This window comes from Microbacterium sp. STF-2 (assembly GCF_034650155.1).
Lineage (GTDB): Bacteria > Actinomycetota > Actinomycetes > Actinomycetales > Microbacteriaceae > Microbacterium > Microbacterium maritypicum_A.
The window spans coordinates 737,644-964,694 of the sequence record NZ_JARKMW010000001.1 but is presented as its reverse complement, the minus strand read 5'-3'; the positions used below and the strand labels follow the sequence as shown (position 1 = coordinate 964,694).

Below are 227,051 nucleotides of genomic sequence, written 5' to 3'. Positions count from 1 at the left end.
TCCTGATGGATCAGCACGGTCCAGCTGATCACGTCGTCGAGTCCGGCGCCGACCGACTCGAGAGCGATCCTGGCGTTCTCCACCGCGCGCAGCGACTGCTCGCCGGCATCGGAGGAGACGACGGTCCCCGTGGTGTCGACGCCGTTCTGGCCGCCGATGTAGATCGTCGTCGCTCCAGGCGGAACGACCGCCACGTGGCTGAATGCCGGACTCGCGACGAGCCCTTCAGGCTGAGTGAGTGTGATGTTCATGCGCGCATTCTGCCTTGGGGTACCGACATCGGAAAGCTCCTCGGAGGCGCACGCGCTCAGAAGCGGAGGAGCACCTTGCCGACGCGCCCTGCGGTGTCGCTCGCCTGCACGGCCGCGCTGATGTCGGCAGCGTCGAAGATGCCGGCGACGGGAAGGGTGAGGCTGCCGTCGGCGAGACGCTGGAAGAGCTCGCCGAACAGAGCGGTGCGCGTATCGGCATCCAGACGGGGGATCACCTTGCTGCCCCAGAAGCCCTTCACCGTGGCCTGCTTGAAGATCACATCGGAGGACGCGATCTCCATGATGGGCGAGTCCATCGCGCCGAAGGCGACCAGGGTTGCTCCCTCGGCGAGCAACGAGAGCACCTGGCCCGCAGAAGCGCCGCCGACCGAGTCGACACCGGCGACGACGGGGGCACCGCCGGTGAGAGCTTCCACCTGTGCCTTCCAATCGGCCTGATCGGTGGCGACGATCCGGTCGATGCCCTGCTCGTGGAGTTCCGTGATGCCCGCCGTCCGACGCACGAGGCCGACCACGTTCACACCACGTGCGGAGGCGAGCTGCGCGAGCATGCGCCCGACGGCGCCGTTCGCGGCGTTCTGGACGATCCAGTCGCCCTCCTTCACCGCGAGGAAATCGAGCAGGGTGATCGCGCTGAACGGCATCGACACGAGCTGGGCGGCCGTCTCGTCGGGAAGCCCGTCCGGGATGGGGATGAGCCCCGCGGCGTTCGTCACGATGTACTCCGCCCATGCGCCGAAGGTCCCGCCAGTGGCGACGCGCTGGCCGACGGCGAGGTTCTCGACACCGGCGCCGAGCGCATCCACCACGCCCAACGCCTCTGTGCCCGACGCCGCAGGGAGTTCGGGAGTGAAGCCGTAAGTGCCGCGTACCGTCCAGAGATCGTGATTGTGGATGGGGGAGAGGACCACTCGCAGGCGGACCTGTCCCTCGCCGGGCTCCGGAACGGGCCGGTCCTCGACGCGGAGGACTTCCTCCGGAGCTCCGAAGGTGGGGTGGATGAGTGCGCGCATGGCGGCTCCGTTCTGTCGGGGGTGAGGTCAGCGGGCGTCGCCCGGGCGGGCGCTGCCGAGGTCGATGGTCGCCTGCTGGAGGCGATCGGTGATGTCGTGCAACTCGGCGATGAGTGCTCTGCGGTGTGCGTCGTCGTGGAGTCCCGCGATCGCGGTGATCCTGGAATGGATCGGCGCGACCTCGGAGCGAAGGTCGCGCCCCTTTTCAGTGAGCGTCACGGTCACGACGCGCTCATCCTCGCGACTGCGCGATCTCGCCACGAGGCCTGCCTGCTCGAGTCGCCGGACGAGCGGGGAGAGCGTGCCGGAATCCAGGCGCATCACCTCGCCGAGTGAGCCGATCGTCTGCTCGCCGTCGAGCCAGAGCGCGGCGAGCACCAGGTATTGCGGGTACGTCAGTCCCCACGGCGCGAGCAGTGCCCGATATGCCTGCGTGGTGGCGCGAGCCGTGGAGTAGAGGGAGAAGCACACCATCTCATCGGTCACCGGCATGGATAAATCATTGCATGCGATTCGATTGTGCACAACTTGAATGACGGAGAACAGGGCGTGCCCGCAGTGCGCGGACACGCCCTGTGTCGGTCCTAACGGAGGACCTTGGCCTTGATCGTGTTGTACTCCTCGGCCGTGATGGCCCCGGAGTCCAGCAATGCCTTCGCCTTCGCGATCTCCTCACTCGGGCTCGTGCCGGCGACCTGCTGGATATAGGCATCTGCCGCGCTGCGGGCGCTCGCGGCCTCCGCATTGCTCCGCTCTGCCATGCCCGATCCCCGTGCGATCAGGTACACGAGCACCGTGAGGAACGGAACGAAGATCAGGAAGATGATCCACACCGCCTTCCACCAGCCGTTGAGCTTCCGGTCACGGAACAGATCGGCGACGATGGCGAACAGGGCGAACAGGTAGGAGATGAAGACGAACGCCAGCAGGAACCACCAGATGATGTCCCAGAACGATCCCCAAAAACTCATGACTACTCCTTCAAAAGATGTTCCGCGCGAAGTCGGCGGCTCGTCGGACGTTACCGGTGCGCAGGGCCGGCGGCACTGTCCGCGGCGGGAGTTCACCAGGGTGAGCCGCGCGTGGGACTCTCTTCCCCGTGTTCCTCGCGGCATCCGCCGCAGTACGCTTCTGACGACCCGACGACGGAGAGGCCGATGACCGTGACGAGACGACCCCCGTGGCTGTTCAGCACCGTCGTGGGCTACCGACGCTCCTGGATCCTTCGCGACGTGATCGCGGGGCTCTCGGCCGGTGCCGTCGTGATTCCGCAGGCGATGGCCTACGCGACGATCGCGAACCTGCCCGTGCAGGTGGGCCTCTACACCTGCATCCTGCCGATGCTCGTGTACGCGTTCCTCGGGGGGAGCAGGGCGATGAGCGTCTCGACGACGTCGACCATCGCCACGCTGACGGCGACGACCCTGGTTACGGCGGGCGTGGCGGCCGGGGCCGAGGACGCGATGGGTTCGTTGATGATGCTGACCCTGCTGGTCGGCGCGATCCTGCTGATCGCCCGGCTCTGCCGGCTCGGCTCGCTCGTGGAGAACATCAGTGGCGCCACGGTCCTCGGCCTGAAGATCGGTGTCGGTGCGACGGTCGCGGTCGGACAGCTGCCGAAGCTGCTGGGCGAGAGCGACGACTTCTCCGGTCATGGATTCCTCGCATCGCTCGGCGCGGTGGCGCAGGCCTTCGGAAGTGCGAACGGGCCCACGATCGCCCTCTCCGCAGGCTCCATCGCGGTGATCCTCGTGCTCAAGCGCTTCGCTCCGAAGGTTCCGGGCACGCTGGTCGTCGTGGTCGGAGGGATCCTCCTGGTCGGGCTGGCCGGAATCGATCGGCTCGGCGTCGACCTGATCGCTCCGGTGCCCAGCGGCCTGCCCGTTCCAGGAATCCCGGACTTCGGACAGACGGTGGTGCTGTTTCCGGGCGCGCTCGCGATCGCCGTGATGGCCTTCCTCGAGTCCGCAGCCGTCGCCCGAAGCCTCCGCGTCGCCACCGAGCCTCAGATCGACAGCGACCAGGAGCTGTTCGCGACAGGCGCGGCGAACACGGTCGGGGCCTTCTTCGGAACGATGCCGGCGGCCGGAGGGTTCTCGCAGAGCGCGGTCAATCAGAGCGCGGGCGCGCGCTCGCAGGTGGCGACCCTCGTGACGGTGGTCCTCGCCGTCCTCGTCGCCCTCTTCCTCGGCCCGGTGCTCAGTCTGCTGCCGGAGGCGACGTTGGCCGCGATGGTGTTCGTCGCCGTGGCGGGGCTCATCAACATCCCGGAACTCGTGCGCTGGGCACGCATCAGTCGCGTCGACTTCTGGATCGCGTCGTCCGTCGCCGTGCTCGGTCTCACCGCGGGGCTGCTCCCTGCCGTGGCCGTCGGCGTCGTCGTGACGCTGATCCTGGTGCTGCGCGAGGTCAACATCCCGAAGGCGACGATCGTGGGTGGTGACGGAGGGGTGCTGGGCATCCGCCTGGACCGTGGTCTCTACACTGCGAACGCCCTGGCGAACGAGCGGATGCTCCTCGAGACCGTGGCGGCCCAGGGGGCTCCGGTCCGCGCGCTCGTGCTCGGGCTGACGCAGCAGGAAGTGATGACGATCACCGTGCTCGACGCGCTCGAAGACCTCGACCGCGAGCTCTCGCAGCTCGGGGTCGTGCTGCACCTGGCTGCGGTGCCGGCCTCGGCCAGGGGCGTGGCGGAGCGCACACCGTGGTTCGCAGGCCTCGAATCGGCGGGGCGCGTCCACGGGACGTTGCGAGACGGCATCACCGCAGCCGAATCGGCGATCGATGCGGGGATGCCCAGCCTTCACCAGGGTGAAGTGGACGACGCACCCTGACGCACCGACGGCCTCCTCCCTAGGCTGGCTCCACGAGTGGGAGCGGCGGGCAGCCCCACGAGAGGGGGCGGTCGTGTCGAGCGACGAGCGGGCGGTTGCGGGGCCGAGGTGGACAGGATGGACGACCGCGCAGGGCTGAGTTGGCGGTGGTCTCGGTTCGGCCTGGGCTTGCTCTTCGCCGTGCCCGCCATCGTGGTCGCCCCGTTCGATCTGTCGCTGGCGGTCGCCTTCGGGATCGGGGTCGTGCCTGCAGCGGCTTTCGGCATGCCGCCGCAACGGCGCAGTCGAGCGATCATCCCGGTCGTCGGGGTGCTCAGTGCCATGGCACTGCTGCTCGGGTCCGTGCTGGCGGCATCGCCCGTCGTCGCAGTCCTCGGGGTGTTCGCGCTCGCGGTCCTGGCGAGCGTCAACGCGACGCGCGGACGCGGGGGGCAGCTCCTGCTGGTCCTGGCGCTGCCGATGACAGGTATCGGGCTGAGCTTCACCTGGTCGCCGGTCACCCTCGGTTTCGCGGCGTGCATCATCGTCGGATCGATCTACGCGTGGATTCTCACCCTGTTCTGGCCGGAGCGCGACGAAGAGCCCCATCCGCCACCGCCGGTGCCGCGCGGTCGCGCCATGCTGGTCTACGGAATCCTTCTCGGCGCGGGTGCGGCGACGGCGGCGGCGCTCGGCTTCCTGTGGGACCTCGAGCACGTCGGTTGGGCGACCGGTGCGGTGCTCCTGGTGATGAGACCCGTGCGGGGGCAGCTCATCGCGCGCAGCATCGGGCGTGCGGGCTCCGTTCTGATCGGCGCTCTGGCGGCGGCGGTCGTGGCGGTGCTCGACCCCGCTGACGTCGTCATGGGGATCGTGGTGGGACTCGTCATCGGGTCGACGTGCGCGATTCAGGAGAGCCGTTGGTACGTCGTGCCCGGTTTCACCACGTTCCTCGCTCTGACGCTCATCATGTCGACGTCCCCGGAGCCCCCGGCGGAGCGGTTCCTCGAGCGCGCCGTGGAAACGCTGATCGGTGTCGGGCTCGCCCTCTTCTTCGGAGCCGTGGTGCCCTCGATCGTCTCGCTGCTCGCGAGGGTTCGGCGTCGTTCCTCCGCGTGATTCCACGCTAGACGAAAGTTCCTTGAGCCCGTGTTCTCTCGGGTGGGATACTTCGAGTGGGAGAGGGTCGAGTATCGTCTAACATGTTACGGGGGGTTCCGATGGCATCAGATGAACAGGACCCGCAATCGTCGCGGGCTTTCGCCGTCTCGACGGTCGCGGGAGATATCGCGCGGCCTCGACTGCTGGCGCGTCTCACCGCCGCGATGGATGAACCCTGGACGTTGACCGTGCTCTCTGCGCCGGCCGGATCCGGGAAGACGCGACTGCTCGTCCACTGGGCTCACGCACTGGACGCCCATGGCGACACCGCGGTGGTGTGGTGGGCTCTGCAGCGTGGCGACATGGATCTCGAACCGTTGCGGAGCGCACTGGCAGACGTCGATGACGAACGGCTTCGCGAGAGCCTGGCGCGGGTCGCCGGCAGCTGGTCGGTGGAGACCGCACGCGCGCTGGCACGCTCCCTCCGCGGCGCGGGGCGGCGTATCGTCGTCATCATCGACGACGTCCACCTCGTCGAGGACGATCGGCTCGCCGAGATGCTGACTTCTTTCGTGAACGCCGTTCCCGGCAACGGGCACGTCGTCCTCTCCGGACGGGGAACCCGCAGGATTCCGCTCGCGCGCCGACGCATCGCCGGGATCGCCCTCGAACTCGATGCGAAAGATCTCGCCTTCACGCCGGCGGAGGTGCGGTTGTTCTTCCGTGCGCGGGACGTGAGCCTCTCACAGGGGGAGATCACGTCCGTGCTGCGCAGGACCGAAGGATGGGCGACCGGGCTGCGTCTCCTCGAACTCGCCGCGCTCCACGATTCGTTCGCGACCGTGCTCCCGCTACGCGGCGATTCTCCCACGGTGACCGATTACTTCGCCGAGGAGGTCTTCGCCGACCTCGATCAGGAGCTCAGTGACTTCCTCGTGCTCACCTCAGTACCCGATTCGTTCACTCCCCGACTGGCCTCGCGGCTCATCGGTGGAGCGCCGGCCGCGGGTCTGATCGAGCAGCTCATCCGCCTCAACGTTCTCATCAGTCGCAACCGCGACGAGCCGGGGTGGTATCACTACCACCCCCTGCTGCGGGAGTTCCTCTACGCCCGGTTGAAGGAGCGCGGAGATGCGGCGGTCGAGTCCCTCGAGAAGGTGGCGGCGGAGTGGTTCGCCGCAGAGCAGGAGCACAGGCTCGCGCTCACTCACGCGACGCGCAGTCACGACGCGCAGTCGATGTCCCTGATCCTGCGACAGTGCGGGATGCAGCTCGTTCTCATGGGGCATGCCTGCGAGGTGATCTCCGCGACAGCGGGGCTTCCGCATTCCGTGCTGGCCGAACCTTCCGTGCAGCTGTTGATCGCATCGGCGCGACTCGCACGAGGAGACGCCTCCACGGCAGCTGCCCTGCTGGAATCCTCGCCGCCATGGCCGGGGGATGAGGGGTCTGCGGCCGTTCGTCAGTGGCGGAAGGGGCTGGAACTCCATATCGCCGTCCGGCGCGGGGGCCTCACCGACGCTCTCGACCGGCTGGAGCTCGCGCTCGATGAGGTGACGGGGGAGTCGCAGCTGGACACCTATGTGTTCGTGCAGGCCGCCATGGCGGAGCTCTATGTCGGAGACCTCGACCGGGCAGGTCGATTCGCGCGGTTGGCGTGTGACCGCGCGGTCGCCTCGGGGGCTGCAGCGGCGGAGTTGCAGGCGGCAGCCATCCTGAACACCGCTGAGCTCTTCCGCGGTCGCATGGGCGAGGTGCTCCGTTCGGGTGCGCGCCTCGATCAGCGCTGGGCCGAGCTCGGCACACCGGACGACTCGTTCTACGAGGTCACGAGAGTGTGGCGCTACTGGGTTCCCTTCGAGCGGATGCTCGTCGGCGACGTCGACGAGACGCTGAAGGTCGCCACCGGCATCATCGAATCGGGCGCCGAACCTTCGATCGCACGGGTTCTTCGCGGAATGATCACGCTTCTGGGAGTCGACTCCGCGATCGACGCGCATGCCGCGGCCACCGCTCTGCTCGACAACCTGGCGCCGCGCGCCGACATGCCGCTTCCGGTGCACTGGTACGCGATGATGAGCGCATTCGCCGTGCGGGCGTTCGATCGACTCGGGGAGCGCTCGCTCCGTGACCGCTTCATCGTCGAGATCGAGCGGGCGATCGGCTCGACCGGCGACGTCTTCCTGCTCAGGGCGATCGCGGCACTGCACGACCAGGACTTCGCGCGTGCCCGTCAGGCGCTCGCTCCCGTCCTGGAGGGAAGCTCGCAGTGTCTTCTGCCGGCATCGATGGTCGACGCGTGGCTGGTCGCGGCCTGCCTCGACGTGCAGTCCGGGCACCCGGACCAGGCGCAGGTGTCTCTCGCCTTCGCGCTCGCGCTGGCGGAGCCGGAGGAGCTGGTCCGGCATTTCGCCGACGCGGGGCCGGTGGTGGCGCGTCTGCTCGCCGCACGCGCCACCCCGGGTTCCCGCGGGCGTTTCGCCGACTGCGTCCGTGAGCGCCTCGCCGCTGCGGGCATGCTGATCGACGAAGAACTCACGCGGCGCGAGCGCATCGTGCTCTCCGCGTTGAGCCGCAATGCGACGCTGCGGGAGATCGCCCAGCAGGAGTTCATCTCGCCGAACACCGTGAAGACCCACGTCCGGAACATCTATCGGAAGCTCGGCGTCTCCGACCGCGAAGGAGTGACGGCGGCCGCGCTCGCTCTCGGTATCGACTGAACTGGTGCGTCGCTCAGAGCAAGGCAGCGATCCCCTTCTCGAGCTGAAGGGCACCGATGACCAGGAGCAGCGCGGCGTTCAGGACGTGCGTGTTCCCGGCTATCCACGTCCGCACGCGATCGAGGAGCGGCTGGGCGTCGGCGCCGCGGACCACCACGTACAGCACGGGCAGCGCGATGGGGAGCGTCCCGATGATGACGAAGACGACAGCGACCCACAGACCGGTGCTCCGGTCGACGTCCGACAATGAGATGTCGAGCGCGGCGAGGATAGCGCACGAGGCATCGACCGGATTGAGCACGAAGAGCCCGAGTCCGAGAAGCAGAGTCCGCCCGGGCCGAAAGGACTCCACGGAATGCAGCCAGCCCGGGAGCTGGGGTGATGCGGCGACGACTTCGCGCGGTGATGACGCCGCGGCCATCTGTGCGATGTGTGCGCGACCATTTCGGTACACCCACACGGCAGACCCGATCAGGAACAAGCCGAGGAGGACGCGCACGATCGGGACCCACAGCGGAGGCTCACCGAGCTCGTGCACCGCGAGCAGGGGGAACAGCCAGAGGCACAGGGTCATGAGCCCGCCCAGACCGAGGAACCACCCGATCAGGTACGTGATGCCGTTCATCCGCGCATCGCGCGAGAGGAGAACGGCGACGAGCGCCATGATCGCGAGGGGGCTCAGGACCACACCGAGAGCGACCGGGACGAGCGCGAGTATCAGTTCTCCCACGTGCGTGTCCCCTTCTGCGGGCCGGGTGCCCCGGCCGATCCCGGTTCTAGAAACTGCCGATTCCCTTGCCGATCATCGACACGCCGATCACCAGGAGCAGGACGGCCATGATGACGGCGTTCTCCGCCGCCAGCCACCCGCGCAGGGCGTCCAAGGGCGCACGGAGACGCTCGGCTGCGACGAGGTAGCCGACGACCGGGATCAGCACCGTCGATGAGGCGATGAGCGTGTAGATGACGACGACCACGACGGCGGACCCGACCGGAAGGGCCGCGCCCCCGATGTCGGTGCCCGCGCCGGCGGCCATGATCAGGTTCTTGGGGTTCACGGCGGACAGGAGGAATCCGAGGCCGAACGCCACGGGGAAGGTGACCGTGTCGATGGCCTTCATCCACTTCGGCAGCGCCGCGTCCTCGCCGGGCTTGGGGCGCTTGCGCCATTGTTCGAAGGCGAGGAGGAAGAGCAGCAGCCCCAGGACGAGCTGCACCACACCACGGATCGGCCGTGAGGCATCGGGGTCGTCCGCCGGCAGGATCGACGACAGGAGAGTGAACACGGTGACGGCGACGACGATCCCGATCACCCACCCGAGGAGGAAGCCGACACTGGTGATGCGCGCCTTGGGCGAGAGCAGCATGAGGATCGCCGCGATGATCGGGATCGGGCTGATCGCGACCCCGAGCGCGAGGGGGAGGATCTCTCCGATGACGGTTCCCATCAGTGACCTTTCTCTGGAGTCGACCCCGTCGTCGACGGAACCAGATTCGTGATCGCTTCGCGGTTGGTGGCGAAGACGTCTTCCGCCTCGAGGAGTCCGAGCTCGGTCAGGCGGTGCAGTGTGTTCGGCCGCACTCGACTGAAGGCGAGGGAGACCGACTGGCCGGCGAGCCAGTGCTTGAGGGCGACGAACGATTCCGCGCCGGTCACGTCCACATCGGTGACGGCTTCCATATCGACGACGAGGTGTTGGACACGGCCGCGGCCAGCAGACGAGATGGCGTCTTTCACGGCGCTCGAGAACACGGCACCGTTGGCGAAGAACAGCGGAGCGGCCAGCCGGATGACGATCACTCCCGGTGCCGTGACGTTTCCGGCCGGAGCGTCCTCGAGCAGCGACTCGCCGGGGTCTCCGCTGGATTCGAGCACGTCGATCGCGGGATTCGACGCGCGTTTGGCGATGTTGATGAGCGCGAGCACGAACGCCACCAGGATGCCCGGGATCGAGCCGATCAGAAGCGTGACGAGGAAGCAGGTCGCGCCGATGAGGAACTCGAACCGGTCCTTGCGCCACAGGTCGATGAAGTCGCGGATGCCGAGCAGCGGGATGATCGCGACTCCGACGATCGCGCCGATGGCCGGCGACGGGATATCGGCCAGGAGTGCCGTGCCGAACAGGAGCAGCAGCAGGGTGCCCGCGGCGAGGATCAACGCGGGGAACTGCGTACGCGAACCCGCTTGATCCATCGCCGCAGTGCGGGAGGTCGACGAGCCGACGGCGAAGCTGCCCTGCGCGCCGGCGACGATGTTCGACGCACCGAATGCGAGGAGATCCCGGTTCGCGTGGAACGGGTAGCCGTGTTTCTCAGAGTATGACCGCGACACCAGCAGGCCCTCGGCCGTCGTGACCAGAGTCAAGGCGATCGCGGAGGGAATCAGCATGAGCCAGAGCGACCAGTCGATCATCGGCCACGTGAACACGGGCGGTCCTGCCGGAACCTCGCCGAGGACGTCGACGCCCTGCTGATCGAGTCCGGTCACGACGACGACGAGCGTGGTCGTCACCAGGACGATCAGTGCCCAAGGGACGGCGCGGAGAAATCTGCGTCCCAGCAGCAGCACGGCGACCGCGCACACGGAGATCAGGACGGCCCAGCCGTTGACCGTGGTGAACCCTCCGACGAGGTCGACCAGTTTCCCGATGAAGTCCTTGCCGGAGTCGATCTTGACGCCGAGCATCTTCGCCACCTGGCTGACCATGATGTCGAGCGCCAGCCCGCCGACGAAACCCACGAGGATCGGTTTGGAGAGGAAGTTCGCGAGGAAGCCCAGTTTGAAGATCGCGAGGAGCACGAACATGACGCCGCAGATGATCGCCTGGGCCAGCGCGAGAGTGGCGTAGTCGGCGCTGCCGGCGGCGGCGAGGCCGCCGATCGAGGACGCGACGAGCGCGGCGGCTGCCGCGTCCGGTGACGCGACCAGCTGTCGGGAGGAGACGATCAGCGCATACACGATCGTGGGAACGATCAGGGCGTAGAGGCCGGCGGTGGGCGGAAGGCCGGCGATCTGGGCGTAACCGATGTTCAACGGGATCGCGATGGCGAGCAGGGTGACCCCGGCTGTGAGCTCCGTGACGAAGTTGCGCCTGGTCAATCCCGCGAGTGGACGTTGCACATCGCCTCCATCCGCCGGCGCCCCCGTCGAGCGCTCCCGCGTCCACGATCCCACCGAGAGCGTTCTCGGGACCACGTCTCGACGGCAACCTCACCCCTGGTGATTTACGGGGAGAGTGCGGGCTCAGCGAGGTCGTGCGGGCGCAGCGTGGCGGGAAGAGGCAGGTGCGGAGCCGTCAGCGGCGACGAGGCGCGTGACGTCGGCGACGTCGTCGCGCAGTCTCGACCGGCTCCGGCGCCGCGGGAACCGCGGTGCGGTCTCCGGAGAGCCAGCGCAGCCAGGTCGCGTCGGGATCGCCCTCGAAGACGAGCGTCCGTGCCAGCAGGGTGAGCGGGATCGACAGGATCGCCCCGAGGGGACCGATGATGAAGGTCCAGAAGATCACCGAGAAGAAGCTGAGCGTCAGACTGAGATCGACGGCATCGCTGACGAACTTCGGCTGGACGAGCACCTGGAGGAACACGTTGACGATGCAGTAGACCGCGACCACTCCGAGCAGCAGCGGCCAGCCGCCGACGACGAACGCCAGGATCGCCGGAGGGACGAGGCCGAGGACGAAGCCGATGTTCGGGATGAAGTTCGTCACGAACGCCAGGATCGCCCAGACGACCGGAGCCGGAACGCCCATCCACCACAGTGCGAGACCGTCGATGATCGCGACGATTGCGCCGAAGCTCGCGTTGACGATGTAGTAACGGCGGACGCCGGTGTTGAGACGCGAGATCCGCGCGATCACCGCGCCCTTGGTCGCGCCGAAGATCGCGGGCGCCTGGCGGTAACGAGCGGCATCCACCGCCATGAAGATGATGTAGGCGCACACGAAGAACAGGGCCGTCGCGACGCTGACCACGGTTCCCCCTATGCTCCGTGCGAGCCCGAGCAGCGTGGTGGGGTCGAGGACCGACGCTGCGGCGTCCGAGGCCTCCTCGTCCAGGCCGAGGGACTGCAGCCACGCCACGAGGTCGTCGACGGTCGTTGCCAGACCGCCTTCCGACACCAGGTCGCCGATCAGACGGGCGAACTGCGTACCTGCGAGCCAGAGCAGTGCTCCCATGATCAGGAGAATCAGATACGCGACTGCGATGACCGCGGTCGTGCTCGCCCACTGCGGCCAACCGCGTCGATCGAGAGGGCGACGGAGGGGCTCGCAGATGACCACGATCACGATCGCCAGCGCGATGGGCCCGAAGAGGTCACGGGCGAAGTAGACGCCGGCCAGAGCCACCGCGCTGGCCGCGAGCATGAGCAGCACCCGCAGACTGGGGGAGAGCATCCGGTCGGGGGCGCGCTCCGGCGCAGGCGAGGTGGTCACGCGGACAGCGTAGTCGACGAGCTCAGAACGGCTCCGGTGCGACCAGCGGTGCCGGGCCTTGCCGGGGGGTGACGACCGCTCTCACCCCGGCGGATTCCAGCGCCTCGGCCACACCGCGGACCGTCGCCGACACCACGGCCGATCCGTGCAGCGGGTGGTGCCAGATCCGAAGGATGAGCATCCATCGTGTCGGAGAGACCGAGGCGAACGACACGCCGGGATGCTCACGGGCATGAACGCCCTCGACCTCGCCGGCGGCACGGGAGATGATCGCGATGACATCATCCACGGCGATCCCCTCTTCTCTCGCGACCCGGATGTCCACTGCGCTGCGACGCGCGCCGTGACGGGAGTCGTTCACCAGAACCCCGGTGAGGATCGTGGCGTTCGGTACGTGCACCGTCCTGCCGTCGACCGTCGCCAGGAGCACCGCGCGTCCGTTGAGCTCCTGGACGACGCCGCGGATCGGCCCGTCGGGGCCGTCGATCTCGATCTCCTCCCCGATCTTCACGGACTGGCGGGATTGGATGAGCACCCCGGCCGCGAAATTGTCGGCGACGCCGCGGAGCACGAGGATCAGGACGACCACGGCGATGGCCGTCATGGCCAGGAGCGGCTGCACGTTCGCCCCGAGGAAGGCCAGCCCGACGCCGATGCCCACCAGGAGCAGGGCGTATTGGGTGAAGCGTGCCGCCAACTGCGCGACCGAGTCGGAGATGCCCGGCGTCCGTGTCGTCAGCTTGAGCACGCCTTTCCGGGCGAAGCGGGAGAGCAGCCAACCGATGAGGATGGACAGCACCGCCAGCACGATCTGCCACGGCGAGAGCCCATCGGGGAACAGAGCGTCCAGCGTCACGTTCGCCGACCACTCGATCGGGGGCTCCAGCGCATCATCCGACCAGGATGCGGCGCGCGCGCTCGCCGCGGAGGATCCCTCTCATCCGGAGGGGGTGAGCGCGGAGCACGGCTGGTCGGTATCGCCCGTTGAGGATGAACGATGTTCGTCCGCGCTTCCGCAGCACCGGAGACTGAGGGCATGTCGACGACGCCCCCATCGCCGGATCTCCTCACGGCAGCCCGCTCGCACGGCGCGACCCGTGAACGAGCGCGGGAGGCCATCGGTCTCCAGATCTCGATCTTCGCCTTCGTCGTCGCAGCGCTCGTGGCCCTCGTGGTGTTCCGCCTGCGGTCGGCGCCCATCTCCGGCCCCGATTCGCTCGGGCAGTTCGCGGCACTGGCATCCGCGGTCACGGCGGTCGTCGTCTTCGTGCTGGGTCGTGTCATCGCCGCCGATCCCGAGAGGCACAGGCGGCTCGGGGTGCTCGACATCATCGACATCGCGGCCTTCGCCTTCGCGCACGCCATCATCGCCCTGCTCGGGTGGACGCTCGCCGCGACGATCATCGAAGCGGGTCTGATCGGAGCCGTCGTCTACCCCGTGCCCGTCCTGATGCTCGCCGGCGCCGCGAGCGGGCTCACCGCGTACGTGACCTACTACTCCGCGACCCATCTGGACCTGCAGCTGCTGGCGACGGTCCTCGCGGTGTTCCTGGTCCTCGGGATCCTGGCGAGCATGCTGACGGCGAGCGACCCGCAATGGTGGCAGGAGAACCTCAGCGCGCTCGGCATGACCGACGACCTCTCGGCGCGGGCGTTCAACCTCACTCTGATCGTCGCCGGGATCCTCGTGACCACGCTCGCCCGCTACGCGACGAGGGGCATCCCCACCCCGCACCCGCGCGGAGTGACCTCGGTGCGGACCTGCCTCATCATCGTCGGGCTCTTCCTCGGCATCGTCGGCGTGTTCCCCGTCGATGAGCACTTCGCGCTTCACACCGCGGTGGCGTCGGGAATGGTCGTCGCGTTCGCCGTGCTCGTCGTCGCGATGCGCTGGTGGGTGCCCGGAGTCTCGCGCACCTTCCTGCTGCTGGGGTACGTCTTCACCCTCCTGATCGTGGTTCTGGCGGTGTTCTTCGCCGTCGGCTACTACACGCTCACTGCCGTGGAACTGGTGGCCGGGACCGTCGTGTTCACCTGGATCATCCTCTTCATCCGCACCGCTGATGCCCTCAAACGAGACGAGGGAGCGAAGACCGGCGACTAAAGATCACCCGGAGGATGCCCTTGAGGGGTATCCGGCACGCCACTAGCTTTGGTGCCATGTCGCACCCCGTACGCTCGACGAGGCCGGGACCCACGGTGCGATTCCGGCCACCGGCTCCCCAGCCCGGCGCGATCCGTCGTGATCGGGTGAGTGCAGCGATAGGGGAGGTCGTCGCCAACGAGCAGTTGACGGTGATCAGCGCCCCGAGCGGATTCGGGAAGACGACCGCGGTCGCCGATTGGGCTTCGGGTGTCGATCGGGTCGCGTGGCTCGGACTCCACACGTTCGACTCCGACCCGTCCCGGTTGACTCAGGGGGTCGTGAACGCGCTGCTCACCGGCGCCGAGCGTTCCGGGCGTCCTCTCGATCTCGACCGCGATCTGGACGATCCGGACCGGGCGTACCAGGAGATCTGCCGGGCGTTGGAGGATTCGGACGAGCGCATGCACCTGATCGTCGACGATGCGCAGCGCGCGGGCGAGGAGTGGCGCACGGGACTTCTCGGCATGCTCGCCGAGCAGGCGCCGGAGAGTCTGCACGTCGTCCTGGTGGGGACGACCCTGCTCGAGCTGACGCTCTCCCGTCATCGGCTGATGCACCCGGAGGCCTTCGTCGGCGTCGACACCCTCAGCTTCACGGGAGAGGAGGTGCGACTGCTGCTCGACGGGGGCGTGGCCGACCTCGAACCCGAGACGATCCTCGACGAGACTCAGGGATGGCCGATCGCCGTCAGACTGATGATGATCGGCGGAGCGAGACCCGACGCGCGGCCGCAGAGCGCCTCGAGATTCCTGGGTGGATATGTGAGGGAGCATGTGCTCGGGAGCCTTCCTCCCGACGTCGCGGACTTCGTGCTCGAGGCGAGCGTCTGCGGAGAACTCACCCCTGAGCTCGCCGCCGCGGTCACCGGGCGCCCGGATACCGCCACACTGCTCGAGACCTGCGTGCGACTCGGTCTGTTCCTCGACCGGTTCGAGGGGCCTCACGGCATCGTCTATCGATGGCATGCCGCTTTCGCACGACGATGCGCCGAGATCCTGGGCCAGGATGCAGAGCTCGCGAACGCGTGCCATCGGCGCGCCGCCGCCGCCCTGGAGCCGACGGATCCGACGGCGTCGATCGCCCATTCGCTCCAGGCGCTCGACTTCCTCGCTGCGCGCTCGACCCTTCTTCGGCACTGGCTCGGGCTCGTGGTCGGGGCGAGGGCGGACGAGGTCGAGCGCACCGCGACCGAGATGCTGCGACGCACGCCCGACGACGCCCAGGTGCTGCTCGTGCGCGCCTGCGCCAGCGATGTGCTCGGCGACCATCGCGTGGCGCGCGAGTTGTTCCGGCGTGCGGAGGCATCGATCGCGCGATCGGCCGACCCCGATGAGCCTGCTGTCCTCCAGATCGCCCGACTCTTCATCGCCGACGAGCGCGCGGAGGTCGCGAGCGCGAGCGCCAAGGTGCGGCAGATGCTGCTCGATGACGATTCGACGGAGCTGAGCGACCGCGCCGCGCTCAACTACCTGCTGGGATGGACTGAGATTCGGCATCGCGGCAATCCCCTGATCCCGCTCGAGTACTTCTCCGCGGCGGCCAGGGAGGCACGGGGCTCCGGGGATCGGGAACTCGCGAAACGGGCATCGGGGCACCTCGCCTTCGGGCAGACGTGGGCGGGTCGCCTCACCGAGGCCCGGCAGTCGCTCATCCGTGTGCACGAGGAGGAGGACGTCGGTCAGCCCTGGAGCACCTACGCCGGCGGCAGCGCCGCGGCGGCCGCGGGATTCGTCTCCTACTGGTCGGGGGAGCTCGTCGATGCCATCCGCGAGTTCGGGACGGTGATCGCCAACGGCAGCTCCGATCGCTCGTTCACGAGCGTGGCACGCATGATGATCGCCTATGCAGCGGCGGAGACCGGAGACGTCGCCGCCTGCCGTCGCGCGGCGATCGGCATCCAGGACATCCCGCTGGAGGTCGTGCACGGCATCTCCTGGCCGGCGTTCCGCGAATCATCGGTCGCCCTGCTCGAAGAGGCGGTCGGCCGGCAGGACCGGGCGATGCGGATCGCGCGCAGATATGTCCATTGCCCCGACCTCCCCGTCGTCAACGTCGCACTGGCAGGGGTGTTCCGCCGGTCCGGCGAGTACTCGGCGGCGTTGGAGATGCTGCGATCCCTGCGGGCATTCAGCGAGGTGTCGTACGTGAAGTCGGCGACGCTCATCACGGCAGCCCTGCTGCGCCGTCATGGCGGGCATCACGAGGAGGCGCACGAATTGTGCGAGGCTGCCGTCGCCGTCGCGGCGGGGGAGAACATCCGCCTTCCCTTCGGCCCGCGCGAGACAGCGGTGCGCAAGCTGCTGGGCGAGCATGTGCATTTCGGCACGCAGTTCGAGGACTTCATCGGCAGGTGTCTCGCCACGGACGCGGCCGGGTCGCTCGTGGACGCACTCTCGGAGCGCGAGCGTGATGTGTTCCAGCAGCTCCAGACGGCGCGTACGCTGCAGGAGATCGCGCGGGAACTGGCGGTGTCCATCAACACTGTGAAGACCCACCAGCGTGCGATCTACCGCAAACTCGGGGTGTCGTCGCGACGTGAGGCCGTGCGGACCACCGTCTGACGTCGACGGCGGCGCGGCAGGAGGCCTCACACCTGGTGCAGTGCCGAAGCGAGGATCGTGTTCGCGATCGACGCCGGTATCGGCTGGGTCGCGAGGATGCGGTCCTCTCGGTGGTCGACGTCACGGGCGAACCGCTCGACCCAGATCGGCTCCACCAGGATGAGCGCCGCGAGTGCGCCGAGGGGAACCGTCGCCGCGAAGTGACGAGCGTCGTCCTCGCCGATGAGACCGGGAGTCTCGAGGGCGAGGCCGGCGAGTGCGAACTCGTCACGGTCGACCTCGACGATCCGGTGTTCCTCGAGGCCGAGCCGCTCGATCATCAGGAAGTCGAGGAGGCGGATGGCGCCGGCCTCCACCTGTCGAAGCAGGGCCTCGAGGACGTTCGGGCCGAGGCGGTCGCCCTCGAGGTGCACGGCGACGAACTCGACGTCGCCGAGCGCATGCAGAGTCGTCACATCGACCACCTCGACCACGGCCTCAGCTCAGAGCGCGGGTCTTGATGGCCGCGAACTCGTCGGGGGTGATGGTCCCCGCGGCGAGCAGCTTCGATGCCTTGTCGATCTCGTCGCTCGGGCTGGAGCCCGCGACGCTGCGGATGTAGGAGTCGGCTGCCTGCTGCTGGTCCCTGTAGGCGGAGACACTCCGCTCGCCCATGCCTCTGCCGCGCGCGATCAGGTAGACGAGCGCCGTGAGGAAGGGGACGAAGATGAGGAAGATGATCCACACGGCCTTCCACCAGCCGTTGAGCGTGTGGTCGCGGAACAGGTCGGCGACGATGTTGAAGAGCACCATCAGGTAGGAGACGAACACGAATACCCAGAAGAACCACCAGATGATGTCCCAGAAACTGTCCCAGATGGACATGTCGCACCTCTTTCGTCGAGTGACTGCGTACGGCGATCGTGACAGGACGCATCGTCGCGCGGGGGAGTCGCTCACCCTGATCGGGCGACCCCGCATGACGGGCAGGGGTGAGGGTCTCATCCGCTCGGGGTGAGAGAGCAGCCCGCGCCGGGCGCGGCGATGCGACCATGGTGCACAGTCGTGGCCGTGTGCCCCGTGAGAGAGGATCATCCATGAATGACTTCCGTTTCGGTCCCGCCGAGTTCTATCTCGTCGGGTTCGAAGGAACCCGGCCGGACCCCGCGACGTTCCGGGCGTTGACCGACCTCGTCGACAGCGGGATCGTGCGCCTGCTCGACTTCGTCGTGCTCGCGAAGTCGGAGACCGGGAAGGTCGAGATCGTCGAGCTCGACGACGACGACGGAGTCCTGGACCTCGGCGACTTCGAGCCGATCGCGGCGGGTCTTGCGGGCGAAGAGGACGTCGAGTCGTTGGCGGGTGCGCTCGCCCCGGGACAGTCGGCTGCCCTGGTCGTCCTGGAACTCGCGTTCGCTCGCACGCTCGCACAGAATCTCGCCGCGGCGGGCGGACAGGTGCTGCGCACCGAGCGTGTTCCGGCGCCCGTGGTGAACGCCATGATGGACATCCTCGATCAGGAAGGTGAATGACATGCCCTTGAGAAGATTCGGTCGCCCCGGACTGATCGGCCTCGCCGCCCGGACGGCAGTGGTGGCCGGGACCGCGACCGCCATCGGCGGGGCGATGTCGCGGCATCAGCAGGAGCGTGCGCAGGGAGAGTACGAGCAGCAGCAGTACGAAGCCGCGCAGCAGCAGGCGCAGATCGACGCCGCGGCTCAGAACGCCGCTTCGCAGTACTCGTCTCCGCCTCCGGCCGCGCCCGCGCAGGGGGACGACCTGATCGCGAAACTGCAGCAGCTCGCGTCCCTCAAGGACTCCGGTGTCCTCTCCGAGGCCGAGTTCGCCGCGGCGAAGCAGAAGCTCCTGAGCTGAACACACCGATGATTCGTCGTCTGCGGGATGGCCGAAACGAGAAGGACGAATGAGCGAACTGGACGATCTGCGAGCGCGTGTCCTTCTTCTCGAACAGGAGAACGAGACACTCAAGAAGCCCCGTCGGCGTCCGGTGGCCAGAAGCATCGTCGCGGGAATCGTGCTGGCTCTTGCGGTGCTGATGGCACCGATCGCCGCGATGGGGACCTGGGCGCGCCTGCAGCTCGTCGACGCCGATCGGTTCGTCGCGACGTTCGCACCTCTGGCCGAAGACCCTGACGTGCAGGACTTCGTCGCGGATCAGGTCAGCTCGGCGATCCACGAGCAGGTGGACTTCGATGCGATCGTCGGCGAGGTGTTCGACGGGATCCGTGAACTCGACCTTCCGCCCCGTGCCTCCTCCGCCCTGTCGTTGCTGGAGGCTCCGGCGGCCAGTGGGCTGACCTCCCTCGTCGACGGCGTCATCCATGACGTCGTGGCATCGGACCAGTTCGCCGACATCTGGGCGCAGACGCTGCGCATCACCCATGAACGTGCCGTCGCGATCCTGCAGAACAGCCCTGACACCGCCCTGCAGCTCGCAGACGACGGGGTGCTCTCGATCGACCTGGGGCAGGTCGTCGACCGCGTCAAGGCGGTACTGACGGAGCGCGGTGTCGGGTTCGCCGACCTGATCCCGGAGATCGACCGGTCGGTTCCCATCGCCCAGGCGGATGCCCTCGTCCTGGTGCGCACGATCTATCAGATCGCGGTGGCTGCCGGATTCTGGCTGCCATGGGTCGTTCTCGGTCTCGTCGTCGTCGGCGTCCTCCTCGCGAGGAACCGCGCGCGAGCTCTCTTCTGGACCAGCGCGGGATTCGCCGTCGCGTTCCTGCTCCTGTCGGCGGGGATGGGCATCGGAAGAACGTTCTTCATCGGCGCCGTGAGCCCGTCGATCATGACGGCGGCGGCCGCGCAGTCGCTGTTCGACGAAGTCACGTCGCTGCTGAGCTCGACGATCGTGGCTCTGGCCCTGGTCGGAGTGCTCGTCGCCGCGTGGGCGTGGCTGGCCGGCTCGAGCCGCAGCGCCGTGGTGACGCGCGGAATCCTGGAAAGCGGCTTCACGGCGGTCCGGAGCACCTGGGAACGACGAGGCCTGTCGACCGGACGATTCGGCCTCGCGGTCGATCGCTTCCACGGTCCGATCCTTCTGGTCGGGTTGGTGCTCGCGCTCCTCATCCTCATGGCGTCGAGACCGGTCTCGTTCGGTGCGGTGTTCGGGGTGGCCGTCGGACTGCTCGTCTTCGCCATCGTGGTCGAGCTGCTCAGGCGACCCCCGGGCGCAGCGATCGTTTCCCCGAGGGAAGAGCCACTGGTCGAAGAGACGGAGGAAACGGAACCGGCCGACGCGGAGAACGCCCGACGGTGAGTCTCCGACGGGCGTTCTCCCCGACATCTCAGGCGCGCGCGGAGTCCGGAAACACCTTCTCCCAGTCGTCTCTGACGCTCACGACGGTGTAGCCCTTGTCCGCAGCATCCGCGAGGGCCTTCTCGGCGCCCGCGTCGTAGGGGATGTCGCCGCGTGACGGGTCGTCGTGGTGGACGAGGAGTGCGAAACCCGGCCGCGGTCCTCGGCGTGCGAAGTCCATCATCGCCGTGTCGCCGTTGGAGTTGCCCCCCACGAACAGGGGGCGCCGGCCGATGCGGGTCCAGATGCGGATCGGCTTCTCGGGACCGTCGTCGAAGAAGGCCAAGGAGGAGTACCGCACGGTCGCCTCGGCATCGTCCCACGCGAGACCGAAGGCCGACCCCACCACGCGCTCCGGGGGGATCCCGTAGTTGGCCTGCGTCATCGGACGCATGAAGTCACGCTCACCTCCCGAGACGATGTAGCAGGTGAAGCCGTGGTGCTCCAGAAACCTGAGCAACTCGACCATCGGCTGATACACGGTCTCGGCGTAGGGGCGCTGCAACGTCGGATGCTGCGCGGTACGGTAGAACTCCGCCACCGACGCCGCGTAGTCCTCCACGCTCATTCCATCCGTGAGCCCGACCAGCGCCTGGATGATGATCCCGAGGTCGGAGTCGTCACCACCGTAGTGCTTGTCGATCGCCGCTCCCAGCCACGCGAAGTCGCCGCTCACGGCTGCGAGATACGGCTGCCTCTCGGCGAGCTCCGGTGCCCGCTCCGCAGCCGCACGCCACTGCTCCACGACGAAGTGCAGCTGTGTGATCATCGGCTTCTCCGACCACAGGGTCCCGTCGTTGTCGAACACCGCGATGCGCTCCTCGACAGGAACGGCGTCTGGCCCCGATGTCACGGAGGCGACGAAAGCCTCGATGTCTCGGCGTGTGCGGGTGTCGCGCCAGGAAGGGAGGGAAGGGTGAGCGGTCATGTGCGATCCTCGCGTCTCTTCGAATGCCGGCGGAAGCATCAGCGTGGCATCGTCCCGCGGTTCTCGACAGGCTGACATCACCCCGCCGGGGCGATGGTCCGCGCGGTCGAACACGGAGATCACCGCGTGAGCGGAATACCCCAGGAGGGTATAGGGTTGACACGAAGGAGTACCCCACCCGGGTATGCTGAATCGAGAAAGGAACCCTCATGAACACGAGCGAGTACCAGGTGAGCGGAATGAGCTGCGGCCACTGCGAGGTCGCGATCCGCGGCGAAGTCAGCCAGATTCCCGGTGTCGATGCGATCGACATCAGCGCTCAGACCGGCAGGCTCGTCGTGACGAGCGCAGAACCCCTCGAAGACGCGGCGATCCTCGCGGCGGTCGACGAGGCGGGCTATCAGGCAGTACCTGCCTGATGAACACCGCAAGCCGTCTCGGTCTCTACGGCGCAGGTCTCGTGGTGGTCTTCGGGGTCGCGTTCGCGGTGGCCGGCGCCGTCGTTCCCGACAGCGCTGTGGCCTCCTGGACGGAGCGCGGGGGAGACGGCCACGATGAGCAGTCGGCGGAACCCGGCACGCAGAACACGGATAACGGGAAAGAGCAGGGGACAGACGTGAGTGGAGTGATGATCGCCGCATCCGGATACACCATCGGCGCGATCTCGGCCCCGGGGGAGACCGGGACCGCGGGGGAGCTCTCCTTCGTGGTGCGAGGGCCCGAGGGCGAGCCGGTCACCTCGTACGAGACGGCCCACGGCAAGCAGCTTCACCTGATCGTGGTGCGCAGTGACGGCAGCCGATATCGGCATGCGCATCCCGTGCTCGATATCGGGACGGGGGCCTGGTCGCTGCCATGGACCTGGGAGGCTGCGGGTACGTACCGTGTGTACGCCGACTTCACCGCATCGGACGGGCCCGGGGTGACGCTCTCACGGACCGTCGATGTGGGCGGGCCCTTCACGCCGCAGCCTCCGGCCGAGACGCGGTCCACCGCCACCGTCGATGGATTCGACGTGTCGATCAGTGGTGACCTCGTCGCCGGTGCCGGGAGCGAGTTGACGGTCGAGGTCGCTCGGGACGGGGTACCCGTCACCGCGCTCGAGCCCTATTTGGGTGCGTTCGGGCATCTGGTCGCACTCCGTGACGGAGACCTGGCCTACCTGCACGTGCACGCGCACGGAGATGAGCCCGAACCGGGTGAGGTCGCCGGTCCCGAGGTGGTCTTCACCGCGCAGGCTCCGACCGCCGGCAGGTACCTGCTCTACCTCGACTTCCAGGTCGACGGGAAGGTCCACACCGCGCCGTTCGTCCTCGATGCGGTTCCCGCCGACCTGTCGTCGAACGACACGGGCGACGACCACGGCGGGCACTGAACCGCACCACCCCACTCTTTCCGCGTCCTCGGACGCGGAGCGCAAGTATCGAGGAGATCATCATGACGGACACGCAGTCCGCGGCCGCACCGGCCAGCGTGGAGCTGGAGATCGGCGGCATGACCTGCGCATCGTGCGCGATGCGGATCGAGAAGAAGCTGAATCGGATCGACGGCGTCACGGCGACCGTGAACTATGCCACGGAGAAGGCCAAGGTGATCGCCCCGGCCGGCTTCGATCCTGCTCTGCTCATCGCGGAGGTGGAGAAGACCGGATATACCGCGGCCCTTCCTGCGCCCGAAGCCGAGACGCGTCAGGACGATGCGGGCGATGCCCCCGATGCCGAACTCACGAGTCTCAAGCACCGGCTCATCGCCTCGATCGTCCTGACGGTCCCGGTCATCGCGATGGCGATGATCCCGGCGCTCCAGTTCATGTATTGGCAGTGGCTCTCGCTCGCGCTCGCCGGTCCCGTCATCGTGTGGGCGGCGTGGCCGTTCCACAAGGCGGCGTGGACGAACGTGCGCCACGGCGCAGCGACCATGGACACCCTGATCTCGATGGGGACCATCGCCGCATTGCTGTGGTCGCTCTACGCCCTGTTCTTCGGGACTGCAGGAGTCCCCGGGATGACGCACCCGTTCGAGCTGACCGTGGCTCCGAGTGACGGCGCCGCGAACATCTACCTCGAGGTGGGGGCGGGGGTGACGATGTTCATCCTCGCCGGGCGCTACTTCGAGAAGCGCTCCAAGCGCCAGGCCGGGGCCGCGCTGCGCGCGCTGCTCGAACTCGGAGCCAAGGACGTCGCCGTGATCCGCGACGGTATCGAGAAGCGGATTCCCACGGCCGACCTCCAGCCGGGCGATGAGTTCGTCGTACGCCCCGGTGAGAAGATCGCCACGGACGGGGTCATCGTCTCGGGGAGCTCGGCCGTCGACGCCTCGATGCTGACCGGCGAGTCGGTGCCGGTCGAGGTCGGTGAAGGGGACGCCGTGACCGGCGCGACCGTGAACGCCGGTGGCCGCCTGGTCATCCGGGCGACCCGTGTCGGCTCCGACACGCAGCTGGCGCAGATGGCGAAGCTGGTCGAGGACGCGCAGACGGGGAAGGCCGAGGTGCAGCGCCTCGCCGACCGCGTCTCCGGGATCTTCGTGCCGATCGTCATCGCGATCGCCCTCGCCACCCTCGGGGCATGGCTGGGAGCCGGGTTCCCTGCCTCCGCAGCCTTCACGGCGGCCGTCGCCGTGCTCATCATCGCCTGCCCCTGCGCGCTGGGCCTCGCCACACCGACCGCTCTGCTGGTGGGGACGGGACGCGGAGCGCAGATGGGCATCCTCATCAAAGGACCCGAGGTGCTCGAATCCACCCGCAAGGTCGACACGGTCGTGCTCGACAAGACGGGCACCGTGACGAGCGGCAAGATGACGCTCACCGCCGTGCACACCGCGGAGGGCGTCGATCGACGCGAGCTCCTGCGGCTGGCAGGCGCCGTGGAAGACGCGTCGGAGCACCCCATCGCGCAGGCAGTGGCGAAAGCCGCGACTCAGGAGATCGGCGCACTCCCGGTGCCCGAGGACTTCGTCAACGTCGAAGGCAAGGGTGTTCAGGGCGTGATCGAGGGGCACGCGGTGCTCGTGGGTCGGGAATCGCTGTTGGCCGAGTGGTCGCTGCACCTGCCCGCCGAGCTCGCTGCCGCGAAAGCGGAGGCCGAGAGTCAGGGCAAGACCGCCATCGCGGTCGGGTGGGACGGCGAGGCGCGTGGCGTGCTCGTCGTCGCCGACACGGTGAAGCCGACCAGTGCGCAGGCCATCTCGCAGCTCAAGAGTCTGGGTCTCACGCCCGTCCTCCTCACCGGCGACAACCGGGCGGTGGCGGAGCAGATCGCGGCAGAGGTCGGCATCACCGATGTCATCGCCGAGGTGCTCCCGAAGGAGAAGGTCGATGTGATCACACGGCTGCAGCGCGATGGCAAGGTCGTCGCGATGGTCGGGGACGGCGTGAATGACGCGGCCGCACTCGCCCAGGCCGATCTGGGGCTCGCGATGGGCACAGGGACCGATGCGGCTATCGAGGCCAGCGACATCACACTGGTTCGCGGAGATCTGCGCAGTGCCGCGGACGCCATCCGCCTGTCCCGCAGGACTCTGGGCACGATCAAGGGCAACCTGTTCTGGGCCTTCGCCTACAACGTCGCGGCGATCCCGCTCGCAGCGCTCGGCTTGCTCAACCCCATGCTCGCCGGCGCGGCGATGGCGTTCTCCAGCGTCTTCGTGGTCGGCAACAGCCTCCGCCTGCGTTCCTTCCGGAGCCAGACGGCGGACCCCTCTCCGGCAGGGAGCCGTGCGGCGCGGGAACGCGCGACACCGGCAGTCCCCGCAGGAACCCACTGAAACCGAAAGAGGAGCATCTCATGTCCGATTCCCCCGCAGGATCCTGCTGCAGCGTCACCAGCAACGGTGCGGTCTCCGCCGAAGGTCGAAAGGATCTGCTGGCGTCGCCCTCCGGCGCCATGGCAGAGTGCCCGGTGATGGTCGGCAGCGCGGTCGTCGTCGCGGATGCGGAGGCCGCCGGCCTGTTCCGTGACTACGAGGGCACCCGCTACTACTTCTGCTGCGCAGGATGCGGGCCGGCGTTCGACGCCGACCCGGCGAAGTACGTCGCCGCAGCCTGACCGTTTCACCCGTGCGGCGCCGCCACACGCGGCCCTGCACGGGAATCGTCTTTCCGAGGAGGAGAGGTAATGAGCATTCCGCACCACGACAGCACCGCACCCGGCGCCCCGCACCACGAGTCGAACGACTCCGACCATATGCATGGGGGACACGACGCCCACGGGGGACACGGCGCCCACGGGGGACACGACGCCCACGGGGGACACGACGCCCACGGCGCCCACGGGGGACACGGCGGACACGGAGGGCACGCCGACCACGTCGGCCAGTTCCGGCGGCTGTTCTGGATCATGCTCGCGCTTGCCGTCCCCACCGTCGCGTTGTCGGGGATGTTCGCGATGATCCTCGGCTACCCCCTTCCCGACCTCCCCGGGCTGATGTGGGTCTCGCCCGTGCTGGGAACCGTGATGTACGTGTGGGGAGGCAAGCCCTTCCTCGTGGGCGCCGTCAGCGAGATCCGCGCGCGCAAGCCCGGCATGATGCTGCTCATCGGCCTGGCGATCACCGTGGCCTTCCTCGCATCGTGGGGGGCGAGTCTCGGCATCCTCCATCACGAGCTCGACTTCTGGTGGGAGCTGGCCCTCCTCATCGTGATCATGTTGCTCGGGCATTGGATCGAGATGCGCTCGCTCGCGCAGACCACCTCTGCACTCGACTCGCTCGCCGCCCTCCTGCCGGACGAGGCCGAGCGTGTGGAGGACGGTCAGGTCGTGATCGTCTCACCCGCAGACCTGGCCGTCGGTGACATCGTCGTCGTTCGCCCTGGCGGAAGCGTTCCGGCCGACGGGCGCATCCTCGACGGACGCGCGTCGATGGACGAGTCGATGGTGACGGGGGAGTCCCGCACGGTCACACGCGGTGCGGGAGACCAAGTCACCGCCGGCACCGTCGCCACGGACTCCGGGCTCCGGGTGGAGATCACCGCGACCGGAGACGACACCACCCTCGCCGGCATCCAGCGCCTGGTGACCGAGGCGCAGAGCTCGTCTTCGCGAGCTCAGCGCCTCGCGGATACCGCAGCGGGGTGGCTGTTCTGGTTCGCTCTGGGATCCGCGGCGATCACCGCGATCGTCTGGACTCTCGTCGGATTCCCCGACGCGGCCGTCATCCGCACGATCACCGTGCTCGTGATCGCCTGCCCGCACGCGCTGGGTCTGGCGATCCCGCTCGTCGTGTCGATCGCGACCGAGCGCGCCGCCCGGGGCGGAGTCCTCGTGAAGGACCGCCTCGCCCTGGAGAGTATGCGAACCGTCGACACCGTGCTGTTCGACAAGACCGGAACCCTCACCAAGGGCGAGCCCGTCGTGTCGGAGGTGTCGGTCTCCGGCGAGCATGACGCCGATCGCGTGCTGGCGCTCGCCGCCGCTGCGGAAGCCGACAGCGAGCACCCGCTCGCGAAGGCGATCGTCCGCGCCGCCACCGACAGGAGCCTGGCGGTGCCGCAGAGCCGCGACTTCACGTCGTCGCCTGCGGTCGGGGTCACGGCTACCGTCGAGGGATCCACCGTGCGCGTCGGCGGCCCGCACCTGCTCGCGGAGGAGCAGGTGGACGAGCTCGCCGTCGCCGAGCAGTGGCGGGAGGACGGCGCGATCATCCTCCACGTCGTCCAGGACGGCCGAGTGATCGGAGCGCTGAAGCTCGCCGACGAGGTACGTCCGGAATCCCGCGAAGCCGTGGACGCGCTGCATGCGCTCGGTGTGCAGGTCGTCATGATCACGGGTGATGCCGAGGCCGTCGCGCAGACAGTCGCCGCCGACCTGGGGATCGACCGGTTCTTCGCGGGGGTGCGCCCCGAGGACAAAGCCGCGAAGGTGCAGGAGCTGCAGCGTGAGGGCCGAAAGGTGGCGATGGTCGGCGACGGCGTCAACGACGCACCTGCGCTGGCGCAGGCAGACGTGGGGCTCGCCATCGGGGCGGGCACCGACGTCGCCATCGCCTCTGCCGGCGTGATCCTCGCAAGCGACGACCCGCGCTCCGTTCTCTCGGTCATCGAACTCTCGCGGGCCGCGTATCGGAAGATGAAGCAGAATCTGTGGTGGGCCGCCGGGTACAACCTGCTCTCGGTGCCGCTCGCGGCCGGCGTGCTCGCGCCGATCGGATTCGTGCTGCCGATGTCGGTGGGGGCGATCCTGATGTCGCTGTCGACCATCGTCGTCGCGCTCAACGCGCAGCTGCTGCGGCGCCTCGATCTGCGGCCTGACGTCGCGACCCGCGCCATCCTCGATCGCTGATTCCCGTGCGCGGAAAGACCCCGTCCAGCCGGACGGGGTCTTTCTGCGCACGGTTCTCGCGACTCACTGATGCCGCAGCGCGGCGTTCAAGTGCTCCTCGGGGTCGACCAGGTGGTTGTGATCGTCGGTGCCGAGTGCGACCTCTGCCCAATCGATCGTGCCGCTGAACTTGCCGCCCCACTCCTTGTATCCCTCGTAGGCGGGCATTCCGGTGTCCTCGCCGGTGTCCAGGCCCTCGTCGAAGGAGAAGTACAGCGGGTGCGTGTGCTCCACGCGTCCGGAGCCGACCGCGGCGCCGTCGATGAACAGCGTGACCTCGCCGCCCTTGCCGATCCCCCCGCCGTCGTAGGCGAACTCCGCACGCACGAGGTGATCGCCACCGCCGATGGTCGTGTCGGACAGCACGGTCGTGCGGACCAGCCCGCAGTAGTTGTAGTGATACCCGAGCTTGCCGTCTTCTGCGAAGAACGACCACCCGCCGGTGCGCCCGCCCTGGGCGACGATGGCACCTTCGACCGCGCCGTCCTCGGGCACCGTGAGCTGGGCCGTCACCGAGTACGAACGGTTCTTCACATTCAGGGCGACGTTCTCTCCCAGGCGGATCATCCCCGGGTACAACCGCAGTCGGTCGCCGGTGACGAGCGTGGGCCTGCCGGCGATCGCGGGATTCATGCGCTCGGCCGCGCGGTCGTCGAGCGGGAACACGTTGTGCCGAGCCGCCTCGATCAGGAACATCTGCTGCATCTCTGCCAGCTTCTCCGGGTGTGTGGGCGCCAGGTTGTCCGACTGCGTCCAGTCGACCGAGGTGTCGTACAGTTCCCACACGTCGGCCGAGAAGTCCGGAGCCTTCGAGACGACATCCCACGGAGTGCGGTGCTTCGTCTGCGCCGTCCAGCCCTTGTGGTAGATGCCGCGGTTGCCCATCAGCTCGAAATACTGTGTGACGTGTCGTTCATCGGCGTCCGGGGCGTTGAAGCTGTAGGCCATCGAGACGCCGTGCATCGGAATCTGGGTAACCCCGTTCACCGTGTGCGGCTCGGCGAGGCCCGCGACGTCCAGGACGGTCGGGGCGAGGTCGATCACGTGGTGCCACTGGTGCCGGACCTCGCCGGATCCCTCGATCGCGCTCGGCCAGTGGACGATGGTGCCGTTGCGCGTTCCGCCGTAGTGCGATGCCACCTGCTTGGTCCACTGGTAGGGCGTGCACATCGCGTGCGCCCAGGCCACGGAGTAGTGGTTGTACGCCTCTGGACCGCCGACCTTGTCGAGATGCTCGTTCCAGAACTCGACGGTCTCGAACTGACCGCCGCCGTTGGAGGCGGTCGTCAGCATGTAGGCACCGTTGATGCCGCCCTCCGCGCTCGCCCCGTTGTCGCCGATGATGTAGTAGACGAGAGTCTCGTCGAGGATGTCCTGCTCCTCGAGCGCGTCGATGACGCGACCGGTGTGGAAGTCGGCGTACTCCAGGAACGCCGCATAGACCTCCATCTGGTGCGCGAGGATCGGCTTCTGCTCGTCCGGGACGTCGTCCCAGGCCGGCAGTCCCTCCGGGCGTTCGGTGAGCTTCGAGTCCGGTGCGATCACGCCGAGTTCGATCTGCTTCGCGAAGGTCTGCTCGCGCTGCGCGTCCCAGCCCTGGTCGAAGCCCCCCTTGTACTTCGCGATCCAGTCCTTCGGAACGTGATGCGGGGCGTGCGTCGCGCCCGGGGCGAAGTAGATGAAGAACGGCTTGTCCGGCGTCAGGCTCTTCTGCTGCCGGATGTAGTCGATGGTCTTGTCGGCCAGATCGGGCATCAGGTGGTAACCCTCGTCCGTCGGCGGCTCGACCGCGGTGACTCCGTCGACGAGGGCCGGCGTCCATTGGTTCGTCTCACCGCCGATGAAACCGTAGAACCTCTCGAAGCCCGAGAATGCAGGCCAGTGGTCGAACGGTCCCGTCGGGCCGGTCTCCCACACCGGCACCTCGTGGCACTTTCCGAACTGCGCGGTGTTGTAGCCGTTCTGGCGAAGGATCTCGGGCAGCGGGACGGCCGAGTTCGGACGCGTGGAACGGTAGCCGGGGGAAGGGGTCGCGGTCTCGGTGATGTGGCCCATGCCGACGGCGTGGTGGTTGCGTCCGGAGAGCAGCGCGGCACGGGTGGGGGAGCACAGCGCGGTCGTGTGGAATCGGGTGTACTTCAGCCCGGCGTTCGCGAGGCGTTCGGCCGTGGGGGTGTGGATCGGGCCGCCGAATGCGCTCGATGCGCCGAAGCCCACATCGTCGAGGAGGATCACGAGGACGTTCGGCGCGCTCTTGGGCGGGCGCTTGGCGACGAGGGGAGGGAAGTCGGCCTCCGACTTCTTCGCGTCGAAGACGACGGGCCCCTGATACTCACGGTCAGGAAGCGGCAGGATCGATCCGGGCAGTTCCGCGGTCATGGAAGTTCCTTCTTCGTATACATGGGGTGTATCGCGAGTGCATGGGGGTGTATCGCGAGCTGGACGCCGAGCACCGCGGGTCGGACGGAGCCAGCCACCGTGCTCGACGTCCGTGTGAATCGACTACTGCGCGCCTCCGAGGTCGTGGATGAGCTCCTTCTCGTCCTCGGCGGAGAGGGAGGTCTGGACGACCGTGCCCTGGAACGGCGCGAGTGCGGCGGCGAACTTGTCCTCGGTGATCTTCGTCGCGTACACGACGACGGCGGACTTGCCGGCGGAGACCGTGCTCTTCACCCGGTCGCGGAACTCCGCATCGATGCCGGTCTTGTCGAGGCCGGCGAACAGCGCGCCGAAGAGGCCGCCGAAGAGCAGTCCGGCGATCGGTACGAAGAACAGGAGGCCGATGAGCATGCCGAAGAGTGCACCGCCTGCGGCTCCGACACCGACGTTGCCGGCAGCGCCCGGATACTCGACCTTGGTCTTGCCCTTCTCGTCGACCTTCACGAGCGCGAGGCCCGCGAGCTCGACGACCAGGTCGTTCTGCAACGACAGGATCTCGTCGTAGGCCCCTTCCGCCTGGGGCTCGGAGTCGAAGGAGATGACGATCAGTTCGGCCATGGGTGAGTTCCCTTGTTCAGGGCTGAGTCGACCACCCTCAGCCGTTGACGACAGGAGGCCACTCCGCGGTGGCTCCCGCTCGAGGTCAGGCTAACCGTGCTGGACCCGCGAAACGCGGGCGTCACCGTGAATTCACCCGGGGGACCTTCGGCGATGACAGGGGATACGCAGGGAACTGATCACGCTCTGTAATGATTGCCCGCCGCCGCGGGAGGTCGGTCGCAAAATACTGGGCACACCGAAACGAAAGGTGTTCCCCGTGTCCGCTCCTGCTCCTCCCGCCGTATCCCCGTCCGCCCCGTCCGCTCCGTCCGCCCGCCGCACGATCCTCGACATGCTCAGCCGGTGGATGTGCGAACAACCGCTGGCCGTCGCGGCCCGGCACGCAGGGCGGGAGCTGACATACGGAGAGCTCGATCAGCTGTCCGGCATGCTGGCGGCGGATCTCCGACGGAGAGGCGTCGGGAGAGGTGATCGGATCGGGATCTTCGTGGAGCGCGGATTCGAGATGGTGGTCGCCATCGTGGCCGCACTGCGGCTCGGAGCGGCGTATGTGCCCGTGGATCCGCGAATCGCCACCGAGGTCCATATGGCGCATGTGGTCGCTGTGACGGGCATGCGTGTCGTGCTCACCCAGGCGCGGTTCGCGGACCGCGTGACGTCGGCGACGGGCATCCTGGTCGTGCCGATCGAGCGCGCCCGCATCGCGGACGCGGATGCCTCTTCGCAGGAGACCGTCGCGCCACGCGCCGGAGATGAATGCGTGATCATCTTCACGTCCGGAACGACGGGTACGCCCAACGGCGTGCGGGTGACCCACCGCAACCTCGAGAACTTCCTGTTCGGAGGGCCCGGAGCGCTCGGCATGAAGCCCGGGACCGTGGTCGCCCAGATCCTCAACATCGCTTTCGACATGGCGGTCTGGGAGATCCTCGGCGCGCTCACCCACGGTGCCACGCTGCACATCCGCGGACGGGACTTCGCCGAGGCTCTGCGTGCCGCAGACGTCGTGATCGCGACCCCGTCGATCCTCACCCCGCACGACCCGCAACGGCTGGGCCGGTTCACCGCTGTCGCCGTCGCCGGGGAACGGTGCCCTCGTGCCCTCGCCAACCGCTGGGCTGCCGTGACGGATTTCTACAACTCGTGCGGTCCGACCGAGATCACGATCGTGAACACGATGCATCCGTGCACCCCCGATGAGGCGGATCCGCCGATCGGACGACCGATCCCGGGAACGACCGCCTACATCCTGGATGAGGGTGGCGCTCCGGTCGCCGACGGCGAGGTCGGGGAGATGTGGGTCGGGGGAGCGGGGGTCACCGCCGGGTACCTGGGAAACCCGCGTCTGACCCGCGACCGTTACCGACTCGACCCGTTCTCCGACGACGGCAGTCTCATGTTCCGCACCCGCGACCTCGCCCGATGGAATGCGGACGGAGATCTCGAGCACCTCGGACGCACGGACGACCAGGTCAAGATCCGGGGCTTCAGAGTCGAACCCGACGCCGTGAGCGCACTGCTCGAGCGGGAGGACTCCGTGCAGCACGCGGCCGTCCTCCCCACCGATGACCGCACCGCGCTGGTCGCTTTCGTGACTCCGGAGGACGCCGACGTGGAGGGTGCGCTCGCCCATGTACGTGAAGCACTGCCGTACTACTGCGTGCCGGAGATCGTCCATCTCGTACCGGCTCTTCCGATGACGACGCGCGGCAAGGTCGACCAGACGGTGCTGAGGAGCCACGCATGGCGAGCAGCGTGACTCCCGGGACCCACGTGCGCCCCGCGGCGCTCACCGGGTGGCGGCTTCTTCTCACCCGTCCTGCACTGATGCCCTATAACAGGCTGGTGGTGCTGGTTCTCGCGCTCAACGCCGTCGTCGCCGGGATCATCGCCACGACCTCGGCCTCGATGTCGTCCGACGACGCCGCCACCCTCCTCATCACCATGAGCGGCGTGAACCTCACGGCCGCGGTGCTGATCCGCCAGCAGTACGTGATCAACCTCCTGTTCCGGCTTGCGACGAGCGTGCCGAAATCGGCGCCGCTGGCGGTCCGTCGACGTCTCGCGAAGGTCTACCACTTCGGTGGGATCCACGTCGGAGCCGCGGTCGCGGCCGTGGGCTGGTTCCTGGGGGGAGCCGCCACCGTCGTCTTCAGCGATTCCTTCTCCGTGTTCTCGAAGAGCGTGGCCGTCGCCCTCGTCGCGTGCCTGGTCGGAATCCTCGTACCGGCGCTGCCTCCGATCCGCCAACGCCGCCATGACCTGTTCGAGATGACCCATCGCTTCGGAGGATGGTCCGCTCTCACCCTCTTCGCCGTACTCACCGTGGCGCTCGCCGCCGATGCCGCCGACTCCGCCGGCACTGCGGGGATCGGACGAGTCCTCGCCGCGTCGCCGTCGTTCTGGCTGCTGCTGGTCATCGTGCTCAGCGTCGTCGCACCGTGGCTGCGGCTCAGGAAAGTGCCCGTCCGCATCGCGACGCCGTCGTCTCACGTCGCACTCGCGGACTTCGATCACGGCGTGCGTCCCTTCGCCGGTTCGTCCACCACCCTGGCGCGGCATCCGCTCGGCCAGTGGCACTCGTTCGCGAATGTCGTCACCCGCGACGAGACCGGCTTCCGGCTCACCATCTCGCGGGCGGGGGACTGGACCGGAAGACTCATCGACGACGCGCCCTCGCATGTGTGGACACGAGGGATTCCGACGGCGGGCGTGGGAAACGTGGACAAGCTCTTCGAGCGCGTCGTGTGGGTCGCGACCGGAAGCGGGATCGGCCCGTGCCTGCCGCACCTCTTCGCCGACACCACGCCCTCGAAGCTCGTGTGGGCGACCAGAGATCCGGAAGCCACCTACGGCGACGATCTCGTCGAGTCCATCCGTGCCTCGCACCCCGATGCCGTGATCTGGAACACCAGCGAACAGGGGCGCCCCGACCTCGTGGCACTGGCGCTCGAAGAGTTCACCTCGTTCGACGCCGAAGCGGTGATCTGCATCTCCAACCAATCGACCACCCGCCGGGTCGTCTCCGCGCTGGAAGCCCTCGGGGTCCCCGCGTACGGGGCGATTTGGGACTCCTGAAAGGCATTACCGTGTCCACACTGCTCATCAGCTCCGAGGGGACCACCCTCACCGTCACCCTCGACCGCCCCGCTCAGCTCAACGCCATGGGCATCGCCGAGCTCGATGCCATCCGGCAGGTGTTCACAGAGATCGCCGAGACGGAGCCCACGGATCGCCCCCGCGCCGTGGTCGTGCGTTCGACCGGAACACGCGCGTTCGTGGCCGGTGCCGACATCGCCGAGATGGCGGCCGCATCGTCCGACTCCGGTGAGCGGATCAGCCGCGCCGGACAGGCGGCCATGGACAGCATCGCCGTCTGCCCCGTGCCGGTCATCGCCGCCGTCGACGGTCACGCGCTCGGAGGTGGGTGCGAACTCGCGGCCGTCTGCGACCTCGTGTATGCCACGGCGAACTCGCTCTTCGCGCTGCCCGAGGTCGGATTGGGCCTGATCCCGTGCTTCGGCGGCACGTATCGCGTCGCCGCCCGGATCGGCGATGGTCGGGCGCGACGCCTGGCCCTGACGGGCGAGCGGGTGACAGCCGCGACGGCGGAGGAGTGGGGTCTCGTTGACGCCGTGCTTCCCGACGCCGATGGGCTCGCCGCTGCGGTGGGCGGTCAGGCGCTCGCGTTCAGCCGTGCGTCGAGGAGCGCGCTCGCCGCCGTGAAGGCCGCTTTCGCGATGCCCGCGCCGCTGCGTGCGGTGGCGGAGCGCACACTGTTCCGGGACGCTCTGGCACACGCGGATGGCCAGGAGGGCATGGCGGCGTTCCTGTCGAAGCGCGCCCCGTCGTTCCGCTGAGAGTGCAGGACTCTGTCGGCAACGACGACGTATCTTCGGAAGGTGCGCAGAACCGTGGAAGTGCAGTTGGCCGACCTCGCGAACGGCCGGGTGCTGGTCGTCGAGGACGATGAGGAGCTGCGCAGCATCCTCGTGGCCTATCTGCGTCGTGCCGGGTTCTCCGTCGAAGCGGTCGCCGACGGCTTCGCGGCGTTGGAAGCCGCGACGCTCAGTCCTCCGGATGTGGTGCTCCTCGACCGCATGATCCCCGGCGTCGACGGCGTGGAGATCTGCCGTCGTCTGCGCACCACGTCGAACGCTCCGATCCTCCTGCTCACGGCGATGGGGCAGCCGCATGAACGCATCGACGGCCTGGAAGCCGGCGCGGATGACTACGTCGTCAAGCCCGTCGCACCGCGCGAGATCGTGCTCCGCGTGATCCGGCTGTTGCAGCGGACCGCGCACCAAGGCGCCGGCGAGTCGCCGATCACCCTCGGACGGTTCCGCTTGACGCCGGCGATGCGGGTGATCCAGAGCGATGGCGTCGACCTGGAGCTGACCGTCCGGGAGTTCGAGCTGTTCGCTTTCCTCCTCCGCCACCCCGATCGGGTGCACTCGCGCGAGGAGATCGCCGGCGGAGCGTGGGGATGGGAGGCCGGAGACACCTCGGCTGTGGCCGTCAACATCCGTCGCCTCCGCCTGAAGGTCGAGGCCGATGCCTCCCGGCCCGTCGTCATCCGCTCGGTGTGGGGGCACGGCTATCTGCTCGACAGCGAAGGGACGAGATGAACGCGATGCTCCTCGAAACGCTCGGAGTCGTCGTGGCGGCGGTGATCCTGACCGGACTCTTCGGGGCGGTCGCGCTTCGGCTGACCCGCAGGTACTCGATGCGCTGTCAGATGATGATCGTCGTGATGACGGTGGTCGTGGGGATGTCGGCATCCTTCGCCTTCGCGGCCTCTCGGATGCAGATCGAGGAGGACGATCTGCCGCTCATCCTCGGAGCGACGATCCTCGCCGGCTCGGGCACGATGCTGCTGGCGTGGCGCCTGGGCAACCGGCTGGTCGAGGAGAGCAGACGGATAAGCCTGCACACCCGGCAACTGGCATCGGGTCGTCCCCTCGACGACCACACGGTGGTGTCGAACTGGGAGTATCGGCAGATCGATCGAGAGCTCCACAACGCTGCGCGCGCGCTCCACGAGGCACGGGAGACGAATCTCCGGCAGGAGGAGGCGAGACGGCACCTCATCACCGGGATCTCCCATGATCTGAGGACACCGTTGGCCGCCATCGACGCGATCATCCGCGCTCACGAGGATGGGATCATCGAGGACCGTGTCGAGTTCACGACGAGGCTTCGCGCGCAGAGCAGTCGTCTCGGGGCGCTGGTCGAGGACTTCTTCGCGTTCTCGCTCATCGAGATCGATCGGGTGCCGCTGAGCCCGGAGCACCTCGATGTCGCCGATCTGGTCGGCGATGCCGTGGGAACAGCCCGTAATCTCGGCGCGACGGTGCACCTGGAAGTCGACGAGTCAGGCGGCGTCACGGCCTTCGCCGATCCTCTCAGCATCGAGCGCATCTTGATGAACCTGCTCGCCAATGCGGTGCAGCACACCCCTGAGGGGACCGCGGCGACGGTCTTCCTGGAGGCCGATGCCGACGCGGTCAGGATCAGCGTGGAGGACCACGGCTCCGGCATGACCCCTGAGGCTCTCGAGCAGGCGTTCGATGCCGGATGGCGTGGCGACCTCGCCCGCACCCGGAGCATGGCCCCCTTGGCGACGAGCGGAGCCGGGCTGGGGCTGGCGATCGCGCGCGGACTCGCGGTGGCGAACGGCGGAACGCTGGAAGGTCGTTCGCAGAGTGGGGCCGGCTGCCGGTTCACCCTCACGCTGCCGCAGCGAAACCGTCCACATGGATGATCCGCCTCCGTCGCGTCGGTCGTCGTACGCGCAGGTCGTGACTCCTCACTCCTTGCGCTGCGGTGCCGGTGTCTCGGTCTTCACCTGCGGACGGGCGGGCGCGGAGGCGAGCACCGTCGAGGGGCCGCTCAGCGCCCGCAGCGCGTACAGGATCGTCGCGAGATCGACGAGCTCCTGGACGAGTGCTCCGACCACCGCGGGGATGAGGCCGGTCATCGCGACGATCATGAGCCCGACGCTCAAGCCGATCCCGATCCAGATCGCGGTCAGGGCTACCCGCAGAGTGTGGCGACCGATCGACACCGCATCGACGAGCTTCGCCAGCGAGTCGACGAGGATCACGACATCAGCGGCATCGCCGGCAGCGGTCGCTCCCTTCGCGCCCATGGCGACGCCGATATCGGCGGCGGCGAGCACAGGGGCGTCGTTCACGCCGTCGCCGACCATCATGATCGGCCGCGGTTGGAGTTCGCCGGCGAGAGCGACCTTCTCGGGCGGAAGCAGCTCGGCGTGGATCTCCGAGATGCCCACCTGATGAGCCACTGATTCCGCCGTCGGCCCGACGTCGCCCGTGAGCATGACCACGCGATCCACCTCGTGCGTCCGCAACCACGAGACGACGGCCGCTGCTTCGGGCCTCGGGTGGTCGGCGAGTACGAGCACCCCGGCGAAACGGCCGTCGACGGCCACGTAGGCTGCGGCCTGACTCAGCTCCAACGTCGCCCGCACGGTGTCGGGCGCGAGAGCGGCCACGTAGGCGGGCTTGCCGACGACGACAGCTCGACCATCGATCTCGGCGACGACACCGTTCGTGGCCTCCTCCCTGGCCTCTGTCGCTACACGCAGCGCGAGTCCGCGCGCGTCCGCGGCGCGACGGATGCCCTCGGCGAGCACGTGCGTAGAGTACTGTTCCGCCGAGGCGGCGAGTTGCAGGACCTCGTCCGCGCCGAAGCCGTTCGCCGGCCGGACATCGACGAGTTCCGGTCGGCCCTGCGTGAGCGTTCCCGTCTTGTCGAAGGCCGCCGATCGCACGCGCGCGATCTGTTCGATGACGGCGCCGCCCTTCATGATCACGCCTGTCTTCGCCGCGCGTGAGAGGCCTCCCAGGAACGCGACCGGGGCGGCGATCAGGAGAGGACAGGGCGTCGCGAGCACGAGGACCTCGGCGAAGCGCGTCGCGTCGCCCGAGATGGCCCAGGCTGTGCCGGCCAGGACGAGCGACACCGCGGTGAAGGGGATCGCGAAGCGGTCGGCGAGCCGCACGACCGGCGCGTGGGAGTCCTCTGCGGCGTGCACGAGTGCGACGATCTGCTGGTACTGGCTGTCTGCGCTCGAGCGAACGGCCTGGATCCGCACAGCGCGACTGCCGTTGATCGCTCCGGAGAGCACCTCCCCTCCGGACTCGCGGGCCACGGGCATGCTCTCGCCGGTCAGCGACGACTCATCGAAGGTTCCGGTCTCGGTGAGCAGCACACCGTCGACGGGCACCACCTCCGACGGGCGCACGAGGAGCACATCGCCGATCGCGACCTCGTCGACGGGGAGATCCCTCACCTCGTCCGAATCCGCGGCCTGTGCGTGCACGAGCACGTGGGCGATGCGCGGAGAACGATCCAGCAACGCGGACAGGTCGCGCTTCGCGCGACGGCCGGCGAAGTCTTCGAGCGCCTCTCCGCCCGACAGCATGAGCACGATGATGAGGGATGCGATGTACTCGCCGACGGCGAGCGTCGCCACCATCGCGACCACCGCGAGGATGTCGAGACCCACGTGGCCGCGAAGCACATCCCGCACCATGCCGACGAGGGTCCAGACGACGAACGCGGCCACGTAACCGGTGGCGATCCACCGCCCGATGACGGCCGCGTCGACCGCGTGCAGGATGAGCACGCCGACGAACACGAGGACGGTGGTCGTGATCGCCGGATAGCGCCACAGCAAGCGGAGAAACCTCATGCTCCAGCTTCCCGCTAATCGGTGCGGAGTGCCACCGACGGGCGGCGGGTTCGGGTTAATCCCATGAAATCCCTGTGAGTGGACTGTGGCGAGGTCATTCTTAGAACCGTCTCAGAGCCTGGTCTCCAGGATGACCCCATGACCACTCTCACGAACAGACCCCGAGGTGTCCTCTCCCCGGTGATCGGAGAGCACCATGGCTCGGCCCACCGCCGCGCTCAGGCATGGCGGGCGGGCGCGATCATCGTCATCTGGGCGACGAGTCTCCTCGTCGTCGCGCTCTGGGTGGCCGGGGGAGGGATCGGTGCCGTCCTCGGAGCCAGCGGGGAGACCGTCACCACGCTGGGACGACTGACGGGTCTCGTCGCCGCCAACCTCCTGCTCTACCAGGTGCTCCTCATGGCGCGGGTTCCACTCTTCGAGCGCGGATTCGGCCGTGACGGCATCACCCGTATGCATCGCTTCGTCGGGTTCTGGTCGTTCTGGCTGATGGGCGCGCATATCGCTCTGCTCGCGTTGGGCTACGCGATCACCGCCGGCATCAACCCCTTCGTGCAACTGTGGGGATTCGTCTGGGACTACCCGGGCATGCTCCTCGCCACCGCGGGGACCCTGCTGATCCTGCTCGTGGTGGTCACCTCGATCCGACGCGCGCGCCGGCGCCTGCGCTACGAGTCCTGGCATCTCCTGCATCTCTACGCGTACCTCGGCGTGGGCCTGGCCCTCCCGCACCAGCTGTGGACGGGCGCGGACTTCCTCTCGTCGCCGCTCGCGACCGCGTACTGGTGGACGATCTGGGCGCTCGCGGCGGCGTCGATCCTCGTGTTCCGATTCGGTATGCCCGTGCTGCGCTCCTCGCGGCGTGCCCTGCGCGTGGCGAGCGTCGAACCCGACGGTGCGCGGGGAGTGACCATCCGCGTCGTCGGGCGTGATCTCTCGACCCTGGGTGCCCGTGCCGGACAGTTCTTCGTATGGCGCTTTCTCGACGGGCCGGGGTGGACGCGTGGTCACCCGTTCTCGCTCTCCGCTGCGCCAGGGAGCGAGCTCACGCTGACGGCCCGAGTGGTGGGGGACGGTACGCGCCGTCTGGCATCGCTCACACCGGGCACGCGCGTCATCGTCGAAGGACCGTGCGGGGAGATGACGGGGGAGCGTCGTACCGGGGCGAAGCTGCTCATGATCGGTGCAGGTGCCGGGGTGGCCCCTCTTCTCTCCCTGTTGGAAGCCGAGGATTACGCGCCGGGGGAGGCGACTCTCCTCACCCGCGACTCCGTCGCCGAAGATGCACTCCGGCAGGACGCGATCGCCGACCTCGTCTCGCGTCGAGGAGTGCGGTACCTGCCCTTCATCGGTCCCCGGTCCTCCGGCCCGTCGAGCTGGATCGCGGCCAGCCACGGCGCCTGGAACGGTCCCGACCTGCTCCGCCACCTCGTTCCCGACCCCGAGGCCTACGACGTCTTCGTCTGCGGGACCGAGACCTGGATGAAAGGGCTCACGCGCGACCTCGAGAGCGCCGGGTTCCCCCCGCACCGCATCCACTCCGAGTCGTTCACCGTCTGACCAGGGAGATCGCCATGAAGAAGATCCTGTATGCCGTGCTCGCGACGATCAGCGGGCTCGTGCTGCTGTTCAGCTATCGCACGTCGCTCGATGCGGTCATGCCGCACGACGCGACTCCTCCGACCACAGGCGCCGTCGGCAGCTCCGGGACGTCGAACTCCGGAGCGTCGGACTCCGGAGCGTCGGGCTCCGGAGCGTCGGCGGGTACCGGTCTCGCCGACGGGACCTACACCGGCGCGTCGTCGCAGACCCGGTACGGACCGGTGCAGGTCAGGATCACGGTTTCCGGCGGACAGATCAGCGACGCGCAGGCCATCGATTATCCCGACGGCAACGGCCGGGACCGTCAGATCAACGGCACCGCGATTCCTCGGCTGGTTTCGGAGACTCTGCAGTCGCAGAGCGCGCAGATCCAGATGGTGTCGGGAGCCACGTTTACCAGCGACGGCTACCTCTCGTCGCTGCAGAGCGCGATCGATCAGGCGCACAGCTGATGCGTGGCGCACCGGAGAGCACGCGGGTCTGGGTCGAGAAGATCATGGGCATCCCGATGAGCATCCACCTGATCTCCGCGGGAGATCAGGATGCTGTGGCGACCGAGGGGGCGATCAGAGCGTGCTTCGATGAGCTGCACGACGTGGACGGCATCTTCTCGACCTATCGACCGGACTCCGACATCAACCGCATCCGCCGAGGAGAGCTGTCTCTGGCTGACGCCGACCCGCGGGTGGCGTTCGCATCTGCTGCGTGCGAACGCGCGGAGCACGCGACCGGTGGTCTGTTCTCTGGGTATCGCGAAGGGTGGTTCGATCCCACCGGCTGGGTCAAGGGGTGGGCGGTCGAGGAGGCGAGCCGTCGCCACCTCGCACCGCTGCTGACCTCGGCGGTCGCGGTCGGGATCAACGCGGGCGGAGACCTGCAGCTGTTCACGGCGGACGGTTCGGATCGGCGGTGGCACGTGGGGATCGCTGATCCGCACGACCGCGGCCGGGTGCTCGCTACGCTCGACATCGCCAACGGTGCTGTCGCCACATCGGGCACTGCCGAGCGCGGTCACCACATCCTCGATCCGCGAACGGGCGCGCCGGCGACCGGCGTGGCGTCCGCGACCGTCGTCTCTGACGGCCTCGCGCAGGCGGACGTCTGGGCGACCGCAGCCGTCGTGGCAGGAGCTCTTGATCGCTCCTGGATCGAGGCTTCCGCCTCGCGCACCGGCATCGTGGTGGACCACGAGGGGGCTGTCACGCGCTGGCTCGGTTCGACGATGATCGACGTGTGCGAGGTCAGCGGGACGCGGGAAGTGTGAGGAGGAAGGTCGTGCCGCGAGCGGTCGAACTCTCGACCTCGATGGAACCGCCGGCCCGGCGCGCGACATCGCGCACGAGCGAGAGTCCGAGGCCGAAGCCGCGCAGGCGCCCGCTCTCGGGCGGGCGGGCGAAGCGCTCGAAGATCTGATCCGAGGGGATCCCGGCGATACCCGGTCCCTCATCGGTCACACGAACGGTGACGTCACGCGCGTCCGTGCCGATGCGGATGGTGACAGCGCCGCCGGCAGGAGAGTGCTGTACCGCGTTGTCGAGCAGAGCGACGAGGACGCGGACCAGTGTCACCGTGGGGATCCGGGCTACGGCCCCGTCGTCGACGACGGTCACCGTGAGAGCCACCTCGTGCTCGTCCGCGATCGTCGAGATCGCGGCGACCGCCGTGGACGCTGCACTCGCCACTTCGGCCTCTCCGTCGTCATGGGACGCCCCCTCGGCCGCTATCAACAGGTCGTTCAGCACATCTCCCATGGAGTCTGCATCTCGACGGAGCTCGACCAGGCCGGGGCCGATGTCCTCACCCCGGTCGAGGCGTCGCTGAAGCACTTGGATGCGACTCGTCACCGTCGTCAGGGGCGTGCGCAGCTCATGGCTGGCATCGGCCACGAAGTTGCGCTGTCGGCGCAGTGCCTCACCCAGCGGGCGAACCGACCGTCGGGCGGCGACGGCGGCCACGATCCCCAGCAGCACGACGCCGATGACGCCCAACACGATCACCACGGGCACGACCACGTCGATGTCGACGATGAAGTCGTCGCGTGCACCGACGGGGCCGCCGAACCATCCACCGCCGTGTTCCTCCCCTTCCCGGCGGGAGGTGGAGAGGATCACGGTGATCAGGATCCCGATGCCCATCGCAACGATCACACCCGACGCGACGCCCACCCACAGCCCGATCGACAATGCCGCTCGGCGCACCCGCGCCGCGTCGTCGCTCATGAGGGCGCCCCCGCCCGGTACCCCCGTGCGCGCACGGTCTCGATCATCTCTGCGCTCGTCTTGCGTCGCACATAGTGCACATAGGTGTCGACAGAACTCGTCGTGTCCCCCTCGTGGAACACCGCGTGCAGGATCTCCTCCCGGGTGAACACATGCTCAGGGCTGGCCGTGAGCAGCTCCAGCAGGGCGCTCTCGGTCGCCGTCAATGCCACGCGATACCCCGTCGGGTCGTAGACCGCCTGGGCATCAGGGGCGAAGACCCACTCGCCCAGAGGCCTGCGCGCGCCCTGCGCGCGGAACGCTCTCCGCAGCGCGCGAAGGCGCGCCAGCAGTTCGTCGTAGTCGAACGGCTTCACCAGGTAGTCGTTCGCTCCGCCGTCGAGACCTGTCACGCGATCATCAACGGTACCGAGGGCCGTCAGCATCAGGACGGGCGTCGTGATGTGTGCTGTGCGCACCGCATGCACGAAGGCCACGCCGTCCATGCCCGGGAGCCTCCGGTCGACCACCATCGCGTCGTAACGCCGACTCAGTGCGAGTCGCAGGGCGCTCTCGCCGTCCGGAGCATGATCCACGTCGTACACGTCGCCCAGCACCTCCACCGTCAAGGCGGCGATCTCCGCGTCGTCCTCCACATAGAGGAGCTTTCCGCGCGGCGCATCGGTCTGGTTCATGGCGGCCGTCCTCGGGGAGTCGTCCGTGATCTTGGTGATCAGAGTACGCCCGCACCGGCGTCGTGAGACTCACGACGCCCCCGTGCATTGCTGCGCGCCAGGATGATCCCGCCGAGGAGGGCGGCGACGAACGATCCGACCAGTACCCCGATCTTCACGTGTTCGTCCGCAACCGAGCTCGATCCGTAGGCGAGTTCGCCCACCAGGAGGGACACCGTGAACCCGATACCGGCGAGGAACGCCATTCCGGTCAGATCGGGCCAGCGCAGCGACTCGTCCAGGCGCAGCGCAGGGAGGCGACTCAGCAGGAAGGTCGTGGCGAGGATGCCGATCGGCTTCCCGATCACGAGGCCGACGACGATTCCGATGGTGATCGGGTCCGTGAACGCCGACGTGAGGCCTGCCCACCCGCCGACGGTGACCCCGGCGGCGAAGAAGGCGAAGACCGGGACCGCGAACAGCGTGGCCACGATGCTCCAACGGTCGGCGAAGTGCGCGGCCATGCCGTCGTAGACCGGTCGGCCGGTATCGTCCGTGCCGACCCGCACGCGGGCGCGCTCCGTCGCCGTGACGGGCACGACGAAGCCGAGAAGCACGCCGGCGACGGTCGCGTGCACGCCGGATGCGTGGATGCACACCCAGACGGCGATGGTGAGGGGGAGCAGGATCCACCACGCCCGCACCCCCTTCGCCACCAGGGCGGCGAATCCCGCCAGCGGCAGCAGCGCCAGGATCAGCCACGGAAAGCTGATGGTGTCGGTGTAGAACGTCGCGATGATGGTGATCGCGATGAGGTCGTCGATGATCGCCAGCGTGAGCAGGAACACCCGAAGGGCGGGAGGCAGGAACTTGCCGACCACGGCGATCACGGCCACGGCGAACGCGATGTCCGTGGCCGTGGGGATCGCCCAGCCGCGCAGGGCATCCGAACCGCCGGCGGCGTTGATCACGACGAAGATGAGAGCGGGAACCACCACTCCGCCGACCGCGGCCGCGATCGGCAGGGCGGCTCGACGTGGATCGCGCAGGCGTCCGGCGACGAACTCCTCCTTCAGCTCGAGACCGACGACGAAGAAGAAGATAGCCAGCAGCCCGTCGGACGCCCAGGCGCCGACGCTGAGTTCGAGATGCAGTTCCGGGATGCCGAACGTGAAGTCGCGCACGGACTCGTACCAGGGAGCGGCGGGACTGTTGGCGAGGACGAGCGCGGCGAACGTCGCCGCGAGCAGGAGCGACCCGCCGAGGACGTCGCTGCGGGCGTTGGAGCGGATGCCGTTCCACAGCGCATGCGGGGCGAGGGAGAAACGGGCAGGGGAAGAATTCGGGGACACGGAAAAGACCTCACGCGAGAGAAGGGGTGAATGGCGCAGAAGACCAGCGCCCCGTTCGAGGCGTGGTCTAGTTCCGTGGCGGCGGGCAGCCGGCGATCTCGCCGTGCGAGAGGGTGCCCCAGACACTGGTCCACCCGTTCGTGCCCGGGTGCAGGATGACCCGCATCCATTCCCTCATCGGGGTCGCCGAACGGAGACGGTGCGGGGCACGCGTCGAACCGGCGATCGAGAGGAGGGGCACGTATCGAGCCTATCGTCGTCCCGCTGGGACACCGCCTACCGCGATCGAATTTCGCTAACTAGGCTAGCGATCATGGAAAGATACGTGCGCTTGCGTTGGCTCGGGCTCGTCTTCATCAGCATCGCGGTCTCGCTGATCATCGTCGATTCGACGATCGTCAACGTGGCGATCCCCGCGATCGTGGAGGACCTCGGCATCACCTCGACCGAGGTCCAGTGGGTGCAGGAGTCGTACACGCTCGTCTTCGCGTCGCTGCTGCTCGTCTTCGGCAGCCTCGCCGACCGTTTCGGTCGACGCCGGGTGATGATCATCGGCGTCGTCGTCTTCGGAGCCTCGTCGGTGGTCGCCGCCCTGTCGCCGGACGGCGGCATGCTCATCCTGGCCCGACTGGCGCAGGGCGTCGGCGGTGCGATGATCCTCCCCACCACCCTCTCGATCATCAACGCGACCTTCCGAGGCAGGGAGCGCGGAATCGCGTTCGCCGTATGGGGTTCCACGATCGGCGGCATGGCGGCCGTCGGTCCGCTCCTCGGCGGGTGGCTCACGACCGCCTACTCGTGGCGCTGGGCTTTCGGCATCAACATCCCCCTCGGCGTCATCATCGTGATCGGCGTGCTCCTGACCGTCGCGGAATCGCGCAGCGACCGCGTCTCCCGCGTCGACATCATCGGAGCATTGCTGTCGATATCGGCGATGGGAAGCCTCGTGTTCGGCCTGATCGAGGGACGGACCTACGGCTGGTGGCTCGTCGACACGCGGCCGCAGATCGGTGACTGGGCCTGGCCGTGGGAGCTGTCGCCGATCCCGCTGTTCTTCGCCGTCGCCGTCCTCGCCGTCATCGCGTTCATCCTGTGGGGACGGCACCGCGAACGGGTGGGGAAGTCGACGCTGCTGGCGCTGCGGCTGTTCTCGATCTCCTCGTTCCGCAACGGGAACATCGCCGCAGCGGTGGTGTCGTTGGGGGAGTTCGGCATCATCCTCGCGCTTCCGCTCTGGCTGCAGTTCGTGCTCGGTTTCGAAGCCGTGCAGACAGGGCTGCTCCTGCTCGCGCTGGCGGGCGGATCGTTCCTCGCCAGCGGTGTCGCCGGAGCCTCGAGCGGAAAGGTCGCCCCGGTCTGGGTGGTGCGTGCCGGCCTCATCGCCGAGATCATCGGTGTCGCGGGAGTCGGCTTCGTCATCGGCCCTGACGCATCCTGGGGACCGCTCATCCCGTTCCTCTTCGTCTACGGACTCGGTGTCGGCCTCGCCACGGCGCAGCTGACCGGGGTCGTGCTCGCCGAGGTGCCGGTCGCGGACAGCGGGGCGGCCTCGGGCACGCAGTCCACGTCTCGGCAGATCGGCGCCGCCCTCGGCGTCGCTGTTCTTGGCACTGTTCTCTTCACCAGCACCGCCGGGATCCTCGCGTCTTCGCTCGACGAGCGCGGTGTCCCCGCCGCCCAGCGCGACCAGATCGTGTCGGCCGTGGTCGACAGCGCAGGGGCGGCGATCAGCGGGCTGGAGTCGAATGCCGCGACCGCTGATGTGGCCGATGATGCCAAGGCCGCCTTCTCCGAAGGGACCCGCTACGCCGCCTGGACAGCGGCAGGGTTCCTCGCCCTCGGCCTGCTCGCCACCGTGTCCCTCGGATCGACCACGGTGCGCACCCGACCGGAGGACGAGGACGGGCGGACGGAGGAAGAAGGCCGCCAGCAAGACGACGAAAGAGCAATCTGACGGAGGGCGTCGCCACTCCCGCCCTACTGTCGCGAAGCAGGATCTCCGGTCCGCCGGTCGAAGCGCCCCGCGTAGTCGTCGTCGGTGATGTGCTCTTTCCACTCCGTGGTCTCCGCCGGGTCGTCCGCGTTCTCGAGCATGGCGATGTGCTCCATGAAAGAGTCTCCCGCAGCGGCGTGCCAGTGATCCTGTCCAGGCGGCGTGTACAGCGTCTCTCCGGGGTGCACATCGATGATCTGCCCGTCGCGCGTCCCGAAGCGGGCGACGCCCTGGGTGACACGAAGGTACTGACCTCGGGCGTGCGAGTGCCACGCGGAGCGCGCACCGGGTGCGAACTTGACGATGGCCACGGTCATCCGTTGGTCCCCATCGTGCGGTGCGGCGATTCGGTCCACCCAGACGTCTCCCACGAACTGGTCTGCAGTGTTCTTGGCGGTCGGTGTGGTCGGTTCGAGGTTCACAGTGGCGTTCCCATCGCAGTGAAGGAGAAGGGGGGCAGAGGAGGCGGGGAGTCGGGTCAGCGGAGGGCATTCTCGCGGATGTCGGCGAGCGCGTTCATGAACCCTTCAGAACATCCGCTGGATCCCGCGAGTCGGTCGACCACGATGTCGTCGAGCGGCGTGCCCACCACCTCTCTCGGGAGGGCATCAGCGAACCGTTGTTGATACCCCAGCGAGACCTCGTCATCTGCCGGCGTGGTGATGTCGACGTCTGTGACGATGCCGTTCTCGATGGTGAGAGTCACGTCGTGATGGGACGGGAGCGAGCCATACCAGCCGCGTGCGGAGTACTCTCCGTCACGATAGGTGTCCGTGGTCACGGTGTCTCCCTCGACCCTCGGTGGTGCTGATGGTGCCGAGACGTCGGGCCGTGCATCGTCTGAGCCGGCGCACGCGGCGATCGAGACGGCCGATGCCACGATGCCGACAGCAGCGGCGACCCGGCGCCCGACTTTCGTGGGGCGTTGCGGGGAAGCGGTGCGGGCCATGTTTCGACGGTACGCCCGTACCTCATCGCCTGGGGTGCTCTGCTGTTACCTGGATAGGTGGCCCCTGGTGCTGCGTTGCGGCGGGCGGGACTGACCGCTTATCCGTGTAACGACAGTCACTCCCAGGTGCTGATGGATGGTCATAGTGTCGATCCCATGACGAACACTCACCTCACCCTGAACAACGGCGTCGAGATGCCCGCATTGGGTTTCGGCGTCTTCCAGACGCCACCGGACGAAACGGTCGAGGCGGTCTCTTCCGCCCTCTCCACGGGGTACCGTCTCATCGATACCGCCGCCGCATACGCCAACGAGCGAGGAGTGGGCGACGCCATCAAGGCGTCCGGTCTTTCCCGCGACGACGTGTTCATCGAGTCGAAGGTCTGGATCAGCGACTACGGCTACGACCAGACGCTGCACGCATTCGAGAAGAGCGCCCGCAAGCTCCAGGTCGACGTCATCGACCTCTTCATCCTCCACCAGGCCCTCCCCGGTGAGTTCGACAAGACCATCGCCGCCTACACGGCGCTGGAGACTCTCCTCGCCGAGGGCAAGGTCCGCGCCATCGGCGTGAGCAACTTCATGGTCGACCACCTCACGACGCTGCTCGCGCAGACCGAGATCGTGCCGGCGGTGAACCAGATCGAGGTGCACCCGTACTTCCAGCAGCGCGAGCTGCAGGCGTTCGGCAAGGACCGCGGCATCCTCACACAGGCCTGGTCGCCCATCGGCGGCATCACGTCCTACCGAGGGGACGATTCCCAGAGCACGTTCAACGACCCCGTCATCGTCGCCATCGCCGACGCACATGGAAAGTCGGCAGCGCAGGTGATGCTCCGCTGGCACATCCAGAACGGCGTCCAGGCCATCCCCAAGTCGGTGAAGCCTGCTCGTATCGCGGAGAACTTCGACGTGTTCGACTTCGAACTCACCGACGACGAGATCGCTCGCATCGACGCTCTCGATACCGGCGTTCGCGGGGGCCCGGAGCCCGAGGTCATCACGCTCGAGGCGTTCGGTCGCGATATCCCGGAGAACTGACATGACCGAGCAGTCCACGGTTCTCGTCGTGGGGGCGACCGGAAGCATCGGCGTGCACGTCGTCCGCGAGGCTCTCACGAGAGGACGACACGTGCGCGCGTTGGTGCGTGACGCATCTCGCGCCGCGCGGGTCCCGGAGGGCGCGGAGATCGTCATCGGCGATCTCACCTCGGCCGAGACGCTGGCGGACGCTGTCGCCGGGGTCGGCTCCGTGGTCTTCGTCCACGGCTCCCATGGTGGCCGTGGTGTCGCAGAGAAGGTCGACTACGGAGCAGTGGCCAACGTGCTCACTGTGCTCGACGGACGCCCTGTGCGCATCGCCCTGATGACCGCTGTCGGCACGACGGATCGGGCGAACGAAGGTCACGACTGGAAACAGAGGGCCGAGCGCCTCGTCCGCGCGTCCGGCAACCGGTACACGGTCGTCCGCCCCGGCTGGTTCGACTACAACGCACCGGACGAGCGCCACATCGTCTTCCGCCAAGGGGACCAGTACAGCACGGCCTCGCCGGCAGACGGGGTCATCGCCCGCGACCAGATCGCGCGCGTGCTGCTCGACTGTCTGGAGATCGACGCGGCGGACCACCGAACCCTCGAATTGGTCGCGGAGCGAGGGGCAGCGCAGGAGGACCTGGCCCCGAGTTCGAGGCGCTCGTCCGAGATACTGGAATCGACGGCGCACTCGACATGCCGAACATGCCTCTCACCGACGAACCGGCCACCGTGCGGGACGACCTGAGCCGGCTCGGCCGGTAGCTCGTCGACCGGCGGCTCGTGAGCGCCGCCGGTCGGTAGGTATCCGCACACGACACCCATCCACACACGACGGGAAGGCACGACGTGGCAGGCATGACACAACGAGCCGAGGTGAGTGAGTTCCTCTCCACGCGGCGAGCACGACTCACCCCGGAGCAGGCCGGCATCATCGGCGGAGGCCGACGACGTGTCACCGGTCTCCGCCGCGAAGAGGTGGCCATGTTGGCCGGGATGAGCGTCGACTATTACGCCAGGATGGAGCGCGGCAACCTGTCCGGCGTCTCCCCGGAAGTGCTCGAGTCGCTCGGGCGCGCACTCCACCTCGACGACGCCGAGCTCGCCCACCTCCATGACCTCGCCCGAAACGTCGCCCCGAACCGTTCTGCACGCGCACGTCCGCGGGCTGCGACGCCCGTCATCCGGCCCGCGCTTCAGCGACTCCTGGACAGCATCAGCGTTCCCGCCTACATCTCGAACGCACGCAAGGACTTCCTCGCCGTGAACGTCATCGGTCGGGCCGTCTTCGCGCCGATTCTGGACGACGCCGCCAATCAGCGCAACAACGCCCGCTACACGTTCTTCAACCCCGCTGCGCAGAACTTCTACGTCGATTGGGAGTCCGGGGCCAACAGCATCGTCGCCTCACTCAGAATCGAAGCGGGACGCAACCCGCACGACAAGGACCTCACCGATCTGATCGGCGAACTCGTCACGCGTAGTGACGTCTTCCGTACGCGCTGGGCAGCCCACGATGTTCGCTTCCACCGCACCGGAAGCAAACGGATCCACCATCCGGACGTCGGGGCGCTCCTCTTCGACTACGAGGGTTTCGAGCTGCCTGCGGATCCCGGGCTCGTCATGTTCACCATGACCCCCTCGCCGGGCGGCCCCACCGAAGAGCGTCTCCGATTGCTGGGGAGTCTGTCCGCCATGGAGAGCGCTCAGTCGGAGTGATCCACCGACGTCGAGCGGGCCCGGTGCTCGCCATGACGCGGGTCCGAAGCCCCACTAGTGCTCGCCGGTCCTGTGTACGAGAAAAGCCGCCTGAAACCAGGCGGCTTTCTCATACTCGGATGGACTTCGTATGGGTTGACGTTCCATTCGCGTACAACGTGTGTGCCCCCGACAGGAGTCGAACCTGCGACCTACGGTACCGGAAACCGGCGCTCTATCCACTGAGCTACGGAGGCGTACCGATCGACAATATCACTCGTCGGGGGTGGTCTCCGACCCACCGGCCACGGTGACGGGCGCGGCGCGCAGTTCGTCCAGCGCCGCAGCGAGCTTCTCGGCCAGATAACGGTGGCCGTCCGTGGAGGGATGCTGGCGTCCCGCGTCCACGTCGATCACGTCGAGGTAGTTCTGCGGGGTGATCCAGTCCTGGGCGATGGGGGAGATGTACCACCAGCCGCGTGCGGCGGCGAGCTCCGAGAGATCCGCGTCGATACGCGCGGTGGCCGTGCCCACGGGGAGCTCGTGCGGCGCCGGACCGAGCACCACGATCGTCGCCTCCGGGTAGGTGGCGGCCATCGCGTCCCACGCGGCGTTGACGGCCTCGCGGTACCCGGCGACACCCTGTGCGCGGTCGTTGATGGACCCCTGGAGGATGACGAGATCCGGCGAGAGGGACGGGTCGAGGGCGGCGATCCGCTCGCCGAAGGAGGGGCCGTCGATCCCGGGCTTCAGGTATCCGCTCCCGCGGACTCCGTTCACGACGGTTTCGCCGTCGAGCAGGTCCGCCAACAGGTAGGCGTAGCCGAGGGTCGGGACGGTCGCCGCCGAACCGTAGGTCCAGGAGTCGCCGAACACCAGCACGGTCGGATGCTCCGGCAGGACGAGCGGCGCCGGAGCGATGACCGCCGAGGGGCCGGATGCCGCATCGGCGGGTGCGCTGATCGGAGTCGTGGAGGGCGCCGGGATCCATGGCCGCCACACGCCGAGGACCACTGCCGCGAAGGCGATGAGCAGGCCGGCGGCGATACCGGCGGCGCCCACTCGGCGACGGGTGGCGGGCGGCTTCATGGCATGAGAGTAGATCACTGGAGGCCGAACGCAAATTCGGGGAGCCCCGCGCCGTCGGTCGTGACCTTCCGGCCCCGTAAACTGGGGAGGCTATGAACCCCGAAACCCTCGCCGCAGCCGTCCTCGCCGTCCTCGCACCGATCGCCGAGGAACGACGTCCCGGCGAGCCGCTGGAGCTCTCCGCATCCGACATCGTGCTCGAGCGCCCCCGCAACCGCGACCACGGCGACTGGTCCTCGAACATCGCCATGCGCATGGCCAAGCCGTTCGGCACGAACCCGCGCGAGCTCGCGCAGCAGATCGTCGACGGCCTCGCCGACGTCGACGGCATCGCCAGCGCTGAGGTCGCGGGCCCCGGGTTCATCAACATCCGTCTCGATGCCGCAGCGGCGGGTGCGCTGGCGAAGGTCATCGTCGATGCCGGTAGCGCTTATGGCACGAACGCGTCGCAGGCGGGAGTGAGCGTGAACGTCGAGTTCGTCTCCGCGAACCCGACCGGTCCGCTGCACATCGCCCATACGCGCTGGGCTGCTCTCGGCGACTCGATCGTGCGTCTGCTCCTCGCGAGCGGTGCGAACGCCGTGCGTGAGTACTACATCAACGACGCCGGTGCGCAGATGGAGCGCTTCGCGAGCTCGGTGCTCGCGGCGGCGAAGGGCGAGCCCACCCCCGAGGGCGGCTACCCGGGCGCGTACATCACGACCCTCGCCGGCCGTGTTCTCGAGGCGCGACCCGACCTGCTGCAGCTGCCGGATGCCGAGCAGTCCGCCGTCGCGATGGAACTCGCGTACGAATTCCAGCTCGCCGAGATCAAGAGCTCGCTGGACCGCTTCAACGTGCCGTTCGACGTCTGGTTCTCGGAGCGCACGCTGCACGCCAAGGATGCGTCCGGCACGAGCCTGATCGACCAGGCCGTCGACCGTCTGCGCGAACAGGGACACGTGTTCGACGACGAGGGCGCCGTGTGGGTGCGCACGACCGACTTCGGTGACGACAAGGATCGTGTCATCCGCCGGTCGAACGGCGAGTACACGTACTTCGCCGCCGACGCCGCCTACTACCTGAACAAGGGCGACCGCGGCTTCCAGAACAAGATCTACCTTCTCGGCGCCGACCACCACGGTTACGTGCACCGCCTCAAGGCCGTCGCCGGAGCGGCAGGAGAGGACCCGGAGAAGAACGTCCAGGTGCTCATCGGCCAGATGGTGTCGATCAACGGTGCGCGCCTCAGCAAGCGTGCGGGAAACATCATCGAGATGGATGATCTGCTCGACTGGCTCGGTAGCGATGCGCTGCGATACTCGCTGGAGCGCTCGCCCGCCGACTCGCCGCTCGACCTCGACCCCGAGCTTCTGCAGAAGCGCACGAACGACAATCCGGTGTTCTACGTGCAGTACGCCCACGCGCGTACCCACAACGTCGCACGCAACGCCGGCCAGTCCGGTGTGGACCGCTCGGAGTTCGCTCCCGAGACGCTCACGCACGAGACCGAGGCGGCGCTGCTCGGTGCGCTGCAGGAGTTCCCGCGCATCGTGGCGTTCGCCGCCGAGGTGCGCGAACCGCACCGTGTCGCCCGGTACCTCGAGGAGCTCGCCGGCCTGTACCACCGCTGGTACGACAACTGCCGCGTGATCCCGCTGAGCGAAGACCCGATCGAGAGCGTCCACCGCACCCGGCTGTGGCTCAACGACGCCACAGGTCAGGTGCTGCGCAACGGACTCGAGCTCCTCGGCGTCTCCGCACCAGAGCGGATGTAGTGCGGCTCGGCGTTCTTCTCGGTGCGGCAGGATGGCAGGCATGAGCGACGACAACCACACCCTGCCGTACCCCGACGCCGCCGCGGAGCATCCGACGCTCGTGATCCCCGGTTCCGCCTCCGCTCAGGAGGCGGCCGCGCCGCGCACACGGCCCCGATGGCCATGGGTGCTGCTGATCGTGGTCGTCGTGCTCGCAGTGCTCGTGGTCGCTGCGGAACTCATCGCTCGCGCCGTGCTCCCCGGCGTCGTGCGGTCGATCGTCGTGGAACAGCTCGACCTGCCCGCCGACCAGCAGCTCGACGTCGAGACGCAGGGGCTCCTGCTGCCGCAGCTGATCGGCGGCACCCTCGACACGCTGCGTCTGTCGACGGATTCGGTGACGTTGGAGGGCATCACGGGCGCCGTCGATGTGACAGCGACGGACGTCCCGCTGCACGGCGGCGATCTGGGCGGCGCCTCCGGGACCATCCGCATCGATCAGGAGCAGTTCACGTCTCTGCTCGCCGGGACCGATCTGCCCGTCGACTCCGTGGAGTTCGCCGCCCCGAACGCCACGGTGAGCGGGTCGATCAGCGTGCTCGGGGCCGCCGTTCCGCTGTCGCTCACGCTCACGCCCGGCACGGTCGACGGCGACCTCGAGCTGACACCGGTGGCCGCGAGCATCGGCGGACTCGACATCGATCTCGACCGGGTCGCTTCCACTCTCGGATCCCTCGGCGAAGGCCTGACCCAGCCGCAACGGGTGTGCATCGCCGATCAGCTACCCGCAGGCCTCGCCCTCACCGGTCTCGAGGTCGTCGACGGTGCGGCCGTGATCGATATCGATGTCGACGGGGCGATCGTCACCGACATCACGCTCCAGGACAAGGGCGTCTGCCCGAGCTGACCCCGAGTCGTCTTCCGGCGGCGCTCTGACCCGGCGTCCCGGGCTACGCGGGGTGAGGGGGCTCGTCGAGCGTCGCCTCGATGTGTCGGGCGAGCCACGAGGGACGCTGCAGGGGGATGCCGTGTCCGCAGTCGTCGACGACGCGCAGATCGCTGTGGGGGAGTGAGGCGTGGAGCAGAGCCGCTGAGCGCTTCATGAGCGACCTCTCCTTCCCCCCGACGAGGATCGACGCCGCTCCGGGATACGACTGCCAGGCTGGCGGTGGTGAGAATCGAAGGTTCTCCTCGACGGAGCGCAGCAGACTCTCCCGTGAGATGCCGGCCGACGTACGCACGTAGTCGTCCAGGAGCTTGTCCGGGATGAACAGCTCCCGGGCCTGCATCCGGGCGAACCACTGCTTCTTCGCGAGGCCGGCGGTCGCGCCGAGAAGGGCGAGTGTGGGACGGGTCGCCCACATCGGAGCGGCCTGTGCGCTGACCACGACGACGTTCCGCACCCTCTCTGCGTGTTGAGCTGCGAGCTGCACGGTCAGCTGGGCGCCGAGTGAGAAGCCGACGACCGTGGCGGGTCTCCCGAGGTCGTCCAGCAGGCGGGCGAGGGCCGTGGTCGTGACCGCGTGAGACACATATGCCTCGTCGGTGCTGTGACCATGTCCGGGAAGATCGGGGACGACGATGCGTAGACCCTCGCCGAGGTGCGCGCGCAGCGGCTCCCACATCCACCCGGCGACACCTCCACCGTGCAGGAGCAGCAGGGGATGTCCGTCGCGTGCTCCGAAGCTCTCCACGTGCATGGTCAGGTCCTCTCGAAGGTCTCGGCCATGCGGCCGATCGTGTCGATCGCGCGTTCGAGTTGCGCGGAGTCGAACGGCCCGAGCAGTCGTGCCGCCGAGAGGAGGCCGATCGACGCGCTCGAGAGCGCGAGGGCGAGCGCCTCGACGTCCACGTCCGCCACGATCTCGCCGCGCCGTTGCAGGCCGTGCAGCCACTCGACGACGCGTCGCTGCCGATCGCGATACCGGCTGTCCGTGATCTCCGCCACGTGCGCACCGAGGATGCCACGGTCGTCGAGGAACGCCGCCGTCATGAGCGCATCGGCACTCAGCGCGCGTGCGGAGGCGCGATACGCAGAACTCAGGCGGGGTCGGTCGCCCAGTTCGCGGCTCACGCGGTCATTCATGCGCGCCGTCCCGCGCTGCAGGAGTGCATCGAGGATCTCCCGCTTGCCGCTGAATTCCAGATAGACCGCACCCTTGCCGATCCCGGCGCCGTCGGCGATCGACGACACGCTCACGCTGTCGAAGCCTTGCGCGAGCACCAGTCGTTCGGCCGCGTCGAGGATGCGCTCGCGACGGTCAGGGACGCGGGTTCTGGGCACCGCCGCTCCTTTCCAGGTGTTCCCGCATGGCCGGGATGACGAGGTCGGGGCGGTCGCGCTGCACCCAGTGTCCGGCACCGGGTACGGTCACCAGCGACCCCACCGGCAGCTGCTCGGCGGCGATCCGGATGCGCGCGAGGGGAACGCCGGAGTCACGATCGCCGTGCACGAGGAGCGTGGGCGTCGTGATCGAAGGCAGCTGCTCGACGTACACGGTGCGCAGTCGATTCCAGAGCACCTGATCGCGCTGCCATTCCCCGAACGTCTCCAGGCCGGTGCCGGTGGCGGCCTCGGCGAGCACCGCATCCACGAGTTCAGGCGTGCGCGCTGTCGGGTTCCGCACCAGCTCTCGCAGCCCTCGTTCCATCGCCGAACGGTTGTGCGCGTACGCGCGGGTCATCCGGGCGAGCAGACCCGAACGCAGCAGGAGGAATGTGCCGAAGTGCGTGAACCGACCGGAGAAGCCGTCGGCCAGACGGGGCATCAGACCGTAGCATCCGAGCAGTATCGCTGATCGTGCGCGGCCGGGTCGATCCAGGAGATGCCCGACCGCCATGCCGCCGCCGAGTGAGAGGCCGGCGACGGCGTAGTCGGCGAGACCGATCCCGTCGACGAGCTCGCCCACGTATCGCACGAGCCGTTCCTGAGTGAGCGGCCGGTCCGGACGTGGACTCTGCCCGAAGCCCGGATGGTCGGGCGCGATCACGCGATGCCCCGCCTCGGCGAGAGCATGTCCGACCGCACTCCACGAGAGTTCGGCGTTATCGGCACCGCCGCCGTGCAGGAGCAGGACGGGCATACCGGACTCGCATGCCGGTCGCCACTCCAGAGCGGAGACCGTGGCATGGGGGAGGACGATGCTCGTGCGTCGGGGATCCATGGCATCCTCTCGTTGTGACCAATCTACTTGATCTGGTCACAACGAGGGCACCCGGTCACGAAGTGGTTTCAGGACTCGCGGCCTTCTGCGCCGCTCGCAGTTCGGCCGTGGCGATCTGCACGTCGACCTCCGCGCGCTGCAGTCTTCGCTGCGGAAACGTGGTCGCCGCGAACTTCGCGTGCACGCGATCGGACTTCTCCTCTTCGGCCGTCACGATGTAGGCGCAGGCGAAAAGCATCACCTGTGCGGAGAAGTTCAGCCAGATCAGCAGCGCGAGCAGCGAGGCGAACGAGGCCAGCAGCGGATTGCTCGTGGCGCCACCCACGAAGAGGCCAGACAGCTCCTGCAGTGCCAGGAGTCCCAGCGCGCCCAGCAGCGCACCGGACCAGAGCGATCGAGGCGACGGGCGGACTCCGGACAGCAGGCGGAACACACCGATGATGATCACCGCGTCCAGGGCGAAGACGACCACGAGCGACACCAGGCGCACCGTCCAGGCCGCGACGGGTGAGTCCTCGGGAAGGCCGAGCATTCCGGCGATCCATGTGACGCCGAGCTGGCCGGCGAAGGTGAGGAAGGCCGAGGCGACGAACGCGACACCGATGCCGAGCGCGAGCGCGAGGTTGCGCAGGATCACCCAGATCCAGAGGATGTCGTCCTGCACGGTCCCGGCGAGCACGCGCACGGCCGTGCGCAGTGAGCCGATGGCGCCGAGCGCGGACCCCACGAGGGCGACGAGGGAGATGATCCCGGCGATCGACAGCGAGGCGGGCGCACGCAGATCCTCGGTCTTGATCACGCCATCCTCGCCGATGAGCCCCGGTACCGCCGCCTGCACGGAGTCGATGATCGCCTGCCAGGCCACGGGATTCCCGGCGAGCCACAGCGCCGCGATGGAGAAGCCCAGCAGCACGCCGGCGAACACGCTGAAGAGCGCCCGGTACGTGACGCTGTCGGCGAGCATCGGTCCGCGACGCTCGGTGTAGAGCAACGCGGCGCGCACCGGTCGGCGCGCGAGAGCCCAGGCGATCACCGGCCCGGTGATGCGCGCGATGAGTCCCGGCCCTGCGGGGGAGTCTGATCTCGTTTCGCTGTTCGTCACGCCCCCACACTATGAGGCGACGCCGGTCGCCCGCAGGGGCTTGACGCCGCGCGTCACCCTGACCAAGGGCGACCGGGCGGTGCCCTAGAATCGGGTCAGCCTCGATGTGCGTGCCCCGCCCGAGATCCTTCCCACGATTGGTGATCAGTGCTTCTCCCTGCCGATTCGCTCGCTCCGGAATGGCTCGCCGTCCCCGAAGACGCGAACGACCTCGCCGACGGCGTCTGGCCCGCCTCCGCGGTACGCGATCCCGACGGCGTTCTCGACATCGCGGGCGTCAGCGCCACCACGCTCGCCCGCACCTACGGCACCCCGCTGCTGGTGCTCGACGAAGACGAGGTGCGGGGGCGTGCACGGCGGTTCCGGCTCGCCTTCGACCAGGCGGCGGCCGAGAACGGCACCACGGCTCAGGTCTATTACGCGGGCAAGGCATTCCTCTGCACCACGGTCGCGCGGTGGGTGGTCGACGAGGGACTTCGCGTCGACGTGTGCACCGGGGGAGAGCTGGCGGTGGCTCTCGCGGCCGGTGTCGTGCCGGCATCCATCGGCTTCCACGGCAACAACAAGTCGGTCGCCGAGCTGGAGAGAGCCGTCGAGGTCGGCGTCGGCACGATCATCGTCGACAGCGCCGTCGAGATCGAGCGCCTCGCGGCGATCACCGCTCGCACCGGAGCCACGCAGCGCGTGCTGGTGCGCGTGATCAGCGGGGTCCATGCCGAGACCCATGATTTCCTCGCGACCGCTCACGAGGACCAGAAGTTCGGCTTCCCGCTCCCGGATGCGGAGAAGGCCGTCGCGCGCATCCGTGAGATCCCCGGCCTGGTCTTCGCCGGTCTGCACTGCCACATCGGATCGCAGATCTTCGGCGTCGCCGGGTTCCGCGAATCGGCGTCCCGCGTGCTCGACCTGCATGCGGCGCTGCTCGAGGGCGGCCCCGTGCCGCAGCTCAACCTCGGCGGCGGCTTCGGCATCGCCTACACGCGCGTCGACGACCCGACGCCCATCGAGGAACTCGCAGGCGCGATCATCACCGCCGTCGCCGAGGACTGCGCCGCTCGGGGCATCCCCGTCCCCGCGCTCTCGTTCGAGCCGGGCCGAGCCATCGTCGGCACGGCGGGCGTCACGATATACGAGGTCGGCACGACCAAGGACGTCACGATCGATTCCGGAGCCGTGCGCCGCTACATCAGCGTCGACGGCGGCATGAGCGACAACGCGCGTCCCGCTCTGTACGGGGCCCAGTACTCCGCACGGCTCGCCTCCCGCGTGGGCGGGGGCGAGCCCCGTCTCAGCCGTGTGGTCGGCAAGCACTGCGAGTCCGGCGACATCGTCGTCGACCACGAGTACCTGCCCGAAGACCTCGTGCCGGGCGATCTGCTCGCGGTTCCGGCGACCGGCGCGTACTGCGTCTCGCTCGCGAGCAACTACAACCATGTGCCGCGTCCGCCGGTCGTCGCCGTGCGCGATGGACGTTCTACGGTCATCGTCCGCGGCGAGACCATCGACGACGTGCTGGCCCGCGACGCGGGCATCGACGGGGCGAGCGCCCCCGAGGGAGACCAATGACCCACCTCCGAAGGAGTAACCATGACTGACTACCGACGACTTCGCGTGGCGCTGCTGGGTGCCGGCGCGGTCGGCTCTCAGGTGGCGGCACTCCTGCTGCGACACGGCGACGAGCTCGCCGACCGTGCCGGCGCCGAACTGGAGCTCGCCGGCATCGCCGTGCGCGACGTCGACGCTCCCCGTGACGTAGACCTGCCCAAGGAGCTCTTCACCACCGACGCCGAGTCGCTGATCCTGGGTGCCGACATCGTGATCGAGCTCATCGGCGGAATCGAGCCGGCCCGCACGAGCATCCTGCAGGCGATCGGATCCGGAGCCGACGTCGTGACAGCCAACAAGGCGCTGCTGGCGACGCACGGGCCCGAACTCTTCGAGGCGGCCGACCGCGTGGGCGCCTCCGTGTACTACGAGGCCGCGGCCGCGGGAGCGATCCCGATCATCCGTCCGCTGCGCGACTCGCTCGCCGGCGACCGTGTGGTGCGCATCATGGGCATCGTGAACGGCACCACGAACTACATCCTCGACCGGATGGACACCGAGGGCGCCGACTTCGCCGACGTGCTCGCCGATGCGCAGCGCCTGGGCTACGCAGAGGCCGATCCCACGGCCGACGTCGAGGGGTACGATGCCGCGCAGAAGGCCGCCATCCTCGCGAGTCTCGCGTTCCACACCGCGGTCCCGCTCGACGCCGTCTACCGCGAGGGCATCACCTCGATCACGGCCTCCATGATCGAAGAGGCTCGCGCCGCCGGCTTCGTGATCAAGCTGCTCGCCGTCTGCGAGCGCATCGAGGCGAACGGCGCCGAGTCCATCTCGGTGCGGGTCTACCCGGCCCTGGTGCCCACCTCGCATCCGCTCGCCTCCGTGCACGGCGCGAACAACGCGGTGTTCGTCGAGGCCGAGGCCGCCGGCTCGCTGATGTTCTACGGTGCAGGTGCCGGCGGTGTGCAGACCGCGTCCGCGGTGCTCGGCGACGTCGTCTCGGCCGCCCGTCGCCACATCGCCGGCGGGGTCGGGGTGGGGGAGTCCACTCGCGCCAACCTTCCCGTCGTGCCGATCGGCCACGTCACCACCCGTTACCAGATCACGCTCGAGGTCGCGGATGCGCCCGGCGTGCTGGCCACCGTCGCGAGCATCCTCAGCGACGGCGACGTCTCGGTGGCGACGGTCGTGCAGACCGTCGAGGGGGAGGACGAACCGACCGCCCGTCTGATCATCGGCACGCATCGCGCGACCGAGCAGGCACTCAGCGCCACTGTCGACGCTCTCGCCGACAGCGAGGTCGTGGCCCGCGTGGTCTCGGTGCTCCGGGTGGAAGGCGAGTGACGATGGCGGCAGCCCTCGCGCCGGCCGCAGGCGACGCGGTGCCGGGGCGCACCGTCGAGGTGCGGGTTCCCGCGACGAGCGCCAACCTCGGCCCCGGCTTCGACACGCTGGGCCTGGCGCTCAGCATCTACGACACCCTCGAGGTGACGGCCCTGCCTCCGGGGCAGTTGGAGATCGAGGTGACGGGATCCGGCGCGACCGAGATCCCCCGCGACGAGTCGAACCTGATCGTCCGCACCATCGCGTACGTCTTCGCCGACGCTGGCCGCCCGGTACCCGGGCTGCGGATCGTCGCCGAGAACGGCGTGCCGCACGGTCGCGGCCTCGGGTCCTCCGGAGCCGCCGTCGCCGCGGGAGTCCTCGCCGCGAAGGGGCTGCTCGCGGGCGACGTCGAGATCGGCGACACCGACCTCCTGCGCCTCGCGACCGAGCTGGAGGGCCACCCCGACAACGTGGCTCCGGCGCTGTTCGGCGGGCTGACGATCGCGTGGATGTCCGAGCGCGGACCACAACACAAGAAGCTGCTCGTGCATCGCGGCGTGTCGCCTCTCGTGCTCGTCCCCGCGTACACGATGTCGACGTCGCAGGCGCGATCGCTGCAGCCCCCGCAGGTGTCCACCGCCGATGCCGTGTTCAACGTCTCGCGCTCGGCGTTGCTGATCGCCGCTCTGATGCAGAGCCCCGAACTCCTCCTGGACGCGACCGCCGACCGCCTGCACCAGGACTACCGGGCCGGAGCCATGCCCGAGACGCAGCGTCTCGTGCAGGCACTGCGGGCCGCAGGCTTCGCGGCCGTCGTCTCCGGAGCCGGCCCGAGCGTCCTCGTGCTTGCCGACGGTCCCGGCAGCCGCCAGGATGCGGTCGAGCTGGCCGATCGAGTCACCGACACCCCGTGGGAGGCGCTCCTGCTCGCAGTCGACGTCCGTGGTGGTACAGTGGGGACTCGAGCGGAGGGCTCCACGTAACTGCGTGAATCTGGCCCCATTGCATCTCTTGCAAGACCCGCACGCAAACCCCGTGGCAGAGCTCATTCCAGAGCCGCCTGCCGAGGCTGGCTGGCGCCGAGCGTCAGCCCGTGCGATCGCGCGCAGCACCCGTTGTGTGCGTTCAACGCTCATTCCCCATGACATATAAGGGAGTACTCGTGGAGAACCTCTCCGAGACCCAGAACGATCAGTCGGCGCCCACCGCCGAGGCACCCGCGGCATCCGCGGAGTCGACGACCGAGTCCGCGCCTGCCCGCAAGCGCGCGCCGCGTCGTGCGAGCACCGCGACGGCTGCGGCCAAGGCCGAGAAGGCCGAGGCGGCGAAGGCCGAGAAGGCGGCGAAGACGGATGCCGCGCCGGAAGCGGCTGCAGCCGATTCCGCATCCGCCGGCGCAGATGCCGCCGAAGCCGCGCCGAAGGCGAAGCGCCCGAGCCGCAGCCGTGCGAAGAAGGCGGATGCCGAGGCTCCTGCCGCGGATACCGCTGCCGCCGAAGCGCCTGCTGCCGATGCCGCAGCTACTGCCACGGCCGAGGCTCCGGCCGAGCCCGCACCCAAGACGACCGGGCGCGGACGCCGCGGAGCACAGAAGCCCCCTGCCGACGCCGAGGCGCCCGCTGCCGAGCCGACGGCGGAAACCGGTTCCGACGCCGCGCCTGCGGAGAACTCGCAGAACGGCGACTCGGACTCGTCCGACGGTGGCGAGGAGCAGGGTGGCCGCGGTCGCAACCGCAACCGCAGCCGCAACCGCGGACGTGGGCAGAACGGCGGGGCGCAGGAGCAGCAGGCACAGCCCGCTGCCGATGACGACCAGGCCGGTGGCAACAACCGCAACCGTCAGCGCAACAAGCGCCGCAGCGGTGTGCCGACCGACGAGTTCGACACCGAGATCGGCGAGGACGATGTCCTGATCCCGATCGCCGGCATCCTCGACGTGCTCGACAACTACGCGTTCGTCCGTACGACCGGATACCTCGCCGGTCCGAGCGACGTGTACGTGTCGCTCGGTCAGGTGAAGAAGTACAACCTGCGCAAGGGCGACGCGGTCGTCGGTTCGATCAAGCAGCCGCGTGAGGGCGAGCAGCAGGGGCGCCAGAAGTACAACGCCCTCGTCAAGGTCGACTCGATCAACGGCCTCTCGATCGACGACGCGGCCACCCGCGTGGAGTTCGGCAAGCTCACCCCGCTGTACCCGCAGGAGCGCCTGCGCATGGAGACGGCTCCGGAGAAGCTGACCCAGCGCATCATCGACCTGGTCGCCCCGGTCGGCAAGGGCCAGCGTGGCCTGATCGTCGCGCCGCCCAAGGCAGGAAAGACCATCGTCCTACAGCAGATCGCGAACGCGATCGCGCAGAACAACCCTGAGGTCCACCTCATGGTCGTGCTCGTCGACGAGCGCCCCGAAGAGGTCACCGACATGGAGCGCTCGGTCAAGGGCGAGGTCATCGCCTCGACGTTCGACCGTCCGGCCGAAGACCACACGACCGTCGCCGAACTCGCGATCGAACGCGCGAAGCGCCTGGTCGAGCTCGGCCGCGACGTCGTGGTGCTGCTCGACTCGATCACCCGCCTCGGCCGGGCCTACAACCTGGCGGCCCCGGCATCGGGTCGTGTGCTCAGCGGTGGTGTCGACGCGTCGGCGCTGTACCCGCCCAAGCGCTTCTTCGGCGCTGCGCGCAACATCGAGAACGGCGGATCCCTCACGATCCTCGCCACGGCGCTGGTCGAGACCGGCTCCAAGATGGACGAGGTCATCTTCGAGGAGTTCAAGGGCACCGGCAACAGCGAGCTGCGTCTGTCCCGCCAGCTGGCCGACAAGCGCATCTTCCCGGCGGTCGACGTGAACGCGTCGAGCACTCGTCGCGAGGAGATGCTGCTCTCGGCCGACGAGGTCAAGATCACCTGGAAGCTGCGTCGCGCCCTCGCCGGCCTCGACCAGCAGCAGGCCCTCGAGGTCGTGCTCGGCAAGCTCAAGGAGACCAACTCGAACGTCGAGTTCCTCGTGCAGATGCAGAAGTCGATCCCGACGCTCCCCTCGGGTGCGCACGGGCACGACAACAACATCCGCTGAGCGGCTGAGCCGTGTTCGAGTCCGTCCAGACTCTGATCGATGAGCATCGCCGGGTGCAGGAGGAGCTCTCCGACCCGGCGGTGCACGCCGACGCCGCCCGGGCCAAGCGCGTCAATCGCCGCTACGCCGAGCTGTCGCGCATCGTCGCCGCGTACGAGGCCTGGGTCGCTGCCACCGACGATCTGGAGACCGCTCGCGAGTTCGCCCGCGAGGACGAGTCCATCGCCGCGGAGATCCCGGCGATGGAGGAGGAGCTTCAGCTCTCGCAGGAGCGCCTCCGACGTCTGCTGATCCCGCGCGACCCGGACGACGCCCGTGACGTGATCATGGAGATCAAGGCGGGGGAGGGCGGCGCGGAATCCGCGCTGTTCGCTGCCGACCTGCTGCGCATGTACATCCAGTACGCGGCCTCCAAGGGCTGGAAGACGGAGCTGCTCGAGCGCAACGAATCCGACCTCGGCGGCTACAAGGACGTCCAGGTCGCGATCAAGGGCTCGTCCTCCGATCCCGCACAGGGCGTCTGGGCGCACCTGAAGTACGAGGGCGGAGTTCATCGGGTGCAGCGTGTGCCGGCGACCGAATCGCAGGGGCGCATCCACACCTCCACCACCGGTGTCCTCGTGTTCCCCGAGGTCGATGAGCCGGAGGAGATCCACATCGACCAGAACGACCTGAAGATCGACGTCTTCCGGTCGTCCGGCCCCGGCGGCCAGTCCGTGAACACGACGGACTCCGCCGTGCGCATCACGCACGTGCCGACCGGCATCGTCGTCTCGATGCAGAACGAGAAGTCCCAGCTGCAGAACCGCGAGGCCGGCATGCGTGTGCTGCGCGCCCGCCTGCTCGCGCGACAGCAGGAGGAACTCGACGCCGCGGCTTCCGACGCCCGCCGATCGCAGATCCGGGGCATGGACCGCTCGGAGCGCATCCGCACCTACAACTTCCCCGAGAACCGCATCGCGGATCATCGCACCGGGTTCAAGGCGTACAACCTCGATCAGGTGATGGACGGCGCACTCGATCCGCTGATCGAGAGCGCCATCACCGCCGATGAGGAAGCCCGGCTCGCCGCGGTCGGCTCCGAGTCCTGAGCGAGGGGCACGCGCCCCGAGTCAGGTCCGTGCGATGTACCGATGCTCGGGACGTCCTGTCGTGCCGTAGTTGAGTCGAACCTCGACGACGGTCCTGGCGGCCAGCGCCGCCAGATGCCGTTGTGCGGTCGCGCGGGAGATCCCGACGCGTTCGCCGATCTCGGCGGCTGAGGCTTCGCCGTCGCCGAGTGCCGCGAGCACGAGCTGCTCCGTCGCCGAGCGCGAGATCGACACCGGCCCACCTGCACCGTGCAGGATCGCCGCGGCGCGATCGATGTCTTCCTGGCGCAGCGCACGATCACCGCTGAGGAGGTTCCGATAGCGGATGTAGCGGTCGAGGAGGCTCGACAGCGCTCGTCGCTCGAACGGCTTGACGAGGTAGCCCACGGCCCCCGACCGGAGCGCCCTGCGCACGGTGGACGCGTCGTCGGCCGCGGAGATGAGGATGGCGTCGACCCCGGACTCCCGTACGAGCGCGATGCCGTCGCCGTCAGGGAGGAAGACGTCGGCGACGAGGAGGTCAGGGCGCGACGAGCGGATGCTGTCGCGTGCCTCTGCGAGGGAGCGGACGGTCTCGGTGACGGTGCAGCCGGGGTGCTCCTCGACGATGCCCTGATGCAGCTGGGCCACTCGGAAGTCGTCGTCGAGGATGAGCACGCGCAGAGGCTCGGTCATGTGTTCTCCTTCTCATCGTGGCGGGCTCTGTCGATGGCTCCGCCGATGCGCGCGGCGAACACCGCGCCGCTGTCGGGCCCGCCCGGATCGATCACCCAGAGGTCTCCACCGCTCCGACGGGCGATCTCCGTCGAGAGGGGCAGCCCGATCCCGTGCCCGTGCACGTCTCCGGCGGCAACCTGCTCCCGCGACGGCGGCGCCCACGGGTCGCTGCCCCCGAGGCCGGACCCCGAATCGGAGACGGTGAACACGAGGGCGTCGCCGTCGTCCAGCACGGCGACCTCGACCCAGCGTGGTCTCCGCTCGCCTGCGACGGCGGCGGCAACGGCGTTGTCGATGAGGTTGCCGAGCACGGCGGCGACGTCTTCCGCCTCGCGGACGGTCCCGAGCAGCTGGGTGTCGTCCGCGATCCGAAGGGCCACCCCGCGCTCCCCGGCCTCGACGCCCTTGGCGCCGAGGAACGAGTGCAGGAAGGGATCGCCGAGGAGGTCCAATCCGACGACGGGGAACACCACCGGCCCCCGCTCCACGAGTTCGCCGAGGAACGTGCGCGCCTCTCGCACCCGATCGGCGTCGATGAGCCCGGCCGCCACATGCATGCGGTTGGCGAACTCGTGCCGCTGTACGCGCAACGCCGCCGTCATCGTCCTGACGGTCTCCAGCCGCTCGGTCAGGGCGACCAGATCCGTGCGATCACGCACGATCAGCACGTCGCCGAGCGCGTGGCCGTCGCGCACCACGGGGCGAGAGTCGAGGTAGAGCATCCGGTCGCCGACGATGGCACGGGAACGGGTGCGTGCGCCTGTCGCCGCCTCGAGGACGGCTGTGGCCAGGCCGAGTTCCTCGATGGGCCTTCCGATGGGATCGTGGAGCCCCAGCAGGCGATCGGCGGCGGCATTGCTCACGCGCACCACTCCTCGGGGGTCGACGGCGATGACGCCGTCGTCCACGCCGTCCAGCACCGCCGTCTGGTTCTGGACGAGTGCCACGAGTTCTTCCGGCTGGACTCCGAAGGTCAGACGCTCCCAGCGCCGGCGGAGCAGCAGGAATGCGAGGCCGGCCAGGGCGAGCGCACCCGCCGCTGTGACTCCGATCACCGTCAGCAGGGGAGGGAGATCATCGAATACCCCGGCACGCTCGAAACCCACGCTGACCTCGCCCACCGGCGTACCGGCGTCGTTGCGGACGGGGACTTTCGCCCGTGCGGATTCGCCGAGTGTGCCCGTCTGCCAGTCGACCACCTCCGCGCCGGCGAGCACCTCCTCGTAGGGAGTGCTGACCTCTTCGCCTATGCGGGAGGGAGTGGGGTGCGCGAGTCGGATGCCGTTGTCATCGGTGAGCACGACGAACAGCGCGCCGGTGCGGCTCGTCACGTCGGAGGCGATGCGCTGCAGGTCGCCGTCGCGCAGCTCCGCCGCGTCGGGAGTGCCGTCCGAGAGCGAGATGCGCGTGACCTCTGCACGTACCTGCGGGTCCTCGGCGAGGGTGCGGGCGATGCCCAACGCGGTCGACTCGGCCTCTGCGCGCAACTGCTGCACGGTGAGCAGCAGATACACGCCCGTACAGAGGGCGACGACGAGGGTCACCGTGGCGAGCTGGAGCAGCAGGGCGCGCGTGGCGAACCGCGGTCTGGTCGACATCGTCCTCGGCACCGTGCTTCTCCTCCGCTCCTGCCGCGCAATATGCGCAGAACCCACGCTACGCGCACAACGTCGGGGAATGCGGGATACCGCACCCGGACGTGGTCGATTGCCTAGTCTCGACAGGATCCGTCGCCGATGACGGAGCCACGACGAAGGAGTCAACGCATGCCAGACGCACTCACCGGCCTGTTCGCGGCCGCCGAAGAGGCGCCGACCTACGACGTGGCGTTCGTGCCGCCCGAGTGGGTGCTGGTGCTCCTCGGATTCACCATGGTGCTCGCGTTCATGACGCTCATCATGACCAAGCGCCTCACACCCATGGTGGCCCTGATCCTCGTACCGACCGCGTTCGGGCTCTTCGCGGGAGCGGGCCTCGGCCTCGGCGACATGATCCTCGACGCGATCGGCGCGATGGCCCCGACCGCGGCGCTGCTCATGTTCGCGATCATGTTCTTCGGCATCATGATCGACGTGGGGCTCTTCGATCCGCTCATCCGGCTGATCACCCGCCTGCTCGGAGACGATCCCGCCAAGGTGGTGCTCGGCACCGCGATCCTCGCCGGTGCGGTGTCCCTCGACGGCGACGGCTCGACGACCTTCATCATCACGACCTCGGCGATGCTGCCGATATACCTCCGACTGGGGATGAGCCCGGTCGTGCTGACGTGCGTCGCCGGACTCATGAACGGCACCCTGAACATCGTGCCGTGGGGAGGGCCCACGGTCCGGGCGGCGACCGCTCTGGGACTGCAGCCGACCGACATCTTCGTCCCGATGCTTCCCGCGCTGGGCGCCGGGATCGTCGTGACGCTCGGCTTCGCGTGGATCCTGGGTCTGCAGGAACGCCGTCGACTCGGACGGCTGGACTCCGAGGGGCTGCTGGTCGGGGCCGACGGGGGATCGCTCTCGACGGTGCCGAAGATCTTCCGCGGAGCCGAGCCGAAGCCGGGTGCACGTGCGTCGCTGCGCACCGGGAACCTGGTGGTCATCGCCGGTGGACACGCCCCTGTCTCGGCCGCGAACGTCGATCCCGCCGATACGGCCATGGCCGACACGATGCTGGATCCTGCACGCCCCACCCTCCGGCCGAAGCTCATCTGGTTCAACCTGGTGCTCACCGTCGCGGTGATGGTGCTGCTGGTGCTCGACATCCTGCCGCTGCCGTACGTGTTCATGGTGGGTGCCGGGCTGGCCCTCGTCATCAACTTCCGCGGCATCAAGGAACAGGCGTCGGAGATCGTGGCGCACGCTCCGAGCATCGTGGGGGTCGTCTCCATGGTCATCGCGGCCGGGGTCCTGGTCGGCGTGCTCACCGGCACCGGGATGGTCGATGCGATGGCCACCTGGATCACGAACGTGCTGCCGCCGGCCCTCGGACCGTTCCTGGCGCCGATCACCGGCGTCCTCTCGATCCCGTTCACGTTCTTCATGTCGAACGATGCGTTCTACTTCGGCATCCTCCCGGTGCTCGCACAGAGCGCGGCGAACTTCGGCATCGATCCTGTCGAGATGGCGAGGGCGTCCATCACGGGGCAGCCCGTGCACCTGCAGAGCCCGCTCGTGCCGGCGATCCTGCTGCTCGTGTCGCTCGCGAGCGTGAACCTCGGTGATCACCACCGCAAGGTGCTGTGGCGTGCGACGATCGTCTCGCTGGTCATGCTCGGTGTCGGCATCCTGACCGGCGCCGTCCCGTTCTTCGTGGCGCAGTGACGACCCGCCGACGGGGAGCGCGGATGCCGTGTTCCCCGTCGGCCGGCGTGCGGAGCGCTATGCTCGGCGCGTGATCACATTCCTCTTCCGCGGCCTGCTCTACGTGGTGTCGGCCGGTCTCGGCCTGATCGCCGCCGACCTCCTGCTCGACGGCTTCGAGATCGAATGGGACAAGTGGTGGGGCTTCGTCATCTGCATCCTGATCTTCGCGATCCTGCAGAGCGTGCTCGCGCCGTGGGTCGCCAAGGTCGCCAATCGCTACGCGCCGGTGCTGATGGGAGGCATCGGGATCTTCTCGACGCTGATCTCCCTCATCGTCGTCGTCCTGCTCCCCATCGGCGGGCTGCGCATCACGGACCTCACCGGCTGGCTGCTCGGTTCGGTCATCGTGTGGCTGATCACCGCGGTGGGCAGCGTGGTGCTCCCTCTCATCTTCCTGCGCAAGAAGGTCGAGTCCGTGAAGTCCGCACGCCGCTGACGGGCCCACACGGCACCGGGTTCAGATCGCGTAGTGGTCGGGAGCGGTGAGGAGCGCCCTGGTGTCTTCTCCGAGCGTGCGGTGGCGCGGCTTCGCCGGCACCCCGACGAGCACGCTGTCAGCCGGGGCATCGCGTGTGACGACGGCATTCGCCCCGACCACGGATCCCGCGCCGATCGTGACGGGCCCCAGGATCTTGGCACCGGCGCCCACGGCGACGCCGTCTCCGAGCGTGGGGTGACGCTTGCCCGATGTCCGCGTACGTCCGCCGAGGGTGACGCCGTGGTAGAGCATCACGTCATCGCCCACCACAGCGGTCTCCCCGATCACGACGCCCATTCCGTGATCGATGAGGAACCGCCGGCCGATCCTCGCACCGGGGTGTATCTCGATCCCCGTGAGCCAGCGCGAGACCTGCGAACCGGCGCGCGCGAGCAGGCGCAGCCGTCGCCGCCAGAGCGCGTGCGAGACGCGGTGCGCCCAGATGGCATGCAGGCCGGGATACAGCAGAGCGACTTCGACGGCGCTGCGCGCGGCTGGATCGCGGAGGCGCGCTGCCGCGATGTCCTCGCGCATCCGCCCGAAAATGCCCATCGACAGCCTCAGTCTTCGCGCAGGTCCTCGAACAGCGCGGTGGAGAGATAGCGCTCACCGGTGTCCGGGATCACGACGACGATCGTCTTGCCGGCGTTCTCCGGACGGGCGGCGACCTTGAGCGCCGCGGCGACGGCAGCACCCGACGACATGCCGACGAGGAGACCCTCCTTGGCCGCGAGCTCACGCGCGACGCGGATGGACTCGTCGAACTCCGCCATGAGTATCTCGTCGAGCACGTCGCGGTCGAGCACGTCGGGGACGAAGTTCGGGCCGATCCCCTGGATCTTGTGGGGGCCGGGGCGTCCCTCGGTCAGCACGGGGGAGTCCTTGGGCTCGACGGCGATCACCTGGACGCCGGGCTTGGCGGCCTTGAGCGCCTGGCCCGTTCCGGTGACGGTCCCACCGGTACCGACGCCCGCGACGAGGATGTCGACGGCGCCGTCGGTGTCGCGCAGGATCTCCTGCGCCGTGGTCTCGCGGTGGATCTGGGGGTTCGCGGCGTTCTCGAACTGCCGGATCCAGATCGCGCCCGGGGTCTCGGCGACGATGCGCTTGGTCTCCTCGATCGCACCGCTCATGCCCTTGGTGGGATCGGTGAGCACGATCTCCGCGCCGAACGCCTTGAGCAGGACCCGGCGCTCCTTCGACATGGACGCAGGCATCGTGAGGATCACCCGGTAGCCCCGCGCGGCACCCACCATCGCGAGGGCGATGCCGGTGTTGCCGCTGGTCGACTCGACGATCGTGCCGCCCGGCTGCAGCTCGCCCGATGCCTCGGCGGCGTTGATCATGGCGATGCCGATCCGATCCTTCACGCTCGACGCGGGGTTGTAGTACTCGAGCTTGGCGAGGACGGTGGCGCCCAGTCCCTCGGTCACCCTGTTCAGCCGGACGAGCGGGGTGTTGCCGAAAGCGGTCGTGATGTCGGAGTGGATACCGGGCATGGTGAGCCTTCCTGTGCGGGGGTCGCTGCCGCACCAGCCTAGGGGAGCGTCCCTATGGGCGAGGCTTTGTGACGTCAGCGCGCGCTCTACGCTGGAAGACATGTCCGACACCTCCCTCGCCGCCGTCGTCCGCACGGCTGCCCAGCGTCTCGCCGACGTCGGGGTCCCTGACCCGCTGGTCGACGCCGAGCTCCTCGCCGGTCACGTGCTCGGCCGTCGGCGCGGCGAGGTGCAGGCGGCGATCGTTCGCGGAGACGACGTCGACGACGAGACGGCAGCGGCTCTCGACGTCCTCATCACCCGTCGGGCTGCCCGTGAGCCGCTGCAGCACATCACCGGTACCGCGCCGTTCCGCCACCTCGAGCTCGCCGTCGGTCCCGGCGTCTTCGTGCCGCGTCCGGAGACCGAGACCGTCGTCCAGTACGCCATCGACGCCCTGCTGAACTCGGCTGAGCCCGCCCCGATCGGGATCGATCTCGGAACCGGGAGTGGCGCGATCGCCCTCGCGATGGCCACCGAGGTGCCGCACGCCCGCATCTTCGCGGCCGAGCTCTCCGCGGATGCCCACGCCTGGGCGCGTCGAAACGTCGCAGGGATCGACAACCTGACACTCGTCCTGTCCGACCTGGGCGAGGCGTTCCCGGAACTCGAGGGCACGGCGTCCGTGGTCATCTCGAATCCGCCGTACGTGCCCGACGCCGCGATCCCGCGCGATCCGGAGGTGCGACTCTTCGATCCGGCGATGGCGCTGTACGGGGGAGAGGACGGGCTCGACATCGTGCGCGTGCTCAGCTCGCGGGCGCTGCGATTGCTTCGTCCCGGGGGCCCGCTGGTCATCGAGCACGGCGAACTGCAGGGCGAATCGATCAGGGAGATCCTCACCCTCGACGGCTGGCGCGCGGCGGCGACACATCGCGACCTGACACTGCGCGATCGCACCACCACCGCACTCCGACCCTGATCAGCAACCTCGGAGCGTGCTCACCGGCCGCGCCGCATAGAATCGAACCGTCATGTCAACCATCTTCGACTGCAGCGACGAGTCGCAGCTCCTCGCCGGAATGCGTCATGCGCGCCAGGCGATCGGCCGTGGCGACCTCATCGTCATCCCCACAGACACGGTGTACGGCGTCGGCGCCGATGCCTTCTCGCCGGCCGCCGTCCAGCGGCTCCTCGACGCGAAGGGGCGGGGCCGCGACCAGCCGCCGCCCGTGCTGATCGGCACGAAGGAGACACTCGCCGCCCTCGCCGAATCGGTCCCCGAACCGGTGGAGCGGCTGGTCGAGGCGTTCTGGCCCGGTGGCCTCACGATCGTGCTGCCCGCGCAGCCGTCGCTGGTCTGGGACCTCGGTGAGACGCTCGGCACCGTCGCCGTCCGCATGCCGGAGGGGCGGGTCGCACTCGAACTGCTCGCGGAGACCGGTCCACTGGCCGTCTCCAGCGCGAACCTCACGGGGGAGGCCGCCGCCATCTCCGCGTACGACGCCGAGAAGATGCTGGGTGACAGCGTCGCGGTCTACCTGGCGGACGGACTGAGCAAGAACGGCATCGCGTCGACCATCGTCGATGCGACCTCGTTGGTCCGCCGCGGTGCGGACTCCGAGACGGGAGGCGTGCGCATCCTCCGCGACGGCGCCGTGACACGGGAGCAGCTGCAGGAGGTGCTCGGAGATCTCCTCGAGCCCGAGGACGATGCCGAGCACGAGCATCGCCACCAGCATGCACCGGACCAGGACGGGGATTCGTGAAGCAGTATCTCTTCACGATCATCCTCACCGCCGCGATCACGTTCGTACTGACCTGGGCGGTGTGGAAGCTGAGCCTCCGGTTCAAGCTGTACCCCGCCATCCGCGACCGTGACGTGCACACCACGCCCAAGCCCCGTCTGGGCGGCGTCGCGATCTTCCTCGCCATCGCCGCGGCGTTCGGGTTCTCCGCGATCAATCCCTTCTTCCAGAGCATCTGGATCCCCCCGCAGACCATGTGGTCGATCCTCGGCGCCTCGCTGCTGATCGCGATCATCGGGGTCGTCGACGACCTGTGGGACATCGACTGGATGATCAAGCTGGGCGCGCAGTTCCTGGCGGCGGGCGTCATCACCGTCGGTGGCGGCCTGCAGATCCTCTCGTTGCCGTTCGGTGACCTCATCGTGGTATCGAGCTGGCTGAGCATCACCATCACGATGTTCGCGATCGTCATCGTGATGAACGCGGTGAACTTCATCGACGGGCTCGACGGGCTCGTCGCGGGCGTGTGCCTGATCTCGAACGGTGTGTTCTTCGCCTATTCCTACATCTTCACGCGCGACTCGGGCGCGTCCAGCTACTTCAACCTCTCGACCTTCATCGCGGCGGTGCTCATCGGCGCCTGCCTCGGCTTCCTGCCGTTGAACTGGAGTCCGGCGAAGATCTTCATGGGCGATTCCGGGGCGCTGGTGATCGGCCTGCTGATGGCCACATCGGCGATCGCGATCACCGGGCAGATGGACCCGTCCGCCCTCGACCCCGAGCGTCTCGGGCGTTCCCAGCTGGTCGGCGCGTTCCTGCCCATCCTGCTGCCACTGCTGGTCGTGCTGCTCCCGCTGCTCGACTTCGGGCTCGCCGTGCTCCGCCGGATGAGCGCCGGTCGCTCGCCGTTCTCGCCCGACCGGAAGCACCTGCATCACCGCATGCTCGATCTCGGTCACCGCGACCGAGACGCCGTGCTCATCTTCTATGCCTGGACGGCCGTCGTCTCGCTCGCCGTCCTCCTGATGTACGTCGGTGCCCGGGAGGACTGGCCCGGCCAGTATCTGCCGGGCGTCGGCTTCGGCATCGTGGGCATCGCCGCCTGCCTCGTCGTCACGCTGAGTCCCACCCGCCGCAGGAAGAGCGCAGCGGGCGCCGAACCCGAACCGACACCCGTGGAGTCCTGATGAGCCCGAGCCCCGTTTCCAGCACGCCGATCCTGCGCCGGACGCTGATCTGGTCGGCGATCGCCACCGCGGTGCTCGCGATCGTGGCGGGCGGAGTCGGTTATCTCGTCGCCCAGGGGGAGGGGCTCGTCAGCGGCCTGCTCGGTGTCGTCCTGGCTGCCGTCTTCCTCGGGATCACCGGACTCAGCATCCTGATCGCCAACCGCTGGTTCGGGGATCCGCTGTACGTGCAGCTGTTCTTCGCGATCGTCCTGGGCGGTTGGCTGCTGAAGCTCGGCCTGTTCGTTGTCGTGATGATCCTCCTCGCCGGCCAGCCGTGGCTGCAGCCGATGGTCTTCTTCCTCTCGATCGTCGCCGGTGTGCTCATGTCGCTCGTCATCGACGTCGTCGTGCTCACCCAGATGCGGCTCCCGAACGTCAGCGACACCACGCTGCCGACCGAGGTACCCGAGGATCGTGCCCCCGGTGCGGCCAATCACGTCGACGGCGGGTCGGTCGAGGGTGGCCAGCGGTCTTAGGGGACCCTCAGATTCTGATAGTGTTGAGACGTGCCCGCCGCTCGCCCGCGAGCGCTTGCGCTGTGAAGCACACCGACCATCGTCGCCCCGGTTCTGACCGGTGCCCCGAAGCTGGAGCCCGCGCTGTTTAATATCGCTGCGACCCTGACCCCCCGACTTGCCACCGACGGCGAGTTCCACGGCCCTTCGATCGATGAGTTCTTTCCGGAGATCCTCTTCCACGTAGGACCCATCCCGGTGAACCGGATCCACCTGATCCAGTTGCTCTCGGTGATCGCCGTGGTCCTCATCCTCTGGCTCGGCACCCGACGCATGAAGGTCGTCCCCGGACGTTTCCAGAGCGTCGTCGAGATGGGCCTCGGCTTCGTCCGTGGCGGCATCGCCCACGACCTGCTCGGTCGCAAGGACGGTGACCGGTTCCTCCCGATCCTGATGACCATCTTCTTCATGACGCTGTTCATGAACATCACCGGCATCATCCCGTTCCTGAACATGCCGGGTACGGCGATCATCGCGGTGCCGCTCACGCTCGCGGTGGTCAGCTACGTCACCTTCATCTACGCCGGCATCAAGAAGAGCCCCAAGAACTTCTTCAAGAACTCGCTCTTCCCCTCCGGTGTGCCGTGGCCCGTGTACTTCATCGTCACGCCCATCGAGCTGATCTCGACCTTCATCATCCGCCCGGTGACCCTCACCCTGCGACTGCTGATGAACCTGGTCGTCGGTCACATGATCCTGGTCCTCTGCTTCGCAGCGACCCAGTTCTTCTTCTTCACCGCGGGTGGCGGCTGGGCCGCTCTCGGTATCGGAACCCTCGCCTTCGGCGGCGCCTTCACTCTCTTCGAGATTCTGGTCGCCGTCCTCCAGGCATACGTCTTCACCGTCCTCACCGCGGTCTACATCCAGCTCGCGGTCGCAGAAGAGCACTGAGCGGGCGGGCAACAGCCCTCCCACCCAACGAAAGGAAAAACCCCGTGGACGCAACTACGGTTCTCGCTGACATCAACGGCAACCTCGCGGTGATCGGCTACGGCCTCGCAGCCATCGGCCCGGCCATCGGTGTGGGCATCGTCGTGGGCAAGACCATCGAGGGCGTCGCTCGTCAGCCCGAGCTGGCCGGCCGTCTCCAGGTCCTCATGTGGATCGGTATCGCCTTCACCGAGGCGCTTGCATTCGTCGGCATCGCCGTCGGATTCATCCCCTTCCCGTAATCCGAACCGACTTCTGAAGGAGACAGGATGCTGAACGCTCTTGTCACGAACCTCGCAGCAGAGGAGGGCGCGGTTAACAACCCGCTCATCCCGGCGTGGTACGACATCATCTGGTCGGGCCTCTGGTTCCTCATCATCCTCATCGTCGTGTGGAAGGTCGCCCTTCCCAAGCTGACGAAGATGCTCGACGAGCGGTCCGCCGCCATCGAGGGCAACATCGCCAAGGCCGACGAGGCGCAGAAGCAGGCGGAGGCGGCACTCGAGGAGTACACGCGTCAGCTCGCCGAGGCGCGTACCGAGGCCGGCGAGATCCGCGAGGCCGCCCGCAAGGATGGCAAGAAGATCGTCGCCGAGGCGAAGGACGCCGCGACCGCCGAGGCCGCACGCATCACCGCCACCGCGCACACGCAGATCGAAGCAGAGCGTCAGACCGCTCTCGTCTCGCTGCGCAGCGAGGTCGGATCGCTCGCTCTCGACCTCGCCGGTGGCGTCGTCGGCGAGACGCTCTCCGACGACGCACGTGCGACGGCTGTCGTCGATCGCTTCCTCGCCGAGCTCGAGGCATCCGAGAAGGCGGCTCAGTAATGGGCAGCGCGACCACTCAGGCACTCGCGGCATCCATCAAGACGCTTGCCGCAGCGAAGGACGTCACTCTCGACACCGCGCGGGAGCTGTTCGCTGCCGCGCATGCCGTGAGCGAGTCGTCCCAGCTGAGCGGCGCGCTTGCTGATCCTTCCGCTCCCGCCGCGGCACGACAGAACGTCGTCGCCGCGGTGTTCGGCGGGTTCTCCGCAGGCGCCCAGGGCGTCTTGAAGACCGCCGTCGCCGAGCGCTGGTCCCACGCGGGTGAGCTCGTCGACGGTATCGAGGAGCTCGCGATCCGCGCCGCAGCGATCGCCGAGCCCGGCACGGACATCGAGGGGGAGCTCTTCGGATTCTCCCGGGTGATCGCGGCGAACCCCGAGCTCGAACTCGCTCTGGGCAGCCGCGTCGGTGGAGAAGACGCCAAGAGTGCACTCGTCGAGCGCCTCCTGGCCGAAGGCTCCACCAGCGCCGCGACGACGCTGATCATCACGTCGCTCGTGCGCGAGCCGCGCGGGCGACGGGTCCGACGGCTGCTGAACCGGGCGATGAGCGTCGTCTCGAGCCAGCGTGGTCGAGTGGTCGCCACGGTGCACACCGCGGCCCCTCTCAGCGACGCGCAGCGCGCCCGTCTCAGCGACTCGCTCTCGCGTCGCTACGACGGCCAGGTATCGCTCAACGTCGTCATCGACCCTGCCGTCGTCGGAGGCCTGCGCGTGCAGATCGCCGATGACGTCATCGACGGCAGCATCTCCGCACGACTCGCCGACCTTCGCCAGAAGCTCGCGGGCTAACACGACTTCGCGCGGGGAACCGCGCACCCAGATACAAAGGGAAGACAATGGCAGAACTATCGATCAGCCCCGACGTCATCCGTGACGCGCTGAAGGACTTCGCCGCAGCATACGAGCCCTCCGGGGCCGGGGCGACCGAGGTCGGCACCGTCATCGACGCCGCAGACGGCATCGCGCACGTCGAGGGACTGCCCGGCGTCATGGCGAACGAGCTCGTCATCTTCGCCGACGGCACCAAGGGTCTCGCACAGAGCCTGAACGAGCACGAGATCGGTGTCGTCGTCCTCGGCGAGTTCACCGGCGTCGAGGCCGGTCAGGAAGTCACCCGCACCGGCGAGGTCCTCTCGGTCCCGGTCGGCGACGGCTACCTCGGCCGCGTGGTCGACCCGCTCGGCAACCCGATCGACGGACTCGGTGCCATCGAGACCGAGAGCGTCCGCGCCCTCGAGCTCCAGGCTCCCGGCGTCATGCAGCGCAAGTCGGTGCACGAGCCGATGCAGACCGGCATCAAGGCCATCGACGCGATGATCCCCGTGGGTCGTGGCCAGCGTCAGCTGATCATCGGCGACCGCCAGACCGGCAAGACGGCCATCGCGATCGACACGATCATCAACCAGAAGGCCAACTGGGAGTCTGGCGACGTCAACAAGCAGGTCCGCTGCATCTACGTCGCCATCGGCCAGAAGGGCTCGACCATCGCTTCGGTGAAGGGCGCGCTGGAAGAGGCCGGCGCTCTGGAGTACACCACGATCGTGGCGGCTCCGGCGTCCGACCCCGCCGGCTTCAAGTACCTGGCTCCCTACACGGGTTCCGCCATCGGTCAGCACTGGATGTACGGCGGCAAGCACGTCCTCATCATCTTCGATGACCTGTCGAAGCAGGCTGAGGCCTACCGTGCCGTCTCCCTCCTCCTGCGCCGCCCGCCGGGCCGTGAGGCCTACCCGGGTGACGTCTTCTACCTGCACTCGCGTCTGCTCGAGCGTTGCGCGAAGCTGTCCGACGAGCTCGGCGCCGGTTCCATGACGGGTCTCCCGATCATCGAGACCAAGGCGAACGACGTCTCGGCCTACATCCCGACCAACGTGATCTCGATCACCGACGGCCAGATCTTCCTCCAGTCCGACCTCTTCAACGCCAACCAGCGTCCTGCGGTCGACGTGGGTATCTCGGTCTCGCGAGTCGGTGGTGACGCTCAGGTCAAGTCGATCAAGAAGGTCTCCGGAACGTTGAAGCTGGAGCTCGCGCAGTACCGCTCCCTCGAGGCGTTCGCGATGTTCGCTTCCGACCTCGACGCGGCTTCGCGTCGTCAGCTCTCCCGTGGTGCGCGTCTGACCGAGCTGCTCAAGCAGCCGCAGTACTCGCCGTACCCCGTCGAGGAGCAGGTCGTCTCGATCTGGGCCGGTACCAACGGCAAGCTCGACACGATCGAGGTCTCCGACGTGCTGCGCTTCGAGCGCGAGCTCCTGGACTACCTGCGTCGCAACACCCAGGTCCTCGAGACCCTCCGCGACACCAACGTCCTCGACGACGCCACGGTCGCCGAGCTCGACAAGCAGACGGATGCCTTCATCCTGGAGTTCCAGGGTGGCAAGGGACACGCCATCGGCGCCCCGGGTCACGAAGAGCACGCTGCGGCCGAGGCGGAAGACGTCAACCAGGAGAAGATCGTCAAGGGTCGTCGCGCGTAACCGCGTGAGGTACTGACATATGGGCGCTCAACTCAGGGTCTACAAGCAGAAGATCTCTTCTGCTCAGACGACCAAGAAGATCACGAAGGCGATGGAACTCATCGCGGCTTCGCGCATCCAGAAGGCGATGGCACGCGTCAAGGCGTCCACTCCCTTCGCGCGTGCCGTGACGAGGGCCGTGTCGGCCGTCGCGACGCACTCGAACGTGGATCACCCGCTGACCCGTGAGTCCGAGAACATCACCCGCTCCGCGGTCGTGATCTTCTCCTCGGACCGCGGTCTCGCCGGAGCCTTCAACTCGCAGATCCTCCGTGAGGGTCTCGAGGTTGCGGAGCTCCTGCGGGAGCAGGGCAAGGAGCCGGTCTTCTACCTCATCGGTCGCAAGGCCGTCGGATACTTCCAGTTCCGACGCCTGGCTGCCGCTGCGGAGTGGACGGGCGACACCGACACCCCGTCGTTCCACACCGCGGAGGAGATCTCCGCGACGCTGCTCGAGTCCTTCTCCCGCGGGGGACAGGACGGCGGCGTCGACGAGATCCACCTCGTGTACAACCGTTTCGTCAGCATGATGACGCAGTCGCCCGAGTCCGTGCGTCTGCTCCCGCTGGAGATCACGGAAGCCGATGAGTCGGAGGCCGGTAACACCGTTTACCCGCTGTACGAGTTCGAGCCGGACGCCGAGACTGTTCTCGACGCGATCCTGCCGGTGTACATCCAGAGCCGAGTCTTCAACGCTCTCCTGCAGTCGTCTGCCGCAAAGCAGGCGGCGACGCAGAAGGCGATGAAGTCGGCCAGCGACAACGCCGACAAGCTCATCACCGACTACACCCGTCTGCGCAACAACGCGCGCCAGGCGGAGATCACGCAGCAGATCGCCGAGATCGTCGGCGGCGCCGACGCCCTCTCGAGCAAATAGACCATCAGGAAAGAGACGAAAATGACCCTCACCGCTCCGGCTGACCAGCCGGCGACCGCGGTCGTCGGGCGCGTCGCACGCGTCAACGGTCCGGTTGTCGACATCGAGTTCCCTCATGACTCGATCCCCGACATCTACAACGCGCTGAAGACCACGATCGCGATGGGCGAAGAGTCCACCGAGATCACGCTCGAGGTCGCTCAGCACCTCGGCGACGACCTCGTCCGCGCCATCGCGCTGAACCCGACCGACGGCATCGTCCGCGGCCAGGAAGTCCGCGACACCGGTGAGGCCATCTCGGTCCCCGTCGGCGACGTGACCAAGGGCAAGGTGTTCAACGTCATCGGCGAGGTGCTGAACCTCGAGCCCGGCGAGACCATCGAGGTCACCGAGCGCTGGCCGATCCACCGCAAGGCCCCGAACTTCGACCAGCTCGAGTCCAAGACTCAGATGTTCGAGACCGGCATCAAGTCGATCGACCTCCTCACCCCGTACGTGCTGGGTGGAAAGATCGGTCTGTTCGGTGGAGCCGGTGTCGGTAAGACCGTCCTCATCCAGGAGATGATCCAGCGCGTCGCGCAGGACCACGGTGGTGTGTCTGTGTTCGCCGGTGTCGGTGAGCGCACCCGTGAGGGCAACGACCTCATCCACGAGATGGAAGAGGCGGGCGTCTTCGACAAGACCGCCCTGGTGTTCGGCCAGATGGACGAGCCGCCGGGAACGCGTCTTCGCGTCGCCCTGTCGGCTCTGACGATGGCGGAGTACTTCCGTGACGTGCAGAAGCAGGACGTTCTGCTCTTCATCGACAACATCTTCCGCTTCACGCAGGCCGGTTCCGAGGTCTCCACGCTGCTGGGCCGCATGCCCTCCGCCGTGGGTTACCAGCCGAACCTCGCCGACGAGATGGGTGTGCTCCAGGAGCGCATCACCTCGACGCGTGGTCACTCGATCACCTCGCTGCAGGCGATCTACGTGCCCGCCGATGACTACACCGACCCGGCTCCGGCGACGACGTTCGCCCACCTCGACGCGACGACCGAGCTCTCTCGTGAGATCGCCTCGAAGGGTCTGTACCCGGCCATCGACCCGCTGACCTCGACGTCGCGCATCATGGACCCCCGCTACTTGGGCGAGGACCACTACCGCGTCGCGACGACCGTCAAGCAGATCCTCCAGAAGAACAAGGAGCTGCAGGAGATCATCGCCATCCTGGGTGTCGATGAGCTCTCCGAGGAAGACAAGATCGTCGTGTCGCGTGCACGTCGCATCCAGCAGTTCCTCTCGCAGAACACCTACATGGCCAAGAAGTTCACGGGCGTCGAGGGTTCGACCGTCCCGCTGAAGGAGACCATCGAGTCGTTCGACGCGATCACCCGCGGTGACTTCGACCACGTGGCCGAGCAGGCCTTCTTCAACGTCGGTGGCATCTCCGACGTCGAAGAGCAGTGGGCGAAGATCCAGAAGGAGAACGGCTGACCATGGCGCTGCATGTCAGCCTCGTCTCCGCTGATGCGGAGGTCTGGACGGGAGAGGCGAGCCTCGTGGTCGCCAAGACCGTCGAGGGTGAGATCGGCTTCATGACCGGCCACGAGCCGGTGCTGGCCATCCTCGCCGAGGGCCAGGTTCGCATCACCCAGTCGGATGGCACCAAGGTGCTGGCCAACGCGCAGGACGGGTTCCTCTCGATGGAGGGCGACACCCTGACGATCGTTGCCGGCAACGCGGCTCTCATCGCCTAGCAGTTCCTGTTTCACGCGTCCGCCTCGGCACCCGCACGGGTTCCGAGGCGGACGCGTCTGTATCCACCGAGGTTCCATGAAGATCCTGCTCCCTCCGTCGGAGACCAAGCATGAGGGCGGTGAGGGGTCCCCGCTCGATCTCGCGTCGCTGGCACTCCCGTCTCTGAACGAGCGGCGCGCCGCTGTCGTCGAGGCGCTGATCGACCTCGCTGCCGACGAAGAGGCTGCCCGTCGGGTGCTCAAGCTGAGTGCTCGGCAGAGCGGCGATATCGCGCACAACAGGGCGCTTCGCTCCGCTCCCACGATGCCCGCGATCGACCGGTACACGGGAGTGCTGTTCGATGCGCTCGATGCCCGATCGCTCTCCGTCGCGTCCCGTCGATGGCTGGGTGCCCATGTCTGGATCCACAGCGCTCCGCTGGGACCGGTGGGCGCGCTCGACGCGGTCCCGACGTATCGGCTGGCCGCCGGCACCTCCGTCCCCGGGCTTCCCGCGCTTCGGCGGCATTGGGCGGAGGCCACCTCTGCAGCGATCGCGGAGGCGGATCCGTCGTTCGTGCTCGACCTGCGGAGTGAGGCGTACGTCGCGCTGGGGCCCGTGCCGGACTCCGTCTCCTCCGCTTACGTGCGGGTCGTGACGGAGCACGGGAGGGCCCTCAATCACTTCAACAAGAAATCGAAGGGTGCACTCGTCCGGGCGATTGCCGAGGATCGACCGCGGGTCGGTTCCCTTCGCGGTCTTCGGCTCTGGGCGGAGAAGCGAGGGATCATTCTCCGCGATGGCGCACAGCCGGGCGTGCTGGAGCTCGTCGTCGACGAGTGAGCAGGGGATCGGCCGGGTGCGCCGTGCGTCCACGCGCGACCACGAGTCGAACGCGCCCGACGGCGTAAGAGACATGCGCGCGTACCCCGGGAAGCGCTAGTGTGTTCAGCGCATGATGCCGCATCATGACTTTCTGGAGGGAACCATGAACGACTACTACGGCTATGACGGCCTGTCAGGCGGAGCGATCCTCGCGCTGACCCTGGTCTACACGATCCTGCCACTCGCCATCTACGCACTCTACTCGTGGTTCTACATGAAGATCTTCGAGAAGGCGGGAGTGCAGGGGAAGTGGCGTGCGTGGGTGCCCGTCTACAGCACGATGATCTTCTACAAGCTCGGCGATCTGAGCCCTTGGCTCGTCCTCTACCTGATGGGTGCCGGTATCCTCGGCGCGATCATCCCGTTCCTCGGGTGGTTCCTGATCCTCCCGCTCGTCGGCATCGCGGGTCGCGTGGTCGACCTCATCGCCGCCTGGCGCGTCGGGCTGAAGCTGCAGAAGGACGCCGTCTGGGTCGTCCTCTACTTCTTCCTGCCTCCGGTGTGGCTCGGCATCAACGCGTTCGACAAGTCACGCTGGAACCCGAGCATCCAGCCCGCTTCCTGGGCTGCCAACGGTCTGCTCGGCGACCGCACCGCGTGGGAGGGCATCCCCGCTCAGACGTCGGCCGCGGCGCCGCAGCCCGGTTACGGTGCTCCGCAGGGCTACGCGCAGCCCGGACCGCAGGGATACGCGCCTCCCGCGCAGCCGGGGTACGCACCGCCCGCGCAGCCCGGCTACGCACCTCCCGCAGGCCCTGCAGCTCCGGCGACCGGTGCCCCGGTTCCGCCGGTGCCGCCGACCACGCCGCCGGCGCCCCCTGCGGCACCGCCCACGGCTCCGCCCGCACCGCCGACGGCTCCGCCCGCTGCTCCGCCGGCTCCTCCCGCAACCCCGCCGGCCCCGCCGACCGACCCCACACAGCCTCCGGCGTGATGGTCTGACGGTGTGACCTTCTGACACAGAGCCCCCGACTTCGGTCGGGGGCTCTGTGCCGTTCCGAGTGGTCGTCTATCCGCAGCTGCCGCTAACGTGGGGGCATGGTCTCGTTCCAGCGCCGTGTGGGTGCCTCCGGTCTTCTCGTGTCCGCCACCGGCCTCGGCTGCAACAACTTCGGGCGCGCGGGGACGAAGACGGAGAGTCTCGCCGGCACGCGCGAGGTGCTGGATGCGGCTCTTGCCAACGGCATCACCTTCCTCGACACCGCCGACATGTACGGAGCAGCAGCGGGGGCGAGCGAGCTGCTGATGGGCGAAGCCCTCGAGGGACGCCGCGACCGTGTGGTGCTGGCGACGAAGTTCGGACACGAGCGCGACATGGGTTACGCGTTCCCCGCTGCCCGGGGTTCTCGTCGCTACGTGCGTCGGGCCGTCGAGGAATCGCTGCGCCGGTTGCGCACGGACTGGATCGATCTCTATCAGCTGCATCTCCCCGATCCCGAGACGCCGATCGCGGAGACCACGGATGCCCTCGATGAACTCGTGCGCGAGGGCAAGATCCGCTACTACGGGCACTCGAACTTCGCCGGGTGGCAGATCGCCGAAGCAGAGTTCACGACGAGGGCGCGATCGAGTGGCAGGTTCATCTCGGCTCAGAACCACTACTCCCTGCTGGCTCGGGCGGCGGAGCGGGAAGTGCTGCCGGCGGTGGAACGCTACGAACTCGGCTTCTTCCCGTACTCCCCCTGCACAACGGCCTGCTCACGGGGAAGTTCACTCGCGACGGCGGGCCGCAGCAGAGCCGGATCATGTCGACACGGCGCCACGTGTGGGAGAGCGCACCGTGGGATGCCCTGGATGCATTCCGCGATTTCTGCGATGAGCGCGGCATCACGATGGTCCAGGCGTCGTTCGGCTGGTTGCTCTCGCATGCGGCGGTCTCGAGCGTGATAGCGGGCGCGACCTCGGTCCCGCAGGTCGAGGCGAACGCAGACGCGGGGGAGGCCTGGCGCCCCGACGCGGCCGAACTCGCCATCATCGATGATCTGTTCCCGCTGCCGGCCGATCCGGGTGCCAGGGTGTGATCGAGGTGCGCGTGACTTCTACTACGATGTGTTGTGAGTATCCTGCGACCGTCCGACCCGCCGCAGGCCCATCGGAGGCAGCACGTGGCTGAGACGAAGACGCACCGCGTCACGGTTGCGCAGCGCCCGCTGCTGCTGTCGTGGTCCGGGATCACCGATCAAGGCCGACGCCGGGAGACGAATCAGGACGCGTTCCTCGCCGACTATCCGCTGTTCATCGTCGCTGACGGAATGGGCGGTCATGCCGGCGGCGAGATCGCGAGCCAGAGCACGGTGGCCCGGTTGCAGGCCGTCGTCTCCTCGGGCAAGGTCGACGGACCGTCGATCGAGAACGCGCTCGAACTGGCTGTCGGAGACATCGCGGAGCATCCCGAGACCACCGACGAGGGCACGGGGACCACGCTCACGGGGGTGTACTTCGAGACCGATGGGGACGAGCCGCACTGGACCGCACTGAACATCGGCGACTCCCGCGTGTATCTCCTTCGCGACGATCGACTGGTCCAGATCACCACCGATCACTCGGTCGTGCAGGAACTGATCACAGCGGGCAAGCTCAGCCCGGAGGAAGCTGAAGGGCACCCCTACAGCAACGTGATCACGCGTGCCGTGGGGGCGAGTGAGCTCACAGCTCCCGATTACGTCTCCATCGACGTGCGTCCCGGTGACCGATTCGTCATCTGCTCGGACGGCCTCACCAAGGAACTGACCGACTACGGGATCCAGCATTTCCTCCGGGAGCACGACGATCCGGGTGCCGCGGTGGACGCGATGCTTGCGGCGGCGTTGGAGAACGGCGGTCGCGACAACGTGACCCTCATCATCGTCCAGGTGGCGGCAGAGGACGACTCGTCCTCCCCAATCGAGAACACCGCGGAGTAACGCTCCAGCGCTGTGCACAGCCCTGTTTCACGGGCCGTGATGCGGTCCACTGGATTCCATGGAATCCCCTCCGATCGTGCTTCCCGCGGCTCCGGCAGCGTCGCCTCGCGCTCCACTGCCTTTCATGGCCGCCCTCGTGCCGGTGGCCACGGGAGTGGTGATGTGGTTGGTCACCGGCTCCCTCCTCGCGCTCTGCTTCGCGGCATTGGGGCCGTTGATGATCGGCGCCTCACTGCTCGACGCGACACGTACGCGGCGCCGTGAACGCCGACGAACCGAGCAGCAGCTCGAAGCCGAGTGGGTTGCGGCGGAAGCGGATCTGGTCCAGCGTCAGCAGGACGAGCTCGAAGCCCTGTGGCAGCGGTGGCCCGACGCCGCGACCTGCATCGCACAGGCGCCCCTGCGCGGCGCTCAGGGAGTCGACGCGACGACTCCGATCGTCATCGGTGCCGGCAACACGACGAGTGCGGTCCGCTGCACCGGCGCGGATGACGCGCGCGCGCGGGACTTCCGTGAACGATGCCGTGTCATCGCGGACGCGCCGGTCTCCGCGCCGATCGGTGGGGGGATCTGTCTTCGAGGTGCGCGGCCTGTGGCCGAGGCGGCAGCGCGCGCTCTTGTCGTGCAGCTGTGTCTGCGGTTCGGCACCGGCCAGCTGTCGCTGATCGGCATCGATCCGGAAGACACTGATCTCGCTGACCACGGCCTGGCGAGCCTGCCCCACGCCCGGAGTGCGCGGCGTGGTGCTTTCCGGATCGGGCTCGGTCCTGCGGCGGGCGTCCGGGGGGACGCGGACGCCCTGATCGTGTTGACCGCGGTGGGGGAGGATGTCCCGGCGGGAATCACGACGGTCATCGACATCGTCGAACCTCGGCGGGCGACGCTGCGCACCCCGACAGGTAGCCAGCCAGTCGCTGTCGAGTGCCTGTCGCGTGCCCAAGCGGAGGCCGTCTCCGCGGAGCTGGCGCGTCGGGACGACGAGACGGATGCGATCCCCGACGCGGTGCTGCTCTCCGAGCTCGAGCAGACCTCGGCCGGAGGCGGGCTCGTCGCGACCATCGGCCGAGGCGAACGCGCGAACATCACGGTCGACATCGTGGGAGACGGACCGCACGCGATCGTGACGGGGATGACGGGGACCGGCAAGAGCGAGCTGCTGGTCAGCTGGGTCACTGCGATCGCCACGGCGCACGGCCCGGACGAGGTGACGTTCGTGCTCGCCGATTTCAAAGGCGGAACGGCTTTCGAACCCCTGAGCGCACTGCCTCAAGTGGCCGCCGTCATCACTGATCTCGACGATCAGGGTGCAAGACGAGGCGTCTCCAGCCTGACCGCCGAGCTGCGACGTCGAGAGAGGGTGCTGGCCGCCGCCGGGGCGCGCGACGTCAGCTGTGTGTCGATGCCGCGGCTGATCATCGTCGTCGACGAGTTCGCGGCGCTTCTGACCGAGCACCCCGAGCTCGGTGCGGTCTTCATCGATATCGCTGCCCGTGGCCGCGCCCTCGGGATGCACCTGATTCTCGGGACACAGCGTGCTGCCGGGGTGATCAGAGACGCCCTGGCTGCGAACTGCCCCCTTCGCATCAGCCTGCGCGTCGGCGACGCCGCCGACAGTCGGCTCGTGATCGGTACCGATGCTGCCTCCGCGCTCACGGGAGACGTCGGTTCCCGCGGTCTCGGCTTGCTGCGTCGACCATCCGACCAGGAACCCGTCGCGATGCGCATCGCCCTGACTGAGGCTTCCGATATTCGTGGTGTCGGTCTGCGGTGGGCGGCAGCGGGCGAGTCATCCAGCCCGTGGCTTCCCCCGCTTCCGGCCATCCTGCCGATCGCCGAACTCGTCACGGAGGCCGAAATCCTCCCCGATGCGATCATCCTCGGTCGCGCCGATGACCCTGGTCGCCAGGCGCAGCCGCTGGAGATGCTCCGGCGCGGAGAGGAACGGGGGCTGGTGGTGCTGGGCGCCCCCGGATTCGGTAAGACCTCGGTGCTGAGAGCGGTCGCGGCGCAATGCGATGACGCATTCTGGATGCCCGGCGATCCCGAGGGCGCCTGGGACGTGCTCGCCGCATGGGTCGAGGGCGGGGAGCGTCCGCCCTCGGTCGTCCTGATCGACGACGTGGATGCGATGCTGGCGGCTCTGCCGGCCGAATACGCCCAGCAGCTCGCCCACCGCTGGGAGCGCGTGCTTCGGGCGAGTCCGGACACCACCTTCGTTCTGACGGCCACCAGGGCGAGCGGGGCGTTGGGACGTGTACTCGATCTGGTGCCCCGTCGGGCGCTGTTGCGGATGCCGACGAGACTCGAGCATCTGGCGGCCGGCGGAGAGGCATCGGGGTTCGTGCGCGACCGCGTACCCGGGCGCGCCGTAATCGGAGATCGCGAGGTGCAGTTGGCGTGGGTCGACGAGGGCCGATGGCTGCCGCAGGCAGCGCAGACACCACGGTGGACGCCGTCGTCTGCGATCACCGCTGTCGTCAGTGCCGGCACCGATACGGTCATCGCCGCTCTTCACGACGCGCACCCCGCATGCGAGGTGGTGGCGGCAGGATCTGAGTCGACTTCGCCGGGAACACGCTGCATCGTGGTCGCCGACGCGGAGACCTGGCAGCGGAACTGGTCGCTGTGGCAGCGCATCAGATCGGCAGGCGAGGTGCTCATCCGATGTGAACATCCCGGCGAGCTCCGGCAACTGATCGGCGCGCGGGAGCTTCCTCCGTATGCACACCCGCACGCAGGCCGGGCCTGGTCGGTCACCGGCTCCGGTGCGCCGAAACGTGTCCACCTCGCCGAGCTGTCGCCTCGGTGAGGCGTTGCCCTGAGAAGCGATGCCCTGAGAAGCGTTGCCCTGAGAAGCGTTGCCGTGAGAAGCGTTGCCGTGCGGAGACGTTGTCGTGAGGAGAAGGCGCCGCGAATCGACGCTCGGCGACGAGGAACGCCGCCGCGGGCGTCAGACTCCTGCGCCGGGTCGGATGGAGCCGACGTTCTCCCCACCGCCGAGCACGGCGAGCGGAAGTGCGTCCGCGAGCGATGCCACGTCGGCATCGCTCAGCCCGCCCGCCCGAGCGAGCAGGGTCGCGGCAACGATCGTCGAGGCGCGAGTGGCGCCGTCGAGCATCTTCAGCGCCACGGTCGTGCCGTTGGGGGCGACCATCACCATCACGCCCTCGGCGCCGTACTTGGTGAACACGCCAAGCCTCTCGGTCGCGATCGTGTCGGGGCGGCCCGGACCCTCGATCGTCCAGGGGTTCTCCCGCACGGCGCGGACCAGGGAACCGGCCACGCGGTGGAGGGCGAAGGGCGAGCGGTCGGAAGCGGTGCCGATGCGGTGGATCGCGCGTGCCAGGCCGGTCAGTGTCATCGCATGGACCGGCGCACCGCACCCGTCGATAGCGGTGTGGGCGATCTTCTCGCCAGTGAGGCGCTCGATGACGTCGCGGATGTGCTGTTGCAGTGGATGGGTCGGGTCGAGGTATCCGTCGGTCGGCCAGCCCGTCGCCACGCATGCGCGGAGCATCGCGGCGTGCTTGCCGGAGCAGTTCATGCGCACCCGGGTCGGCTCGCCGTGCTCGCGGACGAGCTCGTCTCGCGACGCCGAGTCGCTCGGCCACGTGGCCGGGCAGCGGAGATCGTCTTCCGTCAGCCCGCCCTCGGTCAGGATGTCGCGTACCACCGAAGCGTGACGGTCGGTGCCGACGTGACTGGCCGTGGAGAGCGCGAGCTGCTCGCCTTCGAGGACGGCACCTGCGGTGATGCAGGCGATCGCCTGGAGAGGCTTGAGGCTGGATCGCGGCAGGATCAGCGCATCGGCATTTCCATGGCGACCGACGATGTCCCCGTCGGGGGAGAGCACGACGGCCGCGCCGGCGTGGCGGGATTCGACGAATCCGCTCCGCTCGACGACGGCGAGTTCCACGGAATCCTGAACGGTGAGAGTCTCCAGCACCCGTCAACTCTAGCCCGGGGCGTGCGGCGTCTCGCGTCGTGTCGGAGGAGCCTGACAGACTGAGCAGATGGCAGAGACGACCACGCGCACGCTCGGCGAACACCGCTACGCGCTCACCTCGACGTGGACCGGCAACACCGGCACCGGGACGACCGGATACCGGGACTACCGGCGAGACGTGACGATCGAGGTCGAGGGGAAGCCCGATCTCCTCGCCTCGGCAGACAAGCCGTTCCGCGGCGATCCCTCACGATGGAATCCGGAGGACCTGCTGCTCGCCTCCCTCTCCGAGTGCCACCTGCTGTCATACCTGCACGCGTGTGTGACCGCGGGCGTCGTCGTGGTGTCCTATCGCGACCAGGCCAGCGGGACGATGCGCGAGGACGGTGCGGGGGGCGGATCGTTCGTCGAGGTGATGCTGCGGCCCGAGGTCGTCGTCGCCGACGCCTCGATGATCGACGCGGCAGAGCGCGCCCACGCCCAGGCGAACGAGTGGTGCTTCATCGCGAACTCGATGAACTTCCCCGTACGCCACCAGGCGACGGTCACAGCCCTCGCCTGAGTGGGGCTCACAGACCTCAGCGACGCTCGTGCGGGAGGGCCTGCTTGATCTTCTCGATGGCACCTTGCGCCGGTGCCTCGTTGTACGCGCCGGCGAGCTCCTGGCCGGAGAGACCGTGGATCGCCGCCATGATCTGATCGGTGGCGAGACGACGTGCCCGTCCACTGGTCGCGGGCCCGTGCGGCGAGAGGTCGAGCGGCTCGCCGAAACGCACGGTGATGCGCTCCTTGAGGGTGGGGACCTTCGCTCCCACCGGCATCACCTTGTCCGTGCCGATGAGGCCGACCGGCACCACAGGGGCGCCCGTCTGCAGAGCGAGGAACGCGACGCCCGTGCGGCCTTTGTAGAGGCGGCCGTCGGTCGAGCGGGTCCCCTCCGGATACAGGGCGACGGCGAGACCTTCATCGAGGAGCTGGCGTTGCAGGTCGAGCGCGTCCAGCGCGGCTTGTCCGGCACCGCGGCGCACGGGGATCGCGCCGATCGATTCGAAGAAGGTCTTGCTCATCCAGCCTTTGAATCCGGTGCCTTCGAAGTACGTCGACTTCGCGAGGAAGTGGACGGGACGAGGGGCCGCGACCGGGATCGCGATCGAGTCGATGAATGACAGATGGTTGCTCGCGAAGATGACGGGACCGGTCAGCGGCACGTTGTCGCGCCCCTCGATCCGAGGGCGGTACACCAGACGGGCGAGTGGCGTGATGAGGCTCCGGCCGAGCGTGTAGGCGAACCCGGCGTGGCGAGGCTTCGCAGTCTCCTCTGACGAGGATTCCTCTTCTGACGAGGATTCGGGCTCGACGGACTGCTCAGAGGTCATCAGAGCAGATTACTCCCGGATCCATGCCGGGGTGGGAATGAAGAGTTGCGCCGCGCCTCCCAGCGCGAGCAAAGGGGTATGGGGCAGGATGGAGTTTCCTGCCCGCGATCCCGAGGTCTCACTGTGCGCAAGCGTCCGCTCATCGTTCTGTCCACCGTCGCCGCGGCGACCCTGCTGCTGGCCGGTTGTGCCGGTGGTGGAGCCCCGGAGAGCTCCGGCACCCCGTCGCCCTCCGCATCGAGCACGTGCCAGCTGGATGCGAAGTCCGGGGACACCTCGGACGCGGTCGTCGTGGAGGGGGAAGGGGCAGACACCACCGTGACGGTTCCGGCCGATGCGCCGTTCGCCGGCGTCGAGAGGACCGTCATCTCCGAGGGAGACGGAGACGACGTCGTGGTCAATGACCTGGTGTCCGTCGAGTACCAGATCGTCGACGCGACCAACAATCAGGTGCTCGACTCGTCGGCTCGTGGTGAAGGCGGTGTGCTGCCCGTGCTCCTCGACACCAACCAGTCCTCGCTCTTCGTCGCGGCGCTCGAGTGCAAGCCGGTCGGCTCGCGCATCGTGCTGACTCTTCCCGGAAAGGTCCTCGGTGAGGGCGCCAACAACGTGGTCGTCTACGCCGAGGCCGTCGAGCAGCTCCCTGAAGTGGCGACGGGAACGCCGGTCGATCCGACTCCGGGCATGCCCACCGTCAAGCTCGACGACAAGGGCGCTCCGACCGTGACGATCCCGGACGGTGACGCGCCGACGGAGACCCAGGTCGCCGTCCTCAAGCAGGGTGACGGCGCGACGGTCGCCTCCGGTGACCTCGTCGTCGTGCAGTACCTGGGCGTCAAGTGGTCCGACGGCAAGGAGTTCGACTCCAGTTGGAGCCGCGACGCCGCGCCCGCGCAGTTCCAGACCACCGGCGTGGTCGCGGGCTTCCAGAAGGCTCTCGAAGGTCAGAAGGTCGGCTCACAGGTCATCGTCGTGATGCCGCCGTCCGACGGATACGGTGCGAGCGAGGGACATGAGCTCCAGAAGGAGAGCCTCGTGTTCGTCGTGGACATCCTGGCGACGACACCGGTCCAGGCACAGCAGTAGCCGCTGGGTGCCGAGGGCGTGACCTAGGCTGACGGTATGCGTCGCGTCATCGTCCTCGGCTCCACCGGTTCCATCGGCACCCAGGCACTGGATGTGATCCGTGCCAATCCTCGCCGATTCGAGCTGGTAGGTCTCGCTGCCGGGTCCAACGCCGAGATGTTGGAAGCGCAGGCCGCACAGTTCCAGGTCGAGTCGACCGCTCTCGGCGCGCTCGAGGCCGAGCAGCTGGTCCGTGACGTCGAGGCGGACGTGGTGCTCAATGCCATCACCGGCTCGATCGGGCTGGGCTCGACGCTCGCGGCGCTGAAGGCGGGACGCGTGCTCGCTCTCGCGAACAAGGAGTCCCTCATCGTCGGCGGCGACCTGGTCCTCGCCGCCGCCGCTCCCGGTCAGATCGTCCCGGTCGATTCCGAGCACTCGGCTCTCGCGCAAGCGCTCCTGGCCGGTACCCATGCCGAGGTGCGCCGCCTCGTGGTGACGGCGTCGGGCGGGCCGTTCCGCGGTCGCAGCCGCGCGCAGCTGACCGAGGTCACTCCGTCCGAGGCTCTCGCGCATCCGACATGGGACATGGGACGGATGGTCACGACCAACTCCGCGACCCTTGTCAACAAGGGACTCGAGGTGATCGAAGCGCACCTGCTGTTCGACGTCGCCTACGACGACATCGAGGTCGTGGTGCACCCGCAGTCCATCGTGCACTCGATGGTCGAGTTCATCGATGGTTCCACGATCGCACAGGCCTCCCCGCCCGACATGCGTCTGCCGATCTCCCTGGGTCTGGACTGGCCGCACCGCGTCGGTGGCGTCGGACGGCCCCTCGACTGGTCATCCGCCACTTCCTGGACGTTCGAGCCGCTCGACGCCGTGGCGTTCCCCTCCGTCGCACTCGCGAAGGCGGTGGGCCGCGCCGGCGGCACGTTCCCTGCTATCTACAACGCCGCGAACGAACAAGCGGTCGACGCGTTCCACGAGGGACGGCTCTCGTTCCTCGGCATCGTGGACACGATCGCTCGGGTCGTCGACGCGCACGATGCGCCGGACGCCCTCACCGTCGAGACGCTCGCCGAGGCCGAGGCGTGGGCGCGCTCGACGGCCGATCGGATGATCGCGGCGCTCTGATCGGGGACCAGGGCGGAGTCGCCCTGGTCGAGCAGGTCAATCCTCGTCGGGGTACGGGACCGGCCAACGCGAATCGGGTACGGGCCAGCCGGCGTCGCGCAGCGCGCGGCGAGCGAGCTCGCGTGCCGAATACGGTGTGCGGACGCCGCGGATGTCGCGATAGTCCTGGTGCCCGGGGCCGGCCCACAGGATGGCGTCGCCGTCGCCGACCAAGCCGACCGCGGTGATGATGGCGTTCTCGGGCGGTGAGGCCTCGTGGATCTCGGCATCCGGTCGTGCCGTGCGGGCGCCCTCGATGAGGGTCGCCCGAATGGACGCGGGGTCCTCGAAGCGGGGGTGGTGATCGGTGACGACGAGGATGTCACTGCCTTCGACCGCCGTGCGCGCCATGTCGAAGCGCTTGCTCGCGTCGCGGTCGCCGTCGGCGCCGAAGAGCATCAGCACCTTCCCCGGTGTCACGCGCCGGACGGCGGCGAGAGTCTTCTCGAATGCGTCGGGTGAGTGTCCGAAGTCGACGAAGACGGCAGGCCCACGATCGCCGGAGACCAGCTGGGTGCGACCGGGCAGGTAGGCGCGGATCCCCCCGTCACGGGTGAGCGCATCGACGATGCGATCCCAGGCGTAGCCGCCCTCGAGGAGCATCACGATCGCCAGAGCCGCGTTGGCCGCCATGTGCGGTCCGATCACCGGGACCGTCGTGGTGAGGGACCCGGCGGGGCCGGTCATCGTGAAGGTCGTACCGGCGGCGCGCTCCTCGTCGATGACGACCACCCAGTCCGCGGCGGTCGCGGCGTCGGGATCGGCGGCGATCGACGGAGTGCCGACAGTGACGACCGGGATCTCGGCCCGGTCGACGACGACCGCACCGGACGGGGAATCCAGGCAGATGACCCCGCGCTGGGCGCGGTCGGGCCGGAAGAGGGGCAGCTTCGCCTCGAAGTACTCCTCCATGTCGGCGTAGTCGTCGAGGTGATCGTGGCTCAGGTTCGTGAATCCGGCGACGTCGAACAGGATGCCGTCGACGCGGTGACGTGACAGCGCCTGTGCGCTGACCTCGACCGCGACGGCTTCGACCTGGCGCTCACGCATCAGCGCCAGGAGCGCGTGCATCTCGGAGGCTTCAGGGGTGGTCAGGCGCGAGACGATGACCTCGCCCGCGATGTGACGTTCTGCGGTGGAGGAGAGGCCGGTGACCACGCCGATCTGATCGAGGATCCCCTCGAGCAGGTGGGAGACGCTGGTCTTGCCGTTGGTGCCCGTCGTCGCGAACAGCAGGGGGAGCGGGTCACCGGCGCCGGTGCCGTAGGCCCACGCGCTGAGATCACCGAGCACGGCGCGAGGGTCGTCGACCACGAGAATCGGAAGCCCCGCGGCTTCGGCGATCTCCGCGCCAGCGTCGTCGGTGATGACGGCGACGGCACCCTTCTCAGCGGCGGTGACGGCGAAGTCCGCGCCATGCCGGTTGACGCCGCGGATCGCGACGAATGCCTCGCCGGGACGCAGGTCTGCCGTCGCGAGGGTGATGCCGGAGAGGGCGATTCCGTCGACATCGCCGCGGACGGTGCGGGCGAAACGGGAAGCGAGTTCGGACAGCTCACGCCGGGGCGGGTTCGCGGGGCGGAGCACGGGAGGCAGGCTCGGTTGTTGTTCAATCGACATGGCGCATCCATGATCTCACGACCGTGGTGGGAACCCTTCGCCGAGCTCCCCCTCGCGCGCCGCGTTGCGGAGCACGAGGAGGAGCGCGCGTCGTCAGGCTCGGCGTCGGTAGGCGAGGATCGCGACGACCAGGGCGGCGAAACCGGCGAGAAGCCCACCCGCCCCGAGCGCCACACCCAGGGGATCGGCGACCGTGGTCGGAGCCGTGCTCGCGGCCGCAGTGTCGGATTCGGTGTGCTCGCCGTGCCCGTCGGCGGCAGCGGCCGTGACGGAGACGACCGGAGCCGGCGCGTCGAGGCTGTGCGGATCCTGGCCGTCCTCGGCGATCTGCGTCCATTCGGTCGAGCCCTCGACGCACCGTTGGACCACGGGGAACGCCAGAGTGTCGGGGGTGGTCTCGTCCAGACCGACCCCCATGCTCACCGCGCCGCGAAGGTCGGTGGGCACCGGGGTGACCGCCGTATAGGTCACGGCGCTGACGAGACCGTCGTCGCCGCGCTCGACCTGGATGTCCCAGTCGGAGTCCATCGTCGGCGAGACGGATGCGAGCCCCTCGGGCATCGTGATGCGCAGCGCGGTGGTGGGGGAGTTCTCGCAGCCGTGGGAGAACGAGAACGTGAGCACGCCGTGGTCGCCCGCAGCGATCTCGTCGGGGCTGACGCCCACATGGGCACCTGCCATCGTGGGAACGGCCAGGGCGAGTGCGGCTCCGCCGAGGACACCGAGCGCGGCGCGTCGCAGAGTGAGCGAGCGCCGAGCGGTGGAGCGCAGGGTGGTGGGGCGCGGAGTGCGGGTACGGATGTTGCGGGACATGAGAGTTCTCCTGGTGCTCGAAGTGCGGGCGCGCCACGGTGGCGCATCTCCGCGAGAAAGGGACGCTGCCCGTGTCGGAGCAGCGGATTCGAGTGCGACGGATCAGTCGCGCAGGAGAGCGGGAGGCCCGCGCCTCGGCACAGCGGCCGAGATGGTGACGGCGAAGCTGGCGATGGTGGTCGACCGCAGCCGCGGCGGTCGGCGATGCGTGACCGGTGCCCCGGCGGACGCGCGCCGGAAGAGGGCATCCACCCAGCGGGCGACGGCCCGAACGACCGCTTCTCCGTGCCACACGAGAAACGTCGTGAGCACGGCTGCGACGACGTGCGCGAACAGCATCAACGTGCCAGGGGCTGCGGTGGGCGCCGGGGAAGAGAGGGCGCTCAGATCGAGATGATGGGCGTGAGCGCCGCCGGCGATCGGAGCGGTACCGGTGGGCGAGCCCAGCAGTTGGAACACGACATGGAAAGCGGCCTGTCCGAGGAACACGGCGATGGCGACACGACCGCGCGACTCACGGATGCCCACCAGGAGCGCCGACAGAGGGGTGAGCAGGGTCGCGACCGCCAGGATCAGCAGCATGTGCGGGACCGCTCCGCCGCCGAGGGTGTGCGAGAGGGCTGCGAGCAACGTCGCCACCGAGGAGACGGCGGCAGCGCGCACGAGTCGCAGCTGCCCGGCATTCACCGTCTCAGCCTAGCCGCGCGGCGTGCCGGGCGGATTCCTAGCTGTGGGCACTAACGTTGGCACGTGGAATTCCTGCTCTATCTGGCCGGCATCCTCTTCATGCTGATCGGCCTCGGGCTCTCGATCGGCCTGCATGAGGTGGGCCATCTCGTCCCCGCGAAGCTCTTCGGCGTGCGCGTCGGTCAGTACATGATCGGCTTCGGGCCGCGGCTGTGGTCCCGGCGCATCGGCGAGACCGAGTACGGGTTCAAGCTGCTCCCTCTGGGGGGCTTCATCTCGATGTCGGGCATGTACCCGGCGTCGAAGAACTCGGGCCCGGCGTCCGGCGTGTTCCGCTCGTTGATCCAGGACGCGCGCAGCGCCAACGACGAGACCATCGCCGAGGGTGCCGAGGATCGCGTCTTCTATCGTCTTCCCGTGTGGAAGCGCGTCGTCGTCATGCTCGGCGGGCCGGTGATGAACCTTCTCCTGGCGACCGTGATCTTCACCGTGCTGCTGTCGGGCATCGGCCTGCAGCAGGGAACGACGACGATCGCGTCCGTCACCGAGTGCGTCGTTCCGGCCGGTTCGACGGCGACCGAGTGCACACCCGATGACCCGGCCTCACCCGCCGCGGAAGCCGGGATCAAGCCGGGCGATGTGATCCTGTCCATCGACGGACAGCCCGTGTCGACGTTCGCCGAGGCGACGGCGATCGTGCAGGCCGCGCCAGGCGAGACGCTGGACATGGTCGTGAGCCGCGACGGGGCGGAGCAGTCGCTGAGCATCACGCCGATCGCCGCGGAACGCTCGATCACGGATGCCAGCGGCCAGCCCGTCCTCGATGAGGCCGGAAAGCCTGTCGTGAAGGAGGTCGGCTACGTCGGCATGGGCGCCCAGATGGGCTACGTGCAGCAGCCCCTCACCGCCGGCCCCGAGATGGCGGCGGACAGCACGGCGCGTGTCGCATCCTTGATCGTCACGCTCCCCGTGCGTCTATGGGACGTCGGCGTCTCACTCGTCACCGGCGGAGAACGCGATCCGAACGGACCGCTGAGCGTCGTCGGCGTCGGACGCCTCGCGGGAGAGGCGGCCGCTACCGATGCGCCGATCCTCAACAGGTTCGCGTTCCTGCTCGGTCTGCTGGGGTCGCTGAACATCGCGCTGTTCGTGTTCAACCTCATCCCGCTGCTCCCGCTCGACGGCGGTCACATCGTCGTCGCACTGTGGGACGGCATCAAGCGCGCGTGGGCCAAGCTCTTCCGCCGGCCCCCTCCGGCGCCGGTCGACGCGACCAAGCTCGTGCCGCTGACGGTGGTCGTCGCTGTGCTCCTGATCGGGATGGGAGCGCTGCTCCTGGTCGCCGACCTCTTCAATCCGGTCAACCTTCTCGGCTGAGTCGCAGGCCTGGTCGGACCGCGCGGGAGGCGAGCGCTGAGCAGCGATTCCTGTTCAGGCCAGCGCGTGGGAGACGAGACGCTCGAGCGTGCGGATCCCGTCGCGCGACAGGATCGACTCCAGGTGTCCCTGCACCGAAGCGAAGTGGTCTCCGCGGAGCGCGTACACGTCTCCCGAGTCGGGGTCCGCCGAGACGTCGGCGGCGCCGACGACCGTCGTGCCCGGTGCGACCCGCGCGGTGAAGGTGTTGTAGAAGCCGATCGATGCGGTCTCCCCGAAGACCGGGACGGGCTTCTGCAGGCCCTGGTGAGGGGCATCGAGCGGAGTCAGGGCGATGCCGAGCTTGTCGGCGAGGATCTGGTGGCTGAGGCACACAGCGAGCAGCGGCGCGTCGGAGTCCAGCCGGCGGGCTACGACATCGCGCATCCTCGCGATGCGGGCGTTCCGCGTATCCCGAGGGTCGCCGGGGCCCGGGCCGGCGACGACCAGATCGGCGGCGTCCAAGTCCGCGTCCCGCACGTCGGCCCAGGGAGCGATCGTGACGGCGAGCCCGAGATGACGCAGCTGGTGGGCCAGCATCGTCGTGAACCGGTCCTCCGCGTCCACGACGAGAGCGGAGCGGCCGGCGAACGGACCGGTGAAGTCCTCGCCCTGCGGGTTGAGCCAGAACTCGGCCAGTCGGGCGTTGCGCGATGACAGCAGCTCGGCGACGGTCGGGTCGTCGGCGAGGGCGCGCGCGTCGCCGGGCGCGTCGGCGTCGCTACGTGCCTCTGCCACCCGGTCGCGGTCGATCGCGCCGATGGCGCCCAGGACGCCGGCGGCCTTCCCGTGGGTCTCGGAGACCTCGCCCATCGGATCGGAGTGTCGAACCAGCGTCGCGCCGACCGGAACGCTGAGGGTGCCGTCCTGGAGGTAGACGGTCCGGATGAGGATAGGCGCATCCAGGTCGTGCCCGCCGTCCGCATTCGGGGTGAACAGCGCGGCGACACCGGAGTAATAGCCGCGGGGCTTCTGCTCGTGACGGCGGATCACCGCGCAGGCGTTCTGCATGGGCGAACCCGTCACCGTCGGAGCGAACATCGTCTCGCGCAGGATGTCGCGGGGATCGAGGGCGCTGCGACCACGGAGCATGTACTCGGTGTGCGTGAGTCGCGACATCTCCTTGAGGTGCGGGCCGGTGATGCGGCCGCCGTCGGAGCAGACGGCGCTCATCATCTTGAGTTCCTCGTCGACGACCATGAAGAGTTCCTCGGTCTCCTTGGTCGAGGCGAGGAAGTCGACCAGCGTCTCCTTCGTCGCCCCTCCCGCCGGATGACGGAAGGTCCCGGAGATCGGGTTCATCGTGACGACGCCCTCGCGGGCGACCACATGCGCCTCGGGGCTGGCCCCCACGGCGATGTGCCCAGGAGTGACGACAGCGAACGTCCAGTAGGCGCCGCGCTCGTGCGTGAGGAGAGCACGGAACCACGTGAGTGCCGCAGTACGGTCCTCGACGTCGATGGTCGCGGTGAAGTCTCGACGGATGACGAAGTTCGCGCCCTCGCCGCGTCCGATCTCGTCGGCGATGACCGTCTCGACGATGGCCGCGTAGTCCGCGTCGGCGATGTCGAAGCCGTCGTCGTGGAGGGGGACGGGCGTGCTCGGGAGCGCGGGCAGAAGCTCGGCTGTCGGGAGGTGCAGGTGCTCGTCGACGATCACGCAGCGCAGCGGCGCCCCGTCGTCCTGGGCGACGAAGCCGCGTTCGCGCACCTGGCGATAGGGCACCATGGCGAACACCTCGCGCGGGGTGCCGTCGACCGAGAGGGGGATGTCGGCAAGCAGCTCGACGTCGACGACGTCCCCGCTGAGCAGCTCGACGGTGTCGGCGCCGTCGCGTGCGATGAGCACGAAGGATGCCGTGGGATCGGCGCTGAGCTCGGCGAGTCGTGAGAGGGTCATCGATGTCTCCTGTGCAGTGCTCCGGCTCGGCGCAACGAAAAGACCGCCCCGGAGGCGGTCTGAATTCGTGGGAACGCGAACACACCGCCTAGAAGGCGGGCCACCAGGTGAAGTTCGCGAGCATGGGGCCGAAACTACCACATCGCGAGCGAGGGTCACGGCGCGATGACATCACCAGATGCTGCCGCCGGCCTCCGTCGACTCGGCGTCGAGGGCGTGATCCACGATGAGGCGCAGGGCGCGCGCCAGTTGCGCGTCGGCGAGGTGCAGCCCGCCTGCAGGGACCGTGGTCGTCGACCACGGAAGGTGCACGAATCCGGCACGCGCATCCGGCCGGACGGCACCCACTGCCGTGTACAGCACGTGGTTGCACACGTAGGTTCCCGCAGAGAGCGACAGCTGCGCCGGCAGCCCTTCCGCGGTCAGAACCTGGAGCAGGCGCTTCACGGGAAGCGTCGAGAACCGCGCGGCGGGACCGCCGGCCTCGCTGGGAGCATCGACGGGCTGTTCGCCGTCGTTGTCGGGGATGCGGGCGTCGATCAGGTTGACACCGATGCGCTCGATCGCGACCCTGCTGCTCCCGCCGGCGAGCCCGGTGGCGATGACGACATCGGGGGAGTGCGCGGCGATCAGGGTCCGGAGCCGGTGAGCGGATGCCTCGAACGCGACCGGAAGTGTGGCCACCACGAGGTCGTGCGGACCGTCGTATGCGGCCGCGACCGCGTTCACGGCATCGGCAGACGGATTGCGGTCCGCCCCGTCGAAGGGATCGAATCCGGTGAGGAGGACGACGGCCATGCCTCCAGCGTAGGTGCGTCTGTTCAGCCCACTTGCATCCAGGCGGCGTAGGCTTGGGGCGTGCCAGCAGTGAACCTCGGAATGCCGAAGATCCCCGAAGTCCTCGCCCCGCGCCGCAAGTCCCGGCAGATCAAGGTGGGCAAGGTGCTCGTGGGCGGCGACGCTCCGGTCAGCGTGCAGTCGATGACGACCACCAAGACGACCGACATCAACGGGACGCTGCAGCAGATCGCCGAGCTCACGGCTTCGGGCTGCGAGATCGTCCGCGTCGCGGTGCCGCATCAGGACGACGCCGATGCGTTGAAGATCATCGCGATGAAGAGCCAGATCCCCGTGATCGCCGACATCCACTTCCAGCCGCGCTACATCTACACGGCTATCGATGCCGGATGCGGGGCGGTGCGAGTGAACCCCGGCAACATCCGCGAGTTCGACGGCAACGTGGGCAAGATCGCCGAGGCCGCGAAGGCGGCGGGAGTCTCTCTGCGCATCGGCGTGAACGCCGGATCTCTGGATCGCCGCATCCTCAGCAAGTACGGCAAGGCGACGGCTGAGGCGCTGGTCGAGAGCGCCGTGTGGGAGGCGTCGCTGTTCGAGGAGCACGACTTCCACGACTTCAAGATCTCCGTCAAGCACAACGACCCCATCGTCATGGTCAAGGCGTATCGGCAGCTGGCCGAGCGGGGCGACTGGCCCCTTCACCTCGGTGTGACCGAGGCGGGGCCGGCGTTCCAGGGAACGATCAAGAGCGCCACCGCGTTCGGAATCCTCCTCGGCGAGGGCATCGGCGACACGATCCGCGTGTCGCTCTCGGCGCCGCCCGCCGAAGAGGTCAAGGTCGGGCACCAGATCCTTCAGTCCCTCAATCTGCGCGAGCGCAAGCTCGAGATCGTCTCCTGCCCCTCATGCGGACGCGCTCAGGTCGACGTCTATACCCTGGCCGAGAACGTGACGGAGGGGCTCAAGGACATGACCGTTCCGCTGCGCGTCGCCGTGATGGGCTGCGTCGTCAACGGACCGGGCGAAGCGCGCGAGGCCGACCTCGGCGTGGCTTCGGGCAACGGCAAGGGGCAGATCTTCGTGAAGGGCGAGGTCATCAAGACCGTGCCGGAGGCCGACATCGTCGCCACCCTGATCGAAGAGGCCAGCCGGATCGCCGCTGCGATGGGACCTGAGGCCCCGCTCGGCACGGCCCAGGTCGTCACGGCCTGAGCTCGGAGGAGCGCGTGATGTCGGATGTCACCCTGCCCACGCCTGTCAAGGTGATGGTCGATGCGATCAACGCGGCGGATACCGATGCGTTCGTCGATGCCTTCACCCCGGACGGGTATGTCAGCGATTGGGGCACGGTCAAGGCCGGCCCTGATGGGGTGCGCGAATGGGCAGGCAGCGACGCGATCGGCGCCGGAGCGCGGATGACCGTGCTCTCCGCCGAGACCGACGGCGACACGACCCGCATCCGCTTCGGATGGGCGAGCCGGGTCTTCAACGGAGAATCCGACGGCATCTTCGTCGTCGAGGGCGACAAGCTCGCCAGCTTCACCATCCCGCCGTCCCACTGACCTTTCGTACCGGGGTCCGCCCCGCTCTCACGACGGCCCGACGGCCGCGAACACCGTCGAGATCACCGACGAATCCGAGGAGAACCATGTCGACGCCCACCACTGTGACCTTCTCGGACGGGACCATCGCCGGAGACGGCATCGTCACACGTGTGGAGAGCTTCGCCGATGGAGCGGTCGTCGTCGTCGACGCGACGCCCTTCCATCCGGTCGACCACACCTGGCCGGATCAGCCGGGCGACAGCGGAACCATCACGGCCGCCGGCGTCACGGTCACGGTGACCGAGGCTCTCATGGCCGCGATCTCTGACGAGGGCGAGTTCGCCGTGGGCCGCGCGATCCCGGTCAAGCGCGGTGCGGAGGGCTGGACGTGGCTGGTCGGGCATCGCATCGAGGGTGCCGTGCCGGCATCACTCGTTGAGGGAGCACCGGTGGCGCTCGCGGTCGACGGTGCCCGTCGCGCGGGACTCAGCCGCGGCCACACGGCATGTCATGTCGCTTCACTGGCGCTTGATCTGGCCCTCGTCGATCTCTGGCGGAAGGACCCGGGGGAGGACGCTCTCGGGAACCCCGACTTCGAGGGTCGCGCCAACCAGTCCAGTCGTATCCATGAGGACGGGGCCGTCGACGAATACCGGCTCGGCAAGAGTCTGCGCAGGGCAGGCTTCGACACCGAGACGTTCGCTGCGACCCTCGCCGACCGCGAGGCGCAGGTGAACAACCGACTGGCCGCTTGGATCGCCTCGGGCGCTTCCAGCAGCATCGAGACCGAGGGGCCGACGATCGTCGACCGGCGTCGCTGGCACTGCTCCCTCCCAGAGGGCGAAGCCGTGATCCTCTGCGGGGGAACCCACGCCGACTCCCTCGCCGCGTTCGGATCGATCACCGTGTCGCTCGATCTCAGCGATCCCCAGCTCCTCGTCATGACGACCACGGCTGTCCCCGCCCCCTGACCTCAGCGCACGAACCCGGCCTGCAGCCGTCCGCCCGCTCGATCGAGCTCCTCCTCGACGCGGTCCGCGAAGGCCGCGAAGTCTCCGGTGAGCAGCGGCGCACTCAGCCGCTCGGTGCGCTCCTCGCTCAGAGCGCGCAATCGACGGGGGAGCCATTTCCCGGTGGCGATCCAGCGGCGGTCGCCTAGCAGCATCAGCTCCGCGATCCGCTCGAACAGCACGTCGGCGACCACGCGTCGCTCGAGCTCGTCCGTCGCGTCCCGCAGATCGTCGAGAAGGTCGGTGATCATGTAGCGCCGGAACCGGGACTCTTCGGCGCCGAGCGACGGTCCGGCAGTGAGGATCTCGCTCCATCGTGCTCTGAACTCGTCGAACGACCGGTTCCGCCGGATGGGCTGTCCCTCCACGAGCATATGCACGATGACCGGCCGATACTGGCCGATACCGCGGTGCGCCCAATCGTCGAAGCCATCGGGTGTGTACGCGAACACTTCGATGAGCTCTCCTTCGAATTCGTGCGTCGCGGCTTTGCTGGACTGCGACGAGTCGTCGAAGAGAGCGTCGCCGATGAGCAGAAGATCGATGTCGCTGCTCGCGGTTCGTTCGCCGCGTGCCGTGCTCCCGGCGACGATCGCGATCTCGGCGCGCGGGTAGGCGGAGGCGATGAACCGTTCGATGAGGTCGGCGTGCTGCATCTCGTCAGGCTAGCTGTCGACGGACTGATCAGATCGCGAATTCGACCTCGCCCTTCGCGATGTCCGCACGCACGATGCGGAGTCGCACGACATCACCCGGCTCCGCACCCGGCGGCAGCGGTGCGGTCGCTGTCACGGCGGGGTCGGCGATCTGCACGGCTGCGCGTTCACCGCGCAGCTCGATCACGGTCGCCTCGATCGTCGTGCCGACCAGGGGCGTGAGCAGCGCGGCCTCGACGCTGTTGATCGTCGCCGCGTTGAGGCGCGATGCACGCTGGCCGGATTCCTGCATGAGGCCGGGGAGCTCGCCGAGCGATGCGCGCGCCCATTCGGGGGCGGGCTCGCCGTTCGCTTCGGCGAGGCAGATCGCCAGTGCCCACCGGTCGACGAGTCGGCGCAGGGGAGCGGTCGCGTGGGCATAGGGCGCAGCGATGGCGGCCTGCACGGCGGCGCCCGGCGCTTCGCCGTCGAACACCAGATACCCGGCTCCGCGGAACAGCGACGACGCGGCCTCCAGCACGGGGAGCGTCATCGGGTCGGCGCGGTCGAGCCCGCGAAGGTAGTCGCCGTATGCACCGGCCGTCCACGGGCGCCCGAGGGCCTCGGTCTGATGCCGGAAGGTCTCGAAAGCGGCCGTATCCGGCTCCGGCATCGTCCGGAGGATGCCGACTCCGGCGTCGAGCATGAGGGAAGCTGCGGCCATCCCTGTCATGAGCGAGAGCTGGGCGTTCCACTCCTCCACGGGAAGTGGGCGGCGACGTTCGATCGCATAGGTGCCGTCTTCTGCACGCACGACCTCTTCGTCGGGCAGATTCAGGCTCGCTCCTCCTCTCAGGCGCTCCTGCTCCATGCGCAAGGCTCCGATCTCCGGGAGCAGTGCCGCCGGGCCGTCCTCGCCGCGGTCGATCACCAGCTGCGTCGTCGCGTAGTCGAGCTGTGCGCGCGAACGGATCAGCGCGCGTTCCAGGCGGAAGTCGGAGACGACACCGCTGGAGTCGAGGGCGAAGGTCCACACCAGCGCCGGTCGGTCGACGTCGGCGAGCAGCGAGGCTCGATCCTCGCTCAGCACGCGTGGATGCAGCGGGATCGAACCATCCGCGGCATACAGTGTCTGTCCGCGACGCCGTGCCTCGGCATCCACCGTTCCGCCCGGTGCGACGAACCCCGGGACGTCGGCGATCGCGTAGCGAACGGTGTATCCGGTCCCCGCGCGCTCGAGGTGGAAGGCCTGATCGAGGTCGCGAGACCCTTGAGGGTCCAGCGTTGCGAAGGGGACGTCGCGAAGGTCGATCTGTGGCACGGGGGCGGTGGATGCCTCGGCCTCGGCGATGACCTCGTCGGGGAAGTCGAGGGGAGCATCGACAGATTCCCGCAGCCCGGCGAGTGCCGAGGCCAGCTCGGTCTGCGCAGCGGACGGGGCGACGTGTGATCGGCGCTGGGGCATGGCTCCACCCTAGGCGTGGCGATCAGGCGGAGCGGAATGAACCGGCCCCGTGGACGTCATCCCGCGTTAGCGTGGAGTCATGACCACTGCAGCCAAGGCCCAGACCCTTGTCGGACTCTATGACGCACCGGAGATCCTTCGCGTCGTGAATGTGTGGGACGTCGTCTCCGCGCGGGCGGTCGCCGCCCTCCCCGAGACCCAGGCGATCGCCACCGCCGGACACGGCATCGCGGCGTCGTTCGGCTATGACGACGGCGCCACGCCGCGCGAGATCATGATCGACATGGTGGGTCGCATCGCGGCCGCCGTCCATGTGCCCGTGACCGCCGATCTCGACGACGGATACGGCGACGCGGGGGAGACCACCCGCCTCGCCATCGGGGCAGGCGTCGTCGGCGCGAACGTCGAGGACCGACTCAAGCCGCTCGACGAGTCCGTCGCCTCCGTCGAGGCGATCGTGAAGGCGGCGGAGGCCGAGGGCGTCCCGTTCGCCCTCAATGCGCGCACGGACGCCTTCGTCCGCGCCGGCGGTCGGCCCGTGCAGGAGAGCATCGCCGATGCCATCCAGCGTGGGCGGGCTTACCTCGACGCCGGAGCGACCGCGGTGTTCGTGCCCGGCATCCTCGACATGAACGTCACGCGTCAGCTCGTCGAGGGCATCGGCGAGCGCAAGATCAGCGTCATCGGGATTCCGGGTGCCCTCGCGGCCTCGGAGTACGAGAAGCTCGGTGTCGCGCGCATCTCCTACGGTCCGCTCCCGCAGCGGGTCGCGCTGACGGCGCTGCAGGAGCTGGCGGCCGACCTGTACGCCGGCGGCGTCGTACCCGCGAACCTTCCGGCGCTCAACTGACGTCGTCGAAGACGAGTGACCACGGCTCACTAGACTTGCTCCGTGGTCACTCGTCTTTCGAACTTCTTCCTCCGCACGCTCCGTGAAGACCCTGCAGGCGCAGAGGTCGCCAGCCACCGGCTGCTGATCCGGGCCGGATACATCCGCCCGCAGGCCGCCGGCATCTTCGCGTGGCTGCCACTGGGTCTCCGCGTCAAGTCGAAGATCGAGACCGTCGTCCGCGAGGAGATGGCCGCCGCAGGCGCACAGGAGGTGCACTTCCCGGCGCTCATGCCCCGTGAGTCCTATGAGGCCACCGGCCGCTGGGACGAGTACGGCGACCTGCTCTTCCGTCTGCAGGATCGCAAGGGCGGCGACTATCTGCTCGCGCCCACCCACGAAGAGGCCTTCACTCTGCTCGTGAAGGACCTGTACTCCTCGTACAAGGATTTGCCGCTCACGATCTACCAGATCCAGGACAAGTACCGCGACGAGGCGCGCCCGCGGGCGGGCCTGCTCCGTGGACGCGAGTTCACGATGAAGGACGCGTATTCGTTCGACGCTTCCGATGAGGGGCTGGACGCCAGCTACCAGGCGCAGCGCGACGCGTACGAGCGCATCTTCCAGCGTCTCGGTCTCGAGTACGTCATCGTCCAGGCCGATGCGGGGGCGATGGGCGGATCCCGCAGCGAGGAGTTCCTGCACCCGACTCCGGTCGGCGAAGACACCTTCGTCCGCAGCGCCGGCGGCTATGCAGCGAACGTCGAGGCGTTCACCACCGCGGTGCCCGAGGCGATCGCGTACGACGCCGACGAGTCCCCGGTGATCTTCGACTCTCCCGACACACCGACCATCGAGACGCTGGTCGCGCATGTCAACCGAGAGCTCGAGGGCGAGTACACCGCAGGCGACACGCTCAAGAACGTCGTGCTCGCGCTGACCCACCTCGACGGCACCCGCGAACTCGTGATCGTCGGCATCCCCGGCGACCGCGAGGTCGACGAGAAGCGCGCCGAGGTCGCCTTCGCGCCTGCCGAGGTCGAGACCGCCACAGCGGACGACTTCGAGAACAACCCGCTGCTCGTGAAGGGCTACATCGGCCCCTGGTCGCCCACCGGTGCGGTGCTCGGCGAGGAGTCGGCCACGGGCATCCGCTATCTTGTCGACCCGCGCGTCAGCGAGGGCACCAGCTGGATCACCGGCGCGAACATCGACGAGAAGCACGCGCACTCCGTCGTGGCCGGGCGCGACTTCGCCGCGGACGGCATCGTCGAGATCGCGAACGTGCGCGCCGGGGACCCGGCTCCCGACGGCTCGGGCCCGGTGGAGCTCGCGCGCGGCATGGAGATCGGACACGTCTTCCAGCTGGGCCGGAAGTACGCCGAGGCTCTGGGGCTGAAGGTGCTGAACGAGAACGGCAAGCTCGTCACCGTCACGATGGGCTCGTACGGCATCGGCGTGACCCGTATCCTCGCGATCATCGCCGAGCTCAACAATGACGACAAGGGCCTCATCTGGCCGGCGTCGGTCGCACCGTTCGACGTGCAGGTCGTCGCGGCAGGTCGTGATCAGGTCGCATTCGAGGTGGCGGAAGGTATCTCCGCGCAGCTCGAGGCCGCCGGTCTCGATGTGCTGTACGACGACCGCCCCAAGGTGTCGCCCGGTGTGAAGTTCGGCGATGCCGAGCTCGTCGGAGTGCCGAGGATCGTCATCGTCGGCCGCGGGGCCACCGACGGCCAGGTCGAGCTGTGGGATCGCGCCACGGGGGACCGTGACGCGATCTCCGTCGACGAGGTCGTCGAGCGCCTCACCGTCGCACGCTGAGATCCACGGCCGCGTCGTCAGCAGACGATGCGGCCGTGGTTCATGATGTCGTCGTCCGGCGTATCGCGGGTGACGAGGGACTTGAGCGCTCCGGCAGCGAGGGCGAGTTTTCCCTTCGACGGCTCCCAGAACTCCGTGACCTTCGGAGTCACCTTGAGGAGAGCGATGCCCGGGGTGTCGAGGCCGTCGGCGAACCAGATCTCCAGCGACGCCGAGTAGAGCTCTTCCATCTTCGCGCGGTCGTGCACGACCTCTGCCGTTCCCGCGACGGACACGTAGCGCATCCCCTTCGCATCGCAGTAGGCGAGGCCGACATCGCGGTGCTTGCGTGCCTCATCGACCTTCTCGGTGTCTTCGGCCGTGAAGAACCAGATGTCGCCGGCGTCGTCCATCTGCCGGGTCGACATCGGCCGACTCACGAGGTTGCCGTCGTCGTCGGTGGTGGTGAGCATCGTGATGTCGATGTCCTCCACGAGCTCGACGACGCGGGCGAGGGCTTCGGGTCCTGTGATCTCGGTCATGACGTCAGCGTGCCGCCTGCGGGCGTCGTGGTCACGGGCATTGACACCGTGGCGGTGTCGTGACAGGGAGGCGACGGCGTCTCGCGGCGACACCCCGGCGTTGCGGCCCGTCGTCGCACTGCCGCATGACACCCTGGTGACATGATCGACGCACCCCTCCCCGAAGCCCTCAGCTCCGAGATCAACGCCGTCCTCGACGATGCGGGAGTGCATACCGACCGCAGGCTCGTGATGCGTATGCTGCGCACCGCGATCCTGCTCGGCGAGGACGGCGCCGATCGGCTCGACCTGAAGATCGCCTCGGCGGCGTTGGCCGAGATGCGTGACGCGTTCCGCCTGTTCGCGCCGTTCCGGGGAGTCCCCAAGGTGACGGTGTTCGGGTCGGCCCGAACCCGGCAGGACGATCCGCTCTACCTCACCGCCCGCGACGTCGCCGCCGCACTGGCCGGTGACGGCTGGATGGTCGTCACGGGAGCCGGCCCCGGCATCATGCAGGCGGCTTCCGAGGGCGCGGGCCCCGCGCTCTCCCTGGGGGTCTCCATCCGCCTGCCCTTCGAGGAGAAGCCCAACGGCTTCGTCGCGGGCCAGGACCACGTGGTCGCGATGAAGTACTTCTTCACCCGCAAGCTCATGCTCATCAAGGAATCGCTCGGATTCATCTGCCTCCCTGGCGGCTTCGGCACGCTCGACGAGATGTTCGAGCTGCTCACGCTGCAGCAGACGGGGAAGGCGGAGCCGACGCCCATCGTGCTCCTCGACGAGCCGGGCGGCACCTTCTGGCAGGGGCTGCGGAGCTTCATCGACGACCACCTCGCCCCGACCGGCGTCATCTCGGAGGGCGACTTCGACCGCGTCGTCATCACCGATTCGGTCGACGCGGCCCGGGCGGAGATCACCGGGTTCTGGCACAACTACGACTCGCTGCGATGGGTCGGCGACGCGCTGGTGCTGCGTCTGCGGGCCGAGCCGACGGATGCCGAGATTGAGACGCTCAACGGGCAGTTCGCCTCGATGCTCTCGTCGGGACGGATCGAGCGGACGGAGCCGCGGCCGCCGGAGGTGGCCGACGACGACAACCTCGACCTGCCGCGTCTGATCCTGCACCTGGATCAGCGCCAGGTGGGCAACCTGTTCCGGCTGATCGGTGCGATCAACGCACTTCCGTCTGCTCCCGCGCGGTGATACGGGCGGCGAAGTCCGCGAGGTCGACCGGACGATCGAGGATGCGCTCCGCGGCCCTGTGCCCGGAGTAGAACGCCGCGCCGACCGTCGCCGGCTCGTCACCCCAGGTGGCCTCGCCGGCGAAATGCAGAACGCCGTCGACGGGTCCCGCCAGCGCGTCATGATCGTGATGCGTCGAGCCCAGCGCGAGGTGCGAGTAGGAGCCGTTCGAGAACTCGTCCTCACCCCAGCGGGTGATCCAGTGAGCGAGTGGCTCGCCGACGGCGTCCCCGTAGAGGAGACGCAGCGCGCTGACCGCGTCGGCGACGATCTCGTCGTCCGGACGGTTCTGCATCCGGCGGCCGAACGGCCCGGCGGCAAAGGTCAGCAGGGTGGGGATGCCGCTGACGGCGGAGACGTCGTACCAGGAATGCCAGTGCTCGCCCGCCTCGCCGAGCGCGCGGATCACATAGCTCTCCTCGTTCCAGAACCGCTCGGGGAACTGGACGAACACCTTGTTGAAAACGCCCATCCCCAGCCGTGAGACGGGACCGGCGACCGCATCCGGCAAAGCCGGTTCGAAGGTGATCGTCCCGGCTTTGAGCACGCCGAGCGGCACGGTGACGATCGCCCGGTCTGCGCGGTACTCGGTGCCGCCCGCGTGCACGACGACTCCGTCCGCCGAGCGGCTCACCCGGGTCACGACGGTCTTCAGCCGCACGTCGAGGCCGGCCCCGATGCGCCGCGGCAGCTCGTCGTACCCGCGAGGGAAGATCACCTCGTCTCCGTCGATCGCATCCTCGTCGAGACCGTGCGCGTCGAGGTCGCCGATCCACGCGCCGCACTGCTCCTCGACCCGATGGCGGAAGAACTCGCGGACGTCGTCGATGCGCTCGGGCGACAGCCCCGACCTGTCGAGAGCGCGTTCGGTGACATCGAGATAGGTGTCGCCGGAGGAGGACGAGGCGATCTCCTCGACGAGAAGACGGTCGGCGAGTTCGACGTCGGCGACCCATCGCGAGGTGGCTGCCTCGTCCATGGCACGACCCTCGCCATCGAAGTTCTCGATCGGTCGACCACCCACCTGGAAGCTGCCCACCGTGTACTCGATCGCCGGGATCCTGAGCGCGTGGACGAGGTTCCACAGCGGCGAGTCCTCGATGCCGTGGATCCAAGATGCACCGAGATCGACGGAGAATCCGGCACTTCGGTCGGTGTGCATCCGGCCCCCGATGCGGTCACGTCCTTCGAGGACGACGACACTCCGGCCCGCGTCGGCGAGCATGCGCGCGCTCGTGAGCCCCGACATCCCGGCGCCGATCACGATCGTGTCGAATGTGCTCACGTGCTCCTCCTCGAGCGGCTCCGGATCCCGACACCGCCGCCGCCGTGCGAGGGTCGGTGGGCACAGGGTATCGTGGTACGGATGTCGCGCGTGCGAACAGGCGCGACGAGAGCTGAATAGAGAGGCCGTCATGGACATCGAACTGAGTCTGCTGCGAGGGATCGAGAAGGAGAAGGCGATCCCCTTCGATGAGCTCGTCGCGATCATCGAACAGGCGATCCTGACCGCGTACTCCAAGCACGTCTCCGCCGACGGCGTCACTCCCGAGGGCGTCCGCGTGGATCTCGACCGCAAGACCGGCCACGTCGCCGTGCTGCAGGTCGTCAAGGACGAAGAGGGCGCGATCATCGGCGAGGAGGACGCCACGCCGGACGACTTCGGGCGTATCGCGGCGTTCGCGGCCAAGCAGGTCATCAGCCAGCGTCTGCGCGACATCGCGGACGACGTCGTGCTCGGTGACTTCAAGGACAAAGAGGGCGACATCGTCGCCGGTGTGATCCAGCAGGGCCCGAACCCCCGCATGATCCACGTCGATCTCGGAGCCGTCGAGGCGATCCTGCCGCCGGAGGAGCAGGTTCCCGGCGAGGAGTACACGCACGGCTCGCGTCTGCGCGTGTATGTCACCAGTGTCGCCAAGGGTCTCAAGGGGCCGCAGATCACGGTCTCGCGCACGCACCCCGGCCTGGTCCGCAAGCTCTTCGCCCTCGAAGTGCCCGAGATCGCTGCCGGTCTGGTCGAGATCGTCGCCCTGGCCCGCGAGGCCGGTCACCGCACGAAGATCGCGGTGAAGGCGAACGACCCGTCGATCAACGCCAAGGGTGCCTGCATCGGCGAGCTCGGGCGTCGCGTGCGCGCAGTGACCGAGGAACTCGCGGGCGAGAAGATCGACATCGTCGACTACGACGCCGATCTGCCGACCTTCGTGGCGCACGCGCTCTCACCGGCCAAGGTGACGAGCTCTTTCGTGCTCGACGCCAGCACCAAGGCCGTCCGTGCCCTGGTGCCCGATTACCAGCTGTCGCTGGCGATCGGTAAGGAAGGTCAGAACGCTCGTCTGGCCGCCAAGCTCACCGGCGCGAAGATCGACATCCAGCCGGACAGCGTCCTCGACTGACACGGCTTCGGCCTTCCGCCGCGCCCGGGAGCGGGCGAGGTGGGGTGAAACGCAGGTGTAAGATGGAACCCGTACGAACGTGCGTCGGTTGTCGCACGCGTGCTCCCCGCTCCGCCCTTCTCCGGGTGGTGGCCCAGAACGACACCCTCATCCCCGATGAGCGTGCTGTCCTGCCGGGGCGTGGCGCGTGGGTGCATCCGACAGCTGAATGCATGGCGGCCGCTCTGCGGCGGCGAGCTTTCGGACGAGCACTGCGTGTGACCACTCAGCTGGACACACGGACCTTCGAACAGCACCCACCAAGAAACAAAGGCTGAACAGCTATGGAAACAAAGTGAACGGCTCGAAATGAGACCCGTCCGCGACTAGTGGTCTGCCCTGTCTGGGTGGACCGACTCAGACAGGAGAATTGTGGCTGGTAAACCACGCGTACACGAGATCGCCGCCGAACTCGGCGTCGACAGCAAGATCGCACTTGCGAAGCTCAAGGAACTCGGCGAGTTCGTGAAGAGCCCGTCCTCGACCATCGAACCGCCCGTTGCGCGCAAGCTGCGCGCGGCGATCGAGGCCGATGGCTCGCTCAAGGGCTCCGCTGACGCCGCTCCCGCGGCGAAGCCCGCGGCTGCGAAGCCTGCAGCTGCGAAGCCCGGTGCCAAGCCGGCACCGACCCCGGGCCCCAAGCCCGGTCCGAAGCCTGCCCCGGAGGCTCCGGCCCCCGCACCCGCTGCGCCGGCTCCCGCCCCTGCCCCCGCGGCAGAGGCTCCCGCCGCATCCGATGCGGCGAAGCCGGCCGAGAGCGGCGCGCCGACTCCCGGTGCTCCGCGTCCGGGTAACAACCCCTTCTCGTCGGCGCAGGGCATGGGCCAGCGTCCGGCCGGTCCCCGTCCGGGTAACAACCCGTTCGCGTCGGCTCAGGGCATGGGCCAGCGTCCGACGCCGGGCAACATCCCGCGTCCGCAGGCTCCGCGTCCCGGCGCACCCCGTCCGGGTGCCCCTCGTCCCGGCTCGCCTCGTCCCGGTGCACCGCGCGGTGGCCAGGGCGGTCGTCCCGGTGCTCCGTTCCAGCAGCGTCCCGGCGGCCCCGGTCGTCCCGGCGGTGCCGGCGGACCCGGCGGTGCCGGCGGTCCTGGAGCACGCCCCGGCGGCGGCGGTTTCGCCGGTCGTCCCGGTGGCGGTGGCGGTCGCGGCCGTGGTCCCGGCGGTGGTACCGCAGGTGCCTTCGGCAAGGGCGGCGGCAAGAGCAAGCAGCGCAAGTCGCGGCGGGCGAAGCGGCAAGAGTTCGAGATGCGGAGTGCTCCGGTCGTCGGTGGCGTCAACGTCACCCGCGGCAACGGAGAGATCATCCGCATGCGCCGCGGCGCATCGATCGCGGACTTCGCCGACAAGATCGAGACGCTGACCGGCTACACGGTCCAGCCCGGAACCCTCGTCACCATCCTCTTCAACCTGGGTGAGATGGCCACGGCCACCGAGTCCCTCGATGAGGCGACGTTCGAGGTCCTGGGTGCTGAGCTCGGCTACAAGATCCAGATGGTCTCGCCCGAGGACGAGGACAAGGAGCTCCTCGAGGGCTTCGGCCTCGACCTGGAGGCCGAGCTGGAGGCCGAGAGCGAAGACGACCTCGAGATCCGTCCGCCGGTGGTCACCGTCATGGGTCACGTCGACCACGGTAAGACGCGACTGCTCGACGCGATCCGTCAGACCAATGTGATCGAGGGTGAAGCCGGTGGCATCACCCAGCACATCGGTGCCTACCAGGTGTGGACCGAGCACGAGGGCATCGAGCGCGCCATCACGTTCATCGACACCCCGGGTCACGAGGCGTTCACCGCCATGCGTGCTCGTGGTGCGCAGGTCACCGACCTCGCGATCCTCGTGGTCGCGGCCGACGACGGCATCATGCCGCAGACGGTCGAGGCGCTGAACCACGCCCAGGCGGCGAACGTGCCGATCGTGGTCGCGGTGAACAAGGTCGACAAGCCCGACGCCAACCCTTCGAAGGTGCGTCAGCAGCTGACCGAGTACGGGCTGGTCGCCGAGGAGTTCGGTGGAGACGTCATGTTCGTCGACGTCTCGGCTCGTGCGGGCACCGGCATCCAGGAACTCCTGGACGCCGTGCTGCTCACCGCCGACGCCGGTCTCGACCTGACCGCCAACCCGAACAAGGCCGCTCGTGGTGTCGCCATCGAGGCGAAGCTCGACAAGGGCCGCGGTTCGGTCGCAACGGTGCTCATCCAGTCCGGAACGCTCCGGATCGGTGATGCGATCGTCGCGGGCACGGCGTACGGCCGTGTGCGTGCGATGGCGGACGAGAACGGCGAGCAGGTCCTCGAGGCCTTCCCGTCGCGTCCGGTGCAGGTGCAGGGTCTGAACTCCGTGCCGCGTGCCGGCGACGTCTTCATCGTCACCGAGGAAGACCGCATGGCCCGCCAGATCGCTGAGAAGCGTGAAGCGGTCGAGCGCAACGCCCAGCTGGCCAAGGCCCGCAAGCGCATCTCGCTCGAGGACTTCACCCGTGCGCTCGAAGAGGGCAAGGTCGAGTCGCTCAACCTCATCATCAAGGGTGACGTCTCCGGTGCCGTCGAGGCACTCGAGGAGTCGCTCCTCAAGATCGAGGTCGACGACTCGGTGCAGCTGCGCATCATCCACCGCGGTGTGGGTGCCATCACCGAGTCCGACGTGAACCTGGCGACGATCGACAACGCGATCATCGTGGGCTTCAACGTCCGTCCCGACACGAAGGCGCGTGAGCGTGCCGCCCGTGAAGGTGTGGACATCCGTTTCTACTCCGTCATCTACAACGCGATCGACGAGATCGAGAGCTCGCTCAAGGGCATGCTCAAGCCGGAGTATGAAGAGGTCCAGTCGGGTGTCGCCGAGATCCGCGAGGTGTTCCGCTCCTCGAAGTTCGGCAACATCGCCGGTGTCATCGTGCGGTCGGGAACGATCACGCGAAATGCCAAGGCTCGCGTCATCCGCGACGGCGTCGTGCTGGCCGATGGTCTCGCCATCGAGTCGCTGCGTCGCTTCAAGGACGATGTCACCGAGGTCCGCACGGACTACGAGGCCGGTATCGGCCTCGGCAAGTACAACGACATCCAGATCGGCGATGAGATCGAGACGACCGAGCTCGTCGAGAAGCCTCGCGGCTGATCACTTCGAAACACCTTCGGGCGTCTCCCTCTCCTGCTCCTTCCGAGCACGGAGACGGGGGACGCCCTGAGGGTTCCTGGACAGGGAGAGAACAATGGCAGGCGAAAGACAGGCCCGTCTCGCGGATCGGATCCGCGTGATCCTCGCCGAACGGCTGGAGAAGGGGCTGCGCGACCCGCGCCTCGGCTTCGTCACCATCACGGATGTCCGTGTGAGCGGAGACCTTCAGCATGCATCCGTGTTCTACACGGTCCTGGGGACCGAGGAGGAGCGCATCTCCAGTGGTGCGGCGCTCACGTCGGCGACCGGAATGCTGCGTAGCGAGGTCGGACGGCAGCTGAGCACTCGGCTGGTTCCGACGCTCGAGTTCATCCCCGACGCGCTTCCGGAGAACGCCGACCACATCGGGGCGCTGCTCCGTGAGGCGCAGCAGCGTGATGCCGACGTCGCCAAGCTCGCTTCGTCGGCATCCCATGCCGGTGACGCGGACCCCTACCGTACGGACGACGACGCGGAGTGAGCGCCGTTTGATACGCTCGGCTTCGCGGGACCGGCTCCCGCGAAGCTGAGGGGGATCGGCATCGAGGGTACGGGCACGTCTGGGGGGCCGTTCATCGCGCCCGCCGCCGTCGGTCTCCTCCTGGAAGAACTGCTCGCGCAGGATCTCGGCTGTGCTCCACATGTGCTCGCCCGGTTGGCCGGCGATCTGGATGCCGACGCTGCCACGATCCGCGCCGTCGTCGAGCGGTTGACTCCGCACCAACGCCATGGGCTCCGACCGTTGCCGTCGCCGTTGCCCCTGGTCGCGGCGATCTCACGCAGGTTCGAGGGACTGCTGCTCGACGAGCGGGATCGTCAGCTCCTCCTCGCGCTCGCGGTCTGCTTGGACGATTCGTTGGGTCCGCTCCTGGAGTTCGACGGACGCACGGCGACCGAGATCGCCGCTGCCGCCGTCGGCGATCACTTGAGCCTGCACGCCGGCCGCGTGCGTTTCGTCGACGCCCGACTCTCGATCTGGGTGCGGGCGACGACCTGCACTGCCGGGACCGCGCTGGTCCATGAGCGTCTGAGCGCGGTCTTCCTCGATCGTGGTGACCCGATGAGCGCGGACTGGCACCGGGCACGGGCATCTCTCGAGGGCGACCCGTCGACCGCACGGGAGCTCACCCTCATCGCGCGGCAGCTGAGCGAAGCCGGACATCCGGAGCGTGCACTGATGCTGGCGCGCGAGGCGGCAGAACATGCAGTGGGCGAGGATCAGGACGAGGCGCGGCTCGTGGCCGGGGCGTCGGCGGTCGGTGCCGGGTTCGCGGTGGAGGCCGCCGCCTGGTTGGGGACGCTGTATCCGCACAGCGGTGAACGACACAGGTGGGCGGGGCTCGGGGCTCTGATCGTGGCGCAGACCTTCGTGCAGGGGGCTGTTCCCGGGATCGATCCGACCACCGTGCGGCCGGGATCCGCCGACGAGAGCGATTGGCGTCATTGGACCAGAGCAGCCGCTCTCGCCGCCATCCTCTGCGCCGAGCGAGGAGACCGGCGGGGGATGCGCCTGTGGCTCGATGCCCTCCGGGACGGTGCCGTGCGGATCGGTGCCGAGCAGGAGCTGAGGGATCCGGTCGTCGCGCTGGGGTGGCTCGTGGCCGGAGATCGCGATGCCGACATGGTGACGGAGTCGAGCTCGGTGAGCGGGGGGATGCTCCGAACTCTGCGCGCCGCGGTCGAGGGAGACATCGATCTGGGGCTGCGTCTGCTCGTCGTCGATGAATCGACGCCGTCCGGCGGTCCTGATCCTTTCGTGCCGGGCTACGAGCACAGCCCGGTCGTCCATGCGTATCGGTCGGTCGTCGAGGTCCTCCTGCTCGCGTGGCGAGGTGACATCGGTGTCGCGCGGGACAGGCTGATCCAGGCGGCGCTCACCCTTCCCATCGCGCTGCCTCTCGCTGGGCTCGGAGTCGTCCTCGCCCGACGCCTCGATCTGGCGGTGCACGGCGAACTCGGCCCGTTCGCCCGGTCGCTCACGCTCGCCCTTCCGCCTGGCGCGAAGATGGATCTGCTCGTGGACCGCGGCATCCGGTCATTCCTCTCCGGGTCCTTCGACGATGCCGCAGCCACGGTCCGGCTCTGGTCCGATCTCGGCGCCCCGCAGACGACGATGACCGTGCCGGGTCTGGACGAGCTGGCCTCGCCTTCTCCCGGAGTCCCGTTGGCGGCCGCGTCTCTCGAGCCTCCGGAGATCGCGCTGGCGCAGCAGCTGCGGACACGCATCGCGACGGCGGCGGACGGGCGATGGCGTGCGGACGGCGACGAAATCGCGGAGATCGCGCGAACGTTGCGTTCGCCGTTCGAGCGGGCGCGCGTGGAGATGATGCTCGGAAGCCGGCATGCGACCCGCGACGATCACTCGGCCGCGAGGATCCATCTGCAGTATGCCGAACGACTGTTCGAGCTCTCCGGCGCGACGGCATGGGCGAAGTCGGTGCGCCGGAGGCTGGACCGACTCGAGGCGAGGGAGGGGAGCATCGTCCCGGCGGTCGGGCCGCTCTCGGCATGCCGCGCCGCCTGGTCGCTCCGGCTCACCGCCCGGGAGCTGGAAGTGGCGATGCGCGCGGTCCGAGGTGCAGCGAACCGTGAGATCGGCGAGGAGCTGAACGTTTCGGTCCGCACCGTGGAAGTCCACCTCGGCCGGATCTTCACCAAGCTCGACGTGCGGAGCCGCGTCGAGCTGACGGTACTTGCACATCGCACGGATCAACACGTCTGAGTCGTCGTCGTCCGTGATCCGCCGTCGCGCGGGGCGCCGTCAGCGGGGCAGGAACAGGGTGGCCCCGTCGGCTTCGGCGAGCCCGTCGGCGATCAGCGAGTCGATCGCTCGGTCGCGCTGTCCGGTGTCGGGCCAATCCGGGAGGACGGCATCGAGCGGGACGGCATCGGGATCCTGGTTCCGCAGCAGACGCAGCACCGCGCCACGGGCCTGTCGATCGGATCCTTCGTACGTGGCCTGGCGTCGGCGTTCGTCGCCCGTGTCGGGCCGGCCGGCCGCCAGCCAGGCGCAGTTGCCGGCCAGGGGGCACAGCTCACATCGTGGTGCCCGTGACGTGCACACCGTGGCCCCGAGCTCCATCGCCGCCGCGTTGAAGACGGCGGCCTCGTCGACGTCATCCGGAAGCAGTGAGGCCATCAGATCGAGGTCACGGCGCGATGCGGGTGCCGGCTGCGCGCGGCCCTCGACAGCTCGGGCCAGAACCCGCCGGGTGTTCGTGTCCACCACGGGGTGTCGGTCGCCGTAGGCGAAGACCGCGACGGCGCGGGCGGTGTAGTCGCCGATGCCGGAGAGCGCCAGCAGTGCGTCCACGTCACGCGGAACGATGCCGCCGTGTCGATCGGTGATCTCGACGGCAGCGCGGTGCAGCCAGAGCGCGCGTCGGGGATATCCCAGGTTCGCCCATTGCTGCACGACCTCCGCCGTCGACGCCATCGCCATCGTGGCAGGGGTCGGCCACCGATCCAGCCATGCCTCGAGATGCGGAATGACCCTCGTCACCGGGGTCTGCTGCAGCATGAATTCGCTCACGAGAACGCCCCAGGCGCCGAATTCATCATGGAACTCGGATCGGCGCCACGGAAGGTCGCGTGCGGTCGCCCGATACCACGTCGGCAATGGCGACATCAGCTCGAGCGGGGCCGGCGGGAGAGGCACCCCTCCACTCTAAGCGAGCCCATGCACAGCGCGGACGGAGAGCGAGCAGGGCGACCGGGCGGCAGGTCGCCGGTCGCGCTCTCGGTAGGCTGGGGGGATGGTCTCGCCCGGCATCCTTCTCGTCGACAAGCCCGCAGGGCTGACCAGCCACGACGTCGTCGCCCGCACGCGACGAGCGTTCGGCACCCGCAAGGTGGGGCACGCCGGAACGCTCGACCCGATGGCGACCGGTCTGCTGGTCATCGGCATCGAGGGAGCGACCAGGCTCCTCACCTACATCGTCGGCGCGGACAAGACCTATGCGGCGACCATCCGTCTCGGGCAGACGACCAGCACGGACGATGCGGAGGGGGGGATCCTCACGACGGCGGCTCCCGAGGCATGGGAGTCCGTCAGCGATGAAGCGGTGTCCGCCGGAATCGCGAGGCTCACGGGCGAGATCTCCCAGGTCCCCAGCGCTGTCTCCGCCATCAAGGTGGACGGTCGCCGCGCGTACGAGCGTGTGCGTGCCGGTGAAGAGGTCGTGCTCGCAGCGCGCGACGTGGTCGTCTCGCGGTTCGATCTGCTCGGCCGTCGCGAGGGTGACGGGTACATCGATCTCGACGTCGTGGTCGACTGTTCATCCGGAACGTACATCCGTTCGCTCGCCCGCGACCTCGGCTCCGCTCTCGGCGTCGGCGGTCACCTCACCGCGCTGCGACGTACTCGTGTCGGGCCGTTCGATGTGACGGATGCCGTCGGCATCGAAGCGCTCGAGGGCGCACCGACCCTGACCCCCGGTGAGGCTGCAGGACGCCTCCTCCCGGTCCTTGCGATGTCGGTCGATGACGCGCGGGACCTCCGCCACGGCAAGCGTCTCGCAGGGCAGGCCGTCCGTCTCGAGAGCCGCCTCGGCGCAGCGATCGACGAGGACGGGGTTCTGATCGGGATCGTCGAGAGGCGCGGCGCAGACCTCAAGAGCGCCATGAACATGCCGGAGGGCGACCGATGATCCTGTGGTTCACGATCGCGCAGATCGTCGTCGCGGTCGCCGCGGGCGTGTTCTGTCTCGTCGCGGGGCTGATCGGCAGGCGACCGAGTGACTTCAGCGTCGGTGCTCTGGCCCTCGTCGAGGCGCTGCTCATCGTTCAGGTGATCGTCGCCATCATCGCGCCCTTCTCAGGAAACCCGCCGACCGGAGACCTGCTCGAGTACTGGGTCTACCTGGTCTCCGCCGTGCTCCTGCCCGTCGGCGCGGTGCTGTGGGCGCTCATGGAACGCAGCCGCTGGAGCACCGTGATCCTGGGCGTCGCCGCACTCGCGATCGCGATCATGCTCTGGCGGATGCAGGTCATCTGGGCCGTCCAGCTCGCGTGAGGCGAGAGGCTTGCGCGGAGACCGGCCGTCTTCCGCGGCTCTAGGATGGAATGCGCTATGAGCTCCACCGCCCCCTCCTCTCGGATGACCGGAATCGGTCGTGTCCTCGTGATCGTCTACGCCGTCATGGCGCTGGCCGCCACGGGACGCAGCTTCGTGCAGATCGTCCGTCGGTTCGACGAGGCGCCGCTCGCGTACTCGCTCTCCGCACTCGCCGCGCTCGTCTACATCCTGGCCACGCTCGCCCTCGTCCTGGCTCGTCGTCGCGGCTGGTACACCGTCGCCTGGATCGCGATCGTCTTCGAGCTCACCGGCGTGCTCGTCGTCGGGTTGCTGAGCATTCTGCTACCCGAGCTGTTCCAGCATGAGACCGTGTGGTCGCTGTTCGGGCGGGGCTACCTGTTCATCCCGCTGATCCTCCCGATCTTCGGCATCTGGTGGCTGCGCACGCATCGCCCCGCCGAAGTCGCGCGCCCTGTCGAGGTCGACGCGTGATCATCTTCCGAAGCCCGGATGAGGTGCCGGACGACTTCGGCCCGAGCGCGGTCGCCATCGGCAAGTTCGATGGGGTCCACGCCGGCCACCGCGCTGTGATCGCGCGCCTCGAGGAGGCGGCTGCTGCCACCGAGAGCCGATCGGTCGCGGTCACGTTCGATCGCAACCCTTTGGCCGTCATCCGCCCGGATCGCTGCCCCGAGAACGTCGTCACGGTCGACCGCAAGCTCGAGCTCCTCGGTGAGCTCGGGCTCGACGCGACGCTGGTGCTCACGTTCGACGAGGAACTCGCGGCCCGCAGCGCGGAGGATTTCGTCGTCGACATCCTCGTGGGCGCCCTCCAGGTGTCGACGGTGCTGGTCGGGCAGGACTTCCGGTTCGGGAACAGGGGAGCGGGGACGCCGGAGCTGCTGCGCGAACTCGGACCCCGCTACGGCTTCTCGGTCGAGGTCGTCGATGACGTCTACCTTCCGGGTTCTTCGCGGCGCGTGTCGTCGAGCTGGATCCGCGAACTGTTGATGGAGGGCGATGTCGCGACAGCCGCGACCGTTCTCGGGCGGTACCCGGATGTGCGCGGCGAGGTCGTGCACGGGCTCAAGCGCGGGCGGGAGCTGGGCTTCCCCACCGCGAATCTTTCGACCATCGTCGATGCCTTCGTTCCGGCGGACGGCGTCTATGCCGGGTGGCTCGTCGACCACGACACCGGCATCCGGCACCCTTCGGCCATCTCGGTCGGGACCAACCCCACGTTCGACGATGTCCTCGTGCGCCAGGTCGAGGCCCACGTGCTGGGCGAGACCGGCCTCGACCTCTACGGGCACGACGTCACGGTCGAGTTCGTCGACAGACTGCGGGGCATGGTGGCCTTCGAGGGCATCGACAAGCTGATGGAGCAGATGGGTGCCGACGTGAACGATGCCGCACGGGCCCTCGGACTGACGTCGTAGCGCGCGACCCGTTCGGCGGTTCGAATGGGCGGCTCGGCGTGGGCGATCGCGTCCACGCGGGTACGATGACATAGAATGGACATCGGCTCCCGCCGAACTTCGCGAATCTCGCGATCCCCGACGGGAAGAAGATCCACTGTTCGTACGGTCCTGGCTCACGCCACACGCGGACAACGAGAACGGCCCATGGCTTCCTGGGGAAGCCGGAGCCTTCACGCTCAGGAGGAGCATGCCGACTACGGCAACCGCCGCCACGCGGCGCAAGAAGACGTCCCGTCGTGACGACGAGGCACCCCTCATCCCGATCCTCGCGCGCAAGGTGCGCGAGATCGAGGCCAAGTCGCAGCGAGGGAAGCTCGGCCCCACGAATCGGGTGAAGTTCCAGGTGATCGCCTTCCTGGTGCGCGAAGAGCGCGCGCGTGTGAAGGCGGATGCCGAGATCGGTGATCCTGCTCGCGCCGAGCTGTTGAAGCGGCTCGACGGCGTCGCCACGATCCTCGCCAAGACGGCTGCGCGCGACACCTCGCTCATCCAGCTGCTGGAGGCCGACCAGGCGACATCGCCGGTGGCGAAGCGCATGCGCCGCGACTGGCTGCTCGAATCCGGCGCCGACCTCGCCCCGGAAGAGCTCATCATCGCCGACGCGGCACCGGTGCAGATCTCCACGATCCCGGCGGCGATCGCCGAGCGACAGGTCACCCCGCCGTCCGTCGAAGCTCGACAACTGGCCAATCCCTTCCTCGCTCCCGACCTGACGCCCCGTTCGAGCGCCACGCCGCGACGCCGCCTCGACGGCTGGGAGCTCATGGGGCCGCTGTACAAGGCCTTCGAGACCGGAGCCGGCGGATCCGCCGCGTCCATGGATCTGCCTCCGGCGCCGGAGTTCGACCACATCTCGCCCAAGGGCCTCGAGGTCATGGTGCACCAGTCCCGGTTCCTCGAAGCCGTGAAGGCGGGGCACCGCAGCTTCCTCCTCGCCGATGAGCCAGGACTCGGCAAGACCGCGCAATCGGTGCTCGCCGCTTCCGTGGCGGGCGCGTACCCGCTGCTCGTCGTCGTCCCCAACGTCGTGAAGATGAACTGGGCGCGCGAGGTCGAGCGCTGGACGCCACAGCGTCGCGCCACGGTGATCCAGGGTGACGGCGACGACATCGATGCGTTCGCCGACGTGTTCATCGTGAACTACGAGATCCTCGATCGGCACATGTCCTGGCTCGCCTCGATCGGGCTGCGCGGCATGGTCGTCGACGAGGCGCACTTCATCAAGAATCTCTCCTCGCAGCGTTCCCAGAACGTGTTGTCGTTGGCCGCCCAGGTGCGCGAGCGCACTCCCGGGCACGACCCCCTGATGCTCGCCCTCACGGGTACGCCGCTGATCAACGACGTGGAGGACTTCGACGCGATCTGGCGCTTCCTCGGCTGGACCACCGGCGAGAAGCCGGGGCCCGAGCTCATGGAGAAGCTCGATGCGACGGGTTTCACCCCTGCAGATAAGGCCTTCTACCCTGAGGCGCGCGATGCGGTCATCTCGATGGGCATCGTGCGTCGCAAGAAGAAGGACGTCGCCGCCGACCTCCCCGACAAGCTGATCGCCGACCTGCCGGTGCAGCTCGACGATGAGTTCGGACGCAGCATCCGACAGGCCGAGCGCGAGCTGGGGGAGCGGCTCGCCGCTCGCTACCGCCGCATCATCGAGGCCCGCGGCGACCGTGGACTCGCACCCGGAGAGATCGACGACGACATCGTGCGGCTGGTCGCCCAGAACGAGCTCGAGGAGTCGAAGGCCGCCGGCACCGGGGGAGACAATGTCTTCACCATGGTCCGGCGCATCGGTCAGGCCAAGGCGCCACTGGCTGCCGACTACGCCGCTCAGCTGCAGCGTTCGGTCGGCAAGGTCGTGTTCTTCGCGAAGCACATCGACGTCATGGACCAGGCCGAGGCGCACTTCGCCGCCGCCGGCATCCGTTCGGTCTCGATCCGTGGGGACCAGACGTCCACGACCCGCCAGCAGGCGATCGACGACTTCAACGGCGACCCCGAGGTCGGCATCGCCGTCTGCTCTCTCACCGCTGCCGGTGTGGGACTCAACCTGCAGGCGGCGTCGAACGTCGTCCTCGCCGAGCTGTCGTGGACGGCAGCCGAGCAGACGCAGGCGATCGACCGCGTGCACCGCATCGGGCAGGACGAGCCGGTGACGGCGTGGCGGATCATCGCCGCGCACACCATCGACACCAAGATCGCCGAGCTGATCGACCAGAAGCAGGGACTCGCGGCACGCGCCCTCGACGGGGAAGCGGTCGAGGAGTCGGCCGGGGAGCCGGTGCAGCTGGCGGCGCTCATGCACCTGCTGCGACAGGCGCTGGGCGGGGCGTAAGCCTCAAGATCGGCTGTTCTTAACGCGGGATCTGGCGCGAAGGCCGGCGCCGGCGGGAAGTTCATCGATATCGGCGAATCGCCTTGTCAAGATCGGCGTTTTTCATCGAGCCCGAATGGCGCCCGGGTGTGCCGGGGCGCTAGTGTCGATCGAAGGCAGCGTCGCCTGTTCCCCCATCTCCCGAACGTCTGAAGGCACCAGCATGAAGATCGGCATCCTGACGAGCGGCGGCGACTGCCCCGGCCTCAACGCGGTCATCCGCGGCATCGTGCTCAAGGGCACCACCTCGTACGACCTGGAGTTCGTCGGCATCCGTGACGGGTGGCGCGGACTCGTCGACGGGGACTTCATGCCGCTGACCCGGCACGAGGTGAAGGGGCTGTCGAAGGTGGGCGGCACGATCCTCGGCACCAGCCGCACGAACCCGTATGAGGGCGAGCGCGGGGGAGCCGAGAACATCGCCAAGACCCTCTACGGGCACAAGATCGACGGCATCATCGCGATCGGCGGCGAAGGCACGCTCGCAGCCGCCGACCGCCTCGCCAAGGACGGCATCAAGGTGATCGGCGTCCCCAAGACGATCGACAACGACCTGCAGGCGACGGACTATTCGTTCGGCTTCGACACAGCCGTGAACATCGCCACGGACGCGATGGATCGCCTCCGCACGACCGGTGACTCCCACCAGCGCTGCATGGTCGCCGAGGTCATGGGTCGGCACGTCGGCTGGATCGCCCTGCACGCCGGAATGGCTGCCGGTGCGCACGTCATCTGCATCCCCGAGGTACCGATGTCGATCGACGACATCACGGAGCTCGTCACCAGCGCCCACGACCGCGGTCGCGCGCCCCTGGTCGTCGTCTCCGAGGGGTTCAAGCTCCTCGGGATGGACGAGGCATACAGCGACAAGGGGCTCGACGCCTTCAATCGACCGCGCCTCGGCGGTATCGGCGACCAGCTCGCCCCCGAGATCGAACGCATCACCGGCATCGAGACGCGTGCGACGATCCTCGGCCACATCCAGCGCGGTGGATCGCCGTCGGCCTTCGACCGCGTTCTTGCCACGCGCCTGGGGCTGCATGCGGCGGACGCGATCGTGGACGGCGCGTGGGGACAGATGGTCGCCATGCAGGGCACCGACATCGTGCGGGTGCCGTTCGCCGATGCGCTCGGCGAACTGAACACCGTCCCGCGCTACCGCTACGACGAGGCTGCGGCGCTCTTCGGCTGAGTCCGAGAGCGATCGGGTCCATCACGCCGAATCAGGCGACCTCGCGGAATCAGGCGACTCCTCGTCCCGCGTGCCTGAAGCGGCGTGTTCGCCTGATCTCGCGTGCTCTATGTCGCGCGTCGAATCGCGCCCGGGGCGCGCGGTGAAACAGCCGCGGGTTCTCAGATGTGCGTCTTGCGCCGGTGCAGACCCTGGACTGTTCTGACGTGATCGCCTGATGTGGCGCCCACGAACGGGCGCTCACACCAGGAGGTCCGGCGCTCAGGCGTCGGCGAGGCCGAGCGTCTCGAGGAGCCAGGCGAGTTCGAAGGCCCGCTCCTTCCAAGAGTTGTAGCGCCCGCTCACGCCGCCGTGCCCGGCGACCATCTCGCACTTGAGGAGCACGTCCTTCGCCCCGGCTTCGCGTAGACGGGCGACCCACTTCGCGGGCTCCACGTAGAGCACACGGGTGTCGTTCAGGGATGTGACCGCGAGGATCCGCGGGTATTCGACGCCGTCTCGGACATTCTCGTACGGGCTGTACGACTTCATGTAGGCGTAGACATCCGGGTCGTGGAGGGGGTCGCCCCATTCGTCCCACTCGATCACGGTCAGCGGCAGCGACGGGTCGAGGATCGTGGTCAGGGCGTCCACGAAAGGCACCCCGGCGAGGATGCCGGCGAAGAGCCCGGGCGCGAGGTTCGTCACAGCCCCCATCAGCAGGCCCCCGGCGCTGCCGCCCTCGGCCACCATGAGAGTCGGTGCCGTGACCCCGGTCTCGACCAGGTGCTCGCCGCAGGAGACGAAGTCCGTGAAGGTGTTGCGCTTGTGGAGGAGCTTGCCGTCCTCGTACCACTGTCGCCCCATCTCTCCTCCACCGCGGACGTGCGCCACCGCGAAGATCACACCCCTGTCCAGCTCGGAGAGGCGCGCGACCGAGAAGCCGGGATCGATCGAGTGCTCGTACGAGCCGTACCCGTACAGGTGCACCGGCCGTGCCTCGCCCCCGGGTTCGCCGAACGAGCGCTTCCAGACGAGCGAGATCGGCACGCGGACGCCGTCCGCAGCGGTCGCCCACTCACGCCTCTGCCCGTAGTCGGCGGGGTCGTATCCACCCAGCACCGGCACCTGCTTGCGCAGCACGAGCTCGCGGGTCGCGAGATCGAGGTCGTACACGGTCCCCGGCGTCACGAACGACGTGTATCCCAGGCGCAGGAACGGGGAGTGCCATTCGGGGTTCCCGCTCACTCCGGCGGAGTAGAGCGGCTCGTCGAAGGCCAGCTCGTCGACGACATCCGTCTCGTAGTCGAGCAGGCCGACGCGTTCGAGTCCTTCGCTGCGGTACTCCACGGTGGCGAAGTCGCGGAACGCGTCCACACCCAGCAGGCGTCTGCCCTGTTCGTGCGCCACCACCACGTGCCGCGATCCCCGGGGGTCCGCGGCGGCGACCGACACGAGCTCGAAGTCGAGGGCTCCGTCGTTGTGCAGCACGAGCAACCGGTCCTCGCCGCCCACGACCGCGTGCTCGACGGAATACTCGACGCCTTCGCGACGCGGCCAGACCAGCTGCGGCTCAGCGGTGAGCTCGCCGGTCAGATCGACGAGGTACTCCTCGCTCGTGATGCTCGAGCCGACCGCGATGACCAGATACCGGCGGCTGCGGGTGATCCCTGCCCCGAGCCAGAACTTCTCGTCCGGCTCGTGGAAGAGCCGCACGTCGTCCGACACCGGCGTGCCGAGGCGATGCAGCCACAGGGTGTCGGGGCGCCAGGCCTCGTCACGGGTCGTGTAGAGCACCCCGGTGCCGTCGGGCGTGAAGAAGGCGCCGCCCGTGTTCGGGATCTCGTCGTCGAGCGTGGTGCCCGTGGCGAGGTCGCGCACGTGCACGGTGTAGAGCTCGTCACCGTCGAAATCGGTGGACCAGAGCAGCTTCGTGGCGTCGTCAGACGTGTCGAAAGCGCCGAGCGAGAAGAAGTCGTGTCCTTCCGATTCGACATTGCCGTCGAGGAGCACGATCTCTCCCGGAACCGCGACTCCTGGCTCGAGACGCGGGGGAGTCCAGTCGTCCGGGGCGGCAGCGGCGCGGCAGTGGATGCCGTACTGGGCCCCCTCCTCGCTGCGGCTGTAGTACCACCAGTCCCCTCGGCGGGTGGGGACGGACAGGTCCGTCTCCTGGACACGGCCCTTGATCTCCTGGAAGAGTCTCTCGCGCAGATCGGCGAGGTGCGCCGTCTCGGCGTCTGTGTGGGCGTTCTCCGCTTCGAGGTGGGAGATGACCTCGGCGGATTCCTTGGCACGAAGCCATTCGTAGGGATCCTCGAAGGTGTCACCGTGATGGGTGCGGAGGGTCGAGCGGCGGTCGGCGGCAGGGGCGTCAGTCACCATCTCACGCTATCCCAGGTCGAGTTGACCGGCACGGGGGAGGGTGGGAGAATTCACCGGGGCCGGTTAACGGAAGTCAAACCCACGGTGAACTCTTCGTTCGTCACGTCGATCTCGTCGACATCTCCTTCTTCCTCAAACGACCGAAAGCGAACGGTGGAAACCGCAGCCCTCATCGTCGTGCTTGTCATCGCGCTGGCACTCTTCTTCGACTTCACCAACGGCTTTCACGACACGGCGAATGCCATGGCGACGCCGATCGCCACCGGCGCGCTGAAGCCCAAGACCGCCGTCCTCCTCGCCGCAGTGCTGAACCTCGTCGGCGCCTTCCTGTCCACCGAGGTCTCCAAGACCATCTCGGGCGGCATCATCCGCGAGGATGCGATCATCTCCGCGGGAGCCGATCTGTTCCTCTCGTTGATCTTCGCCGGTCTCATCGGCGCGATCACCTGGAACATGCTCACATGGCTCCTGGGTCTGCCGTCGAGCTCGTCGCACGCGCTCTTCGGCGGACTCATCGGCGCCACTCTGGTCGGTGCGGGGATCGGGGGCATCGACTTCGGCATGGTGCTCTCGAAGATCGTGCTCCCCGCCCTGATCGCCCCTGTCACGGCAGGGCTGATCGCGTTCGCCGCGACGAAGATCGCCTACTCGGTCACCCGTCGCTACGACGGGAAGCCCGACGGCCGCGACGGCTTCCGATGGGGCCAGATCTTCACGTCGTCCCTCGTCGCGCTCGCCCATGGGACCAACGATGCGCAGAAGACGATGGGAGTGATCACCCTCGCGATGATCACGATCGGCTGGCAGTCCGGCGCCCATCACGAGCCCGAGCTGTGGGTCATCGTCGCGTGTGCCTTCACCATCGCCCTCGGCACCTACCTCGGCGGATGGCGCATCATCCGCACCCTCGGCAAGGGGCTGACCGACGTCAAGCCCGCGCAGGGCTTCGCTGCGGAGAGCTCGACCGCGGCCACCATCCTCGCCTCCAGCGCCCTCGGCTTCGCCCTCTCCACCACGCAGGTCGCGTCCGGTTCGGTGATCGGCTCCGGCCTCGGCCGCCGCGGGTCCACCGTGCGCTGGCGGACCGCCGGCCGCATCGGAGTCGGCTGGCTGCTGACGCTTCCCGCTGCCGGAGGCGTAGGCGCTCTCGCGGCGCTGCTGGTGGTCTGGCTGGGCAACTGGGGAGTGGCGATCGATGCCGTGATCGCCCTGGTGATCATCCTCGGCCTCTTCATGCGCTCGCGTCGCAATGCTGTCACCCCGGCGAACGCGATGAGTGACGTCGCCGAGTCCGGCAGGGCCGTCGAACTCCCCGATACGCCTCCGCCGACGCGCCGTCAGCAGCGCATCGAGCAGGCCAAGGCCGAGGCCAGGGCCCGTGCCGAGGCGCGCGAGCAGGCGAAGGCCCAGGCGAAGGCTCAGGCGAAGAAGGACGCCGAGAAGAAAGCCGAGAAGAAGAAGGCCAAGAAGGCGGAGGCCAAGGCCGGTGCCGGCTCCTCGAAGGCTGCGGCCTCGACGACGAAGCCCGACGCCGACCGGAACGGGGAGTCCGAATGAACGTCGTGATCGACTGGGTCGCCTTCCTCCAGGTGTTCGCGGCAGCCCTCATCGGCGCCGCCGCCATCGTCACGTTCTACGCGCTGGGACTCCGACTGCTCGTGCGCAGCGGGCGGGCCCCTGTGGTGAGTCCTGCAGAGTTCACGGACGCCATCACCGTGATCACGGAGAAGGAACTCAAGCGCGCCGAGAAGCAGGCGGCGAAGGCGGCACGTAAGAGCCCGCTGACGGAGGGCCAGAAGACGGTGGCCCTGGTCGGCGCTTACGGCTGTTTCGCGCTCTGCGCCGCTGCCGTGGTGAGCGGCATCCTGCTCCTCGTCGTCGGTCACTGACCTCGGCGGGCGAGCGCGGGTCGCGTCCGCCGCTGCCGGTGCGGCAATAGGCTGAGGCCATGTCCGCAGGAACCGGCAGTCCGTACGTCTTCGGCAGGCACGAGCCCGCGTCGCACGTGCTCATCCACGTCAGTGACCCGCATTTCCTCGCGGGAGGAGCGCGCCTGGGCGGACGCTACGACGTCGAGGCGAACTTCGACCGCACGCTCGACGCGATCCGCGCGGTGCATCCGCATCCGACGGCGATCGTCGTCACGGGTGACCTGGCCGACCTCGGCGAGCCCGACGCGTATCGCCGTCTGCGCGCGGCGGTCGAGCCGGTCGCGGCGGAACTCGGCGCCCCGGTGATCTGGGTGGCGGGAAACCACGACGAACGTCCGGCGCTGCGTGAGGGGCTGCTCGATCTGGCTCCGACCGAGGAGCCTGTGACCGGTGTCTGGGACCTCGAGGGTCTCCGACTCGTGGCGCTGGACACGAGTGTCCCGGGCTGGCATCACGGGGATCTCGATGACGGTCAGCTCTCCTGGCTCGCCGAGGTCCTCGCCGAGCCGGCCCCGCACGGCACCCTGCTCGCAATGCATCATCCGCCTCTTCCGAGCCACCTCCCGCTGTTCGACATCCTGGAGCTGCGACATCAGGACGAGCTCGCCGCCGTCGTCCGCGGCAGCGACGTCCGAGGCATCCTCGCCGGGCATCTGCACTACTCCTCGCACGGCACCTTCGCCGGCGTGCCGGTGAGCGTGGCATCGGCGACGTGCTACACCATGAACGTCGCGCGCCCGTCTGCCGAGGTCAACGGAATGGACGCCGCTCAGGCGTTCCAGCTCGTGCACGTGTACCCCGACACGATCACCCACACCGTGGTCCCGGTGACCAGTGCCGACACCGGCGACTACTTCTCCGAGGCCTGGCTGGAGCGCATGGCGAAGCTCGACCCGGAAGGGCGACTCGAAGCCTTCTCCCGCAAACCCGCACGCTGAGCGGCGTAGACTGAAGACATCCCCCACCCTTCTCACCCGCCACGACCCACGAGGATGTGACATGGCTTCTGCCGCGCCTACCCTGACCCGCACCGAGACCGATTCGCTCGGGAGCATGGAGATTCCCGTCGACGCATACTGGGGGATCCACACCGCCCGCGCCGACGCGAACTTCCCGATCACGAAGCGGCCCATCTCGGTGTATCCCGACCTCGTGGTCGGCCTCGCGATGGTCAAGCAGGCCAGCGCCCGTGCGAACCGCGAGATCGGCGTGCTCGACCCGGAGCGGGCGGACCTGATCGACCGGGCGGCTCAGCGCGTGATCGACGGCGAGTTCCACGAGCAGTTCACGGTCGGCGTCATCCAGGGTGGAGCCGGCACGTCGACCAACATGAACGCGAACGAGGTCATCACCAACATCGCGCTCGAGATGGCGGGCCGCGAGAAGGGCGACTACGCCTTCCTTTCGCCGATCGACCACACCAACCGCAGCCAGTCCACGAACGATGTGTACCCGACCGCGGTGAAGATCGGCCTCTCGCTGACCCTGCGCTCGCTGCTCGAGGAGCTCGACCTGCTGCGGCTGTCGTTCCTGGGCAAATCGCGCGAGTTCCACGATGTGCTGAAGGTGGGGCGCACGCAGCTGCAGGATGCCGTGCCGATGACGCTGGGGCAGGAGTTCAACGGCTTCGCCACGACGCTCGGCTACGACCACACCCGTCTCACCGAGAACGCCTCGCTGATGTTCGAGATCAACATGGGCGCCACCGCGATCGGCACCGGGATCACCACCCACCCCGGTTACGCACCCGCCGTGCTCAAGCACCTGCGCGAGATCACGTCGCTCGACCTCCGCACTGCCGGTGACCTCGTCGAGGCCACCAGCGACACCGGTTCGTTCATGTCGTTCTCTTCGACGCTCAAGCGCAACGCGATGAAGCTGTCGAAGATCTGCAACGACCTCCGTCTTCTCTCCTCCGGGCCGCAGGCGGGGCTCGGCGAGATCAACCTCCCGGCCATGCAGGCGGGCTCGAGCATCATGCCCGGCAAGGTCAACCCGGTCATCCCCGAGGTCGTGAACCAGGTGGCGTTCGCCGTCGCCGGTGCCGACATGACGGTGACGATGGCGGCGGAGGCCGGACAGCTGCAGCTGAACGCCTTCGAGCCGGTCATCGCGCACTCGATCTTCCAGTCGATCACCTGGATGCGTCAGGCCATGTGGACTCTGCGAGTGAACTGCGTCGACGGCATCACCGCGAACCGTGACCGCCTGGGCGCGATGGTCGGTGCCTCGGTCGGAGTCATCACGGCGCTGACCCCGTTCATCGGCTACGCCGCGGCGGCCGCACTCGCGAAGACCGCACTGCTGACCAACCGCAGCGTGGCCGACCTCGTGGTGGAGGCCGGCCTCATGTCGCGCGACGAGGTCGTCAAACAGCTCTCGCCTGCGCGCCTGTCGGGACTCGAGACCATCACGGCCGCGATCCCGGTGATCTCACCGGAAGACCTGATCGAGATCTGATCTCACAGACGGATAGACGAAGGGGACGGATGCGCCGGCATCCGTCCCCTTCGTCTATCCGTGAAGTCAGTCGGTGATGCGGCAGTGGGTGGTGAGCTCGCCGATGCCGTCGATGCCCACCGTGACGGTGGACCGGTCGCGAAGGAAGATCTGCGGGTCGCGCGAGTAGCCGGCACCGCCGGGGCTGCCGGTCGAGATGAGGGTGCCGGGGAGCAGCGTGAGCGACTGCGAGAGGTGCGCGATCAGCTTCGCCACCGAGCGCACCATCTGATCGGTGCTCGCATCCTGCACGGTGTGACCGTCGACGACGGTCCAGATGTGCAGGTCCTGCGGGTCGGCGATCTCATCCGCGGTCACCGCGAACGGCCCGGTCGGGGTGAATCCGTCGAACGACTTGCAGCGTGACCACTGAGCCTCGGAGAACTGGATGTTCCTGGCGGTGATGTCGTTGACCACCGTGTATCCCCAGACGTGCGACAGCGCATCAGCCTCGGCGACGTCCTTCGCAGGCGAGCCGATGAGCACGCCGAGCTCGGCCTCGTAGTCGACGGCCTCACTCAGCGTGCGCGGCCAGGATGTGGTCTGGTCGTGTCCGGTGAGCGAGTTCGGCCAGAGTGTGAAGACGGTCGGGGCGGCATCGGTCTTGAGACCGAGCTCACTCGAGTGCGCGGCGTAGTTGAGACCGACGGCCAGGACCGCGGGCGGAGCGAGCACGGCCGAGGCGAACGCCCATCCCGCGAGCGGATGCCGCGGCGCGGTGGTGTCCGCCAGAGCGCGGCGCAGTGCGTCGAGACCATCGTCCCCTCTCTCGATCAGCTGCTGCAGCGTGGCAGGAGGGTCGGTCAGGAGATCAGAGACGAGGACGGCGTCCGAGCCCTCCACGACGGCGAGAACCGCGAGAGGGGAGTCGGGACGGCGCAGATGAGCGAACCGCATGCTTCTACGCTACCGGGTGGGTGCAGGTCGCCGGGTGGAGGGGGTCGCCATATCCGGGTGCCCGGCGTTGTGCCCATAAGCTTTGCCTATGAGTTCCGGAGGACCGTCCCAGCCGCAGCAGCCCTCGCCGTATGCGCCTCCGCCGGCACCGCCGTTGCCGTCGACACCGCCGCAGCAGGTACCGCCGCAGCCGGTACCGCAGCAGGCCCCGCAGCCGGTACCGCCGCAAGCCTTCGCGCCCGCGCCGTACGCGAGCCAGGTCTCGGCGCCCGCGGCCCGCACCTCCGTCACGGGGTATGCATCGTCCCTCGCGCAGCCGACGCCCTACACGCCGCCGGCTCCCGTCGCCCCGTCACCGGCGGAGTCGCTCCCGGCGCTGCCCGTTCCGACGAGGAAAGGGCGCACGGTGTCGCTCTGGCTCTTCGGGGTGCTCGGCTTCCTCCTGATCGCCCTCGTCGGCTACTTCGTCTGGGCGCTCGGATCGTTCGCTTCCGTCGTGGGGCTGGTGCTCGCGCTCGTCCCTCTGACCATCGTGTTCCTGGGCGTGCGCCTGATCGATCGGTGGGAGCCCGAGCCCAAGCGGCTGGTGGCGTTCGCCATCGCATGGGGCGCCGTCGCGGCCGTCGGGCTCACCCTTCTCGTCGACACCGCGCTGACCCTCCTGCTCGACATCCGGTCCGAGGAGTTCACCGCCGTCGTGCAGGCGCCTATCGTCGAGGAGCTCTGGAAGGGGCTCGGCGTCTTCCTCATCTTCCTGCTCGCCCGACGAGCGTTCGACGGCCCTGTCGACGGCATCGTGTACGGCGCGCTGGTCGGGGCGGGTTTCGCCTTCACCGAGAACATCCAGTACTTCGGGGTGAGCCTCATCGAGGGTGGCGGCGAGCAGCTGACCGTCACGTTCGTGGTGCGCGGGCTCTTCTCGCCCTTCGCTCATGCCATGTTCACCGCGATCACCGGCTTCGCGATCGGCCTCGTCGCTCGGCGTCACGGCTCGGCGAAGGCCGCGCTCGGTGCTGGCGCGGTGGGGGTGGTCGGGGCGATCCTGCTCCACGCCCTCTGGAACGGCTCGGCGACGTTCGCCGACTTCTTCGGTCTCTACTTCACCCTTCAGGTGCCGCTCTTCATCGGATTCATCCTGTGCATCGTCGCGTTGCGTCGTGAGGAGGCCCGACTCACCCGTGCCCGCCTCGAGGACTACGCCGCGGCCGGATGGTTCACGCCCGAGGAGGTCACCATGCTCGCCACCCCTGCCGGGCGCAAGGTCGGACTCGCCTGGGCGTCGCAGCTGCGGGGGGACCGTCGTCCGCTGATGCGCGCCTTCATCAAAGAGGCGACCGAGCTCGCCGCTGTCCGTCAGCGGGCGATCACCGGCCGCGACCCCATGGCCGTGGATGACGAGCGCGCGCTCCTGATCCGCACCAGGGCGACCAGGGCGGCCCTGCTGGCCTACTGACGCGACACGCGACGGCGTACCCTTCTCGGAGGGAAGGCGGTGGCGGATGAGCACCTTCGTCGTGATCCACGGTGGCGGAGATGTCGGATGGTCCTGGCATCTGGTCGCCGCTGAGCTGCGAGCGCGCGGGCAGGAGGTGTTCGCGCCCGACCTTCCCGCCGACGACGACACGCTCACTCTCGAGGACTACGCCGAGGCGGTTGCGGAACTGGTGGGTGCGCAGGCGAGGGTGGTGGTCGTCGGTCATTCCTTCGGGGCCTTCACCGCGCCGCTGGTCGCCGAGCGCCTCTCCGCCGAGCTCCTCGTCCTGATGGCGGGGATGATCCCGTCCCCGGGCGAGTCCCCGGATCAGTGGTGGGCGAACTCGGGATACGTCACGGCGTCTGCCGCCCAGTCGGCGCGGGACGGCGGGTTGACCGGGAACGACGACCCCCTCGTCAGTTTCTACAACGGGGTTCCGCACGAGCTGGCAGAGGAGGCGCTCCGACGGGAGCGGGCGCATCCGTCGCAGGCGGCGATGGAGAGGCCGTGGCCTCTGGCGGCGTGGCCCGACGTGCCGACGAGATTCGTGCTGTTCGCCGACGATCGCTTCTTCCCTGCCGCATTCCTGCGCGACCTCGCCGAGACGCGCCTGGGAGTGGTCGCGGATGAGCTGCCCGGCGGACACTGCGCGATGCTGAGCCGACCGGTGGAGATCGCCGAGCTCCTCGCAGGATACGTCGAGTGAGGGGCCGGGAATCGCTCCAGGACAAGACTCAGCGCCCGGTGCTGCGGCGATGCCTGCGAGTCTCCCGGGCGCTGAGTTGATCTGTAAACAGGGTGCACCCGGCCCTGCATGAGTGTCAAGAGCTTCTTGCCGAGGTTCGCCGGCGAGGGCATGAGGTGTTCGCTGTGAGCAGGTGTGCGTGCGTTGACCGGGTCCGTCGGCCTCGGGTTTGATGGAGACATGACTGAACGCACAAAGCCTGAGTTCGAAGCCCCCAGCACTCCCGCTCCGGCGGAGCTCGTCGTCCGCGACATCATCGAGGGCGACGGCGCCGAGGCGAAGCCCGGCGACACCGTCACGGTCCACTACGCCGGCGTCGAGTTCGACTCCGGCGAGGAGTTCGACTCCTCGTGGGGCCGTGGCGAGACGATCCAGTTCCCGCTGCGCGGCCTGATCCAGGGGTGGCAGGACGGCATCCCCGGCATGAAGGTCGGCGGTCGCCGCGAGCTGATCATCCCGCCGCATCTCGCCTACGGCCCGGTCGGCGGCGGGCACTTCCTCTCCGGCAAGACGCTGATCTTCATCATTGATCTGGTCGCCGTCGGCTGACATCGGTCTCTTCCACGAGGCGTCTCTCTCCTCCGGGAGGGAGGCGCCTCGCGGCATGTGCGGGAAAAGATTCTTCATTCAGGGGAATACATGCGAATGAATGTAAGTTGTCACAGTGGTCGCGGCGACGCGGCCCCTGTCCCTTGCCGCAGCAGCGGCTGAAGTCTCCAGAGGAGAAGCAATGACCAGCATCGACATCCCCGGCTACCGTCCCGGCACCTGGGTCCTGGACCCTTCGCACAGCGAGGTCACCTTCAGCGTGCGCCACATGATGATCTCGAAGGTGCGCGGCACCTTCGGCGTGAAGAGCGCGACCCTGATCGCTCCGGAGAACCCGCTGGACGCCAAGGTCGAGGCCACGGTCGACGTGACCTCCATCGACACCAACGACGAGGGTCGCGACGCGCACCTGCGCTCGGCGGACTTCTTCGACACCGAGAACTTCCCGACCATGGAGTTCGTCTCCACCGGTGCGCACGTCAAGGGCGACGACCTGTACGTCGACGGCGACCTCACCATCCGCGGCGTCACCAAGCCGGTCAGCTTCGAGCTCGACTTCGGCGGCTTCGGCACCGACCCCTACGGCAACTACAAGGCCGGCGCCTCTGCCAAGACCGTCATCAACCGCGAGGACTTCGGCCTCACCTGGAACGCCGCGCTCGAGACCGGCGGCGTGCTCGTCGGTAAGGATGTCACGATCAGCCTCGACCTGCAGGGCGCTCTGCAGCAGGACTGACCGCGTCGGAGAGCCACCGGAACCCCGGGCCCGTCAGGGCTCGGGGTTCTCTGCGTCGTAGTCGTGGAACCGGCGGTTGCGCTGCGCGAGCGCGGCGACGAGGGCGATGACCAGCACTCCACCGAGCAGGGGAGGGAACCAGAGGGTCGTGAGCGTCGCCAGCGTGCCCGCGTACAGCGCCCCGACGCGGGGCCCGCCGGCGACCACGACGATGAACAGGCCTTGAAGGCGTCCGCGCATCGAGTCGGGTACGGCGGCCTGCATCATGGTGTTCCGATAGATCGAGCTGACGTTGTCGGATGCACCGGACAGGGCGAGGGCGACGCAGGCGGCGACGATCAACCCGATGTGGGGAGCCGTCTCGGTCGCGGGTGACGAGAACGCGCCGACGAGCAGCACGATCCCGAACAGCAGGATCGACGCGCCATAGGCCTCCACGGCCCGGGCGATGCCACGGCCGTGCCAGCGGTACTGAACGACCCGGCCCGAGAAGAGACTCGAGGCGAACGTCCCCACGGCGACAGCAGCCGTGAGGATGCCGGTCGTGAGCGCTCCGCCGCCCAGCAGCACCGTGCCGAGCGCGGGGAAGAGGACGAGCGGCTGCCCGAACGTCATCGCGATGATGTCGATGATGTACTGCATCCGGATGTTGCCTGCTCTGCGGAGGAAGCGCCAGCCGTCCACCAGCGACTCGAGGCCGGGTCGGACGATCTCTCCCTCCGGCCGCAGCGCCGGGAGCGTCCACAGTCCCAGGAACATCGACAGCATGAGCACGACGTCGATCGTGTACGTCCAGCCGTAGCCGGTGAGGGCGACGAGGAGGCCCGCCAGCGCGGGTCCGGCCATGACCGTCAGCCCGAAGGCCACACCGTTCAGCGCGGATGCTGCGGCGAGCTTCTCACGGGGGATGAGCCGCGGCACGATCGCCGTGCGCGTGGCCATGCCCACCGAATTGGCGGCGGAGTTGATCATGCTCAGCGCGTACAGCCACCAGATGGTCTCCATGCCCGTCCAGGTGAGAGCCGCGAGCAGGGCGGTGGAGACGAAAGTGATGGTCGCCGCGATCAGTGCCACCCGGCGTCGGTCGAACGCATCGGCGAGCATGCCGCCGTACAGGCCGGCGAGGATCATCGGCACGAGTCCGGCCACGGCGATCATCGAGACCGCGAAGGTGTTCTGCGTCAGGGCGAACACGTGCAGCATCACCGTGACGATGGTGAGCTGGCCGCCGATGCCGGCGAGTGTCGACCCGATCCACATCCGGGCGAACGCCGGACTGGACTTCAAGGGGGAGAGGTCGATCAGATGACCGCGGCGGGCGCTCACTCCTCGAACTTCTTCTGCACGTTTCGAGACTAGTTGACCCTGACGGACTCGCTCCGCCGCCGGTGTCACCGAGGGCGGTCGTCGGCTGGTAGACTCGTCAGGTTGCCGTTTGATCGGCCGCGGATAAAGAGAGCCCACGTATCAGGCGTCGGGCGCCGCGCAACAAGCAGAGAGGGGATCGAATCTATGGCACTGGAAGCAGACGTCAAGAAGGCGATCATCGAAGAGTACGCGACGCACCCCGGTGACACCGGATCCCCCGAGGTGCAGGTCGCAATGCTGACGCAGCGCATCAAGGACCTCACCGAGCACCTCAAGGAGCACAAGCACGACCACCACTCGCGTCGTGGGCTGTTCCTGCTCGTCGGTCAGCGCCGTCGTCTGCTCGGCTACCTCCAGGACATCGACATCGCGCGCTACCGCTCGCTGATCGAGCGTCTCGGACTCCGCCGCTAAGGCACTGCGATCCTGCGTTCAATCGCGCAGAACATTCTTGAGAAGGCCGCCCCACGGTGTGGGGCGGCCTTCGTCATGTCCGAGGGTTGATTCCCCACTCGCTTTCCGATAGGAAAGTAGAGAGCTTTCCACAAGGAAAGTGGGGGAGGCCTGACATGCAGCAGAAGCCGATTCCCGGTCACGACGCTCTCGTGCCGCCGGATGCCGACATCGCGCGCCGGTATCTGGCCGCAGCGGACGCGGTGGTGGAGCGCCGAGGCCGCGCCGTCGACCGACGTGCGCTCGCCGGGCTCCAGATCGCCAATGCGGTGATCACGGCCGGGTATCTCGTCGCGTTCGCGCTCGTCATCCGGCAGAGCGATGTCCTCGCCTCCCAGGTGATCCTGTTCACCTTTCTGGTGTGGGGGCAGCTGGCGAGCGGGATGGCGCAACGCAACGGGATGCAGTGGCGCTGGAGCGCTTCCCGGTGGCCGCTCATCCTCGGCGAAGTCGTGGTTCTCGTCGGCGCTGTCGTCGTGTTCGGTCTCGTCGCGTTGGATCCCGGTCTCCCGGTCGGCGTCGTGCTGATCCCCGCGGGCATAGTCCTGGTGGGTATCGGCGGTTACGGCGTGGTCCAGCTGTTCCGCGCGGCCGGAGATTCTCGGTCCCCGCGGCCTCCGCGGGTCACCCTGCCCGCTCCGATCCGATGGGGGACCCTGCTCCTCGGCGTCGCTCTCGGCGTGCTGACCATGCTCGCGGGGGCGCCGGACGATGTGCTGCGCAGCGTGATCACCCTGCTGGTGATGCTGGTTCTCCTCGCCTGGATCGTCGCCTTCAACACACCCGTCGGGCTTCCCGCCATCGGTGCTTCCTGGCGGTGGCCGCATGTGGCGGCATTCTTGCTCGCGGCAGGCATCCCTGTGGCTCTCGTGCTGGGGGGAGGAGGGGGCAGCGCATCGGGGCTCGCCGGTGTCGTCGGAGGTGTCGTCGTGATCGTGCTCTTCGTCCTGGTGTCGTTCGTTCCGGGGCGGGAGGGTCGTGGCTGAGGCGGGGTTCCGGCCGCACCCGCGCACGCAGCTGGACGACAACTTCGCCTCACCGATCCGGTTCTCGTTGATGGCCGCGCTCGGCGACGGCATGGAGTTCGACTTCCCGGCGCTCCGCGACATCCTCCAATGTGGTGATTCGCCGCTGAGCAAGGCGATCGCACACCTGCAGACCGCGGAATACGTGCTCGCGCGCAAGGGCGTCGTCGGGGGTCGCACGCGCACGTGGGTGCGTTCGACGAAGGCGGGCCGCGATGCTTTCGCGGCCCACCTCCAGGCGCTCCGGCAGATCGTCGCTCTCGGCGGCGGGCAGGAGTTGTGACCCGTGCGTCAGGCGGGCGCGTTCACGAGGTCGGCGTGGTGGATCGCGGCGACATCCGGGTGGGCGCGCAAGCGTGACTTGAGGGCGTTCTCGCCGTAGAGCGCGTGGATGGGATTGCTCGGGTCATCGGTCACCCCGTTCGCTTCGGCGGCCAGCTCCTCGGGCAGCGCGATCAGGGGCAGCCGCTTGTCGAGCGCAGGGTTGAAGAAGAACGGGATCGAGATCCGCTCGTCCGGTGCCTGCGGCGAGACCACGCGGTGGTTCGTCGCTTTGAGGTACCCGCCCGTCGCGTACTCCAGCAGCTCGCCGATGTTCACGACGAAAGCTCCGGGCACCGGGGGAGCGTCGACCCAGGTGCCGTCGCGTTCGACCTGCAGACCGCCCTTGCCCGGCTCCACCCAGAGGAGGGTGAGCACGCCGGAGTCCTTGTGCGCACCGACGCCCTGCTGAGGCTCTGGTTCGTGCGTTCCGGGATAGCGGACGATCTTGATGAGGGTCGACGGCTCGCCGAAGTGCTCGTCGAAGTAGGACTCGTCGGCGCCGAGGGTCTGGGCCCAGGCGCGCAGCAGTTTGCGAGCGACCTCGGACAGGGTCTCGTGCCACTCGGCCACGACATCCTGCAGCTCGGGCTGCGCCGACGGCCAGAGGTTCGGCCCGATGAGGCGGTTGAAGGCGGGGCCGTCGTCGACGGGTTCGCGCTCGGGGCCGATGTCGATCTGCTCGCGCCAGTCGACCTTCCCCTGGGTGCGTTCTCCGCCGATGCGCGTGTAGCCGCGGAAGTGCGGGCTGTTCACGTTCTCGATGGCCAGCTTGTCCTCTTCGGGGAGGGCGAAGAAGTCCAGGGCGGCCCGGTGGAGCCGTGCCTCGAGCGCGGGGGAGATCCCGGTGCCGGTGAGGTAGAAGAAGCCGACATCGTGGGTCGCCGCCCGCAGGTCGTCGCGGAATCGTGCCGCGGCCTCGGGGCTTTCGTCGAGCTGGGAGAGGTCGAGAATGGGGAGCGAGAGTTCAGCCATGGACCGAGGCTACGTCGCGTCGACCGGGGTGGGATCCTGTGTTGCGCTCCGTTACTTCCGTCCCTCGTGTGCGGTGGAGGTCGATCTCGGTGCTAGAGTCTCCTCGGTAAGGGCTGCCTTACCTCAGTCACCGCCAGAGAGTGTTCTTCCGTGCTCGCCACTTTTCTCATCGGGCTCCGCGAGGGCCTCGAAGCCGCACTCGTCGTCGGCATCCTCGTCGCCTACCTCCGTCGTCTCGGACGGCAGGACGCTCTCCCGAAGATGTGGGCGGGCGTCGGACTCGCGATCGCACTGGCTCTCGGCATCGGCGCGGTGCTCACCTTCGGGGCCTACGAACTCACGTTCCAGGCGCAGGAGCTGATCGGTGGCGGCCTGTCGCTGCTCGCTGTCGCGATGGTGACCTGGATGATCTTCTGGATGCAGCGGGCCGGGCGAAGCATGAAGGCGACGCTGGAGGGTGGCATCGACCGGGCTCTGACCGCCGGCGGCCTGTGGGCGCTCATCGCGATCGGCTTCGTGTCCGTCGCCCGAGAGGGCATCGAGACGACGCTGCTGCTGTGGTCGATGGTCCAGTCGTTCGGCGACGCACCCTCGGCGCTGATGGGCGCCCTGCTCGGGCTCCTCACGGCCGTGGTCGTCGGATGGCTGATCTCCCGCGGTGCGCTGCGACTCGATCTGCGTCGCTTCTTCGCCTGGACCGGTGGCTTCCTCGTGATCGTCGCGGCCGGCGTGCTCGCCTACGCGCTGATGGATCTGCAGGAGGCCGGTGTGCTTCCCGGGCCGTTCACCGCGCTGGCACCGATCGATGCCGTCACCGGTGGAGTGGCCGTCGGATGGGCCGCCTTCCCGTTCGGGTGGGCGTTCGACGTCTCGGCGACGATCGCTCCCGGTGGCCCCCTCGCATCGATTCTGCAGGCGACGGTCGGCTTCATGCCCGCGATGACCTGGATGCAGGTCGTCGCCTGGGTCGCGTACATCTCCGTCGTCGGATGGCTCTACGTCCGCGGACTCCGCTCGAAGCGCCCGTCGAAGCCGCAGGAACCGACGGAGCCCTCGTCTGAATCTCCCTCCCTCTCACCACAAGGAGCAGCATGACCACCTCGCACCGGATCCTGGGGGCGCTGGCAGCCACCGGCGCCGCGGTTCTCGTCCTGAGCGGCTGCGTCGCGAAGAGCGACGCCGGAGCCACCGCGGCCTTCGACGTCTCCTCGACCGATAGCGACTGCGCGGTCTCCGCGGCGACCGCGAAGAGCGGGACCCTGACCTTCAACGTCAAGAACGACACCGCTCAGGTCACGGAGTTCTACCTCCTCGCAGATGACGGCCTCCGGATCGTCGGCGAGGTCGAGAACATCGCGCCGGCCGCCTCGCGCACGCTCACGGTCGTCGCACAGCCCGGTGACTACTTCACTCTCTGCAAGCCGGGGATGATCGGCGATGGCGTGGGGAAGACCGCGTTCACCGTGACCGGGGATCGCGTCGCGGTGGAAGGTCCAGACGCCGAGCAGAAGCAGAAGGCCGTCGACCTCTACGGTGCGTTCGTGAAGGACCAGGTCGGTCAGCTCGTCCCCGCAGTCGAGGACTTCGTCGCCGCCTACGAGTCCGGTGACGACGAGACCGCACGCACGCTCTTCCCGCAGACCCGCGCGTTCTACGAGCGCATCGAGCCGGTCGCCGAGGCGCTGGGCGACCTCGACCCGCGGATCGACTATCGCGAGGTCGATGCCGTCGCCGAAGGACTGGACTGGACGGGCTTCCACCGCATCGAGAAGGACCTGTGGGTTCCGGCGCAGGATGCGCTGAACGCCGACGGGGAGACCCCCGCGTGGCAGGACTGGGTGCCGTCCACGCCGGAGGAGCGCGCCGACTACGGCGATCTGCTGCTCGCCGACGTGCAGGAGCTCTACGACTACGTGCACTCCGACGACTTCACCACCGCCCTCGACGACCAGGGCATCGGCGGCATCTCGAACGGCGCCATCGCGCTGCTCGACGAGGTCGCGACCGGGAAGATCTCCGGGGAGGAGGACTGGTGGTCCGGGACCGACCTCTACGACTTCGCCGCGAACGTCGAAGGGTCGAAGATGGCGTTCTCGCTCGTGCAGGACTTCGCCGTCGCGCAGGGCGACGAGGGGAAGGCTCTGGTCGCGGAGATCGAGTCGGGTTACACCGCGCTCGAGGAATCTCTCGCGGCTCACGGCTCGCTGGCCGACGGCTTCGTGGGCTACTCGCAACTGACCGAGGCCGACAAGCGCGAGTTCACCGACCTGATCAACGCTCTGGCCGAGCCGCTCTCGCAGCTCACCAGCACGGTCCTCGACTGATCAGCCGCACGCTACGGGATACCATCACGGACGTGAACGAACCAGAAGCGGATGCCGCACCCGAAGAGTCATCGATGGGCGCGGCGTCCGCTCCTGCCGGTTTGAGCAGGCGGGGCCTGCTCGGCCTGGCCATCGGGGGCGGCGTCGCGGGCCTCGCGGTCGGCGCCGGTGCGGGTCTCGCCGGCGGCGTCGCGCTCGGGCGGGCGCGTGCGGCGGAGGACGCGCATTCCGCATACGCGTTCTTCGGCGATCACCAGGCAGGCATCACCACTCCGGTGCAGGACCATCTGCATTTCGCCAGCTTCGACATGATGCCGCGCACGGATCGCGACGACCTCATCTCGTTGCTGCAGGACTGGTCGTACGCGGCCTCCCGCATGGCGCAGGGCCTCGAAGTCAGTGCGACGGGTGCGGTCGGTGGGCCGGCCGAAGCGCCGCCGGACGACACGGGGGAGGCGCTGGGGCTTCCCGCCGCCGGGCTCACGATCACGTTCGGCTTCGGGCCGGGCCTCTTCGAGAACGAGGACGGCGACCGCTACGGGATCGCCGCGCAGCGTCCCCCGGGGCTGGAACGGCTCCCGGCGTTCCTCGGTGACGATCTCGATCCGCAGACCTCTCACGGCGACCTGTGCATCCAGGCCTGCGCCGACGACCCGCAGGTGGCGGTGCATGCGATCCGCAACCTCAGCCGCATCGCCTTCGGCCGGGCTCGGCTGCGCTGGTCGCAGCTGGGATTCGGCAAGACGTCGCGCACGACGGCGACGCAGGCGACGCCGCGCAATCTTTTCGGGTTCAAGGACGGCACCGCGAACATCCTGGCCGATGACACCGAGGCGCTCGGCGATCACGTCTGGGTATCGGAGAAGGACGAACCGGCGTGGCTGGCCGGCGGGTCCTACCTCGTGGCCAGGAAGATCGCGATGCTCATCGAGACCTGGGACCGCGTGCGCCTGTCGGAGCAGGACACCATCATCGGTCGGGACAAGGGCGAGGGTGCACCGCTCTCCGGCGGAGACGAGTTCACGGCACCGGACTTCCACAGCAAGGCGATCGACGCGAACAGCCACGTGAGTCTCGCGCATCCGGAGAAGAACGACGGCATCCGCATCCTCCGCCGCGGCTACAACTACGTCGACGGGAACAACACGCTCGGACGCCTCGATGCCGGGCTCTTCTTCCTGTCGTACCAGCGCGATCCTGCACAGTTCATCTCGCTGCAGCGTCGGTTGTCGACAGATCTCATGAACGAGTACATCCGCCACGTCGGTTCGGGCATCTGGGCGGTGCCGGCGGGGGTGAAGCCGGGGTCCTTCGTGGGGGCCGGGCTGTTCGCCTGAGCGGTCACGGCTCGTGTGTGCTCGTGAGCGCCTCCACCGCGAACGCGGCGATGGCATCGGCGCCGAAGTGATCGTCTGCCGTGATCGTGACCACCGCGTCGTCGAGGAAGATGAGCAGCTGGCCGTAGGCGCCGTGAAGTCTCCACGCCGGCCCCGGCCCGCCCCATCCTGCAAGGGCGTAGCGATCGTAGTCCGCGCTCTCGCCGGCGACCCGCCATTCCGTGTGCATCGCGTCGATCCATCCTGGGGCGATCAGCTGTCGGCCCTCCCACACCCCGCGATCTCTGATCAGGAGTCCGAGACGGGAGAGCTCTTCGGTGCGCAGAGAGAGCCCGCCTCCGGCGACGATGCGACCCTGAGGGCTGCGCTCCCACTCCACGTCGATGATGCCGAGCGGGTCGAAGAGACGGGGGACGAGATAGTCGCCGATGTCTCCGACTAGCGCGGCCAGCGCCGTCATCGCGGTGTACGTGCTCGCGTTCGAGTACTGGAACGACCGTCCGCCCGACGGGCGTCGCAGGAACTCGCGGGCGAGGTCCGGCCAGTCCGTCATCAGAGTCTCCGACCAGGGCAGATCGATCCCGCTGGTCATCGAGAGCAGGTGCCGCAGCGTGACGTCCTCGACGCCAGCTCCCAGCTCGAAGCCGGGGAGGTACGTGCCGACGGGCATGTCGAGCGACACCGCACCCTCGTCGGCGGCCAGTCCCGCAGCCAGAACGCAGACGCCTTTCGCGACGGAGTGCACGTCCTCCCGCACGTCGTCGGTCCAGCGGTGGTCGGCGGTCTCAGTGGCGACGCGGACGTGCAGCCCGTGAGCGCCGAACCCCGTCTCCTCGATGCGTTCGACGATGCGGTCTCGAACGGTCTGTGCGCGGCTCACACCTTCGAGGTTATCGTCCGGTCTGGCGCGGGCGCCGCGAGCCCGTCGGGTCGTTCCGGCGCCCCTCCTTGGAGGCCAGCGCCGGGTCGGCGAAGAGCCACCCTGGGCGGGGTTCCACCAGCGGGCGGAAGACCCACCTGACCGGCTTCGTCGCCAGCGCGAGGGCGATCAGCACTGACGCCACGGTGACGAGGGGGAGCCAGATCCAGGTCGGCTCGAGGCTCTGCAGGATCCCGCTCTCGCGGAAGGGGTACAGCACGAACGAATGCAGGAGGAACACGTACATCGTGTACTGGCCGAATGCCGTCCACCAGTGGGCGCCCCGTGGGATGAGGGCGAAGAAGGCGGCGCTGAGCACGACGGCGAGCAACATCAGGAGTATCCGCACCCCGCCGGCCCACCACTGCTCCCCGCCCAGGTCGGCATAGGAGTCCTCGTAGAAGAGCCAGTGCCGCAGGTCGGACGCCTGCCACAGCGGAAGCCAGTTCCAGGCCGCAAAGCCGGCCAGAGCGAAGATCGCGACGGCGCCGCCCCGGATCCACCAGGGGCGGAAGTCGAGGAGGCGGAACCTGTCGACGATGTCGTGCTCGCGCAGCCACCAGCCCAGCGTGAAGAAGGGAAGGAGCCCCAGAGTGCGGGACAGCGAGAACGTGCTGTCGACGTTCGGCAGGTATCCCACGCCGACCGAGATGACCACGGTCCACAGCAGTGGCCACCGAAGCAGTGCGAGGTACGGGAGCACGAGCCGGAAGATCCCGAGCGCGAGGAGGAACCACAGCGTCCAGCTCGGTTTCGTGATGTTCGGATCGACCTGGCCCTCGACCAGCCATTTGGTGAGTGTCCACAGCGTCTCGAAGATGACGTAAGGGAGCAGGATGTCCGTGACCACCCTGGCCATCTGCGTCTTGGAGGGCGAGCCGGACTTCGAGAAGTAGCCGGAGATGATGGCGAACGCCGGCATGTGGAACGCGTACAGCGCGAGGTAGAACGCGAAGGCGATGTCGGAGTCGTACGTCAGGCGCTGGATCGCGTGACCGAGAACGACGAGCACGATGCAGACGTAGCGCGCGTTGTCCCAGAACGGCACACGTCTCCGCCTGCGGGGAACCGATCCTGTGGTGGGCCCTGAGATGTCGGCGCCGGCAGTGCTCATCGTTCGAGGCTACAGGCCGGGAATAAAGTTGCTGTGAGCGCGTTGACACAGATACATTCAAATGAATAGAAACGGATGCGAGTCATCCGGTTCGGAGACACGGAGCAATCATGAGCGAGCAGTCAGGCGCGCAGGCGATGCAGTTCGGCATCATGTCGGTCAGCGACATCACGCGCGATCCCACCACCGGGATCACCCCCAGTGAGCAGGAGCGCATCAAGGCGACCACGGCGATCGCCGTGCACGCCGAAGAGGTCGGACTCGACGTCTTCGCGATCGGCGAGCACCACAACCCGCCGTTCTGGTCCTCCAGCCCCACGACCTTCCTCGCGGCGCTGGCCGCGCAGACCGAGCGCCTGATCGTCTCCACGTCGACGACGCTCATCACCACGAACGATCCCGTGCGCATCGCCGAGGAGTACGCGATGCTGCAGCATGTCTCTGACGGCCGCATGGACCTCATGCTCGGTCGTGGCAACACCGGTCCTGTGTATCCCTGGTTCGGTCAGGACATCCGCCAGGGACTCCCGCTCGCGATCGAGAACTACGCCCTGCTGCACAAGCTGTGGCGTGAGGACGTCGTCGACTGGGAGGGCAAGTTCCGCACGCCGCTGCAGGGCTTCACGTCGACTCCGCGCCCCCTCGACGGGATCGCGCCGTTCGTATGGCACGGATCCATCCGTACCCCGGAGATCGCCGAACAGGCCGCGTACTACGGTGACGGCTTCTTCGCGAACAACATCTTCTGGCCCAAGGAGCACTACCAGCGCCTCATCGAGCTGTACCGCCAGCGCTTCGAGCACTACGGCCACGGCACACGGGAACAGGCGATCGTGGGTCTCGGCGGACAGGTGTTCATGGCCGCGAAGTCGCAGGACGCGGTGGACCAGTTCCGTCCGTACTTCGACAACGCGCCCGTCTACGGTCACGGTCCGAGCATGGAGGACTTCACCGAGATGACTCCGCTGACGGTGGGTTCCCCGCAGCAGGTGATCGACCGGTACGCCGCGATGCGCGAGCACTACGGCGACTACCAGCGGCAGCTCTTCCTGATCGACCACGCGGGTCTGCCGCTCAAGACGGTGCTGGAGCAGCTCGACATCCTCGGTTCCGAGGTCGTGCCGGTGCTCCGCAAGGAGCTCGCGAAAGACCGCCCGGCCGCCGTGCCCGACGCGCCGACCCACGCGGCACGCGTCAGGGCCGAGTTCGGCGACGGTCCGACCCGTCAGGCGCGCCCCGGTGCCAACCGCGGTGACAACCTGACAGGCGATTCGCCCTACCAGGACAGCCCGGCCCCCGCAGGCGCAGCCTTCGGGCTCGGCCGCACGGAGGCGTGACATGGCCGTGCGTCGTATCGCCGTGGTCTCCGCCGGCCTGTCGAACCCGTCGTCCACGCGGATGCTCGCGGACCGACTCGCGGCCGAGACCGTGAAAGCCCTCGCCGAGCACGACATCGAAGCGAGCGTCGACGTGATCGAGCTGCGGGACTATGCGCACGACATCACGAACAACCTGCTCACCGGGTTCGCGCCGCCGGCCCTGGAGACGGCGATCAACACGGTGGTCTCCGCCGACGCGCTGATCGCGGTGACGCCGATCTTCTCGACGAGCTACTCGGGGTTGTTCAAGTCCTTCATCGACGTGCTCGACCCGGATGCCCTCACCGGCACGCCCGTGCTGATCGGTGCGAACGCCGGCACCGCGCGGCACTCGCTGGCGATCGACTACGCGATCCGCCCGCTCTTCGCCTACCTCCATGCGGAGCCCGCCTCGACCGGGGTGTTCGCGGCATCGAGCGACTGGGGTGGAGCGGGAGACGACGTCGCGCCGCTCGCCAAGCGCGTCGAGAAGGGTGCCAGGGAGTTGGCGGAGGCGATCGCCCGACGCGAGGCGACCGCGGTCGCCGACCCGTACGATCCGGCGACGTACCTGGGAGAGGGGCGTTCCTTCGGCCACATGCTCGGCGGTCTCGCGGGCGAGTGAGCGGCGCATGACGCCATCGACGATGTCCGAGGGATATCGTACGGTGGCGTCATGCCCACACACCCCGCGCTCGTCGCGCTCCAGGAACGACTCACCGGCACCCTTCTCCTCCCCGAAGACGACGCTTACGATGCAGCGCGACAGCCGTGGAATCTCGCGATCGAGCAGCGGCCGGATGCGGTGGCGATACCTGCCGACGTCGACGACCTCCGTGCACTGCTGAGTGCGGCACGCGAGTCCGGCACGCCGCTCGCGATCCAGCCGAGTGGTCATGGCGCCTCCGGATCCCTGGCCGGCACCGTGCTCGTGCGCATGGGTGCTTTCGACGATCTGGAGGTCGACCTCGAAAGCGGCATCGTCAGAGTGGGTACCGGCGTGCGCTGGGGAGCTGTCGTCGAGGCACTCGAAGGCACGGGGTGGGTCGCTCCTGCCGGAACCAGTCCCGTGGTGAGCGTCGCGGGGTACACACTGGGCGGCGGACACTCGTGGTTCAGCCGTACGGCGGGTCTCGGGTCCGACAACCTGCGCGCGGCGTGGGTGCTGCGCACCGACGGCACGCACGAGCGCGTCGACGACGACACCGATGCCGACCTCATGTGGGCGCTGCGGGGCGCCGGCGGCCTCGTCGGGATCGTGACCGCGACCGAGATCGATCTGGTGCGGGCACCCGCCGTCTGGGGGGCGAACCTCACCTTCGACGTCGCTGATGCCCCAGCGGTGGTCCGTGCCGTCCGCGACCTCGCAGCCTCGGCTCCGTCGACGCTCAACGTCTTCCTCAACTCGATGCGCATGCCGGACGCCCCGCAGCTTCCGGAGGAGATCAGGGGAAGGAGCTTCCTCACGGTCCAGGCGCTGTCGGCCGACGGGCCGCAGGAGGAGCTGATCGACACCATACGGCGGGCAGGGACGGTGCGCAGGGAGATCACCGGGACGACGTCGCCGGCGGCACTCGCGGCCGCCTCGAACGAGCCGACGGATCCCACGCCGGGGCGTGGGGCATCGATGGCGCTCAGCGTGCTCGACGATGCGACCATCGACGCCCTCCTCGAATTCCGGGAGCTGCCGGAGCAGTGGCCGATCATGGGCATCGACATCCGTATGCTCGGCGGTGCTCTCGATGCACCGCGGCGTGAGGGCTTCGCCTCGCTCGAATCCGTGGGCTGGCTGTTGCACGCTCTCGTGCCGGTGATCCCGGGAGTGCCCGCAGAACCGGGAGAGATGAGTCTCGAGGCCTTCCGAGAGCTGCTGGGACCGAACGAGGCATCGCAGACCGTGGCGACCTTCCTCGAACCGGAACAGACCCTCGAGCGCTGCGGGTCCGACGACGAGATCGCCCGGCTTCGTGATCTGCGTGCGCGCTTCGATCCGCACGCGGTGCTGCACGACGGACGGCTGCCGCGCTGACGGTCAGGTCCCCGGGCCGGGTCGCCTCTTCCAGTCGTACTCGGTCTCCGGCCGTCCGCGGGTCCCGTATCGCGCCGAACGCGTGAGCACGCCTTCGGCGACCAGGTGCTCCAGGTAGCGACGCACGGCGACCCGCGACATGCCGAGACGCTCGGCCGCCTCGCTCGCCGAGAGCGGCCCGTCGGTGCGCAACTCGGCGGTGACCCTGTCGAGCGAGGCCGCCGAGAGCCCCTTGGGGAGGGGGATCGTCGCGGTGGAGCGCCCGAGCAGGGCGTCGATTTCCGCCTGCGTCGCTTCGCCCTCGGTGCTCCGCGCCTGTTCGCGGTGCGCACGGTACTGCTCCATCCGCTCGCGGAACACCGCGAAGGGGAACGGCTTGATCAGATACTGGAAGACACCGAGTGCGGCCATCTGTCGAACGGCGTCGGCGTCGCGGACGCCGGTGATGGCGATCACATCCACGGCCGCGGATCGCCCGCGAAGCGTGCGGAGCACGTCGATGCCGGAGCCGTCCGGCATCGTGATGTCGAGCAGAACCAGGTCGAACGCATCGGGGCGCTCGAGCACGGCCCTCATGGCGGCTCGAGCCCCCGTGCACTCGCCGGCGACGACGAACCCGTCGAGGCGGGCCATGTAGTCGCGATGCAGTTCGAGGGTCAGAGCATCGTCATCGACGATGAGTGTGCGGATCATGCCGGAGACCTCCGTGGCCCTGCTGCGGGGAGGACGACCCGGAACGTCGTCGGATCGTCACTCACGGTCACGGAACCGCCGGCGCCGGTGACCACGGAATGGACGAGCGCGAGCCCGACGCCGCGACCCTGCGCGTCGGCGGGCTTCGTGGAGTAGCCCTGGTCGAAGATGCGCTCCCGCAGGGAAGGCGGGATGCCGGGGCCGCTGTCCGAGACCTCGAGCATGATCCCGGCACCGTGCGGGCGGAGCGAGACCTGAACCCAGCGGTCGTCGGACTCAGCGGCCGCATCCATGGCGTTGTCCACGAGATTGCCGAGCACCGAGACGGCGTCCACCGGGGACAGCGGTGTGCGAGGTGTGTCGGGTTCGATGCGCACCCGCCAATCGATGCCGCGTTCCTTGGCCTGGGAGGCTTTGCCGAGAAGGAGAGCACCCACGGCAGGATCCCCGTGTCGTCGTGCGGTCACCTGGTCGACGAGCGACTGGCTCTGTCGAGAAGTCTCGGTGAGGATCTCGATCGCCTCGTCCCGGCGCCCGAGTTCGAGCAGAGCGACGGCGGCGTGCATCCGATTCCCGTGCTCGTGGGTCTGCGCGCGCAGGGCTTCGCCCAGAGTGCGGATCGATTCGTAGGAAGAGACCGCGTCGCGCACCTGACCGGGCGGCAGATCGCCCGCGATGCGGCGGGTCACGCGTCGGGCGATCACGGCACCGCCGGCACCGAGGGCGACGAGGCCGATCGTGATGCCGAGGGTGAGAGGCAGGCGGCGGATCAGGGTGTCGGTGATCGACTCTGTCGTCACGCCGGCCGAGACCCAGCCGATCAGCGCGCCGTCCGTCGTCGTCACCGGCGCGATGGTGCGCACCGAAGGGCCGAGAGTGCCGGTGAACTCCTCGGTGAGTGGAATGGGCGACGACGGGATCGTTCCCAGGTAGTGTCCGCCGATCTGGTCGGTGTCGGGGTGCGTGATCCGCGTGCCGTCCGGCGTCATGACCGTGATGAAGTCGAGTCCTGCACTGGCGATCACGGCGAGCGAATAGGGCTCGAGCACCGGGGTCGCGGAGCCTGGATCATCCCCGCGCAGGCCGTCGATCACCAGGGGCGAGGAGGCGAACGCGGCGGCGGTGGCCGCCGTCACCCGTTCGGCCTCGGCGCGGATCGACCGCTGCGCCTCGACCACCAGGTAGACGGCCACCAGCGCGCCGATCACGACGGCCGCGACGAGCAGCACCGCGAAGACTCGGGATGCGGCGCTGCGTGCGCGGGAGGTATGCGCCATCGCTTCCTCCGATCGTCGATGCTCCGGTGCCGTGACCAATACGACCACAACTCGCCTCCGTGCGCGAAGTCGGAGACCGTGAGATCTGATCGGCGGCGACGCAGCCGCCCACCAGACGAAGACGTCGATGATCGAGGAGGACGCGATGGCGCTCACAACAGGATTCTCACTGCCGAAATTCAATTGGCGGCGAGGGAAGCAATCGTGGGACCGGCACACCTGGCTGTATGTGTCCGTGCTGTTGGCGGTCGTCCTCGGCGCCGTCGTCGGTCTCGTGTGGCCGGAGGTCGGCCAGGCGTTCGAGCCGCTGGGCAAGGGGTTCGTCGCTCTGATCAAGATGATGATCGCGCCGATCATCTTCTGCACGATCGTCGTCGGGGTGGGATCGATCGCCAAGGCGGCCACCGTCGGCAAGATCGGCGGACTGGCGCTGTTGTACTTCATGATCATGTCGACCTTCGCACTCGCGATCGGCCTCGTCGTCGGCAACATCATCCACCCCGGTGCCGGTCTCGACATGGCCTCCTCGACCTACGATGCGGTCGAGACCGAGGCCAAGACCACGCAGGAGTTCATCCTCGGCATCATCCCCACGACGTTCTTCTCGGCCTTCACGGGGGAGAGCGTGCTGCAGGTGCTGTTCATCGCGCTGCTCGTCGGCTTCGCCCTGCAGGGGCTCGGCGATCGCGGTGCCCCGATCATGGAGGCTGTCAAGCAGCTGCAGAAACTGGTCTTCCGCATCCTCGGCATGATCCTGTGGCTTGCGCCTCTCGGAGCCTTCGGCGCCATCGCCGCGGTGGTGGGCAAGACCGGTGTCGCCGCCATCTGGAGCCTCGGAACGCTGATGGTCGCGTTCTACATCACCTGCATCCTGTTCATCGTCGTGATCCTCGGAGTGCTGCTGTGGACGGTCACGCGGGTGAACATCTTCTCCCTCATGAAGTACCTCGCCAGGGAGTACCTGCTCATCGTCGGCACCTCGTCGTCGGAGTCAGCGCTGCCTCGGCTGATCGCGAAGATGGAGTTCGTCGGCGTCTCCAAGCCTGTCGTCGGCATCACCGTACCGACCGGATACTCGTTCAACCTCGACGGCACGGCCATCTACCTGACCATGGCCTCGCTGTTCATCGCCACCGGTATGGGGCAGCCGATGACGATCGGCGAGCAGATCGGCCTGCTGGTGTTCATGATCATCGCCAGCAAGGGGGCAGCGGGTGTCACCGGTGCCGGTCTCGCCACCCTCGCCGGTGGTCTCCAGGCCTACCGCCCCGATCTGGTGGACGGTGTCGGCGTGATCGTCGGCATCGACCGGTTCATGTCCGAGGGCCGCGCGCTCACGAACTTCACCGGCAACGCGGTGGCGACGCTCCTGATCGGCACCTGGACGAAGCAGATCGACCGCGACCGTGTGCGGCGCGTGCTCAGCGGCGAGCTGCCGTTCGACGAGTCCCTGCTCGACGGCGTCGACGCCCACGGACACGCGGACGCTCCGCAGGCTGCGGACATGCAGGAGCTGCGTGAGGCGGCGGTCACCGAGATGGCTGCGAAGGAGGAGCGGGCCAGGCTTCGCGCCGATCGCGCCTGACGCGAGATCGCGCACGACGAGAGGGTGAGGGATGCGGGAGGCCGGCCGAGCCGGCTCCCGCATCCGCGCGGTCAACCGCTCTTGCGTCGGAACTCGCGCCGGGTCTGCGGGGCGTTCGCACTGTGCACGGCGGAGTCGCCGTCGAGGTGTGCCTCGCCCTGCCGGTGGTGCGCGTTCTTCTTCTCGAGCGCTTCCTTGAACTTGCGCTTCATCTCCTCGGACGAGGAGGCGCCTTCTTCGGTGCTCATGCCCCGAGCCTAGAGCAACCGGTCCGGCCGGTCATCCTCTGGTGCGGCGCACGCACAGGTCGATCACCGCTCCGAGTCCGATCGCGAGCACGATCGACACCGGCACCGCGACAAGGGGGCCGCCGGGAAGGATCGCCGCAACGGCTGCACCGACCGCTGCCTGGTAGAGCGCCCACCCGGTCGCGGCCAGGGCGACGAGAGCGAGATAGCGGGGAGGATGGATGCGCGACGCTCCGGCGACCAGGTTGATCGCCAGGCGCGCGAACGGCACGAACCGGGCGGTGAACAGCACCGTCGCCATCCCGCCGTCCAAGCGGCGTCGGGCCCACACCAGAGCCTGCTGCACACGGGGCATCCTCATCCACCGCCAGCGCTCGGTTCCAACCGAACGCCCGATGAGGTAGCAGCAGGCGTCTCCGACGGCCGCGGCGACGGCGGCGCAGATGACCACGGCCCAGAGCGGCGGGGAACCCGTGGTCACGGCGACGGCGCCGAGCGCCGTCACCGCGACCTCACCCGGCACGACGACGAAGAAGGCATCGCCGACGACGAGCAGACTCATCACCGCCAGGCTCCACGGGCTGGCGAGCGATGCGGTCAGCAGATCCGTCGGCACGTCGCCCACTGTGCCCGCGACGGGTGAACGGGAACCAAAGACCGGATAGCCGGTGACCCGTTCTCCAGCATCCGGTGAACATCTGGTGCAGGGGAGCGTCTCCGGCGCATGGAGCTCCCGAGTCCCGTCATCCTGGTGCTGTGAGAGTAGCGATCGTCACAGAATCCTTCCTTCCGCACATGAACGGCGTCACCGGCTCGGTGCTGCAGATCCTGCGGCACCTCGAGCGGCGAGGGCATGAGGCACATGTCGTCGCCCCCGCTGCGGTCGGCGTTCCCGCCGAGGTGAGCGGGGCACGCATCGAGGCGATTCCGAGCCTCGCGCTGCCGGGGTACCGTCATGTGCGGGTGGGCACGTCGAGCGCTCGCCGGGTCGCGTCCTCACTCGCGCGCTTCCAGCCCGATGTCGTGCACCTCGCCTCCCCGTTCGCTCTGGGATGGCGGGGGGTGCTCGCAGCCGAACGCCTCGACCTGCCTGCCGTCGCCGCTTACCAGACCGATGTCGCCGCATACACCCAGCGCTACCGGATCGCGGCGACCACCGGCATCGCCCAGACTCACATCGCCCGCTTACACAGGCGCGCGACCCTGACCCTGGCGCCTTCGGCTGACTCGGCCGGGCAGCTCGCCGCGCTCGGCATCGATCGCGTCCGGCGGTGGGGGAGAGGTGTCGATGCCGAACGCTTCCAGCCCGCGCGGCGCCAGTATGCGCTCCGCTCCGAGTGGGGCGCCGACGTCGTGATCGGCTATGTGGGACGCCTCGCTCCTGAGAAGCAGGTCGAAGACCTCGCCGCGCTCCGCGACATCCCGGGCACGCGACTGGTGATCGTCGGAGACGGACCCAGCAGGGCACGGCTGCAGGGCCTGCTCCCCGACGCCCTGTTCCTCGGCCACCTCGACGGCGGTGAGTTGGCCGCGGCGATGGCGTCGTTCGACCTCTTCGTGCACCCGGGCGAGAGTGAGACCTTCGGGCAGACCCTGCAGGAAGCGCACGCGAGTGGCGTACCCGTCGTAGCCACGGGGCGTGGCGGCCCGCTCGACCTCGTACGCATGGGAATCGATGGTTGGCTCTACCGGCCGGGCGACCTCGACGATCTGCGGATGCGCGTGGCCGATCTCGCCGGAGATGCGCGCAAGCGACGCGCGTTCGGCGATGCGGGGCGCGTAGCCGTGCAGGAGCGCAGCTGGGAGAGCGTGTGCGATCAGCTCCTCGGCCACTTCGACGAGGCTCGGATGCTGCAGAGGGCCGATTCCGGGGCGCGCTCCCGCCGCGTCGTGCGACCGGAACCGTCCGCGCCGGTCACCGCCCGTCGATGGCACCGCTACGTCGCTCTCGGCGACTCCCTGACGGAAGGACTGTGCGACCCGGCACCCGACGGTGCCCTCCGCGGGTGGGCCGACCGCCTCGCCCTGCTGCTCGCCGCCAGAGGAGGCCTGCACTACGCGAACCTGGCGGTCCGGTCCAAGCGCGTGCGCGACCTCACCGGCCAGCAATTGACGCGAGCACTCGAACTGCGCCCCGACCTCGCGTCGATCCTGATCGGGGCGAACGACCTCGTGAAGCGCCGTGTCGACGTCACAGCGCTCGCCGCGGAGCTCGAGGGGGCGGTGCGACAGTTGCGGGGGATCGGTGCCGACGTGCTTCTGGTGACGCCGTTCCTTCCCGGGCGCCGCGCGGCATCGCTCTACTCGAGGAGGTTCTCCGCCTTCGCGACCGCATTGACCGGTATCGCGGCTCGCACCGGAGCGATCCTGATCGACACGGACCTGCATCCCTCATTGGGCGAGCGCCCGAACTGGGGCGAAGACCTGGTGCACCTCAGCAGTCGAGGGCACCGTTTCCTCGCCTATCGCGCCGGCGAGATGCTCGGAGTGCCCGACGCGGACACACTGGGAGTGCTCGATGCCGCGATGCACGAGCATGAGCCCATCGGCGCGGGGGTATGGTGGCGCCGTCACGCGTTGCCCTGGGTCTGGCGTCGGCTGCACGGGCGGGCGGCGGGCGACGGGCGGCTCGCGAAGCACGACGACTACGTCTACCTCGGTCGCTCGTCCGCAGCGAGGACGGCGTTCGTCCGCTGACCTCGTGCTCCGGTGGAGTGTTCGGTGCCGCCCCTGCCGTGGGTGCCTCAACGCCGCCCCATGCCGTGGTACTGCCAACCGGCAGCACGCCAGGAGAGGGAGTCGAGACAGTTCCGTCCGTCGATGATGATCCGTCCCCGCACGAGTGCGCCGGCGTGCTCGGGCGAGAGGTCGCGCCGGTACTCATCCCATTCGGTGACGACGACGACGGCGTCGGCCTCCCGCAGCGCCTCGTCGCGGTCACGCGCGTAGCCGAGCTGAGGGTGCGCAGCCGCGGCGTTGTCGACGGCAGCCGGGTCGGTCACGACGACATCCGCGCCCAGCCCGCGCAGTCGCACGGCAACGTCCAGGGCCGGTGAATCGCGGATGTCGTCGCTGAACGGTTTGAAGGCGGCGCCCAGCACGGCGATCCGCCGGCCGAACACGAGCCCGCCCAGCGCGTCGACTACGAGCTGCACCGCCCGATCACGGCGACGGAGGTTGATGCTGTCGACCTCGCGCAGGAACCCGACCGCTTCGCCGCGTCCCAGCTCTTCGGCCCGTGCGGCGAACGCGCGGATGTCCTTGGGAAGGCACCCTCCGCCGAAGCCGATGCCCGCGCCGAGGTAGCGTCGGCCGATGCGGGTGTCATGCCCGAGCGCGTCGGCGAGCAGGCCGACATCGGCACCGGACGCCTCGGCGATCTCGGCCATCGCGTTGATGAACGAGATCTTGGTGGCCAGGAACGCGTTCGCCGCGCCCTTGACCAGCTCGGCCGTCGCGAGATCCGTGACGAGGAAGGGCGTCCCCGCGTCGAGGGCCGGCGCGTACACCTCTCGCAGGACTCCGACCGCGCGCTGACCCGCCGCATCGGCCTCGGCGCCGACCACGAGGCGGTCCGGGGTCAGAGTGTCGTGCACGGCCCAGCCTTCGCGCAGGAACTCGGGGTTCCACACGAGCGTCGCTCCCGTGACGGCGATGCGCCCGGCGACCGCGACGGCTGTACCGACCGGCACGGTGGATTTGCCCGCGACGACGTCGCCGACGCGCAGATGGGGGAGCAGCCCGTCGACTGCCGCATCGACGTGACGCAGATCCGCGGCATGCCCACCCGGCATCTGCGGAGTGCCGACGGCGAGGAAGTGCACGTCCGCACCCGCGGCGTCCGCCATCCGGTCGCTGAAGCGGAGCCGCCCCGAGCGCAGGCCATCCGCCAGCAGCTCCGGCAGCCGTGGCTCGAAGAACGGTGCGGTGCCGGAAGCGAGGGCCGCGATCTTCTGCGCGTCGACGTCGATGCCGATCACGTCGTGTCCGATGGAGGCCATGGCGGCGGCGTGCACGGCACCGAGGTAGCCGCAGCCGATCACTGACAAGCGCATGGACTCCACCACAGCGGACGCCCGTCGCTTCGCGGAGTCCGCACGGTGAACGGGCTGTGGACGCGAGATGTCGGATCCGCGATGCGCGACGAGACGCAGGATTCGAGGTCAGCGCTGGTAGGGTGGATGAGGTTGACGTGTGTCAACCGCACAATTTCATATCGACTCATGGAGCGATCGGCGGAGAAGCTGGTCCCCTGTGGTGGGTTCCTCGGCGGATGTCGGGTGGCTTTCTACTGGTGGCCAGCGCAGGCGAGATTCGCGGGAGTGCCCGCGCGCCCGAACCCCTCTGTTCCGCTCCTTTGAACACGCTCGCGCGTCACATGGATTCGCGAGTCTAAACAAAGAAGGAGAGACCTCTTGGAAGGTCCTGAAATCACCGCCACCGAGGCCGTTCTCGACAACGGCCGCTTCGGCACCCGCACCATCCGCTTCGAGACCGGCCGCCTCGCGCAGCAGGCTCAGGGCGCCGTCGCCGCGTACCTCGACGGCGAGACCATGCTCCTCTCGGCCACCAGCGCAGGCAAGCACCCGCGCGAGGGCTTCGACTTCTTCCCGCTGACGGTCGATGTCGAGGAGCGTTCCTACGCTGCCGGCAAGATCCCCGGTTCGTTCTTCCGTCGCGAGGGCCGCCCCTCCACCGAGGCGATCCTGGTCTGCCGTCTGATCGACCGCCCGCTGCGTCCGTCGTTCGTCGACGGCCTGCGCAACGAGGTCCAGATCGTCATCACCGTCCTGTCGATCGCACCGGGCGAGTTCTACGACGCTCTCGCGATCAACGCCGCGTCCGCGTCGACGCAGATCTCGGGTCTGCCGTTCTCGGGCCCCGTCGCCGGTGTGCGTCTCGCGTTCATCCCCGGCCAGGGCGAGCACGCCGACCAGTGGGTCGCGTTCCCGACCGCCGAGCAGGTCTCGGAGGCCGTGTTCGACCTGATCGTCGCCGGTCGCGTCGTGACCAAGGCCGATGGCACGGAAGACGTCGCCATCATGATGGTCGAGGCCGAGGCCACCGAGCACAGCTGGAACCTGATCAAGGCCGGCGCCACCAAGCCGAACGAGGATGTCGTGGCCCAGGGCCTCGAGGCCTCGAAGCCCTTCATCGCGCAGCTCGTCAAGGCTCAGGCTGAACTCGCAGCGACCGCCTCGAAGGAGCCGGGCGTGTACCCGGTCTTCCCCGCGTACAGCGACGAGGTCTACAGCTTCGTCTCGGAGCGCGCATTCGCCGAACTCAGCGACGTGTACCAGATCGCGGACAAGGTCGAGCGTCAGACCGCTGACGATGCGATCAAGGACCGCGTCAAGGCAGAGCTGATCGAGGCCACCGAGGCGGGTTCGCTCCCGGCCGCGGCGCCGCTCGAGTTCTCCGCCGCGTACAAGTCCGTCACGAAGAAGATCGTGCGCGGACGCATCCTCACCGAGGGCGCCCGCATCGACGGTCGTGGTCTGGCGGACATTCGTCCGCTCGACGCCGAGGTGCAGGTCATCCCGCGCGTGCACGGCTCCGCGATCTTCCAGCGCGGCGAGACCCAGATCCTCGGTGTCACCACGCTGAACATGCTCAAGATGGAGCAGCAGATCGACTCGCTGTCGCCTGTGACGAGCAAGCGCTACATGCACCACTACAACTTCCCGCCCTACTCGACCGGTGAGACCGGCCGTGTCGGTTCGCCGAAGCGTCGCGAGATCGGGCACGGCTTCCTGGCCGAGCGCGCCCTCGTGCCGGTGCTGCCGAGCCGCGAGGAGTTCCCGTACGCGATCCGTCAGGTCTCCGAGGCGCTGAGCTCCAACGGCTCCACCTCGATGGGCTCGGTCTGCGCGTCGACCCTGTCGCTGCTGAACGCGGGTGTGCCGCTGCGCGCCCCCGTCGCCGGCATCGCGATGGGCCTCGTCTCCGACGAGGTCGACGGCGAGACCCGCTACGCGGCTCTGACCGACATCCTGGGTGCGGAAGACGCTCTCGGTGACATGGACTTCAAGGTCGCCGGTACCAGCGAGTTCGTCACGGCGATCCAGCTCGACACGAAGCTCGACGGCATCCCGTCGTCTGTGCTCGCCGGCGCGCTGACCCAGGCCCGTGAGGCTCGTCTGACGATCCTCAACGTCCTGAACGCCGCGATCGACGCTCCGGACGAGATGGCGCCCACCGCGCCTCGCGTCATCAGCGTGCAGATCCCGGTCGACAAGATCGGCGAGCTGATCGGCCCGAAGGGCAAGACGATCAACGCGATCCAGGACGAGACCGGTGCGCAGATCTCCATCGAGGAGGACGGCACCGTCTACATCGGCGCGACCGACGGCCCCTCGGCCGAGGCCGCCCGCGCCCAGGTCAACGCGATCGCTAACCCCACGAACCCGGAGGTCGGGGAGCAGTTCCTCGGCACCGTCGTGAAGATCGCCACCTTCGGTGCGTTCGTCTCGCTGCTCCCGGGCAAGGATGGCCTCCTGCACGTCACCGAGGTGCGCAAGCTCGCCGGTGGCAAGCGGGTCGAGAACGTCGACGACGTGCTCTCGGTCGGCCAGAAGATCCTCGTGAAGATCACGAAGATCGACGACCGCGGCAAGCTCTCGCTCGAGCCCGTCCTGGACGACGCTCCTGCCGCTGACGCAGCACCCGCCGAGGACGCTGCAGCCGAGTAAGCGCAGCGTTCCAACGGAACCCGGGTCTCTCCGTCAGGGAGGGGCCCGGGTTCTGCGCTGTCACGGTGTGACCAAATCGTTATCGGGCGTTTCCGCGCCGTTCCCCGGATTGGTCAGGACGTTCGCTGAATTCGCTTACCCTCGAAGTACGCACCGGGGGGTGCAGATCGAGCAGGTACGCAGGTCGGCACGCACCGATCGACGCGGGGGTGAGAGAGTATGCGGTTGTTCAGCGTAGGCGCAGGAGCGTCTGAGGAACGTGCCCAGCAGGGCATCGCCGAGCATCCCTCTGCGCCCATCCCGATCGTCGGGCCAGGGATAGGGGAGACGATCCGAACCGCTCTCGGCGAGACCGGCTACGAGACGTTCCCGTTGATGCTGGGAGCTGCGGAGTTCGGCTGGAACGTCGACCTCGAGACCAGCCACGGCATCCTCGACCGCTACGTGGAGTTCGGCGGAAACGCGATCCACACGGCTGACGGCTTCTCCGGGGGTCGCAGCGAGCACATCATCGGGCAGTGGCTGCGTTCACGCGGCCAGCGCGACCGCAGCATCGTGAGTGTGCGCATCGGGGCCCACGCCGACAACCCCGGTCTGGGCTCGGTCAATCTCGTCCGCGCGGTGGAGGGGTCCCTGACGCGTCTCGACGTGGATCGCATCGATGTCGTCTACCTCGACGCCACCCTCGATGCGACCACGAACCTCGAAGACACGTTGGCGACCGTCGAATGGTTGATGGAGGCCGGAAAGATCGGTGCGCTCGGTGCGTTCGGGTTCGCGCCGGAGCGACTCGTCGAGGCGCGCATCCTTGCGTCGGCCGGCTACCCGCGCATCAAGGTGATCGATGCGCCGTACAACCTCGTCCGTCGTCAGCCGTTCGAGGGTGATCTCCGGCTCGTCGCGGGTGCGCAGAACCTCGCGGTCACGCCATCGCACGCGCTCGAGCACGGCTTTCTCTCCGGGCGCCACCGCAGCAAGGCGCTCACCTCGCGCGGCGTGCGGGGCGAGCAGCTGCGAGGGCATCTCAACCGCCGGGGCATCAAGATCCTGCGCGCTCTCGATCAGGTCGCCGACGAGGTGAGCGCTCCGGTCGCGGCGGTGTCCGTGGCTTGGTTGCTCGCCCAGCGCACGGTCGCCGCGCCGATCGTCAACGCCTTCGCCAGCGATCACGTCGATGAGCTCATGCAGGGAGCGGGCGTCTCGCTTTCGCGCAGCCAGGTCGCCGAGCTCACCCGGGCGGGAAACTGAGTATCCCTTCACCCGTGACATAGGGTGGAAGGGAGGCCCGGCGGATGCTGGCGATGAAGCGAGCGAGTTGTGACGCACTACATATATCTGGTCAGACACGGTGAACATCAGGATGCCGAGCATGGTCTCGCCGACGGACCCCTCTCTCCGAGAGGCCAGCGTCAGGCGGAACTGATCGCCGACCGTCTGTCGGGGCTTCCTCTCGATGCCGTCTGGCATTCGCCGTTGCTGCGTGCGAACGAGACGGCACGGGCGATCGCGGCACGCCTTCCGTCGGTCGACCCCGAGCCGACCGCTCTGCTCTTCGATTGCGTTCCCACGGGGATGACCGAGGAGACTCCCTCGGTGTTCGAGCCGTTCTTCGGATCCGTCACCGAGGCGGAGATCGAGGCGGGGCGGGCGCAGATGTCGGATGCCGTGAACGAGTTCCTGGTGCGCAAGACCGGCGATGTGCACGAGGTGCTCATCACCCACAACTTCGTGATCTCCTGGTTCGTCCGCGAGGTGCTCTCCGCCCCCGAGTGGCGGTGGATGACCCTCAACCAGTCGCACTGCGGTCTGACGGTGATCGCGCAGAAGCAGGGGCGACCATGGACGCTGCTCACGCACAACGACACCGGCCACCTTCCGGTGGAGCTGCGGACCGGGATCCCCGACGCGCTCCTGGTCTGAGCCACCTGCGCAGGCGCAAGATGGTGCGTCCGGCCCGCGCGCCCCGGGCCGGACGGCGTCACCCGCGAAATAGACTGGACGCATGACCACGCAGGTAGCACTCGTCGGCGGAACCGGGAAGCTCGGCACGATCATCGGTGCGGTGATCGACGAGCTCGAGGGCTTCGAGGTGAGCCGGGTGCTGACCTCATCCAGTGATCTGTCCGAACTCGACGGCGCCGACCTCGTGGTCGACGCGTCGACGCCGCAGGTCAGCATCGACGTCGTGCGCGCCGCCGTCGAGCGCGGCATCAACGTGCTGGTCGCGACCTCCGGCTGGTCGGCTGAGCGCATCGCTCTGGTGCGCCCTCTCGTCGAGGCGGCGGGCACCGGCGCGGTGTTCATCCCCAACTTCTCGCTGGGATCCGTTCTGGGTTCGGCACTGGCCGCCGCAGCTGCGCCCTTCTTCGGCTCGGCCGAGATCATCGAAGCCCATCGTGAGACCAAGATCGACTCGCCGAGTGGAACCGCTGTGCGCACCGCGGAACTGATCGCTGCCGCCCGTGCCGAGCAGGGGCCGGTCAGCGCACCGCACGCAGACCAGCGCGCCCGCGGGCAGCAGGTCGGCAGCGTGCCGATCCACTCGCTGCGTCGTCCCGGTGTCGTCGCCAAACAGGAGGTCATCCTCTCCGGTCCCGGCGAATCGCTCACGTTCACGCACGACACGATCGATTCGGCGCTCGCCTATGCCCCCGGCATCCGGCTCTCGGTGCCGTTCGCGGTGCAGGCCACCGGTGTGTTCGTGGGTCTCGAGCACATGATCGACATCGGCATCCGGTCGTGATGTCGCGCATCGGCGTCGCGCTGATGGCCGCGGCGCTTCTGGTCTACCTCGCGGTGGCGATCTGGCTCGCCGTGATGTTCATCTCGGTCGGCACACCCGTGTCGATCGGTATGGGGATCACGCTCCTCGTTCTGGCGCCGATCGGAGCATGGGCGCTCATCCGCGAGATGATGTTCGGATTCGGTGCCGACCGCCTTGGGCGACTTCTCGATGCGGAAGGCGGGATGCCGCCGGTTGAGACCGAACTGACCCCCAGCGGCAGGATCGCCCGCGCCGACGCGGATCCGCTCATCGCGCGGTACGCGGCCGAAGCGGATGCGGCAGGCGAGGACTGGCGGGCGCGCTACCGGTTGGGCGTGGTGCAGGATGCGGCGGGCCGCCGCAAGGACGCCAGGGCCAGCATTCGCGAGGCCATCCGTCTCGCGCCACGCCGACCCTGACGACGCACTCAGGCGAGCGTGGCCTCGAGGGTGATCTCGATTCCGGCGAGCGCCTGCGACACCGGGCAACCGGTCTTTGCGCCGTTCGCGATCTCCTGGAATGCCTCGGGCGTCAGGTTCGGGACCGTCGCGTTGACGTTGAGGTGGCTGCCGGTGATGCCGACGCCGGGCTTGAAGGTGACCGAGGCCGTCGTGTTCACGCGCTCCGGCGGGGTGCCGTTCTCGGCGAGCGCGTGCGAGAGCGCCATGCTGAAGCAGGAGGCGTGCGCGGCGGCGATGAGCTCTTCCGGGGTGGTCGTCGTGTCGCTGCCTTCGCTGCGGGCCTTCCAGTTGATCGGAAAGGTGCCGAGGTTCGACGACGAGAACGCGACGGTGCCGGATCCCTCCATGAGCGATCCGGTCCACGTGCTGGCGGCTTCGCTGGTGACGGGCATGATTCCTCCGGTTCTCGAGCTGCGGGCGCAGCGTCGACTCGTGGTCAGCCTAGCGAGCGTCCTGCCGACGCGGAACCGCGGTCAGGCGGGGGTGGCTTCGCGACCGACGACGCCCGCGCGCTGCAGCAGGAGGTAGAGCTGGCAGCCCAGGCAGAAGGCGAAGGCGGCGTTGAGGAATGCGGCGATGAATGCCGCGGACGTCGCGATCGGCAGCGCCCACGGAACACCCAGGAGGTGCAGGACGAGGCCGACACCCACGACGAAGAGCCCGACGCCCTGCGAGAACCGCGGCGGCCGCGGGTCTTCGAGCTCCGTCGGAGCGGCGAGGCGTGGACGGATCGCTGAGCGGAACAGCGTGGCCCAGGGGGCCGTCTGCGGAGAGACCAATCCCCAGAGGAACAGGAGAGCGATGACGACCGTGAGGAGGAACCCCGGGTCGAGAGCGCGCTGCAGGAGCGGGGCCGAGGAGATCGCCCACCCGGACGGAACGAATGTGGCATCGGCGAGGGGCTGGTAGGCGAACCAACCGAACGAGGCGATTCCGGTCCGGAGAGTCGAGATCCCGATCAGGGCCAGGAACGTCGCCACCAGCAGCAGGACCGCGGTGATGGCGGCGGCGAAGCGGGGGCCTCGGGGGTCGATACCTGCGGGGGTGCTCATGGGGCGCTCCGGTCTTCCGGCTCAGACGGCGGTGAGGGCTTCGGTGAGGGCGTGCCTGGTCGGCACTCCGTGGAATCTCGCGCGGACGGCACCGGCACCGTCGACCACGAAGGTCGTGGGCGTCTGGAGCACCTTGTAGCGCGCGGAGAGATCGGGCCGGTGCGTCAGATCGACCTCCACATGGGCGAGACCGTCGTGGTCGTCGGCATACGAACCGAGCAGACGTCTCACCTGTGGGCACCGCGCGCACATCTCGGTGCTGAACTGCACGAGAGTCGCGCGGGACCCGAGCTCCGAGGTGACCGCGTCCGCCGGATCGAAGCGGAGAGCACCGCCGTCCCGCCGTCGTCCGTCTCGCCGGCGCAGCACGACGCCGATGCCCGTCGCGAGCACGAGGAGTGCTGCGGCGATACCGAGGGCGAGCGCGGGTGACATGGGTCGAGGATATGTCGTGTCGAAGCGGGATCGGGTCGATGTTTCCGACGATGACGGAGGGCCCACGCGCGGAAGCGGTTCCACCCGAGGAGGCGAGCGTGACGGTATCGTGGCTGTCATGAGCGCAGCCGTCCCGACTCCTTATGAAGACCTGCTCCGCGACGTCCTGGAGACCGGCACGCATAAGTCCGATCGCACCGGGACGGGGACGACGAGCGTCTTCGGGCGTCAGATCCGCTTCGATCTGTCGAAGGGCTTCCCCCTCATCACCACCAAGCGCGTGCACTTCAAATCCATCGCGTACGAGCTCCTCTGGTTCCTGCAGGGTGATTCCAACGTCGGGTGGCTCCGCGAGAACGGGGTCACGATCTGGGACGAGTGGGCCGATGAATCCGGCGACCTCGGCCCGGTCTACGGGGTGCAGTGGCGTTCGTGGCCGACGCCGGACGGGGGGAGCATCGACCAGCTCTCCGACGTGATCGAGCAGATCCGACGCTCGCCCGACTCCCGTCGGCTCATCGTGTCTGCCTGGAACCCGGCCGACATCCCGGACATGGCGCTCGCGCCCTGTCACGCGCTGTTCCAGTTCTACGTCGCCGACGGCAAGCTCTCGTGTCAGCTGTACCAGCGCAGCGCCGACATGTTCCTCGGTGTGCCGTTCAACATCGCCTCCTACGCATTGCTGACCATGATGATCGCCCAGCAGGTCGGCCTCGAGCCCGGAGACTTCGTCTGGACGGGCGGAGACTGCCACGTCTACGACAATCACGTCGATCAGGTGCGGGAGCAGCTCAGCCGTGAGCCCTACCCCTACCCGACGCTGCGTTTCGCGCGGAAGCCCGAATCGATTCTCGACTACCGCTATGAGGACTTCCTCGTGGAGGACTATCAGCACCACGCGCCGATCAGGGCGGCGGTCGCGGTATGACCTGGGTCGGGTTGATCTGGGCCGAGGCGCACGGAGGGGTCATCGGTGCCGAGGGTGGCATGCCCTGGCACGTGCCCGAAGACCTGGCGCACTTCAAGGAGGTCACCCTCGGCGCTCCCGTGGTGATGGGGCGCAAGACCTGGGACTCGCTGCCCGAGCGATTCCGCCCGCTCTCCGGACGCGACAACATCGTGGTGACACGGCAGCAGGACTGGTCCGAAGAGGGCGCGCGGCGTGCATCCACCGTCGCCGAGGCCGTTCGCGGGCTCGACAGGGTCTGGATCATCGGCGGGGCGGAGATCTTCCGACAGGTGATCGGCGACGCCGATCGGCTGGAGGTCACCGAGCTCGACCTCGACGTCGCCGGCGACGCCTACGCACCGGCGAAGACCGGGTGGCGCCTCATCGACGAGGGGGAGTGGCTCACGTCGCGCACGGGAGTGCGGTACCGCTTCCTGGGATACGAGCGCTGATGCCCACAGCACTGATCACCGGAGCCAGCGCCGGACTGGGCGCGGAGTTCGCGCGTCAGCTCGCGCGGCGACGTGCCGACCTCGTCCTGGTGGCGAGATCAGAGGACGCGCTGGAGATGCTGGGCGCCGAACTGCGGAACGAATACGGGGTCGCGGTCGAGATCGTCCCCGCCGATCTGGCGGAAGAGGCCGGCGTCGAGAAGGTCGCCGCGCGTCTGCGCGACACGGCGGACCCCATCGACCTCTTGGTGAACAACGCCGGGTTCGGTCTTCCGCTGCAGTTCGCCGACAACGACATCGACGATGAGGTGCGTCATCTCCGTGTGCATGTGGAGGCGTCGATGCGTCTCATGCACGCGGCACTGCAGTCCATGCGTGGTCGTGGCGGTCGCATCATCAATGTGGCTTCCGTGGCCGGTTTCATCTCCCGGTCGACGTACTCCGCCTGCAAGGCCTGGCTCATCGGATTCAGCCGCTGGGCGAATGCCGAGTACACGCGCGACGGCGTCTCCGTCACGGCGCTGTGCCCCGGGTTCACGCACACGTCCTTCCACGAACGCATGGGGCTCGCGGTGGGCCAGGAGGGCGTTCCCGGCATCATGTGGTTGAACGCGCGGGACGTCGTGCGCGTCGGCCTGCGCGATGCCGCCCGTGGCAGGTCGGTCTCGGTGCCGTCGCTGCGGTACAAGGTGATCGTGGCGCTGACACGCCTCCTCCCGAGCACGCTCACCTCCCGCGTGGCGCGCCGAGGCCGCGTCTGACCGGCAGCGGTCATCTGATCGGCAGCGGTCAGTGGAACCTGCCGAGCAGGATCCCCGCCTTGGCGATCGCCGCGATGGTCTCTCCGTCGGTGATGTCGCCGTCGGCGATCATGCGCAGCACGTGCGCGAAAGGTACCCACGAGACGGCCTGGATGCCTTCTTCGGCCTGGCTCTCGGCGGCGTCGCTCCCGTTCGCGTCGTCGTCCTCAGCGACCGGGCGCAGATCGCGTGCGAGGAAGACGTGTTCGGGCGCCTCGGCGATCCCGTTCAGAGCGTGCATGGTGCCCAGGGGCGTCCACTCACCGGCTTCGAATCCGGTCTCCTCCCTGAGCTCGCGTCTCGCCGCGAGCAGGGGGTCTTCCCCGTCGCTGCCGCCAGCGGGAACCTCGACGGTCCTCCCCACGGTGTAGCGGTCGATCGTGACGAGACACACACGGTCTTCCTCGTCCACGGCGACGATGAAGACCGCGGGGTGCCGCATGGTGACGACACCGTAGATGCCGTCCGCGCCCGCTGGTCCTGTGACCCGGTCCTCCCGCACCCGGATCCACGCGTTCTCGTACTTCGTCTCGGTGCCTCGTGTGACCCATGCCATGCTTCGAGCGTAGATCGGCGACGTCTCGCGCGTCACCGCGTCCGCATGAGCGGCAGCCGAACCGATACGCTGGGTCTATGACGCACTCGGGCAACCCATTCGGGCAGGTTCTCGTCGCGCTCGTCACTCCGATGACGGCCGACGGCGAAGTCGACTGGCCCGCCGTCGAGAAGCACATCGATGACGTGATCACCGCGGGAGCGGACGGCATCGTCGTGACCGGGACGACAGGCGAGACCTCGACCCTGACGGACCCCGAGAAGCTCAAGCTCGTCGAGGTGGGCAAGTCCGTCTCCGCGGGGCGGGCCAAGATCATCACCGGCGGAGGCTCCAACGAGACAGCGCACGCGATCGAGCTCTACAAGGCCAGCGAGAAGGCCGGCGCCGACGGCATCATGATCGTCACGCCCTACTACAACAAGCCCACGCAGGCCGGCATCCTCACGCACTTCCGTCTGGTCGCCGATGCGACCGACCTCCCCGTGATCCTCTACGACATCCCGGGACGCACGGGTGTGCCCATCAAGTACGAGACCATCCTGCGTCTCGCGAAGCACCCGAACATCCTCGCCGTGAAAGACGCCAAGGGCGACTTCTCCGAGGTGAGCCGCGTGCTCAACCAGACGGATCTGATGTACTTCTCCGGAGACGACGCGAACGTGCTGCCGCACCTCGCGATCGGCGCGACCGGTCTCATCGGCGTGACGGCGAACGTCGCAGCGGCGCCGTACCGCACGATCATCGACGCGGTGAACGCCGGCGACCTCGCCACGGCGACCGCCGAGCACAAGCGCCTCGAGCCGCTCGTTCGCGCTGTGATGACCCATGTGCCCGGAACCGTTGCGGCCAAGTACATCCTGCACGGACTCGGTCGCATCTCGAGCCCGCGCGTCCGCCTTCCCCTGGTCGGTCCCGAGGAGTGGGAGGCCGCGCTCATCGAGGATGAGCTCGACCTCGTGCAGAACGTTCCCGGGGCCGATTTCTCGAACTTCCGACCCGACCGCAACGCGGCTGCGGGTGGTGCCCTGCCGAAGGTGCACGGCACGACGCGCTGAGTCGCGTCGCCATGAACGAACGGACGCGCGGAGTGTCCGACTGAGGAGACAGCATGTCCATTCCCCTGGTAGAACCGACCGCTCTCGACGAAGGGACGCTACGGGTCATCCCGATCGGCGGACTCGGCGAGATCGGTCGCAACATGACCATGTTCGAGTACGACGGCAAGATCCTGATCGTCGACTGCGGTGTGCTCTTCCCCGAGGAGCACCAGCCCGGTGTCGATCTGATCCTTCCCGACTTCGAGCCCATCCGCGACCGGCTCGACGACATCGTCGGCGTGGTGCTCACGCACGGTCATGAAGACCACATCGGCGCGGTTCCGTATCTGCTCCGGCTCAAGAGCGACATCCCCCTGATCGGCTCGGGCCTCACTCTCGCGCTGGTCGAGGCGAAGCTCAAAGAGCATCGGATCAAGGCCTTCACGCTCACGGTGAAGGAGGGGCAGCAGGAGCGGGTCGGTCCGTTCGACCTCGAGTTCGTCGCCGTCAACCACTCGATCCCCGATGCGCTTGCCGTCGCCATCCGCACACCCGCAGGAATGGTGCTCGCCACCGGTGACTTCAAGATGGACCAGCTGCCGCTGGACGGTCGGATCACCGACCTGCGTGCGTTCGCCCGCCTCGGTGAAGAGGGCGTGGACCTGTTCCTCGTCGACTCGACGAACGCCGACGTCCCCGGCTTCACCCCGACCGAGCGCTCCATCGGCCCCGTGCTCGACCAGGTGATCGCGAAGGCGCCCCGTCGCGTCATCGTCGCGAGCTTCTCCAGCCACGTCCACCGCGTGCAGCAGGTGATCGACGCCGCGCACGCCAACGGCCGCCGTGTCGCGTTCCTCGGCCGCAGCATGGTCCGCAACATGACCATCGCCGAGCAGCTCGGCTACCTCAAGGTGCCGGACGGTGTCCTCATCGACTTCAAGAAGGCGCGCGACCTGCCGGACGAGCAGATCGTCTACATGTCGACGGGCTCCCAGGGCGAGCCGATGGCCGTGCTCAGCCGCATGGCGAACATGGACCACGCGATCGAGATCAGCGAGGGTGACACCGTCATCCTCGCCTCCAGCCTCATCCCCGGCAACGAGAACGCCGTGTATCGCGTCATCGACGGACTGACCAAGCTCGGCGCGAACGTCGTGCACAAGGCGAATGCGAAGGTGCACGTCTCCGGGCACGCCGCCGCCGGTGAGCTGATCTACTGCTACAACATCCTGGGGCCGAAGAACGTCCTCCCCGTGCACGGCGAGTATCGGCACCTGATCGCTAATGCCAAGCTCGCGCAGGACACCGGTATCTCCGAGGAGAACACGATCATCGCCTCGAACGGCACCGTGATCGACCTCAAGGACGGCGTCGCGAAGGTCACCGGGCAGCTCGACCTCGGATTCGTTTACGTCGACGGCTCCACCGTCGGAGAGATCACCGATGCCGACCTCAAGGATCGCCGCATCCTCGGCGAGGAAGGCTTCATCTCCGTGATCGTGGTCGTGGACGCCGGCACCGGACGCATCATCTCCGGTCCCGAGATCCACGCGCGCGGTGTCGCCGAGGACGACTCGGTGTTCGACGACGTCACGCCGAAGATCGTCGCTGCGCTCAAGGAGGCGTCGGGCAACGGCGTCCGCGACACCCACGCACTGTCGCAGGTCGTGCGACGCACGATCGGTCGCTGGGTGAACCAGCGGCTGCGTCGCCGTCCGATGATCGTGCCGCTCGTCATCGAGGCATGACGACAGGCGAGTCGTCTCGCACTCACGGGTGAGCGTCATCCCGATGTAACACCGACGTCCTATGCTCGCGTCATGTACAGGGACTTCTCCCTTCGCAGGGCGGCGCAGACGGATGCGACGTTCCTCGGCGACATGCTCGTCGAGGCCGCCAATTGGCGCGCCGGGGGAGTGCGTCCCCGTCATGAGGTGCTGACGTCGCCCGACCACCGGCGCTACCTCGCGGGCTGGAAGCGCATGGCGGACGACGGACTGGTGGCTGCCGGCGACGACGGTACACCGGTGGGTGCGGCCTGGTACCGGGTGCTCCCGCAGAACGATCCCGGGTTCGGTTTCATCGGTGTCGCGGTCCCGGAGCTGATCATCGGTGTGCACCCGCTCTGGCGTGCCCGAGGCGTCGGGCGGGCGCTGCTGCGCGGCGTCGTGCACCTGGCGGGCTCGCAGGGGCATGCCCGGATCAGCCTGAGCGTGGAACGGGACAACTTCGCGCGCAACCTGTATCGAGCCGAGGGTTTTGCCGTGGTGAGTCAGGGCGCGACCCGCGACACGATGGCTCGCGGCACGGCGTGATCGCGCCCCTCGGATCCATGGAAAGCCGCGTCATTACGCGGAGATGTCGGCTGTTGGACGTAACGTGAGAGCATGGCCAGGAGTACCACGAAGACAGAGAGCGCGTCGACCAGCGCACCGTCGCGCCCCAAGCGGCAGACGGCTCCCAAGGCCCAGCCCGCTCGCAAGGCGCAGCCCGCTCCCAAGAAGTACATCGACGAGGCAGACAAGCCGCCGGTCGCCGTCCGGGCCTGGGTCGGGCTGGCGCACGGCGTCGGCGGACTCTTCCGCGCGTTCGGCCCCGAGACTCTCGAGAAAGACGATCGTCGCGACGGTTTTCCCTTCCTCCTCGTGCTCCTCGCCGTGCTCGGAGCGGTCAACGAGTGGTTCTTCATCGGCAACGAGGTCGCTGCGAACATCAGCGCGTATTCGGTCGGAGGGCTGATCGGGCGCGTCGCATTCGTGATGCCCGTTCTGCTGCTCCTGCTCGCCGGATGGCTCTTCCGCCACCCTTCGTCGGTTCACGACAACGGCCGCATCGGAATCGGTTTCGGGTTGTTCGTCCTGACGCTCGCCGGCTTCTGCCACGTCGCGGGGGACGGCCCTCAGCCCAAGGAGGGCATGCTCGCACTGAGCGAGTCCGGCGGACTCTTCGGATGGATGCTCGGCCAGCCGCTCAGCTACCTCACCGACATCCCCGCGTACATCGTGCTGTCGCTGCTGGCGGCGCTCAGCATCCTCATCCTCACCAAGACTCCGCCGAACCGCATCGGCGCCCGTCTCGGCGATCTCTACGCCTGGATGTTCGATGCCGAGCGTCCGGAGAAGTCGACCAAAGACTCCGCGGCGATCGACGACGCCGACAAGGTCGACGATCCCGACGTGCTGCCGTGGTGGCGGCGCAACAAGACCGGCCGCGAAGAGGACCCCGACGAAGGCACGCTCGGCTCCGACGACATCACCGCGCTGCTCACGACGTCCGACCCGACTCCCGCCTATGACCAGGCCGTCGTCGTCGAGAACCCGTACGACGCCGCCACCGAGGTGCTGTCCGACGTGAGGTCCGTCGCCGATTCGCTCGCGGAGCAGCAGACCACGGCGCTGCTCGACGACTCCTCCGACACCGGAGAGGTGCCGGAGCTTCCCGGCCTCGACGGCTTCGGCACAGAGGGGCCAGGCGACCGCGGGCCGCAGGCGCCCGTGACGCCGTACATCCTGCCCTCTCCCGGTCTTCTGGTCGAGGGGCCGCCTCCGGTGATGCGCTCCGAGGCCACCGACAAGGTGATCGAGCAGATCACCAGTGTGCTGTCGCAGTTCAAGGTGGATGCGAAGGTCACCGGCTTCTCGCGCGGCCCGACGGTCACCCAGTACGAGGTCGAGGTCGGTCACGGCGTCAAGGTCGAGAAGATCCTGCAGCTGAGCAACAACTTCGCCTACGCGGTCGCCTCGAACGACGTCCGCATCCTCTCGCCGATCCCGGGCAAGAGCGCGATCGGCATCGAGATTCCCAACGCCGACAAGGAGATGGTCGCGCTCGGCGACGTGCTGCGTTCGCCCGCCGCGCAGAAGAGCACGCATCCGATGACGATCGGCGTGGGCAAGGACGTCGGCGGCAACATCGTCATCGCGAACCTCGCGAAGATGCCGCACCTCCTGGTGGCCGGTTCCACCGGCTCCGGTAAGTCGAGCTTCGTGAACTCCATGATCACCAGCCTGCTGATGCGGGCGCGGCCCGCCGATGTGCGCATGGTCCTCATCGACCCGAAGCGCGTGGAGCTCACCAGCTACGCCGGTGTCCCGCACCTGATCACGCCCATCATCACGAACCCCAAGAAGGCGGCCGAAGCGCTGCAGTGGGTCGTGAAGGAGATGGACATGAGGTACGACGACCTCGCGTCTTTCGGCTTCCGTCATATCGATGACTTCAACCGTGCCGTGCGCGCCGGGGAGGTCGAGCTCCCGGTGGGCAGCGAGCGCGTTCTGAAGCCGTACCCGTACCTCCTGGTCGTGGTCGACGAGCTCGCCGACCTCATGATGGTCGCCCCTCGCGACGTGGAGGACTCGATCGTGCGCATCACGCAGCTCGCGCGAGCCTCCGGCATCCACCTCGTCCTCGCGACCCAGCGGCCGAGCGTCGACGTCGTCACCGGACTCATCAAGGCGAACGTCCCGTCTCGACTGGCCTTCGCCGTCACCAGTGTCACCGACAGCCGCGTCATCCTCGACAGCCCCGGGGCGGACAAGCTCATCGGTCAGGGTGACGCGCTGTTCTCGCCGATGGGCTCGTCGAAGCCGTTCCGTCTGCAGGGCGCGTGGGTCGACGAGAAGGAGATCGACGCGGTCGTCAAGCACGTCACCCGCCAGGCTCGTCCGGACTATCGTCCCGACGTGCAGGAGGCGATGGAGCCGACCAAGAAGAAGGAAGTCGACGAAGACATCGGCGACGACCTGGAACTGCTGCTCGCGGCTGCCGAGCTCATCGTCTCGTCGCAGTTCGGATCGACCTCGATGCTCCAGCGCAAGCTGCGGGTCGGCTTCGCGAAGGCCGGTCGCCTCATGGACCTGCTGGAGTCACGTGAGATCGTCGGCCCGTCCGAGGGCTCCAAGGCGCGCGACGTGCTGGCCACGGCCGAGCAGCTCCCACAGGTGATGGCGAAGCTGCGCGGTGACGACGTTCCGACGTCGCCGCCCGCTTCCGCCGCCCCTGTCGCTCCGCCGGTGCCACCCCTGCCCCAGACGCACGATCCGATCGCTGCCCAGTATGAGGGGCTTCCCGAGGTGGAGGCCGAGGGCGACGAAGACGCCTGGGGCCTGACGGGACGCGACTGATGGCCATCCCGCGGCAGCTGCCCAACGCCATCACCGTCGCGCGCATCCCGCTGGCGGTCGTCTTCTTCGTCCTGTTGCTGCTGGGCGGAACCTACGGCCTCGCCGAGCCCGGCCTCCGGTGGACGGCCGCGGTCATCTTCATCGTGGGGATCTCCACGGACTGGGTCGACGGCTACCTCGCGCGCAAGTACGACATCGTCAGCGATTTCGGCAAGCTCTGGGATCCCATCGCCGACAAGATGCTCACGGGGGCCGGGTTCATCGGACTCGCCATCCTCGGCGAGGTCGGCTGGTGGATCGTCGCCCTCATCCTCGTGCGCGAGTGGGGGATCACGTTCCACCGGCTCATGGTCGCCAGCGAGCATGTCGTCGCTGCGGCCTGGATGGGCAAGATCAAGACGGCGTTCCAAGGTGTGGCGCTCGGCTGGGCGTTGCTTCCGCTGCACTATTTCGTCGGTCTCGACGCATGGACGTTGATCACCTTCATCCTCATGCTCATCGTCCTGGTGCTCACGGTCGCGAGCGGTATCGACTACATCGTTGCGCAGGTCCGCGGCTCGCGCCGGAAGTCGTGAGCGACGCGGCTGCTGCCGTCCTCGCGGCGCTGGGTCGACGGGGATGGACGCTCGGAGTCGCGGAGTCGCTGACCGGCGGCGCCCTGTGCGCCGACCTGGTCTCGGTTCCCGGCGCGTCCACAGTGCTGCTCGGCGGGGTGGTGGCGTACGCGACGCCGGTGAAGGCGTCGGTGTTGGGCGTCGACGCGGATCTTCTCGCCGTGCACGGGCCGGTGCATCCGCAGGTCGCGCTGCAGATGGCAGACGGAGTGAGGAGTGTCGTGCGCGTCGGCGGCTCGCCGGCCGATGTCGGGGTGTCTACGACGGGAATCGCCGGTCCGGATTCCCCCGACGGGCAACCGGTCGGCACGGTGCACATCGGCGTGGTGACGCCGGCGGCGATGAGGACGACGGCCTTCCGTTTCCTCGGAGATCGCGACTCGATCCGCGCGCAGACGGTCGCGGCAGCGCTCGAAGAACTGTGCGCGATGCTGGCGGAATAGCAGGACCGCCGGGGTGGTTATCTCTGATGTGCTCACACTTAAACCACAGAGCGCAGGGGTAGATTCTGTGCATGCCAGGGGTACTAGACTGGCTGTCTCATCGGGGGAGACCTCGAACGATCACATGGGGAGGAGGTTCCGATGATTCTTGTACGACAGGAAATCGGCGATGTGCTGAGGGACTTCCGCCTGCAGAAGGGGCGCACCCTCCGGCAGGTCGCAAGCAAGGCGTCGGTTGCGCTCGGCTACCTCAGCGAGGTCGAGCGTGGGCAGAAGGAGGCGTCGAGCGAGATCCTCGCTTCCGTCGCCGACGCGCTCGACGTTCCCATTTCAACGATCATGCGCGAGGTCGGAGACCGCATCTCGGTGCTTGAGGGCATCCAGGTCTTCCCGGACGTCGTTCCCGACGACCTCGTCGCGTCGATCGAACCTCAGCTTTCGCTGCACTGATCCCCGGTCGGGGAAGCCATGCGTCGTAGTGAGTTCCTTCGCGCCGTCGAGACCGAGTTTCAGGCGCGCGCGTCCTCTCTGGTGAACGACCTGACGCTCAGCGCTGTCGGCGGTCGAACCGCGCTCGAGGCGCTGGCCGAGGGAACCCCACCACGCGACATCTGGTTGGCGTTGTGCGTCGAGATGGACGTTCCGGAGAACAGGCGACACGGCGTCGGTCGGCAGGAGCCGCGCGGACGCTGAGTCGTTCGTCGATCTCCGATGCCTACGGGAAACGACCTGAGATTCACGGCGTGTCGTCGAAGATCTGTTCGAAGCGGGCGTAGTCTTCTGCACAAGTGGTTCAGGGAATCTGTTCTGCACGGTATGTGAGCTCTCCGCGTCGATGTCGGTGGCCTCTCCTACGGTGGAAAACAAGCCGAAGAGCCATTACGCCTTGTCGGAGAGTTTCTCCCAGCCGGGAGAGCCGCGACAGCCTACAGGCGGCATCACGCGCGCAGAAGGAGCACATCATGCCATCACCCGCCGACCGCGAGAAGTCCCTCGAGACCGCCCTCGCCCAGATCGATCGCCAGTTCGGAAAGGGCTCGGTCATGCGGCTGGGCAGCGATGAGCGCGCCCCCGTGGCGGTCATCCCCACCGGCTCCATCGCCCTCGACGTCGCTCTCGGCGTCGGAGGCCTCCCGCGTGGTCGAATCGTCGAGATCTACGGACCGGAGTCCTCAGGTAAGACGACCCTCACCCTGCATGCGATCGCGAACGCTCAGCGCGCAGGCGGAATCGCCGCGTTCATCGACGCCGAACACGCGCTCGACCCCGACTACGCCGCGAAGCTCGGCGTCGACATCGACGCGCTCCTGGTGTCGCAGCCCGACACCGGTGAGCAGGCCCTCGAGATCGCCGACATGCTCGTGCGCTCGGGAGCCATCGACCTCATCGTCATCGACTCCGTGGCGGCGCTCGTGCCCCGCGCCGAGATCGAGGGCGAGATGGGCGACTCGCACGTCGGTCTGCAGGCGCGACTCATGTCGCAGGCGCTGCGTAAGCTCACCGGTGGCCTGAACCAGACCAACACGACGATGATCTTCATCAACCAGCTTCGCGAGAAGATCGGCGTCTTCTTCGGCTCGCCCGAGACGACCGCCGGTGGTAAGGCGCTGAAGTTCTACGCCTCGGTCCGCATGGACATCCGTCGTATCGAGACCCTCAAGGACGGAACCGACGCCGTCGGAAACCGCACCAGGGTCAAGGTGGTCAAGAACAAGATGGCGCCGCCGTTCAAGCAGGCCGAGTTCGACATCCTCTACGGCGTCGGCATCTCCCGTGAGGGCAGCCTGATCGACTTCGGCGTCGAGCACGCCATCGTGAAGAAGTCGGGCTCGTGGTACACCTACGACGGTGACCAGCTGGGCCAGGGCAAAGAGAACGCGCGCACCTTCCTGTTGAACAACCCCGATATCGCGCTGGCGATCGAGACGCAGATCAAGCAGAAGCTCGGTATCGGCGGCCCCGCTTCGGTACCGGCAGCTGCAGACGAGCTCGCTGAGCGTCGTCCGGCCTGATGAACGACACGCGTGGGGGCGATCCCGACCGGATCGCCCCCATCATCCCCCTCTTCGGCGGTGGGTCGAAGAAGCAAACGCACACGCCGCCGCCTCGCCTGGCGGAAGGCGACGACCAGTCGACGGACGATCCCCGCGCCAGCGACGCGGCGGTCTGGCGCACGACCTGGGATGCCCCTCCGGACAGTGCCTCGCACATCGACGCGTCCGACGCGGGTACTCCCAGCGATCGTCATCCCGCGCGGGGGATCAGGGGCAGTTCCGCCACAGCGTCGACGCGCCCGACGAAGTCCGCTCCTCACCTTCGCGCACTCGGCGGCGGAGAGAGCGACGATGCCGGCGCCGACGAGAAGGCATCGTCGGACGAGGTGCGTGTGGCCGCGGAGGAGTCTCTCGTCCGTAAGCTGCGGGCGCGATCGTTGTCCATCTCGGAGGCCCGACAGGTCCTGCGAGGCGTCGGCCTCGACGGTGCGGTCGTCGACGAGGTGATCGATGACTTCTCCCGTCGCGGCTATCTCGACGACGCCGCCCTCGCCGCCGTGCTGGTGACATCGGGCGTCGAGCGGAAGGGACAGGGACGGGTCGCGTTGTCTCGCGCACTCGCGCAGCGCGGCATTCCGCGCGATGTGGTCGACGGTGCTCTCGATGAGTTGCCGGACGACGATGACGATCGCGCGCTGGAGTTCGCTCGCGGCAAGGCGCGGTCGATGAGCCGGCTCGATCACGACACGGCTCTGCGGCGGCTGGTAGGCCAGCTCTCACGACGCGGCTACAACGGAGCCGTGGCGATGAAAGCCGCGAAGGCTGCGCTGCGGGAGAACTCCTTCGGAGGTTCCACGTCCGGGGTCCGATTCGTCGACTCGGACTGATGCCGGGACGCCGCGACAGCTCAGCAACGGCTCGTACAATGGGGAGATCATGACTATCCCGCGCAGCGAACCGACGATCATCGGCGCGTCGTCGGCAGCCGTCGACGACGACGGACGACAGCGATCGTATGAAGTGCGCACCTTCGGGTGCCAGATGAACGTGCACGACTCCGAGCGGCTCTCGGGCTCGTTGGAGAGCGCCGGCTATGTGAGAGCCGTCGACGGTGACGAGGCCGACGTGGTGATCATCAACACCTGCGCCGTCCGCGACAACGCGGCAGGCAAGCTGTACGGCACCCTCGGGCACCTCGCTTCCGTCAAGCGTCGCAAGGAAGGCATGCAGATCGCCGTCGGCGGCTGCCTGGCGCAGATGGACAAGCAGGCCGTGCTCGACAAGGCGCCCTGGGTCGACGTGGTGTTCGGCACGCATAACATGGGCTCATTGCCGGGTCTGCTCGAGCGCGCGCGACACAACGGCGATGCCGAGCTCGAGATCCTCGAGTCGCTCGAGGTCTTCCCCTCGACGCTGCCGACCAAGCGCGACTCGGCGCACAGCGGCTGGGTCTCGATCTCGGTCGGCTGCAACAACACCTGCACCTTCTGCATCGTTCCGAGCCTGCGCGGCAAAGAGAAGGATCGTCGCCCCGGCGACATCCTGAACGAGATCCGTCTCCTGGTCGAAGACGGCGCGATCGAGGTCACGCTTCTCGGCCAGAACGTCAACTCCTACGGGGTCGAGTTCGGTGACCGTCAGGCCTTCGGCAAGCTCCTGCGCGCGGCCGGCGACATCGAGGGGCTGGAACGGATCCGGTTCACGAGTCCCCACCCCGCGGCGTTCACCGATGACGTGATCGACGCCATGGCCGAGACGCCGAACGTGATGCCGCAGTTGCACATGCCGCTCCAGTCAGGGAGCGACCGCATCCTCAAGGCGATGCGCCGCTCCTACCGGAGTGAGCGTTTCCTCGGGATCCTCGAGCGGGTTCGTGCCCGCATCCCGAATGCCGCCATCACCACGGACATCATCGTCGGGTTCCCCGGTGAGACCGAAGACGACTTCGAGGACACGATGCGGGTGGTCGAGCAGGCGCGTTTCTCCAGCGCGTTCACCTTCCAGTACTCGATCCGCGAGGGCACACCCGCGGCGACGATGGAGGATCAGGTCCCTAAGGAGATCGTGCAGGCCCGCTACAACCGCCTGATCGCTCTGCAGGAACGTATCTCGCTGGAGGAGAACCAGAAGCAGGTCGGCCGTGAGATCGACGTGCTGGTCGCGACCGGCGAAGGCAAGAAGGATACCGAGACACACCGCCTCACGGGACGCGCCGAAGACAACAGGTTGGTGCACTTCGAGGTGACCCCGGGGTCCGAGCTGCCTCGCCCCGGAGACGTGGTCACCGTGACCGTGACACACGGCGCCCCGTTCCATCTGCTCGCCGACGATCCGACGGGCGCGCCCCTGAAGATCCGTCGGACCCGCGGCGGCGACGCGTGGGATCGATCGCAGTCGGAATCGTGCGCAGTCCCCGCCTCTGTCGGCGACGGTGCGCCGAAGGCCGTGTCGCTCGGTCTGCCCACGCTGCGCGTGGGCGTGTGACCGGACGGAACGTGCCAGCGCCACGTCTCTGGGCGATCGTCGGGGCGACCGGCACCGGTAAGAGCGATCTCGCGATCGAGCTGGCCGAGACGCTGCGTGCGGAGGGAAACCCCGCCGAGGTCGTGAACGCCGATGCCATGCAGCTCTATCGCGGGATGGACGTCGGCACCGCGAAGGTCTCGATGACGGAACGCCGGGGCGTCCCGCACCACCTCTTCGACGTACTCGACGTCGACGAAGATGCGGCTGTCGCGTGGTACCAGCCGAGAGCTCGTGAGGCGATCGAAGAGATCCACCGCGGGGGAGGAGACGCGATCCTCGTCGGCGGATCCGGTCTCTATGTATCGAGTGTCGTCTACGACTTCCGATTCCCTCCGCGCGACCCGGAACTGCGGGATCGTCTCGAACAAGAGCTCGAGACCCGAGGGGCCGCGCATCTGCTCGAACGTCTGCGAACTCTCGACCCGCAAGCGGCTACTCGCGTCGATCCACAGAATCCGCGCCGCATCATCCGTGCGCTCGAGGTCCTCAAGCAGGGGAGCGAGACGCACGGTGCCTCGCTTCCGGAGAAGCCTGTCCTGTGGCATCCGCATACTCGTCTCATCGGTCTGCATGTGGACCGCCCCTCTCTCGTGGAGCGGCTGGACTCCAGGGTCGAGCGCATGTGGAAGGGCGGCCTCCTCGCCGAAGTCGAGGATCTTCGTGCGCACGGGCTCGAGCGTGGAGGAACGGCTCCTCGCGCGATCGGGTACGCGCAGGCCCTGGCCCAGCTCGACGGCGGCCTCACGGAGCGTGAGGCGATCGCACAGACCCAGGCGCTCACGAGACGCTATGCGCGACGCCAGGTGTCCTGGTTCAAGCGGTATCCCGACCTGGAGTGGTGGGAGGCTCCGGTGCGGGCCGTGACGCTTCTCCACGCCTGATCTCGATGTCGGAGGGTGCTGCGAAGCTGGCCGGATGACGACGCACTTCTACACGGCCTCCAGCCTCGACGGGTTCATCGCCACCGAGGAGCACTCATTGGACTGGTTGCTCACACAGGACATCGACCAAGACGGACCGATGGCGTACACGGGTTTCGAGCGGAGCATCGGCGCTCTGGCGATGGGGTCCTCCACCTACGAGTGGGTGATGCGCCATGAAGAGGGCCGCTGGGGGTACACCCAGCCCACGTGGGTGTTCACCCACCGTCGACTCGACCTCCCGAAGGAGGGCGATGTCCGACTGACGCAGGCCGACATCCGCACGGTGCACGCGGAGATGGCGCAGGCGGCGGGTGGGAAAGACCTCTGGGTCGTGGGCGGCGGAGACCTGGCGGGGCAGTTCGCCGACGCCGGCCTGCTCGATGAGGTGTGGGTGCAGTACGCACCCGTCACACTCGGCTCGGGAGCCCCGTTGCTTCCGCGCAGACTCGACCTCGAGTTGATCGAGGTGGCGCGAAACCGGAACTTTCTCTGCGGTCGGTACCGGCTCGCGCGGGACGGAGAAGTCCGCGACGATCTCTAGACTGGACCCATGGTCGCATTCACCAAGGGGCACGGCACGGGCAACGATTTCATCATCATCGCTGACCCGGACGGTGAGCTCGACCTCACCGTCGAGCAGGTCGCCGTGCTCTGCGATCGTCACTTCGGCATCGGTGCAGACGGAATCCTCCGCGTGGTGAAGTCGTCGGCGATTCCCGACGGTGCGGCTGCACTCGACGAAGAGCCGCAGGCGGAATGGTTCATGGACTACCGCAATGCCGATGGATCGGTCGCCGAGATGTGCGGGAACGGCGTCCGCGTGTTCGCCCACTATCTCGTGCGCTCCGGCCTTGCGGCGATCGAACCCGGCTCGACCTTGCCGATCGGCACGCGGGCGGGAGTGCGCGATGTCACCCGAAGCGCGACGGGATATCAGGTCGACCTCGGCCGGTGGAAGCTCTCCGGGGACGACCCGCTCGTTCGAGTGGACGGCCTGTCTGTCACCCGTCCAGGTCTCGGAATCGACGTCGGGAATCCGCACGTCGTGGTGGCGCTCGCGTCGGAGGCTGAGCTCGCGTCCCTCGAGCTCCACCGTGCGCCCGGCCTCGACCCGCTGCTGCCCGCGGGAGCCAACATCGAGTTCGTCGTACCCGGCGAACCGCTCGTGCGCGACGGTATCGGACATGTGAGCATGCGTGTCTATGAGCGCGGGGTCGGAGAGACTCTGAGCTGCGGCACGGGCGTCGCGGCGACGGCCCTGGCAGTGCGCTACTGGGCGGGCGAGAACGCTCCGAGCAACTGGCAGGTCGAGGTGCCCGGGGGGACGCTCGGCGTTCGAATGTTCCCGGCGGAAGACGGTGAGCACGTCGCTCTCTCCGGGCCGGCTCAGCTCGTGTTCCAAGGCGAGGTCGACCTCGCCTGAGGTCCTGACCGTCGGCTTCGTCAGGCCCGCATCGGCCTCATCCGAGAATGATCGGCTCCGTCGGCGGGTTTCCGTGCTTGCGCACTTTCAGGATGCGATAGCCCTTGCCCGTAGCGGTGCGGAAGACGCTGTAGCCGGGCTGGAAGGTCGATCCGATCCACCGCTGGAGCGAATCCGCACCGAGATTGCGCTGCACGACCAGCCAGGCATCGCTGCGCTCGTCGAGGCGCGGGATCCATCGCTCCAGAAGGCCGTGGAGTTCGTTCTTCCCAACGCGGATCGGCGGATTCGATCGGATCGTACGGAATGAGACGTGCTCGGGAACATCGTCGGGCAGGGATGCGTTGACATTGGTGAGCCCGAGAGCTGCGGCGTTGCGACGCACCAGATCGAGGGCACGCTCATTCACGTCGACGGCCCACACCGTCGCATGGGGAGCGGCCAGGGCCATCGACAATGTCACCGGACCCCAACCGCTGCCGAGGTCGAGAAGATCGCCGCCCGGGGGTACCGGGGGCATGTTGGCGAGGAGCACTGCAGTGCCGGCGTCGAGACGATCCGGGCTGAAGACCCCACCGGCGGTGGTGACTTCGAGCTCTCGACCCGCGAGTGATACGCGGATCTTACGCAGATTCTCGGGGCTTGCCGGGGCCGCAGTGAAGTAGTGATCTGACCCCATACGGTGAGCGTACCGGACAGCGCGGGCTAAGGTTAAGGCTCGCAACAAATCCCAGAGACAAGGAACGGATGACGGAGACCACCACACCCTCCACCGACGACCACACGGTCGATCGTGTACTCGCGAACGCGGAGAAGCGCTCGGACGTCCACCTCTTCGGCGCCGCACAGGCGCTGCAGGACGAATCGACGGCATCGCACGCGAGTACGGACGGCGCGCAGTGGGATCTCGAAGACCGACATGCTCTTCGACGCGTCGGTGGACTCTCGACAGAGCTCGAGGATGTCACCGAGGTCGAGTACCGGCAGTTGCGACTCGAGAACGTCGTACTGGTGGGCGTCTACCCCCAGGGGGCGCAGGAAGATGCCGAGAACTCGCTGCGGGAACTCGCCGCTCTGGCGGAGACCGCCGGCGCCGTCGTGCTCGACGGTGTCCTGCAGCGCCGCCCGCACCCCGACGCCGCGACATACCTCGGCCGCGGGAAGGCCCAGGAGCTCAAAGACATCGTCGCCGCTGTCGGGGCCGACACCGTCATCGCCGACACCGAGCTCGCGCCGAGCCAACGACGCGCTCTCGAGGACGTCGTCAAGGTCAAGGTCATCGACCGCACCACCGTGATCCTCGACATCTTCAGCCAGCACGCGAAGAGCCGAGAAGGCAAGGCCCAGGTCGAGCTCGCCCAGCTCGAGTATCTGCTGCCTCGTCTTCGCGGTTGGGGTGACTCGATGAGTCGCCAAGCCGGTGGTCAGGTCGGCGCCGGCGGCGCAGGCATGGGCTCGCGCGGTCCCGGTGAAACCAAGATCGAACTCGATCGCCGACGGATCCGCACGAAGATGGCTCTGCTTCGACGCCAGATCCGAGACTTCGGCCCTGCCCGCGACGCCAAGCGCGCCGAGCGCAAGCGGAACACGATTCCTTCCGTCGCGATCGCCGGATACACGAACGCCGGCAAGTCGAGTCTGCTCAATGCGCTGACCAGCGCTGGCGTCCTGGTCGAGAATGCCCTGTTCGCGACGCTGGATGCGACCGTGCGTCGTACGGAGACGGAGGACGGTCGCGTCTACACGCTCACGGACACCGTCGGGTTCGTGCGCAATCTCCCGCATCAGCTCGTCGAAGCGTTCCGGTCGACCCTGGAAGAGGTCGGCGAGGCCGACGTCGTGCTCCACGTCGTCGACGGTTCGCATCCCGACCCGGCGGGTCAGCTGCAGACCGTGCGCGACGTGCTCGGGGATGTCGGCGTCCGTGACCTTCCGGAGATCGTCGTCTTCAACAAGGCCGATCTGATCGCGGAGGACGAGAGGCTCGTGCTCCGAGGCCTTCAGCCGCACGCCCACTTCGTGTCGTCGCGGTCGGGCGAGGGAATCGCGGAACTGCGCGCAGCCGTCGAAGAAGCGCTCCCGAAGCCCGCCGTCGAGGTGCATGCCGTGATTCCGTATGACCGCGGCGATCTCGTGGCAGCGATCCACGAGTCGGGCATGCTCCTCTCCGTGGACCATCGAGAGGATGGCACCGCGGTGCATGCACGCGTGTCAGAGCGTCTCGCCGCGGAACTGGCTCCTTTCACCGCCCACGGCTGAACGCGACTATCGCGCGAGGAACCGCGCCTCCACCGTTGCGGAGATGACGATCTCCTCGGGCTCGTACTCCATGGCCGGTGCCGAGTCGGCGGCGAACGCCACACCTCCACGCGCTTTGAGCATCGGAGCCCCAGGTGACGGCTGTCCGCTGGAGATGAGGCCGGTATCGGCGATCTCCAGCGGCGTGACCTCACCGAGGCCGAGCGCGCCCGCGTAAGCCTCGGCTCGGGTCACGGCGACACCGACAGCGTCCGCCGCCACATCGCGCTCGATCCGCGTGCGTGTCTCGGGCGTGAGGTGCCAGTCCACCCCGCCGACCTCGACGCCGTCCCAGGGGGAGATGTCGGAGACCCACAGCGAGAGCTCGGATGCTTCCGCGAAGGTGGCGGTGTAGTCGATGCTGGCGTAGTAGACGGGGGCGAGGCGCTTGCCCTCGCTGCTCCAGGGGCGTTCGGCGCGCACCGAGAGCCGCTTGCTGGTCCAGTCGACGACGCTGCCGGCGTCTGCGCGCTCGGTGATGCTCGCGCGCACCGGCTCGGCGAGCCGCATCACGTTCTCGACGACCGTGGTGCGCTCGGGGCCCTCGGCGCGTACCCCGACACGGATGGTGGCGCGCTCCGGCGCGACTCGCGCTTCATGCTCGCCGCGGACGGTGACGGTGACTTCGCTCATGGGGCGACTCTACGCCAGCGGCTGGACCCGCCGTGGAATGGCGTGGCGGCGGAGAACGTTGTAGTCTGTGATGCTCGGGTGTTCCTCACCCGGGATGGTAATTCCACAGTGTGACAGCGGCTCCTTCGAGAGAAGGACCACGGGGCTGATCGGTTTCGACAGCGCCTGTGAATCCACGAGAAGCGGGCCGAGGATGCAGAGTTATCTCGTAAACGCTCTCTGCAAAACAATAGTTGCCGAAACCAAGCGCAACGACTTCGCCCTCGCTGCATAAGCGAGCCCGATAGTCCGTCAGGCCGTATGTGATTCCGATACGGATTCTGGCGTCATCTAGGAATCTTGCTGCGTGATGGCGTCTGGACGTCACGTGGGACTCTTCCCAGGCTGGGCTCGTCGACTTAGGTGTCTGTGACAAAGGTCGGAGCCGAGCAGAACGTCTTCACAGACTGCGCCCGGAGAAGGCGTGGAGACTCAGCGTTGGACGGGGGTTCGATTCCCCCCAGCTCCACCATGTCGCTGTCACACAGGAATGAGGCCCGCCTCCCCAGTGATCACTAGGGAGGCGGGTCTTTTCATGTCCGCTCAGACGCCTGGATGCCGATGTCGTGGACCTATATTGAAGTCTGTGGACACGACCCCCGCAGACGTCTCAACCGGTCTCACGCACGCTCAGGTCTCCGAACGCGTCGCCGCCGGAAAGACGAACGCCTTCGTTGCCGACACGAGTCGCAGCGCCTGGAGCATCGTGCGAGCGAACGTCTTCACGCTCTTCAACGGCATCGTCTTCGCCTGCTTCTTCGTGCTGTTCCTGGTCGGACGCTGGCAGGACGCACTCTTCGGACTCGCCGCGTTCGCGAACGCGATCATCGGATGCGTGCAGGAGTTCCGGGCGAAGTCGGCGCTCGATCGTCTGGCGCTGATGAACGCGCCGCGTGCGCTCGTGCTGCGGGACGGCGAGGAGGCGGAGATCACGCCCGGAGAGGTCGTCCTCGACGACGTCCTCGTGCTCCGCGCCGGCGAGCAGGTGCCGGCCGACGCGCGGGTTCTCGCGTCGCGCGGGCTCCAGATCGACGAGTCGATGCTCACCGGGGAGTCGGACCCGGTCGAGAAGCAGCCCGGCGACGATGCGCTGTCCGGAGCCGTGGTCGTCGCAGGGGAGGGGACCGCGATCGCGACCCGCGTGGGCGCCGATTCCTACGCGAACCACTTCGCCGGGGAGGCGAAGCGTTTCTCCCTCGTCTCGAGTGAACTGCGCACCTCGGTCAACCGGGTGCTGAAATGGGTGAGTTGGATCATCGGCCCCGTCGGCCTGCTCGTCCTGAACGCGCAGATCATCGTGCTCGGCGGCTACACGACCGTGTTCTCGAACGGCGCGTGGGTACAGGCGGTGGTGAACACGATCGCGTCGTTGACGGCGATGATCCCGCTGGGCCTGGTACTCATGACGAGCATCGCCTTCGCCGTCGGAGCCTCACGACTCGCACGCCGGCAGGTTCTGGTGAACGAACTACCAGCTGTGGAAGGCCTCGCGCGCGTCGACGTCATCTGCCTCGACAAGACCGGCACGCTCACCGTCGGGGAGATCGGCTTCGACGAGGCACATCGCCTCCACGGCCTCGCCCCGGAACAGGCAGAGGACGCGGCGGCGGCGCTTGCCTGGTATGCCGCGGCGCCCGATGCGAACGCGACAGCACGGTCGATGCGGACGGCCTACCCGGTCGCCTCGCCACTCGTCGTGTCGGGGTACATCCCGTTCTCATCTGCACGAAAATGGAGTGCGGCGTCGTTCACCGGCATCCCGGGGACCTGGGTGATGGGAGCACCGGAGATGGTGTTCGGCGATGCGGCCACATCGGCGGAGACGGAGCTGGGGCGCACCGTGACGGCACTCGCCGAGACGGGCCGCCGCACTCTCGTGCTCGGCCACGCGCACGCGGCGCTCTCGGACGCCGACGTCGACTCCGAGCGGCTCCCTGACGGACTCGCGGCCATCATCGTGCTCACCTTCCGCGAGCAGGTGCGCCCCGACGCCGCTCAGACACTCGCCTATTTCGGGCGCCAGCAGGTGGGCATCCGCATCATCTCCGGCGACAACCCGCGTACGGTGGCGGCCATCGCCCGAGAAGTCGGTCTCGACGTGGCCGACGGCTTCGATGCCAGAGAGCTTCCCGATGATGACGCCCAGCTCGCCGACGTGCTCGACCAGCACACGGTGTTCGGGCGCGTCACCCCCGAGCAGAAGAAGCGCATGGTGACGGCGTTGCAGAGCCACGGACACACCGTCGCGATGACCGGAGACGGTGTCAATGACGCCCTCGCGATCAAGTCCGCGGATATCGGCATCGCGATGAACTCGGGCTCGCCGGCCACGAAGGCCGTTGCAAGGCTCGTGCTGCTCGACGGACAGTTCTCGCACCTGCCGGACGTCGTCGCCGAGGGGCGCCAGGTCATCGCGAACATCGAGCGCGTGTCGATGCTGTTCCTGAACAAGACGGTCTACGCGACACTGCTCGCGATCATCTTCGGGGCGTTCCTCCTCGAGTTCCCGTTCCTGCCGCGACAGCTCTCCATCACGGACGGCCTCACGATCGGCATCCCCGCCTTCTTCCTCGCGCTCATGCCGAACGCGGCGCGCTACGTGCCGGGTTTCCTCCGACGGTCTTTGAGTTTCGCGATCCCGTCGGGCATCGTCGTCGCGCTCGGGCTGACCTGGTACACGTTCGTCGCGCGTGGACTCGGTGTGCACGAGGAGCAGCTGCGCACGGGCGCCACCGTGATCCTGGCCGTCGTCGGCATCTGGATTCTGGCGGTCCTCGCCCGCCCGCTCAACCGGTTCAAGGTGGCGGTCGTCGGGGCGATGTTCATCTTCCTCATCGCAGTGTTCACGATCCCGCTCGCTCGCGAGTTCTTCGTGCTCGTCGACCCGGGGGAGGACCTCGCCGTCGCGCTCACCGGGATCACGATCGTGATGGTCGCGGCCATCGAAGTTGTGCGCTTCGTGCATCGCCGTCTGGTGCTGACGGTGCCGACGAGGAACGCTCCACGCGTGACGACGTCCTCCTCCACGGTGCCCGTCTCCTCGTCGGCCCCCGTCGCCACGGTGATCACCACGGTGGTCGCCGTGCTCGCATACGTCTTCGGCGCGCTGGCGACGGGCTTCGGGATACTGGTGTTCCTGGGACGCTACGACCCGGACGTGAGCGCCTCGGCCTTCTCGCTCACCGGTGCCGCCATCGCCCTGTTCGGTCTTCTGGTCTTCGCCGTCGCCGCCGGGGTCCGCCGCGGAAGCGGGCTCTCCCGCCTCATGCTCACGATCTTCCTCGGCATCGCGATCGCGTTGAGTGCGGTCGTCCTCGTGTTCGGAGACCGCTGGGACTGGGGAGCGGCCTTGACGGTCGCGTTCGCGGCCGCGATCATCGTGCTGCTGTGGACGCCACCGGTCTCCCGCACCTTCGGGCGGATACTCGAGAGTTCGATGGGGTCGGGTCGCCCCTGACGGAGATCGACCCCGACGGGAGTCGACGAGGGATCTAACGCGGCCACTCGATCAGGATGAGCCCCTGGCGCGTGTCCGCGAGGCGCACCCATCCGTCGCCGAAGAGATACGTCATGCCGTAGCCGTCTTCGTCCGTGCCCATGGCGTATCGGGCGTCTTCGGTGAAGTAGACGCCGTCAGGGCCGTCTTCCCGTTTCCAGCCCTCGGCGAGGAGTGCGGCCTGTGCCGCTGCGGCATCGGAGTCGTCGACCGGAGACCAGCCGTACAGCTGCCCATGGTCGGATCCGACGGTGTAATCGGCCCAGAAGCACAGCAGCCCCTCGGTCAATTCGACACCCCCGACGACGAACTCCTTCGTCTCGGCGGTCCAGCCGGCATCGGCGAGAGCGGTGACCGTGCCGGCCGAGATCATCGACTCGCAGGTGAGTTCCGTTTCGGCCGGCTCCGGCGTCGGCGAGGTCACCGGCACGGAGGACGGCGTCGGCTGCGGACTGCCGGCATCGGGCGTGGGCGACGTGCGCGGCTCCGGAGCGGCGCACGCGGTGAGGGCTCCGACGAGCAGCAGGACGCCCGCGGCTGCGGACATGATGCGGAAATTCATCGCGGGGGCCTCGTGGTTCGATCAGTTCTGCATCAGGGTGAGGAAGTCGTCGTGAAGGGTGCCGTTGGTTGCGAGTGTCGAGCGGGCGGAGATCGTCTCGACACCGTCGACGTCGGTCATGCGCCCGCCGGCCTCGCGGACGATCGGGACGGCCGCTGCGATGTCGTACTCCTTGACGTCGAACTCGGCGACCATGTCGATGCGTCCTTCGGCGAGGAGCATGTACGAGTAGACGTCCCCATAGGCCCGGTCTCGCCAGACACGCCCGGCCACGGCCAGCAGCGTGTCGAGGCGCCCCGCCTCCGACCACTGCGCGATGCTCTGGAAGCTCACGCTCGCGTCGTCGAGCGAGGAGACCGACGACGTCCGGAGCCGACGCGGTTCGCCCTCGAGCGTGGTCCAGGCGCCTCCGCCGGCCGATGCCCACCAGCGCCGTCCGAGCGCCGGCATGCTCACCACTCCCACCTGGGGGACGCCGTCGATAGCCAGCGCGATCATCGTGCCCCACAGCGGGACGCCACGAAGAAAATTGGCCGTTCCGTCGATCGGGTCGATGATCCACTGACGCTGGGTACTGCCCTGCGCGCCGAACTCCTCGCCGAAGATGCCGTCTTCCGGCCGCTCGGTTTCGAGGATGCTGCGGATCGCACGTTCCGTCGCGAGATCGGCGTCCGTCACATGGGAGTTGTCGGCCTTCGTCGAGATCTCGAGGTCGGACGCGTCGAACCGGGGGAGCGACTGGGCATCGGCGGCATCGGCCAGGCGGAGTGCGAGGTCGAGGTCGTGCCGCAGGCTGTCGGGGGAGGTGGTCACGGTCTAAGAATACTGGCCGGATCGACGGGGCCGGAGGGTCGAAAGACCATGTTTCGCCGCCCGCCCGGCGGCGGCGCGCCCGGGTGCCGGTGTCGATTTCACATGGGACCGGTCGGCTGGTAATGTAATTCCTCGGTCGGGGTTATCCCGGGCCACGCACCTCTAGCTCAATCGGCAGAGCAACTGACTCTTAATCAGTGGGTTCTGGGTTCAAGTCCCAGGGGGTGCACGGAACAGCCTCAGTAGATCTCGCCATCTACCGAGGCTTTTCTGTTTTCCCGGTTGCTCCCGATGGGGCGAACCTTTCCGCCCGCTTCTCCTCGACGTGTCGGCCGTGCTCGCCCCGCGCGACGACAGCGATGTCATCGTGTGTCCGAGCGACGAGCGCGACGGATTCTGCGGTATCGCGTAATGGATCGAGCCCGCCGCCGTCTCTCATATGGGGACACATGCCTCGCGCCCTCGGACGCATCACTGCTTCGCAGCAGCGCCGACGGGATGGGCTACATCAAGAACTGGGGAAGATCTTGTACGAGAGAAACGGTGGCGCCGCCGTGCGCCGGAAGACAACCGCGATCATCGCCGCTGCGGCCGCAGCGCTGGGCGCCGTGATCACACTGGCGGGTGCGGGAGCCGCCTCAGCTGCGGAGTACGACTATCCCGCGGCCATCGATCCTTCGTCGATCACCGTGACCACGGTCGGGGGCGGCGGAGCGGTCTCGCAGTGGGACCAGGTGCGGGTCGACGCCGAGTGGTCGGTGCCGGACGGCGCGGTCGGTGGACAGACCTTCGGGTTCACCCTGCCGAAGGAGTTCGCCCGGGCGGGGACATCCTTCTCGGTACCCTCTGCGGAGGATCCGAGCAAGACGATCGCCGAGTGCACCGTGAGCACCGACGCCGCACCGGTCGTCACCTGCACGCTCACCGACTACGTGAACGGGCGCACCGGGGTCAGCGGCTCCCTGTGGTTCGTCGCCTCCGCCGATGAGCAGACGACCGAGAGCACGGTGGAGTTCACCGTCGATGGCACCATCACGCCCGTCGAGATTCCCGGCGGCGGCATCGGACCGTCGTCGCCGCTGCCCACAGAACCGCAGAAGTGGTCGTGGCAGACGGATGATGGCAGGATCGCGTGGCAGCTGGCGCTGCCGGGTGCGAGCTTCGCGGGCGCGGAGTCGATCGTCGTCGACGACACCCTGACCGGGGCGGGCGACGGATTCGCCGAACATCACAACGAGGATGAGCAGCTCGAGGTATGGAGCACGACGATGCAGGATCGGGATCCGCAGTCGATCACGAACTGGACCGGATCATGGAACGACGGCGGCACGGCCTTCCACCTCGTGATCCCCGGCCCGATCGACCCGACGCGGATGTACTTCGTCAAGTACTTCACGGTGCCGAGCTCGCAGGTCGACGGTGCCACCTACGCCAACACCGCCGACGTCAACGGGATCAAGCTCCAGGACAGGGAGGTGTGGTCTGTCACCGGTGGGGGAAGCGGAGACGGCGACGCCACCGGCGCGTTCACCCTCACTAAGGTCGTCGGCGGCTCCGGTTCGTCTGAGGTACCGGCCGATGCCGTCTACACCGTGCGCTACAGCTATGGCGACCCGGTCGTCGAGCGCACCGTCACGGTCACGGCGGGGGCGACCGCACCGCTCATCCAGCTGCCCACGGGGACCGTGGTCACACTCGTGGAGCTCACGCCACCGGCGGTCGAGGGGGTCGACTGGGGTGTTCCCGTGTTCTCGGGACCCGATGTGCACTCCGTGGCCGACGGCGGAGCGCAGTTCACCGTCGGCTCCGGTACGACACTCGCGGTCACGCTCACCAACACCGCGACGACGCCGCCCGTGATTCCGCCGACGACACCGCCGACACCGCCCACCGGGGTCACTCCGCCCACCGAGCTGCCACTCACGGGTGGGTCGTCGCTGGCCACCACCGGTGGCGATGTCCCCGCCGCGATGCTCTGGGGCGGCGGCGCGGCTCTGCTGCTCGGCATCGCTCTGACCGTTCTCGGAGCGGTCCGGGCGCGCTCGCGCGTGGCCCAGGACTGATCCATCGGACGACTGGTCCGTCGGACGACTGGTCCGTCGGACGACTGATCCATCGGACGAGGCCGGTGCCGAGGAGTCTCCTGCTCCACGGTGCCGGTTTCGTCGTACCGGCTTCGTCGCGCGCGGGAGAGCAGAGGCTCTCCCGTCTTCCGCGAGATCCTTCTCCGTGAGGTCGTTTCCCGGGGGTCAGGCGACGGCGATCACCGTCGCGTCCGTGATACGGCGGAGCTCGTCGAACGTCAGTGGCATGACGGTGTGCGGATGGCCCGCGGCCGCCCACAGCTCTCGATGGTCCCGCAGTGCTTCGTCGATGAACGTGCGGAGCGGCGCGGGGTGCCCGACAGGCGCGACGCCGCCGATCGCCTGGCCGGTCGCCGAGCGGACCACGGATGCGGGCGCCATGGACACGTCGTCCGCGCCGATGCTCGCCCGCAGGGTGGAGAGCTCCACGCGGTGACCGCCGCTGGTCAGAACCAGGACGGGGACGCCATCGGCGAGGAACACCAGACTGTTGGCGATCGCCGCGACGTCGCACCCGATCGCCGCAGCGGCCTCCACGGCTGTGCGTGCGGAGTCCGGAAGCACACGGATCGCTGTCTCGACGCCGGCGTCCACGAGATGCTCATGCACGAGACGGCTGCGTTCGGGGAGGGAAGGCGTTTCGCTCATCGCCCCACGATATCCAAGGCGCAGGCTGCGAGATCCAGAGGGTGCAGGCTGCGACGTCGGAGCGGGCTCCGCTGGCCGTTCCGACGTCGCAGGTCCGGTTCAGGCGGCGTCGCCCACGAGGATGGCCGCGGCGTCCTCCGTCGTCGCATCTGCGGGCTCGTCGTCGATGTGCGCGAGCACTCGGCGTCCCAGGAACACCGTGAGTGCGGCCAGCAGCACCGAGGCAGCGGCGAACAGGTAGGGAACCGTCGCGTTGAACGCGTGCCACAGCAGTGCCGCGATCGGAGGAGCCATCGCACCGCCGAGGAATCGCACGGCGGAGTACGCCGAGGAGGCGACGGAGCGCGGAAGATCCGTGGCCTCCATCACGGCCTCCGTGAGCACGGTGTTCATGACGCCGAGCAGGAGCCCGCCGATGACGATGCAGGCGACGAGAGCAGCGGCGTTCGCGACCAGGAGGCCGGCGGCGACGAGGTCGATCGCCAGGAGGGGGAGCACGACGAGGATGATGCGCGTGCGGGGCATCCGGCGCATCAGGATCGGCGCGACCCACACGCTGGTGACGGCGAGTGCGACGCCCCATCCGAAGAACGTGAAGCCGATTCCCATCGCGCCGAAGCCGAGGGGGAACGGCGAGAACGCCAGCAGCACGAAGAAGCCGATGTTGTAGAACAGCGCTGTGATCGCGAGGACCGCCAGTGCGGGACGCCGCAGCGCGGCGAACGGCGCGGAGAACTTCACGGGAACCCGCTTCTCCCCGGGCCCCCGCAGCAGCACGAGCACGGCGACGAATGCGACGGCCATCAGCACGACGACGCCGAAGAACGGGCCGCGCCAGCTCTGCTCCCCGAGGAGTCCGCCGAGGAGAGGGCCCACGGCGATCCCGAGGCCGAGCGCCGCTTCGTACAGCACGATGGCGGCGCTGCTGCCACCTGACGCGGCGCCGACGATCGTTGCGAGCGCGGTCGAGATGAACAGGGCGTTGCCGAGGCCCCAGCCTGCCCGGAAACCGATGACGGCATCGACACTGCCGCTCAGGGCGCACAGCAGGGCGAAGACGACGATCAGCGCCAATCCGATGAGCAGGGTGGCCTTCGCGCCGATGCGGCTCGAGATCCAGCTGGTCACGAGCATCGCGAGCCCGGTCACGAGGAGGTAGCTGGTGAACAGCAACTCGGTCTCGACCGGCGAGGCCTGGAGCGATTCTGCGATCGCGGGCAGGATCGGGTCCACGAGGCCGATGCCCATGAAGGCGACGACGCACGCGAATGCGACGGCCCACACCTGGGCCGGTTGCTTCCACACCGAGGGGGTGGCGGGGGTGTTCACCGAGATTCTCCTGTTCGATCAGTGGCGGTGTGCGCGGCGAGAATCTCCGCCGCACGGGTGAGGGCAGCCCAGTCCTCGTCGCTCAGCGCGGCGAAGCGCGGGGCGAGCGTGTCACGGAACTCGGCGCGCCAGGCGGCGAGGGCGGCGGTTCCCCGTGGTGTGATGTCGACCACCGTCGCTCGAGAATCGTCGGGATCGGGGGAGCGGAGCACGAGTCCTTCCCGTTCCAAGCCGCCGAGGAGGCGGGTCATGCCGGGTTGGGTGGTGCGGGCGGCCGCGGCGAGTTCACCCACCCTTCTCGCGCCTGCCTGTTCGAGGAGGCTCAACACTCGCCACTGCGCCGCAGGTGCGTCGTTCCCGGCGTCCTGAGCGGCGATGCGGCCGAGCGCGTACCCCGACAGCACCAGAGAGGGGATGACATCGACGCGATTCATACCAACAAGTATATACCGGTTGGTATGAATGGTCATCACCGCCTGGTGCTGGCGATCCTCGCGGAGAGTTGGTGCGCGTGCGCGAGGAGCATGCGACCGAGTTCGGCCATCCGGTCCGGGCCGAAGCGGAACTCGACGCCGGTCAGGCTCAGCGCCCATTCCGGGCGCCCTGCACGATCGAAGACCGCAGCACCCAGCCCCCAGCTGCCCTCGACGATGAGTCCGGGGTTGACGGCATACCCGCGTTCCTTGGTCTCGGCGAGGCGCGCTCGGAGCGGGCTCTGTCCGTGTGCGCGCCCCCACGCTCCCTCCAGCTCCGGATGGCGGTCGAGATAGGCATCCACATCGTGGTCGGGAAGGAACGCCAAGATGGCGAGCCCTGCGCTGGCGACGCCGAGCGGGAAGCGGACGCCTTCGCTCAGCACGAAGGAACGGATCGGGAACGACCCTTCTTCGCGGAGGAGGCACACCGTCTCGTCCGCGCGCCGCACGGAGAGGAACGCGCTCTCCTCGGTCTTCACGGCGAGAGACCGGACGATATCGCGGGCGAGCGTGGTGACGTCGTAGCGGGCCGCTGCCACCGATCCCATGAGGAAGAGCTCCGGCCCGGGCATCCATCGCGTGCTCGCGCCGTCGCGGTCGACGAGTCCTTCCGATTTGAGGGCGCTCAGAAGGCGGTGGGCGGTCGAGCGCGAGAGCGCGGCGGCGACCGCGAGCTCCTGCAACGAGGCTCCGTCGGAGCCCGCGGCGGTCACCAGACGGAGCAGGCGCGCGGCCCTCGCGATCGCCTGCGTGCCGGGAACTGAAGAGGCGGGTTCCATAATGTGGACGCTACCTCGGTGTTCGGCCACATCGCAAGATCCGGCTTCCCCGCAGACGGCTCGTCGGCGGATGCTGGGGTGAGCACGGAATCGAAGGAGCCGACGTGATCGACAAGCAATGGGAGTCTGCGGAGGCTGCCGTCTCCGACATCGAGGACGGAGCGTCGCTGGCCGTCGGCGGTTTCGGCCTGTCCGGGAACCCGATCGCCCTGATCGAGGCTCTCCTCGCGCAGGGCACCAAGGGCCTCAGCGTGGTGAGCAACAACTGCGGAGTGGATGACTGGGGACTCGGCGTGCTGCTCGCCGCCCAACGCATCCGCAAGATGACCTCGTCGTACGTGGGGGAGAACAAGGAGTTCGAGCGTCAGTTCCTGAGTGGCGAACTCGAACTCGAACTCACCCCGCAGGGCACCCTGGCAGAGAAGCTCAGGGCCGGCGGCTCGGGGATCGCCGCGTTCTACACCCAGACGGGCGTCGGCACGCAGGTCGCCGAGGGCGGGCTGCCGCGTCGGTACAACCCCGACGGAACCATCGCCACCGCCTCGTCGGTGAAGGACGTGCGCGTCTTCGCGGTGAACGGGCAGCCGAAGGAGTTCGTCCTGGAAGAGGCGATCACCACCGACTTCTCGCTCGTGCACGCGGCACGCGGCGACCGACACGGCAACCTCGTGTTCAACAAGGCCGCGCGCAACTTCAATCCGCTCGCCGCGATGGCCGGTCGCATCTGCATCGCGCAGGTCGAGCAGCTGGTGGAGCCGGGCGAGCTCGACCCCGACGACATCCACCTCCCCGGCGTGTTCGTGCACCGGATCGTCGAGGTGGGCATCGACATCCCCAAGCGCATCGAGCGGCGGACCGTCGCCGTGGAAGGAGCCTGAGATGGCACTCACCCGTGAGCAGATGGCGGCCCGCGCGGCGATCGAGCTGGAGGACGGCGCCTACGTCAACCTCGGCATCGGCCTGCCCACCCTCGTACCCAACCATGTCCCGCCCGGGGTCACGGTCGTCCTGCAGTCGGAGAACGGCATCCTGGGCGTCGGTCCCTATCCGCGGGAGGACGCCGTCGACCCAGACCTCATCAACGCCGGCAAGGAGACGGTCACCACCCTCCCCGGAGCGGCGTTCTTCGACTCCGCGACCAGCTTCGGCATGATCCGCGGCGGCAAGATCGACGCGGCCATCCTGGGAGCGATGCAGGTCTCCGTGAGAGGCGACCTCGCGAACTGGATGATCCCGGGCAAGATGGTCAAGGGTCCCGGCGGCGCCATGGATCTGGTTCACGGAGCCGGCCGCGTCATCGTGCTCATGGAGCACGTGGCCAAGGACGGCTCCGCGAAGATCGTCGACGAGTGCTCGCTGCCGTTGACCGGTCGCGGTGTCGTCGATCGGATCATCACCGACCTCGCCGTGGTCGATGTGACGGCCGAAGGCCTGGTGCTCGTCGAGACGGCGCCGGGCGTCACGGTCGACGAGGTCATCGCCGCCACGGAACCACCGCTCACCATCTCCCGCACTCTCCTCACCGGAAGGACCACAGACCATGACTGAGAACGATGTCGTCATCGTCGCCGCCGCCCGCACGCCTCAGGGTCGCCTCAAGGGGCAGCTCGCCGCGTTCACCGCACCTCAGCTCGGCTCTTTCGCCATCCGAGGTGCGCTGGAGCAGAGCTCGATCGATCCGGCCGACGTCGACGCGGTGATCGTCGGCCAGGTGCTCGCCGCCGGGTCGGGGCAGAACGCGGCGCGTCAGGCGGCCATCGGCGCAGGGATCGGGTGGGACGTTCCCGCGCACTCCGTGAACAAGGTGTGCCTGTCCGGTTTGACCGCCATCATCGACGCGGCGCGGATGATCCGCACCGGCGACGCCGATGTGGTCGTCGCCGCCGGGATGGAATCGATGACGCGCGCGCCCCATCTGCTCATGGGATCGCGCGACGGCTGGGCGTACGGCAGCGTCGAGGTTCTCGACCACATGGCATACGACGGCCTCACGGATGCGTATGACCGGGAGAGCATGGGCGCGTCCACCGAGCGGCACAACGCGCGCTTCGGGCTGACCCGTGAAGCGCAGGACCGGGTGGCCGCGCTGTCGCATCAGCGGGCGACGGCAGCGCAGGAGGCAGGTCTCTTCGACGAGGAGATCGTCGCCGTCGACGTGCCGCAGCGTCGGGGAGAGCCCGTGCGCGTGACGAGGGACGAGGGCGTGCGTCCGGACACCACCGTCGAGACCCTCGCGGGACTGCGTGCCGCGTTCGCAGAGGGAGGTTCGATCACGGCGGGGAACTCGTCACCGATCTCCGACGGTGCCTCGGCTGTGGTGGTGACGACACGACGGACCGCGGACGCCAAGGGATGGCCCGTGCTCGTGACCGTCGGAGCGAGCGGGCAGACCGCCGGTCCCGACAACTCGCTGCAGGCGCAGCCGGCGCGTGCCATCGAACGTGCGTGCGAGAAGCAGGGCATCGCGCCCGCCGATCTCGACCTGGTGGAGATCAACGAGGCCTTCGGCGCTGTCGTCTCCCGTTCGCAGGAGGAGCTCGGCCTGGACGAGGGCATCGTGAACATCCATGGCGGCGGCATCGCCATCGGCCACCCGATCGGCGCATCGGGGAACCGGCTCGTGGTGCATGTCGCACATGAGCTCGCTCGTCGAGGTGGCGGTACGGCCGCCGTCGGCCTCTGTGGCGGTGGCGGTCAGGGAGAAGCCCTCATCCTCACCCGGTGACAAGAGTCTCGGGCGGGGAGGACGTCAGGGGCGAGCGTCCTTCGCGTGGTCCTGCGTGTCGGCGAGAGCCTTCTGCGACCGGAACTGCAGTCGCTGGGCCTTCTTCGCCTTCTTGACCGACTGGGGCGAGTCGGCGTCGACCAGGACGCCGCGGCGTTCACGGTTCATGTCGACGACGGCGCCGACCGCGAGTGCCATCGTGATTCCCCAGCTCACCCACGACAGGACGGCGCGCCAGGTGATCGGCTGCTCGCGCGTGCCGCGCAGCAGGGAGACCCCGGCAGAGATCGCAGCGACAAGTCCAGTGCTGAAGAGGTAGCGCATGCCCCCACGCTACCTTCCCGTACCCCAGGTCGCACCGAGCCTTGACAAGCCCTCCCTGATCCTGGCAGGGGAGTAGGTGGTGAAGGACAGGCGGAGGGTGCGTTCGTCGGGGATACCGGAGAAGAACGACGTGCCCGGCACGAAAGCGACGTCGTGAGCGAGCGCTGCGGGAAGCGCCGATGCGGCGTCCCGTCCCTCGGGGAGTCGAACCCAGACGAACATGCCACCGTCGGGTCGGTTCCAGCTGCTTCCGTCCGGGAGCGCGGAGGGAAGCAGCTCCAGCATCGCGTCGCGACGAGCGGCATACGCTTCGCGGATGCGTGAGAGCGCGAGCTCGCCGCGACCCGAAGCGAGGTAGTGGGCGGCCGCTGCCTGGTCGATCGTGGAGGTGTGCAGGTCGGCCGCCTGTTTGGCGATCGTGATCGACGAGCGGATGTCGGCCGTGGTGCGGATCCAGCCGATGCGCAGGCCGGGTGCGATCACCTTGGAGAAGCTGCCGAGGCTGATGACATGTTCGGGGGCGAACGCGGCGAGCGAGGGGAGGGCATCCCCCGAGTACCGCAACTGGCGGTACGGCTCGTCCTCGACGATCCGGAAGCCTCGGCGCTGCGCGATCGCGGCGATCGTGCGTCGTGCTTCGACATCGTGCGTGCGTCCGGTCGGATTCTGAAACGTGGGCACGGTGTAGAAGAACTTCGGTCCATGGTGCGCGGCGAGGCGGTCCAGTGCGTCGAGGTCGAGGTCATCGCCGACGTAGGGGACACCGACGACGCGGGCACCGGCCAGCGCGAACGTCTGGAGCGCTGCGAGGTAGCAGGGCTCCTCAACCAGGATCGTGTCGCCGGGATCGACGAGCGTCGTCGAGATGAGCCCCAGCCCCTGCTGCGACCCCGTCGTGACGATGAGGTCGGATGCCGCGGTGGGCAGCCCGTCGGACGAATAGCGTCTGGCGACCGCGTCCCGCAGTCCCGGGTCTCCCTCGGACGTGGAGTACTGGAGCACCCCCGGGGAGTCGAGCACGGCATCGAACGCGGCGCGGATGCCCTCGACGTCGAAGAGCTCGGGCGCGGGGAGCCCGCCGGCGAACGAGATGACCTCGGGGCGCGCGGTGAGGGCCAGCAGGTCGCGGACCGGCGAGGTCTTGGCACCGCCGGCACGCTGTGAACGCGACGGGAGGGAGAGGATCGGCGCGGCGGGCTGCGGGGCAGTGGGCAACGGGGACTCCTCTTGCGCTTGTCGTTCGGCGGGTGTCGCCCAGACTAGACCCGTCCCGAGGCGCCGGCTTCCCTGCTGTTCCCCGGGCCGACCCGCTATCATGGCCTGGTCGCGGCTCGCCCGCGGCCGCACCCCGTGTATCTACCGGCCGTCGGCATTCCGACGGACAGCGGCGGCACCCGACATCGCGTCCTCGACGCGCGAGAGCCATGACACGCGCCACAGCAATCCCACCACTCACCGAGCCGAGCCTTCTGCGTCTCGCCGGTCTGCCCTACTTCCTGATCGCCTTCATCGCGCGGTTGCCGTTCGCCATGATGGTGGTCGGCGTCCTGACCGTGGTCGTGTCCGCCCGCGGTTCCCTGTCCCTGGGCGGGCTCACCTCCGCAGCCGTCGGCCTCGGCACGGCCTGCTTCGGGCCTCTTCTCGGCGCCGCCGCAGACCGCTTCGGTCAGCGCGTCGTCCTGATGGTGCTCGCCCTCGCCAACGGCGCCATGCTCCTGCTCTTCACGTTCGTGGTCTATGGCACCGCGGCAGACGGCTTCGTGCTGCTGGCCGCAGTGGGCATCGGAGCCACCGCCCCGCAGGTCGCACCGCTCTCGCGCTCGCGGCTGGTGACGATCATCAACGAACGGATGGCCGTGGCTCGCCGCGCCAAGACGGTGTCGGGCACGATGGCCTACGAGTCCGCGGCCGACGAGACCGTGTTCGTCTTCGGTCCCTTCCTGGTCGGTATCCTCGCGTCGGCCATCGCGCCGTGGGCGCCTCTGGTCGGCGCGGCCGTGCTCACGGTGGTCTTCGTCGGTGCCTTCGCTTTGCACCCCAGCGGTCGACACGTGTCGCAGGACCGCGACGCCGACGGCAGGGCGCCGTCCGCCGTCTCCGAGCTGTTCCGCCCGCAATTGCTGATCGTCGTCCTCGGCATCCTCGGAGTCGGGATCTTCTTCGGCACGATGCTCACCTCGCTGACGTCGTTCATGGCCGATCGCGGCGCGCCGGAGCAGGCCGGGCTCCTCTACGGGGTCATGGGCGTCGGTTCCGCCATCCTCGCGCTCGGCGTCGCCTGGCTTCCCGCCGCCTTCTCGATGCGGGCGCGATGGCTCGTCTTCTCCGGCATCCTGCTGGCGGGCACCCTTCTGCTCGGATTCGTCGACACACCGGGCACGATGATGCTGGCGCTCGCGATCATGGGAATCGGCATCGGACCCACCCTCGTCACGCAGTACAGCTTCGGCGCCGCCCGCAGTCCGCGCGGACGCTCGGCCACCGTCATGACCATGTTGGGATCCGGTGTGGTCGTCGGTCAGTCGATCGGAGCCGCGTTCGCCGGTGAGATCGCAGAGAACGTCGGCACTCCTGCGGCGCTTCTCTTGCCGATGATCGCGGCGTTCATCGCCTTCGCGGCGGGCCTGGCCAACTGGTTCCTGACTGGTGTTGGGCGCCGGGAAGCTCTCGTCAAGGCCTGAGCGACGATCCGCGGAAATCCGCGTTCCTCGATAGCCTGGAGGAAACCCCCGGGAGGAGCCCTCGTGGCCGCAGCAGATTTCGTCGTCGTCGCCAACCGCCTGCCCGTGGATCGCGTGGTGGGGCCTGATGGTGAGGAGACCTGGCGCACCTCTCCGGGCGGACTCGTCGCCGCCCTCGAACCCATGATGCGCAGTGTCCACGGAGCCTGGGTGGGCTGGCCCGGTCAGGCCGACGTCGAGCTGGAGCCTTTCGAGGCCGACGGCATCGATCTGATTCCGGTCGCGCTGAGTGCCCAGGAGGTGGCGGAGTACTACGAGGGCTTCGCGAACGACACGATCTGGCCGCTCTATCACGACGTGATCGCTCCTCCGCAGTACCACCGCGAGTGGTGGGATGCCTACGTCACCGTGAATCGACGGTTCGCCGAGGCGGCCGCTGATGCCGCGGCGCCGGAGGGCACGGTCTGGGTTCACGACTACCAGCTGCAGCTCGTGCCGCAGATGGTGCGCGAACTGCGCCCGGATGTCACGATCGGGTATTTCCATCACATCCCGTTCCCCGCACACGGGCTCTACGCGCAGCTGCCCTGGCGTGACCAGGTGCTGCGCGGGCTGCTCGGCGCCGACGTCATCGGTTTCCAGCGCGCGCAGGACGCCACCTACTTCCTGACCGCCGTACGCCGGCGGCTGCGCTACGAGGTCAAGGGCCCCCATGTCTCCGTCCCCGAGGGAGACGGCACCCGAACGGCGATGGCGCGGGCATTCCCGATCTCGATCGACACCACCCCGTATCTCGAGCTCGCTGCCCGCGAGGATGTGCGCGCGAGGGCGGCGGAGATCCGCGCGAGCCTCGGAAACCCCAAGCGCATCCTGCTCGGTGTCGACCGGCTCGACTACACCAAGGGCATCCGTCACCGCATCAAGGCATACGGCGAGTTGCTGGCCGAGGGACGCCTCAAAGTCGAAGACGTGACGCTCGTGCAGGTCGCCAGTCCCAGCCGGGAGCGTGTGGATGCGTACGTGCACCTGCGCGACGAGATCGAGCTCGCGGTCAGCCGCATCAACGGCGATACCGACACGATGGGCCATTCCGCGATCCGATATCTTCACCAGGGCTATCCGCGCGAAGAGATGGTCGCGCTGTACCTCGCCGCAGATGTGATGCTGGTGACGGCCCTGCGGGACGGCATGAACCTCGTCGCCAAGGAGTATGTCGCGACCCGCGTCGACGACCGCGGAGTGCTGGTGCTCAGCGAGTTCACCGGCGCCGCGGATGAGCTGCGGCAGGCGGTCCGGGTGAACCCGCACGACATCGAGGGTCTCAAGGATGCGATCATGACGGCCGTGGAGATGCCTCCGGCGGAGCAGGGGCGGCGTATGCGGTCGCTTCGACGTCGGGTGCTGGACAACGACGTCGACGCGTGGTCGTCGTCGTTCCTGGCGGCGCTCTCCGAGGTCCGTGGTCGCTGACGTTCCTCCACGACCGAGATACTGAGCGTGCGGCTCACGCCGGAGCCGCCGAGAACCACCCCTGTGATTGGAGAATCCGTGACGCGTCCCTGGACCCCCGGAACCGCTGACGACGACCTGCAGGCTCTGGCTGCCACACCGCGGTTGGTGGTCGCCCTCGACTTCGACGGCACGGCTTCTCCTCTGGTCGCAGACCCGATGGCGGCACGGGCGCTTCCCGAGGTGGCGGTTCAGGTCGAACGCCTCGCCGCTCTGCCGGACACGCTCGTCGCCTACGTCTCCGGTCGCAGCATGCACGACCTTCGCGTGATCACCGAGCACACGGACGACTCCGCGATCGCGCTGGCCGGCTCACACGGCGCCCAGTACTGGTTCCCCGGCGAGGGCGACGTGGACGCACCAGGCGAGGAGACGGAAGAAGGGGCTCGGGAAGAGCTCTGGGCTGCGGCGAAGCCGATCATCGAACGGTACGAGGGTGCGGAGTTCGAGCCCAAGACCTTCGGCATGGGCGTGCACACCCGCCGTGCGGACCGGGAGACCGAGCAACGCGTCTTCGCCGAGATCGACGCGCTCGTCGCCGAGCGATTCCCGCACTGGCGGCGGCGCTCCGGGCACCGGGTTCTCGAATTCTCCTCGCGCACCGAGGGCAAGGACGCCGCGATGGCCGCGCTCCGCGACCGCTTCGATGCCACGGGGATCCTGTTCGCCGGCGACGATGTGACCGACGAGGACGCGATGCGTGTGCTCGGAGAAGGCGACCTCGGCGTGCGCGTGGGCCCGGGGGAGAGCGTCGCGACCCTGCGTGTGGACACTCCACAACAGATCGCCGAGCTTCTGGAGGCGTTGGCGGACGAACGCGCCTCTCGTCGGCAATAGACTTCCGTCATGTCCTCGCATGATCCCTCTCACAGCGCGCCCATCGACATCAAGCCCCGCAGCCGCGTCGTCACCGACGGCATCGAGGCCACGACCTCCCGAGGCATGCTCCGTGCCGTCGGCATGGGAGACGCCGACTGGGACAAGCCGCAGATCGGCATCGCGTCGAGCTGGAACGAGATCACTCCCTGCAACCTGAGTCTCGACCGTCTCGCTCAGGGGGCCAAGGAAGGCGTGCACTCCGGCGGCGGCTACCCGCTGCAGTTCGGCACGATCTCCGTCTCGGACGGCATCTCGATGGGCCACGAGGGGATGCACTTCTCGCTCGTGTCGCGCGAGGTCATCGCCGACTCCGTCGAGACCGTCATGATGGCCGAGCGCCTCGACGGTTCCGTGCTCCTCGCCGGCTGCGACAAGTCGATCCCCGGAATGCTCATGGCCAGCGCGCGCCTCGACCTGTCGAGCGTGTTCCTGTACGCCGGGTCCATCGCTCCCGGCTGGGTCAAGCTCTCTGACGGCACCGAGAAGGACGTCACGATCATCGACTCGTTCGAGGCGGTCGGTGCCTGCCGTGCCGGTCTCATGAGCGAGGAGGACCTCAAGCGCATCGAGTGCGCCATCGCTCCCGGCGAGGGTGCCTGCGGTGGCATGTACACCGCCAACACCATGGCGTCGGTCGCGGAGGCCCTCGGCCTCAGCCTTCCGGGCTCGGCGGCTCCGCCCGCAGCGGATCGTCGTCGCGACTACTACGCCCACCGCTCGGGCGAGGCCGTGGTGAACCTGCTCCGTCAGGGCATCACGACGCGCGACATCCTCACCAAGGAGGCGTTCGAGAACGCGATCGCCCTCGCGATGGCCCTCGGTGGTTCCACGAACGTCGTCCTGCACCTGCTCGCGATCGCCCGTGAGGCCGACGTCGAGCTGAGCCTGCACGACTTCAACCGCATCGGCGACAAGGTCCCGCACGTCGCCGACATGAAGCCCTTCGGCAAGTACGTGATGAACGACGTCGATCGTCACGGCGGCATCCCCGTGATCATGAAGGCGATGCTCGACGAGGGCCTGTTGCACGGCGACGCGCTCACCGTCACGGGCAAGACGCTCGCCGAGAACCTCGCCGACCTCGACCCGCAGCCGATCGACGGCGAGGTCATCCACACCTTCGACAACCCGATCCACGCGACCGGCGGCCTCACGATCCTGCACGGCTCCCTCGCCCCCGAGGGCGCTGTCGTCAAGACCGCCGGCTTCGACGCCGCCGTGTTCGAGGGCCCCGCACGCGTGTTCGAGCGCGAGCGCGCCGCCATGGACGCGGTCGCCGAGGGGGAGATCGAGCCCGGCACCGTCATCGTGATCCGCTACGAGGGCCCCAAGGGCGGACCGGGCATGCGCGAGATGCTCGCCATCACTGCGGCCATCAAGGGCGCGGGGCTCGGAAAAGATGTACTACTCTTGACTGACGGACGATTCTCAGGCGGCACAACCGGCCTGTGCATCGGCCACATAGCACCCGAAGCGGTGGACGCAGGTCCTATCGCCTTCGTGCGCGATGGTGATCTGATACGGGTCGATATCGCAGCTCGCTCTCTCGATCTACTCGTCGACGAGGCAGAGCTCGCCTCCCGCCGTTCTGGCTGGGAGCCGCTTCCCCCGCGCTACACCCGAGGCGTTCTTGCCAAGTACTCGCGCCTCGTGCGGTCCGCCGCCGAGGGAGCGACCACCGGCTGACCCGGACGCTCCGACGTCCGGCGTCCTCCACAGATCATCAGAAGGAAACTCATGACTGCTGATACCGCCCCGGCCGTGCCGAGGCCGCCCGCCCGTCAATCCTCTGCGCCGGAGATCACCGGCGCGGAGGCCGTGGTCCGCTCGCTCGAGCTGCTCGGTGTCACCGACGTGTTCGGTCTTCCCGGAGGTGCGATCCTCCCGGTCTACGACCCGCTCATGGATGCCTCCGAGCTGCGCCACATCCTGGTGCGGCACGAGCAGGGCGCCGGTCACGCCGCCGAGGGCTACGCATCGGCCTCCGGCAAGGTCGGCGTGTGCATCGCGACCTCCGGGCCCGGTGCGACCAACCTCGTGACCGCGATCGCCGATGCCTACATGGACTCGGTTCCGATGCTCGCCATCACCGGCCAGGTGTTCTCGACGCTGATGGGAACGGACGCGTTCCAGGAAGCCGACATCGTGGGCATCACGATGCCGATCACCAAGCACTCGTTCCTGGTGAAGGATGCCGCGGACATCCCCGGCGCGATCGTCGCGGCCTACGAGATCGCGGGCACCGGACGCCCCGGCCCCGTGTTGGTCGACATCACGAAGGATGCGCAGCAGGCGACCGCCCCGTTCGTGTGGCCGCCCAAGATCGACCTCCCCGGCTATCGTCCCGTCACGAAGGCGCACGGCAAGCAGATCCAGGCCGCGGCGACGCTGCTCGCCGAGGCCAAGAAGCCGGTGCTGTACGTCGGCGGTGGTGTGATCCGCGGCAAGGCGTCGGCGGAGCTCCTCGAGCTCGCGGAGTCCACCGGCGCGCCGGTCGTCACCACGCTGATGGCGCGCGGCGCGTTCCCCGACTCGCACCCTCAGCACCTCGGCATGCCCGGCATGCACGGCACGGTTCCCGCCGTGCTGGCGCTCCAGGAGGCCGACCTCCTGGTGTCGCTCGGTGCCCGGTTCGACGACCGCGTCACGGGTAAGGCGGCTCTGTTCGCGCCGAACGCGAAGGTCGTCCATGTCGACATCGACCCGGCCGAGATCTCCAAGATCCGCACGGCCGATGTGCCGATCGTCGGCGACGTGCGCGATGTGCTCACCGATCTCGATGCGGCCTTCCGCGGGGCGACCTCCGGCGCGAAGCCCGACATCGAGGAATGGTGGTCGTACCTCGACGGACTGCGCACCGAGTTCCCCCTCGGATACGCGCCGACGACGGACGGCCTCCTGGCTCCGCAGTATGTGATCCAGCGGATCGGCGAGCTCACCGGTCCGGAGGGCATCTTCGCCTCCGGCGTCGGTCAGCACCAGATGTGGGCGGCACAGTTCATCAAGTACGAGCGTCCGAACGCCTGGTTGAACTCCGGCGGTGCCGGCACGATGGGTTACTCGGTGCCGGCCGCGATGGGGGCCAAGGTGGCGCAGCCCGAGCGTCCGGTCTGGGCGATCGACGGCGACGGCTGCTTCCAGATGACGAATCAGGAGCTCGCGACCTGCACGATCAACAACATCCCGATCAAGGTCGCGATCATCAACAACTCGTCGCTCGGCATGGTCCGGCAGTGGCAGACGCTGTTCTATGACGGCCGTCACTCCAACACCGATCTGAACACGGGTCACGGCACGATCCGCATCCCCGACTTCGTGAAGCTCGCCGAGGCCTACGGCTGCCTCGCGATCCGCGTGGAGAAGGAAGAGGAGGTGGACGCCGCCATCCAGCTCGCGCTCGAGACGAACGACCGCCCCGTGGTGATCGACTTCGTCGTGAGTGCCGACTCCATGGTGTGGCCGATGGTCCCGCAGGGAGTCAGCAACAGCTATGTCCAGTACGCCCGCGAGCACGCGCCCGCATTCGACGAGGAGGACTGATCCATGTCGACCCACGTGCTGAGCCTGCTGGTGGAGAACACCCCCGGCCTGCTGACCCGTGTCGCGGGGCTCTTCGCCCGCCGCGGCTTCAACATCGACTCCCTCGCCGTCGGCGTGACGGAGGTGCCGGGTATCTCCCGCATCACCGTCGTCGTCGACGTCGACGAGCTTCCGCTCGAGCAGGTCACCAAGCAGCTCAACAAGCTGATCAATGTGATCAAGATCGTCGAGCTCGACTTCGCCACCTCCGTGCAGCGCGAGCACATGCTCGTGAAGGTGCGCACCGACAACGCCACGCGCTCGAACGTGATCGAGGTGGTGAACCTCTTCCGCGCCTCCGTGGTCGACTACGCCTCCGACGCACTCGTGATCGAGGTGACCGGTGACAAGGGCAAGGTCGATGCGATGCTGCGCGCGCTCGAGCCCTTCGGCATCAAGGAGATCGCGCAGTCCGGCCTTCTCGCGATCGGCCGCGGCGGCAAGAGCATCACCGAACGCGTCCTGCGCGGCTGACCAACCCGAGTACCGAGTTTTCGCCGCTCATCGAGTGCGCGAAGCAAGACGAAACGCAAAGAACAAGGAGAAACACATAGTGAGCACCGAGATCTTCTACGACGCCGATGCAGACCTGTCCCTGATCCAGGGCAAGAAGGTCGCGATCGTCGGCTACGGATCGCAGGGTCACGCCCATGCGCAGAACCTGCGCGACTCGGGTGTCGAGGTCGCGATCGCCCTCAAGGAGGGCTCCAAGTCGGCAGCCAAGGCCGAGGAGGCCGGCTTCCCGGTGAAGACCGTCGCCGACGCCACCGAGTGGGCCGACGTCATCATGATCCTCGCGCCGGACCAGCACCAGCGCACGATCTACAGCGAGTCGATCGCGCCGAACCTGACGGCCGGCAAGACGCTCGCCTTCGCGCACGGCTTCAACATCCGCTTCGGTTACATCGACGCTCCCGAGGGTGTCGACGTGATCCTGGTCGCCCCGAAGGCTCCCGGTCACACGGTCCGTCGCGAGTTCGTCGCCGGCCGTGGCATCCCCGACATCATCGCCGTCGAGCGCGACGCATCGGGCACGGCATGGGACCTCGCGCTCTCGTACGCCAAGGCCATCGGCGGCACCCGCGCCGGCGTCATCAAGACGACCTTCACCGAGGAGACCGAGACCGACCTGTTCGGTGAGCAGGCCGTGCTCTGCGGTGGCGTGAGCCACCTGGTGCAGGCCGGCTTCGAGACGCTGACCGAGGCGGGCTACCAGCCGCAGATCGCGTACTTCGAGGTTCTGCACGAGCTCAAGCTGATCGTCGACCTGATGTGGGAGGGCGGCATCGCCAAGCAGCGCTGGTCGATCTCCGACACCGCCGAGTTCGGCGACTACGTCTCCGGCCCGCGCGTCATCGACGAGCGCGTCAAGGAGAGCATGAAGGGCGTGCTGGCCGACATCCAGTCCGGCGCCTTCGCGAAGCGCTTCATCGACGACCAGGACAACGGGGCCGAGGAGTTCCTGGCACTGCGTGCGAAGGAGGAGCAGCACCCGATCGAGGTCACCGGCAAGGAACTGCGTTCGCTCTTCGCGTGGAAGCAGCAGGATGAGGACTACGTCGACGGCAGCGCCGCGCGCTGATTCGATTCTCGAAAGAACGGGCGTCCCTTCGGGGGCGCCCGTTCTTCGTGACCGAGGTCATTCTGCCTCTAAACATCCGATGTCTATGCCAGGATGGAGGACATGCGACAGGAATGGTTTGACCGGGCCCGGTTCGGCATGTTCGTCCACTTTGGCCTCTACAGCGGCGCTGCCCGGCACGAGTGGGTCCAGAACTACGAACGCCTCACCGATGAGGACTACCGGCAGTATTTCGAGCACTTCGACCCCGATCTCTTCGATGCGAACGCCCTGGCGCGCACGGCGAAGGAGACCGGCATGGGATACGTGGTGCTCACCACGAAGCACCACGACGGATTCTGTCTCTGGGACTCGAAGCTGACGGACTTCACGTCGGTGACGAACACCGGGCGCGACCTCGTGCGCGAGTATGTGGAGGCGCTGCGGGCCGAGGGCCTCAAGGTCGGCCTCTACCACTCGGTGATCGATTGGCATCACCCCGACTTCACCGTGGACTGGAATCACCCGCGCCGTGACGACGAGGGCGCGCACGCGCTGAACGTCGGGCGCGACATGGCCGCGTACCGCGACTACCTCCACGGGCAGGTGCGCGAGCTCCTCACGGAGTACGGCGACATCGACTACCTCTTCTTCGACTTCACCTACCCAGAGGAGAAGGACGGATGGGTGGGCAAGGGGCCGGGCGACTGGGACGCGACAGCCCTGCTCGCCCTGTGCCGGGAACTGCAGCCGAACATGCTCGTGAATGATCGTCTGGGCATTCCGGCCGACTTCGTCACCCCCGAGCAGTACCAGCCGACCTCGCCGATCGTGCGTGACGGTGTACCGCTGATCTGGGAGGCGTGCCAGACGCTGAACGGCTCCTGGGGCTACCACCGTGACAACACCGATCAGAAGTCGCCCACCATGCTCGTGCAGATGCTGGTGGACTCTGTGTCGATGGGCGGCAACATGCTGTTGAACATCGGCCCGGACGGACGTGGGGCGATCGCGCCCCGCGATGCGCAGACGCTGGGAGAGATCGGCGAGTGGATGCGCCTGCATCGGGGCGCCGTGATCGGCGCCGGGCACGCGTCGTTCACCCCGCCGCGCGAGGGGGTGTACACGCGTAGGGGGAACCGCCTGTACCTGAACCTGTTCAGTTGGCCGATGGGCTTCGTGCACCTGCCGGAGCTCGCCGGGAAGGTGTCGTACGCGCGGCTGCTGAACGACGGATCGTGGCTCCGGACCAGCGTGTCCGATCCGGATCGCGAGGCGGATCTGATGACGCCTGCGGGGGAGGCCGAGGGGACGCTGACGGTGCACCTCCCGGTGCGACGCCCCGACGTGCTCGTGCCCGTGATCGAACTGACGATGATCGACGACTGAGTCCCTCGTGGCGGCGGCTCAGGCCGTCGCCACGGGGATGTCCATGCCCTCGAGCGCGAGGCGCGCGGCTCCATGCAGGATGGCATCAGCGCCCGTGGTCGCGGACTCGATGCGCAGGCGCTGCGTGGCGAGCGGGTGGCACGCCTCGTAGACCCGGCTGCGGACGGCGGCGATGAATGGTTCGGATGCGCTCATGCTGCCGGTGAGGAACACGGCGTGCGGGTTGAAGAAGTTCACGACGCCGGAGAGCGCCTGTCCGAGATGGGTGCCTGCGGTCCGCACCAGTGTCGTGGCCAGGGGATCCGCATCGCGCGCCAGGCTGAGCACATCGGTCGTCGTGTGCACGGAGTCGTTGCCGCGGTCTCGCATCTGCCGCACGAGGCTCGCCCCGCTCGCCACGGTCTCGAGGCAGCCGGTGTTGCCGCAGGAGCAGGGGATGTCGCCGCTGCCGTCGATGCGGGTGTGCGTGATGTCGCCGGCGGCGGAGGTCGCACCGCGGTGCACGCGGCCGTCGACGATGATGCCGCTGCCGATCGCGGTTCCCGCCTTCACCGTGATGCTGTGGCCGGTGTGGCCGAAGCGCTCACGGTGCTCTCCCAGGGCGGCGAGATTGGCGTCGTTGTCGACCGCCACCGGAACGTCGTAGCGCGTGGAGAGGTGCTCGCCGACGCGGAACCCCGGCCATCCGGGCATCCGCGATGGCTGATCGACCGAGCCTGTCGCGATGTCGACGGGGCCCGGAAGGCTGATGCCGATCGCGTGGACGCGGCCGGCGGACGCCAGGCGGTCGAACACGACACCGAGGCGGTCGAGCGTCGCCTCGGGACCCTCGGTCACATCGACGGCGATCGACTCGCTGTCCAAGAGGGCGCCACTGAGGGAGTGTCTGCCGATGCGCGCGTGGCCCCCGCCGAGGTCTGCCGAGAGCACGAAGCCGTCCGCGGCGATCTGGAGGACCCGGGGACGTCGTCCGCCGCGCGAGGTGCCGTCGCCCGCTTCGCGGAGGACTCCGGCGTCGAGCAGGGACTGCACGCGGAGTCCGACCGTCGATGCGGCGACGCCGAGCGATGTGGCGAGCTCCGATCGTGAGCGGGCCTCGCCGCGCGCGACGAGGTCGAGGATCCGCCGCGTGTGCGGGTCGTCGACGGTGGTGTCAGCGGTGTTCGTCATGGGAGCACTTTCCTGTCGGAGCATCGTCAGCGTAGCGGGGGATGGTCGTGTTTCCCGGGAGTTACGAATTATCAAGGTCCGATAAACATCGGATGTTCAGCTTGCGGCCCCTTGCGAAGTATGAAACGGTAACTTCATACGAAATCCTACTAGGTTAATTCGAGCCTCGAAATAACCAGTTCCCTTCCAGGAGGCATTCAATGAAGAAGTTGCGTGTAGGGGCTGTTGTCGCCGTCGCCGGCGTCGCAGTCGCGATGACCGGCTGCGCGAGCGGCAACGGCACCGGCGGTTCCGCCGACGGCGACACGATCGTCGTCGACATGTGGGCGGGGAGCGAGTCCGACGTCGATGCCCTCGAGGCCCAGGTCGCATTCGCGCAGGAGCAGAACCCCGACATCAAGATCAAGCTGCAGACGTCGCCGTGGAGCGACTTCTTCACGAAGCTGACCACCAACATGGCCAGCGGCAACATGGCGTGCGTGACCGGTATGAGCGGAGCGCAGCTGGGCGGCTACACCGGCGGATTCCGCGAGCTGAGCGACGCCGACCTCAAGACGGCGGGCATCGACTGGTCCGAGTTCAACCCGAGCGCCGACGGCATCCTCAGCTTCGAGGGCAAGACCTACGGTGTGCCCTTCGACGTCGCGACCATGCTCGTCTACTACAACCAGGACATGCTGACCGCAGCGGGCGCCCCCACCCCGGAGATCGGGTGGACGTTCGACGACTTCGACACCATCGCCGCGGCTGCCACCAAGGACGGCAAGTACGGCTTCGGCATGGGCATGGGCGGCTACCAGTGGATGTCGATGCCGATCGCGTACTCCGCGACGCAGCCGGCTTCCGAGGACGGCACCCTGCACATCGACGAGAAGGCGTTCGTCGACGCCTCGACCTGGTATGCCGAGCTCGTCACCGAGAAGAAGGTCGCGGCTCCCGTGGCGTCGGCGTCGGACACCGGCTGGGGTGAGAACCAGTACACGGGCGCGAACGCCGCGATGGCGGTCGACGGCACGTGGAACGCCGTGAGCTACCTCGACAACGAGTCCGGCTTCGCCGCCGGCATGGTGCCGCTGCCCGCAGGTGCGGACGGCAACCCCGGCCCGATCCTCGGCTCCGGCTACGGCATCTCGGCGAACTGCAAGAACCCGGAGGCCGCGCTCAAGGTCATGGGCTCGCTGCTGGGTGAGGATGCGCAGGACTACATCGCCTCCTCCGGTCGCTCGTACCCCGCGCGCACCTCTTCGCAGCCGCTGTACTTCGAGTCGATCGATGAGAAGTACCGCGACCAGGTGCAGTCGGTGTTCGAGGCCGCGTTCGGCGACACCGTTCCGCTGTACATGACGAAGAACTGGCAGAAGCTCGACAGCTACATCCAGCCCAACCTGGTCAGCGTCTACAACGGTCAGATGACGATGGAAGAGCTGCTCTCCAACGCGCAGGCGCAGTTCGGCGAGTGACCCGGCTCCGGCCACCGCAGTAACGCAGCAACAGAGAAAGAACTGAGATGACGATCACGACGAGACGTCGACGATCGCTCGCCAAGGTGGAGGCCGGTCAGGCGCTGGGGTTCGCAAGCCCCGCCCTGATCGGGCTCGCCCTGTTCACGATCGTGCCCGTCGGGCTCTCGATCGTGATGAGCGTCTTCGACTGGCCGACCTTCGGCGAGCGGACCTTCAACGGCGTGGACAACTACGTCAAGCTGTTCACCAGCAGCCCCGACTTCTGGCCGGCGCTGCGCAACTCGGCGGTGTACACCCTGCTCTACGTGCCGCTGAGCGTCGCTCTCTCGCTCGTGCTCGCTCTCGGCCTCGGATCGCGAATCCGCGGACGAGGAGCCCTGCGCGTGCTCTTCTTCATCCCCGGGGTGACTCCGATGGTCGCCAACGTGCTGGTGTGGAAGATGATGCTGCAGCCGCAGGGGCTGTTCAACGGTCTCTCGCAGACCTGGTTCGGCATCGAGCTGCCGAACTTCCTCGCCGACCCGTCATGGGCCATGATCATGGTCGTCGTGATGAGCGTCTGGCAGGGGCTCGGCTACAACATGCTGATCTTCTCGGCCGCTCTCGAGCAGCTCCCCGAGAGCGTGCTGGAGGCGGCGAGCATCGACGGCGCCCGAGGGTTCCGCCGGGTATGGAGCATCATCATCCCGATGATCTCGCCGTCGATCTTCTTCGCGACGATCATGACGATGATCACCTCCCTGCAGGTGTTCGTCCAGCCGCAGATGCTCACCGGCGGCGGTCCCGGCAACGCCACCAAGCCGCTCGTCATGTACATCTGGGAGCAGGGGTTCACCTTCGGCGACCTCGGCCTCGCCGCCGCAGCCGCGTGGATCCTCTTCGCGATCATCATCGCGATCACCGGGCTCCAGTTCGCCGCGCAGAAGAAGTGGGTGCACTATGAGCACTGAGACCCTCGTCCGCCCCACGGGCCGTGCCGGCCGCTCCGATCGGGAGCGTGCGCGCGGCGCGGCGACCACACCGGGTGCCCGCGCGCGACTGATCCTCGCCCATGTCGCGATCTACATCGCGGCGCTGATCTTCATCTCCCCGCTGATCTACGCGTTCTTCTCGGCGCTCAAGCCGAACGCCGAGATGTTCTCGATGCCGCCGACCCTGGTGGGTTCCGAGCTGCGGTGGAGCAACTTCGTCGACGTGTTCGCCTACGGGCCGTTCCTGACCTACATCATGAACTCCTTCATCGTCGCGATCGGCGGCACCCTCGTCGTTCTGGTCGTCTCGACCACGGCAGGGTACGCCTTCGGGCGTCTGCGCTGGAAGGGCCGCGACGCGGTGTTCGTGCTGTTCCTCGCGACGCTCATGGTGCCGGCCGAAGTCCTCGTCATCCCGATGTTCCAGGTGATGCAGTGGTTCAACTGGGTCGACACCTACCAGGCGCTGATCCTGCCCTTCGCCTTCGGGGCCTTCGGCACGTTCCTGATGCGGCAGTTCTTCCGCGGCATCCCGTACGAGCTGGAGGAGGCGGCACGCGTCGACGGCGCCGGCCCCGTGCGCTCGTTCCTGCAGATCATCCTTCCCCTGTCGAAGTCGGCCGTGGCGGTGCTCGCGGTGTTCACGTTCCTCTCGTTCTGGAACAGCTACCTGTGGCCGCTGATCGTGACGGTCGACTACAACGCGCACGGAACGCTCCCCGTCGGACTCGCGAGCTTCGCAGGACTCACCGGCACGCGGTGGGACCTGCAGATGGCCGCGGCCATCATCTCGATGGTGCCGACGACGATTCTCGTGATCGTGTTGCAGAAGCACCTCGTCAAGGGCATCGCGATGGCAGGACTGGGCGGGCGCTGAGCATGATCGGTCAGGAACAGCGCACCACCATGCCCGTCGACGGCATCGTCCTCCCCGACGGCACCGGTCTGGTCGGGATCGACATCGGCGGCACCAAGATCGCGGCCCTCCTCGTCAGTGCCGAAGGAACAGTCCTCGCCAGGGGAAGCGTCCCGGCACCCGCTGCCCTCGGCGGAGGCGCGATGGCCGATGCGGCGGCAGAACTCACCCGCGCGCTGGTCGCCGAGGCCGACGTGACACTCGTCGCGGCAGGGGTCGGCGCAGCGGGGGTCATCGACCATGAGACCGGGACGATCCGCGCGGCATCGGCCACCTTCGTCGGGTGGGCGGGGTTCCCCCTGGCGGACGAACTCGAAGCACGTCTCGGCGTCCCCGTACGTGTCGAGAACGACGTCAACGCCTTCCTGCTCGGCGAGGCCGCCGCCGACGGGCGCACGGACCGCGATGTGCTCGGCGTGATGCTCGGCACGGGCGTCGGCGGTGCGCTCATGATCGACGGTGAACTCCATCACGGTCCGCACGGTGCGGCGGGGGAGATCGGACACACCCCCGGCTACAGCGAGCTCGTGTGCACCTGTGGCCAGACCGGCCATCTGGAGACATTGGCGTCGGGCACCTCGATCGCACTGCGCTTTCAGGAGCGCACGGCGGGACCGATCCTCGACGCCAGAGACGTCGCCGACCGTGCCCGACAGGGCGACGTGGACGCGATCGCGGTGTTCGACGCCGCCGGACACGCGCTCGCGCTCGCGTGTGCCAGTGCGGCGACGATCATCGATCTGCCCTGTGCGATCGTGGGCGGCGGCGTCGCCACCGCCTGGGACCTCCTCGAGCCGGCGATCGCGCGCACGCTGCGCACGGACTCCCCGGTATCGGGCATCCCGCTGCGCATCATCCCCGCCGTCCTCGGTTCCGATGCCGTCGCTCTCGGCGCCATCGAGACCGCCCGCCGTGCCCTCGTGCCGGCACGAGCACACTGATCCCGGTTCGCACCGAACACCCGATGGCCCCCGAACACCCGATGAGTCCACCCGACGACCCCCGACAAGGAGCACACCACGTGACTGCACGTCCCGAAGCCCACGAGATCTGGATGGGTTCCCTTCCTTCCGTCGTAGACGGCGGGCTCCCGAGACCCCGCATCGGCATCGCCGGGATCTCGATCGAGTCGAGCACGTTCTCCCCTCATATCTCCGGTGACGAGGCCTTCACGGTCCGCACCGGAGAGGCCCTGCGCGCGTATTATCCCTTCCTCGAGGACGGGCGCGAGCTCGAAGCCGCCGCGGAGTGGGTGCCGCTCACACACGGACGCTCTCTGCCGGGCGGCGCCGTGGCTCCGGAGACCTACCACCGGATGAAGGATGCGATCGTGGAGGGCATCCGCACGCAGGGGCCCTTCGACGGCTTCTTCTTCGACATCCACGGCGCCATGAGCGTCGTCGGCATGGAGGACGCCGAGGGGGATCTCGCTCTCGCGGTGCGCGCAGCCCTCGGCCCCGACACGCTGGTGTCGACGTCGATGGATCTGCACGGCAACGTCTCAGAGGTGCTGCGCGACGCGGTCGATCTGCTGACCTGCTACCGGATGGCGCCGCACGAGGACTGGATGAACACCAAGGAGAGGGCGGTGTGGAACCTGCTCTCGCGACTGCGGGGGCCGCACGGCACCGACCCGCTGCGTCGGCGCCCGTTCACGGCGTGGGTGCCGGTCCCGGTGCTGCTGCCCGGGGAGAAGACCAGCACCCGCCTGGAGCCGGCGCGCAGCATCTACGCGCAGCTGCCCGAGATCGAAGCGCTTCCCGGCGTCGTCGACGCCTCGGTGTGGATCGGCTATGCCTGGGCGGATGAGCCGCGGTGCCAGGCGTACGTCGTGGTCACCGGTGACGACGAGGAGCTGATCGCCCGTGAGGCCGAGCGCGTGGCGCGGATGTTCTGGGACGCCCGCGAGGACTTCGTCTTCGTGGCCGAGACCGGATCCCTCGATGAGGCGCTCGAGAAGGCGCTCGCCCCGGGAGCGCCGCATCCGTACCTGATCTCGGACTCGGGCGACAACCCGACCGCCGGTGGTGCGGGCGACGTGACCTGGACGCTCGCGCACCTGCTGCAGCGTGCGGAGCTGACCGACGGCAGCCGCACCACCCTGGTCGCCTCGATCTTCGATCCCGTGGCCGTCACCCAGGCAGCGGCCGCCGGTGTCGGCGCCACCGTCACCCTCGACGCCGGCGCAGGGGTCGACGCAGGCCCGCACGGCCCCGTGCCGATCACCGGGACCGTGTTCTCCATCACCGACGGGGATCCCGATGCGGGCACGCAGGTCGTGATCGCATCGGGCGGGCTGCACGCCATCATCACCGAGCGCCGCAAGCCGTTCCACCACCTCTCGGATTTCCGGATGCTGGGGCTCGAGCCCACGAGCGCCGACATCGTCGTGGTGAAGATCGGCTACCTCGAGCCGGAGCTGTACGAGCTCGCCGTGGGCTGGACCCTCGCGTTGACGCCCGGAGGTGTCGATCAGGACCTGCTGCGTCTGGGCCACCACCGCCTGCGGCCCGGCGTCTACCCCTTCGACCCGAACGGGAATCCCGATCTCACCGCGGTCGTCGTCCGTCGCGGAACCCCTGAGGAGCAGAGCGCATGATGAACTTCGAGAAGCGCACCGGACCGGACCTCGGCGCGGACGCTCCGACGTACCCGACGCAGGGTGTGCCCGACTGGTACCGCGACGCGAAGCTCGGCTTCTTCGTGCACTGGGGCCTCTACTCGGTGCCGGCGTGGGCCGTGCAGCACGGCGAGGGCGTGAACATCCCGACCGAGGACGCGTACGCCTGGCACCAGTACGCAGAGTGGTACGGCAACACCGTGCGCATCGCCGGCAGCCCCACGTGGGAGCGGCATCAGCAGCTGTTCGGGCCGGGCACCTCGTACGAGGACCTCGCCGATCGATGGGATGCCTCGGCGTTCGACGCGGATGCCTTCGTGGGCGAGCTCGTCGGCGCGGGAGCCCGGTACATCATCCCCACGACGAAGCACCACGAGGGGTTCTGCCTGTGGGACACCGCGACGACCGGCTTCAACGCGGTGGCTCGTGGTCCGCGCCGTGACCTGATCTCCGAGTTCCACGATGCCACCCGCCGGGCGGGTGCGAAGTTCGGCGTCTATTACTCGGGCGCGCTCGACTGGCATGTGAGCGACTTCCCGGCGATCGAATCGGACACCGATCTGTTCCGGTTCCGTCGCAACGACGCGCACTTCGCCCGCTACTCCGCCGCACAGCTCGACGAGCTCGTGGCGCGCTTCTCGCCCGACGTGCTCTGGAACGACATCGAGTGGCCGGACGGCGGCAAGGGGCGTGACGAGTACGCGGTCGCCGCGCTCCTGGAGCGGTACTTCGATGCCGTACCGGATGGTGTCGTCAACGACCGCTGGGGTGTGCCCTACCACGGGTTCCTCACGCGCGAATACACGGACATCCCCGAGATCATCCCGGAGCCATGGGAGTCGACCCGCGGCCTCGGCTACTCGTTCGGTTTCAACCAGGCGGAGGACGAGCGGCACTCGCTGTCCGGTGCGGCGCTCATCCGCCTGCTCGTCGACGTCGTGGCCAAGAACGGCAATCTGCTGATCAACGTGGGCCCTGCGGCCGACGGCTCGATCCCGGAACTGCAGCGGAGCGCGATGCGCGAGCTGGGTGCGTGGCTGCAGGCGAACGGGCACGCGATCTACGGCACACGACCGTGGATCCGGATGGGGGAGCGGAGCGGCGCTCCGCGTCGCTACACGACCACAGGGGCGACGGTGCACATGCACGCGCTCGACCCGAGCGTCGGCACGATCGGGTTGCCCGATGAACTGCGCACGCGCGATCTGCGCTGGTCGGACGGGTCCGTCGCCGAGCGGTCGGCGCAGGACAGCGCGGTCGTCGTGATCCCGGCCGGTCTGCGCGAAGAGGCTGTCGCGGTCCTGTCCGCAGGCTGAGACGGATCGGATCGCGACGAGGCGAGGGCCCTCCCGACCACGAGTCGGGAGGGCCCTCGCTGTGTGCGCCCGCGCTCAGGGGCGGGTGAGCTCCTCGAGCACCTCGACCACATGCCGATACGGTCGCCCTGTGGCACGTGTCATCCCGATCTCGCAGGTGCGGTTGGCCGACACGAACGCATCGAAGTCGCCGCGCGTGCTCTCGGCCTCCGCGATCTCCGCCGACTCCTGAGCGGTCGCGCTGGCCGTGAGCTCGGGGTGCAGCATGCCGCGGTCCCCGGCGAAGGCGCAGCAGCCCCACCCCTCGGGGACGAACACGTCGTCGGCGACGGCTCCGGCGATCGCGGTCAGCGCCCCGGTCGCCCCGAGCGCCGTCGTGGAACAGGTCGGATGCACCGCGATGGTGGGCAGCTTCGCCGTGACGGTCAGCTTCGGCAGCACCTCGCGGGCCACGAAGGTCGTGGCGTCCTCGATACGCAGCCCGGCGTACCGGGGGTTCTTCGCGACCGACTGTGCGAGCATCACGTCCAGGCCCTCGGTGCAGGACGCCGCATCGCACACCACGGGAAGCTCGCCGTGCCGGCTCGCGACCCACAACGACTCCAGGACCCGGTCCGACATGCGTGCGTATCCGTCGAGATGGCCCTTCGACTTCCACGGTGTGCCGCAGCAGAGTCCGCCGTTCTCCTCGGGGATCACGACGGGGATCCCCGCCCGGTCGAGCAGTGCACGCAGGGCATCCCGAGATCCCTCGCCCTCGCCCTCCGCACCGAACATCGTCCCGATGCAGGCGCCGAAGAAGACGGCCTGCGCATCGGTCGGCGACTCCGGGCGCGGGGGCTTCGAGCCGCCGTGGGGGAGCCCGCCGTCGTAGAGGGGCACGGTGTCGGTGCCGAGGACCGCGCGGCCGAGCTGCGTGACGCCGCGCACGAGCGGAGCGGGGAGGGCATCGGCGACGGTGAGCGCGACCCCTCCGGCCCGGGTGACCGTGCCCCAGTGCTTCGCGGCCACGCCCCACACCGCGCCTTCGATCGCGTTCGACTGCTCCGCACGAAGCCGACGCACGAGGTCGCCGGTGTTGATGTCGACCGGACAGGCCACGCCGCACATGCCGTCGACCGCACACGTCTGGACGCCGTCGTAGTCGTAGTCCTTCTGCAGGTCGCGCAGCAGCTCGGTGTCGCCCTGCTCCTCGGCCCACGCCATGTCGCGGCGGATCACGATGCGCTGTCGAGGCGTGAGGGTGATGCTCTTGCTCGGACAGGTCGGTTCGCAGTACCCGCATTCGACGCAGCGGTCGACCTCGCCCTCGACCGTCGGCACCCGCTTGAGGTCATGCAGGTAGGAGTCCGGGTCGTCGGAGAGGACCACCCCCGGATTCAGGATGCCGTCGGGGTCGAGGAGGCCCTTGATCTCCCACATCATGTCGGTGAGCTCGTCACCGTACTGGCGGCGTACGAACGGCGCCATGATGCGCCCGGTCCCGTGCTCGGCCTTCAGCGATCCCTGCTGGGACAGCACGAGGTCCACCAGATCATCGGTGAAGCGCCGATAGCGCGCGATGCTGTCGGCATCGTCGAAACGCTCGTTGAGGAGGAAGTGAACGTTGCCGTCCTTGGCGTGCCCGAAGATCACCGAGCCCTCGTACCCGTGCGCGGCGAACAGCTCGATGAGTCGCTCGCACGTGTGGAGAAGACGCGGCACCGGCACCACGATGTCCTCGAGGAGAGCCGTCGTTCCCGAGGGGCGGGCGCCGGCGACCGCGGTGTAGAGACCTTTGCGCACGTGCCACAGTGAAGCGCGTTCTCCGGAGTCCGTGGTGAGGCGCGGTGCCACGGCGAGCGGCAGTGCCTCGAAATGCGCCTGTGCCGTCGCACTCGCCTCCCTGAGCGCATCGTCGTCGGAGGCGTGCACCTCCACCAGGAGAGCGGCGTGCCCCTGCACCTCGATCTCCGCGATCGATGCCGGGACGTCGCTCAACCCCTGCGCGACCCGGAGGGAGGCGGCGTCCATGAGCTCGATGGTGGCGAGTCCGAGTCGGGTGAGGTCGGGAAGTGCCGTCATCGCGGCGGACAGCGTCTCGAACACGAGCAGCCCCGTCGCGATCGACGGGCGTACCTCGATCGTGCGGAAGCGGGCCTCGGCAACGAAGGCGAGTGTGCCCTCGGAGCCGATGATGAGGTGCTCCAGGATGCGCACGGGGTCATCGAAGTCGAGGAGCGCGTTCAGCCCGTAACCCATGGTGTTCTTCATGGAGAACTGCTGGCGCAGGAAGGCGACGCGCTCGGGCGAGGCGAGCAGACGTGCCCGCAGATCGAGCAGGCCCTCGGCGATCGCGGGTTCCGCGGCGTGCAGCAGTTCGTTCGCATCCGGACGGCCGGTGTCGAGGATCGTTCCGCTCGGGAGCACGATCGTCATCGACTCGATCGTCCGGTATGAGTTCTCGGTGATGCCGCAGGCCATTCCACTGGAGTTGTTCGCGACGACTCCGCCGATCGTGCAGGCGATCTCGCTGGCGGGGTCGGGGCCGAGCTTGCGGCGATAGCGCGTGAGTCTGGTGTTGACCTGGCGCACGGTGGCGCCGGGGCCGACGCGCACGGTCGCGCCGTCGTCTTCCACGCGGATCTCGCGGAAGCTGCTGCGGGTGTCGACGAGGATGTCCCCGCTCACGCTCTGCCCGGAGAGGCTGGTGCCCCCGGAGCGGAACGTCATCGTGCGGCCGGCGGCGCGAACGGCTCCGAAGGCGCGTGCCACCCCTTCGGCATCCACGGGGGAGAGCACCGCATCCGGGATCAGCAGGTAGTGGGAGGCGTCGTGGGCGCGGGCGAAGCGGTCGATGGAGCGCGAATGGACCTGAGTCGCGGGGCCCAGCAGGGCGGGGTCCAGCGGTTCGGCGAGGGTGGTCGGCACGGTGCTCCTCTGCTCCGTCGGAAGGTGATCAACGAGATTGTCAGACAAGTGTACCGAGCGTGCGGCGCTTCGATAGGCTGACCCGCATGACCACCACTTCGGACGCACCGCTGGGGATCGTCGGCGTCGTGGATGCCGTCACCGCCCAGCTGCGCGGTCGTATCCTCGGCGGCGAGATCCGCTCGGGGGATCCGATCACGGAAGCGGCCGTGTCGCAGACCTTCGGAGTTGCGCGTCCCAGCGCGAAAGCGGCGATCGAACAGCTCGTCGCCAGTGGCCTGCTCGTGCGCACCGCGCATCGAAGCGCGCGTGTGGTCGGGATCGACCCCGCGACAGTGCGTGACGTCTACCGCACCAGGGCCCGACTCGAGAGCGCGGCGCTTCGCGAGCTCGCGAAGACCAGCACCGTGCCGAGCGCGGCGCGCGATGCGAATGCGGAGATCCTCGCGATGCCCCCGGGTCCCGACCCGGCGACCGTGAACCCCGATCTGCGGTTCCACACCGCCATCATCGATGCACTCGACAGCGAACGCACCGGGCGCATGTACCGCAGCGTGCTCGACGAAGTGCGGCTGTGCATGGCGCAGGTGCAGGGGCGCCGGCTTCTCGACGCCTCGGTGATCGCGTCGCAGCATGCCGAGATCCTCGACGCGGTCGCTTCAGGCGACGGAGAACGGGCAGCGGCTCTTCTCGACGCGCACCTGTCGTCGGCCGAGCAGCGGCTGGTGGAGGCACTCGACGCGGAGTAGCGTCGAGCGGGCCGTCACTCCGCCGGAGCTTCCTCGACCACGATCGGGGCTTCGGCCGGATCAGCCCACACCGGTGCGGGGAGCATGGTGTCGGTCTGGCCTGCCTGGATCGATCGCAGCGCCTCGGTGATCTGCTCGTCGTTCTCGGGGACGGGAAGGTCGCAGGCGCGCAGTTCCGAAGCGAACTGCAGGGTCAGCCGGATCTTGCCCGCCTCGACGGCCTGTGCGGTCGTGCCGGTGCGGATCTCGCTCCCGGTCTGGATCGCCGGGACGTCATCGCAGACGTGGTAGACCTTGCCGCCGTCGACCCAGACCACCTCGTCCTTGCCCAGGAGCTGGATCACGGCCGACTGGTCGGCCGTGTACTGCTCGACGGACGCCGGAGCGAAGTCGACGCCGATGAAGACGGCCAGGGCCGCGAGGACGACGCCGACGATTCCAGCCGTGGTCTTCTGGCCCTTGTCCATGTCCTTGTTGAGGAAGATCAGGATGACCAGCGGGAGGAACGCCACGACTGCGACGATCGCACCGAGCTGGTTCTGTACGAAGAACCGCGTCTTGTCCGCCCTGAGCGCGGGGTCGAGGCGGTTGGCCTTCTTCCACAGCACCGAGCCGGTGATGGACAGGGCCGCGATCACGACGAGCAGCACGAGGAGCGTGATGAACGCCCACTGCGGGAACGTCGCGGTGACACCCTGCTCCTCGAGCAGGCCGGTGTCGGGGTTGCGGACGAGGGTGCCGTCTTCGCCGACGAACACACGCTGGCGCAGGAGCCAGAAGATGCCGACGCCTTCGCCGATGATCGCGACAGCCCAGAGGATGGCGGCGATCCAGCGGAAGCGCGTCGCCTTGGCCTTGGCTTCGGGGGTGGGGACCCAACCGGCAGGCGGTTCGGTCGCCGTGCTCTTCGCGGACTGGGCGACGCGGGCGTCGCTGTTCCCGGTCTCGGCGTTCTCGCTCGCAGCCACGGTGTTCCCTTCCCCTCCGGTGCCCGCCGTTCCGGCTCAAGGCAACCCCGATCCTAGTGGACCGGGTGTCCTACGCTGGGGACATGACTTCCGATTCCGACGACGCGCTCAGCTGGGACGGCGACGAGGCCTCGACACCGAAGGATCGCGCGCTTCCGCACGGCTGGAACGCCGTCGGCAAGGGCAGCGACGACGTCGGGACGATCGAGGACGACGGCACCGTCACACCGGCGACCGACGACGAGCCCTCGGGTCTGAGCACCCCGATGCTGCTGCTCGTCGGTGTCGTCGGCGGCGTCTACCTTCTCTACACGATCGGCTGGATCGTCGGAGGGCTCCGGTTGCAGCCGCTGGCATCCTTCCTCGTCTCCGACGTGATGTTCCTGCCGTGGTTCTTCCTCGCGATCGCTGCGCCCGCGCTGTGGTTCCTGGCGACCTGGGTGCTCACACGGGGGAGTGCGGCCTGGATCCGCGTCGCGGTGCTGTTCGCGGGGGTCGTGCTCCTCGTCCCCTGGCCCTTCGTCACCGTGGGGGTGATCGGATCATGACCACGTCGTCGAACGAAGCGCAGGTATCCGCGGATTCTCCGGGTTGGCTCGTCGGGCTCGTCATCGGCTTGGCAGGACTCTTCTACGCCTACGCGGTCTGGAATGCCGTCGCGCACCTCATCACGATGGCCCAGACCGGACTGAGTGTCGGCGGGTGGGCGACGCTGCTGTTCGGCGTCGCCTTTCCCGCGATCGTGTTCGTCTTCGCCTATGTGATCGGCCGGCGGCGCCGTGTCGGCGAACTGGCGCTCGTGTTCCTCGCCGGACTCGGCGTCGTCGCGGTGTTCTGGATGAGTCTGATCGCGCTGAGCCTCACGATGCCCAGCGCGTGAGCGGCCTGCCGTGCCGCGTCACACGGCACGGAGGGCTGCGCCTGCTCCGGTAGAGTTGACGCGATCGCGCCCCCATGGTGTGCGGCGCATCGGCCCCTGCCGCGCTGCCCCGAAGGATCCACTGTGCCGAAGCCTGTCGTGCTTATCGCCGAAGTACTCTCTCCCGCCACGATCGACGCTCTCGGTCCCGACTTCGACGTCCGTGACGTCGACGGCACCGACCGCGAGGCGCTGTTCGCGGCGCTCGCGGATGCCGATGCCGTGCTGGTCCGATCGGCGACGCGCATCGATGAGGAAGCGCTGGGGCACGCCCCGAAGCTGAAGGTGGTCGCCCGCGCCGGAGTGGGCCTCGACAACGTCGACATCAAGGCGGCCACGGCTGCCGGTGTCATGGTCGTCAACGCGCCGACCTCGAACATCGTCTCCGCCGCCGAGCTCACGGTGGGCCACATCCTGAGCCTCGCCCGCCGCATCCCGGCGGCGCATGCCTCACTGTCTGCCGGTGCCTGGAAGCGCAGCTCCTTCACCGGCGCCGAGCTGTTCGAGAAGACGGTCGGCATCGTCGGTCTCGGTCGCATCGGCGCCCTCGTCGCCGCGCGCCTCGCGGCTTTCGACATGCGGGTCGTCGCCTACGACCCCTATGTCACGTCGGCCCGCGCACAGCAGCTCGGCGTGCAGCTGCTCTCGCTCGACGAGCTCGTGGCGGAGTCGGACTTCCTGACGATCCACATGCCGAAGACGCCGGAGACGACCGGCATGATCGGTGCCGAGCAGTTCGCAGCCATGAAGCCGACCGCCTTCGTGGTCAACGTCGCACGCGGTGGGCTGATCGACGAGGAGGCGCTGCACGCGGCCCTCGTCGCGGGTGAGATCGCGGGTGCCGGACTCGACGTGTTCACCTCCGAGCCCCCGGCAGAGGGAGGCACCGCTCGGCCGCTCCTCGACCTGCCGAACGTCGTGGTCACCCCTCACCTCGGTGCCAGCACCGAAGAGGCGCAGGAGAAGGCCGGCGTCTCGGTCGCTCGCTCGGTGCGCCTCGCTCTCGGCGGCGACCTCGTCCCCGACGCGGTGAACGTCGCGGGTGGCGTCATCGATCCCTACGTGCGTCCCGGCATCTCGCTCGTCGAGAAGCTCGGCCAGATCTTCGCGGCACTCGCGACGTCGCCGCTCACCAGCCTCGATGTCGAGGTGCACGGAGAGCTGAACGACTACGACGTCAGCGTGCTCAAGCTCGCTGCGCTCAAGGGCGTGTTCACCAACATCGTCAGCGAGACGGTCTCTTACGTCAACGCGCCGCTCCTCGCCGACCAGCGTGGGATCGCGGTGCGTCTGCTCAAGGATGACGTCAGCGACGAGTACCGCAACGTCATCACCCTCGCGGGCGCGTTGTCCGACGGCTCGCAGCTCTCGGTGTCCGGCACGCTCACCGGTCCGAAGCAGACCGAGAAGCTCGTCGGCATCAACGACCACCGGCTCGAGCTGCCGATCGAGAAGCACCACGTCGTCATGCTCTACACGGACCGCCCCGGCATCGTCGCGGTGTACGGCCAGAAGTTCGGGGAGGCCGGCATCAACATCGCCGGCATGCAGATCGCCCGTCAGGCCGCCGGGGCCCAGGCCCTCAGCGTGCTGACCCTGGACTCGCCGGTCTCGGACGAACTGCTCGACGACGTGCGCGACGCGATCGACGCCGACCTCTTCCGTCAGATCGAGATCACCGAGGTCTGATCGCACAGGTCTGGCTGCACCGGTCTCAGTGCGCAGATGCAGAAGAGGGCGGGAGCGTGATGCTCCCGCCCTCTTCTCATGTCTCGGTGGGTCAGGCCGTGGCTCTGAGGACGAGGGCGATCAGCTCGGCGAGTTCGTCGCTGCGGGGGACGAGCCGCTCGGGGCCGTGCACGTCTAGCGAGTTGTTGAAGTAGAGCCCGTCGCTCACGAGCATCACGAGGTCGAGGCTCGCATTGTCGCGCACATGCGGGCGGATCGTCTCCGCCCAGCGTCGTCGCGTGTCGCGGAGCATGTCGGCGGCAGGGATCGATCCGCCCTGGGCCAGCCGCGTCGTGGCGATCAGCACGCGATCGAGGGCGTCGTCCTCCATGACCGAGGTGCGCACGTAGTAGGCGACCGGCCCCTCGTCGGCTGCGGTCATGCGTTCGAGGTCGAGCGTCGTGAGTCGGTCGAGCCGCTCGACGAGCCCTGCCTCCAGTTCATCCTTCGACCCGAAGTGGTAGAGGAGGCCACCCTTGGAGACGCCGGCCGCCTTCGCGGTCGCATCGAGCGTCGCTGCACGTTCGCCGTCTTCGATGAGGATCGCTTCGAAGGCGTCGAGCACCTTCTCGCGGGCGAGGGGAGGTCGGGGCATCGTGGATCCTCTGCACAGGGGAGGGGCGGGAATTCTGTTACTATACCATCTGGACGGTTCACTAACCGTGCCGTCATGATTCTGAGAGGTGTTCCATGAACCGTACTGCGTCGATCCCGACGACAGAGACGGACGCTCCCCGCGTCGGAGCCCGCGGCTGGGCGGCACTCGTCGTCCTCATGCTGCCGGTGCTGCTGGTGTCGGTGGACAACACGGTGCTGAGCTTCGCGCTCCCCGAGATCTCGATCGCGCTCGCTCCCACGGGGGCGGAGCAGCTGTGGATCATCGACGTGTACCCCCTGGTGCTCGCCGGCCTCCTGGTCACGATGGGGACGCTGGGCGACCGTTTCGGGCGCCGGAAGATGCTGCTGATCGGTGCGACCGGCTTCGCCGCCGTCTCCGCACTGGCCGCCTTCGCGCCCACTGCCGGGCTGCTGATCGCCGCCCGGGCGCTCCTCGGCTTCTTCGGCGCCATGCTGATGCCGTCGACCCTTTCCCTCCTGCGCTCGATCTTCCAGAATCGCGATCAGCGCCGCATGGCGATCGCCGTGTGGGCGTCGGCGTTCTCCGCGGGCTCCGCGCTCGGACCGATCGTCGGCGGCTTTCTCCTCGAGCACTTCGCATGGGGTTCGGTCTTCCTCATCGCCGTGCCCGTGTTGATCCCGCTGCTCGTCGCCGCGCCGCTGCTGGTGCCCGAGAGCCGCGACCCGAACCCCGGGCGCATCGATCTGATCAGCATCGCGCTGTCGATGGCGACGATGATCCCGGTCGTCTACGCGATCAAGTCGCTGGCCGTCGACGGGCCGAGTCTCAAGGCCGGAGCCTGGGCGCTGCTCGGCTTCGTGATGGGCTACCTGTTCGTCCGTCGCCAGCTGCGTGCCAAGACGCCGATGCTCGACATGGCGCTCTTCCGTCGGGGCTCCTTCTCCGGTGCGATCCTGGTCAACCTGCTGAGCGTCGTGGCTCTGGTCGGTTTCCTCTATTTCGTCTCGCAGCACCTGCAGCTCGTCCTCGGGCTGTCCCCGATGATGGCCGGGCTCGCGCTCGTGCCCGGAATGCTCGCGATGATCGTGGCCGGACTCTCGGTCGTCCCGATCTCCCGTCGTATCCCGCCGCACATCGTGATCCCCGTCGGGCTCGCGTTCTCCGTGGCCGGCTACCTGATCGTGGCGTTCACGACGCACGAGCACGGCGTCCTGCCGCTGGTCGTCGCATTCGTGGTGCTCGGCATCGGCATCGGTGCCGCCGAGACGATCTCCAACGAACTGATCCTCTCCAGCGCCCCCGCCGCGAAGGCGGGAGCGGCGAGTGCGGTCTCCGAGACCGCCTATGAACTCGGTGCGGTGCTCGGCACCGCGGTGCTCGGTGGCATCATCACGGCCTTCTACCGCGGGGCTCTCGTGCTTCCGGAGGGCCTGCCGGCAGACGTGGCGCACGCGGCGGGGGAGACTCTCGCCGGGGCCTACACGGCGGCGCAGGCGCTGCCGGGCCAGCTCGGCACCGCGCTGTGGGAGGCAGCGGCGGCCGCATTCGGCTCCGGGGTGATGGTGACCTCGCTGATCGGCGCTGGTCTCGTCGTCGTCGCGGGCGTGATCGCCGCCGTCACACTGCGCAAAGCCCCCACGCACTGACCAGTACGCTGGGAGGACCGGCTCGCTCGCCCTGCGGTGAGCCCGAGCCGGTCCATCCCCGTGCAGTGCGCAAGGAGTCTCATGTCGCGTGTCGTGAAGCTGGCCGTCATCCCCGGAGACGGCATCGGTCCCGAGGTCATCGCCGAAGCGGAGAAGGTGCTCGACGCCGTCACCGCCGACAGCGGTGTGGTCTTCGACAAGACCCGTTTCTCGCTCGGCGCCGGACGCTTCCTCGAGACCGGCGACACCCTCACGGACGATGACCTCGCCGCGATCTCCGCGAACGATGCGATCCTGCTCGGCGCGGTCGGCGGCACCCCGGGCGACCCGCGCCTCAAGGACGCCAACATCGAGCGGGGCCTGCTGCTGAAGCTGCGTTTCACCCTCGACCACTACGTGAACCTGCGGCCGTCGAAGCTGTTCGTCGGTGCCTCGGGCCCGTTGGCCGAGCCCGGCGACATCGACTTCGTCGTGGTGCGTGAAGGCACCGAGGGGCCGTACGTCGGCAACGGCGGGGCCATCCGCAAGGGCACCCCGCAGGAGGTCGCGAACGAGACCTCGGTGAACACCGCCTTCGGCGTCGAGCGCGTCGTGCGCTACGCGTTCGACCTCGCCGAGCGTCGTCATAAGAAGGTCACGCTGGTGCACAAGACCAACGTGCTCGTGCACGCCGGTGCCATCTGGCAGCGCGTCGTGAACGAGGTGGCGGCCGAGCACCCCGACGTCGAGGTCGACTACCTGCACGTCGACGCCGCCACGATCTTCCTGGTCACCGACCCCTCGCGCTTCGACGTGATCGTCACCGACAACCTGTTCGGCGACATCCTCACCGACCTCGCGGGCGCGGTCACGGGTGGCATCGGCCTCGCCGCCTCGGGGAACATCAACCCCGACGGCGCGTTCCCGTCGATGTTCGAGCCGGTCCACGGCTCAGCGCCCGACATCGCCGGACAGCAGAAAGCCGACCCGACGGCGGCGATCCTCTCGATCGCGCTGCTGCTCGACCACCTCGGACTCACCGAGGAATCCGCACGGGTCGGTGCCGCGGTCGAGGCGGACATCGCGGCACGGACGGTGGCTCGCACCACGGCGGAGATCGGCTCCGCGATCACTGCACGCCTCTGACTGCAGGCGTAGGCTGAACGGGCGCGAGGATGCGCCCACCCACGAGGAATGGATGATGAGATGACGACCATC

Annotated in this window: 209 protein-coding genes, 2 tRNA genes, 1 other RNA gene and 2 pseudogenes (2 of these 214 only partly in view); 142 read left to right on the top strand and 72 right to left on the bottom strand. The window is 68.2% G+C overall.

Features of this window, described 5'->3' with window-relative positions; all coding sequences use genetic code 11:
- From MicroSTF_RS04625 to MicroSTF_RS04610, 4 genes are all read right to left on the bottom strand, one after another.
- Positions 1-251, bottom strand: partial view of a RidA family protein gene (locus MicroSTF_RS04625; protein WP_322953903.1) — the 5' portion only. Its footprint begins 151 nt before the window's first position; the window shows 251 of its 402 coding nt (coding positions 1-251); it begins with the start codon at positions 249-251; its stop codon lies off the left edge, out of view.
- Between the two features lie 56 nt (positions 252-307).
- Positions 308-1,285 (bottom strand): zinc-binding dehydrogenase, encoded by a 978-nt coding sequence (locus tag MicroSTF_RS04620; protein WP_029258461.1) that lies wholly within the window; start codon positions 1,283-1,285, stop codon positions 308-310.
- A gap of 27 nt (positions 1,286-1,312) precedes the next feature.
- Entirely contained in the window at positions 1,313-1,777 is a 465-nt protein-coding gene (locus tag MicroSTF_RS04615; RefSeq protein WP_322953901.1) for a MarR family transcriptional regulator, read from the bottom strand.
- Between the two features lie 92 nt (positions 1,778-1,869).
- Positions 1,870-2,256, bottom strand: a complete 387-nt coding sequence (locus MicroSTF_RS04610) for an SHOCT domain-containing protein (protein ID WP_322953899.1) — start codon at positions 2,254-2,256, stop codon at positions 1,870-1,872.
- 186 nt (positions 2,257-2,442) lie between these two features.
- Here MicroSTF_RS04610 and MicroSTF_RS04605 point away from each other — a divergent pair, with 186 nt between their 5' ends.
- The 3 genes from MicroSTF_RS04605 to MicroSTF_RS04595 all read left to right on the top strand — a co-directional run bounded on the left by MicroSTF_RS04605 (position 2,443) and on the right by MicroSTF_RS04595 (position 7,919).
- Entirely contained in the window at positions 2,443-4,119 is a 1,677-nt protein-coding gene (locus MicroSTF_RS04605) for a SulP family inorganic anion transporter (RefSeq protein WP_322953896.1), read from the top strand.
- 117 nt (positions 4,120-4,236) lie between these two features.
- The gene (locus MicroSTF_RS04600) at positions 4,237-5,217 is read left to right on the top strand and encodes an FUSC family protein (RefSeq protein ID WP_297554542.1); all 981 of its coding nucleotides are present in this window, start codon (positions 4,237-4,239) and stop codon (positions 5,215-5,217) included.
- Positions 5,218-5,318: 101 nt separating this feature from the next.
- Positions 5,319-7,919, top strand: coding sequence for a LuxR C-terminal-related transcriptional regulator (locus tag MicroSTF_RS04595; protein WP_322953893.1), 2,601 nt, complete (start codon positions 5,319-5,321; stop codon positions 7,917-7,919).
- 13 nt (positions 7,920-7,932) lie between these two features.
- Here the strand turns inward: MicroSTF_RS04595 and MicroSTF_RS04590 are convergent, their stop codons facing one another.
- The 5 genes from MicroSTF_RS04590 to MicroSTF_RS04570 all read right to left on the bottom strand — a co-directional run bounded on the left by MicroSTF_RS04590 (position 7,933) and on the right by MicroSTF_RS04570 (position 13,208).
- Positions 7,933-8,649 carry a GAP family protein gene (locus tag MicroSTF_RS04590; RefSeq protein WP_322953891.1) on the bottom strand — a complete coding sequence of 239 codons (717 nt, stop codon included), beginning with the start codon at positions 8,647-8,649 and terminating at the stop codon, positions 7,933-7,935.
- Positions 8,650-8,695: 46 nt separating this feature from the next.
- Positions 8,696-9,367: a GAP family protein gene (locus tag MicroSTF_RS04585; protein ID WP_322953889.1), complete on the bottom strand. Its 672-nt coding sequence runs from the start codon at positions 9,365-9,367 to the stop codon at positions 8,696-8,698.
- Positions 9,367-11,019: a SulP family inorganic anion transporter gene (locus MicroSTF_RS04580; RefSeq protein ID WP_322953886.1), complete on the bottom strand. Its 1,653-nt coding sequence runs from the start codon at positions 11,017-11,019 to the stop codon at positions 9,367-9,369. Before MicroSTF_RS04580 ends, MicroSTF_RS04585 begins: the two co-directional genes overlap by 1 nt.
- 196 nt (positions 11,020-11,215) lie before the next feature.
- Positions 11,216-12,352, bottom strand: a complete 1,137-nt coding sequence (locus MicroSTF_RS04575; RefSeq protein WP_322953884.1) for an AI-2E family transporter — start codon at positions 12,350-12,352, stop codon at positions 11,216-11,218.
- A gap of 22 nt (positions 12,353-12,374) precedes the next feature.
- Positions 12,375-13,208, bottom strand: a complete 834-nt coding sequence (locus MicroSTF_RS04570; RefSeq protein ID WP_322953882.1) for a mechanosensitive ion channel family protein — start codon at positions 13,206-13,208, stop codon at positions 12,375-12,377.
- A gap of 180 nt (positions 13,209-13,388) precedes the next feature.
- On the opposite strand from MicroSTF_RS04570, the gene MicroSTF_RS04565 reads away from it, so the two are divergent.
- Entirely contained in the window at positions 13,389-14,456 is a 1,068-nt protein-coding gene (locus MicroSTF_RS04565) for a DUF998 domain-containing protein (protein WP_322953880.1), read from the top strand.
- A gap of 56 nt (positions 14,457-14,512) precedes the next feature.
- A complete protein-coding gene (locus MicroSTF_RS04560; RefSeq protein ID WP_297554523.1) occupies positions 14,513-17,059 on the top strand; it encodes a LuxR C-terminal-related transcriptional regulator in 2,547 nt (848 codons plus the stop codon).
- A 26-nt stretch (positions 17,060-17,085) separates the two neighbouring features.
- On the opposite strand, the gene MicroSTF_RS04555 is transcribed toward MicroSTF_RS04560, so the two are convergent.
- Positions 17,086-17,514, bottom strand: a complete 429-nt coding sequence (locus tag MicroSTF_RS04555) for a DUF6325 family protein (protein ID WP_297554520.1) — start codon at positions 17,512-17,514, stop codon at positions 17,086-17,088.
- Between the two features lie 22 nt (positions 17,515-17,536).
- Complete coding sequence (locus tag MicroSTF_RS04550) at positions 17,537-17,923, bottom strand: SHOCT domain-containing protein (RefSeq protein WP_029258448.1); 387 nt, start codon at positions 17,921-17,923, stop codon at positions 17,537-17,539.
- Between the two features lie 212 nt (positions 17,924-18,135).
- Between MicroSTF_RS04550 and MicroSTF_RS04545 the strand changes: the two genes are divergently transcribed.
- Genes MicroSTF_RS04545 through MicroSTF_RS04535 form a run of 3 tightly spaced genes read left to right on the top strand, consistent with a single transcriptional unit; the run spans position 18,136 to position 20,321 of the window.
- On the top strand, positions 18,136-18,570 hold the full coding sequence (locus MicroSTF_RS04545) for a DUF6325 family protein (RefSeq protein WP_021198022.1): 435 nt from the start codon (positions 18,136-18,138) through the stop codon (positions 18,568-18,570).
- Position 18,571: 1 nt separating this feature from the next.
- Positions 18,572-18,913, top strand: a complete 342-nt coding sequence (locus MicroSTF_RS04540; RefSeq protein WP_297554513.1) for an SHOCT domain-containing protein — start codon at positions 18,572-18,574, stop codon at positions 18,911-18,913.
- Between the two features lie 49 nt (positions 18,914-18,962).
- Positions 18,963-20,321 (top strand): hypothetical protein, encoded by a 1,359-nt coding sequence (locus tag MicroSTF_RS04535; protein ID WP_297554510.1) that lies wholly within the window; start codon positions 18,963-18,965, stop codon positions 20,319-20,321.
- A 28-nt stretch (positions 20,322-20,349) separates the two neighbouring features.
- On the opposite strand, the gene MicroSTF_RS04530 is transcribed toward MicroSTF_RS04535, so the two are convergent.
- Positions 20,350-21,288, bottom strand: a complete 939-nt coding sequence (locus MicroSTF_RS04530) for an HAD family hydrolase (protein ID WP_322953873.1) — start codon at positions 21,286-21,288, stop codon at positions 20,350-20,352.
- Between the two features lie 209 nt (positions 21,289-21,497).
- Between MicroSTF_RS04530 and MicroSTF_RS04525 the strand changes: the two genes are divergently transcribed.
- From MicroSTF_RS04525 to MicroSTF_RS04505, 5 genes are all read left to right on the top strand, one after another.
- Positions 21,498-21,707: a heavy-metal-associated domain-containing protein gene (locus MicroSTF_RS04525; protein ID WP_021198018.1), complete on the top strand. Its 210-nt coding sequence runs from the start codon at positions 21,498-21,500 to the stop codon at positions 21,705-21,707.
- On the top strand, positions 21,707-22,663 hold the full coding sequence (locus tag MicroSTF_RS04520; protein ID WP_297554500.1) for a heavy-metal-associated domain-containing protein: 957 nt from the start codon (positions 21,707-21,709) through the stop codon (positions 22,661-22,663). Before MicroSTF_RS04525 ends, MicroSTF_RS04520 begins: the two co-directional genes overlap by 1 nt.
- 62 nt (positions 22,664-22,725) lie before the next feature.
- Positions 22,726-25,053, top strand: coding sequence for a heavy metal translocating P-type ATPase (locus MicroSTF_RS04515; RefSeq protein WP_297554498.1), 2,328 nt, complete (start codon positions 22,726-22,728; stop codon positions 25,051-25,053).
- Positions 25,054-25,073: 20 nt separating this feature from the next.
- Complete coding sequence (locus MicroSTF_RS04510) at positions 25,074-25,334, top strand: YHS domain-containing protein (protein WP_021198015.1); 261 nt, start codon at positions 25,074-25,076, stop codon at positions 25,332-25,334.
- 69 nt (positions 25,335-25,403) lie between these two features.
- Entirely contained in the window at positions 25,404-27,566 is a 2,163-nt protein-coding gene (locus MicroSTF_RS04505; protein ID WP_416338462.1) for a heavy metal translocating P-type ATPase, read from the top strand.
- Between the two features lie 63 nt (positions 27,567-27,629).
- Here MicroSTF_RS04505 and MicroSTF_RS04500 read toward each other — a convergent pair whose 3' ends face one another.
- The gene (locus tag MicroSTF_RS04500; RefSeq protein ID WP_297554493.1) at positions 27,630-29,984 is read right to left on the bottom strand and encodes an arylsulfatase; all 2,355 of its coding nucleotides are present in this window, start codon (positions 29,982-29,984) and stop codon (positions 27,630-27,632) included.
- 123 nt (positions 29,985-30,107) lie between these two features.
- Positions 30,108-30,602: a DUF1269 domain-containing protein gene (locus tag MicroSTF_RS04495; RefSeq protein ID WP_029258438.1), complete on the bottom strand. Its 495-nt coding sequence runs from the start codon at positions 30,600-30,602 to the stop codon at positions 30,108-30,110.
- A gap of 259 nt (positions 30,603-30,861) precedes the next feature.
- On the opposite strand from MicroSTF_RS04495, the gene MicroSTF_RS04490 reads away from it, so the two are divergent.
- From MicroSTF_RS04490 to MicroSTF_RS04470, 5 genes are read left to right on the top strand one after another with little or no spacing between them, the layout of a single operon-like run.
- Positions 30,862-32,364 carry an amino acid adenylation domain-containing protein gene (locus tag MicroSTF_RS04490; protein WP_322953865.1) on the top strand — a complete coding sequence of 501 codons (1,503 nt, stop codon included), beginning with the start codon at positions 30,862-30,864 and terminating at the stop codon, positions 32,362-32,364.
- Positions 32,349-33,683 (top strand): hypothetical protein, encoded by a 1,335-nt coding sequence (locus tag MicroSTF_RS04485; RefSeq protein ID WP_315073039.1) that lies wholly within the window; start codon positions 32,349-32,351, stop codon positions 33,681-33,683. Before MicroSTF_RS04490 ends, MicroSTF_RS04485 begins: the two co-directional genes overlap by 16 nt.
- An 11-nt stretch (positions 33,684-33,694) precedes the next feature.
- Positions 33,695-34,465 (top strand): enoyl-CoA hydratase/isomerase family protein, encoded by a 771-nt coding sequence (locus tag MicroSTF_RS04480; RefSeq protein ID WP_297554484.1) that lies wholly within the window; start codon positions 33,695-33,697, stop codon positions 34,463-34,465.
- 42 nt (positions 34,466-34,507) lie between these two features.
- Positions 34,508-35,233, top strand: a complete 726-nt coding sequence (locus MicroSTF_RS04475) for a response regulator transcription factor (RefSeq protein WP_315073033.1) — start codon at positions 34,508-34,510, stop codon at positions 35,231-35,233.
- A gap of 5 nt (positions 35,234-35,238) precedes the next feature.
- On the top strand, positions 35,239-36,369 hold the full coding sequence (locus MicroSTF_RS04470; RefSeq protein ID WP_322953862.1) for a HAMP domain-containing sensor histidine kinase: 1,131 nt from the start codon (positions 35,239-35,241) through the stop codon (positions 36,367-36,369).
- Between the two features lie 45 nt (positions 36,370-36,414).
- Here the strand turns inward: MicroSTF_RS04470 and MicroSTF_RS04465 are convergent, their stop codons facing one another.
- Entirely contained in the window at positions 36,415-38,325 is a 1,911-nt protein-coding gene (locus tag MicroSTF_RS04465) for a heavy metal translocating P-type ATPase (RefSeq protein ID WP_136023765.1), read from the bottom strand.
- Between the two features lie 138 nt (positions 38,326-38,463).
- On the opposite strand from MicroSTF_RS04465, the gene MicroSTF_RS04460 reads away from it, so the two are divergent.
- Genes MicroSTF_RS04460 through MicroSTF_RS04450 form a run of 3 tightly spaced genes read left to right on the top strand, consistent with a single transcriptional unit; the run spans position 38,464 to position 41,191 of the window.
- The gene (locus MicroSTF_RS04460) at positions 38,464-39,885 is read left to right on the top strand and encodes a ferredoxin reductase family protein (RefSeq protein ID WP_297554476.1); all 1,422 of its coding nucleotides are present in this window, start codon (positions 38,464-38,466) and stop codon (positions 39,883-39,885) included.
- 14 nt (positions 39,886-39,899) lie between these two features.
- The gene (locus MicroSTF_RS04455) at positions 39,900-40,379 is read left to right on the top strand and encodes an FMN-binding protein (RefSeq protein WP_167254398.1); all 480 of its coding nucleotides are present in this window, start codon (positions 39,900-39,902) and stop codon (positions 40,377-40,379) included.
- Positions 40,379-41,191: an FAD:protein FMN transferase gene (locus MicroSTF_RS04450; protein WP_297554472.1), complete on the top strand. Its 813-nt coding sequence runs from the start codon at positions 40,379-40,381 to the stop codon at positions 41,189-41,191. Before MicroSTF_RS04455 ends, MicroSTF_RS04450 begins: the two co-directional genes overlap by 1 nt.
- Here the strand turns inward: MicroSTF_RS04450 and MicroSTF_RS04445 are convergent.
- The 4 genes from MicroSTF_RS04445 to MicroSTF_RS04430 all read right to left on the bottom strand — a co-directional run bounded on the left by MicroSTF_RS04445 (position 41,169) and on the right by MicroSTF_RS04430 (position 44,392).
- A complete protein-coding gene (locus MicroSTF_RS04445; protein ID WP_167254394.1) occupies positions 41,169-42,146 on the bottom strand; it encodes a sensor histidine kinase in 978 nt (325 codons plus the stop codon). The genes MicroSTF_RS04450 and MicroSTF_RS04445 overlap by 23 nt on opposite strands.
- On the bottom strand, positions 42,143-42,820 hold the full coding sequence (locus MicroSTF_RS04440) for a response regulator transcription factor (protein WP_021198001.1): 678 nt from the start codon (positions 42,818-42,820) through the stop codon (positions 42,143-42,145). Before MicroSTF_RS04440 ends, MicroSTF_RS04445 begins: the two co-directional genes overlap by 4 nt.
- Before the next feature lie 38 nt (positions 42,821-42,858).
- The gene (nhaA, locus tag MicroSTF_RS04435) at positions 42,859-44,151 is read right to left on the bottom strand and encodes a Na+/H+ antiporter NhaA (protein ID WP_322953856.1); all 1,293 of its coding nucleotides are present in this window, start codon (positions 44,149-44,151) and stop codon (positions 42,859-42,861) included.
- A gap of 67 nt (positions 44,152-44,218) precedes the next feature.
- Positions 44,219-44,392 carry a hypothetical protein gene (locus MicroSTF_RS04430; protein WP_017831028.1) on the bottom strand — a complete coding sequence of 58 codons (174 nt, stop codon included), beginning with the start codon at positions 44,390-44,392 and terminating at the stop codon, positions 44,219-44,221.
- A gap of 72 nt (positions 44,393-44,464) precedes the next feature.
- Here MicroSTF_RS04430 and MicroSTF_RS04425 point away from each other — a divergent pair, with 72 nt between their 5' ends.
- Positions 44,465-46,105, top strand: coding sequence for an MFS transporter (locus MicroSTF_RS04425; protein ID WP_297554462.1), 1,641 nt, complete (start codon positions 44,465-44,467; stop codon positions 46,103-46,105).
- Positions 46,106-46,128: 23 nt separating this feature from the next.
- Here the strand turns inward: MicroSTF_RS04425 and MicroSTF_RS04420 are convergent, their stop codons facing one another.
- Both MicroSTF_RS04420 and MicroSTF_RS04415 read right to left on the bottom strand, forming a co-directional pair.
- Positions 46,129-46,566 (bottom strand): cupin domain-containing protein, encoded by a 438-nt coding sequence (locus tag MicroSTF_RS04420; RefSeq protein WP_029258425.1) that lies wholly within the window; start codon positions 46,564-46,566, stop codon positions 46,129-46,131.
- Between the two features lie 56 nt (positions 46,567-46,622).
- Complete coding sequence (locus MicroSTF_RS04415; protein WP_297554458.1) at positions 46,623-47,093, bottom strand: hypothetical protein; 471 nt, start codon at positions 47,091-47,093, stop codon at positions 46,623-46,625.
- A gap of 156 nt (positions 47,094-47,249) precedes the next feature.
- On the opposite strand from MicroSTF_RS04415, the gene MicroSTF_RS04410 reads away from it, so the two are divergent.
- The 3 genes from MicroSTF_RS04410 (at position 47,250) to MicroSTF_RS04400 (ending at position 49,844) form a co-directional block, all read left to right on the top strand.
- Entirely contained in the window at positions 47,250-48,134 is an 885-nt protein-coding gene (locus MicroSTF_RS04410) for an aldo/keto reductase (protein ID WP_029258423.1), read from the top strand.
- A gap of 1 nt (position 48,135) precedes the next feature.
- Complete coding sequence (locus MicroSTF_RS04405; RefSeq protein WP_322953849.1) at positions 48,136-48,873, top strand: SDR family oxidoreductase; 738 nt, start codon at positions 48,136-48,138, stop codon at positions 48,871-48,873.
- Positions 48,874-49,001: 128 nt separating this feature from the next.
- Complete coding sequence (locus MicroSTF_RS04400; RefSeq protein ID WP_322953847.1) at positions 49,002-49,844, top strand: helix-turn-helix transcriptional regulator; 843 nt, start codon at positions 49,002-49,004, stop codon at positions 49,842-49,844.
- A 163-nt stretch (positions 49,845-50,007) separates the two neighbouring features.
- Here the strand turns inward: MicroSTF_RS04400 and MicroSTF_RS04395 are convergent.
- Positions 50,008-50,080 (bottom strand) — tRNA-Arg (locus MicroSTF_RS04395).
- A gap of 16 nt (positions 50,081-50,096) precedes the next feature.
- Positions 50,097-50,912 carry an SGNH/GDSL hydrolase family protein gene (locus MicroSTF_RS04390; RefSeq protein WP_322953845.1) on the bottom strand — a complete coding sequence of 272 codons (816 nt, stop codon included), beginning with the start codon at positions 50,910-50,912 and terminating at the stop codon, positions 50,097-50,099.
- 92 nt (positions 50,913-51,004) lie between these two features.
- Between MicroSTF_RS04390 and argS the strand changes: the two genes are divergently transcribed.
- Both argS and MicroSTF_RS04380 read left to right on the top strand, forming a co-directional pair.
- On the top strand, positions 51,005-52,669 hold the full coding sequence (argS, locus tag MicroSTF_RS04385) for an arginine--tRNA ligase (protein WP_029258419.1): 1,665 nt from the start codon (positions 51,005-51,007) through the stop codon (positions 52,667-52,669).
- A gap of 40 nt (positions 52,670-52,709) precedes the next feature.
- A complete protein-coding gene (locus tag MicroSTF_RS04380; RefSeq protein ID WP_322953843.1) occupies positions 52,710-53,555 on the top strand; it encodes a DUF2993 domain-containing protein in 846 nt (281 codons plus the stop codon).
- Positions 53,556-53,598: 43 nt separating this feature from the next.
- Here MicroSTF_RS04380 and MicroSTF_RS04375 read toward each other — a convergent pair whose 3' ends face one another.
- The 4 genes from MicroSTF_RS04375 to MicroSTF_RS04360 are packed head-to-tail and all read right to left on the bottom strand — an operon-like array spanning position 53,599 to position 56,914.
- Positions 53,599-54,348: an alpha/beta fold hydrolase gene (locus MicroSTF_RS04375; protein ID WP_322953841.1), complete on the bottom strand. Its 750-nt coding sequence runs from the start codon at positions 54,346-54,348 to the stop codon at positions 53,599-53,601.
- A gap of 2 nt (positions 54,349-54,350) precedes the next feature.
- Positions 54,351-54,932, bottom strand: coding sequence for a helix-turn-helix domain-containing protein (locus MicroSTF_RS04370; RefSeq protein WP_322953839.1), 582 nt, complete (start codon positions 54,930-54,932; stop codon positions 54,351-54,353).
- Complete coding sequence (locus MicroSTF_RS04365) at positions 54,910-55,812, bottom strand: alpha/beta hydrolase (RefSeq protein ID WP_322953837.1); 903 nt, start codon at positions 55,810-55,812, stop codon at positions 54,910-54,912. The genes MicroSTF_RS04370 and MicroSTF_RS04365 overlap by 23 nt, the downstream gene beginning before the upstream one ends.
- Before the next feature lie 55 nt (positions 55,813-55,867).
- The gene (locus MicroSTF_RS04360; RefSeq protein ID WP_322953835.1) at positions 55,868-56,914 is read right to left on the bottom strand and encodes a YihY/virulence factor BrkB family protein; all 1,047 of its coding nucleotides are present in this window, start codon (positions 56,912-56,914) and stop codon (positions 55,868-55,870) included.
- Between the two features lie 147 nt (positions 56,915-57,061).
- Here MicroSTF_RS04360 and lysA point away from each other — a divergent pair, with 147 nt between their 5' ends.
- From lysA to prfA, 5 genes are all read left to right on the top strand, one after another.
- Entirely contained in the window at positions 57,062-58,480 is a 1,419-nt protein-coding gene (lysA, locus tag MicroSTF_RS04355; RefSeq protein WP_029258412.1) for a diaminopimelate decarboxylase, read from the top strand.
- Between the two features lie 21 nt (positions 58,481-58,501).
- On the top strand, positions 58,502-59,806 hold the full coding sequence (locus tag MicroSTF_RS04350) for a homoserine dehydrogenase (RefSeq protein ID WP_029258411.1): 1,305 nt from the start codon (positions 58,502-58,504) through the stop codon (positions 59,804-59,806).
- Positions 59,807-59,808: 2 nt separating this feature from the next.
- Positions 59,809-60,771, top strand: a complete 963-nt coding sequence (gene thrB / locus MicroSTF_RS04345; RefSeq protein ID WP_029258410.1) for a homoserine kinase — start codon at positions 59,809-59,811, stop codon at positions 60,769-60,771.
- Positions 60,772-60,929: 158 nt separating this feature from the next.
- Positions 60,930-62,861, top strand: a complete 1,932-nt coding sequence (rho, locus tag MicroSTF_RS04340) for a transcription termination factor Rho (protein ID WP_231494419.1) — start codon at positions 60,930-60,932, stop codon at positions 62,859-62,861.
- Positions 62,862-62,872: 11 nt separating this feature from the next.
- Entirely contained in the window at positions 62,873-63,952 is a 1,080-nt protein-coding gene (gene prfA / locus MicroSTF_RS04335; RefSeq protein ID WP_021199361.1) for a peptide chain release factor 1, read from the top strand.
- Between the two features lie 21 nt (positions 63,953-63,973).
- On the opposite strand, the gene MicroSTF_RS04330 is transcribed toward prfA, so the two are convergent.
- Both MicroSTF_RS04330 and MicroSTF_RS04325 read right to left on the bottom strand, forming a co-directional pair.
- Positions 63,974-64,627: a response regulator gene (locus MicroSTF_RS04330; protein ID WP_322953829.1), complete on the bottom strand. Its 654-nt coding sequence runs from the start codon at positions 64,625-64,627 to the stop codon at positions 63,974-63,976.
- A complete protein-coding gene (locus tag MicroSTF_RS04325) occupies positions 64,624-66,267 on the bottom strand; it encodes a sensor histidine kinase (RefSeq protein ID WP_322953827.1) in 1,644 nt (547 codons plus the stop codon). The genes MicroSTF_RS04330 and MicroSTF_RS04325 overlap by 4 nt, the downstream gene beginning before the upstream one ends.
- 168 nt (positions 66,268-66,435) lie before the next feature.
- Here MicroSTF_RS04325 and MicroSTF_RS04320 point away from each other — a divergent pair, with 168 nt between their 5' ends.
- Together MicroSTF_RS04320 and MicroSTF_RS04315 are read left to right on the top strand one after the other, a co-directional pair.
- Positions 66,436-67,980: a CitMHS family transporter gene (locus tag MicroSTF_RS04320; RefSeq protein ID WP_322953825.1), complete on the top strand. Its 1,545-nt coding sequence runs from the start codon at positions 66,436-66,438 to the stop codon at positions 67,978-67,980.
- A 70-nt stretch (positions 67,981-68,050) separates the two neighbouring features.
- A complete protein-coding gene (locus MicroSTF_RS04315; RefSeq protein WP_031207104.1) occupies positions 68,051-68,458 on the top strand; it encodes a phage holin family protein in 408 nt (135 codons plus the stop codon).
- 21 nt (positions 68,459-68,479) lie between these two features.
- Here the strand turns inward: MicroSTF_RS04315 and epsC are convergent, their stop codons facing one another.
- The gene (gene epsC / locus MicroSTF_RS04310; RefSeq protein ID WP_322953822.1) at positions 68,480-69,052 is read right to left on the bottom strand and encodes a serine O-acetyltransferase EpsC; all 573 of its coding nucleotides are present in this window, start codon (positions 69,050-69,052) and stop codon (positions 68,480-68,482) included.
- Between the two features lie 8 nt (positions 69,053-69,060).
- Positions 69,061-69,999, bottom strand: a complete 939-nt coding sequence (gene cysK / locus MicroSTF_RS04305) for a cysteine synthase A (RefSeq protein WP_021199367.1) — start codon at positions 69,997-69,999, stop codon at positions 69,061-69,063.
- 100 nt (positions 70,000-70,099) lie between these two features.
- Between cysK and prmC the strand changes: the two genes are divergently transcribed.
- From prmC to MicroSTF_RS04220, 17 genes and pseudogenes are all read left to right on the top strand, one after another.
- Positions 70,100-70,960, top strand: a complete 861-nt coding sequence (prmC, locus tag MicroSTF_RS04300) for a peptide chain release factor N(5)-glutamine methyltransferase (protein ID WP_322953819.1) — start codon at positions 70,100-70,102, stop codon at positions 70,958-70,960.
- Between the two features lie 52 nt (positions 70,961-71,012).
- The gene (locus MicroSTF_RS04295; RefSeq protein WP_322953817.1) at positions 71,013-71,747 is read left to right on the top strand and encodes an L-threonylcarbamoyladenylate synthase; all 735 of its coding nucleotides are present in this window, start codon (positions 71,013-71,015) and stop codon (positions 71,745-71,747) included.
- Positions 71,744-72,913, top strand: coding sequence for an MraY family glycosyltransferase (locus MicroSTF_RS04290; protein WP_021199370.1), 1,170 nt, complete (start codon positions 71,744-71,746; stop codon positions 72,911-72,913). Before MicroSTF_RS04295 ends, MicroSTF_RS04290 begins: the two co-directional genes overlap by 4 nt.
- Entirely contained in the window at positions 72,913-73,431 is a 519-nt protein-coding gene (locus MicroSTF_RS04285) for a hypothetical protein (RefSeq protein ID WP_315072955.1), read from the top strand. Before MicroSTF_RS04290 ends, MicroSTF_RS04285 begins: the two co-directional genes overlap by 1 nt.
- Before the next feature lie 132 nt (positions 73,432-73,563).
- The gene (atpB, locus tag MicroSTF_RS04280) at positions 73,564-74,361 is read left to right on the top strand and encodes a F0F1 ATP synthase subunit A (RefSeq protein ID WP_036271459.1); all 798 of its coding nucleotides are present in this window, start codon (positions 73,564-73,566) and stop codon (positions 74,359-74,361) included.
- A 44-nt stretch (positions 74,362-74,405) separates the two neighbouring features.
- Entirely contained in the window at positions 74,406-74,642 is a 237-nt protein-coding gene (gene atpE / locus MicroSTF_RS04275) for an ATP synthase F0 subunit C (RefSeq protein WP_021199373.1), read from the top strand.
- Between the two features lie 27 nt (positions 74,643-74,669).
- Positions 74,670-75,227: a F0F1 ATP synthase subunit B gene (locus MicroSTF_RS04270; protein ID WP_322953813.1), complete on the top strand. Its 558-nt coding sequence runs from the start codon at positions 74,670-74,672 to the stop codon at positions 75,225-75,227.
- Complete coding sequence (locus tag MicroSTF_RS04265) at positions 75,227-76,018, top strand: F0F1 ATP synthase subunit delta (protein WP_021199375.1); 792 nt, start codon at positions 75,227-75,229, stop codon at positions 76,016-76,018. The genes MicroSTF_RS04270 and MicroSTF_RS04265 overlap by 1 nt, the downstream gene beginning before the upstream one ends.
- A 47-nt stretch (positions 76,019-76,065) precedes the next feature.
- Positions 76,066-77,706 (top strand): F0F1 ATP synthase subunit alpha, encoded by a 1,641-nt coding sequence (atpA, locus tag MicroSTF_RS04260; RefSeq protein ID WP_021199376.1) that lies wholly within the window; start codon positions 76,066-76,068, stop codon positions 77,704-77,706.
- Positions 77,707-77,725: 19 nt separating this feature from the next.
- Positions 77,726-78,622 (top strand): F0F1 ATP synthase subunit gamma, encoded by an 897-nt coding sequence (locus MicroSTF_RS04255; protein WP_017830990.1) that lies wholly within the window; start codon positions 77,726-77,728, stop codon positions 78,620-78,622.
- 21 nt (positions 78,623-78,643) lie between these two features.
- Positions 78,644-80,098 carry a F0F1 ATP synthase subunit beta gene (atpD, locus tag MicroSTF_RS04250; RefSeq protein ID WP_017830989.1) on the top strand — a complete coding sequence of 485 codons (1,455 nt, stop codon included), beginning with the start codon at positions 78,644-78,646 and terminating at the stop codon, positions 80,096-80,098.
- 2 nt (positions 80,099-80,100) lie between these two features.
- Positions 80,101-80,361, top strand: coding sequence for a F0F1 ATP synthase subunit epsilon (locus tag MicroSTF_RS04245; protein WP_017830988.1), 261 nt, complete (start codon positions 80,101-80,103; stop codon positions 80,359-80,361).
- 76 nt (positions 80,362-80,437) lie between these two features.
- A complete protein-coding gene (locus MicroSTF_RS04240) occupies positions 80,438-81,184 on the top strand; it encodes a YaaA family protein (protein ID WP_021199377.1) in 747 nt (248 codons plus the stop codon).
- Positions 81,185-81,329: 145 nt separating this feature from the next.
- Complete coding sequence (locus MicroSTF_RS04235; RefSeq protein WP_322953805.1) at positions 81,330-82,160, top strand: large exoprotein; 831 nt, start codon at positions 81,330-81,332, stop codon at positions 82,158-82,160.
- A 104-nt stretch (positions 82,161-82,264) separates the two neighbouring features.
- Positions 82,265-83,247 (top strand): annotated as a pseudogene (locus MicroSTF_RS04230) (aldo/keto reductase).
- Between the two features lie 84 nt (positions 83,248-83,331).
- Entirely contained in the window at positions 83,332-84,129 is a 798-nt protein-coding gene (locus tag MicroSTF_RS04225; protein ID WP_021199379.1) for a PP2C family protein-serine/threonine phosphatase, read from the top strand.
- 58 nt (positions 84,130-84,187) lie between these two features.
- The gene (locus MicroSTF_RS04220; protein ID WP_322953802.1) at positions 84,188-86,938 is read left to right on the top strand and encodes an FtsK/SpoIIIE domain-containing protein; all 2,751 of its coding nucleotides are present in this window, start codon (positions 84,188-84,190) and stop codon (positions 86,936-86,938) included.
- A gap of 141 nt (positions 86,939-87,079) precedes the next feature.
- Here MicroSTF_RS04220 and MicroSTF_RS04215 read toward each other — a convergent pair whose 3' ends face one another.
- The gene (locus tag MicroSTF_RS04215) at positions 87,080-88,075 is read right to left on the bottom strand and encodes an asparaginase (RefSeq protein WP_029258169.1); all 996 of its coding nucleotides are present in this window, start codon (positions 88,073-88,075) and stop codon (positions 87,080-87,082) included.
- A 67-nt stretch (positions 88,076-88,142) separates the two neighbouring features.
- Here MicroSTF_RS04215 and MicroSTF_RS04210 point away from each other — a divergent pair, with 67 nt between their 5' ends.
- Entirely contained in the window at positions 88,143-88,637 is a 495-nt protein-coding gene (locus MicroSTF_RS04210) for an OsmC family protein (RefSeq protein ID WP_029258170.1), read from the top strand.
- Between the two features lie 16 nt (positions 88,638-88,653).
- Here MicroSTF_RS04210 and MicroSTF_RS04205 read toward each other — a convergent pair whose 3' ends face one another.
- Positions 88,654-89,451, bottom strand: coding sequence for a lysophospholipid acyltransferase family protein (locus MicroSTF_RS04205; protein WP_029258171.1), 798 nt, complete (start codon positions 89,449-89,451; stop codon positions 88,654-88,656).
- Positions 89,452-89,574: 123 nt separating this feature from the next.
- Here MicroSTF_RS04205 and MicroSTF_RS04200 point away from each other — a divergent pair, with 123 nt between their 5' ends.
- Together MicroSTF_RS04200 and dxr are read left to right on the top strand one after the other, a co-directional pair.
- Positions 89,575-90,537 carry an FKBP-type peptidyl-prolyl cis-trans isomerase gene (locus tag MicroSTF_RS04200; protein WP_021199384.1) on the top strand — a complete coding sequence of 321 codons (963 nt, stop codon included), beginning with the start codon at positions 89,575-89,577 and terminating at the stop codon, positions 90,535-90,537.
- A 36-nt stretch (positions 90,538-90,573) separates the two neighbouring features.
- Complete coding sequence (dxr, locus tag MicroSTF_RS04195) at positions 90,574-91,656, top strand: 1-deoxy-D-xylulose-5-phosphate reductoisomerase (protein WP_315068315.1); 1,083 nt, start codon at positions 90,574-90,576, stop codon at positions 91,654-91,656.
- A 36-nt stretch (positions 91,657-91,692) separates the two neighbouring features.
- On the opposite strand, the gene MicroSTF_RS04190 is transcribed toward dxr, so the two are convergent.
- From MicroSTF_RS04190 to MicroSTF_RS04180, 3 genes are all read right to left on the bottom strand, one after another.
- On the bottom strand, positions 91,693-93,315 hold the full coding sequence (locus MicroSTF_RS04190) for a UDP-N-acetylmuramoyl-L-alanyl-D-glutamate--2,6-diaminopimelate ligase (RefSeq protein WP_322953796.1): 1,623 nt from the start codon (positions 93,313-93,315) through the stop codon (positions 91,693-91,695).
- A gap of 93 nt (positions 93,316-93,408) precedes the next feature.
- Complete coding sequence (locus MicroSTF_RS04185; RefSeq protein WP_315068306.1) at positions 93,409-94,128, bottom strand: YcnI family protein; 720 nt, start codon at positions 94,126-94,128, stop codon at positions 93,409-93,411.
- Between the two features lie 102 nt (positions 94,129-94,230).
- Positions 94,231-94,815 carry a hypothetical protein gene (locus MicroSTF_RS04180; RefSeq protein WP_315068303.1) on the bottom strand — a complete coding sequence of 195 codons (585 nt, stop codon included), beginning with the start codon at positions 94,813-94,815 and terminating at the stop codon, positions 94,231-94,233.
- Positions 94,816-94,878: 63 nt separating this feature from the next.
- On the opposite strand from MicroSTF_RS04180, the gene MicroSTF_RS04175 reads away from it, so the two are divergent.
- Positions 94,879-96,192, top strand: coding sequence for a M50 family metallopeptidase (locus tag MicroSTF_RS04175; protein WP_021199389.1), 1,314 nt, complete (start codon positions 94,879-94,881; stop codon positions 96,190-96,192).
- Between the two features lie 54 nt (positions 96,193-96,246).
- On the opposite strand, the gene MicroSTF_RS04170 is transcribed toward MicroSTF_RS04175, so the two are convergent.
- Together MicroSTF_RS04170 and MicroSTF_RS04165 are read right to left on the bottom strand one after the other, a co-directional pair.
- Complete coding sequence (locus MicroSTF_RS04170) at positions 96,247-98,130, bottom strand: chorismate-binding protein (protein WP_021199390.1); 1,884 nt, start codon at positions 98,128-98,130, stop codon at positions 96,247-96,249.
- A 171-nt stretch (positions 98,131-98,301) separates the two neighbouring features.
- Positions 98,302-98,928, bottom strand: a complete 627-nt coding sequence (locus MicroSTF_RS04165) for a pyroglutamyl-peptidase I (protein ID WP_315068297.1) — start codon at positions 98,926-98,928, stop codon at positions 98,302-98,304.
- An 81-nt stretch (positions 98,929-99,009) separates the two neighbouring features.
- Here MicroSTF_RS04165 and ispG point away from each other — a divergent pair, with 81 nt between their 5' ends.
- The 3 genes from ispG to MicroSTF_RS04150 all read left to right on the top strand — a co-directional run bounded on the left by ispG (position 99,010) and on the right by MicroSTF_RS04150 (position 101,443).
- Positions 99,010-100,140 (top strand): flavodoxin-dependent (E)-4-hydroxy-3-methylbut-2-enyl-diphosphate synthase, encoded by a 1,131-nt coding sequence (ispG, locus tag MicroSTF_RS04160; protein ID WP_322956333.1) that lies wholly within the window; start codon positions 99,010-99,012, stop codon positions 100,138-100,140.
- A 17-nt stretch (positions 100,141-100,157) separates the two neighbouring features.
- Positions 100,158-100,490, top strand: coding sequence for a nuclear transport factor 2 family protein (locus MicroSTF_RS04155; protein WP_315068295.1), 333 nt, complete (start codon positions 100,158-100,160; stop codon positions 100,488-100,490).
- Positions 100,491-100,576: 86 nt separating this feature from the next.
- Positions 100,577-101,443: a hypothetical protein gene (locus MicroSTF_RS04150; protein WP_029258178.1), complete on the top strand. Its 867-nt coding sequence runs from the start codon at positions 100,577-100,579 to the stop codon at positions 101,441-101,443.
- A 2-nt stretch (positions 101,444-101,445) separates the two neighbouring features.
- On the opposite strand, the gene MicroSTF_RS04145 is transcribed toward MicroSTF_RS04150, so the two are convergent.
- Both MicroSTF_RS04145 and MicroSTF_RS04140 read right to left on the bottom strand, forming a co-directional pair.
- Positions 101,446-102,138, bottom strand: coding sequence for a nucleotidyltransferase domain-containing protein (locus tag MicroSTF_RS04145; protein ID WP_051667781.1), 693 nt, complete (start codon positions 102,136-102,138; stop codon positions 101,446-101,448).
- A gap of 28 nt (positions 102,139-102,166) precedes the next feature.
- On the bottom strand, positions 102,167-103,582 hold the full coding sequence (locus tag MicroSTF_RS04140; protein WP_322953787.1) for an RNB domain-containing ribonuclease: 1,416 nt from the start codon (positions 103,580-103,582) through the stop codon (positions 102,167-102,169).
- Between the two features lie 79 nt (positions 103,583-103,661).
- Between MicroSTF_RS04140 and MicroSTF_RS04135 the strand changes: the two genes are divergently transcribed.
- On the top strand, positions 103,662-104,432 hold the full coding sequence (locus MicroSTF_RS04135; RefSeq protein WP_021199397.1) for an isocitrate lyase/PEP mutase family protein: 771 nt from the start codon (positions 103,662-103,664) through the stop codon (positions 104,430-104,432).
- A 42-nt stretch (positions 104,433-104,474) separates the two neighbouring features.
- Positions 104,475-106,235, top strand: coding sequence for a proline--tRNA ligase (locus MicroSTF_RS04130; RefSeq protein ID WP_322953782.1), 1,761 nt, complete (start codon positions 104,475-104,477; stop codon positions 106,233-106,235).
- A 17-nt stretch (positions 106,236-106,252) separates the two neighbouring features.
- On the opposite strand, the gene MicroSTF_RS04125 is transcribed toward MicroSTF_RS04130, so the two are convergent.
- Complete coding sequence (locus MicroSTF_RS04125; RefSeq protein WP_029258182.1) at positions 106,253-106,756, bottom strand: pyridoxamine 5'-phosphate oxidase family protein; 504 nt, start codon at positions 106,754-106,756, stop codon at positions 106,253-106,255.
- Between the two features lie 141 nt (positions 106,757-106,897).
- Here MicroSTF_RS04125 and MicroSTF_RS04120 point away from each other — a divergent pair, with 141 nt between their 5' ends.
- Positions 106,898-107,938, top strand: a complete 1,041-nt coding sequence (locus tag MicroSTF_RS04120) for a TIGR00730 family Rossman fold protein (RefSeq protein WP_029264693.1) — start codon at positions 106,898-106,900, stop codon at positions 107,936-107,938.
- Here MicroSTF_RS04120 and MicroSTF_RS04115 read toward each other — a convergent pair.
- On the bottom strand, positions 107,907-109,262 hold the full coding sequence (locus MicroSTF_RS04115; protein WP_036330861.1) for a flavin monoamine oxidase family protein: 1,356 nt from the start codon (positions 109,260-109,262) through the stop codon (positions 107,907-107,909). The two genes, MicroSTF_RS04120 and MicroSTF_RS04115, sit on opposite strands and share 32 nt — an antisense overlap.
- A gap of 130 nt (positions 109,263-109,392) precedes the next feature.
- Here MicroSTF_RS04115 and nusA point away from each other — a divergent pair, with 130 nt between their 5' ends.
- The 5 genes from nusA to MicroSTF_RS04090 all read left to right on the top strand — a co-directional run bounded on the left by nusA (position 109,393) and on the right by MicroSTF_RS04090 (position 116,290).
- Positions 109,393-110,376: a transcription termination factor NusA gene (nusA, locus tag MicroSTF_RS04110; protein ID WP_021199402.1), complete on the top strand. Its 984-nt coding sequence runs from the start codon at positions 109,393-109,395 to the stop codon at positions 110,374-110,376.
- Positions 110,377-110,438: 62 nt separating this feature from the next.
- Positions 110,439-110,693 (top strand): YlxR family protein, encoded by a 255-nt coding sequence (locus MicroSTF_RS04105; protein ID WP_081859620.1) that lies wholly within the window; start codon positions 110,439-110,441, stop codon positions 110,691-110,693.
- A 94-nt stretch (positions 110,694-110,787) separates the two neighbouring features.
- Complete coding sequence (gene infB / locus MicroSTF_RS04100; RefSeq protein ID WP_021199403.1) at positions 110,788-113,529, top strand: translation initiation factor IF-2; 2,742 nt, start codon at positions 110,788-110,790, stop codon at positions 113,527-113,529.
- 94 nt (positions 113,530-113,623) lie between these two features.
- Positions 113,624-114,049: a 30S ribosome-binding factor RbfA gene (rbfA, locus tag MicroSTF_RS04095; RefSeq protein ID WP_021199404.1), complete on the top strand. Its 426-nt coding sequence runs from the start codon at positions 113,624-113,626 to the stop codon at positions 114,047-114,049.
- Positions 114,050-114,211: 162 nt separating this feature from the next.
- A complete protein-coding gene (locus MicroSTF_RS04090; protein WP_322953767.1) occupies positions 114,212-116,290 on the top strand; it encodes a helix-turn-helix transcriptional regulator in 2,079 nt (692 codons plus the stop codon).
- A 39-nt stretch (positions 116,291-116,329) separates the two neighbouring features.
- Here MicroSTF_RS04090 and MicroSTF_RS04085 read toward each other — a convergent pair whose 3' ends face one another.
- The gene (locus MicroSTF_RS04085) at positions 116,330-117,196 is read right to left on the bottom strand and encodes an A/G-specific adenine glycosylase (protein ID WP_315068377.1); all 867 of its coding nucleotides are present in this window, start codon (positions 117,194-117,196) and stop codon (positions 116,330-116,332) included.
- A 127-nt stretch (positions 117,197-117,323) separates the two neighbouring features.
- Here MicroSTF_RS04085 and truB point away from each other — a divergent pair, with 127 nt between their 5' ends.
- The 6 genes from truB (at position 117,324) to MicroSTF_RS04055 (ending at position 123,629) form a co-directional block, all read left to right on the top strand.
- On the top strand, positions 117,324-118,217 hold the full coding sequence (gene truB / locus MicroSTF_RS04080) for a tRNA pseudouridine(55) synthase TruB (protein WP_029258984.1): 894 nt from the start codon (positions 117,324-117,326) through the stop codon (positions 118,215-118,217).
- Positions 118,214-118,582, top strand: coding sequence for a hypothetical protein (locus tag MicroSTF_RS04075; RefSeq protein ID WP_322953764.1), 369 nt, complete (start codon positions 118,214-118,216; stop codon positions 118,580-118,582). The genes truB and MicroSTF_RS04075 overlap by 4 nt, the downstream gene beginning before the upstream one ends.
- Positions 118,583-118,639: 57 nt before the next feature.
- Positions 118,640-119,077: a hypothetical protein gene (locus MicroSTF_RS04070; protein ID WP_322953763.1), complete on the top strand. Its 438-nt coding sequence runs from the start codon at positions 118,640-118,642 to the stop codon at positions 119,075-119,077.
- Positions 119,074-120,024 (top strand): bifunctional riboflavin kinase/FAD synthetase, encoded by a 951-nt coding sequence (locus tag MicroSTF_RS04065; protein ID WP_021199412.1) that lies wholly within the window; start codon positions 119,074-119,076, stop codon positions 120,022-120,024. Before MicroSTF_RS04070 ends, MicroSTF_RS04065 begins: the two co-directional genes overlap by 4 nt.
- A gap of 229 nt (positions 120,025-120,253) precedes the next feature.
- Positions 120,254-122,398, top strand: a complete 2,145-nt coding sequence (locus MicroSTF_RS04060; protein ID WP_021199413.1) for a DEAD/DEAH box helicase — start codon at positions 120,254-120,256, stop codon at positions 122,396-122,398.
- Between the two features lie 202 nt (positions 122,399-122,600).
- Positions 122,601-123,629, top strand: coding sequence for a 6-phosphofructokinase (locus MicroSTF_RS04055; RefSeq protein ID WP_021199414.1), 1,029 nt, complete (start codon positions 122,601-122,603; stop codon positions 123,627-123,629).
- A gap of 261 nt (positions 123,630-123,890) precedes the next feature.
- Here MicroSTF_RS04055 and MicroSTF_RS04050 read toward each other — a convergent pair whose 3' ends face one another.
- The gene (locus tag MicroSTF_RS04050) at positions 123,891-125,993 is read right to left on the bottom strand and encodes a S9 family peptidase (RefSeq protein ID WP_322953759.1); all 2,103 of its coding nucleotides are present in this window, start codon (positions 125,991-125,993) and stop codon (positions 123,891-123,893) included.
- 153 nt (positions 125,994-126,146) lie between these two features.
- Here MicroSTF_RS04050 and MicroSTF_RS04045 point away from each other — a divergent pair, with 153 nt between their 5' ends.
- The 4 genes from MicroSTF_RS04045 to MicroSTF_RS04030 all read left to right on the top strand — a co-directional run bounded on the left by MicroSTF_RS04045 (position 126,147) and on the right by MicroSTF_RS04030 (position 130,384).
- On the top strand, positions 126,147-127,550 hold the full coding sequence (locus MicroSTF_RS04045) for an inorganic phosphate transporter (protein ID WP_021199416.1): 1,404 nt from the start codon (positions 126,147-126,149) through the stop codon (positions 127,548-127,550).
- Positions 127,547-127,882, top strand: a complete 336-nt coding sequence (locus MicroSTF_RS04040) for a hypothetical protein (protein ID WP_021199417.1) — start codon at positions 127,547-127,549, stop codon at positions 127,880-127,882. The genes MicroSTF_RS04045 and MicroSTF_RS04040 overlap by 4 nt, the downstream gene beginning before the upstream one ends.
- Before the next feature lie 59 nt (positions 127,883-127,941).
- Positions 127,942-128,862 (top strand): phosphodiesterase, encoded by a 921-nt coding sequence (locus MicroSTF_RS04035; protein ID WP_322953756.1) that lies wholly within the window; start codon positions 127,942-127,944, stop codon positions 128,860-128,862.
- A 61-nt stretch (positions 128,863-128,923) separates the two neighbouring features.
- Positions 128,924-130,384: an aspartate ammonia-lyase gene (locus MicroSTF_RS04030; protein ID WP_021199419.1), complete on the top strand. Its 1,461-nt coding sequence runs from the start codon at positions 128,924-128,926 to the stop codon at positions 130,382-130,384.
- A gap of 66 nt (positions 130,385-130,450) precedes the next feature.
- Here the strand turns inward: MicroSTF_RS04030 and MicroSTF_RS04025 are convergent, their stop codons facing one another.
- Complete coding sequence (locus MicroSTF_RS04025; RefSeq protein ID WP_021198596.1) at positions 130,451-131,320, bottom strand: fumarylacetoacetate hydrolase family protein; 870 nt, start codon at positions 131,318-131,320, stop codon at positions 130,451-130,453.
- A gap of 88 nt (positions 131,321-131,408) precedes the next feature.
- Between MicroSTF_RS04025 and MicroSTF_RS04020 the strand changes: the two genes are divergently transcribed.
- From MicroSTF_RS04020 to MicroSTF_RS04005, 4 genes are all read left to right on the top strand, one after another.
- Positions 131,409-132,773 (top strand): PrsW family intramembrane metalloprotease, encoded by a 1,365-nt coding sequence (locus tag MicroSTF_RS04020; RefSeq protein WP_231494436.1) that lies wholly within the window; start codon positions 131,409-131,411, stop codon positions 132,771-132,773.
- Between the two features lie 46 nt (positions 132,774-132,819).
- On the top strand, positions 132,820-133,500 hold the full coding sequence (locus tag MicroSTF_RS04015; RefSeq protein WP_322953751.1) for an alpha/beta hydrolase: 681 nt from the start codon (positions 132,820-132,822) through the stop codon (positions 133,498-133,500).
- A gap of 219 nt (positions 133,501-133,719) precedes the next feature.
- Entirely contained in the window at positions 133,720-134,088 is a 369-nt protein-coding gene (locus MicroSTF_RS04010; RefSeq protein ID WP_021198599.1) for an FKBP-type peptidyl-prolyl cis-trans isomerase, read from the top strand.
- A gap of 181 nt (positions 134,089-134,269) precedes the next feature.
- Positions 134,270-134,824, top strand: a complete 555-nt coding sequence (locus MicroSTF_RS04005; RefSeq protein ID WP_029265550.1) for a YceI family protein — start codon at positions 134,270-134,272, stop codon at positions 134,822-134,824.
- A gap of 33 nt (positions 134,825-134,857) precedes the next feature.
- Here the strand turns inward: MicroSTF_RS04005 and MicroSTF_RS04000 are convergent, their stop codons facing one another.
- Positions 134,858-136,150 (bottom strand): MFS transporter, encoded by a 1,293-nt coding sequence (locus MicroSTF_RS04000; RefSeq protein WP_297554356.1) that lies wholly within the window; start codon positions 136,148-136,150, stop codon positions 134,858-134,860.
- 186 nt (positions 136,151-136,336) lie between these two features.
- Here MicroSTF_RS04000 and rpsO point away from each other — a divergent pair, with 186 nt between their 5' ends.
- The 3 genes from rpsO to MicroSTF_RS03985 all read left to right on the top strand — a co-directional run bounded on the left by rpsO (position 136,337) and on the right by MicroSTF_RS03985 (position 137,953).
- The gene (gene rpsO / locus MicroSTF_RS03995) at positions 136,337-136,606 is read left to right on the top strand and encodes a 30S ribosomal protein S15 (RefSeq protein ID WP_017830938.1); all 270 of its coding nucleotides are present in this window, start codon (positions 136,337-136,339) and stop codon (positions 136,604-136,606) included.
- 155 nt (positions 136,607-136,761) lie between these two features.
- Positions 136,762-137,631: a hypothetical protein gene (locus MicroSTF_RS03990; protein ID WP_322953741.1), complete on the top strand. Its 870-nt coding sequence runs from the start codon at positions 136,762-136,764 to the stop codon at positions 137,629-137,631.
- Positions 137,624-137,953 (top strand): transcriptional regulator, encoded by a 330-nt coding sequence (locus MicroSTF_RS03985; RefSeq protein ID WP_021198603.1) that lies wholly within the window; start codon positions 137,624-137,626, stop codon positions 137,951-137,953. The genes MicroSTF_RS03990 and MicroSTF_RS03985 overlap by 8 nt, the downstream gene beginning before the upstream one ends.
- Before the next feature lie 8 nt (positions 137,954-137,961).
- On the opposite strand, the gene MicroSTF_RS03980 is transcribed toward MicroSTF_RS03985, so the two are convergent.
- A complete protein-coding gene (locus MicroSTF_RS03980) occupies positions 137,962-138,966 on the bottom strand; it encodes an isopenicillin N synthase family dioxygenase (protein ID WP_167254320.1) in 1,005 nt (334 codons plus the stop codon).
- Positions 138,967-139,116: 150 nt separating this feature from the next.
- Here MicroSTF_RS03980 and efeU point away from each other — a divergent pair, with 150 nt between their 5' ends.
- The 3 genes from efeU to efeB all read left to right on the top strand — a co-directional run bounded on the left by efeU (position 139,117) and on the right by efeB (position 142,627).
- Positions 139,117-140,061, top strand: coding sequence for an iron uptake transporter permease EfeU (efeU, locus tag MicroSTF_RS03975; protein WP_322953738.1), 945 nt, complete (start codon positions 139,117-139,119; stop codon positions 140,059-140,061).
- Positions 140,058-141,290: an iron uptake system protein EfeO gene (efeO, locus tag MicroSTF_RS03970; protein ID WP_297554336.1), complete on the top strand. Its 1,233-nt coding sequence runs from the start codon at positions 140,058-140,060 to the stop codon at positions 141,288-141,290. The genes efeU and efeO overlap by 4 nt, the downstream gene beginning before the upstream one ends.
- 74 nt (positions 141,291-141,364) lie before the next feature.
- Positions 141,365-142,627, top strand: coding sequence for an iron uptake transporter deferrochelatase/peroxidase subunit (efeB, locus tag MicroSTF_RS03965; protein ID WP_029258998.1), 1,263 nt, complete (start codon positions 141,365-141,367; stop codon positions 142,625-142,627).
- 4 nt (positions 142,628-142,631) lie between these two features.
- Here efeB and MicroSTF_RS03960 read toward each other — a convergent pair whose 3' ends face one another.
- Positions 142,632-143,507 (bottom strand): serine hydrolase domain-containing protein, encoded by an 876-nt coding sequence (locus MicroSTF_RS03960; protein WP_322953735.1) that lies wholly within the window; start codon positions 143,505-143,507, stop codon positions 142,632-142,634.
- 10 nt (positions 143,508-143,517) lie between these two features.
- Positions 143,518-144,660, bottom strand: coding sequence for an acyltransferase family protein (locus tag MicroSTF_RS03955; protein WP_167254316.1), 1,143 nt, complete (start codon positions 144,658-144,660; stop codon positions 143,518-143,520).
- Positions 144,661-144,770: 110 nt separating this feature from the next.
- Between MicroSTF_RS03955 and MicroSTF_RS03950 the strand changes: the two genes are divergently transcribed.
- Genes MicroSTF_RS03950 through MicroSTF_RS03940 form a run of 3 tightly spaced genes read left to right on the top strand, consistent with a single transcriptional unit; the run spans position 144,771 to position 148,047 of the window.
- A complete protein-coding gene (locus MicroSTF_RS03950) occupies positions 144,771-145,997 on the top strand; it encodes an LLM class flavin-dependent oxidoreductase (RefSeq protein WP_029265542.1) in 1,227 nt (408 codons plus the stop codon).
- A 1-nt stretch (position 145,998) separates the two neighbouring features.
- Positions 145,999-146,643: an FMN reductase gene (locus MicroSTF_RS03945; protein ID WP_322953732.1), complete on the top strand. Its 645-nt coding sequence runs from the start codon at positions 145,999-146,001 to the stop codon at positions 146,641-146,643.
- A 51-nt stretch (positions 146,644-146,694) separates the two neighbouring features.
- On the top strand, positions 146,695-148,047 hold the full coding sequence (locus MicroSTF_RS03940; RefSeq protein ID WP_322953730.1) for an FAD-binding oxidoreductase: 1,353 nt from the start codon (positions 146,695-146,697) through the stop codon (positions 148,045-148,047).
- A 3-nt stretch (positions 148,048-148,050) separates the two neighbouring features.
- On the opposite strand, the gene MicroSTF_RS03935 is transcribed toward MicroSTF_RS03940, so the two are convergent.
- On the bottom strand, positions 148,051-148,740 hold the full coding sequence (locus MicroSTF_RS03935; protein WP_136023728.1) for a response regulator: 690 nt from the start codon (positions 148,738-148,740) through the stop codon (positions 148,051-148,053).
- Entirely contained in the window at positions 148,737-150,017 is a 1,281-nt protein-coding gene (locus MicroSTF_RS03930) for a sensor histidine kinase (protein ID WP_029259004.1), read from the bottom strand. Before MicroSTF_RS03930 ends, MicroSTF_RS03935 begins: the two co-directional genes overlap by 4 nt.
- 145 nt (positions 150,018-150,162) lie before the next feature.
- Between MicroSTF_RS03930 and MicroSTF_RS03925 the strand changes: the two genes are divergently transcribed.
- Positions 150,163-151,602, top strand: coding sequence for a cation:dicarboxylate symporter family transporter (locus tag MicroSTF_RS03925; protein ID WP_322953727.1), 1,440 nt, complete (start codon positions 150,163-150,165; stop codon positions 151,600-151,602).
- A 71-nt stretch (positions 151,603-151,673) separates the two neighbouring features.
- Here MicroSTF_RS03925 and MicroSTF_RS03920 read toward each other — a convergent pair whose 3' ends face one another.
- Together MicroSTF_RS03920 and MicroSTF_RS03915 are read right to left on the bottom strand one after the other, a co-directional pair.
- Entirely contained in the window at positions 151,674-151,850 is a 177-nt protein-coding gene (locus MicroSTF_RS03920; protein WP_017830923.1) for a DUF5302 domain-containing protein, read from the bottom strand.
- 31 nt (positions 151,851-151,881) lie between these two features.
- A complete protein-coding gene (locus MicroSTF_RS03915) occupies positions 151,882-152,466 on the bottom strand; it encodes a DedA family protein (protein WP_029259006.1) in 585 nt (194 codons plus the stop codon).
- A gap of 179 nt (positions 152,467-152,645) precedes the next feature.
- Between MicroSTF_RS03915 and MicroSTF_RS03910 the strand changes: the two genes are divergently transcribed.
- The gene (locus MicroSTF_RS03910) at positions 152,646-154,547 is read left to right on the top strand and encodes a GDSL-type esterase/lipase family protein (RefSeq protein WP_322953720.1); all 1,902 of its coding nucleotides are present in this window, start codon (positions 152,646-152,648) and stop codon (positions 154,545-154,547) included.
- A 47-nt stretch (positions 154,548-154,594) separates the two neighbouring features.
- On the opposite strand, the gene MicroSTF_RS03905 is transcribed toward MicroSTF_RS03910, so the two are convergent.
- Positions 154,595-155,905: a UDP-glucose/GDP-mannose dehydrogenase family protein gene (locus tag MicroSTF_RS03905; protein WP_322953718.1), complete on the bottom strand. Its 1,311-nt coding sequence runs from the start codon at positions 155,903-155,905 to the stop codon at positions 154,595-154,597.
- Positions 155,906-156,265: 360 nt separating this feature from the next.
- Between MicroSTF_RS03905 and MicroSTF_RS03900 the strand changes: the two genes are divergently transcribed.
- From MicroSTF_RS03900 to MicroSTF_RS03880, 5 genes are all read left to right on the top strand, one after another.
- Positions 156,266-158,542, top strand: a complete 2,277-nt coding sequence (locus MicroSTF_RS03900) for a polyribonucleotide nucleotidyltransferase (RefSeq protein ID WP_021198619.1) — start codon at positions 156,266-156,268, stop codon at positions 158,540-158,542.
- Positions 158,543-158,761: 219 nt separating this feature from the next.
- The gene (locus MicroSTF_RS03895) at positions 158,762-159,790 is read left to right on the top strand and encodes an aldo/keto reductase (protein ID WP_021198620.1); all 1,029 of its coding nucleotides are present in this window, start codon (positions 158,762-158,764) and stop codon (positions 159,788-159,790) included.
- 69 nt (positions 159,791-159,859) lie between these two features.
- The gene (locus MicroSTF_RS03890; RefSeq protein ID WP_021198621.1) at positions 159,860-160,462 is read left to right on the top strand and encodes a histidine phosphatase family protein; all 603 of its coding nucleotides are present in this window, start codon (positions 159,860-159,862) and stop codon (positions 160,460-160,462) included.
- 82 nt (positions 160,463-160,544) lie between these two features.
- Entirely contained in the window at positions 160,545-161,285 is a 741-nt protein-coding gene (gene dapB / locus MicroSTF_RS03885) for a 4-hydroxy-tetrahydrodipicolinate reductase (RefSeq protein ID WP_021198622.1), read from the top strand.
- On the top strand, positions 161,285-161,725 hold the full coding sequence (locus MicroSTF_RS03880) for a hypothetical protein (protein WP_021198623.1): 441 nt from the start codon (positions 161,285-161,287) through the stop codon (positions 161,723-161,725). The genes dapB and MicroSTF_RS03880 overlap by 1 nt, the downstream gene beginning before the upstream one ends.
- A gap of 8 nt (positions 161,726-161,733) precedes the next feature.
- On the opposite strand, the gene MicroSTF_RS03875 is transcribed toward MicroSTF_RS03880, so the two are convergent.
- From MicroSTF_RS03875 to MicroSTF_RS03865, 3 genes are all read right to left on the bottom strand, one after another.
- Positions 161,734-162,159 (bottom strand): OsmC family peroxiredoxin, encoded by a 426-nt coding sequence (locus MicroSTF_RS03875; RefSeq protein WP_021198624.1) that lies wholly within the window; start codon positions 162,157-162,159, stop codon positions 161,734-161,736.
- A gap of 81 nt (positions 162,160-162,240) precedes the next feature.
- Positions 162,241-162,819 (bottom strand): DUF4395 family protein, encoded by a 579-nt coding sequence (locus MicroSTF_RS03870; protein WP_029259012.1) that lies wholly within the window; start codon positions 162,817-162,819, stop codon positions 162,241-162,243.
- Positions 162,820-162,840: 21 nt separating this feature from the next.
- A complete protein-coding gene (locus tag MicroSTF_RS03865) occupies positions 162,841-163,254 on the bottom strand; it encodes a thioredoxin family protein (RefSeq protein WP_021198626.1) in 414 nt (137 codons plus the stop codon).
- A gap of 118 nt (positions 163,255-163,372) precedes the next feature.
- Here MicroSTF_RS03865 and MicroSTF_RS03860 point away from each other — a divergent pair, with 118 nt between their 5' ends.
- Genes MicroSTF_RS03860 through MicroSTF_RS03850 form a run of 3 tightly spaced genes read left to right on the top strand, consistent with a single transcriptional unit; the run spans position 163,373 to position 165,416 of the window.
- Positions 163,373-164,182 (top strand): thymidylate synthase, encoded by an 810-nt coding sequence (locus MicroSTF_RS03860; protein ID WP_029259014.1) that lies wholly within the window; start codon positions 163,373-163,375, stop codon positions 164,180-164,182.
- A complete protein-coding gene (locus MicroSTF_RS03855) occupies positions 164,179-164,655 on the top strand; it encodes a dihydrofolate reductase (RefSeq protein ID WP_021198628.1) in 477 nt (158 codons plus the stop codon). Before MicroSTF_RS03860 ends, MicroSTF_RS03855 begins: the two co-directional genes overlap by 4 nt.
- The gene (locus MicroSTF_RS03850; protein WP_297554292.1) at positions 164,655-165,416 is read left to right on the top strand and encodes an SDR family NAD(P)-dependent oxidoreductase; all 762 of its coding nucleotides are present in this window, start codon (positions 164,655-164,657) and stop codon (positions 165,414-165,416) included. Before MicroSTF_RS03855 ends, MicroSTF_RS03850 begins: the two co-directional genes overlap by 1 nt.
- 28 nt (positions 165,417-165,444) lie before the next feature.
- Here the strand turns inward: MicroSTF_RS03850 and MicroSTF_RS03845 are convergent, their stop codons facing one another.
- Positions 165,445-166,011 (bottom strand): NUDIX domain-containing protein, encoded by a 567-nt coding sequence (locus tag MicroSTF_RS03845; protein ID WP_297554290.1) that lies wholly within the window; start codon positions 166,009-166,011, stop codon positions 165,445-165,447.
- Positions 166,012-166,088: 77 nt separating this feature from the next.
- On the opposite strand from MicroSTF_RS03845, the gene dapA reads away from it, so the two are divergent.
- From dapA to dapF, 14 genes are all read left to right on the top strand, one after another.
- The gene (gene dapA, locus MicroSTF_RS03840) at positions 166,089-167,066 is read left to right on the top strand and encodes a 4-hydroxy-tetrahydrodipicolinate synthase (protein WP_029259018.1); all 978 of its coding nucleotides are present in this window, start codon (positions 166,089-166,091) and stop codon (positions 167,064-167,066) included.
- 53 nt (positions 167,067-167,119) lie between these two features.
- Positions 167,120-168,796, top strand: coding sequence for a ribonuclease J (locus tag MicroSTF_RS03835; RefSeq protein WP_322953702.1), 1,677 nt, complete (start codon positions 167,120-167,122; stop codon positions 168,794-168,796).
- A gap of 72 nt (positions 168,797-168,868) precedes the next feature.
- Entirely contained in the window at positions 168,869-169,363 is a 495-nt protein-coding gene (locus MicroSTF_RS03830; protein WP_029265528.1) for a GNAT family N-acetyltransferase, read from the top strand.
- A 72-nt stretch (positions 169,364-169,435) separates the two neighbouring features.
- On the top strand, positions 169,436-172,171 hold the full coding sequence (locus MicroSTF_RS03825; RefSeq protein WP_297554282.1) for a DNA translocase FtsK: 2,736 nt from the start codon (positions 169,436-169,438) through the stop codon (positions 172,169-172,171).
- Positions 172,171-172,746: a CDP-diacylglycerol--glycerol-3-phosphate 3-phosphatidyltransferase gene (gene pgsA / locus MicroSTF_RS03820; protein ID WP_297554280.1), complete on the top strand. Its 576-nt coding sequence runs from the start codon at positions 172,171-172,173 to the stop codon at positions 172,744-172,746. Before MicroSTF_RS03825 ends, pgsA begins: the two co-directional genes overlap by 1 nt.
- Positions 172,743-173,228, top strand: a complete 486-nt coding sequence (locus tag MicroSTF_RS03815; protein WP_297554278.1) for a CinA family protein — start codon at positions 172,743-172,745, stop codon at positions 173,226-173,228. The genes pgsA and MicroSTF_RS03815 overlap by 4 nt, the downstream gene beginning before the upstream one ends.
- A 141-nt stretch (positions 173,229-173,369) precedes the next feature.
- Complete coding sequence (locus tag MicroSTF_RS03810) at positions 173,370-173,678, top strand: helix-turn-helix domain-containing protein (RefSeq protein ID WP_017830901.1); 309 nt, start codon at positions 173,370-173,372, stop codon at positions 173,676-173,678.
- Between the two features lie 18 nt (positions 173,679-173,696).
- Entirely contained in the window at positions 173,697-173,921 is a 225-nt protein-coding gene (locus MicroSTF_RS03805) for a DUF3046 domain-containing protein (RefSeq protein ID WP_021198637.1), read from the top strand.
- A gap of 269 nt (positions 173,922-174,190) precedes the next feature.
- Positions 174,191-175,240, top strand: coding sequence for a recombinase RecA (gene recA, locus MicroSTF_RS03800; RefSeq protein WP_021198638.1), 1,050 nt, complete (start codon positions 174,191-174,193; stop codon positions 175,238-175,240).
- Positions 175,240-176,109 (top strand): regulatory protein RecX, encoded by an 870-nt coding sequence (locus MicroSTF_RS03795; RefSeq protein ID WP_297554272.1) that lies wholly within the window; start codon positions 175,240-175,242, stop codon positions 176,107-176,109. Before recA ends, MicroSTF_RS03795 begins: the two co-directional genes overlap by 1 nt.
- Positions 176,110-176,158: 49 nt before the next feature.
- Positions 176,159-177,706, top strand: coding sequence for a tRNA (N6-isopentenyl adenosine(37)-C2)-methylthiotransferase MiaB (miaB, locus tag MicroSTF_RS03790; protein WP_322953692.1), 1,548 nt, complete (start codon positions 176,159-176,161; stop codon positions 177,704-177,706).
- An 11-nt stretch (positions 177,707-177,717) separates the two neighbouring features.
- Positions 177,718-178,629: a tRNA (adenosine(37)-N6)-dimethylallyltransferase MiaA gene (miaA, locus tag MicroSTF_RS03785; RefSeq protein WP_322953690.1), complete on the top strand. Its 912-nt coding sequence runs from the start codon at positions 177,718-177,720 to the stop codon at positions 178,627-178,629.
- A 34-nt stretch (positions 178,630-178,663) separates the two neighbouring features.
- Positions 178,664-179,212, top strand: a complete 549-nt coding sequence (locus tag MicroSTF_RS03780; protein ID WP_029265522.1) for a dihydrofolate reductase family protein — start codon at positions 178,664-178,666, stop codon at positions 179,210-179,212.
- 9 nt (positions 179,213-179,221) lie between these two features.
- Positions 179,222-180,094 (top strand): diaminopimelate epimerase, encoded by an 873-nt coding sequence (dapF, locus tag MicroSTF_RS03775; protein WP_029265520.1) that lies wholly within the window; start codon positions 179,222-179,224, stop codon positions 180,092-180,094.
- Positions 180,095-180,131: 37 nt separating this feature from the next.
- On the opposite strand, the gene MicroSTF_RS03770 is transcribed toward dapF, so the two are convergent.
- Positions 180,132-180,773, bottom strand: a complete 642-nt coding sequence (locus tag MicroSTF_RS03770; protein ID WP_021198644.1) for a class I SAM-dependent methyltransferase — start codon at positions 180,771-180,773, stop codon at positions 180,132-180,134.
- Positions 180,774-181,066: 293 nt separating this feature from the next.
- Between MicroSTF_RS03770 and hflX the strand changes: the two are divergent.
- Positions 181,067-182,353: pseudogene (gene hflX, locus MicroSTF_RS03765) on the top strand (GTPase HflX); the annotation flags it as partial.
- 6 nt (positions 182,354-182,359) lie between these two features.
- Here hflX and MicroSTF_RS03760 read toward each other — a convergent pair.
- Positions 182,360-183,025, bottom strand: a complete 666-nt coding sequence (locus MicroSTF_RS03760) for an SIMPL domain-containing protein (RefSeq protein ID WP_021198646.1) — start codon at positions 183,023-183,025, stop codon at positions 182,360-182,362.
- A 141-nt stretch (positions 183,026-183,166) separates the two neighbouring features.
- On the opposite strand from MicroSTF_RS03760, the gene ssrA reads away from it, so the two are divergent.
- Both ssrA and MicroSTF_RS03750 read left to right on the top strand, forming a co-directional pair.
- Positions 183,167-183,536: a transfer-messenger RNA gene (ssrA, locus tag MicroSTF_RS03755) on the top strand.
- 114 nt (positions 183,537-183,650) lie between these two features.
- Complete coding sequence (locus tag MicroSTF_RS03750; RefSeq protein ID WP_029259030.1) at positions 183,651-186,521, top strand: HAD-IC family P-type ATPase; 2,871 nt, start codon at positions 183,651-183,653, stop codon at positions 186,519-186,521.
- A gap of 34 nt (positions 186,522-186,555) precedes the next feature.
- Here the strand turns inward: MicroSTF_RS03750 and MicroSTF_RS03745 are convergent, their stop codons facing one another.
- Positions 186,556-187,122 carry a hypothetical protein gene (locus MicroSTF_RS03745; protein ID WP_297554263.1) on the bottom strand — a complete coding sequence of 189 codons (567 nt, stop codon included), beginning with the start codon at positions 187,120-187,122 and terminating at the stop codon, positions 186,556-186,558.
- Positions 187,123-187,143: 21 nt separating this feature from the next.
- Positions 187,144-187,935 carry an inositol monophosphatase family protein gene (locus MicroSTF_RS03740; protein WP_029259031.1) on the bottom strand — a complete coding sequence of 264 codons (792 nt, stop codon included), beginning with the start codon at positions 187,933-187,935 and terminating at the stop codon, positions 187,144-187,146.
- Between the two features lie 156 nt (positions 187,936-188,091).
- On the opposite strand from MicroSTF_RS03740, the gene MicroSTF_RS03735 reads away from it, so the two are divergent.
- Both MicroSTF_RS03735 and MicroSTF_RS03730 read left to right on the top strand, forming a co-directional pair.
- Positions 188,092-188,164, top strand: a tRNA-Lys gene (locus MicroSTF_RS03735).
- Between the two features lie 325 nt (positions 188,165-188,489).
- Positions 188,490-189,998 (top strand): Ig-like domain-containing protein, encoded by a 1,509-nt coding sequence (locus MicroSTF_RS03730; RefSeq protein ID WP_297554259.1) that lies wholly within the window; start codon positions 188,490-188,492, stop codon positions 189,996-189,998.
- 186 nt (positions 189,999-190,184) lie between these two features.
- Here the strand turns inward: MicroSTF_RS03730 and MicroSTF_RS03725 are convergent, their stop codons facing one another.
- The 4 genes from MicroSTF_RS03725 to MicroSTF_RS03710 form a co-directional block, all read right to left on the bottom strand.
- The gene (locus MicroSTF_RS03725; protein ID WP_029259033.1) at positions 190,185-190,667 is read right to left on the bottom strand and encodes a YbaK/EbsC family protein; all 483 of its coding nucleotides are present in this window, start codon (positions 190,665-190,667) and stop codon (positions 190,185-190,187) included.
- A gap of 99 nt (positions 190,668-190,766) precedes the next feature.
- Entirely contained in the window at positions 190,767-191,996 is a 1,230-nt protein-coding gene (locus tag MicroSTF_RS03720; protein WP_036271558.1) for an MFS transporter, read from the bottom strand.
- Complete coding sequence (locus MicroSTF_RS03715; RefSeq protein ID WP_322953675.1) at positions 191,993-192,430, bottom strand: MarR family winged helix-turn-helix transcriptional regulator; 438 nt, start codon at positions 192,428-192,430, stop codon at positions 191,993-191,995. Before MicroSTF_RS03715 ends, MicroSTF_RS03720 begins: the two co-directional genes overlap by 4 nt.
- A 35-nt stretch (positions 192,431-192,465) precedes the next feature.
- A complete protein-coding gene (locus MicroSTF_RS03710; protein WP_322953673.1) occupies positions 192,466-193,251 on the bottom strand; it encodes an IclR family transcriptional regulator in 786 nt (261 codons plus the stop codon).
- A gap of 104 nt (positions 193,252-193,355) precedes the next feature.
- Between MicroSTF_RS03710 and MicroSTF_RS03705 the strand changes: the two genes are divergently transcribed.
- The 3 genes from MicroSTF_RS03705 to MicroSTF_RS03695 are packed head-to-tail and all read left to right on the top strand — an operon-like array spanning position 193,356 to position 195,976.
- Positions 193,356-194,129, top strand: a complete 774-nt coding sequence (locus MicroSTF_RS03705) for a CoA transferase subunit A (RefSeq protein WP_029259036.1) — start codon at positions 193,356-193,358, stop codon at positions 194,127-194,129.
- A 1-nt stretch (position 194,130) separates the two neighbouring features.
- Positions 194,131-194,799 carry a CoA transferase subunit B gene (locus MicroSTF_RS03700; protein ID WP_029259037.1) on the top strand — a complete coding sequence of 223 codons (669 nt, stop codon included), beginning with the start codon at positions 194,131-194,133 and terminating at the stop codon, positions 194,797-194,799.
- Complete coding sequence (locus MicroSTF_RS03695) at positions 194,792-195,976, top strand: acetyl-CoA C-acetyltransferase (RefSeq protein WP_029259038.1); 1,185 nt, start codon at positions 194,792-194,794, stop codon at positions 195,974-195,976. Before MicroSTF_RS03700 ends, MicroSTF_RS03695 begins: the two co-directional genes overlap by 8 nt.
- A 24-nt stretch (positions 195,977-196,000) precedes the next feature.
- On the opposite strand, the gene MicroSTF_RS03690 is transcribed toward MicroSTF_RS03695, so the two are convergent.
- Positions 196,001-196,300: a hypothetical protein gene (locus MicroSTF_RS03690; RefSeq protein ID WP_021200371.1), complete on the bottom strand. Its 300-nt coding sequence runs from the start codon at positions 196,298-196,300 to the stop codon at positions 196,001-196,003.
- Between the two features lie 9 nt (positions 196,301-196,309).
- Positions 196,310-197,515, bottom strand: coding sequence for a PLP-dependent aminotransferase family protein (locus tag MicroSTF_RS03685; RefSeq protein ID WP_322953667.1), 1,206 nt, complete (start codon positions 197,513-197,515; stop codon positions 196,310-196,312).
- Between the two features lie 209 nt (positions 197,516-197,724).
- Here MicroSTF_RS03685 and MicroSTF_RS03680 point away from each other — a divergent pair, with 209 nt between their 5' ends.
- The 8 genes from MicroSTF_RS03680 (at position 197,725) to MicroSTF_RS03645 (ending at position 207,898) form a co-directional block, all read left to right on the top strand.
- On the top strand, positions 197,725-198,981 hold the full coding sequence (locus tag MicroSTF_RS03680; protein ID WP_021200373.1) for an MFS transporter: 1,257 nt from the start codon (positions 197,725-197,727) through the stop codon (positions 198,979-198,981).
- Positions 198,982-199,044: 63 nt separating this feature from the next.
- The gene (locus tag MicroSTF_RS03675; protein ID WP_029259040.1) at positions 199,045-200,451 is read left to right on the top strand and encodes an alpha,alpha-trehalose-phosphate synthase (UDP-forming); all 1,407 of its coding nucleotides are present in this window, start codon (positions 199,045-199,047) and stop codon (positions 200,449-200,451) included.
- Positions 200,452-200,529: 78 nt separating this feature from the next.
- The gene (gene otsB / locus MicroSTF_RS03670; protein ID WP_021200375.1) at positions 200,530-201,327 is read left to right on the top strand and encodes a trehalose-phosphatase; all 798 of its coding nucleotides are present in this window, start codon (positions 200,530-200,532) and stop codon (positions 201,325-201,327) included.
- 9 nt (positions 201,328-201,336) lie between these two features.
- Positions 201,337-203,055, top strand: a complete 1,719-nt coding sequence (ilvD, locus tag MicroSTF_RS03665; RefSeq protein WP_021200376.1) for a dihydroxy-acid dehydratase — start codon at positions 201,337-201,339, stop codon at positions 203,053-203,055.
- Between the two features lie 51 nt (positions 203,056-203,106).
- Positions 203,107-204,909: an acetolactate synthase large subunit gene (locus tag MicroSTF_RS03660; RefSeq protein WP_029259041.1), complete on the top strand. Its 1,803-nt coding sequence runs from the start codon at positions 203,107-203,109 to the stop codon at positions 204,907-204,909.
- Positions 204,910-204,912: 3 nt separating this feature from the next.
- Positions 204,913-205,422: an acetolactate synthase small subunit gene (gene ilvN / locus MicroSTF_RS03655; RefSeq protein WP_017830816.1), complete on the top strand. Its 510-nt coding sequence runs from the start codon at positions 204,913-204,915 to the stop codon at positions 205,420-205,422.
- Positions 205,310-206,530: a ketol-acid reductoisomerase gene (gene ilvC / locus MicroSTF_RS03650; protein WP_269320229.1), complete on the top strand. Its 1,221-nt coding sequence runs from the start codon at positions 205,310-205,312 to the stop codon at positions 206,528-206,530. The genes ilvN and ilvC overlap by 113 nt, the downstream gene beginning before the upstream one ends.
- 93 nt (positions 206,531-206,623) lie before the next feature.
- Positions 206,624-207,898 carry an alpha-L-fucosidase gene (locus MicroSTF_RS03645; protein WP_416338461.1) on the top strand — a complete coding sequence of 425 codons (1,275 nt, stop codon included), beginning with the start codon at positions 206,624-206,626 and terminating at the stop codon, positions 207,896-207,898.
- Positions 207,899-207,916: 18 nt separating this feature from the next.
- Here MicroSTF_RS03645 and MicroSTF_RS03640 read toward each other — a convergent pair whose 3' ends face one another.
- Positions 207,917-209,068, bottom strand: coding sequence for an ROK family transcriptional regulator (locus MicroSTF_RS03640; protein WP_021200380.1), 1,152 nt, complete (start codon positions 209,066-209,068; stop codon positions 207,917-207,919).
- Between the two features lie 200 nt (positions 209,069-209,268).
- Between MicroSTF_RS03640 and MicroSTF_RS03635 the strand changes: the two genes are divergently transcribed.
- The 6 genes from MicroSTF_RS03635 (at position 209,269) to MicroSTF_RS03610 (ending at position 216,354) form a co-directional block, all read left to right on the top strand.
- Positions 209,269-210,528, top strand: coding sequence for an ABC transporter substrate-binding protein (locus MicroSTF_RS03635; RefSeq protein WP_029265506.1), 1,260 nt, complete (start codon positions 209,269-209,271; stop codon positions 210,526-210,528).
- A 47-nt stretch (positions 210,529-210,575) separates the two neighbouring features.
- A complete protein-coding gene (locus tag MicroSTF_RS03630; protein WP_322953648.1) occupies positions 210,576-211,481 on the top strand; it encodes a sugar ABC transporter permease in 906 nt (301 codons plus the stop codon).
- Positions 211,471-212,379, top strand: coding sequence for a carbohydrate ABC transporter permease (locus tag MicroSTF_RS03625; protein WP_029259044.1), 909 nt, complete (start codon positions 211,471-211,473; stop codon positions 212,377-212,379). Before MicroSTF_RS03630 ends, MicroSTF_RS03625 begins: the two co-directional genes overlap by 11 nt.
- Before the next feature lie 2 nt (positions 212,380-212,381).
- Positions 212,382-213,359, top strand: a complete 978-nt coding sequence (locus MicroSTF_RS03620; RefSeq protein WP_081859684.1) for an ROK family protein — start codon at positions 212,382-212,384, stop codon at positions 213,357-213,359.
- A 113-nt stretch (positions 213,360-213,472) separates the two neighbouring features.
- Positions 213,473-215,017 carry a M81 family metallopeptidase gene (locus tag MicroSTF_RS03615; RefSeq protein ID WP_322956326.1) on the top strand — a complete coding sequence of 515 codons (1,545 nt, stop codon included), beginning with the start codon at positions 213,473-213,475 and terminating at the stop codon, positions 215,015-215,017.
- Positions 215,014-216,354: an alpha-L-fucosidase gene (locus MicroSTF_RS03610; protein ID WP_322953645.1), complete on the top strand. Its 1,341-nt coding sequence runs from the start codon at positions 215,014-215,016 to the stop codon at positions 216,352-216,354. Before MicroSTF_RS03615 ends, MicroSTF_RS03610 begins: the two co-directional genes overlap by 4 nt.
- Before the next feature lie 75 nt (positions 216,355-216,429).
- On the opposite strand, the gene MicroSTF_RS03605 is transcribed toward MicroSTF_RS03610, so the two are convergent.
- Positions 216,430-219,264, bottom strand: coding sequence for an FAD-binding and (Fe-S)-binding domain-containing protein (locus tag MicroSTF_RS03605; protein WP_322953643.1), 2,835 nt, complete (start codon positions 219,262-219,264; stop codon positions 216,430-216,432).
- A gap of 86 nt (positions 219,265-219,350) precedes the next feature.
- Here MicroSTF_RS03605 and MicroSTF_RS03600 point away from each other — a divergent pair, with 86 nt between their 5' ends.
- On the top strand, positions 219,351-220,013 hold the full coding sequence (locus MicroSTF_RS03600; protein ID WP_029265500.1) for a GntR family transcriptional regulator: 663 nt from the start codon (positions 219,351-219,353) through the stop codon (positions 220,011-220,013).
- 14 nt (positions 220,014-220,027) lie between these two features.
- Here MicroSTF_RS03600 and MicroSTF_RS03595 read toward each other — a convergent pair whose 3' ends face one another.
- Positions 220,028-220,981 carry a hypothetical protein gene (locus MicroSTF_RS03595; protein ID WP_029265499.1) on the bottom strand — a complete coding sequence of 318 codons (954 nt, stop codon included), beginning with the start codon at positions 220,979-220,981 and terminating at the stop codon, positions 220,028-220,030.
- 83 nt (positions 220,982-221,064) lie between these two features.
- On the opposite strand from MicroSTF_RS03595, the gene MicroSTF_RS03590 reads away from it, so the two are divergent.
- The 3 genes from MicroSTF_RS03590 to serA all read left to right on the top strand — a co-directional run bounded on the left by MicroSTF_RS03590 (position 221,065) and on the right by serA (position 223,589).
- Complete coding sequence (locus MicroSTF_RS03590) at positions 221,065-221,529, top strand: hypothetical protein (protein WP_021200389.1); 465 nt, start codon at positions 221,065-221,067, stop codon at positions 221,527-221,529.
- Entirely contained in the window at positions 221,526-221,861 is a 336-nt protein-coding gene (locus MicroSTF_RS03585; protein WP_297554169.1) for a hypothetical protein, read from the top strand. Before MicroSTF_RS03590 ends, MicroSTF_RS03585 begins: the two co-directional genes overlap by 4 nt.
- A 123-nt stretch (positions 221,862-221,984) precedes the next feature.
- The gene (serA, locus tag MicroSTF_RS03580) at positions 221,985-223,589 is read left to right on the top strand and encodes a phosphoglycerate dehydrogenase (RefSeq protein WP_021200391.1); all 1,605 of its coding nucleotides are present in this window, start codon (positions 221,985-221,987) and stop codon (positions 223,587-223,589) included.
- A gap of 91 nt (positions 223,590-223,680) precedes the next feature.
- Here serA and MicroSTF_RS03575 read toward each other — a convergent pair whose 3' ends face one another.
- Positions 223,681-224,223 (bottom strand): TetR/AcrR family transcriptional regulator, encoded by a 543-nt coding sequence (locus MicroSTF_RS03575; protein WP_021200392.1) that lies wholly within the window; start codon positions 224,221-224,223, stop codon positions 223,681-223,683.
- 95 nt (positions 224,224-224,318) lie between these two features.
- Between MicroSTF_RS03575 and MicroSTF_RS03570 the strand changes: the two genes are divergently transcribed.
- The 3 genes from MicroSTF_RS03570 to MicroSTF_RS03560 form a co-directional block, all read left to right on the top strand.
- Positions 224,319-225,854, top strand: coding sequence for an MFS transporter (locus MicroSTF_RS03570; protein WP_021200393.1), 1,536 nt, complete (start codon positions 224,319-224,321; stop codon positions 225,852-225,854).
- A gap of 81 nt (positions 225,855-225,935) precedes the next feature.
- Positions 225,936-226,979, top strand: coding sequence for a 3-isopropylmalate dehydrogenase (locus MicroSTF_RS03565; RefSeq protein WP_021200394.1), 1,044 nt, complete (start codon positions 225,936-225,938; stop codon positions 226,977-226,979).
- 60 nt (positions 226,980-227,039) lie between these two features.
- Positions 227,040-227,051, top strand: partial view of a branched-chain amino acid aminotransferase gene (locus MicroSTF_RS03560; RefSeq protein WP_322953634.1) — the start only. 1,089 nt of this gene lie beyond the right edge of the window; only the first 12 of its 1,101 coding nucleotides appear in the window; it begins with the start codon at positions 227,040-227,042; its stop codon lies off the right edge, out of view.

Bases quoted from the DNA above. Each gene is read 5' to 3' on its own strand.
- MicroSTF_RS03620 (WP_081859684.1), top strand. From the start codon at position 212,382: ATGATCGGTCAGGAACAGCGCACCACCATGCCCGTCGACGGCATCGTC.
- MicroSTF_RS03625 (WP_029259044.1), top strand. From the start codon at position 211,471: ATGAGCACTGAGACCCTCGTCCGCCCCACGGGCCGTGCCGGCCGCTCC.
- MicroSTF_RS04415 (WP_297554458.1), bottom strand. From the start codon at position 47,093: ATGGCCCGCACCGCTTCCCCGCAACGCCCCACGAAAGTCGGGCGCCGG.
- MicroSTF_RS04405 (WP_322953849.1), top strand. From the start codon at position 48,136: ATGACCGAGCAGTCCACGGTTCTCGTCGTGGGGGCGACCGGAAGCATC.
- MicroSTF_RS03640 (WP_021200380.1), bottom strand. From the start codon at position 209,068: ATGACGAACACCGCTGACACCACCGTCGACGACCCGCACACGCGGCGG.
- thrB (WP_029258410.1), top strand. From the start codon at position 59,809: ATGGCGGCAGCCCTCGCGCCGGCCGCAGGCGACGCGGTGCCGGGGCGC.
- MicroSTF_RS04085 (WP_315068377.1), bottom strand. From the start codon at position 117,196: ATGTCGCCATTGCCGACGTGGTATCGGGCGACCGCACGCGACCTTCCG.
- ilvN (WP_017830816.1), top strand. From the start codon at position 204,913: ATGTCGACCCACGTGCTGAGCCTGCTGGTGGAGAACACCCCCGGCCTG.
- MicroSTF_RS04170 (WP_021199390.1), bottom strand. From the start codon at position 98,130: ATGACCCTCTCACGACTCGCCGAGCTCAGCGCCGATCCCACGGCATCC.
- MicroSTF_RS04440 (WP_021198001.1), bottom strand. From the start codon at position 42,820: ATGAACCAGACCGATGCGCCGCGCGGAAAGCTCCTCTATGTGGAGGAC.
- MicroSTF_RS03870 (WP_029259012.1), bottom strand. From the start codon at position 162,819: ATGAGCACCCCCGCAGGTATCGACCCCCGAGGCCCCCGCTTCGCCGCC.
- MicroSTF_RS04445 (WP_167254394.1), bottom strand. From the start codon at position 42,146: ATGAGCGACGACGCGGCGCGGGTGCGCCGAGCGGCATTGTCGATCGGG.
- MicroSTF_RS04620 (WP_029258461.1), bottom strand. From the start codon at position 1,285: ATGCGCGCACTCATCCACCCCACCTTCGGAGCTCCGGAGGAAGTCCTC.
- ilvC (WP_269320229.1), top strand. From the start codon at position 205,310: ATGCGATGCTGCGCGCGCTCGAGCCCTTCGGCATCAAGGAGATCGCGC.
- MicroSTF_RS03955 (WP_167254316.1), bottom strand. From the start codon at position 144,660: ATGAGCACTGCCGGCGCCGACATCTCAGGGCCCACCACAGGATCGGTT.
- prmC (WP_322953819.1), top strand. From the start codon at position 70,100: ATGTCCGACACCTCCCTCGCCGCCGTCGTCCGCACGGCTGCCCAGCGT.
- MicroSTF_RS04595 (WP_322953893.1), top strand. From the start codon at position 5,319: ATGGCATCAGATGAACAGGACCCGCAATCGTCGCGGGCTTTCGCCGTC.
- MicroSTF_RS04505 (WP_416338462.1), top strand. From the start codon at position 25,404: ATGAGCATTCCGCACCACGACAGCACCGCACCCGGCGCCCCGCACCAC.
- MicroSTF_RS04240 (WP_021199377.1), top strand. From the start codon at position 80,438: ATGAAGATCCTGCTCCCTCCGTCGGAGACCAAGCATGAGGGCGGTGAG.
- MicroSTF_RS04585 (WP_322953889.1), bottom strand. From the start codon at position 9,367: ATGGGAACCGTCATCGGAGAGATCCTCCCCCTCGCGCTCGGGGTCGCG.
- MicroSTF_RS03575 (WP_021200392.1), bottom strand. From the start codon at position 224,223: ATGCCCCGACCTCCCCTCGCCCGCGAGAAGGTGCTCGACGCCTTCGAA.
- MicroSTF_RS03930 (WP_029259004.1), bottom strand. From the start codon at position 150,017: ATGGCGCATACCTCCCGCGCACGCAGCGCCGCATCCCGAGTCTTCGCG.
- MicroSTF_RS04015 (WP_322953751.1), top strand. From the start codon at position 132,820: ATGAGCACCTTCGTCGTGATCCACGGTGGCGGAGATGTCGGATGGTCC.
- MicroSTF_RS04010 (WP_021198599.1), top strand. From the start codon at position 133,720: ATGACTGAACGCACAAAGCCTGAGTTCGAAGCCCCCAGCACTCCCGCT.
- MicroSTF_RS04605 (WP_322953896.1), top strand. From the start codon at position 2,443: ATGACCGTGACGAGACGACCCCCGTGGCTGTTCAGCACCGTCGTGGGC.
- MicroSTF_RS03760 (WP_021198646.1), bottom strand. From the start codon at position 183,025: ATGAGCGAAGTCACCGTCACCGTCCGCGGCGAGCATGAAGCGCGAGTC.
- MicroSTF_RS03990 (WP_322953741.1), top strand. From the start codon at position 136,762: ATGCAGCAGAAGCCGATTCCCGGTCACGACGCTCTCGTGCCGCCGGAT.
- rbfA (WP_021199404.1), top strand. From the start codon at position 113,624: ATGGCAGGCGAAAGACAGGCCCGTCTCGCGGATCGGATCCGCGTGATC.
- truB (WP_029258984.1), top strand. From the start codon at position 117,324: ATGGTCTCGCCCGGCATCCTTCTCGTCGACAAGCCCGCAGGGCTGACC.
- MicroSTF_RS04320 (WP_322953825.1), top strand. From the start codon at position 66,436: ATGCCAGACGCACTCACCGGCCTGTTCGCGGCCGCCGAAGAGGCGCCG.
- MicroSTF_RS03690 (WP_021200371.1), bottom strand. From the start codon at position 196,300: ATGCGCTACCTCTTCAGCACTGGACTTGTCGCTGCGATCTCTGCCGGG.
- MicroSTF_RS03920 (WP_017830923.1), bottom strand. From the start codon at position 151,850: ATGAGCACCGAAGAAGGCGCCTCCTCGTCCGAGGAGATGAAGCGCAAG.
- MicroSTF_RS03695 (WP_029259038.1), top strand. From the start codon at position 194,792: ATGACTGAGAACGATGTCGTCATCGTCGCCGCCGCCCGCACGCCTCAG.
- MicroSTF_RS04425 (WP_297554462.1), top strand. From the start codon at position 44,465: ATGGAAAGATACGTGCGCTTGCGTTGGCTCGGGCTCGTCTTCATCAGC.
- MicroSTF_RS04510 (WP_021198015.1), top strand. From the start codon at position 25,074: ATGTCCGATTCCCCCGCAGGATCCTGCTGCAGCGTCACCAGCAACGGT.
- MicroSTF_RS04615 (WP_322953901.1), bottom strand. From the start codon at position 1,777: ATGCCGGTGACCGATGAGATGGTGTGCTTCTCCCTCTACTCCACGGCT.
- MicroSTF_RS03905 (WP_322953718.1), bottom strand. From the start codon at position 155,905: ATGCGCTTGTCAGTGATCGGCTGCGGCTACCTCGGTGCCGTGCACGCC.
- MicroSTF_RS04050 (WP_322953759.1), bottom strand. From the start codon at position 125,993: ATGGTGACTGACGCCCCTGCCGCCGACCGCCGCTCGACCCTCCGCACC.
- MicroSTF_RS04375 (WP_322953841.1), bottom strand. From the start codon at position 54,348: ATGCACGTGGAGAGCTTCGGAGCACGCGACGGACATCCCCTGCTGCTC.
- MicroSTF_RS03875 (WP_021198624.1), bottom strand. From the start codon at position 162,159: ATGCCCGTCACCAGCGAAGCCGCCAGCACGTGGACCGGATCGCTCATG.
- MicroSTF_RS04245 (WP_017830988.1), top strand. From the start codon at position 80,101: ATGGCGCTGCATGTCAGCCTCGTCTCCGCTGATGCGGAGGTCTGGACG.
- MicroSTF_RS04545 (WP_021198022.1), top strand. From the start codon at position 18,136: ATGAATGACTTCCGTTTCGGTCCCGCCGAGTTCTATCTCGTCGGGTTC.
- epsC (WP_322953822.1), bottom strand. From the start codon at position 69,052: ATGGGCATTTTCGGGCGGATGCGCGAGGACATCGCGGCAGCGCGCCTC.
- MicroSTF_RS03680 (WP_021200373.1), top strand. From the start codon at position 197,725: ATGACACGCGCCACAGCAATCCCACCACTCACCGAGCCGAGCCTTCTG.
- MicroSTF_RS04105 (WP_081859620.1), top strand. From the start codon at position 110,439: ATGGAACCCGTACGAACGTGCGTCGGTTGTCGCACGCGTGCTCCCCGC.
- MicroSTF_RS04350 (WP_029258411.1), top strand. From the start codon at position 58,502: ATGACTGACTACCGACGACTTCGCGTGGCGCTGCTGGGTGCCGGCGCG.
- MicroSTF_RS04600 (WP_297554542.1), top strand. From the start codon at position 4,237: ATGGACGACCGCGCAGGGCTGAGTTGGCGGTGGTCTCGGTTCGGCCTG.
- MicroSTF_RS04390 (WP_322953845.1), bottom strand. From the start codon at position 50,912: ATGAAGCCGCCCGCCACCCGTCGCCGAGTGGGCGCCGCCGGTATCGCC.
- MicroSTF_RS04165 (WP_315068297.1), bottom strand. From the start codon at position 98,928: ATGGCCGTCGTCCTCCTCACCGGATTCGATCCCTTCGACGGGGCGGAC.
- MicroSTF_RS04145 (WP_051667781.1), bottom strand. From the start codon at position 102,138: ATGCAGCACGCCGACCTCATCGAACGGTTCATCGCCTCCGCCTACCCG.
- MicroSTF_RS03880 (WP_021198623.1), top strand. From the start codon at position 161,285: ATGTCGCGCATCGGCGTCGCGCTGATGGCCGCGGCGCTTCTGGTCTAC.
- MicroSTF_RS04185 (WP_315068306.1), bottom strand. From the start codon at position 94,128: ATGTCCCGCAACATCCGTACCCGCACTCCGCGCCCCACCACCCTGCGC.
- MicroSTF_RS04380 (WP_322953843.1), top strand. From the start codon at position 52,710: ATGAGCGACGACAACCACACCCTGCCGTACCCCGACGCCGCCGCGGAG.
- MicroSTF_RS04525 (WP_021198018.1), top strand. From the start codon at position 21,498: ATGAACACGAGCGAGTACCAGGTGAGCGGAATGAGCTGCGGCCACTGC.
- MicroSTF_RS04055 (WP_021199414.1), top strand. From the start codon at position 122,601: ATGAAGATCGGCATCCTGACGAGCGGCGGCGACTGCCCCGGCCTCAAC.
- MicroSTF_RS03590 (WP_021200389.1), top strand. From the start codon at position 221,065: ATGACTTCCGATTCCGACGACGCGCTCAGCTGGGACGGCGACGAGGCC.
- MicroSTF_RS03610 (WP_322953645.1), top strand. From the start codon at position 215,014: ATGATGAACTTCGAGAAGCGCACCGGACCGGACCTCGGCGCGGACGCT.
- MicroSTF_RS03865 (WP_021198626.1), bottom strand. From the start codon at position 163,254: ATGTCACCCGCGCTCGCCCTCGGTATCGCCGCAGCACTCCTCGTGCTC.
- MicroSTF_RS04070 (WP_322953763.1), top strand. From the start codon at position 118,640: ATGAGCTCCACCGCCCCCTCCTCTCGGATGACCGGAATCGGTCGTGTC.
- MicroSTF_RS04265 (WP_021199375.1), top strand. From the start codon at position 75,227: ATGGGCAGCGCGACCACTCAGGCACTCGCGGCATCCATCAAGACGCTT.
- MicroSTF_RS03945 (WP_322953732.1), top strand. From the start codon at position 145,999: ATGGCCGTGCGTCGTATCGCCGTGGTCTCCGCCGGCCTGTCGAACCCG.
- MicroSTF_RS04035 (WP_322953756.1), top strand. From the start codon at position 127,942: ATGTCCGCAGGAACCGGCAGTCCGTACGTCTTCGGCAGGCACGAGCCC.
- dxr (WP_315068315.1), top strand. From the start codon at position 90,574: ATGCGTCGCGTCATCGTCCTCGGCTCCACCGGTTCCATCGGCACCCAG.
- MicroSTF_RS04270 (WP_322953813.1), top strand. From the start codon at position 74,670: ATGCTGAACGCTCTTGTCACGAACCTCGCAGCAGAGGAGGGCGCGGTT.
- MicroSTF_RS04190 (WP_322953796.1), bottom strand. From the start codon at position 93,315: ATGTCGATTGAACAACAACCGAGCCTGCCTCCCGTGCTCCGCCCCGCG.
- MicroSTF_RS03910 (WP_322953720.1), top strand. From the start codon at position 152,646: ATGAACGGCGTCACCGGCTCGGTGCTGCAGATCCTGCGGCACCTCGAG.
- MicroSTF_RS04220 (WP_322953802.1), top strand. From the start codon at position 84,188: ATGGAATCCCCTCCGATCGTGCTTCCCGCGGCTCCGGCAGCGTCGCCT.
- MicroSTF_RS04500 (WP_297554493.1), bottom strand. From the start codon at position 29,984: ATGACCGCGGAACTGCCCGGATCGATCCTGCCGCTTCCTGACCGTGAG.
- MicroSTF_RS03925 (WP_322953727.1), top strand. From the start codon at position 150,163: ATGGCGCTCACAACAGGATTCTCACTGCCGAAATTCAATTGGCGGCGA.
- MicroSTF_RS04410 (WP_029258423.1), top strand. From the start codon at position 47,250: ATGACGAACACTCACCTCACCCTGAACAACGGCGTCGAGATGCCCGCA.
- MicroSTF_RS04455 (WP_167254398.1), top strand. From the start codon at position 39,900: ATGAAGAAGATCCTGTATGCCGTGCTCGCGACGATCAGCGGGCTCGTG.
- MicroSTF_RS03770 (WP_021198644.1), bottom strand. From the start codon at position 180,773: ATGGGGTCAGATCACTACTTCACTGCGGCCCCGGCAAGCCCCGAGAAT.
- MicroSTF_RS04135 (WP_021199397.1), top strand. From the start codon at position 103,662: ATGACCACTGCAGCCAAGGCCCAGACCCTTGTCGGACTCTATGACGCA.
- MicroSTF_RS03745 (WP_297554263.1), bottom strand. From the start codon at position 187,122: ATGAATTTCCGCATCATGTCCGCAGCCGCGGGCGTCCTGCTGCTCGTC.
- MicroSTF_RS04515 (WP_297554498.1), top strand. From the start codon at position 22,726: ATGACGGACACGCAGTCCGCGGCCGCACCGGCCAGCGTGGAGCTGGAG.
- MicroSTF_RS03825 (WP_297554282.1), top strand. From the start codon at position 169,436: ATGGCCAGGAGTACCACGAAGACAGAGAGCGCGTCGACCAGCGCACCG.
- recA (WP_021198638.1), top strand. From the start codon at position 174,191: ATGCCATCACCCGCCGACCGCGAGAAGTCCCTCGAGACCGCCCTCGCC.
- rho (WP_231494419.1), top strand. From the start codon at position 60,930: ATGACATATAAGGGAGTACTCGTGGAGAACCTCTCCGAGACCCAGAAC.
- MicroSTF_RS03715 (WP_322953675.1), bottom strand. From the start codon at position 192,430: ATGAATCGCGTCGATGTCATCCCCTCTCTGGTGCTGTCGGGGTACGCG.
- MicroSTF_RS03565 (WP_021200394.1), top strand. From the start codon at position 225,936: ATGTCGCGTGTCGTGAAGCTGGCCGTCATCCCCGGAGACGGCATCGGT.
- MicroSTF_RS03795 (WP_297554272.1), top strand. From the start codon at position 175,240: ATGAACGACACGCGTGGGGGCGATCCCGACCGGATCGCCCCCATCATC.
- MicroSTF_RS03645 (WP_416338461.1), top strand. From the start codon at position 206,624: ATGGAGGACATGCGACAGGAATGGTTTGACCGGGCCCGGTTCGGCATG.
- cysK (WP_021199367.1), bottom strand. From the start codon at position 69,999: ATGCCCGGTATCCACTCCGACATCACGACCGCTTTCGGCAACACCCCG.
- MicroSTF_RS04485 (WP_315073039.1), top strand. From the start codon at position 32,349: ATGGCGAGCAGCGTGACTCCCGGGACCCACGTGCGCCCCGCGGCGCTC.
- MicroSTF_RS03850 (WP_297554292.1), top strand. From the start codon at position 164,655: ATGCCCACAGCACTGATCACCGGAGCCAGCGCCGGACTGGGCGCGGAG.
- efeB (WP_029258998.1), top strand. From the start codon at position 141,365: ATGGGCGCGGCGTCCGCTCCTGCCGGTTTGAGCAGGCGGGGCCTGCTC.
- MicroSTF_RS03810 (WP_017830901.1), top strand. From the start codon at position 173,370: ATGATTCTTGTACGACAGGAAATCGGCGATGTGCTGAGGGACTTCCGC.
- MicroSTF_RS04150 (WP_029258178.1), top strand. From the start codon at position 100,577: ATGTCGACGCCCACCACTGTGACCTTCTCGGACGGGACCATCGCCGGA.
- MicroSTF_RS04030 (WP_021199419.1), top strand. From the start codon at position 128,924: ATGGCTTCTGCCGCGCCTACCCTGACCCGCACCGAGACCGATTCGCTC.
- MicroSTF_RS03835 (WP_322953702.1), top strand. From the start codon at position 167,120: ATGTCCATTCCCCTGGTAGAACCGACCGCTCTCGACGAAGGGACGCTA.
- MicroSTF_RS04020 (WP_231494436.1), top strand. From the start codon at position 131,409: ATGAGTTCCGGAGGACCGTCCCAGCCGCAGCAGCCCTCGCCGTATGCG.
- MicroSTF_RS03860 (WP_029259014.1), top strand. From the start codon at position 163,373: ATGAGCGCAGCCGTCCCGACTCCTTATGAAGACCTGCTCCGCGACGTC.
- MicroSTF_RS03895 (WP_021198620.1), top strand. From the start codon at position 158,762: ATGCGGTTGTTCAGCGTAGGCGCAGGAGCGTCTGAGGAACGTGCCCAG.
- MicroSTF_RS04040 (WP_021199417.1), top strand. From the start codon at position 127,547: ATGAACGTCGTGATCGACTGGGTCGCCTTCCTCCAGGTGTTCGCGGCA.
- MicroSTF_RS03935 (WP_136023728.1), bottom strand. From the start codon at position 148,740: ATGATCCGCACACTCATCGTCGATGACGATGCTCTGACCCTCGAACTG.
- MicroSTF_RS04025 (WP_021198596.1), bottom strand. From the start codon at position 131,320: ATGCGGTTCGCTCATCTGCGCCGTCCCGACTCCCCTCTCGCGGTTCTC.
- MicroSTF_RS03950 (WP_029265542.1), top strand. From the start codon at position 144,771: ATGAGCGAGCAGTCAGGCGCGCAGGCGATGCAGTTCGGCATCATGTCG.
- MicroSTF_RS04255 (WP_017830990.1), top strand. From the start codon at position 77,726: ATGGGCGCTCAACTCAGGGTCTACAAGCAGAAGATCTCTTCTGCTCAG.
- MicroSTF_RS03615 (WP_322956326.1), top strand. From the start codon at position 213,473: ATGGGTTCCCTTCCTTCCGTCGTAGACGGCGGGCTCCCGAGACCCCGC.
- MicroSTF_RS04330 (WP_322953829.1), bottom strand. From the start codon at position 64,627: ATGACCGAGCCTCTGCGCGTGCTCATCCTCGACGACGACTTCCGAGTG.
- MicroSTF_RS04470 (WP_322953862.1), top strand. From the start codon at position 35,239: ATGCTCCTCGAAACGCTCGGAGTCGTCGTGGCGGCGGTGATCCTGACC.
- MicroSTF_RS04125 (WP_029258182.1), bottom strand. From the start codon at position 106,756: ATGACCGAGATCACAGGACCCGAAGCCCTCGCCCGCGTCGTCGAGCTC.
- MicroSTF_RS03660 (WP_029259041.1), top strand. From the start codon at position 203,107: ATGACTGCTGATACCGCCCCGGCCGTGCCGAGGCCGCCCGCCCGTCAA.
- MicroSTF_RS03570 (WP_021200393.1), top strand. From the start codon at position 224,319: ATGAACCGTACTGCGTCGATCCCGACGACAGAGACGGACGCTCCCCGC.
- nusA (WP_021199402.1), top strand. From the start codon at position 109,393: ATGGACATCGAACTGAGTCTGCTGCGAGGGATCGAGAAGGAGAAGGCG.
- MicroSTF_RS04365 (WP_322953837.1), bottom strand. From the start codon at position 55,812: ATGGATCCCCGACGCACGAGCATCGTCCTCCCCCATGCCACGGTCTCC.
- MicroSTF_RS03600 (WP_029265500.1), top strand. From the start codon at position 219,351: ATGACCACCACTTCGGACGCACCGCTGGGGATCGTCGGCGTCGTGGAT.
- MicroSTF_RS03845 (WP_297554290.1), bottom strand. From the start codon at position 166,011: ATGGCATGGGTCACACGAGGCACCGAGACGAAGTACGAGAACGCGTGG.
- MicroSTF_RS03710 (WP_322953673.1), bottom strand. From the start codon at position 193,251: ATGGAACCCGCCTCTTCAGTTCCCGGCACGCAGGCGATCGCGAGGGCC.
- MicroSTF_RS03585 (WP_297554169.1), top strand. From the start codon at position 221,526: ATGACCACGTCGTCGAACGAAGCGCAGGTATCCGCGGATTCTCCGGGT.
- MicroSTF_RS04460 (WP_297554476.1), top strand. From the start codon at position 38,464: ATGACCACTCTCACGAACAGACCCCGAGGTGTCCTCTCCCCGGTGATC.
- MicroSTF_RS04060 (WP_021199413.1), top strand. From the start codon at position 120,254: ATGCCGACTACGGCAACCGCCGCCACGCGGCGCAAGAAGACGTCCCGT.
- ispG (WP_322956333.1), top strand. From the start codon at position 99,010: ATGCCGAAGATCCCCGAAGTCCTCGCCCCGCGCCGCAAGTCCCGGCAG.
- MicroSTF_RS03635 (WP_029265506.1), top strand. From the start codon at position 209,269: ATGAAGAAGTTGCGTGTAGGGGCTGTTGTCGCCGTCGCCGGCGTCGCA.
- ilvD (WP_021200376.1), top strand. From the start codon at position 201,337: ATGTCCTCGCATGATCCCTCTCACAGCGCGCCCATCGACATCAAGCCC.
- MicroSTF_RS04005 (WP_029265550.1), top strand. From the start codon at position 134,270: ATGACCAGCATCGACATCCCCGGCTACCGTCCCGGCACCTGGGTCCTG.
- miaB (WP_322953692.1), top strand. From the start codon at position 176,159: ATGACTATCCCGCGCAGCGAACCGACGATCATCGGCGCGTCGTCGGCA.
- MicroSTF_RS04140 (WP_322953787.1), bottom strand. From the start codon at position 103,582: ATGCCCCAGCGCCGATCACACGTCGCCCCGTCCGCTGCGCAGACCGAG.
- MicroSTF_RS04210 (WP_029258170.1), top strand. From the start codon at position 88,143: ATGGCAGAGACGACCACGCGCACGCTCGGCGAACACCGCTACGCGCTC.
- MicroSTF_RS03830 (WP_029265528.1), top strand. From the start codon at position 168,869: ATGTACAGGGACTTCTCCCTTCGCAGGGCGGCGCAGACGGATGCGACG.
- MicroSTF_RS03725 (WP_029259033.1), bottom strand. From the start codon at position 190,667: ATGAGCGAAACGCCTTCCCTCCCCGAACGCAGCCGTCTCGTGCATGAG.
- MicroSTF_RS04075 (WP_322953764.1), top strand. From the start codon at position 118,214: ATGATCCTGTGGTTCACGATCGCGCAGATCGTCGTCGCGGTCGCCGCG.
- MicroSTF_RS04235 (WP_322953805.1), top strand. From the start codon at position 81,330: ATGAACGACTACTACGGCTATGACGGCCTGTCAGGCGGAGCGATCCTC.
- MicroSTF_RS04530 (WP_322953873.1), bottom strand. From the start codon at position 21,288: ATGACCGCTCACCCTTCCCTCCCTTCCTGGCGCGACACCCGCACACGC.
- MicroSTF_RS04560 (WP_297554523.1), top strand. From the start codon at position 14,513: ATGTCGCACCCCGTACGCTCGACGAGGCCGGGACCCACGGTGCGATTC.
- MicroSTF_RS04540 (WP_297554513.1), top strand. From the start codon at position 18,572: ATGCCCTTGAGAAGATTCGGTCGCCCCGGACTGATCGGCCTCGCCGCC.
- MicroSTF_RS04155 (WP_315068295.1), top strand. From the start codon at position 100,158: ATGTCGGATGTCACCCTGCCCACGCCTGTCAAGGTGATGGTCGATGCG.
- MicroSTF_RS03855 (WP_021198628.1), top strand. From the start codon at position 164,179: ATGACCTGGGTCGGGTTGATCTGGGCCGAGGCGCACGGAGGGGTCATC.
- MicroSTF_RS04495 (WP_029258438.1), bottom strand. From the start codon at position 30,602: ATGGCCGAACTGATCGTCATCTCCTTCGACTCCGAGCCCCAGGCGGAA.
- MicroSTF_RS04120 (WP_029264693.1), top strand. From the start codon at position 106,898: ATGATCGACGCACCCCTCCCCGAAGCCCTCAGCTCCGAGATCAACGCC.
- dapA (WP_029259018.1), top strand. From the start codon at position 166,089: ATGACGCACTCGGGCAACCCATTCGGGCAGGTTCTCGTCGCGCTCGTC.
- MicroSTF_RS03980 (WP_167254320.1), bottom strand. From the start codon at position 138,966: ATGGCTGAACTCTCGCTCCCCATTCTCGACCTCTCCCAGCTCGACGAA.
- MicroSTF_RS04550 (WP_029258448.1), bottom strand. From the start codon at position 17,923: ATGTCCATCTGGGACAGTTTCTGGGACATCATCTGGTGGTTCTTCTGG.
- MicroSTF_RS04535 (WP_297554510.1), top strand. From the start codon at position 18,963: ATGAGCGAACTGGACGATCTGCGAGCGCGTGTCCTTCTTCTCGAACAG.
- dapF (WP_029265520.1), top strand. From the start codon at position 179,222: ATGGTCGCATTCACCAAGGGGCACGGCACGGGCAACGATTTCATCATC.
- MicroSTF_RS03940 (WP_322953730.1), top strand. From the start codon at position 146,695: ATGCCCACACACCCCGCGCTCGTCGCGCTCCAGGAACGACTCACCGGC.
- MicroSTF_RS04295 (WP_322953817.1), top strand. From the start codon at position 71,013: ATGTCAACCATCTTCGACTGCAGCGACGAGTCGCAGCTCCTCGCCGGA.
- MicroSTF_RS04205 (WP_029258171.1), bottom strand. From the start codon at position 89,451: ATGACCTCTGAGCAGTCCGTCGAGCCCGAATCCTCGTCAGAAGAGGAA.
- atpA (WP_021199376.1), top strand. From the start codon at position 76,066: ATGGCAGAACTATCGATCAGCCCCGACGTCATCCGTGACGCGCTGAAG.
- MicroSTF_RS04565 (WP_322953880.1), top strand. From the start codon at position 13,389: ATGTCGACGACGCCCCCATCGCCGGATCTCCTCACGGCAGCCCGCTCG.
- atpD (WP_017830989.1), top strand. From the start codon at position 78,644: ATGACCCTCACCGCTCCGGCTGACCAGCCGGCGACCGCGGTCGTCGGG.
- MicroSTF_RS04520 (WP_297554500.1), top strand. From the start codon at position 21,707: ATGAACACCGCAAGCCGTCTCGGTCTCTACGGCGCAGGTCTCGTGGTG.
- MicroSTF_RS04325 (WP_322953827.1), bottom strand. From the start codon at position 66,267: ATGTCGACCAGACCGCGGTTCGCCACGCGCGCCCTGCTGCTCCAGCTC.
- MicroSTF_RS03780 (WP_029265522.1), top strand. From the start codon at position 178,664: ATGACGACGCACTTCTACACGGCCTCCAGCCTCGACGGGTTCATCGCC.
- MicroSTF_RS04285 (WP_315072955.1), top strand. From the start codon at position 72,913: ATGAGCCCGAGCCCCGTTTCCAGCACGCCGATCCTGCGCCGGACGCTG.
- MicroSTF_RS03630 (WP_322953648.1), top strand. From the start codon at position 210,576: ATGACGATCACGACGAGACGTCGACGATCGCTCGCCAAGGTGGAGGCC.
- efeO (WP_297554336.1), top strand. From the start codon at position 140,058: ATGACCACCTCGCACCGGATCCTGGGGGCGCTGGCAGCCACCGGCGCC.
- pgsA (WP_297554280.1), top strand. From the start codon at position 172,171: ATGGCCATCCCGCGGCAGCTGCCCAACGCCATCACCGTCGCGCGCATC.
- MicroSTF_RS04450 (WP_297554472.1), top strand. From the start codon at position 40,379: ATGCGTGGCGCACCGGAGAGCACGCGGGTCTGGGTCGAGAAGATCATG.
- MicroSTF_RS03805 (WP_021198637.1), top strand. From the start codon at position 173,697: ATGCGTCGTAGTGAGTTCCTTCGCGCCGTCGAGACCGAGTTTCAGGCG.
- MicroSTF_RS04610 (WP_322953899.1), bottom strand. From the start codon at position 2,256: ATGAGTTTTTGGGGATCGTTCTGGGACATCATCTGGTGGTTCCTGCTG.
- dapB (WP_021198622.1), top strand. From the start codon at position 160,545: ATGACCACGCAGGTAGCACTCGTCGGCGGAACCGGGAAGCTCGGCACG.
- rpsO (WP_017830938.1), top strand. From the start codon at position 136,337: ATGGCACTGGAAGCAGACGTCAAGAAGGCGATCATCGAAGAGTACGCG.
- argS (WP_029258419.1), top strand. From the start codon at position 51,005: ATGAACCCCGAAACCCTCGCCGCAGCCGTCCTCGCCGTCCTCGCACCG.
- MicroSTF_RS03700 (WP_029259037.1), top strand. From the start codon at position 194,131: ATGGCACTCACCCGTGAGCAGATGGCGGCCCGCGCGGCGATCGAGCTG.
- MicroSTF_RS04465 (WP_136023765.1), bottom strand. From the start codon at position 38,325: ATGAGGTTTCTCCGCTTGCTGTGGCGCTATCCGGCGATCACGACCACC.